Source organism: Shinella sp. SUS2 (assembly GCF_001262505.1).
Lineage (GTDB): Bacteria > Pseudomonadota > Alphaproteobacteria > Rhizobiales > Rhizobiaceae > Shinella.
The window spans coordinates 1-178,276 of sequence record NZ_KQ410736.1 but is presented as its reverse complement, the minus strand read 5'-3'; the positions used below and the strand labels follow the sequence as shown (position 1 = coordinate 178,276).

Here is a 178,276-nt window from a genome sequence, read left to right as displayed (position 1 = left end):
CCTCCGGTTTGCACCAGAGATTCAGATTCACCCCACTTTGGGAAGGCTAAAGAGTCGAAGTCAGCGAGGCGGCGTATAACACTCCACCACTTCGGGCAGTCGCTTCATCGCCGCGATGAAATGGTCGATCGTTTCTGCGTCCTGTGCCGTCAGCGAGACGCGGGCGAACAGGGAGAGGGTGAGGCCGACCCTCGCCTGGTCGATCACCGCCACGTAGCGGCTGATGATGCCGGCCTCCTCCAGAAGCTTCACGCGCCGCAGGCAGGGCGACGGCGACAGGCCGACGCGTTTGGCCAGCTCGATATTCTGCAGCCGGCCATTCTGCTGCAGTTCGCGCAGGATACGGCGGTCTATCTCGTCCAGTTGCATTGAAATTCTCACAAACGTTCAAGCCGGATCGCGGCATCCAATACCAAAATCTCCCCCAGTCTTGGCATCTTGGCAACCCGCTTGCGCGGAACGGCTGCTAGGCTTTGTCAGGTTTGACGGGAGAGCAGCATGGATTGGGCCTGGATACTGGCGGCCACGGGTTTCGCATTCGCCATGGCGGGTACGCCGGGACCGAACAATACGATGGTGACAGCCTCGGGGGCCAACCATGGTTTCCGTCGGACGTTGCCGGTGGCCGTCGGAATGGGTGCCGGCGTGGCGGCCATCATCTTCGCTGTCGCCGCGGCAGGGGGAGCCATCGTCTCCGAGCCGCGTGTGCACCTGGTGCTGAAATGGGTCGGCGTCGCCTATCTGCTGTGGCTCGCCTGGCGCATCGCCACCGCGCCGGTCGGGGTGACGGGGGAGGGCGATCGGCGTCGGCCGTTCACCTTCGTCGAGGGCGCGCTGCTGCAACTCGTCAATCCGAAGCTCTGGGTGATGGTGGCCGGCGCTGTCGTCACCTATGGCGGTAGCGCTGCTCAAGGCCTCGCCGTACCCACCGCCTTTGCCGTTATTTTCGGCGGCGCGACGCTGGCGAGCACATTGGCCTGGGCCGGCATCGGCGTTGGTGCGGGCCGGTTCCTTGCCAGTGCGCGCAGCCTGAGGGTGTTCAACCGGGTGATGGCGCTGCTTCTGGTGCTGTCGCTGCTGCCCGTTTTGGGAGAATAGGTCGCATTGCCAATTGGCCGAAACAGGTTCACCATTCCCGAACCGTTTCAGTTCAGGAGACCCGCAATGGCTTTTGGACCTGCAAGGCCACCAATTACCGAAGATGTGGCGGAAGTCATCGCCAAGGATGTGAAGGAAGGGGAGGGGCATACGCCGACCTCCGAGGTGCCGCTGGCGTTCCTGAAGCGTGGAGCCGAGGGAAAGCCACTGGAAATGAACAACCGCGTGCAGGCGCTGTTCCTCGGCGTTCTGGCCGCCGTGCTCCTGCTCGTCGTCGTGCTGATGGTGCTCTGACGAAGGAAAACGGCGCGAAGTCCGAGACATCGCGCCGTCTTTGGTTACTCGCTGTCGGCCTTTGCCAGACGCTCCAGCGTCGGCATGGAAGTGATGTTGTAGCCGGAGTCCACGTAGTGGATTTCACCGGTAACACCGCTCGACAGGTCCGAAAGCAGATACAGCGCAGAATTGCCGACATCCTCGATGGTGACGGTGCGGCGCAGCGGCGCGTTCTTCTGCTGCCAGGACAGCATGGCGCGGGCGTCCGAAATGCCGGCACCGGCGAGCGTGCGGATCGGGCCGGCCGAGATGGCGTTGACGCGAATGCCCTGCGGACCATAGTCGCCGGCCAGATAGCGTACGGAGGCTTCGAGCGCTGCCTTCGCGACGCCCATGACGTTGTAGTTCGGCATGATGCGCGTGGAGCCGCCATAGGTCAGCGTCAGCATCGCGCCGCCGTCCGTCATCAGCTCAGCCGCGCGCTTGGCGATCTCCGTGAAGGAGAAGCAGGAGATGACCATCGTGCGCGAGAAGTTGTCGCGCGAGGTATCGGCGTAGAGGCCCTTCAGTTCGTTTTTGTCGGAAAAGCCGATGGCGTGCACGACGAAATCGAGCTTGCCCCACTTCTCCTTGATCGCCTCGATCGTCGCATCCACCGAAGCGATGTCCTCGACGTCGCAGGGAATGACGAAATCCGAGCCGAGTTCGGCGGCGAGCGGCTTGACGCGCTTGCCGAGCGCTTCGCCCTGATAGGTGAAGGCGAGTTCCGCGCCCTGATCGGCCAGTTTCTGCGCGATCCCCCACGCGATGGAATGGTTGTTCGCGACCCCCATGATGAGGCCGCGCTTGCCGTTCATGATCCCCGTCATTGACGTCATCCGTTGTGGCGCTGGAAGACCAGCGTGGCGTTCGTGCCGCCGAAGCCGAAGGAGTTGGAGAGAACCGTGTCGATCTTGGCGTTGTCGATGCGCTTGCGCACGATCGGCACGCCGTCGAATTCCGGGTCGAGCTCGGTGATATGCGCGCTTTCGCCGATGAAGCCAGCCTGCATCATCAGCAGACCGTAGATCGATTCCTGCACGCCGGCCGCGCCCAGCGAGTGGCCGGTCAGCGACTTTGTCGACTGGATATGCGGGATCCTGTCGCCGAAGACTTCGCGGATCGCACCAATCTCCTTGGAATCGCCGACAGGCGTCGACGTGCCGTGCGTGTTGATGTAATCGACATCGCCCTTCACGGTGGAAAGCGCCTGACGCATGCAGCGGATCGCACCTTCGCCTGACGGGGCAACCATGTCGTAGCCGTCGGAGGTTGCGCCGTAGCCGACGATTTCCGCATAGATCTTTGCGCCGCGGGCCTTCGCACGCTCGTATTCTTCCAGTACCAGCACGCCGGCGCCTCCGGCGATGACGAAGCCGTCGCGGCTGACGTCATAGGCGCGCGAGGCCGTCGCGGGCGTGTCGTTGTACTTGGAAGACATGGCGCCCATGGCGTCGAAGAGGTTCGACATGGTCCAGTCGAGGTCTTCGTGGCCGCCGGCGAACATGATGTCCTGCTTGCCCCACTGGATCATTTCCGCGGCATTGCCGATGCAATGCGCAGAGGTCGAGCAGGCCGACGAGATCGAGTAGTTGACGCCGTGGATCTTGAACCAGGTGGCGAGTGTCGCCGATGCCGTCGAGGACATCGCCTTCGGCACGGCGAACGGGCCGATGCGCTTGGGCGAATTGTTCTTCAGCGTGATCTCGGCAGCCTCGATCAGCGTACGGGTGGAAGGACCGCCCGAACCCATGATGATACCGGCGCGCTCGTTGGCGGCGTAGTCCGCCTCTTCCAGGCCGGAATCGGCGATCGCCTGCTTCATGGCAACGTGGTTCCATGAACCGCCCTGCGAGAGGAAGCGGGCGGCGCGGCGATCGACAAGCTCGCTCGTGTCGATGTTGGGCGCGCCCCAGACCTGGCACTTGAAGCCATGGTCGGCGAAATCCTGCGAGAAGCTGATGCCCGAGCGCGCATCGCGCAGCGACGCCGTCACTTCGTCCGCATTGTTCCCGATGGAGGATACGATCCCCAGACCCGTGACAACTACCCGTCTCATGTTTCCGACCTTTTCTAGAACGTCTCGTTGTGAAGGCGGCTTTGCGCCGCCCTCAGGCTTTCGGTGGCTTTCGCGCCGCCTTAAGCTTCCTTGTCTTTCGACAGGCCGACGCGCAGGTCGGTCGCCTGATAGATGGTCTCGCCGTCGGCCTTCAGCCAGCCGTCCGCCGTGCCGAGCACGAGGCGGCCGCGCATGACACGCTTGAAGTCGATGCCGTATTCGAGCAGCTTCGTGTGGGGGCGGACCATGCCCTTGAACTTCACTTCGCCGGTCGACAGCGCCATGCCACGGCCGGGTTCGCCCAACCAGCCGAGGAAGAAGCCGGTCAGCTGCCACATACCGTCGAGGCCGAGGCAGCCGGGCATGATCGGGTTGCCCTGAAAGTGACAGGGGAAATACCAGTCATCGGGCTTCACGTCGTATGCGGCGCGGATATAGCCCTTGTCGAAGGCGCCGCCGGTCTCGGAAATATCGGTGATGCGGTGGACCATCAGCATGGGTGGCAGAGGAAGCTGAGCATTGCCGGGGCCGAACAGCTCACCGCGGCCGCAGCGCAGAATTTCCTCGTAGTTGTAGCTGGATTGCCTGGTCGTCATCGAATGTCTCATCCCCGGTCTGAACAACGCTTGATCTGCGTTAGATTTAGAGAAGGTGTGGCACGAATTGAAGCACCCGGCCCTTCTCCTTTTTGTCGCCCCGCCTTCTTCGGGCGGGACGTTCATTCAGCTGTCCGCATACATGATGCCAGCGGTGACAGCCAGCGCAAATTGCCGTGACAATAGCAAAGGCCCCGGTTTTTCCGCATGTTGAGGGCCTTCAGGCCGCCGTAATCCTATTGAATCCCAACGCTCGTAAAGTTATATCGAAAGTTCAAGATTGTTGTTCAAGGCCAGACAAGCGGATCCGTCGCCCATGACGCATGCACACGAGATGCCCATCGAAGAGCGCCTGCGCCATTGTGGCCTGCGCCCGACGCGCCAGCGTGTGGCACTCGGGGACCTGCTCTTCGCCAAGGGCGACCGTCACCTGACGGTGGAAGAGCTGCACGAAGAGGCCGTCACGGCCGGCGTTCCGGTATCGTTGGCGACCGTCTACAACACGCTGCACCAGTTCACCGAGGCCGGTCTCATCCGGGTTCTGGCGGTCGAAAGCTCGAAGACCTACTTCGACACCAACGTGTCGGACCATCACCATTTCTTCGTCGAGGGCGAGAACCACGTGCTCGACATTCCCGTGAGCAACATCGCCATCGGCAACCTGCCGGAGCCGCCCGAGGGCATGGAGATCGCTCACGTTGACGTGATCATCCGCCTTCGCCCGAAGAAGGCATGATCGCGGGATTGCGCCTCACATCACGTCGTCCGGATGCCGCCCCGGCCGCGGCTTGTAGACCGGAAAGCACCAGCCGAAGCGCAGCGCCCCGCCGCGCACGATGAAGGCGGCGCCGATGCCGATGGCGGACGCGATCCAGAGAGGTGCGCCCGCTACGCTCGCCGCCGTAAAGCCCGCCGCGCCGATCAGCGCCGCGGTGATGTAGATTTCCGGCCGCAGCAGCACGGAGGGCTCGCCGGCCAGAAGATCGCGCAGGATGCCGCCGAAGCTGGCGGTGAGCACGCCCGTCGTGATTGCCACCGTCGGCGAGCCGGTGGCCGCAAGGCCCTTTGCCGCGCCCATCACGCAATAGGCCGAGACACCCATGGCATCGAGCCAGAGCAGCAGGCGGTAGCGCGACTCGATACGGTGCGCCAGCACGAAGACGACAAGCGCAACTGCGATGCAGACGATGAGATAGGTCGGGTTCACCACCCAGAAGACGGGTGTCGCGCCGAGGATGACGTCGCGGAACGTGCCGCCGCCGATGCCCGTCGCAGCGGCAAGGAAGAGGAAACCGATGATGTCGAGCTGCTTGCGCGAGGCCGAGAGCGCGCCGGTGGCGGCAAAGACGGCGACGCCCGTGTAGTCGAGCAGTTCCAGGATCGACACGCATTCCTCCTTCGCCGCCAAGCCTCGCGACAGCTTTCCTGCGCTAGAGTGCGCGCCCGTACGCCCGGGCAGAATCAGGCGCGGCGCCGGCCCGTCCGCATATTGACCGAATCGCCCGCCATGGAAAGGTTTGACAGATGGCCATCCGCATCAGAACCCTTGCACTTCTCGCCGCCGCGCTGGTTTCGACCATCCTGCCGGTCCGTGCGGCGGAGATCGTGCCGGATGCGCATGCGGCCGTCGAGGCAGAGGTCGCCAAGCGCTGCAAGGCGCCGATCTTCGGCGAGGATTTTGCCGACAACGTCGATTTCAACAATGACGGCATCGTCGACGCGATCTTCAATCTCGGCGCCGTCAATTGCGACGGCACGCCGGGTGGCCTTTGCGGCAATGTCGGCTGCCCCCATGAATTCTACATCCAGGTCGCGGAAGGCGGCTATTTCCTCGCCGCCAATGCCGATCTCTACGGCTACGAGATGAAGAAGCGCTACGGCAACATGGTGCTGGAGCTGAAGGCCAATGCCGCAAGCTGCGGGCGGGACGATTCAGAGTATTGCATCATGACCATTCGCGTGCGCGGCGCCCAGTTCGATACGATCTCGAAGAAATAGGGCCTATTGCGGGAAGAGGGCGTGGGTGCGGCCGGCGAAATAGTAGAGCAGCAGCCCCGTCCATTCCCGGAGCGCCGTCGTTGTCAGCTGGCTGTTGGTTGAGGGCTGGGTGAAATCGAGTGCCAGGCCGGCATGGCCCGTCGTGCGGAAATCCGTCGGCCAGGGCAGAACCTCGAGACCGAGCTTGCTGAACAGGCCGACCGAGCGCGGCATATGGAAGGCTGAGGTCACCAGCAGGCAGCGCTCCAGCCCGTTTACGGCGAGCAGGTCTTTCGTGTTCGCGACATTCTCGAAGGTCGTGCGGGATTCGGTCTCGCGGATGAGCCGGTCTGCGGGCACACCGAAGGCTTCGAAGAAGCGCGTTGCCACTGCCGCATCGCCCTCGTAGCTGCCGCTCAGCGAGCCGTCACCGCCGGAAATGAGGATCCGCGAAGCCGGAAATTCCCGCGCCAGCCGCAGCGTTTCGATGAAGCGGTCAGCCGCCTGGTTCATCTCGAAGCCGCCGCGTGCCGCAATCACCTCCGCCTCGATGCCGCCGCCGAGCATGATGATGCAGGTAGGGCCGCCCGCGGGCAATTCCGCCCTTGGAATACGATCTTCCAGCACTTGCAGGAGGACAGAGCCCGTCGTGGTGAACAGCGTCACGAAAAGCACGAGAGCGGCGAGCCCGCTCGCCGCCGCTCGGACACGGTTCCATTTCAAAAACCCGGCCAGAAGGCCGAAAGCAAGCAACAGAAGCGCAAGCGACAGGGGCTGGGCTGCCAGCCAGAAGATCTTCGAGGCGTAATAGGTCACGCGCTACCCACCACTGTTCGTTGCCGTGTCCGCGCCGGTCTCAGGCCCGCCCGAGGGCAGGTGCCGTCGCCGCCGCCTTGCCGCGCCGCAGATAGAGGATGCCTGCCGCCAACGCAACGCCGGCCGCGAGAACCGCGATGGCGATCAGCGGGCGGTAGGCGATCCAGGCAATGGCGATGACCGCCGGCCCGATCAGCAGCGTGAGAATAAGCGCGATCGCCGTCGTGCCGAAGCGCACGATGGAGCCGACGAAGGGCACGACGTCCGCGATGACGCCGAGGATCGACAGGATGAAAGCGAAGCCGATGAAGATGCCGATAAGCCCGCCGACCCGCACCAGCCAGGTGATGATCGTGTTCTCGCTCTGCGCCGCATCGAACATGGCGGCCGCATCGACGAGACCGGCATCGCTGAGGAAGAGGTCGCGTCCGTTGGTCGTCTTGTAGGGTGTCAGGCCGCTGCCGCGCTGGGCGCCGACGAAACTCGCCTCGGCAATGTCGGATCGCTCGAAGCGGATGCGGATGTCGCCGACCTGCGGATCCTCGGGATTGAACGAGAAGACGGCCTGGCCGGCGATCGTCGAGACGGGCTTGCCGAGTGCCACGGCCTCGCCCATCCGGTTCACGTCCAGCGCGGTGAGCGGCACGGGCCGTTCATCGCCAAGACGCGCAACGGCGCGACCGTCCACGCTGAAGGCGCCGATGGTTGCCGATTCCACCGGGAAGCTTGCATCGTCGATCGGCTTTTGCGGGTTGTCGTGGCCCGACTGGCGGAAGCTGCCGGAGCTGACCTCGTTGCGCTTCCATTCCTTGTGGTAGGAATAGGTGGTGACCGTCTCCTCGCTGCCGCCGAGCTGCTTGCGCGTCTCCGATTTCGAGGTCTCCACCCACTGGTACATCTCGACGATGCGTTCGAGCCCGGCCGCCCCTTCGGCTGAAATGCCGAGCACGTCGTCCTCCGGCACGCCGACCGGCTTCACCGGTCCGGAAATGTGCACGAGCTTGCCGTCATTCGCCGGATCCACGCTGCCATTGTCGACGGAGACGACGAGGCCCGCGCCCTCGACGAGCGCCCGATAGGTCTTCACCGACCGGCCTTCGTTCCAGAACAGGAGCCAGATGCAGGCGATGAGAAGGATGAAGCCGACCACGATCTTGATCAGCGCCCCCTTCAGCCTGGAGAACCAGGACGTGGTCGTCGTTTCCGTAAAGCTCATGATTGTCCCCCGACAAGGCGTGCGTCATGCCAGAGACGCGCGGCAGGACATGCTTATTCGCGCTTCCTGAACTGCGCAAGCGGGGACATAATGAGCCGGAGGCGAGGGCGGAGCCCCGGAACATCTTCTCCCCTCCGCCGTTGTCGCAAAAACGGAAGGGAGCCAGTCCATGACCGACGATCGCGAAGAGAAAATCCGCAAGCGTGCCCACGAGCTCTGGCTGCAGCAGGGGCGGCCTGAGGGCAAGCGTGATGACCACTGGTACCAGGCGGAACGGGAAATCGACCAAGGGGACGGAGAGATCGAGGGTGACGATGTTCCGAACCTCGCCGCCCTGCGCGAAGCCGTCCGCGAACACACGGATGCCTTCCTGGTAAAGACGGACCTGGAGGATGCTGACCAGCGCGAAGTGCCAGGCACGCGCGAGCAGCCTTAGGTTCAGTCTGTCAATCCCGAGGAAGGTTTGGTGGAGCTAAGCGGGATCGAACCGCTGACCTCTTGCATGCCATGCAAGCGCTCTCCCAGCTGAGCTATAGCCCCATAACGGGTCCGGCAGAGCCGGTTTCCGGGAACCGAAGCGGCGTTGCCGTTCGGTGTGGCGGCTTATTACTTCCGGGTTTCGGAGATGGCAAGCCGAAAAATGAAATCCGGCCGATTTTTTTGAAACCGGCCGGAAAATCAAACTCTTATGCTTCGTCCTCGTCGCCGGTCACGCCGATGAGGCCGGACATGTCGTCATCGTCGTCGTCTTCGTCCTGTTCGAGGAACGTGTCGTCCTCGTCGCCGTCGATCTCGACGTCGTCGTCGCCGAGGTCCGGCAGGTCGTCGCCGCCTGCTGCATCCTCGTCGGCATCCTCAAGCGAAACGAGCTCGACTTCCGTGTTCTCGGTATCGACTTCGTTCACGTCCTCGTCCTCGTCCTTCTCAAGGACGGCGGCTGCCGATGTTTCCTCGAAGAAGGAGAGCGGATAGGACTTGCCCGTGTAGGGGGAAACGATCGGGTCGCGGTTCAGGTCGTAGAATTTCCTGCCGGTTTCCGGGTCGATGCGTTTGGTTCCGAGTTCCGCTTTTGCCACAGTCAAAGCCTTCTCTGTGCCGTATGTTTCCGGCGGGGCCGGGGTTCCGGCGCGTTGAACGGTAAAATGATTAGCCGGTCCCCTTAATCGTCTTGGGCAATCCTGTCAAAGCCTAACTTTGGGCCGGACATGGAGCAGGCGCTGAGGGGGCGGCACGACGAATGTTTTTCGCCGGGATGATGACGCTTTAAATCGTTTGTGATAGCAAGCCCGCGTTCTCCCCGGGCGATCCTCTCCGGGGAGCCGTGGATGTATATAAGGAAGACGACCATGTCGCATGGCGCCAGTGCACGGCCCGCAACCGCCCGCAAATCCTCCGGCCTGTCCGGGACCGTCCGCATCCCCGGCGACAAGTCGATTTCCCACCGCTCCTTCATGTTCGGCGGCCTTGCCAGCGGCGAGACGCGCATCACGGGCCTGCTCGAAGGCGAGGACGTGATCAATACGGGCAAGGCCATGCAGGCCATGGGCGCCAAGATCCGCAAGGAGGGCGACACCTGGATCATCAACGGCGTCGGCAATGGCGCGTTGCTTGCGCCCGAGGCGCCGCTTGATTTCGGCAATGCCGGCACCGGCTGCCGCCTCACCATGGGCCTCGTCGGCGTCTATGATTTCGATTCCACCTTCATCGGCGACGCCTCGCTGACCAAGCGCCCGATGGGCCGCGTCCTCAATCCGCTGCGCGAAATGGGGGTGCAGGTGACGTCCGCCGACGGCGACCGCCTGCCGGTCACGCTGCGCGGGCCGAAGACGCCGACGCCGATCACCTATCGCGTGCCGATGGCCTCCGCGCAGGTCAAGTCCGCCGTGCTGCTCGCCGGCCTCAACACGCCCGGCATCACCACGGTCATCGAGCCTATCATGACACGTGACCATACCGAAAAGATGCTGCAGGGATTTGGCGCCAACCTCACCGTCGAGACGGATACGGACGGCGTGCGCACGATCCGCCTCGAAGGCCAGGGAAAACTCACCGGTCAGGTCATCGATGTGCCGGGCGACCCGTCCTCGACAGCCTTCCCGCTGGTCGCGGCGCTGCTTGTGCCGGGCTCTGATGTCACCATTCTCAACGTGCTGATGAACCCGACCCGCACCGGCCTCATCCTGACGCTGCAGGAAATGGGCGCAAACATCGAAGTCTTGAACCCGCGCCTTGCCGGCGGCGAGGACGTCGCGGACCTGCGCGTGCGCTCTTCTGAGCTCAAGGGCGTGACGGTGCCGGAAGACCGCGCGCCGTCGATGATCGACGAATATCCCGTCCTTGCCGTCGCCGCCGCCTTCGCCGAAGGCGCGACGGTCATGAACGGCCTGGAAGAGCTTCGCGTCAAGGAAAGCGACCGTCTCTCGGCCGTCGCGGTCGGCCTGAAGCTCAACGGCGTCGATTGCGACGAGGGCGAAACCTCGCTGATCGTGCGCGGTCGCCCGGATGGAAAGGGCCTCGGCAACGCCTCGGGCGCCGCCGTTGCCACCCATCTCGACCACCGCATCGCCATGAGCTTCCTCGTCATGGGCCTCGTCTCGGAAAACCCCGTTACGGTGGACGACGCGACGATGATCGCCACGAGCTTTCCGGAGTTCATGGACCTGATGGCGGGGTTGGGCGCGAGGATCGAACTTAGCGCGTGAGGTTGGAAGACGCCTTGCCCCTTGGCATCGCGCCTTGTCTTCCGGTAACAGCTTTTGTGAAAAGTTTGTGACGCATGGGTGCGAAATGAAGACGATCGCCATCGACGGCCCGGCTGCCGCGGGCAAGGGCACGCTGTCGCGCCGTATCGCGCAGGAATATGGCTTTCATCATCTCGATACGGGCCTGACCTACCGCGCGACCGCCAAGGCGCTCCTCGATCGCGGCCTGCCGCTCGACGACGAGGCGGTGGCGGCCGAGGTGGCGCGCACGCTTGATCTCGGCGGGCTCGACCGGGCGGTGCTGTCCGCTCACGATATCGGTGAGGCGGCCTCCAAGATCGCGGTCATGCCATCCGTGCGCCGCGCGTTGGTCGAGGCGCAGCGCGGCTTTGCGGCGCGCGAGCCGGGCACGGTGCTCGATGGGCGCGATATCGGCACGGTCGTCTGCCCGGATGCAGCAGTGAAGCTCTATGTCACGGCTTCGCCGGAGGTGCGCGCCAGGCGCCGCCATGACGAAATCCTCGGCAATGGTGGGGTGGCCGATTTCGAGACGATCCTCGACGACATCCGCCGGCGGGACGCGCGTGACATGGGCCGGGCGGACAGCCCGTTGAAACCGGCCGATGATGCGCACTTGCTTGATACCTCGGAAATGGGTATAGAGGCGGCGTTTTCGGCGGCCAAGTCGATCATCGACGCCGCATTGAAGCACTAGCTTTTCCTTCCGGAATTGCACCAGCATAGAACAAGGCCTGTCCCCGCGCCGGATTTGCTGCCTCAAGGGCAGCGGGCATAGCCTCGTTTCTCATCAACGCTAACCCCCGGCGCCCGTGCCCCACAGGCACACCAGGAGTTTCAATGTCTCAAGCAAACCCCACGCGCGAAGATTTCGCAGCCCTTCTGCAGGAATCCTTCGCTGCTAACGATCTCGCCGAAGGCTATGTCGCCAAGGGCATCGTTACCGCGATCGAAAAGGACGTTGCCATCGTCGACGTCGGCCTCAAGGTTGAAGGCCGCGTCCCGCTGAAGGAATTCGGCGCGAAGTCGAAGGACGGCACGCTGAAGGTCGGCGACGAAGTCGAAGTTTACGTCGAGCGCATCGAAAACGCTCTCGGCGAAGCTGTTCTTTCGCGCGAAAAGGCTCGCCGCGAAGAAAGCTGGGCCAAGCTCGAAGTCAAGTTCGAAGCCGGCGAGCGCGTCGAAGGCGTCATCTTCAACCAGGTCAAGGGTGGCTTCACCGTCGATCTCGACGGCGCCGTTGCCTTCCTGCCGCGTTCGCAGGTCGACATCCGTCCGATCCGCGACGTCACGCCGCTCATGCACAACCCGCAGCCCTTCGAAATCCTCAAGATGGACAAGCGTCGCGGCAACATCGTCGTCTCGCGCCGTACGGTTCTCGAAGAGTCGCGCGCCGAGCAGCGTTCTGAAATCGTTCAGAACCTCGAAGAAGGCCAGGTTGTTGACGGCGTCGTCAAGAACATCACCGATTACGGTGCGTTCGTTGACCTCGGCGGCATCGACGGCCTGCTGCACGTCACCGACATGGCCTGGCGCCGCGTCAACCATCCGTCGGAAATCCTGTCCATCGGCCAGCAGGTCAAGGTTCAGATCATCCGCATCAACCAGGAAACCCACCGCATCTCGCTCGGCATGAAGCAGCTCGAGTCGGATCCGTGGGATGGCATCGGCACCAAGTACCCGACCGGCAAGAAGATCTCCGGTACGGTCACGAACATCACCGACTACGGTGCGTTCGTCGAGCTGGAGCCGGGCATCGAAGGCCTGATCCACATCTCCGAAATGTCCTGGACCAAGAAGAACGTTCACCCCGGCAAGATCCTGTCCACGAGCCAGGAAGTCGACGTGGTCGTTCTCGAAGTCGACCCGACGAAGCGCCGCATCTCGCTCGGTCTCAAGCAGACCCTCGAGAACCCGTGGCAGGCCTTCGCGCACAGCCACCCGGCTGGCACGGAAGTCGAAGGCGAAGTCAAGAACAAGACCGAATTCGGCCTGTTCATCGGCCTCGACGGCGACGTGGACGGCATGGTGCACCTCTCCGACCTCGACTGGAACCGTCCGGGCGAGCAGGTCATCGAGGAGTTCAACAAGGGCGACGTCGTCAAGGCTGTCGTTCTGGATGTGGACGTCGACAAGGAGCGCATCTCGCTCGGCATCAAGCAGCTCGGCAAGGACTCGGTCGGCGACGCCGCTGCGTCCGGCGATCTGCGCAAGAACGCCGTCGTTTCGGCTGAAGTCATCGCGATCAATGATGGCGGCATCGAAGTGAAGCTCGTCAACCACGAGGACATCACGTCGTTCATCCGCCGTGGCGACCTGTCGCGTGACCGTGACGAACAGCGTCCGGAGCGTTTCTCGGTCGGCCAGACCGTCGATGCGCGCGTCCTGAACTTCTCGAAGAAGGATCGCAAGATCCAGCTTTCGATCAAGGCGCTCGAAATTGCCGAAGAGAAGGAAGCCGTCGCACAGTTCGGTTCGTCCGATTCGGGCGCTTCGCTCGGCGACATCCTCGGCGCGGCTCTGAAGAACCGCAACAACGCCGAATAAGCCTTTCGCTTATCTCGACATCAAGAACCCGCGGAGAGCGATCTCCGCGGGTTTTTCTTTTGAGCTTTGCTCAGGTCCAGTAGTCGCCGAGCTTCTGGTAGAAGACGAGGCCCGGCTCGATGACGCCGACCATTTCTGCGGTCTTTTCGCGGCGCTTCGCCATGTCGGCGGCCTCGGGTTCTTCGCCGTCGGCGTCGAAGGTGGCGTCCTCGCCCGCCTCGCCGCCGGCTTGCTCCTCGTCGCCATGCTCTTCGTTCGCACTCTCGTCCTCCTCGCCCCGTTCGCGGCCCTCGGGCCAGTCCAGGTCCTCCTCGGCCGGCAGATAGGGCACGAAGGCGAGCGGTATGCCTTCGCGCAGGATGGCGGCCGAAAGCAGCCTTTCAGGCGTCACATCGGCCAGCGCCGCCTGAAGGGCGTGCAGCGCCTCGCGGGCCTGCGGTATCGCAAGGGTATCGCCCGGCTCTGCGGTCTGCACCGGCTGGGTGGGTGTCGCCTGGGACGGTGTGGTACGGGCCTTGCCGGCCTCGGTGGCCGCTTGGGCTTCTTCGCTGCCGTCGGTTCCGAAGAGGGCAGGAGCCGGGTCGTCCGCGGGGCCGAGCGGGCGTTCCAGGAGGGAGCGGATGAAATTCGCCTCTTCCGGCGTCAGGTTCTCCAGCATCTGCGCGACGGCCGGCATCAGCAAGGCCGGCGTCATATCGCGGGCGACGGCCTGCAAAATGCTGCGGGCCAGGGCCTGTCCGGCTGCATTGGCGACCTGCGCCTTGACCGGGGCGTCTTCCCGCTTTGCGGCTGGTGTTGCCTTCTCGCTTCCCTCGACGTCCTCGTGGCGCACCGCCGCTTCCGTGGCCTCGACGGGCAGCGGATGGCCGGCCTTGGCCGTCGGTGTCGACGCGGGCTGAGCGCTGCGCGCCGTGGCGTTTTCCCCGGCGGGCACCGGGGTAGGGCCGCCAAGCGCGAGACGGCCGGCGGCGGTCTCGAGCGCCCGGGCCGTTGCCGGGCGCGATTTGCCACCGTCGAAATCGAAGATGCGCTTCAACATCGTCTGCAGGGCGCGGGCATCGCCGAGAAGCTGTGCCGGCTGGCCGGCTTGCTGCGGGCTATGACGCCCGACTGCGGCAAGCTGCTGGGCGTTCAGCCCAAGTGGCTTCTGTTGGCTTTCCATGGCTCGGGGCGCCGGCGTGTCGGCCTTGAGGCTTGCGGAAAGCAGGGTGGCAAGTTTCTGCGCCTCTGGCCCGTTCGGGTTGCGCAACACCTCGACGAGGCTGCGCGTCGGCATGGAGGAGAGCACGGTGCTGATGAGCTTTTCGACGCTCGGACGAAGCTCTGGCGGCAGCTTGGCGAGAAGATCGGCGAGCTTTCGGCCATCTTCTGCCTCCCGGCCGGGCAGCGCCTTCAGCACGGCAAGCAAGGTTTCGAGAAGATCGCGGCCCGGGTTTGCCTCCCCGGTGCGCGGCATATGCTTCAGCATGGTTTCGATGAGGCGCAGCAGCACTTCCGCCCTGAGGTTGGCAAGGGCAGCGGCAGAAAGCTGCGGCCTGGCGGCGGCCTCGACCGATGCGCCTGCCGGAACGGCAAGGGAGGGCTGCACGGTGTCGGTCGTCGTTGCCATACGCGGCAGCATGCCTGCCTCCTGTTCTCCCTGCCGATGTCATCCGCATCGCAAGGTCTGCCAATGATCCATCTTCCTTCGGATGGCGCATCATGCGCGACGCTGCGAGCTGGTGAGCTTTCGGCCCGGACGAGCCGGGCAGGTACGAGGGAGGCGGGGCGCAACCCGGCAGGCACGGAACCACGCGGCGGTGCCGGACGGGCGAGCCCGAAACTCCGAACAACTTTCCATAAATTACAATTGGCATTTTATGGTTAACGAATTGCTAATGCGTGGAGCCGTGCTTCGCGGATGCAGCATTGCCCACCTCGAATTGTCCCGCGCGGCGGCCCTTGCCCCTTATGCTCAGCTCGCGTAAATCTTCGCGGCACTGTTGCGCCGCCGCCCGTTCGTCGGCCGCGGATGCGGCGGAGACCCTTGATGAACCTCACCAACCTCATCCTCAACACCGACAGCTACAAGTTCAGTCACTATCTGCAATATCCGCCGGAAACGCGCGCCATTTCCTCCTATGTCGAGGCGCGTGGCCATTCCGAGCACGCGGAAGTGCTGTTCTTCGGCCTCCAGATGTTTCTCAAGGAGTATCTGTCGAAACCGGTGACGATGGCGGATGTGGACGAGGCCGAGGGCATCGTCACGGCGCATGGCCTGCCGTTCAATCGCGCGGGCTGGACGCATATCGTCACGAAACATGGAGGCTTCCTGCCGCTGCTCATCGAGGCGCTGCCCGAGGGCACGCTGGTGCGTCGCGGCGTGCCGGTAGCGCAGGTGGTGAACACCGACCCCGACTGCTACTGGCTGACCTCCTATATCGAGACGGCGCTGCTGCGCGCCATCTGGTATCCGAGCACGGTCGCCTCCAATTCCCGCAAGGTGAAGCAGATCATCCAGCCGATCCTGGAAAGGACCTGCGACGATCCCGCCGCCGTGCTTCCCTTCCGCCTGCACGATTTTGGCGCGCGCGGCACGACCAGCTTCGAGCAGGCGGGCATTGGCGGGGCAGCGCATCTCGTCAATTTCATGGGGACCGATACGGTGAGCGCCGTGCTCTTCGCGCGCCGCTACTACGGCGCCGAAATGGCCGGTTTCTCCATTCCCGCCTCCGAGCATTCGACCATGACCTCGTGGGGCCAGGAGCGCGAAGCCGAGGCCTATGGCAACATGATCGACCGCTTCGGCGACAAGGGCCTCTATGCGGTCGTGTCCGACAGCTATGACATCAACCATGCCGTCACGGAGATCTGGGGCAAGCAACTGAAGGATCGGGTGCAGGCCGCCGGCGGCACGCTCGTCGTCAGGCCGGACAGCGGCGATCCGGTGGAAACACCGGTTCAGGTCGTGCGCCAGCTTGCCTATGCCTTCGGCACGCATCTCAACGCCAAGGGCTACAAGGTGCTGGACAACAGCGTGCGCGTCATCCAGGGGGACGGCATCTCGCCCGCCGATATCGGCCTCATCCTCGGCCGGCTGGAAGCCTTTGGTTTCTCGGCGGAAAACATCGCCTTCGGGATGGGGGCAGGGTTGCTGCAGAAGGTCAACCGCGACACCTATTCCTTCGCCATGAAGGCCAATGCAAGGCAGGGTACCGACGGCGCCTGGCACGATGTCTACAAGCGTCCGGCGACGATGAACCTCAAGGCTTCGAAGGCAGGGCGCCAGGCCGTGGTGGCGGGTATCAGCGGTCTTGAGGCCGCTCGCATCGACCAGCTTGCTGGCCGCGAGAACCTGCTGCAGCCCGTCTGGCGCGACGGCAAGCTCCTCGTCGACTGGACCTTCGAGGCGGTGCGCGCCCGCGCCGCCTGAGGTCTTGCGGCAAGGCTTTCGCCGCGCCATCTTGAGTCCTGTGACTGGAGACGAAAGATGACCGTTCGCCCGCCGCAAGCGCTCGCTCCCTCCTTCAACAAGGAGACGGGGCTCAATATTCTCGAATACGAACTGATGTCGGAGCGGGCTGACGCGCTCGGCCGGCACGGGCTCAAGGTGGAGAAGGCGCTGGAACTGCTGGCCGCGCGCCTTGCTGCGGGCTGTGGCGAGGCGGAACGGGAAGACCTCATCAACGATGCGGCCGACAAGGTCTGGGCCTTCTTCATTCAGCGGGAAATGTGTGGCCTGCGAAGCCAGAAGGACGCGATCCGCCGCTACGGCATTCCGCCGGAAGTAATTGCCCGGCTCGGCATCGTGCGGCGCAAGACCTGACGGTTACAGGGCGATGATCTGGCGGGTGATGAGATCGTAGATGCCGTTGTCGTCGACGCGCAGTGCGAAGATTTCCTTGCGCGCTGCGTCGCGTTCTTCCTGCTCGCGCACGCCGGCGGCATCGAGATTGCGGACCGCTTCGCCCGTGGTTTCTGCGGGGATTTCGTCGGCGTCGCCGGTTTCTGTCTGCTTTGCGGGGGCCTTGCCGGCAAGCTGGGTCGTCTCTGCGCCGGCAGCGAGAAGCTGAATGGTGTCGAGCGCGGCTGCGGCCGGGTCACCTCGCCGCTTGTCTTCCCGTATGCGGTTGGCGTCGGTATGGGCGCGGCCGACGGCGTCCTGAAGTTCCTGGACGTCCTCCAGCTTCTCGCCGGCTTCCAGCGAACGGATCGTCTCCTCGCGCTCCTTGCGCGTTTCCGCATCCTCGATGCGGGTCGGATCGCGCCGGGTCCGGTCGAGCTTCAGCTCCTCGATGGTTTTCGGGTTCGCCGCGTCCTCCAGACGGGCGAGCACCTTGCGCATCTCCGGCGTCAGTGCCTTTTCGTTCTCGGCCTTTTCGGTAAGTGCCTCCTTCACCCGTTCGGCTTCGGTGCCGTAGGGGTTGCGGATCGCCGCGATGAGATCGGCCGCCTTGAGGCCGAGATCGGCAAGGCCCGATTTCTTCTCGAGCGTTGCCACGTCTTCCGGCAGCTCGCCGCGAAGGCGCGTCAGCATGCCGGAGAGGCGCTGCTCGAAGTCGGCATCCGCTTCGCCTTCGCCTTGCGTGACGCCGGCGGTAAGCGCGAGGCGGGCGACGAGGTTGGCGGCCGCATCGTCGGACGGGCCTGCCATGGCCTGCTTGACGGCCGTGAGGGTTGTCCCGAGGCCGCGAAGCGTGACATCGAGTGTGCTGCCCCTGGCGGGAAGCGATATCTGGTCGACGAGCGCCAGCCGGTCGGCCAGGCGCTGGGCAAAGGCGCGGGCGCCTTCGCCGTCCTGCTGCGTGACGCCGAGTGTGTCGCTGAAGCGGGAAATCAGCTTGGCGAGCGTTTCCTCGCCGCGGGCATTGCTGCCGAAGAAATGTTCGTTGATGCGCGCATTGGCTTGCCGCGTCGTATCGTCGGAGCGAAGATGCGCCTGTTTCTGGGCGTCGTCTTTCGGCTGTCCGCTGGCCTTCTCGACCTCTTCGCGGCGGCGCTCCTCAAGCGTTTCGACGATCGACTGCATCGCCGAGACGGCGGCGGTCGACTGCGCGCTTTGCAGGGGTGTCAACATGGCAACCTCCGGTCTCGCCGGAAGAATAAGCTGCAGGGGATTAACCGCGCGTTAAGCCTGCGCCTGCGGCTTTTCGGGGGTATCGGGCGGCTGCGGCCGGCAGACGATCGTCACCAGAACGAAGCTGACATAGAGCAGGAGATACCACGAGCCGAGCTTGGTGAAGGGCACCATGTGCCAGGTCGTCTGGCCCGGATAGAGCCACACCCCCGTCGCCGTGCCGATGTTTTCGGCGATCCAGAGAAAGATGGAGGTGAGGAAGGCCGCGACGACGAGCGGCATCCAGCGCGGCTTCTGCTCCACGGTGTAATAGATGCGCACGCGCCAGAAGAGCAGCACCGTCGCGGCGAAGAGCCCCAGGCGGATGTCGATGATGAAGTGATGCAGGTAGAAATTGACGTAGATGGCGATCGCCAGCAGCGCCGTCATCCAGAAGGGCGGATAATGAGTGAAGCGCATGTCGAAGATGCGGATGGCACGCGCCATGTAGCTGCCGACCGAGGCATACATGAAACCGGAAAACAGCGGCACGCCACCGACACGGATGATCGCCTCCTCCGGGTAGACCCAGGAGCCCATTTGGACCTTGAAGATCTCCATGGCCGTGCCGACGAGGTGATAGATGAGGATGACCTTCGCTTCCTCGAAGGTCTCCATCTTCAGCGTGAGGAACGTCACCTGGATGGCGAGCGCCATCACGAAGAGCGCGTCGTACCGATGGATCGGCCAGTCGGGCTGCCAGACGAGTTTCGTCAGGATGATCAGCCCCAGCATGAGCCCGCCGAAAAGGCAGGCCCAGGCCTGCTTCAGCCCGAAGAGGATGAATTCCGCAAGACCGGGCGGGAGCGTCTCAAGCCGGCCGCGGATCAGGCGGCGCAGCGGTTCCAGCGTCGGCCCGGTCTGGTGTTGCCATCCGTTCTGCACGGGCGGCTCAGCTATGGGCGAAGATGTCGGTTTCCTCCCAGCCGAGCAGGTCGAGCTTGGCGCGGGTCGGCAGGAAAGTGAAGCAGGCCTCCGCGTGCGCCAGCCTGCCGTCCCGCACGAGGCGCGCCATCAGCTTGTCGCGCAGGGCATGGAGATGCAGCACGTCGGATGCGGCATATTCGAGCTGCGCCGGCGACAAAGTCTCGGCCGCCCAGTCGGAAGACTGCTGCTGCTTGGAAATGTCGACTTCCAGCATTTCCTTCAGATTGTCCTTCAGACCATGCCGGTCCGTATAGGTCCGCGTCAGGCGCGAGGCGATCTTGGTGCAGAAGACCGGGGTCGTCGTCACGCCGAAGGTGTGGAACAGAACGGCGATATCGAAGCGGCCGTAGTGAAAGATCTTCTGGCGGGCCGGGTCTTCCAGCATCGCGACAAGGTTCGGCGCGTCCTTCTGGCCCGCGGCAATGCGGATGACATCGGCGCTGCCATCGCCCGGCGAAAGCTGCACGACGCACAGCCGGTCGCGGCGCGGGATGAGGCCGAGCGTTTCGGTGTCGATCGCGATCGCGCCGGTATAACGGGCCGCATCCGCCGCCGAGATATCACCTTCGTGATACCGGATTGCACTTGCCATGAAAAACCCCATCTAACCTGTCTCTGTGTCCGCAGGCCTATAGCGCATGTTTCCGGCCTGCGGTACTTCTTTATGGATTGCGAAGGATCGGCCCCGCTGCCGAAAGATGATATGACGAAACGATTGGTCCTTGCCGCTCTTGCCGCGGTGCTGCTTGCGCCCGTAGCCAGCGCACAGGTTTTCCATGATCTGCCTGGCGTCGTGACGACCGAGCAGGACGAGGCCGAGGAAGCGGTCTCCTGCTCCCCGCACTATGTGCCGCCGCCGGAAAACAGCACGAAACGCCAATGGGGCCATACGGTCTACAACTGTACGCGTGGCGGTGTGACCTCGAGCGGCAGCTATCTGCCGCTGTCGCGCGAGCGGAGCCTGCGCGGCTACGACTGGTAGCGCGCCCTTTCATGCCCCGATCGTTCCGGCCGGGGTCGTTCATCCGGAGGAGCCATGACCGACGAAAGCCTGCCGCTGGTGATCAGCGCGCCCGAACCGCGCACGCTGGACCTCATCTTCACCCCGGCGGCAGAGGCCGCTTTGCGCCGGGCCTATCGTATTGTCGAGGCCGATCCCGAAGACATAGCCGGGCTTGGCGACGCGGTGCTCGGCCAGGCGCGCTATATCCTCGGACAGCCGCCGCTTTCTGCCGAAACGCTGGCGCGCATGCCGAACCTGCGCGCGATCCTCAATGTCGAGAGCAATCTCCTCAACAACATGCCCTATGAGGTTCTGTTCGAGCGCGGCATCCATGTCGTCACCACTGGCCAGGTCTTTGCCGAGCCGGTGGCCGAACTCGGCCTTGCCATGGCGCTGAACCTTGCCCGCGGCGTGATCGACGCCGATGTCGCCTTCCGCGAGGGGACGGAATTGTGGGGCGGGGACGGCAACCGGTCCGCGCGCCTCCTCTCTGGCTCCGAGATCGGCATCGTCGGCTTCGGTGATCTCGGCCGGGCGCTGAACCGCGTGCTCTCGGGCTTCCGCGCGAAAATCCGTGTCTTCGATCCCTGGCTGCCGCCCTCGATGCTGCGGGATGTCGGGGTCGAGCCCGCCTCGCTTTCCGAGGTGCTGGCCATGAGCGACTTTGTTTTCGTCGTCGCCTCCGTGACAAGCGAGAACAAGGGTTTTCTCGGGGCGGAGGCCTTTGCCTCGATGCGCAAGGGCGCGGCCTTCATCCTGCTCAGCCGGGCAGACGTCGTCGATTTCCCGGCGCTGATGGCGGCGGTCGAGACCGGCCATATCGTTGCGGCAAGCGACGTTTATCCGGAGGAGCCGCTGCCGGCGGACCATCCCGTGCGCCGGCTGAAGGGCTTCGTCCGCTCGGCCCACCGCGCGGGTGCGCTGGACAGCGCTTTCAAGAAGATGGGTGACATGGTCTTGGAGGATATGGCGCTGATGGATCGCAGCCTGCCGCCGATGCGCTGCAAGCGGGCCGAGCGTGAGACGGTCTCGCGCATGCGCTCCAAGCCGGTGAGCGTTAACTGAAACGAAAAGGCCGTGGCGGGGAACCGCCACGGCCTTTTCGCTTTCATGGCGTGCGATCAGGCGCGCTTGATGACCTTGATGAGCACGAGCAGGATCACCGCGCCGATCGTGGAATGAATGATCGCGGCGATGATGCCGCTGCCGAGGCTGACGCCGATGGCCGGAAAGAGATAGCCGGCGATGAAGGCGCCGACGATGCCGACGACGATGTTGCCGATCAAGCCGAAGCCGAAGCCCGAAACGATGAGGCCGGCCAGCCAGCCCGCAATCGCGCCGACGATGAGGAAAACGAGAATGCTTTCAATGCCCATACGATGCTCCCTTAGACAGTCTCATTCTGTCCCTGTTCAATCTGGCAGCCGTTTTCCGGAAAGCAAGAGGGGCTGAAAACTTCTCTTCCGCGGTGTCAGACGATGCCGCCGCCACCGCCTGCCACCGCCGGCCGTTCGCTCGCCACCTTCGCCCGGTAACCGGCGGCGCGAAACGTCGCGACCGGATCGATCGCGCCGCCCGTCTCCAGCCGCGCCATGGCGAGGATCGGCTCGACATCGGTGCGAAAACCGGCCTTCAGCGTCTCTGAGGCCATCAGCGCGTCGTTCGTCTCCTGGTAACCGGCGAGCGCCGCGCGATCGACGATGAGGCCCTGCGCATAGGCGCGGCAGACCTCCATGGCGCTGCGCATCAGGCTCTCGATCGGGTCGGTGACATTGTGGCTCTGGTCGAGCATATGCGCCGGCGAAAACCCCTCGGCCTGCCGCACTTCCGCATCCACCAGCTCGTTGAAGACGAGGAAGAGGCGATAGGGATCGATCGAGCCGGTATCGAGATCATCGTCGCCATATTTCGAATCGTTGAAATGGAAGCCGCCGAGCTTCCTGAACTGGATGAGCCGGGCGACGATCATCTCGATATTGACGTTCGGCGCATGGTGGCCGAGGTCGACGAGGCAATGGGCTTTCGGGCCGAGTTCCTGCGCGATCAGGTAATTGCTGCCCCAGTCCTGCACGACCGTCGAATAGAAGGCCGGCTCGTACATCTTGTGCTCGGTAAAAAGCCGCCAATCCTCCGGCAGCGCTTCATAGATGGCCTTCATCGCATCGAGATAACGCTCGAAACTCCTCGTGAAATTCGCCTGCCCCGGAAAGTTCGTGCCGTCGCCGATCCACACCGTCAGGGCCTTGGAGCCGAGCGCATTGCCGATGGCGATGCATTCGAGATTGTGCTCGACGGCCTGCTGGCGCGTCGCGGCATTGGCGTGCGAGAGCGAGCCGTATTTGTAGGAATGCTCCTGCTGCGGCGCATCGGAAAAGGTGTTGGAGTTCATCGCGTCGAAGCCGAGGCCGAGGGCATGGCCCCTTTCTTTCAACGCCTTGAGGTCCGTCACCTTGTCCCAGGGGATGTGCAGCGAGACGGTCGGCGTGGCGCGGGTCAGTTCCTGGATGACGGCGCAATCCTCCAGCTTGTCAAAAATGTTGCGCGGCTCGCCCTCGCCGGGAAAACGCGCAAACCGCGTGCCGCCGGTGCCGACGCCCCAGGAGGGCACCGCCACCGCATAGGCCGCGACCTTTCGCTTCACCGCATCGATATCGACGCCGCGGCGGGCGAGCTGCGCGCCGAGATGCGCGTAGTCGCTCTTGAGATCGGCGACCCGCTTGCCGTTTTCGCGCGAAACAACGTCTTCGGAAATCATCGTCATCGGCAAAATTCCTCAGCGCGTGAAGGACTGGGCATTGCCCGCGTCGACATTGATGATGTTGCCGGTCGATTTCGCCGACATGTCGGAGGCGAGGAAGTAGATGGCTTCCGCGATATCCTCCGGAAAGACCGAGAGCTTCAGCATGGACCGCCCGCGGTAATGCGCTTCGAGATCGTCCGTCTTGTAGGTCGCGGCGCGCTGCTCCTTCCATTCACCGGTCCAGATCTTCGAGCCGCGCAGCACGGCGTCCGGGTTCACCACGTTGACGCGGATCTGCTCGGCGGCGCCTTCCAGCGCCAGGCACCGGGCGAGGTGGATTTCGGCGGCCTTGGCGGTGCAATAGGCCGATGCGCCGGGGGAGGCGGCAAGGCCGTTCTTGGAGGCGACGAAGACCACGTTGCCGCCCGCCTTCTGTCGGCGGAAGATGCGGAACGCCTCGCGCGAGACAAGGAAATAGCCCGTCGCGAGAATGCCGATGTTCTTGTTCCACAGTTCCAGCGTCGTGTCCTCTATGACTGCCGAGGAGGCGAGGCCGGCATTGGAGACGAGGATGTCGAGGCCGCCGAATTCCACCAGAGTATCGGCAAAACTTTTTGCGACGAGCGCTTCGTCGGTGACGTTCATCGAAACCGAGCGCACGACATCCCTGCCGTAGCGGCCGGCAAGCTCGTTTTCCGCCGCGGCGAGCGCCGTCTCGTCGATATCGGCAAGCACCACGCAGGCGCCCTCCGCCATCAGCCGCTCCGCGGTCGCCTTGCCGATGCCGCCGGCCCCGCCCGTGACGAGCGCGATGCGGCCGGCCAGGCTCTTGGGCTTCGGCATGCGCTGGAGTTTCGCCTCCTCCAGCAGCCAGTATTCGATGTCGAAGGCCTCCTGCTCCGGCAGGCCGACATAATCGGAAACGCCGGAAGCGCCGCGCATCACATTGATGGCGTTGACGTAGAATTCGCCGGAAATGCGCGCCGTCGCCTTGTCCTTGGCAAAGGTGATCATGCCGACGCCGGGCACCAGATAGACCACGGCATTCGGATCGCGCATCGCCGGGCTGTTGTCCCGCTTGCAGCGCTCATAGTAGGCCGCGTAGTCGGCGCGGTAGGCGGCAATCGCATCGGCAAGGCCGGCAAGCGTCCTGTCGATATCCGGCTCTGCCGGGTCGAAATCGACGACCAGCGGGCGAATCTTCGTGCGCAAAAAATGATCCGGGCAGCTCGTGCCGAGGGCCGCGAGCGGCGCAAGGTTTTTCGAGGTCACGAAATCGAGCACGGCCTCGCCGTCGTCGAAATGGCCGACCTTCTTCTCGTCCCGGCCGATCATGCCGCGGATGACCGGCATCAGCTTTTCCGCGATCGCGCGGCGTTCCGTGGCGGGAAGCACCGGCTTCACCGCGCCGCCGAAGGCGGGAGCCACGTTGTTTTCCTCGAACCAGCCGATCGCCTTGTTGATGATCTCGACCGTCGTCTCGTAGCATTCCCGGGCCGTATCGCCCCAGGTGAAAAGGCCATGGCTTTCCAGAACCACGCCGCGCGCGCCCGGATTTTCCAGGCAGAATTTTTCGAGCCACAGGCCAAGCTCGTAGCCCGGCCGCTTCCAGGGCAGCCAGCCGATGTCGTCGCCAAAGATTTTTCGCGTCAGCTCGCGGCTGTTTTTCGCGGCGGCGATGGCGATGATCGCGTCCGGATGCATGTGGTCGACATGTTTCTTCGGCACATAGGCATGCAGCGGCGTATCGATGGAGGCGGTGCGCGGGTTGAGGTTGAAGGTGCAATGGGGCAGGTAGCCCACCATCTCATCCTCATGCTCGACGCCGCGGTAAAGCCCCTTCAGCGCGTTGAGCTTGTCCATGTAGAGGGTCGCGAACCCATCCATCCTGATCGTGCCGACGTCGCCGCCCGAACCCTTGACCCAGAGCACTTCCACCGCGCCCGCGCCGAGCGGGTCCGTCTCCGTCACCTTCGCCGAGGTGTTCCCGCCGCCATAATTGGTGATGCGCTTGTCGGAGCCGAGCAGGTTGGAGCGATAGAGCAACCGTTCGGATTCGCTCATCGCCGACGCCTTGGCGTCATCCCACAGGTTTGCAAGGCGTGCGCCCTGGTTCTTCTCCAGCATCGGCATTTCCTCCCGGTATTTCCTATGCGCATGGCTATCGCCGCGCTTGAAGGCGTGCTTTCAGATCACATGAGAGCGTCGCCGATGTCAATCAGAAGCGATCAAAAACAATCATATTGCGCTGCACAATGAAAAATTATGATCGATCGTGATTGACACTGCGCGTTCCTGATGGAAGCATTGCCAGCACTGGAGGAGCCATGCACGAGAAGGAAAGACATCGGATCATTCTGTCCGCGGTTCAGGAAAAGCCTGTTGTCACAGTGCCCGAACTGGTGGACCTGACCGACAGTTCCGAGGCGACGATCCGGCGCGACATCGCGGCGCTGCATGTGCAGAAGAAGCTGCGCCGGGTGCGCGGCGGGGCGGAGGCGTTGCATCCCCCGCAGTTCGTCGGTCTCGCCGGTCGTCCCTTCACGGTCAACGAAACGCTTAACACCCGCCAGAAGCAGGCGATCGCCAAGGAAGCGGTGGCGCTCTGCGAGGACGGCGATCCGATCATTATCAACGGCGGCACCACCACGTTCCAGATGGTGCATTTCCTGACCAACCGCCGCATGCAGGTCTTCACCAATTCATTCAATATCGCCGAGCACCTGCTGAAGCATTCCAAGAACACGATCATGCTGTCCGGCGGTACGATCTACCGCGAGCAGAACATCGTGCTCAGCCCCTTCGACAACGATGTGACGCGCAATTTCTATGCGCGCCGCATGTTCATGGGCGCGCAAGGCATCGGCCCGCTCGGGCTGATGGAGGCCGATCCGCTGCTCATCCAGGCGGAGCAGAAACTGATCGACCAGGCGGATGAGCTGGTCGTGCTGGTCGATTCCACGAAATTCAGAAAACGCTCCAGCCTCATCCTGTGCGGGCTGAAGCGCATCGCCACCATCATCACGGATTCGGGCATCGAGGACAGGGACGCCGCGATGCTGGAGCAGGCCGGCGTCAACCTGATCGTCGCGAATGTCCAGGCCGACACCAAGACTGGGAATGCACCCTCTTCGGCGTGAGGCCGGAGTTTTGATTTCACTGGGAGGAGAAGTCGTGAAAATTCTGAAGACATTGCTCATGACGGCGGCCGTTTCGCTCGCGCTGATCGCCAACACCGCGCAGGCGGAAACGAAAAAGATCGCCCTCGTCGTCAAGGCGCTCGGCATCGGCTTCTTCGAAGCGGCCAACAAGGGCGCCCAGGAAGCCGCCAAGGAACTCGGCGACGTCGAGGTCATCTATACCGGCCCGACGACGACGACCGCGGAAGGCCAGATCGAGGTGATCAATTCGCTGATCGCTCAGAAGGTCGACGCCATCGCCGTTTCGGCCAACGACACCAATGCGCTGGTGCCCGCCCTCAAGAAGGCGATGGACCGCGGTATCAAAGTCATCTCCTGGGATTCGGGCGTCGCGCCCGAGGGCCGCTCGATGCACCTCAACCCGTCGTCGAACCCGCTGATCGGCAACATGATCATCAAGCTCGCCGCCGACAACCTGCCCGAGGGCGGCGATGTCGCCGTGCTCTCGGCGACCGCCACCTCGACGAACCAGAACACCTGGATCGCCGAAATGAACAAGGTGCTCGGCAACTACAAGGGCATCAACGTGGTCGCCACCGTCTATGGCGACGACCTTGCCGACAAGTCCTATCGCGAGACTCAAGGGCTCATCCAGTCGCATCCGAACCTGAAGGCGATCATCGCGCCGACCTCCGTCGGCATCGTCGCCGCCGCGCAGGCCGTCACCGATGCCGGCAAGATCGGCCAGATCAACGTCACCGGCCTCGGCCTGCCCTCGGAAATGGCCGGCCATGTGAAATCCGGCGCCTCCAAATCCTTCGCGATCTGGAACCCGATCGATCTCGGCTATTCCGCGACGATGATCGCCTATGACCTGATCGGCGGCGCGGAAGCCAAACCCGGCGCGGAACTCAAGATGGGCCGCATGGGCACCGTCAAGCTCGACGACAACAACGAAGGCGCCATGGCCGATCCGTTCGTCTATGATGCCAAGAACGTCGAGGAATTCGCCAAGATCTTCTGATCTGGCGTCTCAATGGAATGCGCCCCTCATCCGGCCTGCCAGCCACCTTCTCCCCGTGAACGGGGAGAAGGAAACCGAGCCGCAACGCCTCTGTTCCCTCTCCCCGCTTGCGGGGAAAGGGCTAGGGTGAGGGGTAGCCCCGCCCGCATCGCTCGCGATCGAGCCCATAACCCAACCGGTGGACCGAGACTTGCTGCAGGACACGACCACATCGCGGATGAAGCCCGCCATCGCGCTCGAGGGGATTTCGAAAAGTTTCCCCGGCGTGCGCGCGCTCGCCGAGGTCTCGCTCGCGCTCTATCCGGGCTCGGTGACGGCGCTGGTCGGCGAGAACGGGGCGGGCAAGTCGACGCTGGTCAAGATCCTCACCGGCATCTACCAGCCCGATGAGGGCACCATCCGCGTCGACGGCGCTGAAACCCATTTCCCGACCGCCAACGCCGCGGCGAAAGCCGGCGTCACCGCCATCCACCAGGAAACCGTGCTGTTCGACGAACTCTCGGTCGCCGAAAACATCTTTTTGGGCCATGCCCCCCGCACCCGCTTCGGCCTCATCGACTGGAAGACGATGAACGCGAACGCCCGCGCCTTGCTCGCCCGCGTCGGGGCCGATCTCGACCCGTCGATCCGCCTGCGCGACCTCGGCATCGCCAGCAAGCACCTCGTCGCCATCGCCCGCGCGCTCTCCATCGACGCCCGCGTCGTCATCATGGACGAGCCGACGGCGGCCCTTTCGCACAAGGAAATCCACGAACTCTACGACCTGGTCGACCGGCTGAAGGCCGACGGCAAGGCGATCCTCTTCATCAGCCACAAGTTCGACGAGATTTTCCGTATCGCCGATCGCTACACGGTGTTTCGAGATGGCCGCATGGTGGGCGAGGGGCTGATTTCGGAGGTGACGCAGGGCTATCTGGTGCGCCAGATGGTCGGCCGCGACGTCGGCCAGGTTTTCCCGAAGCGGGATGTCGCGATCGGCGAGCCGGTGCTGACCGTCTCCGGCTACCGCCACCCGACCGAATTCGAGGACATTAATTTCGAGCTGCGTCGCGGCGAGATCCTCGGCTTCTACGGCCTCGTCGGGGCGGGTCGCTCGGAATTCATGCAGGCGTTGATCGGCGTCACGAGGCCCTCCGCCGGCGCGATAAGACTGCATGGCGAGATCAAGGTCATTCGCTCTCCGGCCGAAGCCATCGAAGCCGGCATCGTCTATGTGCCGGAGGAACGCGGCCGGCAGGGCGCGATCATCGGCCTGCCGATCTTCCAGAACGTCACGCTGCCCTCGCTCTCGCGCACCTCGCGTTCGGGCTTTTTGCGCATGGCCGAGGAATTCGCTCTGGCGCGGGACTATACCGCGCGCCTAGACCTGCGCGCCGCCTCGCTCGACCAGGATGTCGGCACGCTCTCCGGCGGCAACCAGCAGAAGGTCGTCATCGCCAAGTGGCTGGCCACGCGGCCGAAAGTCATCATCCTGGACGAACCGACCAAGGGCATCGACATCGGCTCGAAGGCCGCCGTGCACGCCTTCATGAGCGAGCTTGCCGCTTCCGGCCTCAGCGTCATCATGGTCTCCTCGGAGATCCCCGAGATCATGGGCATGGCGGACCGGGTCATCGTCATGCGCGAGGGCCGCATCGCCGGCCGTTTCGAGCGCGCGGACCTGACGGCGGAAAAGCTGGTGCGCGCCGCTGCCGGCATCGAGGAGGCCGCGTGATGAAGCTTTTGCTGAAGAACCGCGAAATGCTGCTGGTCGTCGCGATCCTCGCGCTGGTGACGCTGATCGCCCTGCGCTTCCCGCCCTTCGTGACGCCGGGCAATCTCGCCAATGTCTATAATGACACGTCGATCCTGATCATCCTGGCGCTCGGCCAGATGGCCGTCATCCTGACGCGCTGCATCGACCTCTCGATGGCGGCGAACCTTGCGCTGTCCGGCATGGTCGCGGCGATGCTCAACGCCGCCATGCCCGGCCTGCCGATCCCGCTGATCATCCTGGTATCGATGGCGCTCGGCGCGCTTCTCGGCTCGGTCAACGGCCTGCTCGTCTGGAAGCTCGACATCCCGCCGATCGTCGTGACGCTCGGCACGCTGACCATCTATCGCGGCCTGATCTTCCTCCTCTCCGGCGGCGCCTGGATCAATGCGCACCAGATGAGCGACGCCTTCAAGGCGCTGCCGCGCACGGCGCTGCTCGGCTTTCCGCTGCTCTCCTGGCTGTCGCTGGTCATCATCGCGCTGATGCTCGTGGTGATGCGCCTGACGCCACTCGGCCGCGCCTTCTTCGCCGTCGGCGGCAATCCGCATGCCGCCGTCTATACCGGCATCGATGTCGGCCGCACGCGCTTCCTTGCCTATTGCTTGTCCGGCACGCTCGCCGGCCTCTCCGGCTATCTCTGGGTTTCGCGCTATGCGGTCGCCTATGTCGATATCGCGGCCGGCTTCGAACTCGATATCATCGCGGCCTGCGTCATCGGCGGCGTGTCGATCGCCGGCGGCATCGGCTCGGTCGGCGGTGCGGTGCTCGGCGCGCTGTTCCTCGGCGTCATCAAGAATGCGCTGCCCGTCATCAATATCTCGCCCTTCGCCCAGATGGCGATTTCAGGCACGGTCATCATCATCGCCGTCGCCGTGAACGCCCGCGCCGAAAAGCGCAAGGGCCGGGTGATCCTCAGGAAAGCGGAGGCGGCCCATGGCTGAGACGCAGATGATCGCGCGCCACATCCCCGACCGGCTGGAAGGCCGCGGCGCGCGGCTGGTGAAAAGCTGGGAAACGCTGCTCGTCGCCGTGGCGCTGGCGATCTTCCTCGTCAATTCCTTCGCCTCGCCCTATTTCCTCGATCCGTGGAACCTGTCCGACGCGACCTTCAACTTCACCGAAAAGGCGATTATCGCCTTTGCCATGGCGCTGGTCATCATCTCGGGCGAGATCGACCTCTCCGTCGCCTCGATCATCGCGCTCACCTCCACCGTGATGGGCTATGCCGTGCAGCTCGGCTTCGATACGCCCGCCCTGGTTCTGGTCGGCCTTACGACGGGCCTTCTCTGCGGGGCGTTCAACGGCCTGCTCGTCACCGGCCTCGGCCTGCCCTCCATCGTGGTGACCATCGGCACGATGAGCCTCTTCCGCGGCCTCTCCTTCGTCATCCTCGGCGACCAGGCCTTTACCGGTTATCCGGCAAGTTTTTCGTGGTTCGGCCAGGGTTATGTCTGGTGGGTCTTCTCCTTCGAGTTCTGCCTCTTCGCGGCGCTCGCCGTCATCTACGGCGTGGTGCTGCACAAGACGAATTTCGGCCGCGCCGTTTACGCCATCGGCAACAACCAGACGGCCGCGCTGTTCTCCGGCGTCCGCGTCGGCAGGGTGAAATTCGTGCTCTTCCTGTTGACCGGCCTGATGGCGGCGATCGCCTCGATCTGCCTCACCGCCCGCCTCGGCTCGACGCGCCCCTCCATCGCGCTTGGCTGGGAGCTGGAGGTGGTGACGATGGTCGTGCTCGGCGGAGTCAACATTCTGGGCGGTTCGGGCACCATTCCCGGCGTTGTGCTGGCGGCGCTGATCATGGGCATGGTCACCTTCGGCTTCGGCCTGTTGAATGTGCCCGGCATCGTCATGTCGATCTTCATCGGCCTGCTGTTGATCTCCGTCATCGCGCTGCCGATCCTCTACCGGCGTTTTCGCGGGAGCCGTTGAGCCATGGAGAAATATGCCTTTCGCATGCGGCTCAATCCCGGCATGACAGCCGAATACAAGGCACGGCACGATGCGATCTGGCCGGAACTGTCAGCGCTTTTGAAAGACGCCGGCGTCTCCGACTATTCCATCCACCTCGACGAGGAGACGAACCTGCTCTTCGGCGTACTCTGGCGGCGCGACGACCACGCGATGGCGGACTTGCCCAACCATCCCGTCATGCAGCGCTGGTGGGTGCATATGGCCGATATCATGGAGACGAAGCCGGACAACGAACCCGTCGCCGTGCCGCTCGTCACCGTCTTCCATATGGAATGAGCCGATGAAGACCATCGCCGTCGTCGATGTCGGCAAGACGAACGCCAAGGTGGTGCTCGTCGATGGCGAGGATTTTCGCGAGGTCGCCGCCCGCACCATGCCGAACGGCGTGGTGAACGCCGCGCCCTATCCGCATTTCGACACGGAAAAGCTCTGGGCCTTTCTTCTGGAAAGTTTTGCCGCGCTGGGCCGCGAGCGCCCGGTCGACGCCATCTCGGTCACCACGCATGGCGCGACCGTTGCCCTGGTCGGGGAGGACGGCGATCTTGTGCTGCCGGTGCTCGACTATGAACATGACGGCCCGCAGGCGATGGCAGAGGACTACCGCGCCATCCGCCCGCGCTTCGAAGACAGCGGGACGCCTGTCCTGCCCGTTGGGCTCAACGCCGGCCTGCAAGTCTATTGGCAGTCGAAGGCGTTTCCGGACGCTTTTGCCAAAACGCGCTGGCTGCTGATGTATGCGCAATACTGGTCCTTCCGCCTCACCGGCATCGCTGCCAGCGAGGTAACGTCGCTCGGCTGCCACGCCGATCTCTGGGAACCGCGGAACGGCCGCTTCTCCAGCCTTGTGGAAAGCCAGGGCTGGACGCGCTTGATGCCGGCGGTACGCAGAGCCGGCGATGTGCTCGGCCCGATCCTTCCGGAGATCGCGGTGGCGACGGGGCTTCGGCCGGATGTGCCCGTTCATTGCGGCATCCATGATTCCAACGCCTCGCTGCTGCCCTACGTGCTGACGCGCCCGGCGCCCTATGCCGTCGTCTCCACCGGCACCTGGGTGGTGGTGATGGCGATCGGCGCGCGGCCGGTCGTGCTGGACGAGGCGCGCGATACGCTGATCAACGTCAACGCGCTCGGCGATCCGGTGCCGTCCGCCCGCTTCATGGGCGGCCGGGCGTTCTCCGTGCTCGGCGGCAAGTCGGGCGATCTGCCGCCCGCAGCCATCACCGAGGTTTTCCGGCGCGGCGCCATGCTGCTGCCGTCGCTGCCGGAGGAATCCGGCCCGTTCCCCGGCCGCAAGGCAACCTGGACCGTGCCGCGCGAGGATTTGGGCGAGGATGCGGCCCAGGCTGTCATCGTCTTCCATCTCGCCCTGATGACGGCGACCTGCCTCGACCTGATCGGCGCGGAAGGCCCTGTCATCGTCGAGGGGCCATTTGCGGCCAACCGGGCGTTCCTGATGATGCTAGAGGTGGCGACGGGGCGCGCGGTGCTTTCCGGCGGCAGCGCGACGGGCACGAGTGTCGGCGCGGCCTGTCTAGCCGCCGGCCGGGCGCCGGAGCTCGCACTGGCGTCGGCAGAGGACAATTTGCCCGAGGGCGCGGCGGATTATGCGGCGCGCTGGCGCCGGCTCGCTTGCGAAGGGTAAAGGCCGCTCAGAAAACCCGGGCCTTGACCGGGGCGCGGTCCGCATCGATATCGAGCAGCAGATAGATGGCGGCGAGCGTTGCGGAAGCAATCACGATGGCGCCCAGTGCCAGAACAATCATTGTCCGTTCCTCCTGACGTCATTGTCAGTCTATGCTTCCACCCTACGCGCGCGAGCTTGCGTGAGGCTGACGCTACGTCGGGTCGTTTTAATTTTAGCAAAGCCATAAGCAGGCCATGAACCATTAACCTTCAGGCAAGGAATTAACCATAAACATTGGGACTACACGTCGGAATGGGAAATTCGCCGTTTCTCACCCAGGCATGATGCCGAACCGCCGTACCGGATCTGAGCCGGTATTCGAGTTTCACCGAATTCGATCATGGATCGTCGGCTGGCCACGGCTTCGGCCACCGCCTCTCCATGCGAAAGTTCAGCGGCTGCCCCAAGGGCTGCCGGGCGTCATGGGTTTGGGAGCATACGCGTGCAGGAAATGCCGGCAGAACAGGCTCGAACGGGACAGGCGGCCAGCCTGCGCGACCGTTTGCGCTTTGCTGGCGTCGAGGCCGCCCAGGGCGATACCCTCCGCCGCCATCGCCAGACGCTCGAACGGCATGTCGAAACGGCGCTCCGCGACCTCTTCCAGCGTTTCCAGACCTTTCCCGATGCCGCCCGCCATTTCCAGAGCGAGCGCCAGATCGACCGGCTGCATGACCTCCAGAGTTCCCACTGGAGCGTCCTGACCGACGCGCGGTTCGACGGCCTCTATGCAGAGCGTGTAAAAGTTCTCGCTGACAGCGAAAGCCAGATGGGCCTTGACCCGCGCTGGCGCATCGCCGGCCATTCGATCGTCGTCGAGACGGTCGTCAACGGCCTCATCGAGGAATATTGGCCGAAATCCATCCTGCCTGGTGCGGGAAAAGCCCGCCGGCAGGAATTGACCGACCTCATCTCCGCTTTTCTCCGCACGGCGATGGTCGATGCGGAGATCGGCGTTTCGCTGCGTTTCAACGAGCTGCGCCACGCCCATCACCGCGCCCTCGGTGAACAAAGACAGCAGGACCGCGCCGAACTCGACCGCGTCTTCGGCGAGACGATCCGCAGCCTTTCCGCACTCGATTTCTCCGCCCGCGTTTCCGGCGAGATGCCGGATGCCTGGCGCGACATGGCCGAGACGCTGAACGGCGCGCTCGACGAGATCCAGTCCCGCCTCACGTCCGCCGCCGACCGGGCGAGCGAAAGCGATCGTCTCGTCGGCACGCTCGCCTCCAGTGCCGGTGCGCTCTCGGCTCGCTCGGCTGAGCAGTCGGCGAACCTGATCGAGACGGCCAACGCCCTCGGCTCCATCGTCGAGCGCGTGCGCCAGACGCTCGGCGAGACGCGCAAGGCGCAGTCCGCCGCCGCCTCCACGCAGGCTTCGGTGGCCCTTTCCGGCAGCATCGTCGGCGAGGCGATGTCGGCCATGGCGGATATCGAGGCTTCGGCGGAAAAGATCGGCCAGATCATCGGCGTCATCGACGAGATCGCCTTCCAGACCAATCTTCTGGCGCTCAATGCCGGCATCGAGGCCGCGCGCGCCGGCGACAGCGGCCGCGGCTTTGCCGTCGTCGCACAGGAAGTGCGCGCGCTTGCCCAGCGTTCGGCGGATGCGGCGCGCGAGATCAAGCAGCTCGTGACAGGCACCAAGGCGCAGGTCGAGACTGGCGTCGAGCATGTGCATCGCACCCAGGATGCGATTGGCAACATCGTGCGCCAGGTCGAGGGCATCAACGAAGCCATTACCGGCATCGTGCGTGAAAGTGCGGCCGATGCCGAAGGGCTCGATGGCGTAACGGCCGATATCGGTCGTGCCGGCCGCGCGCTTGAGGCGGATGCCGCGGATGCGGGCCGCGTCGGCAACGCCGGTGGCGACCTGCATAAGGTCATTCTCGAACTCGGCCGCACGGTCCGCGAGTTCCACGTTTCCGCGCAGCGTGATCTGCGCCGTCCGGCACAGCCGGTTTCCGCGCAAACACGCGCGGTACCGGAACACGGCGAGACGGAGACCTCTCCCCTCGAATTTCTGACGGCCCGCGCCGTCGGCTTTGGAGGTTGAGATGGCGGCAAGACGGCCACGGCACTGGTTTTCGACGGCGCGCAGCCGGATTTCGGAAGGAAGTCATCCGCCCGTCGCTCCGGACAGCGGAGCGGCGATTTTGGTGAGACGCAGAGACTGTTTCAAACAAGGAACACGGTAATGGCGAGCAAGAAAGCCGCACAGAAAAGTTTAAGCCTTGCCCCCGTTCTCGATCTCAACGAGGCGACGGCGCTGCACCAGCAGCTCATGGGCCTCAAGGGTAGTCCGCTCGTCATCGACGCCTCGGCGGTCGAGCGCGTCGGCGCGCTCTGCGCCCAGGTGCTGATGGCTGGCGCCAAGAGCTGGGAAGAGGACAGGCAGCCTTTCACCTTCGGCAAGGTGTCCGACCCTTTCATGAAGACAATGCAACTTATCGGTGTGAATATTGATCACTTGCTGGCACAGGAGGCTAGGCAATGAAGAAAAAAGTCCTGACCGTGGATGATTCCCGGACGATCCGGAACATGCTTCTGGTCACGCTCAACAATGCAGGCTTCGAGACCATCCAGGCTGAAGACGGCGTCGAGGGTCTGGAAGTGCTGGAAAACGCCAACCCAGACGTCATCGTCACCGACATCAACATGCCGCGCCTCGACGGTTTCGGCTTCATCGAGGGTGTGCGCCGCAACGAGAAGTACCGGGCGATCCCGATCCTCGTGCTGACCACCGAAAGCGATGCCGAGAAGAAGAACCGCGCACGCCAGGCCGGTGCCACGGGCTGGATCGTCAAGCCCTTCGATCCGACCAAGCTGATCGACGCAATCGAGCGCGTAACCGCCTAAATTCACGAATCCAGGATTGCTCCCGATGGATATGAACGAAATCAAAGAGATCTTTTTCCAGGAGTGCGAGGAGCAGCTCGCGGAACTGGAATCAGGCCTCTTGAAGCTGAACGACGGCGACCGCGACCCGGAAACGGTGAATGCCGTGTTCCGCGCTGTGCACTCGATCAAGGGCGGTGCCGGTGCCTTCGGCCTCGACGATCTCGTCTCCTTCGCCCATGTGTTCGAGACGACACTGGATTGCGTTCGATCCAACAAGCTGGAGCCCACCCAGGACGTCCTGAAGGTCATGCTGAAGTCCGCCGATGTCCTGGCGGATCTGACCAATGCGGCGCGTGACGGCGGAAGCGTCGACGAGGCCCGCAGCCGGACCCTCATCCGCGAACTCGAGGCGCTTGCCCATGGCGAAGCCCCGGCCGCTGCCGAAGCGCCTGCGCCAAAACCCGCAGCCGCTGCTCCCAGGGCGGCCGCGCCGACACCGGTCATCGAAAAGCCCGCGGTTAACGACGAGGGTTTCCAGCCGATCCCCTTCTCCTTCGGTGATTTCGACGACGAGCCGGCCGATCACTACGTGCCGACCTGCCAGGTCGTCTTCAAGCCGAAGAAGGATCTCTACGCCAAGGGCAACGAGGCCGTGCTCCTCCTGCGCGACGTCTCCCGCCTCGGCGAAATGAGTGTCTATTGCGACATGGACAGCCTGCCGCCGCTCGACAAGATGAACCCGGAGGAAGCCTATTTCTCTTGGAAGATCTCGGTGACGACCGACAAGGGCGAGGACGGCGTGCGCTCCGTCTTCGAATTCGCCGAGTGGGATTGCGACCTCGATATCAGCACCATCGAGGAAGACGTGGTCGGCGATGCCGCCGACGACGAAGAGCTGCCGATGCAGCCGGTTCCCTTCGATCTCTCGATCCTCGACGAAAGTGGCTCTGCGCCTACCGAAGAGCCGGCCGTGATGGAAAGCGATGCCGCCGCGGCCGTTGCCGCGGCCGAGACCGCCACCAAGGTGTCGCAGGTCGCAAGCCGCGCGGCCGAAAACGCCAAGGCCGCTGCCGCATCCGCCGCCAGCGCCGCCCAGGCCAACCAGGCCGCCGCCGCCGGCCAGACGATCCGCGTCGATCTCGACCGCGTCGACCGCCTGATCAACCTCGTCGGCGAACTCGTCATCAACCAGGCGATGCTCTCGCAGAGCGTCGTGGAGAACGACACCAACGGCACGTCCTCCATCAATATGGGTCTCGAGGAGCTGCAGCAGCTCACCCGCGAGATCCAGGATTCGGTGATGGCCATCCGCGCGCAGCCGGTGAAGCCGGTCTTCCAGCGCATGGCGCGTACCGTCCGCGAAATCGCCGACATCACCGGAAAGTCGGTCCGCCTTATCACCGAGGGCGAGAACACCGAAGTCGACAAGACCGTCATCGACAAGCTGGCGGAACCGTTGACGCACATGATCCGCAACGCGGTCGATCACGGCCTCGAAATGCCGGAGAAGCGTGAAGCGCTCGGCAAGAACCCGGAAGGCACGGTTCGCCTCACGGCAAAACACCGCTCGGGCCGCATCGTCATCGAGCTTGCCGACGACGGCGCCGGCATCAACCGTGAGAAGGTGCGCCAGAAGGCCATCGACAACGACCTGATCGCAGCCGATGCAAATCTTTCGGATGAGGAAATCGACAACCTGATCTTCCACGCCGGCTTCTCGACCGCCGACAAGGTATCGGACCTGTCCGGCCGCGGCGTCGGCATGGACGTCGTCAAGCGTTCCATCCAGGCGCTCGGCGGCCGCATCTCGATCTCCTCGAAGCCGGGGCAGGGCTCCGTCTTCACCATGAGCCTGCCACTGACGCTCGCCGTGCTCGACGGCATGGTGGTCACGGTCGCCGGCCAGACGCTCGTCGTGCCGCTGACGGCCATCGTCGAGACACTGCAGCCGGAAGCCTCGGCCATCCACTCCTTCGGCGCCTCGCAGCGGCTCATCTCGATCCGCAATTCCTTCTGCCCGCTGGTGGATGTCGGCCGGATTCTCAATTTCCGCGCCACGCAGGCCAATCCGATCGAGGGCGTCGCTCTGCTCGTCGAATCGGAAGGCGGCGGCCAGCGCGCCCTCATGGTCGATGCCATCCAGGGCCAGCGTCAGGTGGTCATCAAGAGCCTGGAGGCCAACTACACCCACGTGCCCGGCATCGCCGCTGCCACCATTCTCGGCGACGGCCGCGTGGCCCTCATCCTGGACGTCGATGCGGTGGTTGCCGCCTCGCGCGGCCAGTCCTTGAGACAAGACATCTCGCTTGCTGCCACCGGTTAAGACGCCATGACGACGTACGCGGTAAAGAACCTTTCGCACGGACGTGAACTGATCGCCTTCAGGATCGGTGACCAGGAGTTCTGTGTAAACATCATGTCTGTCCGGGAGATCCGTGGATGGACCCCGGCGACGTCGATGCCGCATGCGCCGTCCTATGTGCTTGGCGTCATCAACCTGCGCGGCGCCGTGCTGCCGATCGTCGACCTGTCGCTGCGTCTTGGCATGAAGGCGGCCGAGCCGACCGTGCGGCATGTCATCATCGTCGCCCAGGTCGGGGCGAGGGTGGTGGGCCTGCTCGTGGATGCGGTCTCCGACATCCTGACTGTGACTGACGAAAACATGCAGCCGACGCCCGACATCGCCAACGAGGCGGCAAAAGCCTATGCCCGCGGCATCCTCGCCATCGAGGGGCGCATGATCTGCCTCATCGAACTCGACGCCCTGTTCCCGCATACGGAAAGTGAAGCCGCATGACCTATTCTTCGGCCATCGACACGCGGCAGTCTCCCGATGAGTGCCTGGCAAGCGGCGAATACCCGCTGACGCGCAAGGACCTTTCCGAGATTGCGGCGATGATTTATGCGGACGCCGGCATCTACCTCAACGAGACCAAGGCCTCGCTCGTCTATTCGCGCCTGTCGAAGCATATTCGCCAGCTCGGCCTGAAGGGTTTCCGGGAATATTGCGCGCTTGTTTCCTCGCCGGCCGGTGCCGGTCCGCGCAAGGAAATGCTGTCGCACCTGACGACCAACTTCACGCGCTTCTTTCGCGAGAACCACCATTTCGACCATCTGAAGAGCGAGGTCCTGCCGGATCTTCTTGCCCGCGCCCGAAATGGCGGCCGCGTGCGCATCTGGTCGGCGGCCTGTTCGGATGGGCAGGAGCCCTATTCGATCGCACTTACCGTGCTCTCGCTGATGCCGAACGTCGCCGACTACGATTTCCGCATCCTCGCGACGGACATCGATCCGAAGATCCTCGCCATTGCCCGGGCCGGCGCCTACGACGCCAATGCGCTGGAAACGGTCAACCCCGCCATGCGCAAGCAGTTCTTCCGCGAAACGGATGCGGCCGGCCGGCAGAAGTGGCAGATCGACGACCGCGTCAAGCGGCTCATCACCTTCAACGAGCTGAACCTGATGGCCCAATGGCCGTTCAAGGGGCCGTTCGACGTCATCTTCTGCCGCAACGTCGTCATCTATTTCGACGAGCCAACACAGATGAAGATCTGGTCGCGCTTCGCCGGCATGCTGGGCGACAACGGCCACCTCTATATCGGCCATTCCGAGCGCGTCTCGGGCGAGGCGAAGAACCAGTTCGACAATATCGGCATCACAACCTACCGCTACACCGGCAAGCACAGGAGGAGCGTATGATGGCACCCGCGCGCGTACTCGTTGTCGACGATTCGCCGACCATGCGCGGCCTGATCACGGCCGTGCTCAATGCCGACCCGGACGTTAACGTCATCGGGCAGGCCGGCGACGCCATGGAGGCCCGCAACGCGATCAAGCAGCTCAATCCCGACGTTGTGACGCTGGATATCGAGATGCCGAACATGAACGGGCTCGAATTCCTCGACAAGATCATGAAGCTCCGGCCCATGCCGGTCATCATGGTCTCGACGCTCACCCATCGCGGTGCCGAAGCCTCGCTGATGGCGCTGGAGATCGGTGCGTTCGATTGCGTCGGCAAGCCGCAGCCGGGCGATGCCCGTCCCTTCGGCGACCTTGCCGAAAAGGTGAAGGCCGCCGCCCGCTCGCAGCGCCGCCAGGTCCGTACGGATGTGCCGCCGCTCGCGCCGACCGCTGCCAACGTCAATCCGGTCGCCGCCTACAAGCCCGGCCGGCGTGTGATCGCCATCGGTGCATCGACGGGTGGTGTGGAGGCACTGATCGCGGTGCTGCAGAAGTTCCCGGTCAACTGCCCGCCGACGGTGATCACGCAGCACATGCCGCCGACCTTCACCAAGAGCTTCGCCGACCGGCTGAACCGGCTCTGCGCTCCCGTGGTGCAGGAAGCGACGGACGGTGCGCGGCTCGAGATCGGCAAAATCTATCTGGCTCCCGGTGGTGAACGCCATCTCCAGATCGCCAACCCGCATGCGCCCTGCTGCCGGCTGGTGGAACGGGATCCGGTCAACGGCCACCGCCCTTCGGTGGATGTGCTGTTCGATTCGGTGGCCGAGCTTGCCGGCCGGAACGCCGTCGGCGTCATCCTCACCGGCATGGGCCGGGACGGGGCAAGCGGCCTGTTGAAAATGCGTCACGCAGGGGCGCGGACCATCGGCCAGAACGAAAAAACCTGCGTCGTATATGGAATGCCGAGAGTGGCTTTCGAGCTTGGCGCCGTAGAACACCAGTTTCCGCTCTCCTCCATCGGGGAGGAAGTCTTGAAAATAACTGCGGCCCGTAGAGAAGGGAGCGAATAATGTCTATCGCTGAAAAAATCAAAGTTCTTATCGTTGACGATCAGGTGACGAGCCGCCTGCTTCTGGGCGATGCCCTGCAGCAGCTCGGCTTCAAGCAGATCACGGCGGCCGGCGACGGCGCGCAGGGCATGGCCATCATGTCCCAGCAGCCGCACCATCTCGTCATCTCCGACTTCAACATGCCGAAGATGGACGGCATCGAGTTCCTTCAGGCGGTGCGGTCGAACCCCACCACCAAGAAGGCGGCCTTCATCATTCTCACCGCGCAGGGCGACCGTGCGCTGGTGCAGAAGGCGGCGGCCCTCGGTGCGAACAACGTCCTCGCCAAGCCGTTCACCATCGAGAAGATGAAGGCGGCCATCGAAGCCGTGTTCGGGGCATTGAAATGATATCAGACGCCGGGACGCGCCGCGTCCATGTCATTCAGGGCGAATACAAGGTCCTCAACGACCCGAATGTGGTGCTCACCACCATTCTCGGGTCCTGTGTGGCCGCCTGCATGCGCGACCCGGTCGTTGGCGTCGGGGGGATGAATCACTTCCTGCTCCCCGGCTCGGCCGAAGCCATGGCCTCGGGGGGGGACGCCACGCGCTACGGCGTGCATCTGATGGAGCTTCTGATCAACGGCCTCCTGAAGCAGGGCGCGCGGCGTGACCGGCTGGAGGCGAAGATCTTCGGCGGGGCGAGGACGATCGCGCGCTTCTCCAATGTCGGCGAGCAGAATGCGCGCTTTGCCCGGCAGTTCCTGATGGACGAAGGCATCAAGGTCGTTGGCGAAAGCACCGGCGGCGAGCACGGCCGGAAGCTGGAATACTGGCCGTCGAGCGGCCGGGCCCGGCAATATGCCCTGACGGGCGTCGAGACGCAGAAGACGGTGGCACTGGAGCAGCGGCCCGCACCTGTTGCCAAGCCTGTCGAAAGCTCGATCGAATTCTTCTGAGCGGCGGTTTCGTCGCAAGGGCGCGAAAGTACGAACAGTGTTGCGTAGCCGGCCGTCCCAGAGGGTGACGGCCTCGTACGGGGAAAAGGGTAATCCATGCAAGCCGAGTATCTGAGTGCAGTCCCTGCCATGGAGGAAGCCCTTCCGGATGTCCTGATGCGGATCGTGTCCGAACTGCACGATGTCGCCTATCTGATCGAACGCATCGAACCGCAGCTCGCCGGCATCCATGGCGATGCTGTGCTGGATGCTGCCGAGCGCATGATGGTGCTGCAGGGTATCGATCTTGCCGTGCAGAAGACGCGCGGGCTTGCCGAGTTCATCGACACCATCACTGCAAGCATTCCCGATAGCTGGATCGTCGATGTCACGACGGCGCTCAATCTGGTGAAACTTGCGGACATGCAGAAGGCGCTGAGCAACGGAATGCGCCACGGCCACTCCCAGCCGCTCGGCAAGGCTGCTGGCGATTTTGAGGCATTTTAGCCTATTTCCCAATATAATCAGAATGTTCGACGGCGCCCTCCAGGCGCCGTCTTTCGTTCTGCCGCTTTTGCCCGGCGCGCGGCAACGAAATGCTCGCGCAAGTTTCACGGTCTAGTCTCCAGCCCGGATCAGTTAGATCCGCGTATTCCATGGGGCAGGTCGGCGCGTGCGGAAATGTGCCGGTTCCGTCCCACGAGATTGAAAATGCGTCTGATCGTGCCGGCATGTTGGCCGGGGCCCAGGCGACTAGTCCGTGCGGGAACAGAATGAATCTGTTGGAACAGTTGACGAAAGTCTACAAGAACCTGGCTTCGCTGGGGCAGGCGAAACTCGCGATGCTGGCGGGAGCCGCCGTCGTCTCGATCGGTCTCGTGCTCGCCGCAGGGATCCTGGTCAACAAGCCCGCCTACGAGACGCTTTATGTCGGTCTGGAAAAGACCGATGCGAACCAGATCAGTCTGGCGCTCGCCGAAGCGAATATCGATTTCAACACTGGCACGGATGGATCGAGCATCGAGGTTCCGGTCGGCCAGACGGGCAAGGCGCGCCTCTATCTCGCCGAACGCGGCCTGCCGAACAGCGCCAACTCCGGCTACGAACTTTTCGACAAGGTCGGCTCTCTCGGCCTTACCTCGTTCATGCAGGAAGTAACGCGTGTCCGGGCGCTCGAAGGCGAGATTGCCCGCACCATCCAGCAGATCAGCGGCATCGCCGCCGCCCGCGTGCACATCGTCATGCCGGAGCGCGGCAACTTCCGCAAAGCCGAGCAGGTGCCGACCGCCTCCGTCATGATCCGTGCGAGCGCGCAGGCCGGCCGTGAATCGGCCGCCGCGATCCGCCACCTCGTCGCCGCCTCCGTTCCTGGCCTCGAGGTCGACGGCGTTACCATCCTCGATTCTGCCGGCCAGCTGCTCGCCTCCGGCGACGATGCCGAGAACGGCGCGATCAACCGTTCGCTGACGGCCGTACAGACCGTGCAGAGCGAAGTCGAGCGCAACATCGAAAAGGCGCTCGCGCCCTTCCTCGGCATGGACAACTTCCGCGCCAGCGTCACCGCGGCGCTCAACATGGATACCCAGCAGATCCAGGAGACGGTCTACGATCCGGAATCACGCGTCGAGCGCTCCGTCCGGGTGACGCGCGAAAGCCAGAAGTCGCAGCAGCAGGCCGACAACAAGGCCGCAACCGTCGAGCAGAACATTCCGCAGGGCGGCCCCCAGGGCGGTGCCAACGGTCCGCAGTCGAGTGACGAGGCCGACAAGAAGGAAGAGCAGACCAACTACGAGATCAACAGCAAGACCGTTGCCACCATGCGCAACAGCTACACGGTCGAGAAGCTGTCGGTCGCCGTCGTGGTCAATCGCGCCCGTGTCGCAGCCATGGTGGGCGAGCCGGCCGACCAGGCGAAGGTCGATGCCTATGTCGCGGAGATGCAGAAGATCGTCTCGTCCGCCGCAGGCCTCAATGCCGAGCGCGGCGACGTCATCACCATCACCGCCATGGAGTTCCTCGATCACCAGCTTCTCGACGAGGCGGTGGCAGGTCCCGGCATCATGGAAGTGCTGACGCGCAATCTCGGCGGCATCATCAACGCACTCGCCTTCCTCGGTGTCGCCTTCGTGGTGGTCTGGTTCGGCCTTCGTCCGGCGGTTCGCTCGGTCACGGGTGGCGGTGCCTCGGCCAATGCGCTGGACAGCGACATGGGTGGCCTCGAACTGCCCGACTTCTCTCCCGCCGCCGGCGCCGGCGGCCCCGGAGCGGCCCTCATGGATGGCTTCGGTGCGGACTTCGGCTTCGACAGCACGGACGACCTGCTCAATGCCGGCGACGATGGCGACGGTGCCTTCAACCGCCGTGTCAAGGAAGGTCCGGAGCGCCGCCTCGGCCGCATGGTCGAGATCAGCGAGGAGCGCGCTGCGAAGATCCTGCGCAAGTGGTCGGCCGAGAAGGAAGCAGCCTGAACAGGGCACTCGGAAGGAACAGCAACGCGGCCGGAAACGGCCGCGTTTTCGTTTGCGCCGAAAAACGGCGATGCCCGTTTTTGACGCCCGCCTGTCGCTTTTCGGCAACGCTCATTCAGTCCCGTTGCAGCAAATTTGTCGTGTTGGCACCGGTGCCGCATGCGCTTGCGCTCACGGGCGCGTGATCGGTGAAAAAAATTTATCGCCGCTCCGGTTGAGTGATTGGGCGCTGGATCGCAATTTTTCCACGAATTAGCAGCGTCTTTCTCTGCGGTGTCGATCGCAGTGTGCCAATAATTAATGGTTAACAATGGCTTAACCCCTCGTCTCATGCCGGCCGCCGGAAAGCAAATCATCTTGCATGTGCAGACTCACAGAAGCCGGCAAAAGTAAATCCCGAGAAGATGGCGGTGGTTTTTAGCGATAGCCGATGTACACTTTAGTTACTGATTCGCTTGGTGATTCTTGCCGATGCGGCCTGACCGGGAAGGGGTTCGGACGGTTCCGAACCTTTGACGGGAAGGAGGCATGGATCTCCGTTCGGAATCGGAACAGGGGGCTATCATGGAAACGATCCGGTCGGATGTCGCGGCCTGGGAATCCTATGGATTCTCTGCCGAGACGGGTGAGCGTAAGAGTGCGCGTGAACTTTTGGTTCAACACCTGGGACGCTGTGCGGATCGCGCCGGCCTGTCCTGCGGTCTGAGGGCGCTGACCGACTATGTCAGCGCCTCCCACTACCTTCTCGTCCGGCACGACATCTCGCCCGAAGCGGGCATGGAGACGGTCGTCGCCTCGGACTGGCCTTTCGACTTGGTGCGCAGCATCGCCGGCGCCGTTGTCGCCAGCCAGTCCCGCATGAGCGAACTCGACAAGTGCCTCAGCCTGCTGAAACCTTGTTTCAATCACATGGCTGACGATATTGCCATGCCGAGCGGCGTCAGCCGCGAATACTGCGTCATCGCCTTCCAGGTCGGCCGGGTGCGCATGTCGCTCCTGCTGCTCTTCCCGGAGCATTTCATCCTCTCCCAAAGCAAGTTGCGCGATGTCGGCGTCATGACCGGCTATTTCGCCAGCGTCTGCTGCCAGGGGGTGATCGCCCGGCACGATCGCGAGATGGACCTGACCGAGCGCGAGATCGAGTGCCTCTACTGGATCGCCGAAGGCAAGACGAGCGACGAAATCGCCGTCATCCTCGGTATTTCGCGCAACACGATCAACAACTACATCACCAGCGTGATGCGCAAGACCGCGACAAAGACGCGGTCGGAAGCGATCGCCTGGGCCGTTCGAAACAGCCTCGTCTAGACGCATTTCCGGTCGAAGCAGCACGGCTTCGGCTCCGGACAATGCGGCAAGACAACATGCCGTCGCGATTACAGCAAGGCGCTTGAGCGGTTCTGCGTCCGGAACGGCGCAGAACAAACAGACAGGAGAACTGCCATGGACATCCAGCTTTCCTCCCCCGCTGTCCTGGAGACGGAAATTCGCCTCGCGCGTCCACCGAAGGCGGCACGGGCATCCGATTTCGTTTCCCGCCTGCAGGTGATGCAGACGGTCATCGGTGCGGAGCATTTCGCGGTGCTCCGTCTCAGCGGCCATGGTCTGCCGGCAGCCCGCAAGTTGACCCTGTCGCTACACAACTGGGCGCAAAATGTGGATGGCAATGCGCGTGCGCTTCTCGAAGCACACGGTGCTGCCATGCTGGCCCATCTCGAGGCCTCGATGCTGCCGCTGCTCTGGGAAGGGGCCGGCGACAACCAGTTCGCCGAATCGGGGGCCGAACCCTTCACGGCGCGCCTTCCCGCGCGGCTGCTGCCCTGGTCGGGCATCGCCTTTCCCGTCCGGCTCGGCGCTCATGGCAACGGCTATGTGGTCTTCACAGGCACCTTCATCGCTCCGTCCAGTGATCTCATCGTCGACATGCACATGAAGAGCTGCCAGGTGCTCATCGACATGCTGGCCGGGGAAGAGCGGAAGCTTGCCCCTTCCGAAGCGCTCAGCGAGCGCGAGATCGCCTGCCTTCAGATGGCCGGCGACGGCTGCATCTCCGAGGCGATCGCCGAGAAGATGGGCCTTTCCGTGCATACCGTGAACGCCTATCTCGGCACGGCGACGACCAAGCTCGACGCCGTCAACCGCATCCAGGCGATCGCAAAGGCCATCCGGCTTGGATATATTACTTGAAGAAACGGGCGGCGAGGTGGCCGAGCCGCCGTTGAACTCCCGGGCGCCTTCCCTTCGTTGTGCTTGGGCTTGCCCCGGGCCTCCACCGCTGTGCGCAAAGCACGGATCCTCGGCTCAAGGCCGAGGATGAGTTGAATGCGTTTTCGCGATTCGAGAAAAGCGGAGATACTCCGAACGCTCAATGAGCGTGCTGCGAGCCTGAATTGGACTTCACGTACTTCGCCTCCGCCAGGCTCTTGCGCAAGAAATCCGTATTGTCGTCAGGATCGGCGGACGGGTTGTTGAACGCCACGTGCGTGACCTCCACGCCGGCCTTGTCCTTCTGGAGCATCAGCTTGGCATAGACCGTCACGCCCTGCGGGCGCAGTTCCATGTCGAGCGTCACTTCCGGCTCGGTGTCCCAGTCGAGACGATAATCGCCGCCGGCACCGAAATTCACGGTGCCCGGCAGGAAATAGAGTTCAGCCGCCGAAGAGACCAGGTCGGCGAGGTTCCCGTAGCACTCGAAACGCAACAACGAGACGAGATCGGCGGCATCGAGCAGGCGAAGCTCAGTGGCGACCGGGCAGATTGCTTCTGCAACAATCTTCTCGCGCTCGGCGGAGTAGGTGCATTTTCTCATCGGATCTAGTTTACCCGTCTGGTCTGGGGCGAAGCTGCATAAACCCGGTGAATCAGCTCCGCCACGGCTTTGTAGAACACCGGCGGAATGACACTATCCACCGAGACTTGCGCAAACATTGAGCGTGCGAGCGGCGGGTCTTCGAAAACCGGTATTCCGTTCTCCTCGGCGATCTCACGAATCTTCAGTGCGACGAGGTCCTGGCCCTTTGCGACGATCACCGGGGCATCGCCCTCCTCGCGCACGTAGCGCAGTGCGACGGCGAAGTGGGTCGGGTTGGCGATGACGAGCGTGGCGCGCGGCACGGCCGTGATCATGCGGCGCCGTGCGCGGTCGCGCTGGATCGAGCGCATGCGGGCCTTCACGATCGGGTCGCCCTGCGACTGTTTCATTTCCTCCTTCACTTCCTGTTTCGTCATCATCAGCTCTGAAAACCAGTGATGACGCGTCCAGGCGAAGTCGATGCCGGCGATCAGCGCGGTGGCGAAAAGGATGATCAGCAGCACTTTGTTGATGTCGGACGTCATCATGTAGACGAGCGCCGCCGGCTCGGAAAACATGGTGTCGAGCGAGGCGAAGTAGTCGCCGCGCATGGCGAATGCCACGACCAGCGAGACGATGAGGATCTTGATCAGCGACTTGCCGAACTCGACGAGGCCCTGCTTGCCGAAGAGGCGGCTGAGGCCCTTCATTGGACTGAGGCGGGAGATCTGCGGGCGCACGCGCTCCATGACCGGGCTCGGCAGGTTCTGCAGAACCGAGGAGGCGATGCCGAAGAGCATCATCATCGCGAGAATGGGCAGAAGCATCGCACCGGCTTCCCAGCCCAGGTGGCGGAAGATGGCGATGACGTCGGTGCCGGTCTTGAGGTTCCAGGCCTCCGGCTGCTCGAAGAAGTCGCGCAGCGTTTCGTTCATGCGGGAAACGCCGCCCGGCATGAAGAAGACGAGAAAGAGATAGATCGCGAGCGTCGAGGCGAAGATGGTGATCTCGCGCGAAAAGGGTGTGTTGCCCTTCTCCATCGCGTCGCGAATCTTCTTCTCGGTCGGAAGTTCTGTTTTACTGTCCTTGTCGTCGTCCGACACGTCGCGCTCCCGGGCCGTCGAGGGCGGCCAAAAACAAACGGCCCGAACCCCCATTCTGGAGATTCGGGCCGCAGATACGCTCCGCCTGTGGCGCTACCGTGTCAAGGAGGATCAGGCCGCCTGGCGCTCCTCGTCCTTTTCCTTCAACTGGATTTGTCCGGCCGCGGCGAGACGGATGGCTTCCTGCGTGATCGAGCGGCGGGCGATCGCCACTTCGCGCGGGTTGACGCCCTGGTCGCCGGCCGCAAGATCGGATTCGATCATGCGGCGCTGGCGTGCGCCGATCGACGATAGGACCGATTCGCGCAGTTCCATCGAGGCACCGCGCAGCGCCGCCGTAATGATGTCGCCGGAAACGTCGTTGAACAGCGACACGCGGCTTCTCTGCGGCATGTAGAGCACGTCTTCGAAGAGGAAGATCTTCGGACGGACCTTCTTGACCGATTCGGTGGAGACCGTTTCGAGCGAGGCGAGCATTTCGTCGACCTGCGACTTCTCCAGCTCGTTCATGAGGTCTGCGACCTTGTTCGAACCGATCGAATTGCGTTCGGCGTCCAGCGCGTTGATCATTTCGATGACGCGTGCCTCGACGATCGCGGTCGCCTTCGGGCTCGCATCCTTCAGATTGACGGTGCGGTTGATGATGTCCGCGCGGTGATCGTCCGGGATTTCCAGAAGCACCTTGGCGCCGAAGGCCGAGGGCATCATGGAGAGGATGTAGGCGATGGTCTGCGGGTGCTCGTTGAGCAGGAACTTTGCCACGAAGACCGGATCCGCATCCTGCAGGCGGTCCCAGATGGTCGTCTCGTAGGCCTGGAAGGCGGCGCGACGGCCGAGCAGGCCGTCCACTTCGTCCGGCGTCAGGCCCTCTTCGAGAATGCCTTCCATCATCTTGGCATTGTCCATCAGGCCGGCCCCTTCGGTGAAGAGGTCCTCGAACTCGTTGACGAGATCGATCAGCTCATGGGGCGGGATGGCGCGCAGGTTCTGCGCAGCGGCGATAATCGCCTGAAGTTCGCTCTGTGTGAAATATTTCAAGAGCTTGCCGGCAACACCCTTGCCCATGGCGAGAAGCACGGCTGCCGCCTTCTCGACCTGCGACAGCGGTGCACCGACCGCAGTGGAGGTGCCGAAATTTTCGAAATCCATCATGGATCCATCCCCCTGAGACCTCAACCGGTATCAGACTTTGCGTGTACTCTTCACTTCGATGAGCTTGACCCCGAAGCGGGTGTCGTCGTTTTCAAGAACGGTGATCTCGCCGCGGCCGATGACGCGACCGTTGACCATGACCTCGACGGGTTCGCCGATGCGGCGGTCCAGCGCGATCGTGGCGCCCTCGGAAAGGTTCATGAGGCTGGAGACCTGCATCTGCGAGGAGCCGAGCACGATCTGCAGATCGATCGGGATATCCATGATGAGGTCGAGATTGGACTGCAATGCGCTGCCCGGCCGTGCGGCTTCGCCCGGCTCGGCGCCGAAGTCGCTGCCGCCGAAATCGGTTCCGCCACCGAAATCCGAACCGCCGAAGCTGGCGCCAGCGCCGGCGCCGAAGTCCGGAGTGGTCGCGCCACCGCCGAAGTCCGAGGAGCCGAAATCGCCGCCGAAGGCGGCCAGCGGGTCGTTGTCGACGGTCGCCGGAAGGTCGGTGGCAAAGCCGCCGGAAGTATCTTTCTGAAGAACGCCGCGCAGGTCGTCGATCGCCTGCTCCAGTTCCTGGTCGCCCGCATTGAGGGAAGACGTCATGTCGTCAACGATGGGTGTTTTCTTCGGTGCCATAAGACCACTATTCCATTCGAAACTTGCCCGAGGCGTGCCGCCAGGCAGGCATCATGCCCAAACTATCCGATGAGGTGCTGGAGGATGTCTTCCTCCGAGCCGTATGTATCCTTGACGCGAACCGTGTAGCGGGCGCCGGAGCGGCCGAATTCGCAGACATAGAGGTTGCGGCCGTTCGCATTGACCTCCACGCGAACGTCGCCGGCCTCGTTGAACGGGATGATGTCACCTGCCTGCAGGCGGCTGATCGTGTCGAGAGTCTGCGCTTCCAGGCGGATGCGCGCCTCGAGCGACACCTTGGAGCGGCGGACCTGCTCGCCGAGCTGCTCGCTCCACTCGACGCGGGTCTTCGGCGCATTGGCAGGCTTCGGCGCGGTGATGTTCGATTTCAGGAGAACGGCTTGCGGCACGATGACGTGGAAGGTCGAAAGCACCGGGCCGATGCCAACGGCCATGTTGACCATGGCGACGAAGGCCTCGTCCGTACCGTCCTCGCAGGCCTTGCGGGTTTCCACATTGTGCGCCGGGCCAAGGAAGGGTTCAAATCCGTTGGCGCCCATGACCGCGGACTTCAGAACGCCGGAAATCCGGTCGAACATCATCGCCGCAAGGTCGAGCTCGATCTTGGAGAGCGGGCGCGGTTCCGGGTCGTCGATCGCATCGCTGACGGCGCCAAGCATGTTCTCGACCAGCGTGATGATCATCGGGCTGTCGCAGATCAGCGTGAATCGATCGCACCAGTTGCGCAGCGACGCGTCGCAGCAGGCCATAGCACCGCCGAGGCCTTCGACCAGCGGGCCGTATTTGCCCGTCGCAAACCCCGCATAGGAGACCGCAACTTCGAAACCGAGTTCGTTTTCCAGCATGTCCGGCAGGAATTCGGCGAAGACGTCGCCGAGGCTGGCGCAGAGCTTGGAGATTGTCGCCTGGTCGCCGAGCCGGCCGGTGAGGCGGGCGAGAACGATCGGGTCCATGGCTGAAGGGGCTTCGGTCACGCGTGCATCCTTCATCTCTTAGGCCGCCTTCGAACCGCCGCCGGGATTCATCATTTCCTGTTCCACCGCGTCGATCGACGGGCGCTCGTAGGAGGAGATGGTCTTGCGGCCATATTCCAGCGCCACCTGCGGCACGGAGCCGTTCATGTAGGCGAGCAGCGTCTGCTTGACGATGATGTAGAGGCGGTTCTGCTTTTCGCGCACCACCTTGATGTTGGTGATGATCGGCGTGACGATCGAATAGGACAGGAACACCCCGAGCAGCGTGCCGACGAGGGCGGCGGCGATCTTGCCGCCGAGCACTTCCGGGCTCTCGTTGATGGCGCCCATGGCCTTGATAACGCCGAGAACGGCGGCGACGATGCCGATGGCCGGGAAGGCGTCGCCCATCGTGCCAAGCGCATGATAGGGTTTCATCTTGTCGCGGGTGATTGTCTGGATTTCCTCGTCCATCAGCGCCTCGATCTCGTGGCTGCGGGCATTGCCGATGATGATGAGGCGGACGTAGTCGCAGATGAAGGCGGTCAGTTCCTTGTTGGCGAGCACCGTCGGGGCGGACTGGAAGATCGGCGATTCGGCCGGATTGTCGATATGCGCCTCGATCTCGTTGCGCGACTTGGTGCGCAGGTCCCGCATCAGGCTGTAGAGCACGCCGAGCGTATCGAGGTAGTGGCGCTCCTTCGGAACCTTGTGCTTGAAGGCCTCGCCGAGCGCCTTTCCGGTCTCCTTGATCACCTTCATCGTGTTGGCCACGATGAAGCCGCCGATCCCGGCGCCGCCGATGATCAGGAGTTCGAAGGGCTGGTTCAGCACTTCCAGATGACCACCCATGGCCATGTAGCCGCCAAGGACGCAGCCGAAGGTAACGATTAGACCGATAATGATGTTCATGAGCGCAGGTGTCCCGACACAATTCTGACCGTTCCGGAAATACGGTTCCAGCCTTGCGTGAAGCTGTACCTAACGGCAGGTTTACCGATCAGGTTCGCGCAAGCAAAAGCCGCGAGGATCATGGTTCAAAACGGGCATTCATGCCCTCCCGAACCTTGATCGGCGGCCCATCGTGACGACCACCTATACGAGCTACAAGCTGATTACCGCAGACCTCCAGACGTCGCTGAAGCGCGTTTCGGAGCAGCCGGACGTCAAGCGCGAGACGGAATACTATCTCGCCAAGATCGGCAGCGTGAAGTCGGTCGACGATTTCTTCGCCGATGCCAGGCTCTACAACTACGCGATGAAGGCGCACGGGCTGGAGGACATGGCCTATGCCAAGGCCTTCATGCGCAAGGTGCTGACGGAAGGCGTGGACGACAAGGCGGCTTTCGCCAACCAGCTCTCGGACACGCGCTACAAGGAGCTGGCACAGTCGCTGAACTTCGCCAGACACGGTGAGGTTGCCACCACCTTCGAGCGTGCGCAGAAGGGCGTCGTCGACAAATATACCCGCCAGACGCTGGAGGTCAGTGCCGGCGAGGACAATACCGGCGTGCGGCTCGCGCTCTACTTCGAGCGTATGGCTACTTCCATCACATCGGGTTACTCGATCATCGCCGATGATGCGCTGGCGCAGGTCGTGCGCACCGCGCTGCAGCTTCCGGCAGAATTTGCGGCCACCGATATCGACCGGCAGGCGGAATTTTACGAGGACGTGCTCAATCTCGAGGACTTCAAGGACACCTCGAAGGTCGGCAAGTTCCTCGAGCGCTTCACCTCCATGTGGGAACTGGAAAACCCGTCGGGCAGCTATGACCCGATGACCGCTTTCCAGCCGTCGAGCCTGACAGGCATTTCGACGGATCTCCTCATTTCCATCAACAATCTGAAACTCGGAGGTCGCTGACGTGCAGACCGGACTCTATGTATCGCTTTCGTCCCAGCTTGCGCTCGACCGCCGCCTGACGACGCTGGCCGACAATGTCGCGAACTCGACGACGGTCGGCTTCCGTGCCACGGAAATAAAGTTCAATCAGGTCGTCAGCGACCAGAAGGTCGCCGACGTCGCCTTCGTGTCGCAGGGCAACGAGTTCCTCTCCACGCGTAGCGGCGGCATGACCGAGACAGGCGGCACGCTCGACTTCGCCATCAAGGGCGATGCCTGGTTCCAGGTGCAGACGCCTTCCGGCCCGACGCTGACGCGCGACGGACGCTTCACGGTGACGGATGCCGGCGAGCTCGTCACCCTCAACGGTTATGCCGTGCTCGATGCCGGCGGCGGACCGATCCAGCTCGATCTCGCCAATGGGCCGATCCTGCTCAGCGCCGACGGCCAGCTCAACCAGAACGGCCAGCCCATCGCCGCACTCGGCCTGTTCCAGGCAGACCTTTCCGGCGGCTTCGTGCGCGCCGGCAACAGCGGCATCATCACCAACATCCCGCCGGAACCGGTCGTCGATCGCATCGATGCCGGTGTGGTGCAGGGCTACATCGAGGAATCCAACGTCAATGCCATCGGCGAGATGACGCAGCTGATCCAGGTCACGCGCGCCTTCGAAAGCGTCGCCTCGCTGATGCGCGACTCAGAGGAATCGCTGAAGGAAGCCATCCGCACCTTCGGCGGAAACCGGTAAACGCCCATGAGTTCGGCACAGGACGGCATGAGCAGCGAAACGGGCAGGGCCGGCGGCAAGCTGAATGCGCTGGCAGGCCTCGTCAAACGGTACTCCTCCCCGGAATTCTCCGTGGCGCATGGCGGCCATGTCCAGACCATTGCGGCCGGGAACTACACGGTCAGCGGCCTGTCGCGCCATGTGCGGCTCGGCGAATTCGTCGCGCATCGCAGCCCGACCGGCATCCATCTCGGCGAGGTCGTCCGCGTCGAACCAGAGACGGTCGTCGTCTGCCCGATCGAGCCGGGCGAGCCGATCGGCATCCACGACGTGGTCATCCGCAAGGGCGCGTTCCGCGTCGCGCCGACATCGGACTGGTGCGGTCGTACGATCAATGCGCTCGGCGAGCCGATCGATGGACTGGGCCCGCTCGTCCAGGGCGGCGTGCGGCGCTCGATTTCCAATTCCGCCCCGCCCTCGATGACGCGCAAGCGTGTCGAGACGGGGTTTTCCACCGGCGTGCGCGCGGTCGATATCTTCGCCCCGCTCTGCCTCGGCCAGCGCCTCGGCATCTTCGCCGGCTCGGGTGTCGGCAAGTCGACGCTGCTCTCGATGCTGGCGCGGGCCGATGCCTTCGACAAGGTGGTCATTGCGCTGGTCGGCGAACGCGGCCGCGAAGTGCGTGAATTCATCGAGGACACGCTGGGCGACAACCTGGCGAAATCCGTCGCGGTCGTCGCGACCAGTGACGAAAGCCCGATGCTGCGCAAGATGGCGCCGCTGACCGCCGTGACGATCGCCGAACACTATCGCGACCAGGGCGACAACGTGCTCCTGATCATCGACAGCGTGACGCGCTTCGCCCATGCGATCCGCGAGGTGGCGACGGCCTCCGGCGAACCGCCGATCGCCCGCGGCTATCCTGCCTCCGTCTTCACCGAGCTGCCGCGCCTCCTGGAGCGGGCCGGGCCGGGTGCGGAGGGCGCGGGCACGATCACCGCAATCATCTCGATCCTCGTCGACGGCGACAACCACAACGACCCGATCGCCGATTCGACGCGCGGTATCCTCGATGGTCATATCGTGTTGGAGCGAAGCCTTGCCGAAGAGGGCCGCTATCCGCCGATCAACCCGCTCGCCTCGATCTCGCGTCTTGCCCGCAAGGCCTGGACGCCGGACCAGGAGCGGCTGGTCGCGCGGCTGAAGGCGCTGATCCATCGCTTCGAGGAAACGCGCGACCTGCGCCTCATCGGCGGCTACCGGCCGGGAGCCGATCCCGATCTCGACATGGCGATCAAGCAGGTGCCGATCATCTATGAGGTTCTGAAACAGACGCCGGGCGAACGGCCTGCCGGCGATGCATTCTCCGATCTTGCCACGGCGCTGAAGAATGCGGCCGGGCAGGGCGGTGCGCCGGCAACGAGAAGGGGATGACAGTGACGGATTTCGACGCGGACCAGACCATTCAGCCGATGAAGCGCGCGGAAAAGGGACGCTATTCGACGGGCGACAAGCTGTTGGTGGGCACGGGCGTGCTGCTCGCCGCCATGGCGGCCTTCTTCCCGTGGTATGTCTTCCTGAATCCGGAAAAATTCTCCGTGCCGGCCCTCTGGGAGGGCACGACGCGCGATCTGCCGGAAACGGCGGCAAAGGAAGTGATGAGCGTTTCGCCCGCCGCCATGGTGGACGACGACAACGATCCGGGGCTGGAAAGCCTCGACCCGGTCTCGACGGCCACCGCGCCCAGCGTCGGCGAGAAGGACAAGGCGCTCGGCACACCGGTCGAAACTGGCCTCGACCAGCCGCTGCCGGCCTCGTCCGGCTTTCGGCTGATGCATGTGGCGAACGGTCGGGCGCTGATCGAGGATGCCAGCGGCATGTATATCGTGCGCGTCGGCTCGATCCTGCCGGACAACAGCCGTCTTGCGACCCTCGAACAGCGCGACGGCGCGTGGGTCATCGTCACCTCGAACGGCGACATCATCAAGCGCAACTGACGAACCTCCGCGGGCAAGGCGATTGCCCGTGGCTTTGCCCTCACCCTAGCCCTCTTCCCGCAAGCGCGAGAGGAGGCTTGCCGCCTCGAGCGGGTGTTGGGTTGAGGAAACCGGTACGGCATATCCCTTCGCCCCACCTGCGGGGAGAGGGTGGCCGGCAGGCCGGATGAGGGCGCGCACCCCGCGCGTATCCGAAAGACGCAGCACTTATTCTCCCGCAAATTCAGCAGGTTGCCGATAAACCGCCGCGCAGCAAGTCTGACGCAAGATTGGCTCCGTAGGTTCGCCATGAACAAGGATGGAGCTTGTCATGCAACCGATACAACTGTTTGAACTGGCCTCGAAACAAGCCGAATGGCTATCCGTCCGCCAGAGTGTGGTTGCAGGCAACATCGCCAACGCCAACACCCCCGCTTTCAAGGCGAAGGACGTCACGCCCTTTCAGGCGGTGCTCGAAACGACGGGCATCCGCATGGCGGCGACCCAGCCGGGCCATCTCACCGATGGCGGCGAGATGGCGAGCCGCGTCGTCGAAACCAAGCCCACCGACGGGATCGGCGTGCAGGAGTCCGGCAACACGGTCGGCCTTGCCGAGGAACTCATGAAAGAGGGCCAGGTCAAGCGTGAGTTCGAGTTGAATGCCGGCCTCGTCAAGGCCTTTCATCGCATGATGCTGATGACAGTCAGAAGGTAAAAAATGGATCCGCTCTTAGCTTCACTGAAAGTCGCGGCCTCGGGACTTGAGGCGCAATCCACCCGTATCCGCATCGTCTCGGAGAACCTGGCGAACGCCCGTTCGACCGGCGACGTCCCCGGTGCCGATCCCTTCCGCCGCAAGACGGTGACCTTTGCGGCCGAACTCGACCGGGCGTCCGGTGCCTCGCTCGTCGAGGTCGAACGCCTCGGCTTCGACGAGGGCGAGTTCTCGACGGAGTACGATCCCGGCAACCCGGCGGCCAATGCCGAGGGCATCGTCAAGATGCCGAACGTCAACATGCTGATCGAAATGGCCGACATGCGGGAAGCCAATCGTTCCTATGAAGCCAACCTGCAGAGCATCAAGCAGTCGCGTGACCTGATCTCGGCGACCATCGACCTCCTGAGGGCCTCGCAATGATCGAAAGCGTAAAGGGCGTCGGTTCGCTCTTCTCCACCAACGCCCTCTCGGGCGTCACCACCGAGACGTCCAATTCGGTTTCCGCCTCCGGTGCGGCCGCGCAGGGAACGGGAACCCAGATGAGCTTCGCCCAGGTGATGGGTGACATGGCGACGGATATGACCAACGCGCTGAAACTCAGCGAGACCAAGTCGTTCGAAGCCATCCAGGGCAAGGCGACGACCCGCGAAGTGGTCGATGCCGTCATGAGTGCCGAGCAGACGCTGCAGACCGCGATCGCCATCCGCGACAAGGTCGTCACCGCCTATCTCGAAGTCGCAAGAATGCAGATCTGAGGACCGGACATGAAAGCCCTTGCCATCGCCGCCACCGGCATGAACGCGCAGCAGACCAACCTTGAAGTCATCGCGAACAACATCGCGAACATCAACACGACCGGCTTCAAGCGCGCCCGCGCCGAATTCTCCGACCTGCTCTACCAGACCGAACGCGCCGCCGGCGTGCCGAACCGTGCCAACCAGGCAGTGGTGCCGGAAGGCGCCATCATCGGCCTCGGCGTCAAGACGGCCGCCATCCGCAACCTGCATCTCCAGGGCGGCCTGACGAGCACGGGCAACTCCTTCGACCTCGCGCTGATCGGTCGTGGCTGGTTCCAGATCGAGGCCGCAGACGGGTCGACGCTCTACACCCGCGCCGGCGCCTTCAACACCAATGCCGAAGGCCAGCTCGTGACCCTCGACGGCTATACGGTCGTGCCGGGCATCAACGTGCCGCAGGATGCGACGGAGATTACCGTCAGCAAGTCCGGCCAGGTTTATGCGACGGTCGGCGGCGAGCAGCAGGAACTCGGCCAGATCACGCTGGCGAATTTCGTCAACGAAGCCGGTCTCGAGCCGCTCGGCGAAAACCTCTTCCGCGAAACCGCTGCCTCCGGCCCGGCCAATGTCGGCGCGCCTGACGAAGCGGGCTTCGCCTATATCCAGCAGAACTACCTTGAAGCCTCCAACGTCGATCCGGTCAAGGAAATCACCGACCTGATCTCCGCCCAGCGCGCCTATGAGATGAACTCCAAGATCATCCAGGCCGCGGACGAAATGGCGGCCGTGGTCAGCAAGAACCTGAGATAACACCCAACACGCGGGGAACATGATGTTTCGCCTGAAAGCAGCTCTTCGGAGTGGAAAGACCCTGTCAGCCCGGTGGAGCGCGGCCCTCGTCGCGCCCGCCGCGCTCGTCGGTCTTCTCGTGGCCGATGCGGCTCTGGCCGATGTGCGCACCGCCGTCGTGCCCAAGCGCATCATCTATCCCGGCGAGGAGATCCAGGCGGGGCAGCTCGAGGTGGTCGAGGTGACCAACCCGAACATCGTCAAGGGATTTGCCGAAAGCATCTCCGACGTCAACGGGCTCATCACCAAGCGCACCCTGTTGCCCGGCCGCGTCATCCTCGTCTCGGCCCTGCGTGAACCTTTTCTCGTGAACCGTGGCACCACCGTGCAGATGGTCTTCGACGATGGCTCGCTCGTCATCCGCACCAACGGCACGCCTCTGCAGGATGCCGCCGTCGGCGAACTCATCCGGGTCCGCAACAAGGATTCGGGCGTGATCGTCTCCGGCACGGTCATGGCGGACGGAACCGTGCATGTGGTGGCGAAATGATGCGTGATCTATTCTCCCGTGCCCTTGCCGTCCTCGCCTGCCTCATGCTGGCAGCCGGGCCGGCGTTGCCGGCAGCCCGCATCAAGGATGTCGCCTCGCTGCAGGCCGGCCGCGACAACCAGCTGATCGGCTACGGCCTCGTTGTCGGCCTCCAGGGTACGGGCGACAGCATGCGGTCCTCGCCCTTCACGGAACAGTCCATGCGGGCGATGCTGCAGAACCTCGGCATCTCCATGGTTGGCACCCAGACGCGCGCCAAGAACATCGCGGCCGTGCTCGTCACCGCCAACCTGCCGCCCTTCGCGAGCCCCGGCAGCCGCATCGACGTGACCGTCGGTTCGCTCGGCGATGCCTCGTCGCTGCGTGGCGGCACGCTTGTCATGACCTCGCTCTCCGGCGCCGACGGCCAGATCTACGCAGTCGCGCAGGGTTCGATCGTCGTCACCGGCATCAGCGCCGGTGGTGAGGCCGCCACGGTGCAGCAGGGCGTCACCACGGCCGGCCGCGTACCGAACGGCGCGATCATCGAGCGTGAGCTTCCCTCGCGCTTCAAGGACAGCTCCGATCTCGTGCTGCAGCTGCGCAACCCCGATTTCTCCACGTCCGTCGGCATGGCGGACGCGATCAACCGCTATGCGGCCGCACAGTACGGATCGCCGATCGCCGAGTCGCGCGATTCGCAGTCGGTCTACGTTTCCAAGCCGAAGATGGCGGATCTCTCCCGCCTGATGGCCGATATCGAGAACCTCGTCATCGAGACCGATGCGCCCGCGCGTGTCGTCGTCAACGAGCGTACCGGGACGATCGTCATCGGCCAGGACGTCCGCATCTCACCTGTCGCGGTGAGCTACGGAACGCTCACCGTGCAGATCAACGAAATGCCGAAGGTCGTGCAGCCGGAACCCTTCTCCAGAGGCGAGACGGCGATCGAGCCGAACACGGACATCCTCGTCCAGCAGGATGGCGGCACGGTCGCCCTGCTCGACGGTTCGAGCCTGCGCTCGCTGGTCACCGGTCTCAACAGTATCGGCGTCAAGCCGGATGGCATCATCTCCATCCTGCAGAGCATCAAGACCGCAGGCGCCCTCCAGGCAGAACTGGTACTGCAATGACCGATGTCACGACCCTTACTGCCGTGAAGACGCTGGCGCGCAAGCTCGCACTGCCGCTGGCCGGCTTCGTGCTCATGGCCATTCCCGGCGCCTTCGCCGAGGAACGCCCCGTCATCATGACGACCAAGGCGACCGCCGACGAGATCCGCGAGTTCTGCACGAATATCGCAGACGCTGCGCGCGACCAGCGCTACCTGCTTCAGAAGCAGGAACTGGAAAACCTCCAGAAGGATATCGACGCGCGCATCAAGACGCTGGAAACCCGTCGCGCCGAATACGAGGACTGGCTGAACCGTCGCAACAACTTCCTCAAGACGGCCGAGGGCGGGCTCGTCGAGATCTATCGCAAGATGAAGCCTGACGCCGCGGCTGCGCAGCTTGCCGAGATCAATCCGGAGATCGCCTCGGCGATCGTCATGAAGCTGCCGCCGCGCCAATCGAGCACCATTCTGGCTGAAATGCCGGCCGACAAGGCTGCGCTGCTCACCCGTCTCATCGCCATTGCGGGCGATCCGAATACGTCAAAGGCAAAGGACCCGTCATGAAGAAGATCGCCTCCGCACTCGCCGTGGCGTTCACGCTTTCGAGCTGCACGAGCCAGGCCATCGACGAAATCGGCAGGGCTCCCTCGATGAGCCCGATCGGCAGCGGCCTCAACTACGCGGAAACGCCGCAGATGGCCATGTATCCCAAGCAGCCGCGCACCGCGGTCGCCGGCTATTCGATCTGGAGCGACCAGCAGTCTGCGCTCTTCAAGGATTCGCGCGCCTTCAAGGTCGGCGACATCCTGACCGTCAACATCCGCGTCAACGATCGCGCCACGTTCGACAACAAGACCGACCGTTCGCGTACCAACAAAAGCGGCATGAACTTCGGTTTCGGCGGCTCGGGCAACAATTTCAAGGTCGATACGGAAGCCGACCTTAAATACGGCTCCTCGACCAGCACCAAGGGCGACGGCTCGACGGAACGGTCCGAGCGGCTGAACCTGCTCGTTGCCGCTGTCGTGACGGGCGTCATCGAGAACGGCAATCTCCTGATCAGCGGTTCGCAGGAAGTGCGCGTCAACCACGAACTGCGCATCCTCAACGTCGCCGGGATCGTGCGCCCGCAGGATGTCGATGCCGACAACCAGATCGCCTACGAGCGCATCGCGGAAGCCCGCATCTCCTATGGTGGTCGTGGTCGCCTGACCGAAGTGCAGCAGCCGCCATGGGGCCAGCAGGCCGTCGATCTGCTCTCGCCGCTTTGACCAAGCCCTGACAAGACTGGAAGACGAACATGGCGGACGAAGACGAGGTCGTCGCGGAAAAGAAGAATCCGACCCTGGTCATCACCATCGCGGCCATCGCCGTGCTGACGCTGCTCGCGGCTGGCGGCGGCTGGCTGGTGGGCAACATGCTGGCCCCGCCGCCCGCCGAAAAGCCGGCGGAAGAGGTGGCGAAGGCGGAGGCCGGCGGCGAGGGAGGTGCGGAAGGCGAGGCGGCGCAGGAAGTGCCGCATATCTCGACCGAGGCCAACGGCATCGTGCTGCTCGACCCGATCACCAGCAACCTCGCCTATCCCTCGGACAACCGCATCCGCCTCGAAGTGGCGCTGATGTTCAAGGGCGTGCCCGACGTCAAGCTGGCCGAGGAAATCCACCAGGACATCCTCGCCTACATGCGCACGGTCTCGCTGCAGCAGGTGCAGGGGCCGCGCGGGTTCCAATATCTCCGGGAAGACCTGCAGGAGCGGGTTGACCTTCGGTCCGAAGGGCGCGTAACCAACGTCATGTTCCGGACCTTTGTGATCGAATGATTCGAGCCCTTCTGACCTTCGTCGCCATGATGGCGATGACCGGCGTGGCCTACGCCCAGCAGCAATTGCAGCTGCCGGGTGATTTGCTGAACGCGCAGGTCGACGGGTCGGTCGCCTCTTGGATCATCCGCACTTTCGGCCTGCTCACCGTGCTTTCGGTGGCGCCCGGCATCCTCATCATGGTGACGAGCTTTCCGCGCTTCGTCATCGCGTTCTCGATCCTTCGTTCCGGCATGGGCCTCGCCACGACGCCCTCCAACATGATCCTCGTCTCGCTGGCGCTGTTCATGACCTTCTACGTCATGGCTCCGACCTTCGACCGGGCCTGGCAGAACGGCGTGGAACCGCTGATCGCCAACCAGATCGACGAGACGGAGGCGGCCAAGCGCATCGCCGAACCTTTCCGAGAGTTCATGGTCGCCAATACCCGTGACAAGGACCTCGAACTCTTCATCTCGCTTGCGGAAGAGCGCGGCCAGACGGTCGTCGAAAACAACGTCGCGGACCTGCGCGTCGTCATCCCGGCCTTCATGATCTCGGAAATCCGCCGCGGCTTCGAGATCGGCTTCCTCGTCGTGCTGCCTTTTCTCGTCATCGACATGATCGTTGCCACCATCACCATGGCCATGGGTATGATGATGTTGCCGCCGACCTCGATTTCGCTGCCCTTCAAGATCCTGTTCTTCGTCCTCATCGACGGCTGGAACCTGCTCGTTGGCAGCCTGGTCCGCTCCTTCAGCTAAAGTATTCCGGCAGTAAAATCGCGTGGCCGTCCTGGCGTTGCTCAGGCGCGTCAGCTTTTCTTAACCATAAAATTTACCAGCGGTTAACCATACTTGGCGGTCGCTCGAAAGCACTTTGTCGATTTAAGGAGTTGGCAATGATTGGCTGCGAGTTTTGCTCAGACACGACGGGTTTGGTATCCCTTCAGATCCCTGGAGAAACCGAGTTGGCATGATGCCGAACCGCCGTAACCGGTAAAGTTTTCAGTCCGGTATGTCCCCCACCAGTATTATGTTCAAAGGGACAACGATAATGACGAGCATTCTCACCAACGTCGCGGCCATGTCTGCGCTCCAGACGCTGCGCTCCATCAACAACGGCATGGAAGACACGCAGGCGCGCGTATCCTCGGGCCTGCGCGTCGGTAGCGCGTCTGACAACGCCGCTTACTGGTCGATCGCGACCACCATGCGCTCCGACAACATGGCACTCTCCGCCGTTCAGGACGCCCTCGGCCTCGGCGCTGCCAAGGTTGACACCGCCTATGCGGGTATGAACTCCTCGATTGAAGTCGTCAAGGAAATCAAGAAGAAGCTGGTAACGGCGACGGAAGATGGCGTTGACAAGGTCAAGATCCAGGAAGAAATCACCCAGCTGCAGCAGCAGCTCGTGAGCATCTCGGACGCTGCCTCCTTCTCCGGCGAAAACTGGCTGAAGGCGAATGTCGGCGACAACACGAGCGTTGTTGCATCCTTCGTTCGTGATGCCAGCGGCAACGTTTCGGTCAAGAAGGTCGACTACGCCCTCGACGCTTCGACGGTCCTGTTCGATGCGACCGGCGGCAAAGCTGGTATCCTCGATCGCGAAACCTCGATCGACGGCAACGGTATTGCAGTCAACGTCAACATCGGCGGCACGACGAGCACCTACAACGTGGTCCGTTACACGACCGCCGAGGTCATCGCCGACAACGCAGCATTCGACGCTGGCGGCGACGTTGCAGTTGGCGGTACGGCCGGTCGCCCCGGCTACGTCAAGGTTGCTGACGATACCTGGGTAGAAGCGATCGACCAGTCCGGCGCGACGGATCACGAGATCTTCGCAACGGACAGCGGCGGGGCCGTATGGGCCATCGACGCAACGAAGCTGGCGACGTCCACCATTCCGGATGCGACGGTTTCGGGCTTCACGATCACCGCTGCAACGACGGGTCCCGAACTTGACGACCTGATCCAGATGGTCGACACGGCGCTCGAAGACATGACCAGCGCGGCTGCCGATCTCGGTTCGCTCGGCATGCGCATCGAACTGCAGGACGAATTCGTTTCCAAGCTGACAGATTCCATCGACAAGGGCGTTGCTCGCCTGGTCGAGGCTGACATGAACGAAGAATCGACCCGCCTGAAGGCGCTGCAGACGCAGCAGCAGCTGGCCATCCAGTCGCTGTCGATCGCCAACAGCTCGTCGCAGAACATCCTGTCGCTCTTCCGTTAATCGGCAAGCACATGGGAATGACGAACGGGGGCTGACCGTTCGATCAAACACCTCGATAAGGCCGCTCCCGAAAGGGGGCGGCCTTATCGTTTTTTTAACCCTTTTCTGGCACGCGCGTGCGCGCGAAGGTTGTAAAAAAACTCCATCTGCCCCCGAATTTCTGCGCCGCTTAGGAAAGCTTTAACCATGTTGGCATTAGCTAAGGCCATCGAAGCGGCAAACTGATCTTTGAAAAATCAAGGATTTAGTGGGCATGATGCTGACTGCCGCTCCCGGTGAAACCCGGAATGTCCCTTATCGTTCAGCCAATCAGGGGCAAGTACTCTTATGACGAGCATTCTTACCAACGTTGCGGCCATGTCCGCGCTCCAGACCTTGCGCTCCATCAGCAGCAGCATGGAAGAAACGCAGGCGCGCGTATCTTCGGGCCTGCGCGTCGGTAGCGCGTCCGACAACGCCGCTTACTGGTCGATCGCGACCACCATGCGCTCCGACAACATGGCACTCTCCGCCGTTCAGGACGCCCTCGGCCTTGGTGCCGCCAAGGTTGATACCGCCTATGCCGGTATGAATTCCTCGGTCGAAGTCGTCAAGGAAATCAAGAAGAAGCTGGTCGCCGCCACGGAAGACGGCGTCGACAAGGACAAGATCCAGGAAGAAATCACCCAGCTGCAGCAGCAGCTCGTCAGCATCTCCGATGCTGCCTCCTTCTCCGGCGAAAACTGGCTGAAGGCGGATGTCGGCACCAAGACGAGCGTCGTTGCGTCGTTCGTTCGTGATGCCAGCGGCAATGTGTCGGTGAAGAAGGTCGATTACGACCTCGACGCGACCACGGTCCTGTTCGACTCGACCGGCGGCAAGCAGGGTATCCTCGACCGCGAAACCGCCATTGACGGCAACGGCGTGGCCGTCAACGTCAACATCGGTGGTACGACCGACACCTACAATGTCATTCGCTACACGACCGCTGAGGTCATCGCAGACGGTGCGACGTTTGACTCCCTCGGTGTCGTGGCTTCTGGCGGCACGAACGGTTTTGCCGGCTACGTCAAGGTCGCCGATGATACGTGGGTTGCTGCGGTTGATCAGTCCGGTGCAACGGACCACGAGATTTTCGCGACGGACAGCGGCGGTGCTGTGTGGGCCATCGACGAAACGCAGACGGCGACCTCCACCATTCCGGACGCCACCGTTTCCGGCTTCACGATCACCAACACCACCACTGGTGCCGAACTCGACGACCTGATCCAGATGGTCGACACGGCGCTCGAAGACATGACCAGCGCGGCCGCCGACCTCGGTTCGCTCGGCATGCGCATCGATCTCCAGGAAGAGTTCGTCTCCAAGCTGACGGAATCCATCGACAAGGGTATCGGCCGTCTGGTTGACGCCGACATGAACGAAGAGTCGACCCGCCTGAAGGCGCTGCAGACGCAGCAGCAGCTGGGCATCCAGTCGCTGTCGATCGCCAACTCGGCTTCGGAAAGCATCCTCACGCTCTTCCGTTAATCGGAAAACGACAGGACCTTTCACGGTTCCCAGGAGGCCCCGGACTATCCGGGGCCTTCTTTCGTTTGGCTGGTCCGCGTCAGAGTGGCGGGTGCAGGAAGGTCGACATTGCCGCATTCTCCGCGCGGCGGGAGAGATAGAGCCGCGCCGTATCGAGTGCCTCGCGGATCGTCACGTCCATGTCGAGATAGCGGTAGGTGCCGAGGCGCCCGACGAAGGTAACGTCGGCCTCCTGTTCCGCGCGGGCGACATAGTCGGCAAGCTGCGCCTTTTCGTCCACCAGGCGGATTGGGTAGTAGGGAATGTCGTCCGGCTCGCAGGCGCGCGAGAATTCGCGGTAGCACACCGAGCCCGCGGGGTTCTCCCAGGGCGAGAAATGCTTGTGCTCGGTGATACGGGTGTACGGCACCGAGACGTCGCCATAGTTCATCACCGCACAGCCCTGATAGTCGCCCTCATAGGTGAAGCGCTCGAAATCGAGCGTGCGATAGCCGAGCCGGCCGAGTTCGTAGTCGAAGTAGCCGTCGAGCGGACCGGAATAGAAGACATGGCTGTAGCCGGTCTTCTCGCCGCGCCGGAAGCCGGTCTCAAGGGCCACCGTGATGTTCGGATGATGGAGGATCCGCGCGATCATCTCGGTATAGCCGGTCTCCGGCATGCCCTGGTATTTGTGGAAGAAATAGTTGTCCTCATAGTTGAAGCGCACCGGCAGGCGCTTCAGGATCGAGGCCGGCAGCTCGGTCGGCGAACAACCCCACTGTTTCTGCGTATAGCCCTTGAAGAAGGCCTCGTAGAGGTCGCGCCCGACGAAGCGCAGTGCCTGCTCCTCGAAGGTCTGCGGGTCGGTGATCGTCTTGTCCGCCTGCTCTTCCAGAAAGGCGCGCGCCTCGTCCGGCCGGAAGCTCTTGCCGAAGAACTGGTTGATCGTATGCAGGTTTATCGGCAGCGAATAGACTTGCCCGCCGCTCGTCGCCTTCACGCGGTTCTTGTAGGGCATGAAGGTCATGAAACCGTTCACATAGTCCCACACTTCCGTGTCGTCCGTGTGGAAGATATGCGGCCCGTAGACATGCACCATCACGCCGGTCGCCTCGTCCCGTTCGGTGTGGCAGTTGCCGCCGATATGGTTTCGCTGGTCGACGATCTCGATAGTGTAGCCGGCCTCGGCAAGCGTGCGGCCGATGACGGCGCCGGAAAGGCCGGCGCCGACGATGAGGATTTTTTCCTTCATGCGCATGGAACCCGGCCCTCAGCCTGTCGCCCGCAGGGCGAGCTGCGGCGCCTCGTCAACCGGAAAGAGGCGTTCGCGCATGAGCACTTCATAGGCCTCGACGAGCGGGCTTGGGTCCCATCCGCGCTCCTGCGGACCGAAGCTCAGGTGGCTCACGGTGAAGTCCGAATAGATTGCCGTCGGGCGCTGCAGGAGCGTCGGAACGCCGATGGTCAGTGCGTGCTCGTCGTCGCCCTGGGGCAGGGCCATGTGCACGAGATCGCGGCCGAGCCAGGCGATGAAGTTGATCGACTGCCGCTCCGTCCAGTCGACGACCCTGGCCGGAAGGGCGAGCGGCCTGCCGCCCTGGCCGAGGAAGAAGTCGTGAAGTTTCACGGCCCGCTCGGCGCTCTCCCAGAGGCTGCCGCCGAAGCCGCCCGGCGGCAACTCGAAATGGCCGACAACGGGTGGAATGGAGCCGGCGGCCTGCTGGAAATAGGCGCAGACGCCGTTGTTCACCACATTGGCCGAGACGACGAAGTAATGCGGGTTGTTCCGCCGGAACTGGATGAAGCCGTCAAGTTCGTCGATGTCAAGATAGACGATGTCGTCGTCGCATTTCAGGAACACCGCATCGGAGAAGGCCTCCAGCCGCGTGGCATAATAGTCGTAGGCCTGCCAGTAGGGCATCTGCTCGTTCGGATTGCCGATATAGCGCCGCGTGGCGGTGCCGGCATCGCAGAGCTCGAGGTCCGCGCCCCAGCCGCCACGCATCTGCACGCCCGCGCCGGCAGAGAAGTCGAGTTCCGGCCAGCTGCCGATGGTCACGCCGTTGACGCGCAGCGTCGGTGCGCCGGCCGCATCGAGTGATAGCACGACATCGTTCGGCCGGCCGGGAGAGAGCACACCGGGCGTCGGCGCGCTCCACAGGTTGGCATCGTCGCCGCGCTCGGGGTTCTCCAGCTTTTCGCGCGGGATCTTGCGCATCGCCGAATGGGTGTTCCGCCAGCCGCCGACCACGAATTCATAGTGGTCGTTCGGCCGGTCATGCGGGGTGAGGGTGATGTGCAGGTCGTGCCGGATGCGGGCACTGGTGCGGAACGAGGCCTGGCGCGAAACGCCCCCGACCGGCTGGTAGGGCACTTTCGAGCCCATGTAGCGCACCGGGCCGAACTCCCGGCTCACCCAGGCATGGTCTTCAGCCGACCGGGTGAAGTCCCAGATGTGCCACTCGTCGATGATCCCGAGATCCATCGCCCGGCGGACATACTGGGTGAGGATTTCCATTCGCTTCTGCCGTCCGGCAAAGGTCACCAGGATTACGGGGGTCATGCTGTCCTCGTCATTCAGAACTTCAGGATTGCGGGCGGGCCTAAGGGTCAGGGGGCCGGTGCGGGCCAGAGGCGGGCATCGGGCCAGAGCGGGGCGTGTTCATCGAGGCGGGCGAGTGCCTCACGGTAGCGCAGCCGGTAGGCCTCGTCGGTCTCGAACTCGATCCCGGCGGCAGCAAGCTCGGCGCCGATTTCGTAGTAGACGTCGAGGTTGCGCAGGTCTGGCACCGGCGTTTCACCGCGTTCGGCGTCACCCTGCATCTGCCAGAACAGCGCTTCGAGGCGGCGGGCAAGGGCCGGCATGTCGCGCAGTGCGCAGGTCTCCCGCTGGCGCTGGAGCGAGCCCTTCACTGCGGCAAGGCTTGCCGGGTTCCGGGCAAAGGCGACGGCCTTGTGCACGTAGTCATCCGGGCCGGAGCAGATCATCTCGGGAATGCCGGCAGCCGAAGCAATGCTGGCGCAGAAGCGCGAGGCGAAGCTCTTGCCCTCGATGGTCAGCACCGGCAGGCCTTGGGTGATGGCGTCGGCCGCCGTCGAGTGGGCGCCGTAGGGGAAGGTGTCGAGGAAGAGATCGGCAAGGCCGATGCGGGCGAGGTGGTCGGGGTTCTGTGCCTTGCCGGCGAAGATGATGCGCTCCGGCGCAACGCCGTTCTGGGTCGCGATCTGCTTCAGGCGCTCGTTGACGCTGTCGTCGCCGGCAAGCAGCCACAATACGCTGCCGGGCGTTGCAAGGAGGATCGCCATCCAGCGCCCGAAGCAGGCGGCGGTGATCTTTTGCATGCCGTTGAAGCTCGCGAAGACGAAGGCGTTTTCGGGCAGGCCGACACTGGCGCGTGTCGGGCGCGGAGAGACGGCACGCTTGCGGTCCACCGGCTGGTTGCACGCGATGCGCAGGACCTTCTCGGTGTAGTAGATCTCGTTTTCCGGCGGCACGATATGCTCGTCGGCGATCATGTACTGGTGGTAGGGGCTCGCCACGGTGCCCGGGTAGCCGCAGAAGTTCACGATGACGGGTGCCGGCCGGTAGGCGAAGATCTTGGTGCGGGCATGCTTAGTATAGCCGTTGACGTCGACGAGCACGTCGATCGCGTCGGCAGCGATCTGGCGGGCGGCGTCGATGTCGCTGAGCGCGGTGATGTCGCGCCAATGGTCGACAGCCTGCTTGATGCGTGCCTGGGTCTGGTCGAGAGGCGCCGGGTCGCCGCAATAATAGGCGAAGATCTCGACACTCGCCTTGTCATGCAGTTCGAGCACTTCGCTGAGCGCGAAACCGACTGCGTGCTGACGCAGGTCCGAGGAGACGTAGCCGATGCGTAGCCGCTGCCCGGTTCCGGATTTCTGTTGCACCGGATTGCGCGCGAAGTCCTGGACATCGGCCGGGCGGCCGACATTCGTGCGGCAGTAGCGATGGGCCTTTGCCAGGTGGAAAATGGGATCGTCCGTGTAGCAGGCGATCGTCATGGACGAGGTCGCATCCATGAAATGACGTGGCGTGACGTGGAGGGAGGGCGTGAAGACCGGCCACTTGCACTGGCGCATGCGCAGCGAGATCCAGTGCTGTGCCGCCTCGGGACGCGATGGCTGCAGCTCCATGGCCTGCCAGAGGGCGGCCTCGGCCTCCTCCAGATGTCCTGTGCCCTCCAGAACGCGGCCGATATGCTGAAGGCTGAGCAGGCGATTGCTGATCCTGTCCGGCGTGACGTCGGCGGTCGCATCGGCATAGATGCGCCATTGTTGTACGGCCTGTCCCGTCAAGCCGCAGTCTTCGAGCGTCCTGCCGAGATTGATATGCGCCTGCCCGAATTGCGGGTTGATGCGCACCGCGGCGCGAAGGGCTTGCAGCGCGCCGGCTGCATCGCCGGCCTTCGAGAGTGCAACCGCATAATTGAAATAGGCAAGGTGCAGCAAAGGGTTGCTGTCGTTGAAGGCGATCCAGATCTTGTAGAGTTCGCCCGCCTGCGCCGTCGCCCCGGCCGCCGTCAGGCCTTCCGTCATCTGGAACAGCTCGGCCAGCGAAAGCTGCTGGTTGCGGGCCCGTCCGAGGATGTTGAGGAACGATGCGGCGGGATCGGCGAGAATGGGGGTGCTGACGGTCATGACATCCTGCGGCAAGGGGGCCTGCTGGCCGGGCGGTTGAACGGCTCGAAAGGAGCTCGTCTGCCTTGCTATCGGAGTTGACTTGCGTCGGGCTGGTCGTTTTGCGGGAAGGGAAGGCCGCCGCAGGGGGCGGAAGAAAGAGCAGCGGCGCGGTGTGGACCGCGCCGCTGCATGTCTGGATTAGATCGCGGCGTAGGCCTGGATGACCGCTTCGACCTGTGCCGAGTTCATCGCGGCGATCTGCTCGGCCTTGAGGGCCAGGATCTGGGCGGAACCGAGGGCTGCGATGTCCTCGGTGGCCAGGCCCTGCAGGGCCTTCAGGCCGATTGCAGCGATTTCGTCTGTCGTGAAGGTCTTGATGTCTTCCGAGCTCATCGCCTGGATGGCGGCTGCGCTGAGGCCCGCGATCTGCGAGCTGGTCAGAGCCGCGACCTGGGTCGTCGACAGAGCCTCGATCTGGCCGCTGGTCAGGCCCGCAATCTGCTTGGAGTCGAGAGCGGCGATCTGGCCGGTGCTGAGGGCCGCGATCTGCGAGCTGTTGACCGTTGCGATCTGCTTGGCGCTCAGGCCGGCGATCTGGCCGGTCGAGAGAGCAGCAAGCTGGCCGGTCGACAGGGCATTCAGCTGGGTGCTGGTGAGGGCACCGATCTGCTTGCTGTCGAGGGCTGCGATGGCGGCCGTGGTGATGCCGGCGAGGGCCGAACCTTCGAGGCCGGCGAGGGCCTTGAGGTTGATGGCAGCCAGTTCATCGGTGCTGAACAGAGCCAGTTCCGCCGAGTCGATGGTCTTCAGGGCGGCGGCGCTGAGCGCTGCGACCTGCGAGCTCGTCAGGGCTGCGATCTGACCGGTCGTCAGGGACGCTGCCTGGCCGCTGGTCAGGGCGCCGATCTGGGCGCTGCCCAGCGAGGCGATCTGGCCGGTGGTGAGGGCTGCGATCTGCGAACCGTCGATCGTTGCAACCTGCTTGGCGCTGAGGCCTGCAAGCTGGCCGGTGCCGAGGGCTGCGATCTGGCCGGTCGACAGGGCATTCAGCTGGGTGCTGGTGAGGGCACCGACCTGCTTGCTGTCGAGGGCTGCGATGGCGGCCGTCGTGATACCGGCGAGGGCCGAAGCTTCGAGACCTGCGAGGGCCTTGACGTTGATGGCGGCCAGTTCATCCGTGCTGAACAGGGCCAGTTCCGCCGAGTCGATGGTCTTCAGGGCGGCGGCGCTGAGCGCTGCGACCTGTGAGCTTGTCAGGGCTGCGATCTGGCCGGTCGTCAGGGACGTTGCCTGAGCGCTGGTCAGGGCGCCGATCTGGGCGCTGCCCAGCGAGGCGATCTGGCCGGTGCTGAGGGCTGCGATCTGCGAACCGTTGATCGTGGCAACCTGCTTGGCGCTGAGACCTGCGAGCTGGCCGGTCGTCAGGGCTGCGAGCTGGCCGGTCGACAGGGCATTCAGCTGGGTGCTGGTGAGGGCACCGACCTGCTTGCTGTCGAGGGCTGCGATGGCGGCCGTCGTGATACCGGCGAGAGCCGAGGTTTCGAGGCCGGCGAGGGCCTTGACGTTGATGGCGGCCAGTTCATCGGTGCTGAACAGAGCCAGTTCCGCCGCGTCGAGGGTCTTGACGACCGCCGCGCTGAGGGCTGCGACCTGCGAGCTGGTGAGGGCTGCAACCTGACCCGTCGAGAGGGCCGCTGCCTGACCGCTGGTCAGGGCGCCGATCTGGGCGCTCGACAGGCCGGCGATCTGGCCGGTGCTGAGTGCTGCGATCTGCGTCGAGTTGATCGTGGCGACCTGCTTGGCGCTCAGGCCGGCGATCTGGCCGCTGGAGAGAGCTGCGAGCTGACCGGTGGAGAGCGCATTCAGCTGGGTGCTGGTGAGGGCACCGACCTGCTTGCTGCCGAGGGCTGCGATGGCGGCCGTCGTGATGCCGGCAAGAGCGGAGGCTTCGAGGCCGGCAAGGGCCTTGAGGTTGATGGCAGCCAGTTCATCCGTGCTGAACAGGGCGAGTTCGGCCGAGTCGATGGTCTTCAGCGCGGTGGCGCTGAGGGCTGCGACCTGCGAGCTGGTGAGGGCTGCAACCTGGCCCGTCGAGAGGGCTGCTGCCTGGCCGCTGGTCAGGGCGCCGATCTGGGCGCTGCCCAGCGAGGCGATCTGGCCGGTGCTGAGGGCTGCGATCTGCGTCGAGCTGATCGTGGCGACCTGCTTGGCGCTCAGGCCTGCGAGCTGGCCGGTCGTCAGGGCTGCGAGCTGGCCGGTCGACAGGGCATTGAACTGGGTGCTGGTGAGGGCACCGATCTGCTTGCTGTCGAGGGCGGTGATGGCAGCCGTGGTGATGCCGGCGAGAGCTGCGGCGTCGAGGCCGGCGAGAGCCTTGACGTTGATGGCCGCCAGCTCATCCGTGCTGAACAGCGCGAGTTCCGCCGAGTCGATGGTCTTCATGGTCGCGGCGCTGAGCGCTGCAGCCTGCGAGCTGGTGAGGGCTGCAATCTGGCCCGTCGACAGAGCCGCTGCTTGGCCGCTGGTCAGGGCGCCGATCTGGCCGCTCGACAGGCCGGCGATCTGGCCGGTGCTGAGGGCTGCGATCTGCGAGCTGTTGACTGTCGCGATCTGCTTGGCGCTCAGGCCGGCGATCTGGCCGCTGGTGAGGGCTGCAAGCTGGCCGGTGGACAGCGCGTTCAGCTGGGTGCTGGTGAGGGCACCGATCTGCTTGCTGTCGAGGGCTGCGATAGCGGCGGTCGTGATGCCGGCAATAGCCGAAGCTTCGAGACCGGCAAGAGCCTTGACGTTGATGGCGGCCAGCTCATCCGTGCTGAACAGGGCGATTTCCGCCGAGTCGACCGTCTTGAGAGCGGCTGCACTCAGTGCTGCAACCTGCGAGCTGGTGAGGGCGGTGATCTGGGCCGTAGAGAGGGCCGCTGCCTGACCGCTGGTCAGGGCGCCGACCTGGGCGCTGCTCAGCGAAGCGATCTGGCCGGTGCTGAGGGCACCAACCTGGGCGCTGGAGAGCGTCGCGAACTGCTTGGCGCTCAGGCCGGCAAGCTGGCTTGTGCCGAGGGCGGCGACCTGGCCGGTGGACAGGGCGTTGAGCTGAGCGCTGGAGAGGGCTGCGATCTGGCCGGTGCCGAGGGCGCCGACGGCAGCGGTCGTGATGCCGGCAAGGGCACCGGTGTCGAGGCCGGCAATGGCCTTCGCGCCGATGGCGGCCAGTTCATCCGTGCTGAACAGGGCCAGTTCCGCCGAATCGATGGTCTTCAGGGCGGCGGCGCTGAGCGCTGCGACCTGCGAGCTGGTCAGGGCGGCGATCTGGGCCGTCGACAGGGCTGCAGCCTGCCCGCTGGTCAGGGCGGCGACATGCGCGCTGTTCAGGCTGGCGATGCTGCCCGATGCGATGCCGGCGAGGGCGGCGGCGTCGAGGCTGGCGAAGGCCTTGACGTTGATGGCTGCCAGTTCGTCCGTGCTGAAGAGGGCAAGCTCCGCCGAATCGAGGGTCTTGACTGCCGCACCGCTGAGGCCGGCGACCTGGGTGGAGGTGAGGGCGGCGATCTGGCCCGTCGACAGGGCTGCAGCCTGGCCGCTGGTGAAGGCGCTGAGCTGCGCGCTGGAGAGCGATGCGATCTGGGCGGTGCTGAGAGCGGCGATCTGCGTCGAGGAGAGCGTGCCAACCTGCTTTGCCGTCAGGCCGGCGAGCTGGCCGGTGGTGAGGGCGCCGAGTTGGCCGGTGGAGAGGGCGTTGAGCTGGCCGCTGGAGAGGACGGCGATCTGTGCGGTACCGAGGGCGGCGATGCTCGCCGTCGCGATGCCGGCGAGGGCGGCTGTGGTGATGCCGGCGATTGCCTTGACGTTGATGGCGCCGAGCTCATCGGTGGTGAAGAGCGCGATTTCCGCGGAATCGATGGTGGAAAGGACCTGGTAGCCGAGGGCTGCGATCTGCGAGGAGTTCAGCACGGCGATTTCGTCCGTGGTGAAGGTCGCAACCTGCGCGCTGGTGAGCGCCGCGGCCTGGGTGGCCTTGAGGCCCGTAATATGGCCGGAGGTCAGCGACGAGATCTGCGCGGCGCTGAGGCCGGCGATGGACTTGACGGCGATCGAGCCGATCTGGTCCGAGGTGAAGGAAAGCAGGCTCGTCGACGTGAAGGCGTTGAGCTGGGCAGCGCTGAGCGCCGCGACCTTTTCGGAGGTCAGTGCCGCAACGTCCTCGGTGTTGAGGAGCTGGATCGCATTCGTGGAAAGGTTCCGGATCTGGCTGGGAGTCAGATTGGTGATAATCGAAGTCATGGACGCGCGCCCTTGTGTTAGCGGATGACAAACGTCGTTTTCGTTCCACCGACCGTGCGGGAAGAGGTTCGATCTTCTCCTCGGGTCCCCAGGCGCGCAAAGCACCCGCCGTATACCGCTCGGTCGAGCGCCATCTTCGGCGCTAACGGTCCGGACGTCCGGTTGGACGAAAACAATGTCACATGAAACATGGCTCGAACGAGCCAGCGCATTGGAAGGGCATCATGCGCGGGGCTGATGGCAGCCCCGATCCCTACGCCATCGGTCGCAAACGCCATCCATTGGCTATGCTTTTTCAGGGCAGACCGAGCCGGGCAGAAAAATTGCCCCAGCCAGCCCTTTTCGACCACGTTAAGTTCTAATCGGCAGCTTTTAATTTTGGGTTAACAGGCGCGCAGCGCAGGTTGTATCCCACCTTGCCCCATCCCCCGATAGGCAGGCCCTCGGTGTGGAAGCGTGCTGGTTGTAGTGCGGCGTGTCCGGGGACGGCACGGCGCCTCGTGAAAGGACGATGGGGGAAGGAGCCCCGTAGCGTCGCCTTTCTTCAAAAACGGCGAAAACTGGCTTTGGGAAATAAACTGTATTTTCATCTTTCTGCTGTCGCATCTCCTGCGTTAACCATTTGTTAACCATTCAGCATTAACCCTTTGTTAAGAACGACGGACTGGCGCCCAGGGCAAACGAGCGGCGCCGGATGCATGAAGCCCTTCGTCGTTACCGGTCCCCGCCTCACTCCGGCATGTCCCCGACAATTCCTTTTCAGGGCAAGTGCCAATGACCAGCATATTGACCAACTCCGCCGCCATGGCGGCGCTGCAGACCCTCCGTTCCATCGACAACGGACTTGAAACCACCCAGGGCCGCGTTTCGTCAGGCATGCGCGTCGAAACCGCCGCCGACAATGCCGCCTACTGGTCGATCGCGACGACGATGCGTTCCGACAATCGCGCCATCTCGACCGTCGCCGACGCTCTCGGCCTCGGTGCTGCCAAGGTCGATACCGCCTATACGGCGCTCGAGAACGTCATCGAGGTGATGAGCGAGATCAAGGCCAAGCTGGTGGCCGCCCGCGAGCCGGGCGTCGACAAGAACAAGATCAATGACGAACTGGAGGAGTTGAAGAACCAGCTCGTCTCGGCCGCCCAGTCGGCCTCCTTCTCCGGTGAGAACTGGCTCTACAATTCCGGCACGGATCCGCTCGGCGTCAAATCCGTCGTCGCCTCCTTCGTTCGAACCGCGAGCGGCAACGTCAAGGTCGCCACGCTCGATTTCGACACCCAGAACTCCGTGCTGATCGACGTGCAGGACCCCACGCGGGGTTACCTCACCCGGCCCATCGACGCCGATGAACTGGTGGACGATCCGACGGGCACCGCCCGGGAATACTATCTGATCGCATCGGATCCGGTGGCCTCCGGGGATCCCATCGAGATCGACGGCAACACCGACTATGCCGATCTCGACGACATGATCAGCGTGGTCGACGATATTCTCAAGGACCTCACGAACGCGGCGTCCACGCTCGGCGCCATCAGCAGCCGCATCGAGATGCAGGAGAGCTTCGTCGGCAGCCTCAATGATGTGATCGACAAGGGCATCGGCCGCCTTGTCGATGCGGACATGAACGAGGAATCGACCCGCCTGAAGGCGCTGCAGACGCAGCAGCAGCTCGGCATCCAGTCGCTGTCGATCGCCAATTCGAGCGCCGAAAACATCCTCCAGCTCTTCCGCCAGTAAGGGCAGTGAATTCTTCTCTTCCGCCCTGGCCGTTGGTCATCGGCCGAGGCGGGCGGTTGGGCCGCGCTATTTGCCCTGGCGCGGCCCAACACCTTTCATCTTCATCCTCGCACAAGTTTGGAGCCCTAGGCTCGGTGGCACGATCAGGAAGATTGTGTGCCTTGCGTCTTGCGGAAGGTGCGTGTCCGAGGAGACAGGTCAGCGGTGGTGTCAGGTTCCAGTGTTTTCGAGAGCGAGCGTCAAAACGGTCCGCGGGGTTCCCGCCGGGCCGTTCCTGCGTTCGTCCGGCACGCGGCAGGACGGGAGGATGCGCGATGAGCGTGCAGCTCGCCCGTTACCTCAAGGATTTCGGCGCGCCGCCGCGCCCCAAGATGCCCACCTTCCAGCCGCCGTCCTTTGGCGACGAGGGGGGCGGCGTTGCGGCACAGGCGTTTGCCATGCCGCCGGCTGAGCCGCCGGTGGACCTGGCCGCCGAACGCGCCGAGGCCTTTGCGGATGGCAAGGCGGAAGCCGAAACGGAGCTTCGCAGCAAGCATGATGCCGAGATCACAGCCCTCAAGGAGGCGCACCAGGCTGAACTCGACAGTCTGAAGGCGCGCTACGAGAAGGATTACGCCCGTGCCCTTGCCGAGCGGTTTTCCACGCTGACGGGCGAGGTGGCCGAGCGCGTCGCCGCCGATACGGCCGAGGTTCTGGCGCCGGTGATGAACGACGTGCTGGCAAGAGGGGCTGTCGCCGATCTCGCCCGCATGATCATCGAGGGCCTGCAGGGCGACGAAGGCATGACGATAACCGTGAAGGGGCCGGCAAACCTCTTCCAGCAACTGGAATCGCATTTCGACGAACCCGCGCCGGTCTTCCGGCATGTCGAGATGCAGGATGTCGATTTGACGGTGGAGTTCGGCGAAACCGTCCTGGTAACGCGGCTGGCGGCCTGGGCTGACACCGTACGCAAGGTGCTTGCATGAGCGAAGGCGAAAATCACCACCACGGCAAGAACGAGATCATTATCGTCAAACGCCATGGCGATCATGAGGGCGACCACCATTCGGCCGCCTGGAAGATCGCCTACGCCGACTTTATGACCGCGATGATGGCCTTCTTCCTCGTGATGTGGCTCGTCAATGCCGCAAACGAGAAGACGCAGGCCTCGGTCGCCTCCTATTTCAACCCGATCAAGCTGACCGACGACAAGCCGGCCGACAAATCGGTGAAGAAGCCCGCCAACAGTGCTGAAGGCGAGGCGACACAGGATAAATCCAAGGAGCAGGGCCAGCAGCAGGCGAGCGGCAACGGCGCGGAAAGCGGCAAGGACGAGAAGACGACGGCCGGCGAGGAAGCGAAGTATTCCGAGGCCAACTTCTTCGAAAACCCCTATTCCGTCCTGTCGGAGATCGCACAGGAAGTCGGCCAGCAGGCCAATGTCAGCGCCAAGGGCGAGGGCGGGGCGGCCACGTCCGGCCCGGCGACCGGCGCCAATGGCGGCGAAGCCTATCGCGATCCGTTCGACCCTGATTTCTGGACCCAGCAGGTGGAGATCTCGCAGGCGACGGACGCCGGCAGCGAGGGCAAGACCGGCCAGCAGATGGCGGCCGCGAGCGACGACACCGTGAAGGAAGCCCTCGCCAAGGAAGAGGCGGAGAAGGCTGCTGCCGCGAAGGCCGAAGCGGAAAAGGCCGTTGCCGAGGCTGCCAAGGCCAAGGAAGACGAGAAGAAGACCGCCGAGGAAAAGAAGGCTGACGAACTGAAGAAACAGCTGGCGGAGCAGATCGGCACGCTTGGCAAGCTGGCCGAGGGGCTCAGCGTGACGCCGGCCGAGGGTGGGTTGCTCGTCAGCCTTACCGACCAGCTCGACACGCCGATGTTCAATGTCGGTTCGGCCGTTCCCAAGCGCGAAATGGTGCTGGCGATGGAGAAGATCGGCAAGGTCCTCGAGGGCCGGCCGGGCGCCATTGCCATCCGTGGCCATACCGATGCGCGTCCCTTCGCCGGTGGCAAGAACGACAACTGGAAGCTTTCCATGGATCGTGCGCAAAGCGCCTACTACATGCTGGTGCGCGGCGGCCTTGAGGAGAAGCGCGTGAGTCAGGTGACCGGCTTTGCCGATCGGCGGCTGAAGGTTCCGGCCGATCCGATGGCCGATGCCAACCGCCGTATCGAAATCCTTATCCAGGCCGAGGGCGGTTGACGCCATGGGTTTCTTGCGGCGCTTTCTCCTGACAGGTACGGTCTTGTGCGCAGCGCTCTCTGCCGTCGCACCCGCGCGCGCCGAAGACCTCGACGATCTTGCGCCCTACAAGATGATCCGCTCTCTGCAATATGTGCAGGACACGGTGGCGCTTGGCGATCACTCGGCAATGGAGATGCAGCGTTTCCTTTTGAGCACCATCGATGAGCGCCTGCGAACGGGGGAATCCGCGCTCTTCGACGATCCGCGCAACGTGGATGCCGCGCTCGTCTATGCGATGAGCGGCGGCAACCCCGAGACGCTGGAAGTGCTCATCAAGAAGGATGTCGACGGGCACTTCGATTCCCGCCTGACCGATGCCCTGCGCAGCTACCTCAGCGGCCGCGGCACCCAGAGCGTCAAGTCGCTCGCGGAAATCTTCCCGGAATACAAGCGCTCGCGCGTCGGCCCCTATCTGGCGCTGGTGTCGGCCAATTCGGTCATGCGCAAGGACCCGGCACTCGCGCTTACCTATTTCGACTGGGCGCGGCTCGTTGCCCCCGGCACGATCGTCGAGGAGGCGGCGCTGCGCCGCTCGATCTATATCGCCAGCGAGGCGGACTGGATCGACAAGAGCATGGCCTATGCCAACCGCTACGCACGGCGCTACCTGCGCTCGCCCTATGCCAGCCAGTTCGCGGATCTCTTCGTAAAACTGGCGGTCGATCACTTCGAGGCGATCAAGGAGGACGACATCCTTGAAATCCTCTCCTTCATGGACGTGCCGCGCCAGCGCGAGGTCTATCTGCGTATGGCGCGCCTTGCGGCGATCTCGGGCAAGAACAAGCTTGCTTCGCTTGCCGCCGAGCGGGCTCAGGTGCTGTCCGGCGACGGGGAGAGCGTGCCGAAGGTGCTGGCAGACCTCTATTCGGGCCTTGCCTCGGTGCCATCAGGGGATGTTGCGGAGGCGATGGAATCGATCATCGCAATTCCCGACGACAAACTGTCGACCAAGGACCGCGCCTTGAAGGCGGCGGCCCGCGCGGTGGCCGAGGAGGTCTTGCGCGAACCGGCGGTATCCGTGGCGGCGGAGACGCAGACCGAGACGGACCTCGCCAAGCCCGTGCAGCAGGCCGAGGACGCCTCGTCCGATGGACTGAGCGAAGCCGAGTTGGCAGACCGGGCGATGGATCCGCGGGCGGGTGGCGAAGAGAAGCCGGTCGCCGCTGCGGTCGAGCCGGAACAGGAAAAGAAAGAGCAGCCAGAAAGCGCCGGCATCGACCCGGCCTTCGATACATTCGTCTCGGGCGGCAGGTCCAAGCTCGACGAAATCGACGCGCTCTTGAAAGGAGAAGGCAGTTGAGCACCATCGGTAGTGGAGTTCTGGGCGTCGTGCAGGGACAGGCACCCGGGAAGAGCAAGGCCAGCCACGGTCAAAGCGCCGGCGCTTCGGAAGAGGGCGGTTTCGCCAGTGCGATCGCCAGCCTTTCGGGGCGCGAAGGCGACGGCGGGCGCAAGGGCGCGCGGCTGTCGATTTCCGGTGCAGCCGTCCGCGGTGAGCAGGACGGCGGAGAAACGGATCAGACCCGTGTAAAGCTCGGGCGCCGTGATGCGGCGGCATCGGCGGAGGCCGCCGGCAAGCATGCGGTGGATGCCGCCGAAGCCGACAACAGGCCTTTCGACGAGAAGGCGGCTGCCTTGCTGGAGGCGGCGAGCCGACAGGGACGCAAGACACAGGGCGAACTGCGTGATGGCAAGACCGCCGCGCACCTTGATGAGGAGGCGGCCGTGGACGCGGACGCTGCGGCGGCGGACGGAACGCAGGAGGCTGCGCCGAAAGTCGGGACGGATGTCGGCAATCTTCTCGAAATGCTGGCTGCGCCGAATGCAGTGTCGCTGGAGGCGGCCGCCAAGGCTGGCGTTCCGGGCGCCGGGGCGGATGGAAAAGCACAGACGGGCGGCAAGGGATCGGCCAAGGTCGATGCCCATGCCGACGCTGCTGCCAAGGCCGACGGAGCCCACGTGGCAGATGCCGGCGAGGTGCCGCAGTCCGATACCGATCAGCTCTTCCGGTTGATCCGTGCCGATGGCAAGGGACGGGACCTCGACATGAGTCTTTCCGACAAGGGCGATCGTGCGACCTTCCGGGATGCCACCCCGACCGGGCCGAAGGGTGAGACGGTGACCGTGGTCGATGCGCGCCGCTATATCGGTCTTGCTCAGGCCGGCAACGCGGCTGCCGTGACGACGGCGATTTCGCAGGACCCGCAATGGGCGGCGTCGCTGAGCGCCACCGGCGGGCTCAGCCACTCGGAGGCCGCAGCGACCGGCAAGGTTGTCAACACGCTGAAGATCCAGATGCATCCGATCGAGCTCGGTCTCGTCACGGCGACGCTGCGCCTGCATGGCGACGATCTCGTCGTCTCGCTGCAGGTGGAGACGGGCGAGGCCTATCGCCAGCTCACCGACGATCAGGACGCCATCGTGCGCGCATTGCGCGGGCAGGGCTTTGCCGTCGATCAGGTCAACGTCCAGCTCGCGCCGGCCGACAGGAGTTCGAATGCGCAGCAGGGTGACAGCCAGAGCCAGCAGCAACAGCAGTTCTCCAACCAGCCGCAGGCCCGCGAGGGCGGCAATGGCCGTCAGGGGGGCAATGGAGAGGGCGCAGGCAATTTTTCACACGAGGGAGCATCCCATGAAGGCACCACGTCGGACAACGCTCCTGGCCTTGCTGGCGGCCAGCCTCAGCGCTCTGGTGGTGTCTATCTCTGACGCGGAAGCCTCCGTCGGGGCGTGCGAGCGGGAAATCCTGGCCGCGGCCGCGAAATACGACATCCCCGCCGGCATCCTCTATTCCGTCGGTCTCACCGAGACCGGCCGGAAGGGCTCGCTGCAACCCTATGCCATGAACATCGAAGGCAAGGCCTTCTTCGGCCGCGACCGGCAGGACGCCCTGCAGGCCTTCGAGGCAGCACGGGCGCGGGGCGCCAAGCTGATCGATCTCGGCTGCATGCAGATCAACCACTACTTCCACGGCGAGCAGTTTTCCTCGCCTGCGGAAATGTTCGACCCGCGCAAGAATGTCGAGTATGCGGCGGCATTCCTCGCGCGGTTGCACGCCCGGCACGAGACCTGGACGATGGCCGTGGCGCGCTATCACGCCGGTCCCAACAATGACCCCGCGCAGAAGCGCTACGTCTGCCGGGTGATCGCAAACCTGGTCGCGACGGGCTATGGAAGCTGGACGGCGAACGCGAAACAGTTCTGTCAGTAATTCTATTAAAAGTTGAGATTTCGACCTTGATGGGGCCTGTGCCGTATTGTGGCAGGAATGCGCCCTGTTTTGGGATGACAAGGCGAAGCGTTAACCTTTGTTAACTTTTCCACCGTAAAATTGTGGCAAAATCCGAATTAACCTACTATATATAGATCAAATCGGCACGCAATTCTTAATCAACTGTTAATTCCACCCAGTCACTTCCTCTAGTTGCCGGTGATTCGCCCGATTCGTACCACTGCCTGAACGAGGCACCACACTGATTCGGAGGCGGACGAATGATCGTAGTGGTTGATGAGCGCGAGCTCGTTAAAGACGGCTATACTTCTCTTTTTGGTCGCGAGGGCGTGCCCTCGACGGGGTTCGATCCCCGTGAGTTCGGCGAGTGGGTGAATACCGCTGCCGATTCGGACATCGATGCGGTCGAGGCATTCCTGATCGGCCAGGGCCAGCTCTCCATGGAGCTGCCGCGCGCGATCCGTGATCGCTCGCAGGCCCCCGTGATCGCGGTCAGCGACACGCCCTCCCTGGAAACCACCCTTGCGCTGTTCGACAGCGGCGTCGACGATGTCGTGCGCAAGCCGGTTCATCCGCGTGAAATCCTGGCCCGTGCGGCGGCCATCCGGCGCCGCCTGAAGGCGTTGTCCAACTACACCGATATCGGTCCGATCCGCGTCTTCTCCGATGGCCGCGATCCCGAAATCACCGGGGACGTCTTCCCCCTTCCGCGCCGTGAGCGCCGCATCCTCGAATACTTGGTCGCCAACCGCGGCCGCCGGCTTTCCAAGACCCAGATCTTCAACGCGATCTACGGCATCTTCGACGAGGACGTCGAGGAGAACGTGGTCGAGAGCCACATCAGCAAGCTGCGGAAAAAGCTGCGCAAGAAGCTCGGTTTCGACCCGATCGATTCCAAGCGCTTCCTTGGCTACTGCATCGACTGGCAGAGCTGACACGACATTGCCGGCTGGCGGGGAAGGCGGACCCCGGCAGCCAGCTTCACGCAAGGCCCGTCCCATAGGGTCGTAGTGACGAGACGAACGGGGAAATGACATGAGCCTCTACGGTACGATGAGAACGGGTGTTTCCGGCATGAACGCACAGGCGAACCGCCTGAGCACCGTTGCCGACAACATCGCCAACGCGAACACGACCGGCTACAAGAAGGCCGGAACCCAGTTCTCCTCCCTTATCCTGCCCTCCACTGGCGGTGCCTACAATTCCGGTGGCGTCAACACGGACGTGCGGTACTCCATCTCCGCACAGGGCACCTTCACCTACACGACCTCGGCGACCGACCTTGCCATCAACGGCAAGGGCTTCTTCATCGTCCAGGGTTCCGACGGCGTCGAATACATGACGCGCGCCGGCGCCTTCACGCCGATGAACGACGGTACGCTGAAGAACTCGTCCGGCTTCACGCTGATGGGTTACCCCTATTCCTCGACCGAAGATCCGACGATCGTCATCAACGGCTTTGCCGGTCTCGAGCAGATCAACCTTGCATCCGGCGAACTGAACGTGAAGGCGTCCGAAAAGGGCTACCTGCACACCAACCTGCCGTCGAATGCCGAGGATCCCTTCTCCAAGACCACCTCGCTCGTCGCCTATGACAGCCTCGGCAACACGCGCAAGCTCGACTTCAAGTATTCCACCACCGGTACGCCGAACGAGTGGAGCCTGGAAGTCAGCTACACCGATCCGGACAGCGGCACGGTCACGCCGCTCCTGGCCGCGACGACCCTGACCTTTGACACGAACGGCAAGCTCGTCTCTCCGACGGACATCACGCTCGCCGGTCCCACGACCATCGGCGGCGGCGTGCTCAACCCGCTGGAAATCTCCATCGGCGGCGCCACCGGCGGCAGCACGCAGCTTGCGGCGGACTTCGCGGCCAAGGGCGACATCGACGGCATCGGCCCGAGCGGTGTTGCCGGCTACGAGATCAGCGACGACGGCATCGTCTACCTGAAATACGAGAACGGCGACCTTGCGCCGAAGTACCGTATCGCGATGGCGAACGTGCAGAGCCCGGACAACCTCAAGCCGCTGCCGGGCAACGTCTACTCGCAGAGCAGCGATTCGGGCGTCGTCGTCATGGGTTACGCCGGCAATGGCGGCTACGGCACCATCATCTCCGGCGCGCTGGAAGACTCCAACGTCGACATCGCCGAAGAGCTGACGAGCATGATCGAGTCGCAGCGCAACTACACGGCCAACTCGAAGGTCTTCCAGACCGGTTCCGAGCTGATGGAAGTCCTCGTCAATCTGAAGAGATAAGCCGGCATGACGCCGCGCGTGCATTCGAGAGTTAGGTAGATCCGATGTCGCTTTCAGCAGCAATGAAGACTGCTCAGTCCAGTTTCTCCAACGTAGGCCTGCAATCGGCCGTCGCGTCGAAGAACATTGCCAATGCAAGCAACCCGAACTACGCGCGCCGCGCGGCGATCCTCGCCACGGCGTCCTCCGGTGCCACCGTGGTGGAAACGCAGCGTGCCCAGAACGAGGCGCTGCTGAAGCAGAACCTGCTTTCGATCTCCAAGTCGAGCGGCCAGGAAACACTCCTGGCCGGTCTGACGCAGATGAAGATGATGATGGGCGGCGAGGACTACGAACTCGCCCCCTCCACCTATCTGGCGAAACTGCGCGACAATCTCCAGACCTTTGCCGACAAGCCGAGCGAAGTCTCGCTCGCCGAGACGGTGGTGTCGGATGCGATCGACGTTGCCAATGCGCTGAACAGCACGTCGAACGCCCTGCAGAAGCTGCGGGCGGAGGCGGATGCCGACATCGATACGGCGGTGGGGGAACTCAACCGCCTGCTCACGGAATTCAAGACCTACAATGACAAGGTCCGCCAGGGCACGGCTGCCGGCACCGATGTCAACGACGCGCTCGACCAGCGCGACAAGCTGCTGACCGAAATCTCGGGTCTCATCGGCGTTACGACAGTCAACCGCACGAACAATGACCTTGCGCTCTATACCAGCGACGGCACGGTCCTGTTCGAAACGGTGCCGCGCACCGTGAGCTTCCTGCCCACGACCACCTTCACCGCGGCCGTCGACGGCAACCAGGTCCTCATCGACGGGGTGCCGGTCCAGGCGGGCGCCGGCGGCAACACCAGCGCACAAGGGTCGATCGCCGCCCTGCTGCAGGTTCGCGACTACGTCGCGCCGACCTTCCAGAAGCAACTCGACGAGATCGCGCGCGGTGCGATCGAGGTGTTTTCCGAAGGCGGGGTCGAGGGGCTCTTCATCAGCAACGGCCTGCCCGCTGTTACGGATCCGGGTCTTGCTGCGGTCATCAGGGTCAATCCCGATGTCATCTCCAGCGAAGGCGGAAACCCGACAAAGCTGCGGGACGGGATCAACGCCGTCTACAACACGGACAACAATGCCAGTTTCTCCGAGCTTCTGAACGGCTATGCGTCGGCCTTCGAGGCACCGATGTCCTTCGATCCGGACGCGTCCATCGAAACGACAACGACCTTGCTTTCCTTTTCCAGCAGTTCGGTCGGCTGGCTGGAAGAGATCCGCAGCGCGGCGACGACGGCGGGTGGAGACAAGTCTGCCCTGCTCGGTCGCACTCAGGAAGCGCTTCTTAACGTCACGGCCGTCAGCCTCGACGAGGAACTGGCCCTGCTGCTCGATCTCGAGCAGTCCTACAAGGCGTCGGCCAAACTCGTGGCGGCGGTCGATGAGATGATCGCCTCTCTCCTCCAGGCGGCGGGGTAAGTTATGAAGACTTCTTTTGTTTCCAACATGTCCCTTCAAAATGCGATGCGGCTCACCGTGGCCAGCGCGCAGAAGGAGATGTTGCAGCTCCAGGAAGAAACGGTCACCGGCCGTCATGCCGATGTCGGCGCCGTACTGGGTGCCAAGACCGCGCGCACGCTGAACCTGCACCGCGATCTCCAGCGCATGGAATCGCTGAAGAGCACAAACGCGCTGACGACGCAGCGTCTCGCCGCTTCGCAGGAGGCGCTCGGCCAGATGTCGACGGCGGCGAACGACGCGATGGGCGTGCTGATTGCGCTTTCCGGCATCACCTCGCAGGACCAGCTGGATCTCGCCAAGGAAAACCTCGGCAACGCGCTTTCCACCTTCACCTCGGCTGCCAACACCTCGTTCAGCGGCGAGTATCTCTTCGCGGGCATCAATACCGACGTGATGCCGCTGAAGGACTATCTGGAAACGTCGCCGGCCTCGGATGCGAAGGTCGCCTTCGATGCCGCGTTTGCCGCGCATTTCGGCTTTCCGCAGACCGATCCGGCCGTCGCGGCCATTTCGGCGACGGATATGCAGGCTTTCATCGACAGTCTTGAAACCAGCTTCATGGACCCGGTGGACTGGCAGACGAACTGGTCGAATGCGTCCGACGAGAACATGCAGAGCCGCATCAGCGCTGCCGAGACGGTGCAAAGCTCGACCAACACCAATGTCGACGGCATGCGATACATGGCGCTCGGCCTCGTCATCGGCCAGGAAATGCTGTCGCTCGGCATCAGCGAACAGGCCCGCAAGACCGTCAGCGATGCCGCGATCGACTACATGGGACGCGCGATCTCCGGCGTCGATGGCGAGCGTTCGAAGCTCGGCATTTCCGAAGCACGCGTCAGCCAGGCCAATACATCGCTCGATGCCCAGGTCACCATCCTGAGCACCAGCATCAAGGACATGGAAGGCATCGATACCTACGAAGCGGCGACGCGCGTAACCACACTCGAATCGCAGCTTTCTCTCGCTTACACGCTCACGTCGAGGATCCAGAACCTGAGCCTACTGAACTACCTCTGATGAACCAGAGGGTACGGACACACATGAAGGATGTCTGAATGTACCAGTTTTCATATGCCGAGATCATGGAGGAAGGCGTCGCCGTCTCGAAAGATCGGGAACGGCAGGTCCTCGACCGGTCGATTGCGCTCCTGAAAGCGGCAATGGCCAGCGATGGCGGCAACCAGAGCCGGGAGGCTATCGAGGCGATCTACTTCACGCGCCGCGTCTGGATCCGCTTCATCGAAGATCTCGGAGATTCGGAAAACCAGCTCGAAGCGGAGCTGCGAGCCAACCTCATCTCCATCGCCATCTGGATACTCAAGGAAATCGAGAAGCTCCGCAAACGCGAATCCTCGAACTTCCAGGGCATCATCGACATCACCACCATCATCAAGGATGGCATAAAATGAAAAGTACACTGCGTATATCGCTGAAGTCTGGTGAGCGCATTTTCGTCAACGGCGCAGTTCTCAGGGTCGATCGCAAGGTCGCGATCGAGTTCCTGAACGATGTCACGTTCCTTCTGGAAAACCACGTCCTGCAGCCGGAACAGGCGACCACGCCGCTTCGCCAGCTCTATTTCATCGCGCAGATGTCGCTGATCAATCCGGAAGGCGCCGAACAGTCGATCGCCATGTTCCGCAAGTCGGTGATCATGCTGCTCTCGTGCTTCAAGAACGAGGAAGTGCTGGCGGAGCTCAAGCGCGTCGACGCGCTGGTCACGCAGGGCCGCGCCTTCGAAGCCCTGAAGGCGATCCGCGCGCTCTACCCGATCGAGGATCGCATCCTCAACAACCAGGAAATGGCACCGGCCACGATCGAACAGATCCGCAGGGAGATTGCACCATGGTAACGCCCGTCGGCGCCGCATCGGCGGCAGAAAAGCCCTACACTCCGACCGTCACCGGCGCCGAATCCGGCACCGACGAGAAGTCGGCGACCATCAACTACGAGAGCTTCCTGAAGCTGCTCGTGGCGCAGATGAAGAACCAGGATCCGACCGAGCCGATGGACGCGACCCAGCAGATGGCGCAGCTCGCGACCTTCTCTCAGGTCGAGCAGACCATCAAGACGAACAAGAACCTGGAAAGCCTGCTGCAGCGCACCTCGCTGCAAGAAGCCAACTCCGTCATCGGTCGCACCGTTACCAGCGAGGACGGCAAGATTTCTGGCGTGGTCAAGGAAGTCACGCTATACAATGACGGCATCGTCGCGACACTTGATTCGGGCAAGACCCTCGTCATCGGCCCCGGCGTGAAGATCAGCGAACCCAAGGCGAGTGATCCCGAAACGTGAATGAGGCAGACGCCCTCGATATAGCGCAAGCCGCCATCTGGACGGTGGTCGTGGCCTCCGGCCCGGCCGTGCTTGCGGCTATGATCGTCGGCGTCGCCATTGCCTTTGTGCAGGCGCTGACCCAGGTGCAGGAAATGACCCTCACCTTCGTGCCGAAAATCCTGGCGATCTTCGTGACGATCGCCATCTCTGCCCCGTTCATCGGCTCGCAGATCTCCATTTTCACGAACATCGTCTTCTCCCGAATAGAAAGCGGCTTCTAGTCCGCTCCTGCCACCCTCGCGCAAGCTTCGCCGGGTAGGTCATGAGATGAAATGGGCGACGCGTGTGACGCGCCGCCGCCTCTCATGACGAGACGGGACGCATTCAGATGGCGCAAGTACCGGCAATAAACCTTCCGAAGGTCAGCCCCAGCGGCCGCGATATCGCATTCGCCGTCGGCATCCTGACAATCCTGTCGATCCTCTTCCTGCCGATCCCGGCCTTCATGATCGACATCGGGCTGGCGTTCTCCATCGCCTTCTCGGTGCTGATCCTGATGGTCGCGCTGTGGATCCAGCGCCCGCTCGACTTCTCGTCCTTCCCGACGGTTCTCCTCATCGCGACCATGGTGCGCCTCGCGCTCAACATCGCGACGACGCGCGTCATCCTCTCGCATGGCAACGAGGGACACGATGCCGCGGGCGGGGTGATCGCCGGCTTTGCAAGCCTTGTCATGTCCGGTGATTTCGTCATCGGTATCATCGTCTTCATGATCCTCATCGTGGTGAACTTCATCGTCATCACCAAGGGCGCGACGCGCATCGCGGAAGTCGGCGCCCGCTTCACCCTCGATGCAATTCCCGGCAAGCAGATGTCGATCGACGCCGACCTTTCGGCCGGCCTCATCGACGAGAAGCAGGCGCAGCTGCGTCGCCGCGAACTGGAAGAGGAAAGCTCCTTCTTCGGCTCGATGGACGGTGCCTCGAAATTCGTGCGCGGCGATGCCATTGCCGGCCTGCTCATCACCGCCATCAATGTCTTCGGCGGCATCATCATCGGCTATTTCCGCCACGGCATGGAGCTCGGCGAAGCCGCTGACGTCTTCGTCAAGCTGTCGGTCGGTGACGGCCTCGTCTCGCAGATCCCGGCCCTCATCGTCTCGCTCGCCGCCGGCCTTATCGTCTCGCGCGGCGGCACGGCGGGCTCCACCGACCAGGCCGTCGTCAACCAGCTGTCCGGCTATCCGCGCGCGCTCTTCGTCGCCTCCGGCCTGATGATCCTGCTGGCGCTGATGCCGGGCCTGCCGTTCTTCCCGTTCATGGCACTGGGCGGCCTCATGGCCTTCGGCGCCTGGATTATTCCGCGCCGCATTGCCGAGGAAAACCGCGTCAAGCGCGAGCAGGAGGCCCAGCAGGTCCAGCAGAGCCGCGACCAGGAGAAGGATTCGGTCAAGTCGGTGCTGAAGACTGCCGAAATCGAGCTCCTGCTCGGCAAGCAGGTCTCCACGCGCCTTCTCGGCGCGCATCAGGAGCTTGCCTTCCGCGTCGGCAAGATGCGCAAGAAGTTTGCTGGGCAGTACGGCTTCGTCGTGCCGGAAATCAAGGTGTCGGACGACATCTCCATTCCGGACAAGTCCTATCAGATCCGAATCCATGGCACGACGATCGCATCCAACATCGTGCGCGTCGGCGAAGTCCTCGTCGTCACCGGCGGCGGCCGCAAGCCGAGCGTGCCGGGTGACGATATCCGCGAGCCCGCCTTCGGAATGCCGGCCGTGTCGATCCTTGAAACCTTCGCAGACGACCTGCGCCGTGAAGGTTTCCACCCGATCGACAACGTCTCGGTGGTTCTCACGCACCTGTCCGAAGTCATCCGCAACAACCTGCCGCAGCTCCTGTCCTACAAGGACGTCAAGGTGCTCATCGAGCGCCTGGATCCGGAATACCGCAAGCTCGCGGACGAGATCTGCTCGTCGCACATGTCCTATTCCGGCCTTCAGGCCGTCCTCAAGCTGCTGCTCGCCGAGCGCGTCTCGATCCGCAACCTGCATCTCATCCTGGAAGCGGTCGCCGAGCTTGCCCCGCATGTGCGCAAGACCGAGCAGATCGTCGAGCACGTGCGCATCCGCATGTCGCAGCAGATCTGCGGCGACCTTGCGGAGAACGGCGTGTTGCCGGTGCTGCGCCTCGGCAACAAGTGGGACATGGTCTTCCACCAGGCGCTCAAGCGCGACACCAAGGGCGAAATCGTCGAATTCGATATCGATCCGCGCCAGCTTGAGGAGTTTTCCGAGCAGGCAACCCGGGTTATCCGCGAGTTTCTCGATCGCGGCACGCCCTTTGTACTGGTCACGTCGCCCGAATCCCGCTCTTATGTGCGCATGATCATCGAGCGCCTCTTCGCCACATTGCCGGTTCTCTCGCATGTCGAGCTCGCCAAGGGCATCGAGATCAAGATCCTCGGCTCCATTTCATGATCACGGACCCGCAGGGCACGGTGCTGGCGCTGTTCGCCGCCTTCTGCCGTGTCGGCGGGTGCTTCATGCTGCTGCCGGGCTTCTCTTCCGCGCGCCTCACCGTACAGATCCGTCTGTTCCTTGCGGTGGCGGTTTCCATGGCGGTGCTGCCGATCCTGTGGGACACGATCTACCCCCGCACGTCGGGCTCGCTCGACAGCTATCTCTCGCTGATCGTCTTCGAGACCCTGACGGGCGCCGTTATCGGCCTCATCGCCCGCTACTATGTGCTTGGTCTGCAATTTGCCGGCACGGTATTGACGATGATGATGGGCTTCAATGCGCCGCCGACGCCCGATGTCCTTGAGGACACGGCAGAAAACCAGCTGACGAACCTGCTTTCCTTTGCCGGCCTGATGGTGCTCTTCATGCTGGATTTCCATCATGTCGTCATGCGGGCGCTGGTGGAATCCTACAATGTCATGCCGATCGGTGCCGGCTTCAATCCGCAGGGCGCGCTGATCACGCTCACCGATACGCTGAGCCAGACCTTCATGATCATGCTGAGGCTCGCGAGCCCCTTCATCCTCTACGGTCTTGTCTTCAACGTGGCCGTCGGCCTCATCAACAAGCTGGCGCCGCAGATCCCGATCTATTTCGTCTCGCTGCCCTTCATCATCACCGGGGGGCTGCTCCTGCTCTACTTCGGCATCTCCTCTCTGCTCGAGATCTTTGCGGCCGGCTTCACCCCGGTCTTCCGGGGGGAATAGCGATGGCGCAGAACCGCTCGGACAAGCTGAAGCGTCTCGTCAGCGTGCAGCGCCATCTGGAGAAGATGGCGGAGATCGACCTTGCCAATACCACGCGCCAGCGCGAGGAGGTCAGCGAGACGATGGAGGTCGTCGCGGGCGCCATCAACTCGCTGGATCCGATCCATCGCGGCTTTTCGCGGCACTATTCCGGCCAGTACAGCAAGTTGCAGCAGCAGGACCAGATGCTGGCCAATGTGCAGCAGATGCACGAGATGCGCGTGGTGCGCGAGCGCACCAAGGGCGACCGCATGGAAGAGCATCGCAAGGAAGCCCGCAGCGCCGAGGAGCGCGAGGCCGCCGACAATTCGATCTACGACCTCATCGACCAGCACATCGCCTACAAGGGCAATGACGATTAGGTGGTTTTGGAATAAGGCGCTGTAAGGACAGGCGATTTCTCGCGGCCTTTTCAAGCTTGCGTCAATATGGATTTACTCTGCAGCCGCGTCACGACTTCGTCATCTGCCACCAGCCTCCCGTAAGGTTGAGCAGCGATAGTCGCATCAGGACGATGACGGGGTTTGCCGAAGCAGCCGCAGGTGCGGCGCGGGCGGATCTGCTGTCCTGAACGGTCAGAGGCCGGCGAACCGCCATGAGGACGGGTTCGGCTCACGAGGATCACCTGAAAGGCTCAAGGACGTGGCAATTTCTCCCCCCAGCGACCTGGTGCTCGATGTCGTGCGTGCTGCCGACCCGACCCAGGTTCAGGAAGCGCAAGCCAGGCTGAAGTCGAACAAGGCCGCCTTCGAGGCGACGAGCCTTGCCGAGGCCGGCGCAGGCTTCCAGGCCACCGTCGGCAGCATTCTCAACCGGGATGCGGCCGGCGCCCAGTCGGCACAAGGCGTGTCCGCCGTGGGCGGCAAGGCCGTGCCGGAGCATATGCGCAAGTTCGAATCGATGGTGCTGCAGAATTTTGTGAAGTCCATGCTGCCGACCGACAGCGAGGAAATGTACGGCAAGGGCACGGCCGGCGAAATGTGGCGCGGAATGATGGCCGATCAGCTCGGCGAGGCGCTTGCCAAGGGCGGCGGCATCGGCATTGCCGAAAGCCTTGCCAAGAGCAGCGGCATCGGCGCGGCTTCGCCCGAGAAGGACAAGAATACCGACCGTGTCGCAGCCGGCATGGTGCAGGCCCTGCAGCGGCAAGCCTTTGCCGATCTGACGTCGGGCATCAAGGAACACGAGACGAAGATCTAAGCGGAGAACAACAAAATGGAACAGGCAACCAACGAACTGCGGATCCGCACCGTCCTCGGCCGGCTCGAAACGATCATCGACAACGAAAACGACAATATCGGTCGTGATCCCGATTTCGATCTGCCAACCTCGAACGCCCACAAGAGCCGCTGCCTCTATGAGCTGGCGATGCTGACGCGCGACGTGCGCCCTGACGAGGTGCCGCAGACCTTCTCCAGTCAGCTCGGCCGGGTGCGTGAAAAGCTCGCCACCAACGCCCAGCGCGTTTCCGCCCATCTGGAGGCCGTGCGCGAAGTCGTCTCTATCCTGAAGAATGCCGTGCAGGATCTCGAGGCGGACGGTACCTATTCGCAGGAGCAGTTCCGCCTGGGTTACGGCACATGATCAAGCTCATCGGCACCGGCGTCTGGATTCTCGCCATCACGCTCGCCTCGGTCTATTTTTCGCTGAAGATGGCCTCGGCCCCCAAGGTGGACACGGCCGCGGCCGAGCGCGAAGCGGCGCTGGAATTCGTCAGCGGATACACGACGACGGTGCCTGTGATCGGGGAGGGCGGCGTCAATGGCTACCTGCTGACCAAGCTTGCCTACAAGGCGAACAAGGAGCTGGCGGCCAAGCAGACCGTTCCCCTGCCGCAGATGATCACCGACGAGCTTTATACACTGCTCGTCGGCAAGAAGATGATCGACGTTGCGACGGTTGGCAGCTTCGACGTCGAAGCCTTCCGCGGCATCGTCAAGGAAGGGCTGAACCGCCGTTTCGGGGCGGAGGTCATAGCCGAGGTCTATGTCGAGCAGATCGACTACATCACCACCGCATCCGTGCAGGACCCCGCGCCCAAGCGTGGCCAGACGCTCGTCAAGGGCGAGGTTCCGGCCGGCAAACCGGCGGAAAAGAGCGGCGGCCACTAAGGCAATTCCGGCCGAAGGGAACCGGAGAGGCTTCAGGCGCTTAGCGCGGATACATGCATTCGTATGAGTCTGGCCGGCCGCCTCAGAGCGAGCCGGCCTTTGCCGTGTGACCGTCGTCCCGTACCATCACCGTGCCGGACAGCTTGTAGCGCAGCACATGATAGGCGAAGGCAGCCTGTGCCCTGTGCTGGGGCAGGCGCGACGGCGCCTTCATCAGCCGGTAGAACCAGCCGAGCCGGAACCGCCGAACGGCCTCGGGGATCGCGGGGGTGTTACCGGCGAGCGCATCGAACAGCGGGCCGAGACTGAGCACCAGCCGTGCATGGCCGGGGCCGACATGCCGGTCGATCCATTTCTCCTGCGCCGGGCTACCCATGGAAACGAGCAGGATGTCGACATTCGCCTCCCGCACCCGCTCCATGATCGCATCCGACTGGCCCTGGTCGAAATGGCCGTCGGCGATGGGCAGGAACTCGTGCCAGGGCGTATGCTGGCGAAGGGTGTCTGCGGCGCGCACCAGCGTCTCGGATTGTGCACCGATCAGCGCAACGCGCATCGATTTTGCAATATAGGTGAGGAGCGCTGGAACGAAGGCGATGCTTGTCAGGTTCGCCGGGAACTTGCGGCCGTGGAACACCATGGAGGCGATATCGACGCCGTCGCCGTCGGGCAGCACGACCTGGCGCTCCAGTACGGAACGGTATTCGGGATCGCGCATCATCAGGTTGGCATTGCCGGGATTGATGAAGGCGATGACGCTTTGGCCGAAGGGCATGGTCGCCACCTCCTCCGCGAAGGCGAAGGCTTCCGCCCAGCCAAGATCGCAGACCGGCAGGCCGAGAATATCCCGCTGCGAGGCGGTGATGTTGCCGGACACGAGGTTCATGGCAAGGGTCCTTTCGAAACGTCCGCAGGCGGGCAGCGGCCGGTCTTCAAGGTCGTCATGACCTCGAAAGCGGCGGGTTCGACGGGATCTGTGGGATAGGGCGTCATGCTGTTCCCGCAAGGCTGCTATTGGTGCCTGCCGATTTAGCAAGTTCCCCTGAAAGGCCGTTTAAGGATTTCCCGAAAAGGCGGCGGACCGTGTTCACGCATTGCTAACCATGATGGTACGCTGCCGATAAATTCTTTGAAAAACAACCATTTGAGTTTTCCAACTCCGGCTGCTTCAAGAAAAAAAATCCCGCAATCTGCGTCAAAAAAGGACTTTCTGCATGGCCGTGCGCGGTTCCGTCATGCCGCGGTCCTGCCTTTCATTGCTGACAGGAAAAAGCGCATTCGTCGGCCGGATCTGTGCTTTCCGGCAGGATATGCTTGAAATTATGCGTTTTGGACAGCATAGGGCGTTAAGAGGCCATCCCGCCGCGCGGGCGTCCCACTAGAGTGGGCGCACTTCATCCAGGGAGAGAAATGTGACCACCATTATCGATGGGAAGCAGGTTGCCGCTTCCGTGATTGACACCGTGAAGTCCGCTGCCGCTGCCCTGGAGAAGGATGCCGGCGTGAAGCCTGGTCTTGCCGTCATCATCGTCGGCGACGATCCGGCAAGTCACGCTTATGTCTCTTCCAAGAGCCGCATGGCCAAGGAATGCGGCTTTACCTCCATCCAGCATACGCTGCCGGAGCAGACCACGCAGGAGGAGCTTGCCCGCCTCGTCGAGACGCTCAACGCCGACGAGACCATCCATGGCATCCTGGTCCAGCTGCCACTGCCGAAGCACCTCGATTCCGAGCCGATCATCCAGTCGATCAAGCCGGAAAAGGATGTTGACGGCCTGCACGTCGTCAACGCCGGCAAGGTCGCGACGGGCGATCTCGAAGGAGGGCTCGTCTCCTGCACGCCGGCCGGCGCCATGGTCTTCGTACGCCGCACGCATGGCGAGGACTTGTCCGGCCTCAACGCGGTGGTGATCGGCCGCTCGAACCTCTTCGGCAAGCCGATGTCCGCTCTGCTCCTCGCCGCAAACGCGACGGTGACGACCGCCCATTCGCGCACGAAGGATCTCGCGGGCGCCTGCCGCAACGCCGATATCCTCGTTGCTGCCGTCGGCCGCCCGGAAATGGTAAAGGCCGACTGGGTGAAGCCGGGCGCGACCGTCATCGATGTCGGCATCAACCGCATCGCCGCGCCGGAAAAGGGGGAGGGCAAGTCCCGCCTCGTCGGCGACGTCGCCTTCGATGAGGTTGCCAAGGTTGCCGGCGCCATCACCCCGGTTCCCGGTGGTGTCGGTCCGATGACCATTGCCATGCTGATGGCCAACACGGTCATTGCCGCCTATCGCAAGGCCGGGCGCACGCCACCGAAGTTCTGAGCGGAAACATCATCGGTCCAGAGCGGCCCCTTATCCGGCCTGCCGGCCACCTTCTCCCCGCAAGCGGGGAGAAGAAGTGTGCCGCGCCGCCTTCTTCAGCCGCTCGTCATTCGTGGGGTGCGTCCCCTCTCCCCGCCTTGGGGGGAGAGGGTTCGGGTGAGGGGCAGGGCCCGACGCAGTGCCCTCCTCAGAAGCCTACTTCCCCGCCGGCGCCGGGCCTGTCGACGCGCGCACGATGAGGTCCGTCTTCCAGAGCTCCTGCTGCGGCAGGGTTTCCAGTGTGAGAATGTCGGCGATGAGGCGGCGGGCGATGCGCTGGCCGGCGGCACGCAGCGACGAGCGGGTCGTCGTCAGCGGCACCATGAAATTCTCCGGCTTCAGCATGGGCAGCACGTCGTCATGGGCGATGAGCGAAATGTCGACGCCGAGCTTCAGCCCTGCCTGGTTGATCGCCCGGACGGCGCCGAGCGCCAGGACCGTGCTGGAACACAGGACCGCGGTCGGCGGCGCTTCGAGCTGGAGGAAGCGCTCCATGGCGCGAAACCCGTGTTCGTCCGTCATTTGCGAATGCTGCACGCAGTCGTCGCGCAAGATGAGGCCGTGCTCGGAAAGCGCCCGCTCCGTGCCTTTCTTGCGGCGGATCGAGAAGGCGAGATAGTCCGGTCCGTTGATCAGCGCGAGATGCCGGTGACCGAGCTGCACCAGCAGCCGTGTCGCATCGTAGAAGGCGCCGGTGTTGTCGATGTCGAGATAGGGATAGTCCGTCGGCACGCCGATCGACCGACCGTGCACGACGAAGGGCGTCTTCAACGTCTTCATCATGGCAATGCGCGGGTCCTTCTCGCGCATATAGGCGAGGAACAGCGCATCCACATTGCCGCTCGCCACCAGCCGTCGGCAGGTGGCGACCTCTTCTTCCGGATGGCTCGGGTTGATGACGAAATGAAAGTCGTGCTTGACCGCCTCGTCGCCGAGGCCGGCGAGGAATTCGCCGAAATGCACGTCGGATTCGATGCCGTCGGCCGTCGGCATGACAAGGCCGATCGAGCCCGCCCGGCCCGTTGCCAGCCGTTGCGCCGCCCGGTTCGGCCGGTATCCAGTCTCGCGGACAGCGTCGAGCACGCGCTGGCGTGTCTCGGCATTGACCTCCGGATAACCGTTCAATGCTCTGCTCACGGTTGTCTGGGAGAGGCCCAGCAACTGCGATAATTGCTTGAGATTCACATGCTTAGCTTTCTTGAAACATTAAAAGCGCTTTGGATGTCTTCTCTTTTCGTTCCCTGGATGTGTCCCAAAGCGTTTTGGCATGTAACATCAGCAAATCATTTAGGAAAAGCGGATTTGGCCTTTTTGCGCCGCAAAACTACGCTGCACTGCGTTAAATCCCGCATTTTTGTCCACAAACCTCTGAGGGGTACTTGACGAAGCTCGGAAGGAAATGGGATGAAAGGAAATCCAAAGCGCTTTGAATTTTGGGGTATTTTAGAGAATGCCCGCCCCGGGAGAGGGCGGGTTTGCTATGGGAGGCAAATCTCGTGAAAAAGACATTGCTGATGACGGCCGCGCTCGCTCTTTTGATGGCGGGCGGCGCCGCCGCGGCCGACTTGAAATTCAAGCCGGGCGAGGATTCCAAGTTCAATTGGCAGAGTTTCGAGGATTTCAAGAAGGGCCACGACCTCAAGGGTCAGACGCTGACCATTTTCGGCCCCTGGCGCGGTGAGGACGAGGCGCTTTTCAAGATAGTCTATGCCTATTTCACCGAGGCGACGGGCGTCGAGATCAAATATTCCTCTTCCGAAAACTACGAGCAGCAGATCGTCATCGACACCCAGGCCGGCAGCCCGCCTGACGTCGCCATCCTGCCGCAGCCGGGCCTCATCGCTGACCTTGCCTCCAAGGGGTATCTGACCCCGCTCGGCGACGAGACCAAGCAATGGCTGCTCGACAATTACGCCGCCGGCCAGTCCTGGGTCGATCTTTCGACCTACAAGGGCAAGGACGGCAATGCCGCACTCTTCGCCTTCCCCTACAAGATCGACGTGAAGTCCCTCGTCTGGTACGTGCCGGAAAATTTTGAAGATGCCGGCTATGAAGTGCCGAAGACCATGGAAGACCTGAAGGCGCTGACCGAGCAGATCGTCGCCGACGGCGGCACGCCCTGGTGCATCGGTCTCGGTTCCGGCGGCGCGACCGGCTGGCCGGCGACCGACTGGGTCGAAGACCTGATGTTGCGCACCGCGTCCCCGGAAACCTACGACAAGTGGGTAAAGAACGAGATCCCCTTCACCGATGCTTCGGTGGTCGGCGCGCTCGACGAATTCGGCTGGTTCGCCAAGAATGACAAGTTCGTCGATGGCGGCGCGGCGGCGGTCGCCTCCACCGACTTCCGCGACAGCCCGAAGGGCCTCTTCGCCTCGCCACCGAAGTGCTACCTGCACCATCAAGCGTCGTTCATCCCGTCCTTCTTCCCGGAAGGCACCGTTGTCGGCGAGGATGCGGACTTCTTCTACATGCCGCCCTATGCCAGCAAGCCGGAACTCGGCAATCCCGTGCTCGGCGCCGGCACGCTCGCGATGATCACCAAGGACACGCCGCCCGCCCGCGCGTTCATCGAGTTCCTGAAGACGCCCATCGCGCACGAACTGTGGATGGCGCAGACCAGCTTCCTGACGCCCTACAAGAGCGCCAACAAGGAGGCCTATGCCAATGCGCCGATGAAGAAGCAGGGCGAGATCCTGCTCAATTCGACGACCTTCCGTTTCGACGGTTCGGACCTGATGCCGGGCAAGATCGGCGCGGGTGCATTCTGGACCGGTATGGTCGATTTCGTCGGCGGCAAGTCCGCGGCCGATGTCGCCGGCGGCGTGCAGAAGGCCTGGGACGCCATCAAGTAACATCCTGGCGAACCGGCCGGCAGCCGCCGGCCGGTTTTCCCGAGCATGCAAACGTGCAGCCGGACCATGCGGTGGCCAAGCCGCGTGAACAGTCGATGTGGCTTCGGAAGACGTCAAGCAAACACCTGAAGCGAAGGCCGCGCTGCACGAAAAGAAGCCGTAGGGGACTTTTCCAGGGGAGGGACTGCCGTGCAGCAATTGTTATTCGCCGTCTTCACGATGGTCGGGGGCGTTCTCGCCTGCGTCCTCTACTTCTTCGGGACGAATTTCCTGCTCGACAGGATGTTTCCCTCCAAGGGGCTGACGGGCGCTGAGGCTTCGAAGAACCTGCGCATCACCAATGCGATCCGGCCCTGGCTGTTCATGGCGCCTGCGCTCTTCGCACTGACGATCTACCTCGTCTATCCCGTCTTCGAGTCCGTTCGACTCGCTTTCCATGACCGCACGGGCCAGCAGTTCGTCGGCTTCAGCAATTTCGCCTGGATGATCAACGACGGCGAATTCCGCCAGTCGATCTTCAACAATTTCCTCTGGCTGCTGGTGGTGCCGGCGCTCTCCACCTTCTTCGGCCTGATCGTCGCCGCGCTGACCGACCGCATCTGGTGGGGCAACATCGCGAAAACGCTGATCTTCATGCCGATGGCGATCTCCTTCGTCGGCGCCGCCGTCATCTGGAAATTCGTCTACGACTACCGCGCCGAAGGCTCCGAGCAGATCGGTATCCTCAATGCCATCGTCGTCGCCATGGGCGGCTCGCCCGAAGCGTGGATGACCATCCCCTTTTGGAACAACTTCTTCCTGATGGTCATCCTGATCTGGATCCAGACGGGTTTTGCCATGGTCATCCTCTCGGCGGCGCTGCGCGGCATTCCGGAGGAGACGATCGAGGCGGCCGTCATCGACGGTGCCAATGGTTTCCAGATCTTCTTCAAGATCATGGTGCCGCAGATCTGGGGCACGATCGCCGTCGTCTGGACGACGATCACCATCCTGGTGCTGAAGGTCTTCGACATCGTGCTCGCGATGACCAACGGCCAATGGCAGACGCAGGTTCTGGCGAACCTGATGTTCGACTGGATGTTCCGCGGCGGCGGCGATTTCGGGCGTGGCGCGTCCATTGCCGTCGTCATCATGATCCTGGTCATACCCATCATGATCTGGAACATCCGCAACGCCACCAAGGAAATGGAAGGCCACTGAGATGATCGCCTCGTCCCGTTCGCCGCTCGTCTTCGCCGTCCATCTTTCCGTCCTTCTGCTCGTCGCGCTCTGGACCCTGCCGACGGCGGGCCTCCTGATCTCCTCGCTGCGCGACAAGGACCAGCTCGCCGTCTCCGGCTGGTGGACCGCGCTTTCCACCTCTTCGCAGAACCTGACCGGCCGCGCTGCCGCCCCGGAGGCGCAGGTCGAGCGTGACGGCAAGTTCGTCATATCCGGCAATTTGCTGGAAGGCGGTGACGCAAAGGTCTCCGCCTTCGGCTTCCGCCCCTTGCAGCCGACCGCCTTCGAGGCCGGCGCTGCCGCCGATATCGGCGACGGCCAGACGCTGACCGTCAAGGAGGACGGCAGCTACGAGATCGTTTCGCCGACGAAGATGGAGGGCACGCGCGGCCAGCGCATCTTCTATACCGCCTCCGCGCCGCCGCGCTTTACCCTCGACAACTATCGCGAAGTGCTGAATGCCGAGGGCATCGGCAGGTCCTTCATCAATTCGCTCACCGTGGCGATCCCCGCAACGATCATCCCGATCCTCGTTGCCGCCTTCTGCGCCTATGCGCTCGCCTGGATGCCCTTTCCGGGCCGGGCGATCCTGATCGCTGTCATCGTCGGCCTGCTCGTCGTGCCGCTGCAGATGTCATTGATCCCGCTGCTGCGGCTCTATAACGGCGTCGGCGCCTTCTTTGGCGTGCCGGCGAAGACCTATGTCGGTATCTGGCTCGCCCATATGGGCTTCGGCCTGCCGCTCGCGGTCTATCTCCTGCGCAACTACATGGCTGGCCTGCCGCGCGAGATCATGGAATCGGCCCGTGTCGATGGTGCGTCGGATTTCGATATCTTCGTGAAGATCATCCTGCCGCTGTCTTTCCCGGCACTCGCGTCCTTTGCCATCTTCCAGTTCCTGTGGACCTGGAACGACCTGCTCGTCGCCATGGTCTTCCTCGGCGCGGGCAACGAGGAGCTCGTTCTGACCGGGCGTCTCGTCAACCTTCTGGGCTCGCGCGGTGGCAACTGGGAAATCCTTACGGCGTCCGCCTTCATCACCATCGTCGTTCCTCTGATCGTCTTCTTTAGCTTGCAGCGTTATCTCGTGCGCGGCCTGCTGGCGGGCTCGGTCAAGGGTGGCTGACGAAGGCAGTTGCCACAAAAGCGTGAAGCGGTTTGCATTCGCAATCGCGTAAAAATCAAAGATGCACAGGACAAGCAGCATGACGATGTCGGATTCCACCCTTCTCGTACCGGACAAGGACTGGTGGCGTGGCGCGGTGATCTACCAGATCTATCCGCGCTCCTATCAGGATACCAACGGCGACGGGATCGGCGACCTCAGGGGTATTGCGGAGCGGCTTTCCCATGTCGCCTCCCTCGGTGTGGATGCGATCTGGATATCGCCCTTCTTCACCTCGCCGATGAAGGATTTCGGCTACGACGTCTCCGACTACCAGGACGTCGATCCGATCTTCGGTGCGCTCGCCGATTTCGATGCGCTGATCGCCGAGGCGCACCGCCTCAACATCCGCGTGATGATCGACCTCGTGCTGTCGCACACCTCGGACAAGCATCCCTGGTTCGTCGAAAGCCGTTCCCGGCGCACCAATCCGCGGGCGGACTGGTATGTCTGGGCCGATTCCAAACCGGACGGCACGCCGCCGAACAACTGGCTGTCGATCTTCGGCGGTTCGGCCTGGCAATGGGATCCGACGCGCCTGCAATATTACATGCACAATTTCCTGACCTCGCAGCCGGACCTCAACCTGCACAATCCGGAAGTGCAGGATGCGCTGCTCTCGGTCGCCCGCTTCTGGCTGGAGCGCGGTGTCGATGGCTTCCGTCTCGACACGATCAACTTCTACTTCCACGACAAGGAGCTGCGTGACAACCCGTCGCTCGCCCCCGAGCGCCGCAACGCCCAGACCGCGCCGGCCGTGAACCCCTACAACTACCAGGAACATCTCTACGACAAGAACCAGCCGGAAAATCTGGAGTTCCTCAAACGGTTCCGTGCGGTCATGGAGGAGTTTCCGGCCATCGCTGCCGTTGGCGAGGTGGGCGACAGCCAGCGCGGCCTTGAAATCGCCGGTGAATACACGTCCGGCGGCGACAAGATGCACATGTGCTACGCCTTCGAGTTCCTTGCGCCCGAACCGCTGACACCGGCCTTCGTTGCCGACACGCAGCATGCCTTGGAAAAGGCGGCGCCCGAGGGCTGGGTCTGCTGGGCCTTCTCCAACCACGACGTCATGCGCCATGTCAGCCGCTGGGGCAGCGCCGTCACCGATCATGAGGCCCATGCCAAGCTGCTCGCCAGCCTGCTGATGTCGCTGCGCGGCTCGGTCTGCATCTACCAGGGCGAGGAGCTGGCCTTGCCGGAAGCCGAGCTTGCCTATGAGGACCTGCAGGATCCCTATGGCATCCAGTTCTGGCCGGATTTCAAGGGCCGCGACGGCTGCCGCACGCCGATGGTCTGGGAAAGCACCGAGCTGTCCGGCGGCTTCAGCAAGGGAAAACCCTGGCTTCCGGTGCCGGCCGTTCATCTCGAGCGCGCTGTCGACATACAGGAGGGGGATGCGGCCTCGGTGCTTGCGCACTACCGGCGCTTTCTTGCCTTCCGCAAGGAGCACGTGGCATTGGTGAAGGGCGAGATTGCATTTCAGTCGGCCGAAGGCGCGATCCTTTCCTTCGTGCGCACGCACGGCAACGAGAAGGTTTTCTGCGCTTTCAACATGAGCCCGATCGCGCGCCTTGCGGACTTGCCTGATGGCACGCTGCAGGTTCTGGAGGGCCACGGGTTTGAAAGCATGATGCATGCGGAAAGCATCGAACTTCCGGCCTGGAGCGGGTTTTTCGCGCGCTTCGTGTAACCGGTCAGAACAATTCCGGCGAAAGTGGAAGGCGGGTCGCCTCCGGAACTGCGCCAAACAGGGACTATAGGGGAGAGAGACATGACAGGGCTGGTACTCAAGGATATCCGCAAGTCCTACGGCGCGGTGGATGTGATCCACGGCATCGATCTCGATATCAAGCAGGGCGAGTTCATCGTCTTCGTCGGCCCGTCCGGCTGCGGCAAGTCGACCCTGCTGCGCATGATCGCGGGCCTTGAGGAGATCAGCGGCGGCGAGATGACGATCGACGGCGAGCGCGTCAACGACGTGCCGCCTTCCAAGCGCGGTATCGCCATGGTGTTCCAGTCCTATGCGCTCTACCCCCACATGACCGTCTTCGACAACATGGCCTTCGGCATGCGCATTGCTGGCGAAAGCAAGGAGGAGATCGACCGGCGCGTGCGCTCGGCTGCCGATATCCTCCAGCTCACAAAATATCTCGACCGCCTGCCCAAGGCGCTCTCCGGCGGCCAGCGTCAGCGCGTCGCCATCGGTCGCGCCATCTGCCGCAACCCGAAGGTCTTCCTGTTCGACGAACCGCTGTCCAACCTCGACGCTGCCCTGCGCGTGGCGACGCGAATCGAGATCGCCAAGCTCAACGAGCAGATGGCCGACACGACGATGATCTACGTGACGCATGACCAGGTCGAAGCGATGACGCTTGCCGACCGCATCGTCGTGCTCTCGGCCGGCCATATCGAACAGGTCGGTCCGCCTCTGGAACTCTACGAGCGCCCGGCAAACCTCTTCGTCGCCCGCTTCATCGGTTCGCCCGCGATGAACATCATTCCCGCGAAGATCACGGCGGCCGGCGCTTCGACGGAACTCGAGTTGACGGGCGGGCGCCGCTCCAGCGTCGACATCTCGACGGCGGCCTCCGAAGTCGGCAAGACCGCGAGCTTTGGCGTACGGCCGGAAGACCTTCAGATCACGACCGGCGAGGATTTCCTCTTCGAGGGTACGGTGTCGATCGTCGAAGCGCTCGGCGAAGTGACGCTGCTGTATATCGACGGTCTCGTGCAGGGCGAGCCGATCATCGCCAAGATCCCGGGCATCCTCGACGTCAAGCGTGGCGACCGGGTGCGGTTCACGGCGGACAAGGCGAAGCTGCATCTCTTTGATGCGGCCGGAAAGAGTTATCGCGCATCCTGAAGGCGAAGGGGACGCGGCAGGATTTAGCCCTGCCGCTCAACCCGATGTTAAGCGTTGCTCCCCTAGGCTTTTGTCGAAAGCAGACAGTGCCGGGGGGCAGCAGGCCGATGGGTATTCAGGGATCCGTACCGCGTAACAACTACCTGAACAAGGAAGAGTCCTTCATGTACGATCGGGAGAAGAGCTTCCCGATGGAGGACACCTGCAACGAGGCGCGCATCGAGTTCACCGAGAACGGCGGTCTCGTCAACTTGGTCTCCCGCCGCTGCCTGATCACCAAATTGTCGCGCAGCGGTGCCGTCATCACGATGACGACGAAGTTCCAGCTGCCACGCAACTTCTACCTCGACATCGTCAGCGCCCGCCTGCCGATGATCGGTTGCCTGACGCAGCGCGTCTACACCAACGACATCGTCGAAGCGCGCTTCCTGCGCCTGCTCTCCGACAAGGATCTGCAACGCATCTTCGTCTATTCGACGCACCGGAACCATCACGGCCGGACGCTGGATATTTATAGCTGACGTTTTGGGGGCTGCCCCTCATCCCGCTGCCGCGACCTTCTCCCCGCAGGCGGGGAGAAGGGGAATGTGGCGATGCTTTCCCCAAACAATGAGCGGGGAGAGATAGTGGGGCTTGGCCTCTTGTTTCCTTCTCCCCGTTTACGGGGAGAAGGTGGCCGGCAGGCCGGATGAGGGGCGGCAGCGCCCCGCCCCATCAGGCAAACAGCACGCTCGCCCCATGATCGGCCGGTCCTGCGATGGCGCGGAAGGGTGCAAAAAGCTCGCGCCCCATGCCGAATTCGTTGCCCGAGAGATCGGCCGTCGCCTGCGGGCGGGCGGCGAACTCGGCGGCATTCACCAGAACCTCGATCGTGCCGTGGGTCGCATCCAGCCGGATGATATCGCCGTTGCGGATGCGGCCGATCGGGCCGTTGTCGACAGCCTCCGGCGTGACGTGGATGGCTGCCGGCACCTTGCCGGAGGCGCCGGACATGCGCCCGTCGGTGAGGAGGGCAACGCGCTGACCGCGGTCTTGCAGGATACCGAGCACGGTGGTCAGCTTGTGCAATTCCGGCATACCGTTCGCCTTCGGCCCCTGGAAGCGCACGACGGCGATGAAATCGCCCGTCAGCTCACCGGCCTTGAAGGCGGCATTGAGTTCCTGCTGGTCGTGGAACACCTTTGCCGGCGCCTCGATGACATGGCGCTCCGGCTTTACCGCCGAAATCTTGATGACGGCGCTGCCGATATTGCCGGTCAGCATCTTCAGGCCACCCGTGGGCTGAAAGGGTGTCTCGATATTGGCGAGCACCTTCGGATCGTGGCTGATCTTCGGCGAGCGTTCACGCACGACCGCGCCGTTTTCGCCGAGCTTCGGGTCGATCGTATAGGCCTGCAGGCCCTGACCGTAGACGGTGCGCACGTCGTCATGCAGCATGCCGGTCTTCAAAAGCTCCTGAATGAGGAAGCCCATGCCGCCGGCGGCGTGAAAATGGTTCACGTCGGCAAGGCCGTTCGGATAGACGCGGGCGAGCAGCGGCACCACGTCGGACAGCTCGGAAATGTCCTGCCAGGTGAGCACGATGCCGGCGGCGCGTGCCATGGCGAGAAGGTGCAGCGTGTGGTTGGTCGAGCCGCCCGTCGCATGCAGGCCGACGACGCCGTTGACGATGGAGCGCTCGTCGATCATTTCGCCGGCCGGGGTGAATTCATTGCCCTGTGCGGTGATGGCGAGCGCGCGCTTGGCGGCTTCCTTGGTCAGTGCGTCGCGCAGCGGCGTGCCGGGATTGATGAAGGAGGCGCCGGGCATATGGAAGCCCATGATCTCCATCAGCATCTGGTTGGAGTTGGCGGTGCCGTAGAAGGTGCAGGTGCCGGGGCCGTGGTATGACTTCGACTCGGCTTCCAGCAGTTCTTCCCGGCCGGCCTTGCCTTCGGCATAGAGCTGGCGCACGCGGGCCTTCTCGTCGTTCGGCAGGCCCGAGGTCATGGGACCTGCGGGAATGAAGATGGCGGGCAGATGCCCGAAGGTGAGGGCCGCGATCGTCAGGCCCGGCACGATCTTGTCGCAGACGCCGAGATAGACGACCGAATCGAACATGTTGTGCGACAGGCCGATGCCGGCCGCCATGGCGATGAGGTCGCGCGAGAAGAGCGACAGTTCCATGCCCGGCTGGCCCTGCGTGACGCCGTCGCACATGGCCGGCACGCCGCCGGCGACCTGCGCCACGCCGCCCGCCTCCCGCGCGGCCTCGCGGATCAGCGCCGGATAGGTCTCGAACGGCTGGTGGGCCGAGAGCATGTCGTTGTAGGAGGTGATGATGCCGAGATTCGGAACGCGGTCGCCGGCGAGCGCATCCTTCTCGGCGGGGGAACAGACGGCAAAGCCGTGCGCGAGGTTGCCGCAGGAGAGCACCGAACGGTGCACGCCCTTGGAGATGGCGGCGCGCACACGCGCGAGATAGGGTTCGCGATGCGGCTTCGAGCGTTCGACGATGCGGGCTGTAATGGCTTCGATGCGTTTATCGGCGGACATGGGAGCTATCCTTACCTCTCTCGATGGCATTTTCGCATGCGGCAACGCGCGGGAGAGCTGCGCTGTCCGCTTCAATCATCGGCGTTACGCGCCGGGTGAAACCGGTATTACCCGGCAGGGTGCTTCAGGGCGCCCAGTAGATATCGATCGGCGTTGCTGCGCGGCGCAGCATGGCGCGGATCGGCATGTCGCTTTCCGGTCCGTCGGCTTCTGCCGCGGCAAGCACGTCCTTCTTGCCCTGGCCCTCGATATGAAGCACCAGAAGGCGGGCATCCTGGAGGCTGGCGAAGGTGAAGGTGAGGCGGGTCTCGCCTGCGCCTTCCGCTTCCATGGTGATTACGCCACGCGGGGTTTCCGGCGAGATCGCCTCGGCAAGCCGACTGCCGCCGGGGAAGAAGGACGCGGTGTGGCCGTCCGTACCCATGCCGAGAATGGCGACATCGAAAGGATGGCCAAGAGCCTCGGCGTCCCCCGAAACGATCGTCGCGGCTTCCTCCGCACTGCCGGCGTCACGATAGAGCGGCAGGAAGCCTGCGGTCTTCGCCTTGCCCTGGAGCAGGTTGTCGGCGACGAGCTGGTGGTTCGAGCGCGGATTGTCCGCGGGAACGAAACGCTCGTCGACAAGGGTGATCGTCACCTTGCCCCAGTCGATGTCTCGGTTCGACAGTGCCTTGAAGAAGGCTTTTGGCGTCGAGCCGCCGGAGACCGCGATGCTGGCGCGGCCCCGGCTGGCAACGGCGTCGGCCAGCACGCCGGAAACCCGGTCTGCCAGTCCCTCGGCCAAGGCTGCGCCATCCCTGAATTCATGCAGTCTCGCGCTCATCGGGCTTCCTTACGTTTCGTGCCAGGTGCGGCCGTCGCGCTCGATGAGGGCGATGGCCTGGCTCGGACCCCAAGTGCCGGCGGTGTAGCCCTGCGCCTGCTGGCCCGTCGCTTCCCAGGCCTTCAGGATCGGGTCGATCCAGCGCCATGCGGCTTCCACTTCGTCGCGCCGCATGAAGAGCGTCTGGTTGTTCCTGATGACGTCGAGCAGCAGACGCTCGTAGGCGTCGGCATTGCGGGCGTCGAAGGCTTCGGCAAAGCTCATGTCGAGCGAGACGTTGCGCAGGCGCATGCCGCCCGGGCCGGGGTCCTTGATCATCAGCGACTGCTTGACGCCTTCGTCCGGCTGAAGACGGATGATCAGCTGGTTCGCCTCGATGCGGCCGGCCGAGGGGTCGAAGATCGAATGCGGGATCGGCTTGAAGGTGATGACGATTTCCGACATGCGCGCGGCAAGCCGCTTGCCCGTGCGGATGTAGAAGGGCACGCCCGCCCAGCGCCAGTTGCCGATCTCGGCCTTGATGCCGACGAAGGTCTCCGTGTTGGAAACGCCGCCTTCCAGCTCCTCGAGGTAGCCTTTGACCGGGCCGCCGGCCGAGGCGCCCGCGCGGTACTGGCCGCGTACGGTAAGGCGCTCGACATTGTACTGGTCGATCGGCTTGAGGGCGCGCAGGACTTTAAGCTTCTCGTCGCGCACGGCTTCCGCGTCCATGGAGGAGGGCACTTCCATGGCGACGAGGCAGAGAAGCTGCAGAATGTGGTTCTGCACCATGTCGCGCAGCGCACCGGCCTTGTCGTAGTAGCCGGCGCGGCTTTCAAGGCCGACGGCCTCCGCAACGGTGATCTGCACATGGTCGATATGGGCGGAGTTCCACAGCGGCTCGTAGAGCGCGTTGGCAAAGCGCAGCGCCATCAGGTTCTGCACCGTTTCCTTGCCGAGATAGTGATCGATGCGGAAGATCTGCTCTTCGCGGAACACCTTGCCGATCGTGTTGTTCAGCTCGTTGGCCGAGGCAAGGTCGCGTCCGATGGGCTTTTCGACGACGATGCGGGTCTGCTTGGTGATCAGCTTGTGGTCGCGGATCTTCTCCGAGATGTCGCCGAAGATGGCGGGGGCGACGGCGAGGTAGAAGGCCCGCACGCGTTCCTTGCCCTCATCGAGAAGCTCCTTCAGCTTGTCCCAGCCGCCGTCGGACTTGGCGTCGACGGCGACATAGAACAGCCGGTCGCAGAAGGTCTTGACTTCGGCCTCGTCGAATTCGCCGGGCTTCAGGTGCTCCTTCAGCGCATCCACGGCGAACTTGCGGTACTCCGCATCCGTATAGGCGGTGCGCGACGCGCCGATGATGCGCGTCGGGTCGGAAAGCTGGCCGGCGAGCTGCCGGTGGTAGAGGGCCGGAAGGAGCTTGCGTTCCGCAAGATCGCCGGTTCCGCCGAAGACGACATAGTCGAAAGGCTCAACGGGAATGATCTGGCTGCTCATCGGATATCTCGATCTCGTTCTGTTGCCGGGTGTTATAATCTAATCGATTTAAAAACACCAGCGTGCAACGCAACAAAATCGGTGCTTTCGACTCGATCAGAGCTTGTCGCGTAGCGCGTACCACGTCATGGCGAGGAACAGAAGCGGCGAGCGGAACCGGGCACCACCGGGGAAGGCCGGGATTTTCAGGGCCTTCAGCTGGTCGAGTTCCGCGCTGCCGCCGGTTACCCCCTCGGCGTAGAGTTTGCCACAATAGTTCGACAGCATGACGCCATGGCCGGAATAACCACCGATCGTGGTGATGCCGGGCATGACTTCGCGCACATAGGGCTTGCGCGGCATGGTGATGCCGACGGAGCCGCCCCAGGCATGGGTGAGTTCTATACCCTTCAGTTCGGGATAGACTTCCTCGATCTGCCGGCGGATGGGCGGTGTCATGTCGTCGAGGTTTTCCGAATAGGCCTCGCGTCCGCCGAAAAGCAGGCGGCCGTCGCGTGTCTTGCGGAAATAGCGCACGACGAAGCGTGTGTCAGCGATCGCCTCGCCGCCGGGAATGACCGACGGGAACTTGTCGAGCGGCACGGTCGCACCGATGAAGGAACGGATCGGCATGACATGCGCGGCCGTCTTCGGTTCCAGATTGCCGATATAGGCATTGCAGCAGATCAGCGCCTTGTCGGCGCGGATCGTGCCCCGCGCGGTGGTGATGACAGCCTTGCCGCCCGCCCGTTCGATCTTCAGGGCAGGGGTCTTTTCATGCAGGTCGGCGCCGGCTGCCTTGGCTGCGCGGGCGACGCCGACGAGGAGTTTCATAGGATGGATATGGCCAGTGCCCGTGTCGCGCAGGCCGAAGAAGAAGCGCTTCGAGCCGACGCGCCCCTCGGTCTCCGCCCGGTCCATGTAGCTCAGGTGCTTGTAGCCGAAGCGGGTCGCGGCGATCTCTATATGGTCGCGGAATTCCTTCTCGTAGCTTGTCTTGTGGCTGACATTGAGCTGGCCGGGCACATAGTCGATATCGAGGGTCTGGCTTTCGGCGAAATCGTGGATGTAGCGCTTCGCGTTCTCCGCAAGGTCGAACAATGCCTTGGCGCGCTCGAAGCCGAGCTCGGCTTCCAGGCTTTCCGCCTCGGCGCGCTGGCCGGTGCCGAGCTGGCCGCCATTGCGGCCGGACGCGCCGTCGCCGAAGCGATGCGCTTCGATGAGCGTGACGCGCACGCCCTTCTTCGCGAGATTGTAGGCGGCCTGCAGGCCGGTGAAGCCGCCGCCGACAATGGCGACGTCGGTATCGACGGAGCCGTCGAGGGGGGCATATTCGGGGCGTTCGCCGACACTGGCCTCATACCAGGAGATGCCGGGAGAAATCGGGCTTTGCCAGGGCATTACACACACTCGTGTTCAAGAGGGTGCGGCGGCGCACCGGGGCGCCGGCCGCTCTCAGGCTCAGATCTTGTCGGGCGGCCCGGACCGCCGGGGCCGCTCAGACGTTGAGCAGCAGGAACTCGCGTTCCCAGGGGCTGATCACCTGCATGAAGGTCTCGAATTCCCCACGCTTCACGCCGGCATAGAGGCCGATGAACTCCGCACTCAGCACCTCGGCCAGCGCCGGGTCGGATTCGAGCAGCGACACAGCCTCGAGCAGGCCGCGCGGCAGGTCGATCGACCCTTCGTTGGCGGTGTCTTCGGTGGGCGCCGTCGGTTCCAGCTCGTTCATGATGCCGAGCAGGCCGCAACCGAGCGAAGCTGCCAGCGCGAGATACGGATTGGCATCCGAACCCGGCAGGCGGTTTTCGACGCGGCGTGCGGCGGCATCCGACACCGGCACGCGGAACGCCGTCGTGCGGTTGTCGTAACCCCAGGCATTGTTCACGGGTGCCGACATGTCGGGCGTCAGGCGCCGGTAGGAATTCACATAGGGCGCCATCATGACGAGCGTCTTCGGCACATAGGCCTGCATGCCGCCGATGAACTGGAAGAATTCCTTCGAGGGCGAGCCGTCCGGATTGGAGAAGACGTTCTTGCCCGTTTCGATCTCCACCACAGACTGGTGGATATGCATGGCCGAACCCGCCTGTCCCTGCATGGGCTTGGCCATGAAGGTGGCATAGATGCCGTGTTTCAGCGCCGCCTCGCGGATCGTCCGCTTGAACAGGAACACCTGGTCGGCAAGTTCGACCGGATCGCCGTGGCGCAGGTTGATTTCGAGCTGCGCGGGGCCTTCCTCGTGGATCAGCGTGTCGATCTCGAGGCCCTGTCGTTCGGAGAAGTGATAGATGTCGTCAATCAGTTCGTCGAACTCGTTGATCCCCGCGATGGAGTAGCCCTGGCCACCCTGGATGGCGCGGCCGGACCGGCCTTTCGGCGGATGCAGCGGATAGTCCGGGTCGTCGTTGACGGCGACGAGGTAGAACTCGATCTCCGGCGCAACGACCGGCTTCCAGCCACGGTCGCGATACATCTGCACGACGTTCTTCAGGACGTTGCGCGGCGTATAGGGCACGTTCTCGCCGGTCGAGCCGACGATGTCGCAGATGACCTGGGCGGTCGGGTCGCTCTCCCACGGCACGACGGACAACGTCGATAGATCCGGCAGCAGTTTCAGGTCGCTGTCGCGCGGTTCATAGCGGAAATTGCCCGTTTCCTCCGGATAGTCGCCGGAAATCGTGTGGCGATAAAGGGCGGAGGGCAGGGCGAGCGATGTGTTCGAGGTGAACTTCGATGACGGCATCATCTTGCCGCGCGGAACCCCCGCGAGGTCGGGCGTGATGCATTCGATGTCTTCGATGCCGCGGGCGCGAAGCCAGTCTTCGGCGTCCTTCCAGGTCTTTACCCCGCGCGGCACGCTGATGGCGGGAGGGATTTTGGTAGAGCGTGCAGCTTTTTCGATTGTAGGGATAACGACTTTCTTTTTGGACGGCATGAGACACCGGGTTTGGTTGACGATGATGCCATCATAGACGGAGTTTATTGCTTGGCTAGCTCCCCCCGGGGGGTAGAAAACGCGAATTCTTCAAGAAAATCTGTTTTTCCCGTCCCGATTGACTTTCGGTCGCGATGGCGGAAAGGAGAGGCAAACAAGGATCGCACACGTGGCAGAACGGCGGGACGTCGTCATCATCGGGGCAGGCGCGGCGGGCATGATGTGCGCCATCGAGGCGGGCAGGCGCGGGCGCCGCGCGCTCGTCATCGACCACGCCCGCGCGCCGGGCGAGAAGATCCGCATCTCCGGCGGCGGACGCTGCAACTTCACCAATATCCATGCGGGACCGAAGAACTTCCTCTCTGCCAATCCGCATTTCTGCAAGTCGGCGCTTGCCCGCTATACGCCGCGTGATTTCCTCGATCTCGTCGAGCGCCACCGCATCCCCTGGCACGAAAAGACGCTGGGCCAGCTCTTCTGCGACAGTTCGGCGAAGGACATCATCGCCATGCTGCTTGCCGAGATGAAGGCGGCAGGTGCGGAGTTGAGGCTGTCGACGCCGATCAGCGCCATCGAGCATGACGGTCAATCCTTCCGCGTGGTGACAGAGCATGGAACGGTCGAAGCGTCCTCGCTGGTCATCGCCACGGGCGGCAAGTCGATCCCCAAGATGGGCGCGACCGGTTTTGCCTACCGCGTTGCCGAACAGTTCGGCCTTGCGGTTACCGAAACCCGCGCCGGCCTCGTGCCCCTGACGCTCGATCCCGCGACACTTGCTGCCCATGAAGGCCTGCCGGGCGTTGCGGTCGATGTCGTCGCCCGCCACGGCAAGACGGAATTCCGCGAGGCGGCGCTCTTCACCCATCGCGGGCTCAGTGGCCCGGCGATCCTGCAGATTTCGTCCTATTGGCGGGAAGGGGAGGAGATTGCGCTCACCCTCTGCCCCGACGTGGATTTTGCGACGGTGATCGCCGCAGCGCGACGGGAAAACGGCCGGCAGGCGGTGCAGACCGTTCTTGCCGAGCACATGCCGAAGAAGCTTGCCCAGCTTCTCGTCACCGAGCTTGGCATCGACGGGCCGCTCGCCGAACAGCCGGGGCGCCGCATCGATGTGCTTCTTCAGCGTCTGAGGGACTGGCGCCTGCGCTCGCCCGGTTCGGAAGGCTACCGGACCGCGGAGGTCACACTCGGTGGTGTCGATACGGCTTTTCTTGATTCCCGCAGCATGGTCGCGAAGGCGGTGCCGGGGCTCTATTTCGTCGGCGAGGCGGTGGATGTGACGGGCTGGCTTGGCGGCTACAATTTCCAGTGGGCCTGGGCATCGGGCCATGCCGCGGGCGGGCACGCCTGACCTCGCGATACGGTCTTTACCGTCTTTTAAGACCTCGGGGCGGATGCTCTCGCTATGCCGGCGTTTCCGACCTTCCCTCGTGAAGGCGGAGGCAACATGATGTGGGCCGGCTGGCCGGATCATCCGGGTGTCTGTATCCGCGTAACGGAGTATCGCCGCATGCCTGCAAGACGCCGCCCCGCCCGTGCCATCGCGATTGCCGCTACCGCCGAGGAAAGCCGCCGGCGCCTCGTTGCGATTGGCATCCATTGCTCGCTTGCCGCGAGCCTTGTCATCGCCCTCGCTATTGCCGCGTTCTGACAGGCACCTGTCATAAATCGGTTTAAATAGTGATGGAATTTTAAAGATTGCCGCCGATCATCCGCCGCATAGGGTTCCGGATGCCGCGTCCCCATGACGGATGTCGACACGGCTGGCAATGACTGCTCCCCCGGATACGCGGCATTGCGGCCGCATGAAGTCGGTAATCCGGCGTCCGAATCCTGGGGAGGCCTCAAAAAGAGGCAGGGGTGGAGCACGCCGACAACGGATGTTCCGCCATGTTCATTGATAAGATTCTCGCCCGCTTCAAGATCCAGACCAAGGTCCTGGTCTTCATCCTGCCTTTCGTGCTCAGCATCTGCGCCGTGGGCTTCACCGGGCTCTATGCCTCCGGCCTGCTGCAGGGCCGCATGGAGATTTCCAACAGCGTCCTCCAGTCGCTGAGCGGCTTCAAGGATGTCTATGCCGGCATGAACCGGTTCCTGCAGAACACCAGCGAAGAAAACCGCGACGCCGTGCACCAGCGCCTGACCGCGCAGGACGCGGTTCTCCAGGCGACGATGGATGGCCTCGCGCCCGATGCCGACAAGTCCAAGCTGGTGGATGCGCAGGCCCAGACGAAGGATATCGAGGCCCGCATGGACGGGCTGTGGTCGCTCTATGTCAACGAGAACGGCCTGCACGAGACCATGGCCAAGAACCTCAACTATCTCTCCAGCGAGCAGGTGAAGATCCTCGACGAGGCGACGAAGCTGCAGCGCACCGTGCGCCAGAACGAAAACTCCGCAAAGAGCATGCTGCGCGAGGCCGAGCGCCTGACCAATGCCAGCAAGTTTTTCGGTGATCTTCTGTCGGAGTTCAGCCGCGGCGCAACGCCGGAGGACCAGCTGAAGGTCATCAAGGAGCGCTATCCCTTCATTTCGAAGACCGAACGTTCGATCGCGATGATCCTGCCGAAGAACCAGAAGGTCGTCTCCATCACTATCCGCAACACGATCGACGAACTCGGCGGTTTCCTGTCCTCGTCGGATCCGGCGAGCGTCACCGTGCCGGAAATCGCACGCCGGGTGAACCGCTTCCGTCAGGTCACCATCCAGCTCCAGGGCGCCGCATCGGAAAAGATGCGTGAAGCAACCCGCATCTTCAGCGAACTCGACGCGCCGATCATCAAGTCCGAGGCGGTGCTGTCGGCCACGCGCAAAGTGGTGTCTTCGATCGACGACATCGAGGTCGCCGCCGCGCGCTTCCTCGGCCAGACGTCGGAGCAGAACCGCATCAAGCTGCTCGGCAACCTGTCTATCCTGCGCATCGACATAAAGGCACTCAGCGGCAGCGCGAGTGATCTTCCCTTCTTCGACGCCGTTGACGACGCGCTGCGTCCGGTGCTCGACCGCATCGATGCGGACAGCGCCGCACTGGTGAAGATCAGCACCGAGCGCGCCGCCGATTTCGAGGCCGCAGGCCAGTCCATCGATACGATCTGGAATCTCCTCAGCCAGTTTGCCGAGGAACAGAAGACCAGCGCCGGCACCGAGCGTGAAAAGGCCAACCAGGTTTCGATCCTCGCGACCGTCGCGGGTGCTGCGATCGCCGTTCTTGCCGGCATCGCCCTCGTGCTGACGCTGAAGGGCCCGATCAGCCAGATCACCGGCGCCATGCGCCGCCTGGCGGACGGTTTCCTCGACACGGGTATTTCCGGCGAAGGCCGCGCCGACGAGATCGGCGACATGGCCCGTGCTCTCGGTGTCTTCAAGGAGAACGCCCTTTCGAAGATCCGGGTGGAGGCCGAAAGCGAAGAGCAGCGCAAGGCCGCGGAGGCCGAACGCACCCGCAACGATGTCGAAAAGCAGGCCTTCGACCGCGAGATCGACTTTGCCGTCAGCGCGCTGGCCGCCGGTCTCGAGCGCCTCGCACAGGGCGATCTGTCGCGCCAGATCGACACGCCGTTCTCTGGCCGTCTGGAGCAGTTGCGCCAGGACTTCAACGTCTCGTTGACGCGCCTTCAGGATACGCTCGGCCAGATTCGCAACAATGCGCTGTCCATCCAGCGCAGCGGCGCGGAGATGCTGCAGTCGGGCGATGCGCTGGCCAAGCGCACCGAATCCCAGGCCTCCTCGCTGGAGGAAACCGCCGCCGCCGTCGAGCAGATCACGGCGACCGTACGCTCCTCCGCCGAGCGGGCGCATGAGGCGAACATCGTCGTCGGCACGACCAAGCGCAGCGCCGACAGCTCTGCCGCCGTCGTCAGCAATGCGATTGCCGCCATGGGCCGTATCGAGGGGGCGTCGCGCCAGATCGAGCAGATCATCGAGGTGATCGACGACATCGCCTTCCAGACCAACCTACTTGCCCTCAATGCCGGCATCGAGGCCGCCCGTGCGGGCGAAGCCGGCAAGGGTTTTGCCGTCGTCGCACAGGAGGTGCGCGAGCTCGCCCAGCGTTCGGCCAGTGCTGCGCGCGAGATCAAGGGCCTCATCGAGAAATCGACGAGCGAGGTCAGCGCCGGTTCGCATCTCGTGCAGGAAACGGGCGCAGTGCTCGCCGCGATCAGCCAGCAGATCGTCACGGTCAGCCAGCATGTGGACATGATGGCGACGGCAAGCCGCGACCAGGCGGCAGCGCTGCAGGAGGTCAACGGCTCCGTCAACCAGATGGACCAGATGACTCAGCAGAACGCCTCGATGGTCGATATCACCACCGCGGCGAGCCGTAAGCTGGCAAACGAGGCCGATACGCTGATGATGCTGGTCGAGCAGTTCCGCCTGGAGGCGGACGAGCAGACGATGTACCGCGCCGCCTGATGGTGTGCATCCCGCGGGCGTGGCGTGCAGCCGCGCCCGCCAGAAGCCTCGCTGCTTCCGTCCGGCAAGGTTGCCCAACCCTGCGCCCTGTGATCCCATGGCCGGCATGACCCACCGCACGATCCTGGCCGCATTGCGGCAATGCGCCCGGCGCCACAGCCGCGTCGCGCACGAGGCGGACGACCTGATGCAGGACGTCCTGCTGTCGGCGCTCGCTGCCGGCCGGCGCATCACGGATCCGGGATTCGTGGCCTGGGCAAAGGGTGCGATCCGCAACCACGCCCGCTTCACCGCAAGGACGGCCGTGCGGCGACGGGTCCGTGAAGCCGCTTTCGAAGCGCCGCAGGACATGCCCGATCCTGCGCCCCTGTTCGCGGCGGTCTTCATGGCATCTTTGCCGCCCGCCCAGCGCGTTCTGGCGCTTCTCGTCAATCTCGGCCTCGGCCGTGCCGAGATCACACACCTGCTTGGAGTAAGCGACATGGCCTTCCGCCAGCGTCTCAGCGGGCTGCGCAGCGCGTTCGACGCTTTCGGTGGCGAGGCGGCTTCACTGGACGGGTTTGCACTGCTTTCGGCCGGCGGCCCTGCGCGGCGATCGTTGAAGCAGGCCCTCAAGCCGCATGCCCCGCGCGCTTTCGCCATCCGCGATCCTGATGGCATTCCCATTTTCTTTTCGAGGCGCGATCACGTTTCGCACGGTGACGGCAACTAGCCGGCGCAACAACAGGAGGCTTGCATGACGATAAACTTCAACGGCGTCACCATCATCTTCAACGTCGCCGATATCGAGCGCACGCGAAGGTTCTACAGGGAGTATCTCGGCATCGAATTCGAGCGCCACGAGGACGAGGATGCCGGCGCCTTCCTGATGACGAAGATCGGCACGGAGGTGGATCTCATGGTCTTCAAGGGCGATCCGCAACCCGGCAACACGCCCAATGTGGTCTTCGGTCTTGCCGATGGCGGCATCGATACGGTGATCGAGCGGCTGGCCGCGGCCGGCGTCGAGATCGTCACGCCGGTCTCGCACGCGCCGGGCGGCTGGTTCGCCGACTTTCGCGATCCGGATGGCCAGATCGTGTCGTTCTATCAGTCGGCTGAGGTGCCGAGAGCTCTGACCTAAGGGCCGGCCTCAAACGAAAATCCCCGGCGCGCAGGGAGCGCCGGGGATCTTGCTTCGACTGGATGGTGCCTGTCAGCCGCGACCCTGCGTGACGATCACGGGGATCAGGAGGTCGCCCCAGTTGCCCTCGCCGCCATGATGGCGGGCGGAGCGGACCAGCTCCACCGAAACGCCGGCCTCGACCGCCTTCATGACGGACTGGTTGAGGCGGTGCAGGTCGTTGGCGACCATGCGGATCATGGCCTGCTGGTCGGGGGTCATGGCGGAGGCCTGTTCTTCCGCGCGTTCCTTGACTCGGGTCTGGACTGTCATGGCATTTCTCCTCTTTTGAGCATTTGCAGGCAGGCGGTAAGCCTGCCGTCGCAGGAATGCGGCTCTGTTGGGGTTCTTGAAAGGTTGACGGGTCGGGTTACTCGGCGGCCGGGCGGAACTGCTCGTGCTCGGTCGATTCATGCATGGCGGTCGTCGAGGACTGGCCGCCGGTAATGGCCATCGAGACGGCGTCGAAGTAGCCGGTGCCGACTTCGCGCTGGTGCTTGGTGGCGGTGTAGCCGTTGATCTCGGCGGCGAATTCCGCTTCCTGCAGCTCGGAATAGGCTGCCATCTGGCGGTCCTTGTAGCCGCGGGCGAGCTCGAACATGCCGTAGTTCAGCTGGTGGAAGCCGGCGAGCGTGATGAACTGGAACTTGTAGCCCATCGCGCCCAGCTCGCGCTGGAACTTGGCGATCGTCGCGTCGTCCAGGTTCTTCTTCCAGTTGAACGAGGGCGAGCAATTGTAGGCGAGCAGCTTGCCCGGATGCGCCTTGTGCACGGCTTCCGCGAACTTGCGGGCCTGTTCTAGGTCCGGCTTGCCGGTCTCCATCCAGATCAGGTCGCAGTGCGGCGCATAGGCGATGGCGCGGGCGATGCACGGCTCGATGCCGTTCTTGACCTGGTAGAAGCCTTCGACCGTGCGACCCTTGTCCCTGTCGACGAAGGGCTGGTCACGCTCATCGATATCGGAGGTGAGAAGCTTGGCGGCCTCCGCATCGGTGCGGGCGACGACCAGCGTCGAGGTGCCCATGACGTCGGCGGCAAGGCGCGCGGCGTCGAGGTTGCGGATATGGGCTGCCGTCGGGATCAGGACCTTGCCACCGAGATGGCCGCACTTCTTTTCAGAGGCGAGCTGGTCTTCGAAGTGGACGCCGGCAACGCCGGCCTCGATGAAGGCCTTCATGATCTCGAAGGCATTGAGCGGGCCGCCGAAGCCGGCTTCCGCATCCGCGACGATCGGGGCGAACCAGGTGTCGACCGAAAGGCCGTTGCCTTCTGCCGTCTCGATCTGATCGGCCCGCTGCAGCGTGCGGTTGATGCGCTTGGCGAGCTCCGGTGCGGCATTGGCCGGGTAGAGCGACTGGTCGGGGTACATGGCGGAGGCCGTATTGGCATCGGCGGCGACCTGCCAGCCGGAGAGGTAGATCGCCTTCAGGCCGGCGCGGACCATCTGCATGGCCTGGTTGCCCGAGAGCGCACCGAGCGCATTGACGAAATCTTCCTCGTGGATGAGCTTCCACAGGCGGTTCGCACCGTTCTCAGCCAGCGTGTGGCGGATCTGGACGGAGCCGCGCAGCTTCTCGACCGTCTCGGCCGTATAGGGGCGCTCGATGCCGTCGAACCGGCCCTTCGGTGCGCTCGGGACGAGATTGTAAAAATCGGTCATAATATCCTCCGGTACGATGTCTCAGGATCGGGCTTGGCTTTCTTCGTTGCCCGATTTCATGTGACAGTATTTACATCGCAGCGCACAATAGGGCGAGAGAAAACCGGAAAATCAGCGATGCAATCGGGTAATGATGTCTTGTCTTTGACAGAAGTGCTCTGTAAAAAAGTAAAAATTGTAAATCTTCCGACGGTGGCATCGGTGTAAAGGATTTGACACATGGCGGAGAACAAGATCTTTGCCGGCCCGAAAGTCCGGCGCATCCGCAACACGCTCGGCCTTACCCAGACGGCAATGGCCGAGGGGTTGTCGATCTCGCCGTCCTATCTCAACCTCATCGAGCGCAACCAGCGGCCGCTGACGGTCCAGCTGCTTTTGCGCCTCGCTTCCGTCTACAAGGTGGATCTCGATGAGCTGCAGGGCGAAAGCGCCGGCAATGCGCGCCAGCTGCGCGAGGTCTTCGCCGATCCGCTGCTTTCGGGAGAGTTGCCCGGCGATCAAGAGCTGGTGGAAATCGCCGAAGCGGCGCCGAACGTGGCAAGTGGCATCCTGAAGCTCTACCGTGCCTATCGCGAACAGGCTGCGCGTCTCACCGACCTTGCCGATCTTCTGGCCCGCGAGGGCCATGCGACGACGCTGTCGGGTGCGCTGCTGCCGATGGACGAGGTGCGCGACAAGCTGGAGGGGCGCCCTAACTATTTCGGCGCCATCGACGAGGCGGCGGAGCGGTTTCATGCGGCGCTGGCGCCCGGCGACGACCTGGCCGCCGCCCTGAAAGGCTGGCTGCGCAAGGAGCACGGCGTCGTCGTGCGGCTTCTGCCCGTCCACACCATGCCGAACCTGCGCCGTCGCTTCGACCGTCATTCCATGCGGCTTTTCCTGTCGGAGCGCCTGTCGCCCTTCGACCAGCTGCGCGAGATCGCCATGGAAACGGTGCAGCTCGCCCTTCAGGACGAGATCTTCGCCGAACTCGACCAGCTCGCCTTCTCGACGGCGGAGGCGAAGCGCATCGCCCGTTTCGAGCTGGCGCGCTACGCTGCCCACGCGCTGATGATGCCCTACGAGACCTTCCATTCGACGGCCCAGCGCGTGCGCTACGACATCGACGTGCTGCGCTCGCGCTTCGGGGTTTCCTACGAGCAGGCGGCAAACCGGCTGACCATGCTGCAAAGGCCCGGCAGGGCGGGCGTGCCTTTCTTCATGCTGGAGATCGACAATGCCGGCAACCGCTTTCGTCGGGCGGGCGCGCAGGGCTTTCCGCAGGCGCGCTTCGGCGGTAGCTGTCCCAAGCTCGGCGTTCACTCCGCTTTCTCGCAGCCCGGGCAGATCCTCGTCGACCGGGTGGAAATGCCTGACGGTGCCGCCTTCCTCGCCATCTCGCGCACGCTGGAAGGGCCGCAGGGCGTTTTTGCCGAGCGGGTGCGCCGGACCGCGCTGTTGATCGGCTGCGATGCCGCCCATGCGGAGGATACCGTCTACGGCGAAGCGGTGCGGCGGGAGGGCGCGGTGGCGGTCGGAACGGCCTGCCGGCTCTGCGAGCGGCAGGGCTGTCTTGCCCGCGCCGAACCGCCCGTCACGCGGCCTCTCGGCCTTGACGAAATGGTCGCTGGCCTCAGCCTTTTCGACTTCCAGTGACTTTTTGCTTGATTTCCGCCGCCGTTAGGGCTTCAAATCTGATAGGAATGGGAACAATGTGATATCAAAATTCGCCCTGTGTTTGAGTAGAATGCCGCTTGTCGCCTCTTGAAAAACATCCATAATCGGTGACTGTTCTTCATACGAACTCATAGGTCCGAGAGAAAAACTGGGAGAAAAATCAATGATAAAACGTACTCTTTTGGCGACTGCCGCCACGCTTGCGCTGTTCGGCGCGGGCGGTGCGCTCGCGCAGGAAAAAGTCGTTAACGTCTACAACTGGTCGGACTATATCGATTCCTCGATCATCGACGATTTCACCAAGGAAACCGGCATCAAGGTCGTCTACGACGTCTATGACTCGAACGAGATCCTTGAGACGAAGCTGCTTGCCGGCGGCACGGGCTACGACGTGGTGGTGCCGACCAACACCTTCCTGCAACGCCAGATTTCGGCCGGCGTCTACCAGAAGCTCGACAAGTCCAAGCTGCCGAACCTCAAGAACATGTGGGATATGGTCGCCACCCGCATGCAGCCGTTCGACCCGGGCAACGAATATTCGATCAACTACATGTGGGGCACGATCGGCATCGGCTATAACAAGGCCAAGATCAAGGAAGCCCTCGGCACGGACACGATCGACAGCTGGAGCGCGATCTTCGACCCGGCCAACGCCGAGAAGCTGAAGGATTGCGGTATCAATCTCCTGGATTCGCCGACCGACATCATTCCCGTCACGCTTGCCTATCTCGGCCTCAATCCCGATAGCCATGACCCGGCCGACATTGCCAAGGCCGAAGAAGCGCTGATGAAGATCCGCCCCTTCGTGCGCAAGTTCCATTCGTCCGAATTCATCAACGGTCTTGCGAATGGCGACATCTGCATCGCCGTCGGCTGGTCGGGTGATATCTTCCAGGGCCGCGACCGTGCGGAGGAAGCCGGCAACGGCGTCGAGGTCGGTTACACGATCCCGAAGGAAGGCACGCAGATGTGGTTCGACCAGATGGCGATCCCCAACGATGCACCGCATGTCGACGAGGCGCATGCCTTCCTCGACTACATCATGCGCCCGGACGTGATCGCGAAGGCCTCGACCTACATCCACTATGCCAACGGCAACAAAGCGGCACAGGCCGTCATGCCGAAGGAGATCCTGGAAGACGCGACGATCTATCCTGACGATGCGACGCTGGCCAAGCTCTTCACCAACACGACGCTGGACGCAAAGACGCAGCGCCTGTTCACACGGACCTGGACCAAGATCGTGACCGGTCAATAACCGGTCCGGAACGAATTGCCCGGAAGCCTCTTCCGGGCAATTTCATTTATGCCGCCAGAAAATAAGAGATGGGGACAGGCAATGAAATCTCTCGGCAATATCCGTCGTTCCTTCGCACCTTGGACGGATCCGGACGCAAAACCATTCATCACGTTCCGCAATGTCACGAAGAGGTTCGGCGATTTCACTGCCGTCGATGATCTCACCCTCAACATCTATCACCGCGAATTCTTCGCCCTTCTCGGGGCGTCCGGCTGCGGCAAGTCCACGCTTTTGCGCATGCTCGCCGGCTTCGAGCGGCCGACTTCGGGTGAAATCATCCTTGATGGCCAGGACATTGCCAGCATCCCGCCGTACAAGCGGCCGGTCAACATGATGTTCCAGTCCTATGCGCTCTTCCCGCACATGACGGTCGAGAGCAATATCGGCTTCGGCCTTCGCCAGGACGGCATGCCGAAGAACGAGATCGCCGAGCGCGTCGCCCAGATGCTGAAGCTGGTGAAGCTCGAGAAATTTGCCAAGCGCAAGCCGCACCAGCTTTCCGGCGGCCAGCGCCAGCGCGTGGCGCTCGCCCGCTCGCTCGCCAAGCGCCCCAAGGTGCTGCTGCTCGACGAGCCGCTTGGCGCGCTCGACAAGAAGCTGCGCGAGGAAACGCAGTTCGAACTGATGGACCTGCAGCAGGAGCTCGGTCTCACCTTCGTGGTCGTCACGCACGACCAGGAGGAGGCGATGACCATGGCCGACCGCATCGCCGTCATGAGCCACGGCAAGGTCATCCAGGTGGCGACACCGGCGGAAATCTACGAAGCCCCGAACTCCCGCTTCGTCGCCGACTTCATCGGTGACGTGAACATCCTGGATGGCAAGGTTTCGGCCAATGGCAACGGCAAGATCGAGCTTGCTGTCAACGAGGGTTTCACCATCCGCACGGTGACGGGAAACGGCCCTGCGCCGGGCGCTGCCGCTGGCTTTGCCATCCGGCCGGAAAAGATGAAGGTGACGCGGGCCGCCCCTGCCGACGCTTCCGTCAATGCGGCCCCGGGCGAGATCTGGGATATCGGCTATCTCGGCGACATGACCGTCTTCTACGTCAAGCTCGACAGCGGCAAGGTCGTGAAGGCCTCCATGCTGAATGCCCAGCGCGAAGTTGAGGATCCGATCGCCTATGACGAGAAGGTCTGGGTCTCCTTCGGCGAAACGGCCGGCGTCGTGCTGAAGGATTGACCTGATGACCAAGCTCGGCTCCGCAATCTTCAGCCGCCTTGTCATCCTCATTCCCTATGCCTGGCTGCTGTTCTTCTTCCTCATTCCCTTCTTCATCGTCTTCCGCATCTCGCTGTCGACCACCGCGATCGCACAGCCGCCCTATGAGCCGGCTTTTGCGCTGGCGGACGGGCTTTCCGGCATCCTTGCGAAGATCGGACAGTTCAGCTTCGACAACTACGTCTGGCTGACGGAGGATGCGCTCTATCTGAACGCCTATCTGTCGAGCCTCTGGATCGCCGGCGTTTCCACTTTCATCACGCTTCTGATCGGCTATCCGATCGCCTATGGCATGGCGCAGGCGCCGCGCACGCTCAGGCCCACGCTGCTGATGCTCGTCATCCTGCCGTTCTGGACGAGCTTCCTGATCCGCGTCTATGCCTGGATCGCCATCCTGAAGCCGGAAGGCCTGCTCAACCAGTTTCTGATGGGCACCGGTATCATCGACGAGCCGCTGATCATCATCGGCACCAACTGGGCGATCTATATCGGCATCGTCTATTCCTACCTGCCGTTCATGGTGCTGCCGCTCTATTCGGCGCTGGAGAAGATGGACAACACGTTGATCGAGGCGGCGCAGGATCTTGGCTGCCCGCAGATGTCGGCCTTCTGGAAGATAACCTTCCCGCTCTCCATTCCGGGTGTTGTGGCTGGGTGCATGCTCGTCTTCATTCCGGCCGTCGGCGAATTCGTCATTCCGGATCTGCTCGGCGGATCGCAGACGCTGATGATCGGCAAGACGCTGTGGAACGAGTTCAACGCCAACCGCGACTGGCCGGTCTCGGCCGCCGTCGCCACCATCCTGTTGCTGATCCTGGTCGTGCCGATCGTGTTCTTCCAGAATGCGCAGGCGAAAGCCGAAGAGCAGGGGAGGTAAGCCCATGAACACCTGGTCCCGTTTCAACATCGCCTCGGTCGTTCTCGGCTTTTCCTTCCTCTATCTGCCGATCGTGCTTCTGGTCGTCTTCTCGTTCAACGAATCGAAGCTTGTCACCGTCTGGGCCGGTTTTTCGACGAAGTGGTACGTCTCGCTCTTCAACAACCAGGGCCTGATGGATGCCGCCTGGGTGACGATTCGCGTGGCGTTGCTCTCGGCGACCGTCGCGACCGCTCTCGGCACCATGGCAGCGCTGGCGCTGACGCGCTATACGCGCTTCCGCGGCCGGCTGCTGTTCTCCGGCATGGTCTACGCACCGCTCGTCATGCCCGAGGTCATCACCGGCCTCTCGCTGCTCCTGCTTTTCGTTGCCATCGGCTTCGATCGCGGCTTCGTCACGGTGACGCTGGCGCACATCACCTTCTCGATGTGCTTCGTCACCGTCGTGGTCCAGTCGCGCCTGCTCTCCTTCGATCGTTCGGTCGAGGAGGCGGCGATGGATCTTGGCGCCACTCCTGTGAAAACCTTCCTCGAGGTGACGTTGCCGATCATTGCGCCTGCCGTGTTGTCCGGCTGGATGCTGGCCCTCACGTTGTCGCTCGACGACCTCGTCATTTCCAGCTTCACCTCCGGTCCGGGGGCGACGACCTTGCCGATGAAGATCTACAGCCAGGTACGCCTCGGCGTGACGCCGGAAATCAACGCGGCGTGTACGCTGCTCATCGGCCTTGTCGCCATCGGTGTCGTCATCGCGTCGATCATGACGAAGCGGCGCGAGGTGCAGCGCCTGCGCGACGAACAGGCGGCCTTCGCCGGCCGCTGAGGCTTGCCTCAGGAAGCCTACTGGCGGGGTTGCTGCCCCGTCAGGATGGAGATCGGCGAGATCACCGGCTCCGGCCAGGAACCGCCGACGAAGAAGCTGATCGCCGGCGTGACGACGACGGCGGCATCCGCCTGGGGCCGGTCGGCGAGCGTGCCGGCCAGCGCTACGCTGCCGCTGCGATAGGGGATCATGCCGGACAGAGTCAGCAGCTTCTCGTTGCCTTCGATCTGTGCCTTGGTCAGTTCGGCAAGGCCCCGGTCCAGCTTGGCCTCCACATCGGCCCGCACGAAATCAAACGATCCCTCCGAAGCTTCCGAGAAATTGAAGAACGCGTTTTTCGCCGCCCGTTCCTCGAAGGCCTGACGGTTGAAATGGGTGAGCGTGCCCGGTCCCATGGCCAGCCGGAACTGGCCGGACATGTCCGAAGCCGTCGTCGCCCAGAGCGGCCGATCCGTCGACAGTTCGAAATCCGCAGATCCTCGTCCGGAAGGCAGCGGCCCGGGCAGGGCGAGCGTGTTGACGATCGCACCGATATCGACGTTGCTCAGCGACATCTGCAGGCGCCCGCCGCCGCGAAAGCCCTGTTCGGTGAGCGCGATGCGCCCGGTCATGCGCCCGTCCATGAACTGGCTATCGCCGACATCGAAGGAGGCACGGCCATTTTCGATGCGCATGCCGGCAGCAAGGTCCTGCAGGGAGAAGGGCGCGAAGTCCGCGCTTTTGGCGGAAAGCCGCAGGTCCATGCCGAATTGATGGATGAAGGCGGTGTCGATACCGGTCGTGGTCTGGTCGGCGCCGGGAAGCGGCGAGAGGGCGGTCAGGAAGGCGCGCAGGTCGATCCGGTCGAAGGCCAGCGTGCCGCCCACCTGCGGCAGGCCGTCCGGCGGCATGTTGACGTCGAGCACGCCGGTCGCCTGCGCATTGTCGAGGGTGAGCTTCAGATTTTCCAGCTTGGCCGTGTAGCCTGCCGTCGTCACCTTCGCCTCGGCATTGATATGGCCGAGATTGCCGACGGAGGGGATTTCCTTGCCCTGCCAGGCAAGCAGGTGCCCGAGCGACGGCGTCGACAGCGTCATGTTGCCGGCGATGAAGGCGTTGGTCGAAAGATTGGCGATGCCCTCGAAGGTCATCGTCGTCGGATCGGCGGAAAGGTTGGTGCGGACATTGGCATTGAGGCCTGCGAGCAGGGCGAGCGGCTGGTCGCAGCCGAAGGTCCAGCGGCTCATCTCGCCGTTGACGATGCCGGAGAGCGTGAGGTCGAGCGGCCGCCTGAGGGCTGGCCAGTCGATGTTGCCGTTGATATCCGACATGCGGAAAGGCGCTGCCCCGTCGTCCTGCGCGACCTCGATGACGCCGTCGACCACGTTGATCGTGCCGATACGCTCCTCCGGCAGCTCCGGTATCGCTTGCCCCTCCGGCGCTGATTTGGTCGCGTCGATCGCCTGCATCAGCCAGCCGCTGTGGCGCCAGTTGAATACCCCCTCGGCATCCCAGCCGACATGGATCGTCGGCCGGATCAGATCGAAATCGCTGAAGACCGGTTTGCCGCGCACTGCGCCGAAGAGGTCGAAGCTCGCCGAGATGGCGTCGACATGCGCAAGCTCGCTCCTGTCGGCCGCGGCGGTGATCCGCACATTGCCGAGCGTCACACGCGGATAGGGCCAGAACGCGAACTCCGCTTCGTTTCCGATATCCACATCGGCGCCCGTCCAGGCTTCGAGCGTCCGTTCGATCTCCCTGCCGACCGTGTCGGTCTGGACGAGGAAGGGAAAGCCGATGCGCACCGCGGCAAACAGCACCAGAACGACAAGAATTCCCCGCACGAAATGCCGCGACTGGATGAAACGGGAAAGGGTCATTCGGATGCAGGTCCTTTGCCGGCAGCGTTCACATCATTTCAAGCGAACGGGGATAGGCGCTTGGGGCGAAGAAATCAAATGGCGCCATGGCGGAATTGCGTCCGGCAACGGCGTGAACCGGCGTTCGCCACTTTATACTGCGGCGCAACATGCTATACGAAAGCCATGGAGTGGAGGAAAGCATGACGTCAGAAATGCCCTTGTGGAAACCTTCGGCGGACATCCTGGCAAAGAGCCCGATGGCCCTGTTCATGAAGGCCGGCAGCCATATCGCCGGGCGCGACCTGAAATCCTACGACGATCTGCACGCCTGGTCGGTGGAGGACCGTGCGGCGTTCTGGACCGCGATCTGGGATGACGGCGCCGTCCTTGGCGAAAAGGGCGGTGTCGCGCTGGAAAACGGCGAGCGCATGCTGGAGGCCCGCTTCTTCCCCGAGGGCCGGCTGAACTTTGCGGAAAATCTCCTGAAGGCGAGTGGCCTGGATGATGCCATCGTCTTCCGCGGCGAGGACAAGGTGTCCTATCGCTGGTCGTGGGATGCGCTTCGCGCCCGGGTGTCGAAGCTCCAGCAGGCTTTTGCTGCAATGGGTATCGGTGAAGGCGACCGCGTTGCCGCCATGATGCCGAACATGCCGGAGACGATAGCCTGCATGCTGGCCGCCGCTTCGCTCGGCGCCATCTGGTCCTCCTGTTCTCCCGATTTCGGCGAGCAGGGTGTGCTCGACCGTTTCGGCCAGATCGAGCCGAAACTGTTTATTGCCTGCGATGCCTACTGGTATGCCGGCAAGCTGCAGGACGTCTCCGCCAAGGTGAAGGCCGTGGCCGGGAAGCTTGGCGCCCCCGTCGTGGTGGTGCACTATGCCGGCGACGCCGAGGCGCTTGCAGGCGCCCTGCCGGACGGCCGCACGCTCGATGCGTTGATGGCACCCTATGAGGCAAAGCCGCTCGTCTTCGCGCAGCTGCCGTTCCGCCACCCGCTCTACATCCTGTTCTCGTCGGGCACCACGGGCGTGCCGAAATGCATCGTGCATTCGGCCGGGGGCACGCTGCTGCAGCATCTCAAGGAGCACCGCCTGCATTGCGGCCTCGTCGCCGGCGAGCGGCTGTTCTATTTCACCACCTGCGGCTGGATGATGTGGAACTGGCTGGTCTCCGGCCTTGCAGTCGGCGCCACGCTCTGCCTGTTCGACGGCTCGCCCTTCCATCCGGACGGCAATGTGCTGTTCGACTATGCCCGGGACGAAAAATTCGCCGTCTTCGGCACCTCTGCCAAATACATCGACGCGGTGCGCAAGGGCGGTTTCACGCCGCGCACGACGCATGACCTTTCGAGCCTGCGCCTGCTGACCTCCACCGGTTCGCCGCTCTCGCCCGAAGGTTTCTCCTTCGTCTACGAGGGCATCAAGCCCGACGTGCAGCTCGCCTCCATTTCCGGCGGCACGGATATCGTTTCCTGCTTCGTGCTCGGCGTTCCGCTGCGGCCCGTCTGGCGCGGCGAGATCCAGGGGCCGGGCCTCGGCCTTGCCATGGATGTCTGGGACGAGGACGGCCATCCGGTGCGCGGCGAAAAGGGCGAGCTGGTCTGCACCAAGGCCTTCCCCTCCATGCCCGTCATGTTCTGGAACGATCCGGACGGCGCAAAATATCGTGCCGCCTATTTCGAGCGCTTCGACAATATCTGGTGCCATGGCGACTTTGCCGAATGGACCAGCCATGACGGCATCGTCATTCACGGGCGCTCCGATGCGACGCTGAACCCCGGCGGCGTGCGCATCGGCACGGCGGAGATCTACAACCAGGTCGAACAGCTGGAAGACGTCGTCGAAGCCCTCTGCATCGGCCAGGACTGGGACGATGACGTGCGCGTCGTGCTTTTCGTACGCCTCGCCCCGGGCAAGGTGCTGGACGAGGCGTTGGAAAAGACGATCCGCACGAAGATACGCACCGGTGCCTCGCCGCGCCACGTGCCGGCGAAGATCATCGAGGTCGCGGACATTCCGCGCACCAAGTCGGGCAAGATCGTCGAGCTTGCTGTGCGCGAGGTGGTGCACGGCAGGCCGGTCAAGAACAAGGAAGCGCTTGCCAATCCGGAGGCGCTGGAGCTCTTCGCCAATCTGGAGGCACTGAAATCGTAAGCGTCTTGCGCGTTAACGATTTCGGCCTTCGGCATTAACCAAGTTTTCGAAGTTGTGAACGAAAGGTTTGTGCCGGAACTGGTCAGGTAAGGATTTGTTAAGCCGGAATGGCGCAAGGTCGTGCCAACTTGAGCGCGCCCGATGACGGGCGTTCCGGTCGCACCCGACCCCGATGGCATGAAGCCGTTCACCACGCTTTTGTTGGACAGCATTCAACTATCGGGGCGGCTTATGCCGCCCTATTTTTTATCCACCCTTCCGGTCGAGCGATCGCGAGACGAGGAAGACGGGAATGAGCCCGACCGCGACGATGATGATGGCGGGCACGCCGGCATCCTCCACCTTCGCCCGCGAGGCGTCCTCGTAGACCAGCGTCGCCAGCGTGTTGAAGTTGAACGGGCGCAGCATGATCGTCGCCGACAGTTCCTTCATGGTCTCGATGAAGACGAGCAGCGCTGCGGTCAGCGTTGCCGGGCGCATCATGGGCAGGAGCACGCTCCAGAGGGTCTGGCTGCTGGTGCGCCCCAGCGTGCGCGCCGCCATGTCGAGATGCGGGGAGAGCTTGTGGAAGCCCGCGTCGATCGTGCCTTCCGCCATGGTGAGAAAGCGCACCGTGCAGGCATAGATGATGGCAAAGCCGGTGCCGGAGAGCAAAAGGCCGGTCGATATGCCGAACTGTGCGCGCAGGAACGCGTCGACGGCATTGTCGAAATTGGCAAGCGGGATCAGCACGCCCATGGCCAGCACCGTGCCCGGCACGCCATAGCCGAAGGAGGCGAAGCGTCCGGCGGCGGCATTCAGGCGCGAGCGGGTGGTGCGCGCGGCATAGGCGAGCAGAAAGGCGAGCAGAACCGCGACAAGGGCCGTCGAGCCCGAAACAAGGACGCTGTGCCAGAGCGCGGAAAGAAGGCGTGTGGAGGCGAACTGCTCCAGCCGGCGCGCCGCATATCCGCCGAGCACGAAGACGGGAATGGCAAAGCCGATGAGTGGCGGTAGAAGGCATGCGAGGCTGGCCGCCCATTTCGTCCAGCCGGCAAGCTTCAGGCGCACGGAATCGTGTACGGCCGCCGTCGTCTTCTGGCTGGAAAAGCGCTGCCGGCGGCGCGCGGCGCGCTCCACCATCATCAGGCAGATGACGAAGACCAGCATGATGCAGGCGATCTGCGCCGCCCCGGCAAGGCTGCCACGGTTGAGCCAGGTGTCGAAGATCGAGAAGGTGAGCGTCTGCACGCCGAGATATTCCACTGCGCCGATATCGTTCAGCGTCTCCATGGCAACCAGCGTCAACCCGACCATGATCGCCGGCCGCGCCATGGGAATCTGGATCTTCGCAAACACCTTGAGTGGCCCCGCGCCGAGCGTGCGCGCCACGTCGGCCGCCGCCCGGCCCTGCATCAGGAACATCGAGCGGGCGGAAAGGTAGATATAGGGATAGAGCACGCTGGACAGCACCAGCATCGCCCCGCCCGTGGTGCGCACCTCCGGAAACCAGTAGTCGCGGCTCGTCTGAAAGCCGAACAGTGCGCGATAGGCCGTCTGTACCGGACCGGTGAAGGAGAAGAATTCGGCAAAGGCATAGGCGCCGAGATAGGCGGGAATGGCGAGCGGCAGCACGAGCAGGCCGGAGAGCAGGCGCCGCCCGGGAAACTCGCAGCTCGCCACCAGCCAGGCCGTGACGACACCAACGATCGCCGTGATCGTGCCGACGCCGGCAAGAAGGATCAGCGTGCGCAACGTCGCGCGCGGGATCACATTGCTGAGAAGATGGGGCCAGTTGTCGGTGCCGCCGGTCGCGGCGATGACGACGATGGCGATCGCCGGCATCAGCACGATGGCGGCTGCCAGTATGGCGGAGGCCGACAAGAACGGATGGCGCCGCGCACCGGTCCTGCGGCCGAGCACCGGCCTGGGTACGCTTTCGGAAGATACCTGCAAGGCGTTCACCTCGGGAAAAGGGGTCCTTCGGCAGGCAGGCGCCACGAACGGTTTCCCATCACCCCGCGTCACGCGGAAACCTCGCGGACGAGGCGGCGGGAGCCGGGCGAGGGGGTCGTCATTGCGCCTTGCCCTCGTTCCCCCGCTCTAATCCAATCGGTTCAATCTGCCAACACGCGCGGCGAAGGAAAGATCACTTCGACCAGCGTGCCTTCGTTCGGCGTGGAGCTGATCGCGAAGTTCGCCCGGTTGGCATCGACCATCGCCTTGGTCAGCGGCAGGCCGAGGCCGGTGCCGTCGCCCCGCTTGCGCGCGCCGGTCGTCACCTGACGGAAGGGCTTCATCGCCTGCTCCAGTTCGCTGCGCGTCATTCCGACGCCGGTGTCGCGAATGCGCAGAACGACGCTGCCGTTCGCCTCATAGGCGGTCGATACGACGATCTGCCCGCCCGGCAGGGTGAAGCGGATGGCGTTCGACAGGATGTTCAGCGCGATCTGCTTGATCGAGCGCAGGTCGGCAACGATCTGCGGCACGGTGGCCGAAAGCGAGGTGCGGATAATGACGCGCTGCGCATTCGCTTGGGGTTGCACCAGCGAGACCGCCTCGGCGATCGTCTCGTTGAGACCGACGGCGGTGAATTCCAGCTCCATCTCGCCCGCCTCGATCTTCGAAATATCGAGCAGGTCGTTGACGATATCGAGCACATGGCGGCCGGAGCGGCCGATATCATTGGCATATTCGATATAGCGCGGATGGCCGATCGGCCCGAAGCGTTCCGTCGCCATCATGTCGGAAAAGCCAATGATGGCATTGAGCGGCGTGCGGATCTCGTGGCTGACGCGGGCGAGGAAATCGCTCTTGTGGGCATTCGCCGTCTCTGCGGCCCGCTTGGCGTTGCGCAGCTCCTCTTCCGTGCGCTTCCACTGGGTGATGTCGCGGATGACGGCGCAATAACCGGCGGAGGAAGAGAGGCGACCCATGGTCATGAAGAGCGGGATGAAACCACCGCTCGCCTCGCGGCCGATGACCTCGCGCCCGTCATTGAGCACGCTTGCGACGCCGTGGCCGGAAAGCCCGGCGAGATAGTCGAGCACCGCCTTCTGGCTTTCATGGGCAAACAGCATGGCGAAGGGCCGGCCGCGGGTCTCGTCCTCGTCATAGTTGAAGAGGGCGCTGGCCGAACGGTTCATCGAGCGGATGTCGCCGTCCTGCCCGACCACGACGACGCCGTCGGTAGCCGTTTCGAGGATCGAGCGCAACTCGCTGACCTCGACGCGCAGCGCGGCGGCGCTCGTCTGGTCGGCATTGCGCTCCTCGGTTTCGACCGCCGGCGCCGGTACGGTCTCGACCAGCGAAAGGGCCGGTCTCGCATGCAGCGGCGTCAGCGCCAGCATCAGCGCCGTGCCGTCCTCCCAGCGGATCGACTGGAGCCGGGCGTGCACGGCGCTCGTGTTTTCACCGTCGGCATGGCGCAGGGCCATCGTGCCGTCGCTATCCTCTGTATCCTCGTCGGGGCCGGCCAGAAGGATGTCGAGCCCACCGGATGCCTCAAGATCCTCAAGGCTCGTATACCCCGTCAGGCGGTAGAATTCCGGATTGGCATGGATGAGCCGGTCGCCGACATGCACCAGCAGGGCAACGGGCAGAACATCGACGACGGGGGCAGTGAGGCCATATTCCATCTGCCGGCGCGGTGGGGCGATGGCCGTGCGCGTCTCGGCCTGGGGCTCGCTCAGGAGATCGTCGGCATGCGGGCCGATTTCGAGGCCGGGCACTTCCGTATCGTTTTCGCCGGCTGCCAGCGCAACGGTGGTGTCCTCGCTCTCAACCGTTTCCGGCTGGTTGTCGCGGGTGGTTTCGTCCAGCTGTTCACCACCGTTTGCGGTTTCCACGGGCGTGACCGGCGGCTGGTCTTCCGGCTTTCGTTTGCCGAAGGTTTCGCCGAGCTGGCGGGCGATCTCGCGGAAGGCGGCCTGTTCGCCAGTCGAAAGGCCGTCGAAAAGACCACCGCGGTTGCGCCGGGTCTCGAGCTGCACGATCTTGTCGGATTGCCGGCGTGCCGGTGTCTCGACGAGGCGCAGCGCCGGGCGCTCGCCGCGGAAGGCGTCCTGTTCGTCCTCAAGAGGGGCTGCCGGCGTGCCCTCGTCTTCGGTAGCAGGGGCAGCCGCTGTCGCGGCCGTTTCGTCGGCGTCCTGCGCTGTCGGAGCCGGCTCGTCCGCTTGGACGATCTCCTCGGGCACGGTGGAGACCGCGGCAGGCGTGTCTGCAGCGTCCGCAACAAGGTCTTCCGCCGGCTCGACCGTGTCGTCCAGCTCCTCGGCCGCGCTCTCCAGGAGGGTGCCGGCTTCTTCGGCGAAGACCTCCTCCATTTCGGCAGCCTGCTCATCCTCGGTAACACCGAGCGTCAGGCCGCGGGCGTGCGAGTCCGGAGCCGCATCGGCGATGCGCACGATGCCGAAGCCTCGGAAGCCGTCGAATTCCCGGTTGCGCGAATAGGTCGGCAGGGCGGCGAGATCGACGGGCACGACGAGGTTGGTGCCCTCGGCCGGCCAGAGGATCGTCTTGCCGGACCAGGTGTCGCGGCGGCGCAGGAGGTCGCCGATCTTGCCGTCGGGGTCGAGGTCGAAGCGCGCGGCGACGTCGGAGAAGCGCTCGCCGGAGATGGCGGCGGCATGCGGGCCGACGGCGGCGGCAAACTCGTCCGATATCTCGCTGAACCGGCCCTCGGCGTCGATCTTCCAGACGAAACGGATCGGCCGGCCCTGCGGATTGAAGGTGAAGCCGGCTGTCTTCCCGTCTGCCGCGCCGTCGCTTGCCGCAACCGCCTCGGGTTCGGCGGCGATCTCATCCGCATGCGCCACGGCTTCTTGCCCGGCGATTGCGTCCGGCATGTTTTCCAGGGCTTCCGCAGCCTGCGGCAGAGCGTCGGTAACCGGGGCTTCAACGGCGCCCTCGTCGGAGGTGGCCATGATCTCAGCCGGGCTTTCCGTCGCAGCGGCGTCCTCGATTGCCGGCATGTCCTCTGCGAGGACCGTTTCGGTTTCAAAAATCGGTTCTGCCGTCTCGACGATCTGCTCGGGCTCTGCCGGCGCCTCCAAGGCGGGCGTCGGAATATCGGTGTCCACAGCGGCTGCTGCCGGCGTTGCGGCGGCGGGTTCTGCCGCGTCGTCGGCCGGGTCGAGATGGCCGAGAATCGTTTCGACGGCAAAGAGCAGGTGGAGTGGCGGATCGGTGGCGATGCGGCCGATGGCGGCGGGAAGATGGCCGCGGCCGGTGGCGATCGGGCGTTTGACGAGGCGCTCGATGCTGCGTCCGGTGGCCTCGACGAGGGCACGGCGCGTTTCCGGGCTGATGGAGAGGCTACCGAAACCCTCCGATGCGGCAACGATCGCACCGGCGCTGTCGAGCACGGCCATGTGCGTGTCCGGGTCGTCGAACCCGGTAAGCATGGCGGCGGCGGTCTCGTGCAGGTCCTGCCGTCCGGTGCCGATGGGCGCGCTGAACAGGATCGCGTCGTCGCCGGCGCGGATGGTGACGGTCTCGACGGCGGCCGTTACCGGCACGCTGCGAAAGCCGCTGCCGATGCGCATCAGAAAGGTACGGCGATCGCCCGGCGCCTGCACCTGCTGGGCGGTCGCGGCCAGCTGGCGGAAGGTCACATCGGCGCGATCCGGTCCGGCATCGAGGAAGTCGTAGATATTGTCGTGGCCGAAGAGGGCGGCGCCCCGGCCGTTTGCCCAGAGCACGCGTGCCATGTTCCTGGAAAACAGCACGACCGCCTCGCCCCGGGCGAAGGGCAGGCGCACCCGTTCATGGACGGCGACGTCGATAAAGGGATACTGTTTTGCGGACATGTTCAGGCCTGTTCTGGCTTCCGGCGTCCCGGCTTTCGATTAACGCTTTATTAATAGCGACGCACAGGCGGAGGGTCCAGCGCCTGGCCCGCAAAGCCCCGAGCTTTCAGGCAGAAGGGTTAACGGCCATGTGGGTTTTTGTGCGTTGCACAATTTTGTTGCAATGCAAAAGAAGATCGACTATATAGAAGCCATCCAAGAACACGGCGCCTCTAGAGAGGGCCAAACCAAGGAGCGCAGACAATGGCTACCAAGAAGACCGACGACGTATTCTCCATCGCATCCATCGACCCGAGCAAGTTCTCCGAGAGCTTCCGCGAGTTCGCCGAAAAGGGCGCCGCGCAGACCAAGGAAGCCTATGCCAAGATGAAGGAAGCTGCCGAAGACGCCACCAAGACCGTCGAAGCGACGCTCGAAAGCGCCCAGGCCGGCTCCGTCGAACTCGGTCTCAAGGCCATCGAAGCGCTGCGCACCAATGCCGAAAATTCGCTTTCGCACATGGAAGCCCTGCTTGGTGTGAAGTCCGTTTCCGAACTCTTCGAACTGCAGACCGCCTTCCTGCGCAAGCAGGCTGAGGTCGCCGTCGAGCAGGCCAAGACCCTGCAGGAAACCTCCAAGAAGGTTGCCGAGAAGGTCACCGCTCCCGGCAAGTCTGCCGCCGAGAAGGCCATGAAGTCCTTCAAGGCCGTCTGATACGGACGATAGCGCGGTTTTCCACGTCGTGATAAAATGGCCAGACGATCGTCTGGCCATTTTCGTTTGTGCAAGCCTCTAAAAAAAGGCTTGAAAAATGGTGCGACTGCCCGTATGTGACGCACCAAGCGCGGTTGACGCGCCCTTGTGCGGTTGTAGCTCAGTTGGTTAGAGCGCAGGTTTGTGGCACCTGAGGTCGGTGGTTCGACCCCACTCAACCGTACCATTCCTCTCTCCTGATAAGTTGTTTTCGATAGGACTTATCGGGAGAGAGGAATATCCCTCCCTTCATTCGCAGCAGTCGGCTTCGGCACCATGGCGCCGTCGTTCCTCCCCTTTCTCCCAACGCCGCGGGAGCGGCTGCCGGTGGTTTTCGATTTCTGGGTCGATCACGCCGAACGCGCCCATAGTTGGGACTGCCTGCTCGGAGCTGTTGCCGGGCTTCCCGTCGGCACTGCTCTTCGTCCGCCAAATCCTGGCCTGCCCGGACGACCGCAATCTCCTGTTTCCGCCCACCCCTGACGCTGCGTAAACCCTTCCTTTACCACGCTTTTGGCGCCATTCCCGTTTTGGCACTCCATTAGGAATCCATTGACCAATAGATCCCTAATGTCCTCCCGTTCCTGTTCGGAACCGGTCCGCATGACGCGCTGCCGCGATGCAAATGGGGTTCTTCAAATGCACATGACGTGCGTCAAATGGCTGGCGATTCCCGCCGGCATGTTCGGGCTGTTCCTTCTCTGGCTGCCGATCAGCCTTCAGGCACAGCTTATCTTGAGTTTTGCCGTGCTCGGCGTGATGTTTCTGGCGATGACCCGCCCGAAGAGCGCGACCTTCCGGCTCGTCACCTTCATCTTTGCCGGCATCCTCGCCATGCGCTACGCGTTCTGGCGCACCACCGAGACGCTGCCGAGCATCTACGAGCCGCTGAATTTCATTCCCGGCCTGGTCCTCTATCTGGCGGAAATGTACTGCCTCGCCATGCTGGCGATCAGCTTCTTCATGCTGGCCGATCCGGTGAAGCGCGAAAGCCCGGAGGAGGGCGATGCGGCGAGCCTGCCGACTGTCGACGTCTTCATCCCGTCCTACAACGAGGAGCCGGAACTGCTCGCCGGCACGCTCGCGGCAGCAAAGTCGCTGCGCTATCCGAAGGACAAGCTGAACGTCTATCTGCTCGATGACGGCGGCACGGAGGCCAAGCGCAACCACAAGGATCCGCGCATCTCGATTGCGGCGATCCGCCGGCACGAGCAGCTGAAGGCGCTCTGCGCCTCGCTCGGCGTGCACTATCATGCCCGCAAGCAGAACGACCATGCCAAGGCCGGCAATCTTAACGAGGGCCTGAAGGTGTCGAACGGCGAACTGGTCGTCGTCTTCGACGCCGACCATGCCCCGGTGCGCGAGTTCCTGCGCGAGACGGTCGGCTATTTCCGCAAGGACAAGAAGCTCTTCCTCGTCCAGACGCCGCACTATTTCCTCAATCCCGATCCGCTCGAAAAGAACCTCCAGACCTTCGCGCGCATGCCCTCGGAAAACGAGATGTTCTATTCGATCCTGCAGCGCGGGCTCGACAAGTGGAACGCCTCGTTCTTCTGCGGCTCGGCGGCGGTGCTGCGCCGCGCTGCGCTCGTCGCGGCGAACGGCTTTTCCGGCCAGTCGATCACCGAGGATTGCGAAACGGCGCTGGCGCTGCATTCCAAGGGCTGGCACAGCCTCTATGTCGACAAGCCGCTGATCGCCGGGCTTCAGCCGGAAACCTTCGTGTCCTTCATCGGCCAGCGCGCCCGCTGGTGCCAGGGCATGCTGCAGATCCTCATCCTCAATCGGCCGTTCCTCGCCAAGGGGCTGACGCTCGCCCAGCGCATCTGCTATGCCGGCATCAATCTCTTCTGGCTGTTCCCGCTGTCGCGGCTTGCCTTCGTCTTCTCGCCGCTGCTCTACATCTTCTTCTCGCTGGAGATCTACCAGGCCAATATCCTGGAATTCGCCTCCTATGCGGTGACCTATCTCGTCGGCTCCTTTGCCATGCAGAGCTACCTCTACGGCCGCGTGCGCTGGCCCTGGGTCTCCGAGCTCTACGAATACGTCCAGTCGGTGCTGCTCTTCGGCTCGATCGTCAGCGTGATCCGCAACCCGCGCAAGCCCACCTTCAATGTGACGGCCAAGGGCCAGACGCTCGACCGCAGCATGCTCTCGCCGCTGGCACGACCCTATTTCATCATCTTCTTCCTGCTTCTCGCGGCCGCGCTCTATTCCGGCTACCGCTTCCTGACGGAACCGGTCGCGACCGAACTGCTGATGATCGTGGCGGGCTGGAACCTCATCAATCTCGGCCTTGCCGGCGCTGCCCTCGGTGCTGTTGCCGAACGCCGCGAACTGCGCCGCAACCAGCGCCTGCCGGTCAAGCGCCACGCATTGATGAAGGCCGGTGGCAAGCTCTCCAACGTCATCATCCAGGATGCTTCCTTTGGTGGCGTCTCGGTGGAATTCGTCGAGAAGGCGCCGGAGATCGATCTCGAGAACCCGCTTGAGGCGACGATCGAGCTTCGCCGCGCCGGCCAGGTCATCACCTTCGACGTCGTCTGCCGTTCCAGCCGCGAAGTCGGCGAGGGCGCGGTGCATGGCTTCGCCTACAAGGAGCGCACGCCGGAAACCTTCCTGGCGATCGCCGAGCTGATGTATTCCGACCAGGCGGTACTGCAGGAGCGTATCGCCCGTCGCCAGGTGCGCCGCAGCTTCTTCTGGGGCACCTCGCGCTTCGCTCTCTGGAGCATCCGCGAGACGCTGCGGGCCTTGCGATACTCCGCCGGCCTCATCCGTGAAAGCGCCGTCCAGTCCTTCGCCGATGCTCCCATCGTGGTGAAGGAAAACAATGCCAAGATCCCCGGCCGTGCAGCCGATCTGCCGCCGGTCCTCACAGGAACCCAGGCCTATGGCTAAGACATCTCTCCTTGCTACACTCGGCCTTGCTTTTCTCGTCGCTTCGGCCGCCTCCGGCCGGGCAGAGGGCCTGGTCGCCGATGCGGTCAAGCCGCTCCTCGAGGGAACGGTGCTTGCCGGTGGTCTGCTGCCCGGGCCGGTCAATGTCGAGAAGGCCAAAACGGCGGAGAACGCCGCGGCCATCACGCTCGTGCCCTTCGAGCAATCGGCCGGCGCCTTCACGCTCGCCGGCGAGGACGATGTCGCGACCTTTACCTTCCAGCTGGATGGCCCGCAGGTTTCCGCCGGCGGTGCTTTGAACCTTGCCTATATCAACGCCGTCTCGGTGCTTCCCGATACGGCGAAGGTGGATGTCGAGGTGAACGGCCGGGATGTCGGCAATTTCGCTATCGCCGCGCCGAACGGCACCCTGACGCAAAGGATCGCCGTCGCTCCGGAATACCTCCGGGCCGGCCGTAATGTCGTGCAGGTCCGCGCGCGCCAGCATCACCGTGTGGATTGCTCGCTCGATGCGACCTACGAGCTTTGGACGAAGCTCGATCCGGCGCTGAGCGGCTTTGCCACCGGCGTTGCCGCACCCTTCACTGATTTCGACAGCCTGCTCGCCGTTCGCCGCAATTCGGCGCAGCGCACGGAAATCCGCGTCGTCCTTCCCGGCGCGTCCGGTGCCGAGGCGCTGAACGAGGTTGCGCCGGTGCTGCAGGCCCTCGTGCTTTTCCTGAATCGCGACGACATCACCGTAGCGATCGCGGACAAGCCGGGCACGGGTCCCGGCATCGACCTCGTCATGGCGATGGACCGCAGCGGCGGCACAGTGCTTGCCGGGCTCGGCCTTTCTGCTGCCCCGCGCGGACTGTCCGTACAGGCCGGCGCCACGTCCGGGCGTGCGGCGGTCGTGTTGCGTGCGGCCAATCTCGGCGATGTCAATGCAGCGGTGCTTGCCGCCGTGAAGGGACCGATGGCAGACGGGCTCAAATCCGGCATCTTCGAGAAGGGCCGGGGCCTGCTTTCGGTCGATGCCGGCGAGCGCCGCACGCTCCGGGAGGCGGGCTACGAGACCCGCGTCTTCTCCGGCCGCCTCTCGCGCACCGATTTCGCCGTGGAGATGCCGGCAGACTTCTATCCGGCGGAATATGCGACGCTCGATCTGCGCCTTTCCGCCGCCACTTCGCCGGGCCTCGAACAGACCGCCCAGCTCCTCGTGCGCGTCAACGACAAGGTCGTGAAGAGCTATCCCTTCCGCAACCGCGAAGGCGAGCAGTTCGACGGCAAGCGCATCGAACTGCCGCTGCGTGCCTTCCGCCCGGGCGTCAACCGCGTAGAGCTGCTGGCCGAATTGCCGACCGCGGCGGATACTGCCTGCCGACCGGAAGAGCGTGACGACGGCAAGCCGCGCTTCATCCTGCTCGATACGACGGCCATCGAGGTCCCCTCGCTTGCCCGGGTCGGCCGGCTTCCCGATCTCGCGGCGCTTGCCGGCAAGGCCTATCCCTATGGCGGCGGCAAGCCCTTCGATCTCGTCGTCGATCGGGCGGATCACCAGTCGGTCGGCGCCGGGTTGACCATGCTCGCGCGGCTTGCCCTTTCCGCCCGCGCGCCGCTCAACGCACGGATCGCTATCGGTACGCCCGCCGAGGGTTCCGGACGGGATGCGCTGGTCGTCTCCTCGCAGAACGATTTCGCCGAACTCGGGCCGGCGGACAAAGCGGCCTTCCCGACTGCGGACGACATCAGCGCGTCGGTCGCCGATCTCCTGAAACCCGACACGGTCGTCACCGCCTCGGTATCCGGCGGCGCTGCGACGGGTAGCGAGACCGCCGATCTCCTGCAGGCCTTCCACGATTCCACGGCGGCGGGGGAGGATGAGCTTTCCTTCGGCGCCCGGGCGCAGCTCTGGCTTGCCGCCGCGACGAACAGTTTCGGCCGCTGGCTGAACTACGAAGGCGAGGACGAGGCGCGGCTTGCGCCCCATGGCGAGGGCTCTCTGGTGACGCTTTCCCAGATGCGCTCGCCCGATGGGCTGGCCACCTGGACCGTCATCAAGGCCGATGCGCCGCGGGATGTGGAGGCGGGCGTCAACCGGCTCGTCGAGCCCGCCGTCTGGCGCGATCTTCAGGGTGGTACTGCGGCGATCGAGACGGCGAGCCTTTCGCTCGTCAGCCTGCCGGCCGCGGATCGTTACATCGCCGACCTGTCGGACCGCAGCCCCGGCAACCTGCGCCGGGTCGCGGCGGCGTGGTTCTCCGACAATTTCCAGATCTATGTGCTGCTCGTGCTTGCCTGCCTCGGTGCCTTCGCCGCCTGGCTCGGCCTGACAGTGCCGAAAAAGGGCGTGAGGTCCGACCGATGAGAACGCTTTTCCTTGCGACCCTGCTGCTTGGCACCCCGGCCCTGTCATCGATGGCGCTGGCGGCCGATGCAAAGGCCGGCCCCGGCGAGGTCGAGCTGGCCGCGCTCTATTATTATGCCGAGCAGAAGCAGCAGGACCGGCTGGAGGCCGAGACGAACCGGTTGCGGCTGAAATATCCGGATTTCGTCGTGCCTGCCGACGTCTATTCGCCCGCCGCCCGGCAGGTCGATGAAAGCGCTCTCTGGACGCTCTACGACAAGAACGATTTTAACGGCATCGAGGCCGAAATCGGCCGCCGCCGTTCGGAAAACCCGCAATGGGCGCCGAGTGCGGATTTTTCCGGAAAGCTTGCCCGCCGCAAGCAGCGCGTCGAGATGATGGCTGCGACCGCCCGCAAGGACTGGATGGGCGTCATCGAGGCTGGCAAGGCCATCGACCCCGCAGGCGAGACGGAAGTCGATCTCGTCTGGATGCTGCTCGACGCCTATGCGCAGACCGGCGCCAAGGATGCGCTGGCGGGTGCCTATCGTGGCCTGCTCTTCCGGGAGGGCGACAGGCGTCTGCCGGATCAGCAGATCCTCACCACCCTCCAAAAATCGACGCGGGATTTCCCGGCTGAGGACGTGCGTAAGGCGATGAACGTGCTGGCGACCTCGCCGCTGCTGCAGGCCGGCTTGCAGCCGTTGGAACTCGACCTCACCCGCAAGGACGTCGCGGACTTCAACGCGGATGAAAAGCGCCAGACGCCGATTGCCGAAGGCGAGGTCGGCCGGCTGCGTGCGGTGGCGGAAAAGGGCGAGCGTCTCGAAGACCTCTCGTTGCTCGGCTGGTACGACCTGAAACTCAAGTCGGCTGAAAATGCCGAACGCTGGTTCAAGGCGGCGCTCGCCAAGCGTCGCGACGTGGAGAACGCCAAGGGCCTCTACCTCTCGCTTGCCGCGCAGAACAAGCAGGACGCGGCCTATGCCGTCGCGGAAGACTATGTCGACGACCTCTCCGCCGATCCCGAATTCCTGATGAATGCGCTGTCTCTGCGCTTTTCCAAGCCCGACCAGCCGGACGCGGACGTGAAGACGGTCACCGCCTACAGCAACGCCATCCTCGCGACGTCGAATGCCGACCATGCGGAAATCCTCGCCTGGTATGCCTACAATTCCCGGCAGTACGAGGCATCGAAGGCCTGGTTTGAAAAGTCACTCGACTGGGAAAGCGCGCCGGTGCGCGTCAAGGGCCTTGCCCTCAGCCTGCTGCGTCTGGCTGCAAAGAACGACTATGCGGCGCTGGAGGCGGAATACCGCGAAGTCTACCCGGAAATCTGGGCCGAGATAAAGGTCGCGACACCGCCGAAGGGCCGGCGCAGCGTCGCCGTCGAGATGCCTGTCGCGACTACGACTGGCGGCGGCACCGGCTATCTCGCGCAATTCAAGGCGAAGCGCTTCAGCGCCTGCATCAAGGAGATTTCCGCGCTGGAGGCGCGCGGCACGATCTCTGCCGATGCCATGCTGATCAAGGGCTGGTGCCATCTCGAACTGAACCGGCTCGCGGAGGCCCGCAACGCCTTTGAGGCGGCGCTCGGCAACAGCCGCACCCAGGCGGACGCCGCCTATGGCGCGGCGCTGACCCTGTTGCGCGGCCGGCTGACCGACGATGCCGAGGCGATGATCGGCCTCTATCCGCTGGCGGAAAAGCGGGACCGCGAGGTCCGGGCGGAAATCTACTGGCAGCGCGCCCGCTCGGCCTTCGACCACAAGCAGTACCAGCGTGTGCTCGATGCGTTGAACGCTCGGGCCAGCCTCGTCGCCGAACCGGCGGATCTCAGCCAGCTGCGTGGCTGGGCCTACTACCATCTCGGCAATCGTGGCCAGGCGCAGGCGGTCTTCGCGCGGCTCAACATGCATCTTTATGATCCGGCGGCCGCTCGCGGCCTTGCCGTCTCCACGGCTCCCATCCGATAGGTTCTTCATGCGCTGGCTGTTTCTCGCTGCACTTCCGCTCCTCGCCACGGGCTGCACCGCCGTGCACGACCCCTTCCTCGAAACCGGATCCATCCGTCCGGACGCGCCGCCGATCTCGACGGAGGTCTCGCCGGAATTCGCCGCCGCCTACCTGCCGTCGATCTCCGGACGTATCGAAAGCGTGCGCCAGACGGTACGCGGCGATTTCTTCGAGCAGGCGATCGTCTATTCCAACGCGACGGCTTCTGCCGGCGAGAACGTGCTGACGGTGCGGGTCGGCACGCCCTCCGAGGGTGTCTCCTTCCTGCGCGCCCCGACGCGACGGGCGATCCTCGCCGAGATGCGGCAGGCCCTGCCTGATGTCGCGATGAGGATCAACGCCGCCGCCGGCCAGAACACGCACGGCATCTATGGTTATGCGACGGGCCCGCTGGGCGCCTCCGGCAGCTGCCTCTACGCCTGGCAGTTCACCAAACGGACGGCGCCGCTCAGCGAAACGGCGATGGGCCGTCTCGGAGACGGCAATTATTCCGCGCAGGTACGCCTGCGCTTCTGCCATCCCTCCATGCCGGAAGAGCGCATCGCCGCGCTGATGGCCGGAATGCGGCTGAAGCCCGTGACGGACCAGACCTTCGACATGCTGCGCTATGCCGGCGGCAGCGGCGTCCTGCGCAGCCAGCCCGTCGCGGTGCGCGCCGAGCCTGTGACGGTTGTCGACGACGGCGTGGTGCCGCGCCACACGCCGAAACGCCGGCTCGTGGAGGAGAAGCGGGCCGAAGAGCCGGCCGTCATCCGCAATGCCGTGCGTGTGCCGCTCCCGGGCGAGGCCGGCCAGGAGAAGGTGAAGGTTGCCGTCTCCGAAAAGCCGGTGGAAACGCTGGAAGGCGCGCAGACGGCCCGGGCGAAAAGCGCACTGGTGCCGATGCCCGAAACCGCCGCACTGACCGCGGGCGACTGACGCCTACAAGAAGATGTGGTGCTCCTGCTGCACGAGTTCCTGCACGAATTCGGCGACGGTGCGCACGCGCGTCAGGTCCCGCGCACTTTCGTGCCAGGTCGTCCAGTAGGCGCGGCGGATGGCGGTGCCGGGCAGGAGGCGGACGAGCTCGTCATACTGCCGGGCGATATAGTCGTGCAGGATGCCGATGCCGGCGCCGGAACGCACCGCCTCCGTCTGGCCGGTCGCGCTGGAAATCTCGAAGCCGGCATCCCAGCTGCGCATGATCTCGCCGGTGAAATTGAGCGAGGCGGTGAAGATCAGGTCCTCCACATAACCGACACGCCGGTGGGCTTTGAGGTCCTCGACGCCCTGCGGCGTGCCGTTTTCCGCGAGATAGGCGCGCGAGGCATAGAGGCCGAGCGTATAGTCCGTCAGCTTGGAGGAGACGAGGCGTCCCTGTTCCGGCCGTTCCAGCGTGATGGCGATGTCGGCCTCGCGCTGGGAGAGCGAGAAGGAGCGCGGTACCGGCACGAGCTGGATCTTCAGTTCCGGGTGCCGCGCCGTCAGCCGCCCGAGGCGCGGCGCGAGGAAGGAGACGCCAAAACCATCCGGCGCCCCGACGCGCACCGTGCCGGCGACGGCCGTATCGATACGACCGATGCTCGCCTGCACCGCGAGCATCTCCGTCTCCATCCGCTCGGCCGCGCGAAAGAAAGCGTCGCCTTCGGCGGTGAGATCGCAGCCATTGGTGCGGCGGATGAGGAGCCGCGTCTTCAGCGCTTCCTCCAGCGCGCTGACGCGGCGGCTGAGCGTGGCGTGGTTGACGCCGAGGCGGCGGGAAGCGGCAAGCAGTTGCCCGGTACGGGCCACCGCCAGGAACATGCGGGCGTCATCCCAGTTCATTTCTGCCTCCGACTTTAATTTCTGCACAACGGTTCCTTATCCAAGGTGATTGAGTTGTGCAAATTGAAGTGCGATGATCTCTTCATACCAACGGAGGAGCTCCCCATGTACGAGATCGGCCATTTCATCCACGGCAAGAAGGTCGCCGGCACCAGCGGCCGCACCGCGAACGTCTTTAATCCGGCGACGGGCGAAGTCCAGGCGACGGTGGCACTTGCCAACGACGCCGACCTGCAGGCCGCGATCGACAGCGCGCTTTCCGCGCAGCCGAAGTGGGCCGCCACCAACCCGCAGCGCCGCGCCCGCGTCTTCATGAAGTTCGTCGAGCTTCTGAACCAGAACATGGACGAGCTTGCCGTTCTGATCTCCCGCGAGCACGGCAAGACCGTTGAGGATTCGAAGGGCGACGTCATCCGCGGCCTGGAAGTCTGCGAATTCGTCATCGGCATTCCGCACCTCTCCAAGAGCGAATTCACCGAAGGCGCCGGCCCGAACATCGACATGTATTCGATCCGCCAGCCGGTCGGCATCGGCGCCGGCATCACGCCGTTCAACTTCCCGGGCATGATCCCGATGTGGATGTTCGCCCCCGCTATCGCCTGCGGCAACGCCTTCATCCTGAAGCCCTCCGAGCGCGATCCGTCGCTGCCGATCCGCCTTGCCGAACTGATGATCGAGGCGGGCCTTCCGGCCGGCATCCTCAACGTCGTCAACGGCGACAAGGGTGCGGTCGACGGCATCCTGGCGCATCCGGATATCGCCGCCGTCTCCTTCGTCGGCTCCACGCCGATCGCCCGTTACGTCTATGGCACGGCTGCCGCCAACGGCAAGCGCGCCCAGTGCTTCGGCGGCGCTAAGAACCACATGATCATCATGCCCGATGCCGACCTTGACCAGGCCGCAAACGCGCTGATGGGCGCCGGCTACGGTTCGGCCGGCGAGCGCTGCATGGCGATCTCGGTTGCCGTCCCCGTCGGCGAGGAAACCGCCAACCGGCTGATCGAGAAGCTGACGCCGATGATCGAGAGCCTGCGCATCGGCCCCTACACCGATGACAAGGCCGACATGGGCCCGGTCGTCACCAAGGAAGCCCAGGCCCGTATCCTCGGCCTCATCGACAAGGGCGTGGAAGAAGGCGCCAACCTCGTCGTCGACGGCCGCGGCTTCAAGCTCCAGGGTTATGAAGACGGCTATTTCGTCGGCGGCTGCCTGTTCGACAACGTCACGCCGGACATGGAAATCTACAAGACCGAAATCTTCGGCCCGGTCCTGTCCGTCGTTCGCGCCAAGAACTACGAGGAAGCCCTCGACCTTCCGATGAAGCACGAATATGGCAACGGCGTCGCGATCTACACCCGTGACGGCGACGCGGCCCGCGACTTCGCCAGCCGCATCAACATCGGCATGGTCGGCGTCAACGTTCCGATCCCGGTTCCGCTTGCCTACCACTCCTTCGGCGGCTGGAAGTCCTCGTCCTTCGGCGATCTCAACCAGCACGGCACGGACTCGATCAAGTTCTGGACCCGCACGAAGACGGTCACCAGCCGCTGGCCGTCGGGCATCAAGGACGGCGCCGAATTCGTCATGCCGACGATGAAGTGATCCGTCCCGCCGGAAGGATTGAAAGGGCTCCCGCAAGGGGGCCCTTTTTGCATTGCGAATTTTTTGTGCCCTGCGAAGAATAGCCATCGATCCCGGCCCGTTAAGCCCTCGTGTCTATGCATTCGGAAGGGGCAAACGATATGTCATTCGCAGCATCTGCTGCGCCCGCGGGACAGGCGGGCGGGTTTCACCGCATCACGTTTACCGGCAAGGCGTCGGAATATTTTGGCATCTGGATCGTCAATGTGCTGCTGACGATCATCACGCTTGGCATCTATTCTGCCTGGGCCAAGGTCCGGCGCAATCGTTATTTCTACGGCAATACCGTGCTGCTTGGCCGATCCTTTGAATACCATGCGAAGGGTCTGCAGATCCTCATCGGCCGCCTCATCGTTCTCGGTGCCTTTATCGCGCTCAACGTGATTGCGACGCTGGTGCCGATTCTCGTCCTGCTGCCGACGCTCGTCGTTCTGATCGCGTTGCCCTGGCTTGTCGCCAAGGGCCTGCGCTTCAGCGCACGTGTCACGAGCTACCGCAATGTTCGCTTCGATTTCGTCGGCGGTGCGGGCGGTGCGTTCAAGGCCTTCATTCTCGGCAGCCTGCTCGCCGTCATCACCATCGGTATCCTCACGCCGCTCGCCAGCCGCTGGGTCTCGCGCTATGTCGGCACGAACCTGCGCTACGGCGGCAAGGCCTTCGATACCGACCCGCAGCTCGGCCCGCTCTATAAGTCCTGGCTCCTGTCGTTCCTCATCGCGCTGGTCGGCCTCGGCATCATCGCGCTCATCGTCTTCATGAATCTCTCGCTGATCCTGCCGATGATCGAGACGCCCGGCGCTCTGACGCCGGAACAGCAGATCCCGCTCGTCATCAGCGCGGTCATCGGCTACATCGTGCTCTTCGCGACCTTCGGCATTGCAGGCCTCTTCTATCGCGCGGGCGTGCGCAACATCGCCTGGTCGGCGACCACCTTCGACGGCCAGCACCGCATGCTGAGCGACGTCTCGCGCACCCGCTACACCTGGATCGCCATTTCCAACGTTATCGTCACGCTGCTGACCCTCGGCCTGATGCGGCCCTGGGCGGCGGTGCGCATGGCGCGCTATACCTGGGAGCACACCGGCATCCATTTCACGGGGGATGTCGGCGAGCTGTTCAGCCGCATCGAGGCGCAGGGCTCGGCCGTCGGCTCGGAGTTCATGGACTTTGAAGGTTTCGACTTTGGCTTCTGACAATGCCACCATCGCCGGCGGGGATTGGCATCCCGCCGGCTCCAGCCGCTCGGTCGAGGCCCGCCTCGTCGAGCGGGCCGGGGAAATCACGGCGGTGCCGGTCGGCGGCGAGAAGCCGCTTGCCGGCGCGGGCCTCTCCTGGGTCGAGATTTCCGGCCGCGTCGGGGCCATCCCGCGCCGGGTGACCTTTCCGGACGGCTCGGTCTTCGAGACCTGGGACAATGACGGCATCGACCGCTATCTTGCCGCGCGCGGCAAGGGGGGCGCCGGCCTCGTGCACTGGCTGGAGCAGTTCCGGCTCCGCCTGATCGTCATCGTGCTCGCCGCCTTCGTGCTGGGTGGCGTGGTCTATCGCTGGGGCGTGCCGGCGCTCGTCGAGGTCGCCATCCTCACCACGCCGCCGATCGTGCCGCAGTTGATGGCGCAGGGCACGCTCGAAGCGCTCGACCAGACGACCTTCTCGCCGACGAAGCTGCCGGACGGCCGCCGCAAGGAGATCGCCGACGGCTTTGCCCGCATCGCTGCCCAGTCGCCGCGCGGGGCAGGGGCCTATACCCTCAATTTCCGTGATGGCGGCCTGATCGGACCGAATGCCTTCGCGCTGCCGGACGGCACGCTCGTCCTCACCGACCAGCTCGTCGAACTGGCAGGTGGCGATACGGAGATGATCATCGGTGTGCTCGCGCACGAGATCGGCCATGTCGAGCTGGAGCACAGCCTGCGCCAGTTCTATCGCGCCGCCGGCATGACCGGCCTCATCATGCTGATTGCCGGCGACGTCGGCTCGGCGGTCGAGGATGTGCTGATGCAAGGTGGCGGCCTCCTCGCGCTCTCCTATTCGCGCGGTGCGGAGGCCGAAGCCGACCGGCGCTCGGTCGAGCTGATGGCAAAGGCCGGCTACGACCCCACCGCGATCGCCCGCTTCTTCGGTCTCCTGGAGGAAAAACTCGACGACAAGGGGGATACCACCATCCTCTCCACCCATCCGGGCACGCCGCAGCGCAAGAAGGACATCATCGACTACAGCCGGATCATCTCCGGCCAGTCGGATCCGGACCTGCAATGAACGAAAACGGCGGCCCGAGAGCCGCCGTTTCCTGGTTTGGCCTTGGGAGGCATTCCTGTTACTGCGACGGGCCGTCGTTGTAGCCGACCTTGTCCACCAGCTCGGATGCCTTCTTGCGGTTCGCCGCGATGTCGACGAGCGGCAGGGCATCCGGCTTCAGCGTGCCGAAGGACTTGACGACCTCGGACGGCTCGGCGCCCGGCAGGACCGGGTATTCGTAGACCTGCTCGGCATAAATCTTCTGCGCGGTGCCGGCCGACAGGAATTCCATCAGCTTCAGCGCATTGTCCTTGTTCGGAGCGTTCTTGGCGAGCGCCATGCCGGAGACGTTGACGTGGCTGCCGCGGTCGGCGGTGTTCGGGAACAGCACCTTGATGGCTGCCGCCCAGTCCTTCTGCTCCGGCTCCTTCTCGTTGGTCATCATCAGACCGACATAGTAGGAGTTGCCGAGTGCGAGGTCGCATTCGCCGGCGAGGATCGCCTTGGCCTGGTCGCGGTCGCCGCCGTCGGGCTTGCGGGCGAGGTTGTTCTTCAGGCCGGTCAGCCACTTCTCGGCTTCGGCTTCGCCGTGATGGGCGATCATCGAGGCGATCAGGCCGATATTGTAGGAGTGCTGGCCGTCACGGGTGCAGATCTTGCCCTTCCACTTCGGGTCGGCAAGCTCCTCGTAGGTGATCTCGTTCTGCGCGACGCGATCCTTGGACGCGTAGACGACGCGCGAACGCGTGGTCAGGCCGAACCAGTCGCCATCCGGATCGCGGTACTGCGCCGGGATGTCCTTGTTGATGACGTCGTTCTGGACCGGCTGCGTGACGCCGCCTTCCTTGGCTTCCGTCAGGCGCGCGATGTCGACCGTCAGGATGACGTCGGCCGGCGAGTTCGCGCCTTCCGCCTGAATGCGCTCCACCAGGCCCTTGTCGAGGAAGAGCACGTTGGTGGTGATACCGGTTTCCTTGGTGAATTCGTCGAGCAGCGGCTTGATCAGATCCGGCTGACGGTAGGAGTAGATGTTGACTTCACCATCTGCAAAGGCGGGTGCGGCAAGGGCCAGACCGGCGGTCGAGAGGGCAAGGGCGGCAAGAGACGTCTTAAGCAGTTGCATCGGGTCCTCCTGGTGCATTTATTCTTAACTGCTAAAGTCGTGTTTAACGGCTTGCCCCTCGCAGTCACCCGTGCGACCCCCGCCATAACATGAATGTGATTTTCCGCTTTTTGGAATTGTTCTAAATAGCGAAGTGTCCTATATATGTGCGGACTAGAAAACCGGATTCGGAGTTCCCGATGCGTCTGACGAAACAAACCAACTATGCGGTGCGCATGTTGATGTACTGCGCGGCGAATGGTGACAAACTCAGCCGCGTTCCGGAAATCGCCAGGGCCTATGGCGTATCCGAGCTGTTCCTGTTCAAGATCCTCCAGCCGCTGACGCGGGCCGGCATCATCGAGACCGTGCGCGGCCGCAACGGCGGTGTGCGTCTGCCGAAGCCGGCGGCGGAGATCACGCTGTTCGACGTCGTGCGTGTGACGGAGGACTCTTTCGCCATGGCCGAATGTTTCGAGGCGGGGGAGATCGAATGCCCGCTGGTCGATAGCTGTGGCCTCAATTCGGCGCTGCGCAAGGCGCTCAACGCCTTCTTCGAAGTGCTGCAGCAATATACGATCGACGATCTGGTGAAGGCCCGCCCGCAGATCGGCATGCTGCTTGGCCTGGAAAATGCGGCCGTGCGGCAGCCCGCCGCCTGAGTGAGGCTCAAGACAGGGCCTTTCCGTTTTTTCGCCGGGTGTAATGCCCGGCGCCTCCAGCTTGGTATCGCGCTGGCGGCATATCCATTTCACAAATTTCTGAAAGTGCACCAGACGCCGGAGGTTACTCTCCGGCGCTTGTGTCCTGCCTGACATATTCCCTGAGGATGAACTCGACGGCTGTCGGGTCGAGCTCGGCCTTGTCGATGCGGAAGTCGACGCCGTAATCGTCGATCTTCTGGAAATAGGCATCGCTTATCGAGGAGGAAATGACGCCGACCGGGCCGATGTAGCCGTTGCGCCGGAGTTCCGGCACGGTCTCGCGAAAATCCGCCTGCGGCTGGAGCCGGTTGTCCATCAGGATCATGTCGAGCCGCACCCCGTCAACACGGATAAAATCCAGCGCCGCTTCCACCGTCTCTACATAATGAAGGGTGATCGCATAGCTTGTCACCTTGCGCATCAGCGCGCTGAGGATGACGTTTTCCGCAGGGTCGTCATCGACAAGCAGGATATGCACGGTTGCGGTCATAGTGGTGGGTGAACCTGATTGCATCGAATGGTTGGCCGGAAGCCGCGGCTACTCTCATCCACGCGGCACGCATTAACAAGTCCCTAACTCTGCTATCGGTAACGCCGCGGACCTGATTTGCGGCATTATTGGATGATTTGCTCGCGGATTGCCTTTGCCACCATCTGCGTACGGTTCACCACGTCGAGTTTCTTCAGGATCGTAGCCGTGTGCGAGTTCACCGTGTGCTCGGAAACCGAGACGATGAGGGCGATCTCGCTTGCCGTCTTGCCGTAGGAGATCCAGCGCAGGATTTCCGTCTCGCGCGGCGTCAGACCCATGCCTGCCTTGTTGGCGAGGACCTTGCGGTAGAAGTAGTCGAAGGCGCAGTTCGCCTCGTAGCAGATCTCGTAGTGGGCGCTGCGGCCGATATCCTCGCCGTCGCCCAGGAAGAGCACCACATACCGTATGCCCCCGATGGAGTGGACCGGAATGGCAAGCGCCATGTCGAAGCCGATCTGCTCGAGGAAGTCGCCGCTGCCGACCGCGCCGTTCTCCACCGGGTCATCGCTCAGCCACACGGTCGGGATGGTCGATTTGTAGAAGCTTTTGAAGATGGCGGAATCGTTCAGGCGATGACGCTTGTCATAGGCCTCGGCAAGGCCGGCTGGCAGGTCGTGCAGCACGAGGCGGCCCGCAAGGTGGCTCGTCTCGTGTTCGTTGGCCAGCTGCAGGATTCCGAAATGCTCGAAACCGTAGCGCAGCGCCAAGGTATGGAAAATGCGAAAGAAATCGACGCGATTGAGAGCCTTCTCAAGATCGCTTTCGAAATCATAGCGCCGGTAGTGTTTGTTCAAGACGGGCACGTGGTCTCTATCCCCAGGGATTCCACGCGTCAAATCTAGCGCCACAATCTTTGGCGGCAAAGGGTTTTGCCGGACAATTTCGTGATGGCGGTCCACTTTTTTGTGGCCGTTCGAACAAGGTGCTGAAAACAAAGGAAGAAACGAAAGAAGGACTGCCCTTCGCTCTTGTCGTCTCGCCCCGCCGCCACAGGGTGAAACAGCGAAGGACAGTCCCTCTTGCCTCGATGTCCTGTTATGGCACGACGCCGACGTCGCCGCTATCCATTCAGGTCGGGATTGACAAGGCAGGGGGTGGGTGATTCGCGTTGCTTTTGAAGCCGTTTCTAATGCTGTGGAGAATAATCTTCCGCGGTTTTTTCCGGTTGGACAAATTTGTTCGCGGACTTATTGCAATCCTGCGGCAAATGTCGTTCCATCCCCGGCAAGGTCGGGGCCGGAAGTGTACCCGAGCCTGCACAAGAGAACAAAAAAGCAAACCTGGGAAGCTCACTATGAAAAAGCTGACTACTCTCCTCGCAGCGACGGCGCTTGCCTCGTTGATGGGTACGGCCGCCTGGTCGAAGACCTTCGTCTACTGCTCGGAAGCGTCGCCGGAAGGCTTCGATCCCGGCCTCTATACCGGCGGTCAGACCTTCGACGCAGCAGCGCACACGGTCTACAACCGGCTGGTGGAATTCAAGCGCGGCACGACGGAACTGGAGCCTGCGCTGGCCGAGAGCTGGGAAATTTCCGCCGATGGCAAGGAATATACCTTCAAGCTCCGCAAGGGCGTGAAGTTCCAGACGACCGAGTATTTCACCCCGTCGCGTGAGCTGAACGCAGACGACGTGATCTTCTCCTTCGAGCGTCAGTACAAGGAAGACAATGCCTGGAACAAGTACGTGCCGGGCGCGTCCTGGGAATACTTCTCCGGCATGGGTCTGCCCGATGTGCTCGACAAGATCGAGAAGGTCGACGACCTGACGGTCAAGATCACGCTGAAGCGCCCGGAAGCACCGCTGCTCGCCAACCTCGGCATGCCCTTCATCTCGATCGTCTCCAAGGAATATGCCGACAAGCTGCAGGCTGACGGCAAGATGGAGCTGATGAACCAGCAGCCGCTCGGCACCGGCCCGTTCACCTTCGTTGCCTACCAGCCGGATGCCGCGATCCGCTACAAGGCCAACCCGGACTACTGGGGCGGCAAGCAGAAGATCGACGATCTCGTCTTCGCAATCACCACGGACGCTGCCGTTCGCGCGCAGAAGCTGAAGGCTGGCGAATGCCACCTGATGTCCTATCCGAACGCCGCTGACGTCGCCGAGCTGAAGGCCGACCCGAACCTGCACATCTCCGAGCAGGCTGGCCTCAACGTCGCATACCTCGCCTACAACACGCTGGTTCCGCCCTTCGACAAGGTCGAGGTCCGCAAGGCCCTCAACATGGCGATCAACCGCCAGGCCATCGTCGACGCGGTCTTCCAGGGCGCAGCAACGGTTGCAAAGAACCCGATCCCGCCGACCATGTGGTCGTACAACGACGCCGTCGTCGACGACAAGTTCGATCCGGAAGCGGCCAAGAAGATGCTTGAAGACGCTGGCGCTGCCGGCCTCAAGATGAAGATCTGGGCGATGCCCGTCGCGCGTCCGTACATGCTGAACGCCCGCCGCGCAGCAGAACTGATGCAGGCTGACCTTGCCAAGATCGGCGTTGAAGTCGAGATCGTCTCCTACGAATGGGCCGAGTATCTGAAGCTCTCGTCTGCCAAGGACCGCGACGGCGCGGCCATCCTCGGCTGGACGGGCGACAACGGTGACCCGGACAACTTCCTTGACACCCTGCTCGGTTGCGACGCCGTCGGCGGCAACAACCGTGCGCAGTGGTGCAACAAGGAGTTCGACGACCTGATGACGAAGGCGAAGGAAACCGCCGACGTTGCAGAGCGCACCAAGCTCTATGAAGAGGCCCAGGTCATCTTCAAGCGCGAAGCGCCCTGGAACACGCTCGACCACTCGCTCGCCGTCGTTCCGATGAGCAAGAAGGTCTCGGGCTTCGTCCAGTCCCCGCTTGGCGACTTCGTCTTCGAAGGCGTGGACATCGCCGAGTAATATCGGCTACGAGAAAGCGCACGCCGCAAAGAGCGTGCATTGGCCGGCGGCTCGAAGACATTCGGGCCGCCGGTTTTTCACAAAAATGAAGGGATTGGCTCCCATGTTTCGTTTTATCTTCGGACGGCTCGCCGTCCTGATACCCACGTTCCTCGGGGTATCGCTCATCGCGTTCTCCTTCATTCGACTTCTTCCGGGCGATCCGGTCATGCTGATGTCGGGTGAGCGCGTCATGTCTCCGGAACGACACGCCGAGCTCATGCACCAGCTTGGCCTCGACCGACCGATGTACATCCAGTATTTCGATTATCTTGCCGGCCTGCTCACGGGCGACTTCGGCTCGTCCATCGTGACCAAGCGGCCGGTGCTCGATGACTTCATGCTGCTCTTCCCGGCAACGCTGGAGCTTTCGCTCTGCGCCATCATCGTCGCCGTCGTGCTCGGCATTCCCGCCGGCGTCTTCGCCGCGGTGAAACGCGGGACCTGGCTCGACCAGTCGATCATGGGCGTTGCCCTCGTCGGCTATTCGATGCCGATCTTCTGGTGGGGCCTGCTGCTCATCATCTTCTTCTCCGGTTATCTCGGCTGGACACCGGTCTCGGGGCGCATCTCGCTGATGTACTTCTTCCCGCAGGTCACCGGTTTCATGCTGATCGACAGCCTGATCTCCGGGCAGGCGGGGGCGTTCAAATCGGCGCTGACCTACCTGATCCTGCCGACGGTCGTCCTTGCGACGATCCCGCTCGCCGTCATCGCCCGCCAGACCCGTTCGGCCATGCTCGAAGTGCTCGGCGAGGACTATGTCCGCACCGCCCGCGCCAAGGGCCTGCCGCCGTTCCGGGTCATCGGCGTGCATGCGCTGCGCAACGCGATGATCCCCGTCATCACCACGATCGGCCTTCAGGTCGGCGTGCTGCTCGCGGGCGCCATCCTTACCGAGACGATCTTCTCCTGGCCGGGCATCGGCAAGTGGATGGTCGACAGTGTCTTCAAGCGCGACTATGCCGTGGTGCAGGGTGGCTTGATGCTGATCGCTGCCGTCATCATGATCGTCAACCTCGTGGTCGACCTGCTTTACGGCTGGGTCAACCCGCGTATCCGGCACTAGGAGGCGATCCATGAGCACGGTTCAAAACACGGCCGACACCAAGACGGGTGGCACGCCGCCCTCGGGTCTTTCCGAATTCTGGTTCTATTTCTCGCGCAACAAGGGCGCCGTCATCGGCCTCGCGTTCTTCCTGGTCATCCTGTTCGTCGCTGTCTTCGCACCCTTCGTCGCACCGCACAGCCCGAGCAGCCAGAACCGCGAACTTCTCCTGCTGCCGCCGGTCTTCCAGGACGGCGGCATGTGGGGGCATATTCTCGGCACCGACGCCGTCGGCCGCGACATCCTCTCGCGCCTCATCTACGGCGCACGCTTCTCGCTCTTCATCGGTCTCGTCGTCGTGACGCTTTCGGTGGTCTCGGGCGTGCTGATCGGTCTTATCGCCGGCTATTTCCGCGGCAAGGTCGATACGTTCATCATGCGCATCATGGACATCATCCTGGCGTTCCCCTCGCTGCTGCTTGCCCTCGTGCTGGTGGCGGTTCTGGGGCCGGGCCTCTTGAACGCCATGATCGCCATCTCGCTCGTCAACCAGCCGCACTTCGTGCGCCTGACGCGCGCGGCCGTGATGACCGAGAAGTCGAAGGACTATGTCGTCGGCTCGAAGGTCGCGGGCGCCGGCACGCTGCGCCTGATGTTCCTCACCATCCTGCCGAATTGCCTCGCTCCACTCATCGTCCAGGCGACGCTCGCCTTCTCGGCGGCGATCCTCGACGCGGCGGCGCTCGGCTTCCTCGGCATGGGCGCGCAGCCGCCGACGCCGGAATGGGGCACGATGCTCGCCGAAGCGCGCGAATTCATCCAGCGCGCCTGGTGGGTCGTCACCTTCCCCGGCCTTGCCATCCTCATCACCGTGCTGGCCATCAACCTCATGGGTGACGGCCTGCGCGACGCCCTCGATCCCAAGCTGAAGAGGTCGTGATGTCGCTTCTCGAAGTCAAAAACCTCACCGTCGAATTCCAGACGGCTTCCGGTCCCTTCCGCGCCGTGGACGGCGTTTCGCTCAAGGTCGACGAGGGCGAAGTGCTCGCCATCGTCGGCGAATCCGGCTCGGGCAAGTCGGTCTCCATGCTCGCCGCCATGGGGCTTCTCCCGTGGACGGCGAAGGTGACCGCCGACGTACTCACCTTCAACGGCCGCGACATGCAGGCCATGTCCGACAGCGACCGGCGCAAGATCATCGGCAAGGATATTGCCATGATCTTCCAGGAGCCGATCGCCAGCCTCAATCCGTGCTTCACGGTCGGCTACCAGATCGAGGAAGTGCTGCGCATCCACACGGATCTCTCCCGCAAGGCGCGCCGCGACCGGGCGATCGAACTCTTCCAGTCCGTCGGTATTCCGAACCCGGAAGAACGCCTTGGCCACTATCCGCACCAGATGTCGGGCGGCCAGTGCCAGCGTGTGATGATCGCGACCGCGCTCGCCTGCAATCCGAAGCTGCTGATCGCCGACGAGCCGACCACTGCGCTCGACGTGACGATCCAGAAGCAGATCCTCGACCTCCTGATGAAGCTGCAGGCCGAACACGGCATGGGCCTCATCATCATCACCCATGACATGGGCGTCGTCGCCGAAACCGCCGACCGCGTCATCGTGCAGTACAAGGGCCGCCAGATCGAGGAGGCCGACGTGTTGTCGCTCTTCTCGGCCCCGAAGAGCGTCTACACCAAGGCGCTGCTTTCGGCCCTGCCGGAAAATGCCACCGGCGAGCGCCTGCCGACGATCACGGAAAAGCTGACCGACGCCGAGATTTTTGCAGGAGCAGTCCGATGACCCCTGTTCTTGAAGCAAAGAACCTGAAACGCGACTACCATATCCCTGGAAGCCTGTTCAAACCCGCCAAGACCGTCCATGCCGTCAAGGGCGTGAGCTTCAAGGTCGAGCAGGGCAAGACGCTTGCCATCGTTGGCGAAAGCGGTTGCGGCAAGTCCACCCTTGCCCGCATGGTCACGATGATCGATCCGATCACCGAGGGCGATATGCTGATCGATGGCCGCAAGGTCGACATCGCGCATGAGCCGCTGACCGCGGAAATGCGCAGCAAGGTGCAGATCGTCTTCCAGAACCCCTATGGCTCGCTCAACCCGCGCAAGAAGATCGGCGACATCCTCACGGAGCCGCTGGTCATCAACACCAAGGTGCCTGCGGGCGAGCGGCGTGACCGCGCCATGGCCATGCTGAAGAAGGTCGGCCTTGAGGAGAAGCATTACGGGCGCTACCCGCACATGTTCTCCGGCGGCCAGCGCCAGCGCGTGGCGATCGCCCGCGCGCTGATGCTCAATCCGCGCCTGCTCGTGCTCGACGAGCCGGTCTCGGCGCTCGATCTTTCGGTTCAGGCCCAGGTGCTCAACCTGCTCGCTGACCTGCAGGACGAGTTCAAGCTCACCTATGTCTTCATCAGCCATGACCTTTCGGTGGTGCGCCACATCGCCGACGACGTGATGGTGATGTACTTCGGTGAGGCCGTGGAATACGGCAGCCGTGATCAGGTGTTCGAAAACCCGCAGCACAACTACACAAAGACCCTTTTCGCCGCGACGCCCCGCGTCGACGTGGACGCCATCCGCGCCCGCGTCGAACGCCGCAAGCGCGTGGCGTGAGGACGAACAGCCCATGACGGCGACCCGCGCGATCGTCGTCATGGGCGTTTCCGGTTCCGGCAAGACCTCGGTCGCCGAGGGCCTGGCCGCCGCCCTCGGCACCGCTTTCATCGAAGGCGACAGCCTGCACCCCGCCGGCAATGTCGAGAAGATGTCCCGCGGTGTTCCGCTGACGGACGAGGACCGCTGGCCCTGGCTCGATACGATCGGCCAGGCGCTCGCCGGCAGCCTCGACGCGGGAAAGAGCGTTGTCGTTTCCTGCTCGGCCCTGAAAAAGATCTATCGCGACCGTCTGCGCCAGTCGGCCCGTGGATCGCTGACTTTCGTCTTCCTCAAGGGCAGCCGCGATCTGCTCACGGCCCGCATGGCTGCGCGGCATGGCCATTTCATGCCTGCAAGCCTGCTCGACAGCCAGCTTGCCACGCTGGAGGATCCGTCCGGTGAGGCTGGCGTCGTGACTGTCGGCATCGACGCCGCCGTCGAGACGATCGTTGCCAGGGCGCTCGACGGATTGAAAACTGTCGGCTGACCCACGGTGCACGCGAATTTCCCGCCGGGCCACTGGCGTCCGTGCGCCGGGCCTCGTATAGACGGCCACCGCCGGCCGTTGCGTGCCCGCGGCCTCCCGCGAAGAATTTCAAGCCTGACAGGAATGAGACATGGACATCAAACGCTTTGAAACCGGCCCGCGCATGAGCCAGGCCGTCGTGCACAACGGGACCGTCTATCTGGCCGGCCAGGTCGGTGAGGCGGGCTCGGACGTCACCGAGCAGACGAAGCAGGCGCTGGCCGAAGTCGACCGCCTGCTGGCGCTTGCCGGCACCGACAAGACTCGCATCCTTTCCGCCCAGATCTGGCTCGCCGACATGGCCGATTTCTCCAAGATGAACGCCGTCTGGGATGTCTGGGCACCGCAGGGCCACACCCCGGCCCGCGCCACCGGCGAATCCAAGCTGGCAACGCCGGACTACCTCGTCGAAGTCATCGTCGTCGCCGCGCTCTGAGCCAGGCCTCGGCTGAAACGAAAAGAGGCCGCGGTTTCCGCGGCCTCTGCAATGAAAGCGGGCGCCTCAGGCGACGCTTCGCAGCCTCTCCGCCGCGGTCGGCCGCAGCGCGGCGGGGATCTGCTGCAGCACTTCCAGCGCCAGCGCCCTTGCATTCTCCTGCGCCTTGTCGAGATTGCTGACGCGCCGGGCGTCCATCGTATAGAGCGTGCCGCCGCAACCGAAGATGTCGCGGAAGGCCGAACGTTCGATGATCGGTGTCTGCAGAAGGTGGACCCGGCGAGCCGCGAGCAGGTCCTTGACCGCATGCATCGCGCGCGTCGTCACCATGGAGTTGACACGGGTGAGCACGACGGAATGGCGAATATGGATATCGGCCTTGTCTTCCAGATATTGCAGGAGCTCGATGACATTGGCGCCGCCCTGCGCGTCCATGGCGGAGCCCTGCACGGGGATCAGCACGTAATCGGAATAGCCCACCGCCTTGGCGAGGAGCGAACTGCGCGATCCCGGCAGGTCGATCAAGACGAAATCGGCGCGCGCTTTCTCTTCGGCGAGCTGCCGGTCGATCGTGCCCATCGTCACATAGGGCACCACCGCGAGGCGATTGCCGAGCAGGCCTTGGGAGTTCTCGTGCCAGCGGGTGATCCAGTGCTGCGGATCGGCGTCGAGCACCGAGACGCGAAAGCCGAGGCGGGCAAGCTCGGTCGCTAGCAGCAGCACGGCGGTGGTCTTGCCGGCGCCGCCTTTGGTGTTGGCGAAGGTGATGACGGGCATGGGGCTCCCCGGAACGGTTGTCGAGCCGGTCATCGCTCTCAACGCACCTCGCATGGTGCTTCGCCATCCTCGGTGATTGTGGTTAATGCCCGATGAAAGCGCCTGCTTTGCCGGGCGCAAAACCATCGCGCAAGCCGCTGGAACAGCCTATCTCCGCCGGTCGGCGGCGAGGATTTCGCGGGCGATCTGATCCAGCGGCAGGATCCTGTCGACGCCGCCATGGGCGATCGCCTCCTTTGGCATGCCGAAGACGATTGAGCTCGCCTCGTCCTGCGCGACCGTATAGGCGCCGGCCTGGTGCATCTCGTTCATGCCGCGTGCGCCGTCGTCGCCCATGCCGGTCAGGATGACGCCCATGGCATTCGCTCCGGCCGAACGGGCGGCGGAGCGGAACAGCACGTCGACGGACGGCCGGTGGCGCGAGACGAGGGGGCCTTCGCGCACGGCGACATGGTAGCGCGCACCCTGCCGCTCCAGCATCATATGGCGATCACCGGGGGCGATCAGCACATGGCCGCGCAGCACGGGGTCGCCATGGACCGCTTCCTTGACCTCCACTTCGCACAGGCTGTTGAGGCGCTTGGCGAAGGCGGCGGTGAACTTTTCCGGCATGTGCTGCACGATGACGATGCCGGGGGAGTTGGCCGGCAACTGTTCCAGCAGAACCCGCAGCGCCTCCGTGCCGCCGGTCGAGGCGCCGACGCAGGCGACCATTTCGGTCGTCTTGGCCATGGCGCGGCCGGAGGGCGGGGGCAGCACGGCATCGGCCGTGAGCTTTGCGGTCGGCCCGCTGGCGGCGGCCGAACGCCGGCTCTGGCCAAGGCGGGCGACGGCCGCGCCCTTGACGGCCTCGCGGATGCGCGTGCCGGACTCGGCGAGATGGTCGGCCGCACCGATCTTCGGCTTCAGGATGATGTCGACAGCGCCGGCTTCCAGCGCCTGCATCAGCGTCTCCGAGCCCTCCTCGGTGAGCGAGGAGCACATGACGACGGGGATCGGCCGCTGCGACATCAGTTTGCGCAGGAAGGTGATACCGTCCATGCGCGGCATTTCCACGTCGAGCGTGATGACGTCGGGCACCTCTTCCTGGATCTTCTTGGCCGCCATGAAGGGATCGGAGGCCGCGCCCATCACCTCGATCTCCGGATCCTGCTCCAGCACGTGGGTCAGCGCCTGGCGCACGCTCGCCGAGTCGTCGATGATGAGAACGCGGATCTTTTTGCCGGGAAGGACCATCAGATCTTCTTGAAAACCGTGTTGGCGACCTGGCGCACCGGCAGGGAGATGCCGGTGACCGTTTCGGAATGGCCCACATAGAGGAAACCGCCGGGCACCAGGCAGTCGCAGAGCCGCGACAGCACCTTGGCCTGTGTCGGCTTGTCGAAATAGATCAATACGTTGCGGCAGAAGATCATGTGCATGGGGTCGCCCACCTTGTAGACGCTGTCCATGAGGTTCATGCGGGCAAAGCCGATCGTCGAGCGCAGGCGCGGATGGATTCGCACCTCGCCGCGCCCGGCATGGCGCGAGACCATGACGTAGCGGCGCTGCATCTCGGCCGGCACGGGCTGGATCATGTCGCGCGGATAGACGCCGCGCCGGGCTGCGGCAAGCACTTCGGTCGAGAGGTCGGTGGCAAGAATGCGATAATCGAGGCCGGACGACGCATCGACGAAATCCTGCATCACCATCGCCATCGTATAGGGCTCGGCACCGATGGAGCAGGCGGCGCTCCACAGCCGCAGCCGCTTGTGGCCGGCCGCCACCATTTCCGGCAGGCCGGTCGCGGCCATGTACTCGAAATGCTTCGGCTCGCGGAAGAAGTCGGTCTTGTTGGTGGTCACGGCGTCGATGAGGAAGATCGCTTCCTTCTCGATGCCGCCGTGCTTGAAGAGATAGTCGCAATAGTCGTTGAAGCTGGCAATGCCGGTTGCCCGAAGGCGCCGGCGCAGCCGGCCCTCCAGCATCGTCAGCTTCGTGATCGGCATCTTGATGCCGCTGTAGTCGTAGATATAGCGCGACAGGGCTTCGAAGTTCCGGTTGCTTAGCCCGTCCTCCGCTCCTTGCGCCCGCAATGCTGCTCCCACACCCATGCTCCCGAAACTATGCCGTTGCGGCGAGGCGACCCGCCGAACCCATCATCGCCATCTCGGCGCCGGAGAACAGGCGCGCGAGATCGACGATGACGACGAAACCGCCGTTGCGGCGCACGACGCCGGCAATGTAGTCGGACGGCCAGCGCACGCCGATGTCGGGCGCGCCCTCGATCTCGTCGGTGCGGAAGGGGATGACCTCGAAGACCCGGTCGGCGACGAGGCCGAGGGTGAGGATCTTCTCACCGATCGGCACGTCGAGCACCAGGGCCCGCGTATGCGGGGTCTTCTCGGTCTTCGTCATGCCGAGACGAAGACGCAGGTCGATGACCGGCACACCCTGGCCCCGCACGTCCCGGAGCCCAAGCAGGTATTCCGGCCCGTGCGGGATCTTGAAGGCATCCTCGTGGTCGAGGATTTCCCGGACGACCGAGACGGGCACCGCAAAGACCTCGCTGTCGAGACTGAAGGTGACGAATTGGGATTCGGAGGATGTGCCGGCCATGATCAAGCGCTTTCCCTGAAGTCTGCGTCGTCGGCATCCGGGCCGCCCATCGACATGTCGAGGGCAAAGCCGCGGGCGCGGGCCTGCTGGCCGTTGACGCTGTTGTCGGACTTGCGAAGCGGCGCAGCGGGCGCCTTGGCGACCGGACGCGACGCGACCGGCGCCGGGCGGCGCTGCTGGGCGAGCGGGGCGCCGGAGGCGCGGTCGACGCGGAAGAAGGCGATGGAGGTCTGCAGCTCCTCGGCCTGGGCGGCCAGCTCCTCCGAGGTGCCGGACATCTCTTCCGAGGCGCCGGCATTCTGCTGGGTCACCTTGTCGAGCTGCTGGATCGCCTCGTTGATCTGCGAGGCGCCGATGTCCTGCTCGCGGCAGGCGGCGGAGATCTCCGAGACCAGCTCCGCAGTCTTGCGGATATCCGGCACCAGCCGGTTCAGCATCTCGCCGGCTTCGGTGGCGACGGAAACCGTCTGGCCGGACAGCGTGCTGATTTCGGCAGCGGCTGCCTGGCTGCGCTCGGCCAGCTTGCGCACTTCCGAGGCGACGACGGCAAAGCCCTTGCCGTGTTCGCCGGCACGGGCCGCCTCGACGGCGGCGTTGAGGGCGAGAAGGTCGGTCTGGCGGGCGATTTCCTGCACGATGGAGATCTTTTCCGCGATCGTGCGCATGGCGCCGACGGCGCGGCCGACGGCTTCGCCCGATGCCTCGGCATCCTTGGCGGACTGGCGGGCGATCTTTTCGGTCTGGGCGGCGTTGTCGGCGTTCTGCTTGATGTTGGACGCCATCTCTTCCATCGAGGCGGAAGCCTCTTCGGCGGAAGACGCCTGTTCCGTTGCGCCCTGGGAGAGCTGTTCCGAGCTTGCCGAAAGCTCCTGGCTGCCGGAGGAGACGTTGTTGGCGGCGGAAAGCGCATCGCCGACGACGCCGCGCAGGCGCTCCACCATGCTTTCCAGCGACAGGCCGAGCGTGTCCTTGTCGGACAGCGGCTTCGGCGTCACGGTCAGGTCGCCATTGGCGATCTGGTCGGCGATGGTCGCCGTGTTGCGCAGGTTGCCGGTCATGACATTGATCGTATCGACAAGGTCCTTGATCTCGTCGTTCGTCTTGATCTCGACATTCTGGTCGAGGTCACCGATGGCGACAGCCTCGGCGACGGACTTGATCTTCTTGAGGCCGCTGTTGATGCCGAGTGCGAGCCAGACGGCCGCGCCGACGGCGAGCACCAGGGCGATGCCGGCAATGACGAGGATGAGGTTACGTGTCGTTGCGTAGAGGTTGTCGGTATCCTCGTCCGCCTTCGTCATCAGCCCCTTGTTGCTTTCGATGCGGACGTTGATCGTCTTTTCGATCTCGTCCATCAGGCTGCGGCTTTCCGTGGAGACGATACGGACCGCCTCCGTCGAATTGCCGGCGGCGACGAAGGAGCGGATCTTGTCATCAATGCGGACGAGCTGCTTTTCTTTCTCGGCGACATCCTGCCACTGCTGGACGGCGACCGGGTCGGTCGAAAGGCTGATCAGATTGGCAAGGGTTTCCTCGAACATCTGCCGGTTGCGATCGCCGGATTCGAGATGCGTGGCGGCTTCGCTGGAGTTGGTGGAAAGGGCAAGGTTCATCTGCGCGCGCGCCAGACGAAGCTGGTAGTTCGCAAGGTTCTGCGCTGCCTCGAGGCGCGCGGAAGGACCGGCGAGCATGTCGGAAATCGCCTGATTGAGCGAAGCAAGGCTCAGGATGGCATAGATGGAGGTGCCAGCCATCATCAGGATGATGGCGCCGAAGGCAACGGCCAGTTTGAGTTTGATGGTAAAGCGCATCTCGTAGGGGCTCCTTTGGTCGCAGATGCCGTTCTTGGGCAGGGTACCCGGAGGCCGGGACCCGTTATGCGAGAAGACCGATACACTCACCCTTCCGCGGGCCGTTCTTGGCCCTTCCACCGGCGCCTACACACGCCGGGTCGACGGTGCGGCGCATCCATTGCCGGATGCGCCGCGATTTTTGTCCGATCAGGCGCTTTCGCGGAAATCCGCGTCGTCGGCGTCGGGGCCACCCATCGACATGTCGAGGGCAAAGCCGTTGGCGTTGCGGGCGGCCTTGCCGGCTGTCGGTGCCGGGCGGTGGGCCGGGGAAGCGGCCGGACGCTTGGCGATGACGGGGGCAGCCATTTTCGCTGCGGTCACCCGCAGCTTTTCGGCGTGGTTCGGCTCCTTGCGGGCCGAGTTTTCAACCCGGAAGAAGGCGATCGAGGCCTGAAGTTCTTCCGCCTGGGCGGCCAGCTCTTCCGACGTCGCCGACATCTCTTCCGAGGCGCCGGCATTCTGCTGGGTGACCTTGTCAAGCTGCTGGATCGCCTCGTTGATCTGCGAGGCGCCGATGTCCTGCTCGCGGCAGGCGGCGGAGATTTCCGAGACCAGTTCGGCGGTCTTGCGGATATCCGGCACCAGCCGGTTCAGCATCTCGCCGGCTTCCGTCGCAACGGAGACCGTTTCGCCGGAAAGCGCGCTGATTTCGGCGGCGGCTGCCTGGCTGCGCTCGGCGAGCTTGCGCACTTCCGAGGCGACGACGGCAAAGCCCTTGCCGTGTTCGCCGGCACGGGCCGCCTCGACGGCGGCGTTGAGGGCGAGAAGGTCGGTCTGGCGAGCGATTTCCTGCACGATGGAGATCTTTTCCGCGATGGTGCGCATGGCGCTGACGGCGCGGCCGACGGCCTGGCCGGATGCTTCCGCGTCACGAGAGGACTGGCGGGCGATCTTTTCGGTCTGGGCGGCGTTGTCGGCGTTCTGCTTGATATTGGAGGCCATCTCTTCCATCGAGGCGGAGGCCTCTTCGGCGGAGGACGCCTGTTCCGTGGCGCCCTGGGAAAGGGTCTCGGAGCTGGCCGACAGTTCCTGGCTGCCGGAGGAGACGTTGTCGGAGGCCGAAAGGGCATCGGCGACGACGCCGCGCAGGCGCTCGATCATTGTGTTGACGTGGCCGAGCAGGTCGCCGATCTCGTCCTTGGAAGAAATCTCGGCAAACCGGGTGAGGTCGCCGTCCGCCACGTTCTGCACCACGCCGACGGCGCGGGAAATGCCGCGGTTGATCGATACGACGATCCACAGGGCAGCGCCGGTCGCTACGAGAAGCGCAATGGCCGCAACCGCCACCATGATCGTGCGGGTGCTCTGATACTGGGCGTCGGCGGCCGCTTGCGCCTCGTTCAGGCGGCCGGCCTCGAGCTTGACGACTTCGCCGAGCAGCTGGTCGATCTCGTTGGTGGCGGCGCGGGCGTCGGTCGTCGAAACACGGGTGGCACCTGCGGTATCGCCGGCAAGCGCCAGTGCGCGGATGCGGTCGTCATCGCGGCGGAAGTCCGTGGTGAAACCGTCGAGCTTGTTCCACAGAACCTTGCCCTGTTCCGTCGCCTTGCTCAGAACTTCCTGGAAGGTCGTGTCGAACTCCTTGCGGGCTTCGTCGCTGAGCGCGATGTAGCGGTTGGTTTCGGTGGGGTTGGCCGAGGACAGCATGTTCTTCTGCTGGCGGATCTGCTGGAGTTGCAGGTTGTTCAGTGTCTGGGCGAGTTTCAGGCGCTCGGCGGGGCCGTTCAGTACGTCGCCCAGCGTCGTGTTGAGGCCGCCGAGGCTCAGGATGCCATAGGCCGCCGTGCCGATGAGGACGGCCAGCATGAACGCAAAGGTCAGGAATAATTTGAGCTTGATTGTAAAACGCATGGATGTCTCCTGATGTCCTAATTCGGCGGAGGTGCCGGGCGGTCTTTCTGGGAGGAAAAGATCGCGTGAAGGTTCGGGACGATGATGAATTCGCCACCTCGCTTGACGAGGCAGTTGATGTAGTCCGCCCGCCAGCGCATGCCGACGCTCGGCGGCGGCTCGCTGGCGACTTTCGGCAGGGTCGTGACTTCGTTGACCTTGTCGGTGCGGATGCCGATCAGCGTCGCCTCGTCGTCGAGATCGAGCTCGATGACGACGATGCGGCTGTCGATGGTGGTTTCCGTCGCGTCCATCCCGAAGGCAAGGCGGATATCGGCAAGCGGGATCACCTTGCCGCGGAAATTGATGACGCTGGAAACGAAGGGCTTGCTGCCGGGTACGTGGGTTTCGGGCAGGAGATCGAGGATTTCCTGCACGACGATCGCTTCGATGGCGAAGGTCTCGCCGTTGAGGTTGAAGGTGAGGACGGAGAGGTCCTCTTCCGCGCCCCAGATCGCGTCGTAGTCGAGTTTTCGTGCCGCTTCGCTCATCCTGCCACGCGCATTTGCGCCTCCTGCTGCTGTCCGGCCGCGACAAGATGCGTGACGTCGAGGATCAGCGCGACGCTGCCATCGCCGAGGATGGTCGCGCCGGAGAAGGTGTCGACGTCATGGTGCAGCTTGGACATGGATTTGATGACTGTCTGGTGGTCGCCGATGATCTGGTCGACGACGAGGCCGACGCGCTCCGAGCCGGTCGAGATGACGACGACCTTCTGGTGTTGATCCGGCTGGGTGCCGGTGCGGAAGAGTTCCCGCAGGCGCAGGAACGGCACCAGGCTGTCGCGCAGCGAGATGAAGCTGCGCCCGCGCGAGCGCAGATCGTCCTCCAGCGAGAGTTCCAGGCACTCCTCGACCGCCGAGAGCGGAATGACGTAGCAGCCCTGGCCGACCCGAACGAGCAGGCCCTCGATGATGGCGAGCGTCAGCGGGATGCGCAGCGACACTTCCGAGCCTTCGCCCGGCTTGCTGGTGATCTCGATCGTGCCGCGCAGCGCCTCGACCGTCTTCTTCACCACATCCATGCCGACGCCGCGGCCGGAAAGGTTCGTCACCGCCTGGGCGGTCGAGAAACCGGGCTGGAAGATCAGTTGGAGGAGGTCCTGGTCGGTCAGCGTCGCGCCCGGCTGGATGATGCCCGACGATTCCGCCTTGGCGCGCACGCGCTCACGGTTGATGCCGCGGCCGTCATCCTTGATGGTGATGATGACCTCGCCGCCCGTCTGGTGCGCCGAAAGAATGACCCGGCCCTTCGCCTCCTTGCCGGCGGCGATGCGCTCCTCCGGCTTTTCGAGGCCATGGTCGATGGAGTTGCGCACGAGATGCACCAGCGGATCGGCAAGCCGGTCGATAACCGTCTTGTCGACTTCCGTGCTCTCGCCCTCGGTGATCAGCTCGATTTCCTTGCCGGTCTCGCGCGACAGATCGTGCACGAGGCGGCGGAAGCGGCTGAAGAGGCTCGCGACCGGCATCATGCGCAGCACCATCATCGTGTCGCGCAGCTCGCCGGAGAGGCGTTCGATTTCCTCGGAAACCGAGCGCAGGCCGAGATCGGCCGCCGCGCCCGCAAGCTGGGTGAGGCGCGACTGGGCGATGACGAGCTCGCCGACCCGGTCCATCATCTCGTCCAGCCGTTCGGCCGGCACGCGCACGTTTTCGGCGGATTTCGCCTGCTTGGAATCGTTGGCCGCCTGCACCGCCGGCGCTTCCCTCTCGGTAACGACGACAGCCTTGGCGATCGGCACGTCCAAGGATTTCGCCACCGCGATGGGCCGCTCGACGGCGATCTCGGTGATCTCAAGCTCCATGTCGTCCATGACGAAGATGAAGACATCCTCGATATCGGCACGCGGCCGCTCGGTCTTCAGCGTCACGTCCCAGCTTACATGGATATCGCGCGGCTCCAGCGCGGAGAGCTCCGGCACCTTGGACGTGTCGGCGATGATCCGGCATTCGCCGAGGTCACGCATTTCGTCGAGCAGGCCGAGCGGATTGGTGCCGTTCGCCATGGCGTTGACCGGCAGGCTGAAACGGATGCGCCATTCGCGCAGGCCGGCCTCTTCCGCAACAGGGGCGGCAGCAACGGCGGCGGTGACGGGGGCAGGGGAGCCCGCGCCGTTGACGGCACGGTGCAGGTTGTCGAGCAGCGCGGCGCTCATCGCGTCATGGTCGCCGTTCGGCGTTTCCAGGAGCGCGCGCATATGGTCCTGCGCGGAGAGAACCGCCGAGACCAGCTCGTGCGTGGCCGGCACGTCGCCCTTGCGCACGCGGTCGAAGGCGGTCTCGCAATGATGGGTGAAGGCGGCGAGCGCGTCGAAGCCGAACATCGCGCCCGAGCCCTTCAACGTGTGGAGGCCCCGGAAGACCGCATCGATCTGGTCGCGGTCGTCGAGGCTGCGGGTAAGGTCGAGAAGGCCGGACTCGATCTGTTCCAGCAGTTCGGCCGCTTCTGTCCGGAAGACTGAGATCGGGTCCGGGTTCGTCATCTTCCGAGGACCTTCTTGGCGATCTTGACGAGGCTTTCGGGATCGAACGGCTTGGTCAGCCAGCCGGTGGCGCCGGCGGCTTTCGCCTGCGCCTTGATCTCGCCGTCGGATTCGGTGGTGAGGAAGATGACCGGCACGCCCGTATGCGCGGGCAGCTTGCGCAGCTCGCGGATCATCGTCAGGCCGTCCATGTTCGGCATGTTGAGGTCGGTGACGACGAGATCGTACTCGCCGCCCTTCAGCTTGTTGAGGCCGTCGAGGCCGTCGACCGCCTCGGTCACGGCATAGCCGGCATTGCTGAGGGTGACGCGCGTCGTCAGCCGGATGCTGGCGGAATCGTCAACGGTCAAGATCTTCGCGGTCATCAATTCTTCTCCTGGTGCAGCCAGAAATGCGCGGCCTCGGATGTCATTTCGTCGAGAAAGCCGCCACGTTTCAGCACGTCGTAAAGGTCACCGGAGGCGGGCCGGGCAAGTAGAACGCGCCCCGCCTTGGCCTCGGCCTGTTTGCGGGCCGCCGTGACAAGCTGAACAAAGCTGAGGTCGACCTGCGCCGCCTCATCGATATCCAGTATTGCGGCGGGATTATTGTTCAGGAAATCCGAGATCAACTCTTGAACGGACGTTATAGTCTTGATGGTGAGTGTCGTGGGTAAGGTTAACGACGCATCACCGGGCAGGGTTGATGACATGGAGGCCTCGATATCAGTTTCGAGAGATAGTATTTCCCGCCCCAGAATCCCAAGTCACGCTTAATGAACGGTAAAGCGCGGTTGCTAATTTCATCCATCGGTCGTTTGAGTGTCCCTTATACACCACCTCCCCTTACGGCAGGAATTTAGCATAAGCATTTGAAATAAATATAAAATTATTAATATTAGACATTCTTTATATTATTTATAAATCCCTAATTCTAGGGATGCCTGCATCCACGGGTGGTGGCTTGGAAATGACCCCGCCGGCACGGGATTCCATTGCATGAGGAAAAGCGAATTTACTGCGCGTTACATTGTTGGTCCTAGGGTTCGCTCACGGGTTCTTGCAGATGGGGTATGGCGTGTCAGGAATAGCGAACGCAGTGCGCGTGGAGCGGCAGACGGCGGAGGGAGAGCTTGTCTCTCGCCTTGAAGGGGCCCGTTCCCGCATCGAGCAGCGGTTCCTTGACGGCGGCGTCGTGCTGCTCTCGGTACTGGACGTGCTCAACCGGCTTGTCGCCTCGCTGGAGAACCTGTCCGGTTCGCTCGGCGACGAGGCTGCGGAGGCGACGATCGGCCGGCTCATCGCCACCGTCGACCAGCTGACCGCGCTGCCCGGCATCGAGGAGCAACGCCAGCAGCGTCTCGCCAATGTCGCCATCACGGAGAAATCCCTCGGCACCCACATCGCCGACATGCAGGAAACGTTGCGTTACCTTCGCACCTTCGCGACGACAGCGAAGATCACCGGCGCAGCCATCCCGGATTTCGCGGGCTTTGCGGAAGAAATTCTCGAGCGCATCCAGTTCGGCTCCAGTGAGGTCAATGCGCTTGGTGCCAAGATCGGCACGCTTGGCGCCGTCATCGAGACCGCCTCGGCCGGGGGCGGGGATGCGTTGGAGCGCTTCCGCCGCTCCGTGCCTGACATTGCCGGCAATCTCTCGCGCAATGCTGCGGACCTGACGGCACAGCGCCGCCACCTATCGCAGCTTGCTGCCAGGGTGGGTGCGGCGGCGCGCGGCGTACAGGGCAAGGTTGCCACCACGCTGTCGGCCATGCAGATCGGCGACATCACGCGTCAGCGCATCGAACATTGCCAATCCGCCTTCACCTTCCTGGATGAGTATCTTGCGGCTGGAACGCTCGACGCGGAGGCCGCCGGCCGCCTGACGGCGCTGATCCGCCACCTCGTGCACGACCAGCTTGTCGAGATCGCCGGCGACTTTGCGCGCGACTGCAAGACCGTGGTCGGGACGATCCGCAGCTTCGGCGCCGACATCGACGGCCTGATGGCGCTCTATGGCGACATGGACGCTGCCGACGGCCGCTCCGCCGACCGCGCCATGCGCATCCTGGAGGCCGACATCGCAGCCGCCCGTGCCGTCGTGCGCGACATCGAGCAGGCGGCCGACAAGGCCAATGTGCTCGGCGCGAGCACGGTCGAGACCGTGCAGGGCCTCCTGAAGGGTGTGAAGACGATCCAGCTCGTGCGCACCGACATCCACTACATGGCCCTTAACACCAACCTGCGCTGCGGCAAACTCGGCGAGGAGGGGCGGGCAATCAATGTGGTGACGGCCGAACTGCGCCTGTTTTCCAGCCAGCTCGACGAGACGGCGGAGCGCATTCTTGTCGCCCTGCAGTCGCTCGAAGGGGATGCCGGCAAGCTGCGCGAGGCGGGCACCGCCGCCGGCGGCTCGCTCGATGCGCATCTGGACGAGGCGCTGGAGCATATCCGCCGGGCGGGCGACCGCATGGAGGAGGACATGACGGCTTTGCGCGCCTGTGGCGCCGACGTTTCCGCCAAGGCGGGCCGAACGGTCGCCGACCTCGATTTCAAGGCCGAGCTCGGCGACGTGCTGGCCGATTGTTCCGCCCGTGCGGGCGAGCTCATTGGCCACAGTCTGCCGGATACGGCGGGCCTCGAGCAGGCGATGGTCGATCTCGGCAGCCGGATCGCGCGCACCTATACCATGGTCTCCGAACGCGAGGTGCATGCCCGCGTCTTCGGCACCACCCTGGACGTGGCGGCAGCGCCTGCGGCTGCGCAAAGCGACGAAGATCTGTTCGACGACGCACTGTTCTAGGATCCCCATCCCCGGCATTGCAGGCCAGCATACGGCGGGTTCCACGCGTTCGTAAGCGCAGGGGAGCCGCCTTTTCCACATCGTCCATGCTCAATGCCGGTTGTTCCGGGGGCGCGTTCGTCCAGGTACGGCTGCCCTCGCCATTCCAAGCGAATGGCCATCGTCTGTTTCCGTATATTTTTGAAAATATAGCGCTGGCAAAGCCGCAAGTGTCGATATATTCAAGGGGATATCACGCTGCCGTCAGGCAGGAAAAGGGAGAACAGGAATGAACCGTCGTCTGCTTCTGAAACTCGTCGTCGCCGCCTTCGCGTCGCTGCCGCTCGCCCTGCCGGCTGCGGCCGCCGAAAAGGTCACCGTCTTTGCCGCCGCAAGCCTGAAGAACGCGCTGGATGCGGCGAATGCCGCCTGGTCGAAGGAAACCGGCAACGAGACGACGGTCTCCTATGCCGCAAGCTCGGCGCTCGCCAAGCAGATCGAGGCGGCGGCGCCCGCCGATCTCTTCATCTCCGCTGATCTTGCCTGGATGGACTATGTCGCCGAGAAGAAGCTGATCAAGGACGACACCCGCGCGAACCTCCTCGGCAACCGTATCGTGCTGGTCGCGCCGAAGGACAAGGCCTCGACCGTCGAGATCACGGAGGGCTTCGACCTTGCCGGCCTCGTCGGCGACGGCAAGCTCGCCATGGGTGCGGTCGACAGCGTGCCGGCCGGCAAATACGGCAAGGCGGCGCTCGAAAAACTCGGCGTCTGGTCGTCGGTCGAAGGCAAGGTCGCCGGCGCCGAAAGCGTGCGTGCGGCGCTTGCCCTCGTCTCGCGCGGCGAGGCGCCCTACGGTATCGTCTATCAGACGGATGCCGCAGCCGATCCGGGCGTCGCCGTCGTCGGGACCTTCCCGGAAGACAGCCACCCGCCGATCATCTACCCGGTCGCCATCCTGACGGAATCCAAGAGCGCCGCTGCCGCCGCCTATCTCGATTTCCTGAAGTCCGACAAGGCCGCGCCCTTCTTCACCGAGCAGGGTTTTACGATCCTGAAGTAAGACGAGCCTCGCGATAGCTTTGGGTGCTAGACCGCAACGGATCCACGTGCCGGTGCGGTTGCTGCCCCTCATCCGGCTACCGCGACCTTCTCCCTGCAAGCGGGGAGAAGGCGTTTGCGGCAAGGGCGCGAGAAAATGGCGGGGCACCCCCATAGCCCCGCTTGCGGGAAGAGGGTGCCGCAGGCGGATGAGGTGTTTCGGCCCAAATCCAGGCGGCACCTGCGGGCTGTTTGCCAATCAAAGGAGTATGCGTGGACTGGCTTGCCTTGAGCGACGAGGAATGGACGGCGATCCGGCTCAGCCTTCGGGTCTCGGCGGTTGCCGTCCTCGTCAGTCTGCCGCTCGGCATCCTCGCCGCTTTGGCGCTGGCCCGCGGCCGCTTTTGGGGCAAGTCGCTGCTGAACGGCCTCGTGCACCTGCCGCTGATCCTGCCGCCCGTCGTCACCGGTTTCCTGCTGCTCGTCCTGTTCGGCCGGCGCGGCCCCATCGGCTCCGTGCTGGACGAATGGTTCGGCATCGTTCTCTCCTTCCGCTGGACCGGCGCGGCGCTTGCCTGCGGCGTCATGGGCTTTCCGCTGATGGTGCGTTCGATCCGCCTCTCCATCGAGGCCGTCGACCGCAAGCTGGAGGAGGCGGCAGGCACGCTCGGCGCAAGTCCCATCTGGGTTTTCCTCACGGTTACTCTGCCGCTCATCCTGCCTGGCGTACTGGCCGGCATGATCCTCGCCTTCGCCAAGGCGATGGGCGAGTTCGGCGCCACCATCACCTTCGTCTCCAACATTCCCGGTGAGACGCAGACGCTGTCGGCTGCGATCTACACCTTCACCCAGGTGCCCGGCGGCGATGCCGGCGCGATGCGCCTCACCCTCGTCGCCATCGCCATTTCCATGGCCGCGCTCATCGCCTCCGAGGTGCTCGCCCAGCGCCTCGGTCGCAAGGTGCACCTCGAATGAGCCTTGTCGTCGAAGCCCGCCACCGGCTCGGCGATTTTTCGCTGGATGCCGCCTTTGCTGCCGATGGCGGCGTGACCGCGTTGTTCGGCCGGTCCGGCTCGGGAAAAACCTCGCTTGTCCGCATCATCGCCGGCCTTACGCGACCGGCAGAAGGCCGCGTCTTGCTCGGCGACGAGCTTCTGGTCGATACCGCGCGCCGTATCTTCGTGCCGGCCCACAGACGGCGCTTCGGCTATGTCTTCCAGGAAGCCCGTCTCTTCCCGCACCTCACCGTGCGGCAGAACCTCAATTACGGCCGCTGGTTCTCGCCGAAGGGCGCGCGCACGGAAAACCCGGACCGTGTTATCGACCTGCTCGGTATCGCCGGCCTGCTCGACCGCCAGCCGGCAAACCTGTCCGGCGGCGAGAAGCAGCGTGTCGCCATCGGTCGTGCCCTGCTGGCATCGCCCCGCCTGCTCTTGATGGACGAGCCGCTCGCCGCGCTCGACGAGGAGCGCAAGGCGGAAATTCTGCCTTATCTGGAGCGCCTGCGCGACGAGGTCGGCATTCCCATCGTCTATGTCAGCCATTCGGTGGCCGAGGTCGCGCGCCTTGCCGACCGGGTCGTGCTGATGGCGGATGGGCGCATCCAGGCGATCGGGGCGGCGTCGGACGTGCTGAGCGGCCCGCGGCTCACCTCCGCCGCCGAACGCCGGGAAGCCGGCAGCGTTCTTGCCGGCCGCGTCGAGGCGCGTGATGTCGCGCATGGCCTCGCCACCATCCGCCTTGAGGGCGGCGCGACGATCCTCGTGCCGGGCGCCGCGGTCTCGCCGGGCGAAACGGTGCGGCTGCGCATTCCCGCGCGCGACGTCATGATCGCGACGGTGCGCCCGGAAGGCCTCAGCGCGCTCAACATCCTGGAAGGCGTCGTCGAGGCGATCGAACCGGACGGCGAGGGTATGGCGAGCCTGCGCATAGCCTGCGGCGGCGATGTCGTCCGCGCCCGCATCACTGCGCTTTCCGTCGAGCGCCTCGGTCTTGCATCGGGCCTTTCGGTGCATGCCGTCATCAAGACGGTGGCGCTGGAATAGGTTTCAGTCGGCAAGGTTGTCGACGATCCAGCCGATATCCTCGGCCAGCGCCGCACGCGCCTTCGCTTCCATGGCGTGGTAATGGGCGATCAGCGCCTCGCCGAAGGGCGTCACGACAGCGCCGCCGCCCTGCTTGCCGCCGCGCTGTGATTCCACCACCGGCCTACGGAACAGCCGGTTCATCTCATCGACCAGCAACCAGGCCCGGCGATAGGACATGTCCATCGCCCGCCCGCCGGCGGAGATCGAGCCGGTTTCCCGGATATGCGCGAGAAGCTGGATCTTGCCGCGCCCGATGCGCCCTTCCGGCTCGAACTGGAGGCGGAAGATGAGTTTCGGTTCGGTCTTGGCGGATGCTGACATGAAACTGGGCCCGTATGGATACGGGCCCAGATATAACAGCGTTTTCCGCGATGTGCAGTGCCAAGCCGTTTCCGGCAGGGCCCGAATTCAGGCAGCGCGCTTCAGGGCGTCGCCGAGGATCGAGACGATGTCCTCGAAATGCTTCTTCTCGGCGATCAGCGGCGGCGAAAAGGCGATGATGTCGCCGGTGACGCGGATCAGGAGGCCTTTCTCGAAGCAATCGACGAAGACGTCATAGGCTCGCGCCCCCGGTGCGCCGTCGCGGGAGGCAAGCTCGATGCCGGCGATGAGGCCGATCGTGCGGATGTCGATGATGTGCGGCAGGCCTTTCAGCGAGTGCATCGCCGCATGCCAGTCGTCCTGCAATTCGGCGCCGCGGGTGAAGAGACCCTCGTCGCGGTAGATGTCGAGCGTCGCGATGCCGGCGGCGCAGGCCACTGGATGGCCAGAATAGGTGTAGCCGTGGAAGAGCTCGATGGCGTTTTCCGGCCCATGCATCAGCGCATCGTGCACCTTGCGGCTGGCGAAGACTGCGCCCATCGGGATGGCGCCGTTGGTCAGGCCCTTGGCAGTTGTCACGAGATCCGGCGTCACGCCGAAATAATCGGTGGCGAAGGCCGCGCCAAGGCGTCCGAAGCCGGTGATGACTTCGTCGAAGATCAGGAGGATGCCGTGCTTGTCGCAGGTCGCGCGCAGCTTTTCGAGATAGCCCTTCGGCGGGATCAGCACGCCGGTGGAGCCGGCGACCGGCTCGACGATGCAGGCGGCGATGGTTTCCGCGCCGTGCAGCGCGACCAGCCGCTCCAGGTCGTCGGCAAGCTCGGCGCCATGCTCCGGCTGGCCCTTCACATAGGCGTTCTTCGCAAGGTCGTGGGTATGGCGCAGGTGGTCGGAGCCGGGGAGCTGCGGGAAGACGCGTCGGTTGTTGAGAATGCCGCCGACCGAAATACCGCCGAAGCCGACGCCGTGATAGCCGCGCTCGCGGCCGATGAGGCGCGTGCGCGTGCCCTGGCCGATGGCGCGCTGGTAGGCAATGGCGATCTTCAATGCGGTATCGACCGATTCCGAGCCGGAGCCGGTGTAGAAGACGCGGTCGAGCTTGGCGCCGTCAGGGCCGGGGGCGATCTCGGCCAGCCGCTCGGCGAAATCGAAGGCGACCGAATGGCCCATCTGGAAGGAGGGCGCGAAATCCATCTCGGTGAGCTGGCGCTCGACCGCGGCGGCGATCTGCCGGCGGCCATGGCCGGCATTGACGCACCACAAGCCTGCGGTGCCGTCGAGCACCTGGCGGCCGTCGGCGCTGGTGTAGTACATGCCTTCGGCGGCAGCGAGCAGGCGCGGCGCGGCCTTGAACTGGCGATTGGCGGTAAAGGGCATCCAGTAGCTGTCGAGCACCGGTGCATTGGGCTTGTTGTGAACGTTCATGGGAGATCTCCTCTGGCTGGCGGGATTGACGCCATGATTTGCGATGCCGAACAAGTCCTTTTCTTCTTGACGCCAACTGATTGAAAATTAAGGATATGGATCAATCAGTTTTCGATATTTCGAACATCTAGAACAGGAAGCGGCCATGTCGGTCGATATCGGGGGCAGGCTGCGCCATCTGCGCATGGCCCACAATCTCTCCCAGCGCGAACTCGCCAAGCGCGCGGGCGTTACCAATTCGACCATCTCGCTGATCGAATCCAACGCCTCCAACCCGTCGGTCGGTGCGCTGAAGCGCATCCTCGACGGCATCCCGATCGGTCTTGCGGAGTTCTTCGCCTTCGAGCCGGAGCGCCCCAAGAAGGCCTTCTACCGGTCGGACGAGCTGATCGAGATCGGCAAGGGACCGATTTCCTTCCGCCAGATCGGCGAAAACACCTTTGGCCGCAGCCTGCAGATCCTGAAGGAGTGCTACCAGCCCGGCGCCGACACCGGCAAGGTGCTGCTGGTGCATGATGGCGAGGAGGGCGGCATCGTGCTCTCCGGCCGGCTGGAGGTGACGGTGGACGACGAGCGGCGCATTCTCGGTCCGGGCGATGCCTATTATTTCGAAAGCCGCCGCCCGCACCGTTTCCGCTGCGTCGGCCCGGTGCCGTGCGAGGTCATCAGTGCCTGCACCCCGCCGACTTTCTGATATGGCAAGGAGGCAACGGCGCTGTTTCGTTCACGCCGTCGCCCTGTCTGCTCCGGCGCTCAGGCCGATTTGGCCAGCCGTGCCTGCTCGTCGAAGAACAGCGCCTGGCTGATCAGGGCCTTCACCATATCCGGATTGAACGGCTTGGTGACCAGGAAGGCCGGTTCCGGCTTTTCACCGGTCAAGAGCCGCTCCGGGAAGGCCGTGATGAAGATGACCGGGATCGTGCTGTTCTTCAGGATATCGTTGACGGCGTCGATGCCCGAGCTGCCGTCGGCCAGCTGGATATCGGCCAGCACCATGCGCGGCGAGGTGCGGTGGTAGAGCTCGACGGCCTCCGAATGGGTGCGCGCAATACCCGTCACATTGTGGCCGAGGCCCTTCACCATGTCCTCGATGTCCATGGCGATCAGCGGCTCGTCCTCGATGATCATGATATCGGTTGCCACCTGCCGCGAGATGTCGCGCGAGGCTTCGTCGAGCAGGGCGGCGAAGCGCTCTTCCGGCATATCGAGAATGTCGGCGCCCTCGGCAAGGTCGAAGCCCTCGACGGCGACCAGCAGGAAAGCCTTGCGCTCCGCCGGCGGCAGGTTGGCAAGGTTGGCGGCCGCCTGGCGCTCCCAGCCGAAGGGGGACGTATTTTCCGGCAGCGTCACGTCGAGATTGTCGAACAGCGTGCAATAGAGCCGGTAGAGCGCAATCCGGTCGCTTCTCCCCTCGGGGTAGAGTGTGATATCGGCGACGAGCGCCTCAAGCATGGCTGCGACATAGGCGTCGCCCGAGGTCTGGGAGCCCGTCACTGCACGGGAAAACCGCCTCAGATAGGCGAGATGCGGTGCGATACGGGTGGAAAGTGACATTTAGTTCTCCCTGAATATGTTCCGCATCGGAACCGTTTCCGCTAGAGTTCACCATGCGGAAACCTATTGGTAGCATTCTAAGTCTGACTTGCTATTGGGAATCTGGGGCAAAAGGAAGATAGCGGGTGGCATCGGATGGAAACAAGACCATGATCGAGCCCAGTAAAGACAAGAAGCGTGCCGGGCGGGATGTCCCCGTCAAGGCCGTTTTCGACCCCAACGGCCCGATCGGCCGCAAGCTTAAGTCGTTTTACGACGTCATCGAAACGGAACCCGTGCCCGATCGTCTTCTCGATCTTCTGGAAAAGCTCGACGAGGCCGAGCTTCGTGCCAAGAGCGGTCCCTGAAAACATTCTTCCGTCCAGTTCCAGACATCAAGAAACGGGCCCGAGGGCCCGTTTCCCGTTTGTTGACCTTCGATCGCCTCAGCGGCAGCGCGCTTCGTAGCGACGGCCGTACCGGTCGCGGTAGATGCAGTAGCCGCTACGATCGGAGCGGGCGATGAGATAGCCCGCCGCACCGCCGATGGCGGCACCTGCAAGCGCGCCGCCGGCGCGTCCCGTCACGACACCGCCGATGATGGCGCCCGTGCCCGCGCCGATCGCGGTGCCGCGTTCGGTCTGGGTACAGGCGGTGAGCGTCACCGTGGAGGCGACGAGGGCAAGCGCGATGATGGTGTTCTTCATGGTTCCGGCTCCTGGCTTGGGTGGGGGGATCAGATACGTCCCATGAGGACGAGGATGAGAAGGATGAGCACGATCAGCCCGAGGCCGCCGGAGGGACCATAGCCCCAGCTTCGGCTGTATCCCCAGTTCGGCAGGGCGCCGATCAGAAGCAGGATGAGAATGACAAGGAGAATGGTGCTGAGCATCGGTGCTTCCTTTCACGTCCGGTTCGCGTTCGAGCGATGGGCCGAAAACGGGCCGTAGCGAATTTTGTTCCCGAAAATGTGACAACACCGTCATCGGCTCTCGCCGGAACTTTCTAGGCTCCGTTCCGTTTCCAATGCCAACCGATGGGTGGTGACCCGACGGGTGATGGAGAGAGAAATGGAACACATAGCCGCAATCATGCTTCTGGTCGGCTGCAGCCATGGCGGCCTCACCTGCGAAGAACTGCAAGCGCCCCAGGTGGCGTTCGAGACCATGGAAGACTGCGTCGGCGCCCTGCCGGCCGCTTTGGGCGGGGCAGGGGCGGGCAAGCGTCTCGTGCATGGCCGCTGCGCGGTCGTCGACCCGGCCTGGGTCGAGGAAAATATTGAGATTACCTGGCGCGTCAGCCGCCAGAACGGTCTTGAGGTGCATGTCCGGCCGACCAGTCCGCCGGCAGGGGACATGATCGTCGCCGACAACGCTCACCCGGCCCAAGCGGCGGCGCGGATGCATTGATAGGGTGAGGAACCTTTCCGGCACTTGCCGGTTTCCTCTTGGTCAACGCCATGCGTTCAATGGAACAGAAAGGACAGCGACATGAACTGGGATATCATCGAAGGCAAGTGGAACGAGTACAAGGGCAAGGCCCAGGCTCAGTGGGGCAAGCTCACCGATGACGACCTCGATGTCATCAAGGGGCGCCGCGTCGAGCTTTCAAGCAAGATCCAGCAGCGTTACGGCCTCGCCAAGGAGGAGGCCGAGCGGCAGATCGACGACTGGACGCGCCGTCACTAGAACGGACGCCGACCGCATCGGTCACCGCTCATGCCGCCGCAGCCGAAAGACTGCGGCGGCATTGTTTTTGGCGACAGGGCATCGCCCTGAAATCCTTTGTTCGATGACGGTTCTGGGAACTTTTTATCGCGCCCCTCGTTTCTCCATCGATACAAAGAAGGAGTTCGAAAATGCTCTATTATGCTGTGGTCTTTCTCGTGATCGCCCTTGTTGCCGGCCTGCTCGGCTTCGGCGGCATTGCCGGCGCATCGGCCGGCATCGCGCAGATCCTGTTCTTCGTCTTCCTGGCCCTTCTGGTTCTCTCGCTGATCGCGGGCCTGTTCCGACGGGCGTGAGGACGAAACAGACCGGAAAGGGCGGCGTTCGCGGACGCCGCCCTTTTTTGCGTCTGCGAACGACCCTTGCGGGGCTTCGAGCCATTGGTTAACAACGCATGAACTTGCCGAATCCCTTGGAGCCTGACCGATGAAATCCCTCGAACTCCTGGTCGAACGCATCATCCTGTCGAGCCGCTGGATCCTGGTGGTCTTCTATCTCGGCCTCGTCGCGGCGCTTGCCGTCTATGCGGTGTCCTTCCTCTACAAGTTCGCCAAGGTGGCGATGAACGTCTTCGTCTACGACGATGCGGAGATGATCCTCGCCATGCTCGGCCTCATCGATGCGGCGCTGGTCGCCAGCCTCATCCTCATGGTCATGATCGCCGGCTACGAGAATTTCGTCAGCCGTTTCGACGAGGCGGAGGCGGATGTCTCGTTCCTCGGCAAACTCGATTCCGGCAGCCTGAAGATCAAGGTTGCCTCGTCGATCGTCGCCATCTCCTCGATCCACCTGCTGCAGGTCTTCCTCAACGTGCAGCAATATACCGACACCAAGCTGATGTGGCTGACCTTCATTCACCTCGCCTTCGTGGTTTCGGCGGTGCTGCTCGGTTTCCTCGAACAGATCATGTCCAAGCTGAAAGGCTGAAAGCCTTGCCAAGATCGGGAGAGGAGGGCGCCGCGGATATCCGCTGGCGTCCTTTTCTTTTGGCGCGACGTCAAGTGAAACCGTCACGCTGTCCCCGACATTCTCGTTATGCACCGGGTGTCTTTGCCGTGTCGCTGCGCAATATCCCCCTCCCACCCCTCTGTTTGACCATCTGGACAAAGTTTTCCGCCGTGATTTGGGGGTTGCGAAGGGTGTTTAGGGGGTATCCAACCTTCCGCCAGAGTGAAAATCATTTATTTTCAACATCTTACACATTTTTGAAGTTTTCTTGAAAATGTCTGTTGACGTAAGCGGATGAGTGGGCCTATAACCCGGCC

At 63.6% G+C, this 178,276-nt stretch carries 166 protein-coding genes, 2 tRNA genes and 2 pseudogenes; 113 read left to right on the top strand and 57 right to left on the bottom strand.

Annotated features, from left to right (window positions below):
* Positions 1–75: 75 nt before the first annotated feature.
* A pseudogene (locus tag AKG11_RS22245) lies at positions 76–369 on the bottom strand (Lrp/AsnC family transcriptional regulator); the annotation flags it as partial.
* A gap of 129 nt (positions 370–498) precedes the next feature.
* On the opposite strand from AKG11_RS22245, the gene AKG11_RS22240 reads away from it, so the two are divergent.
* Both AKG11_RS22240 and AKG11_RS22235 read left to right on the top strand, forming a co-directional pair.
* Positions 499–1,098 (top strand): LysE family translocator, encoded by a 600-nt coding sequence (locus AKG11_RS22240; RefSeq protein ID WP_050745483.1) that lies wholly within the window; start codon positions 499–501, stop codon positions 1,096–1,098.
* A gap of 66 nt (positions 1,099–1,164) precedes the next feature.
* On the top strand, positions 1,165–1,392 hold the full coding sequence (locus AKG11_RS22235) for a hypothetical protein (protein WP_130516348.1): 228 nt from the start codon (positions 1,165–1,167) through the stop codon (positions 1,390–1,392).
* A 44-nt stretch (positions 1,393–1,436) separates the two neighbouring features.
* On the opposite strand, the gene fabI is transcribed toward AKG11_RS22235, so the two are convergent.
* The 3 genes from fabI to fabA form a co-directional block, all read right to left on the bottom strand.
* A complete protein-coding gene (gene fabI, locus AKG11_RS22230; RefSeq protein ID WP_023512505.1) occupies positions 1,437–2,243 on the bottom strand; it encodes an enoyl-ACP reductase FabI in 807 nt (268 codons plus the stop codon).
* A 5-nt stretch (positions 2,244–2,248) separates the two neighbouring features.
* Complete coding sequence (gene fabB, locus AKG11_RS22225; protein ID WP_023512506.1) at positions 2,249–3,472, bottom strand: beta-ketoacyl-ACP synthase I; 1,224 nt, start codon at positions 3,470–3,472, stop codon at positions 2,249–2,251.
* A gap of 80 nt (positions 3,473–3,552) precedes the next feature.
* Positions 3,553–4,068 (bottom strand): 3-hydroxyacyl-[acyl-carrier-protein] dehydratase FabA, encoded by a 516-nt coding sequence (gene fabA / locus AKG11_RS22220; protein WP_023512507.1) that lies wholly within the window; start codon positions 4,066–4,068, stop codon positions 3,553–3,555.
* 316 nt (positions 4,069–4,384) lie between these two features.
* On the opposite strand from fabA, the gene irrA reads away from it, so the two are divergent.
* Complete coding sequence (gene irrA, locus AKG11_RS22215) at positions 4,385–4,804, top strand: iron response transcriptional regulator IrrA (protein WP_024270001.1); 420 nt, start codon at positions 4,385–4,387, stop codon at positions 4,802–4,804.
* 15 nt (positions 4,805–4,819) lie between these two features.
* On the opposite strand, the gene AKG11_RS22210 is transcribed toward irrA, so the two are convergent.
* Positions 4,820–5,455, bottom strand: a complete 636-nt coding sequence (locus AKG11_RS22210) for a trimeric intracellular cation channel family protein (protein WP_023513601.1) — start codon at positions 5,453–5,455, stop codon at positions 4,820–4,822.
* A 137-nt stretch (positions 5,456–5,592) separates the two neighbouring features.
* Between AKG11_RS22210 and AKG11_RS22205 the strand changes: the two genes are divergently transcribed.
* Positions 5,593–6,066 (top strand): hypothetical protein, encoded by a 474-nt coding sequence (locus tag AKG11_RS22205; RefSeq protein WP_023513600.1) that lies wholly within the window; start codon positions 5,593–5,595, stop codon positions 6,064–6,066.
* A 3-nt stretch (positions 6,067–6,069) separates the two neighbouring features.
* On the opposite strand, the gene AKG11_RS22200 is transcribed toward AKG11_RS22205, so the two are convergent.
* Entirely contained in the window at positions 6,070–6,861 is a 792-nt protein-coding gene (locus tag AKG11_RS22200) for a YdcF family protein (protein ID WP_050745481.1), read from the bottom strand.
* 40 nt (positions 6,862–6,901) lie between these two features.
* Positions 6,902–8,077, bottom strand: a complete 1,176-nt coding sequence (locus AKG11_RS22195; protein ID WP_050745480.1) for a TMEM43 family protein — start codon at positions 8,075–8,077, stop codon at positions 6,902–6,904.
* Positions 8,078–8,258: 181 nt separating this feature from the next.
* On the opposite strand from AKG11_RS22195, the pseudogene AKG11_RS22190 reads away from it, so the two are divergent.
* Positions 8,259–8,513: pseudogene (locus AKG11_RS22190) on the top strand (DUF2934 domain-containing protein); the annotation flags it as partial.
* Positions 8,514–8,541: 28 nt separating this feature from the next.
* Here AKG11_RS22190 and AKG11_RS22185 read toward each other — a convergent pair.
* Both AKG11_RS22185 and AKG11_RS22180 read right to left on the bottom strand, forming a co-directional pair.
* Positions 8,542–8,617 (bottom strand) — tRNA-Ala (locus AKG11_RS22185).
* A 146-nt stretch (positions 8,618–8,763) separates the two neighbouring features.
* A complete protein-coding gene (locus AKG11_RS22180; RefSeq protein ID WP_023513807.1) occupies positions 8,764–9,153 on the bottom strand; it encodes a TIGR02300 family protein in 390 nt (129 codons plus the stop codon).
* A 270-nt stretch (positions 9,154–9,423) separates the two neighbouring features.
* On the opposite strand from AKG11_RS22180, the gene aroA reads away from it, so the two are divergent.
* The 3 genes from aroA to rpsA all read left to right on the top strand — a co-directional run bounded on the left by aroA (position 9,424) and on the right by rpsA (position 13,344).
* Positions 9,424–10,779 carry a 3-phosphoshikimate 1-carboxyvinyltransferase gene (aroA, locus tag AKG11_RS22175; RefSeq protein WP_050745479.1) on the top strand — a complete coding sequence of 452 codons (1,356 nt, stop codon included), beginning with the start codon at positions 9,424–9,426 and terminating at the stop codon, positions 10,777–10,779.
* A gap of 85 nt (positions 10,780–10,864) precedes the next feature.
* A complete protein-coding gene (gene cmk, locus AKG11_RS22170) occupies positions 10,865–11,494 on the top strand; it encodes a (d)CMP kinase (RefSeq protein ID WP_050745478.1) in 630 nt (209 codons plus the stop codon).
* Between the two features lie 143 nt (positions 11,495–11,637).
* Positions 11,638–13,344: a 30S ribosomal protein S1 gene (gene rpsA / locus AKG11_RS22165; protein WP_024270000.1), complete on the top strand. Its 1,707-nt coding sequence runs from the start codon at positions 11,638–11,640 to the stop codon at positions 13,342–13,344.
* A 70-nt stretch (positions 13,345–13,414) separates the two neighbouring features.
* Here the strand turns inward: rpsA and AKG11_RS22160 are convergent, their stop codons facing one another.
* Entirely contained in the window at positions 13,415–14,965 is a 1,551-nt protein-coding gene (locus tag AKG11_RS22160) for a hypothetical protein (RefSeq protein WP_050745477.1), read from the bottom strand.
* A gap of 408 nt (positions 14,966–15,373) precedes the next feature.
* Here AKG11_RS22160 and AKG11_RS22155 point away from each other — a divergent pair, with 408 nt between their 5' ends.
* Positions 15,374–16,756, top strand: coding sequence for a nicotinate phosphoribosyltransferase (locus AKG11_RS22155; RefSeq protein WP_050745476.1), 1,383 nt, complete (start codon positions 15,374–15,376; stop codon positions 16,754–16,756).
* Between the two features lie 57 nt (positions 16,757–16,813).
* Positions 16,814–17,149 carry a DUF6665 family protein gene (locus AKG11_RS22150; RefSeq protein WP_050745475.1) on the top strand — a complete coding sequence of 112 codons (336 nt, stop codon included), beginning with the start codon at positions 16,814–16,816 and terminating at the stop codon, positions 17,147–17,149.
* Positions 17,150–17,152: 3 nt separating this feature from the next.
* Here the strand turns inward: AKG11_RS22150 and AKG11_RS22145 are convergent, their stop codons facing one another.
* The 3 genes from AKG11_RS22145 to AKG11_RS22135 are packed head-to-tail and all read right to left on the bottom strand — an operon-like array spanning position 17,153 to position 19,958.
* Positions 17,153–18,400, bottom strand: a complete 1,248-nt coding sequence (locus AKG11_RS22145; RefSeq protein ID WP_050745474.1) for a hypothetical protein — start codon at positions 18,398–18,400, stop codon at positions 17,153–17,155.
* 51 nt (positions 18,401–18,451) lie between these two features.
* A complete protein-coding gene (locus tag AKG11_RS22140; RefSeq protein WP_050745488.1) occupies positions 18,452–19,288 on the bottom strand; it encodes a DUF817 domain-containing protein in 837 nt (278 codons plus the stop codon).
* A 43-nt stretch (positions 19,289–19,331) separates the two neighbouring features.
* Complete coding sequence (locus AKG11_RS22135) at positions 19,332–19,958, bottom strand: ribonuclease D (protein ID WP_037405183.1); 627 nt, start codon at positions 19,956–19,958, stop codon at positions 19,332–19,334.
* A 111-nt stretch (positions 19,959–20,069) separates the two neighbouring features.
* Here AKG11_RS22135 and AKG11_RS22130 point away from each other — a divergent pair, with 111 nt between their 5' ends.
* Together AKG11_RS22130 and AKG11_RS22125 are read left to right on the top strand one after the other, a co-directional pair.
* The gene (locus AKG11_RS22130) at positions 20,070–20,348 is read left to right on the top strand and encodes a hypothetical protein (protein ID WP_050745473.1); all 279 of its coding nucleotides are present in this window, start codon (positions 20,070–20,072) and stop codon (positions 20,346–20,348) included.
* Positions 20,349–20,402: 54 nt separating this feature from the next.
* Positions 20,403–21,434 (top strand): hydroxyacid dehydrogenase, encoded by a 1,032-nt coding sequence (locus AKG11_RS22125; RefSeq protein ID WP_050745472.1) that lies wholly within the window; start codon positions 20,403–20,405, stop codon positions 21,432–21,434.
* 56 nt (positions 21,435–21,490) lie between these two features.
* Here the strand turns inward: AKG11_RS22125 and AKG11_RS22120 are convergent, their stop codons facing one another.
* The 3 genes from AKG11_RS22120 to AKG11_RS22110 all read right to left on the bottom strand — a co-directional run bounded on the left by AKG11_RS22120 (position 21,491) and on the right by AKG11_RS22110 (position 25,236).
* Positions 21,491–21,745 carry a GlsB/YeaQ/YmgE family stress response membrane protein gene (locus AKG11_RS22120; RefSeq protein ID WP_024270520.1) on the bottom strand — a complete coding sequence of 85 codons (255 nt, stop codon included), beginning with the start codon at positions 21,743–21,745 and terminating at the stop codon, positions 21,491–21,493.
* 95 nt (positions 21,746–21,840) lie between these two features.
* The gene (gene rhaI / locus AKG11_RS22115) at positions 21,841–23,130 is read right to left on the bottom strand and encodes an L-rhamnose catabolism isomerase (RefSeq protein ID WP_050745471.1); all 1,290 of its coding nucleotides are present in this window, start codon (positions 23,128–23,130) and stop codon (positions 21,841–21,843) included.
* Between the two features lie 12 nt (positions 23,131–23,142).
* Positions 23,143–25,236: a bifunctional rhamnulose-1-phosphate aldolase/short-chain dehydrogenase gene (locus AKG11_RS22110; RefSeq protein ID WP_050745487.1), complete on the bottom strand. Its 2,094-nt coding sequence runs from the start codon at positions 25,234–25,236 to the stop codon at positions 23,143–23,145.
* 200 nt (positions 25,237–25,436) lie between these two features.
* Here AKG11_RS22110 and AKG11_RS22105 point away from each other — a divergent pair, with 200 nt between their 5' ends.
* From AKG11_RS22105 to visR, 20 genes are all read left to right on the top strand, one after another.
* Positions 25,437–26,249 (top strand): DeoR/GlpR family DNA-binding transcription regulator, encoded by an 813-nt coding sequence (locus AKG11_RS22105; RefSeq protein WP_050745470.1) that lies wholly within the window; start codon positions 25,437–25,439, stop codon positions 26,247–26,249.
* Positions 26,250–26,283: 34 nt separating this feature from the next.
* Positions 26,284–27,273, top strand: coding sequence for a rhamnose ABC transporter substrate-binding protein (rhaS, locus tag AKG11_RS22100; protein WP_050745469.1), 990 nt, complete (start codon positions 26,284–26,286; stop codon positions 27,271–27,273).
* 217 nt (positions 27,274–27,490) lie between these two features.
* Entirely contained in the window at positions 27,491–28,987 is a 1,497-nt protein-coding gene (locus AKG11_RS22095; protein WP_050745468.1) for a sugar ABC transporter ATP-binding protein, read from the top strand.
* A complete protein-coding gene (locus AKG11_RS22090) occupies positions 28,984–29,970 on the top strand; it encodes an ABC transporter permease (RefSeq protein WP_050745467.1) in 987 nt (328 codons plus the stop codon). The genes AKG11_RS22095 and AKG11_RS22090 overlap by 4 nt, the downstream gene beginning before the upstream one ends.
* A complete protein-coding gene (locus tag AKG11_RS22085; protein ID WP_050745466.1) occupies positions 29,963–30,961 on the top strand; it encodes an ABC transporter permease in 999 nt (332 codons plus the stop codon). The genes AKG11_RS22090 and AKG11_RS22085 overlap by 8 nt, the downstream gene beginning before the upstream one ends.
* 3 nt (positions 30,962–30,964) lie before the next feature.
* The gene (gene rhaM / locus AKG11_RS22080) at positions 30,965–31,279 is read left to right on the top strand and encodes an L-rhamnose mutarotase (protein ID WP_050745465.1); all 315 of its coding nucleotides are present in this window, start codon (positions 30,965–30,967) and stop codon (positions 31,277–31,279) included.
* 4 nt (positions 31,280–31,283) lie between these two features.
* Positions 31,284–32,645, top strand: a complete 1,362-nt coding sequence (locus AKG11_RS22075; protein WP_050745464.1) for an FGGY-family carbohydrate kinase — start codon at positions 31,284–31,286, stop codon at positions 32,643–32,645.
* A 493-nt stretch (positions 32,646–33,138) separates the two neighbouring features.
* Positions 33,139–34,740: a globin-coupled sensor protein gene (locus AKG11_RS22070; RefSeq protein WP_245290184.1), complete on the top strand. Its 1,602-nt coding sequence runs from the start codon at positions 33,139–33,141 to the stop codon at positions 34,738–34,740.
* Between the two features lie 141 nt (positions 34,741–34,881).
* Positions 34,882–35,181, top strand: coding sequence for an STAS domain-containing protein (locus AKG11_RS22065; RefSeq protein WP_024270517.1), 300 nt, complete (start codon positions 34,882–34,884; stop codon positions 35,179–35,181).
* On the top strand, positions 35,178–35,543 hold the full coding sequence (cheY1, locus tag AKG11_RS22060) for a chemotaxis response regulator CheY1 (protein WP_024270516.1): 366 nt from the start codon (positions 35,178–35,180) through the stop codon (positions 35,541–35,543). The genes AKG11_RS22065 and cheY1 overlap by 4 nt, the downstream gene beginning before the upstream one ends.
* Before the next feature lie 25 nt (positions 35,544–35,568).
* Entirely contained in the window at positions 35,569–37,848 is a 2,280-nt protein-coding gene (locus tag AKG11_RS22055; RefSeq protein WP_050745462.1) for a chemotaxis protein CheA, read from the top strand.
* A gap of 6 nt (positions 37,849–37,854) precedes the next feature.
* Positions 37,855–38,322 carry a chemotaxis protein CheW gene (locus tag AKG11_RS22050; protein WP_023513411.1) on the top strand — a complete coding sequence of 156 codons (468 nt, stop codon included), beginning with the start codon at positions 37,855–37,857 and terminating at the stop codon, positions 38,320–38,322.
* The gene (cheR, locus tag AKG11_RS22045; RefSeq protein ID WP_023513412.1) at positions 38,319–39,224 is read left to right on the top strand and encodes a protein-glutamate O-methyltransferase CheR; all 906 of its coding nucleotides are present in this window, start codon (positions 38,319–38,321) and stop codon (positions 39,222–39,224) included. The genes AKG11_RS22050 and cheR overlap by 4 nt, the downstream gene beginning before the upstream one ends.
* Positions 39,221–40,279, top strand: a complete 1,059-nt coding sequence (gene cheB / locus AKG11_RS22040) for a protein-glutamate O-methylesterase CheB (protein ID WP_037407012.1) — start codon at positions 39,221–39,223, stop codon at positions 40,277–40,279. The genes cheR and cheB overlap by 4 nt, the downstream gene beginning before the upstream one ends.
* Positions 40,279–40,668: a response regulator gene (locus tag AKG11_RS22035; RefSeq protein ID WP_023514236.1), complete on the top strand. Its 390-nt coding sequence runs from the start codon at positions 40,279–40,281 to the stop codon at positions 40,666–40,668. The genes cheB and AKG11_RS22035 overlap by 1 nt, the downstream gene beginning before the upstream one ends.
* Positions 40,665–41,219, top strand: a complete 555-nt coding sequence (gene cheD, locus AKG11_RS22030) for a chemoreceptor glutamine deamidase CheD (RefSeq protein WP_023514235.1) — start codon at positions 40,665–40,667, stop codon at positions 41,217–41,219. Before AKG11_RS22035 ends, cheD begins: the two co-directional genes overlap by 4 nt.
* 96 nt (positions 41,220–41,315) lie before the next feature.
* Positions 41,316–41,705, top strand: a complete 390-nt coding sequence (locus tag AKG11_RS22025; protein ID WP_023516890.1) for a chemotaxis protein CheT — start codon at positions 41,316–41,318, stop codon at positions 41,703–41,705.
* A gap of 266 nt (positions 41,706–41,971) precedes the next feature.
* Positions 41,972–43,666, top strand: coding sequence for a flagellar basal-body MS-ring/collar protein FliF (gene fliF, locus AKG11_RS22020; RefSeq protein ID WP_023516891.1), 1,695 nt, complete (start codon positions 41,972–41,974; stop codon positions 43,664–43,666).
* A gap of 564 nt (positions 43,667–44,230) precedes the next feature.
* On the top strand, positions 44,231–44,974 hold the full coding sequence (gene visN, locus AKG11_RS22015; protein ID WP_088016503.1) for a transcriptional regulator VisN: 744 nt from the start codon (positions 44,231–44,233) through the stop codon (positions 44,972–44,974).
* A gap of 135 nt (positions 44,975–45,109) precedes the next feature.
* Complete coding sequence (visR, locus tag AKG11_RS22010) at positions 45,110–45,853, top strand: transcriptional regulator VisR (RefSeq protein ID WP_023517008.1); 744 nt, start codon at positions 45,110–45,112, stop codon at positions 45,851–45,853.
* A 178-nt stretch (positions 45,854–46,031) separates the two neighbouring features.
* Here the strand turns inward: visR and AKG11_RS22005 are convergent, their stop codons facing one another.
* The 6 genes from AKG11_RS22005 to motA all read right to left on the bottom strand — a co-directional run bounded on the left by AKG11_RS22005 (position 46,032) and on the right by motA (position 51,225).
* Complete coding sequence (locus AKG11_RS22005; protein ID WP_024270512.1) at positions 46,032–46,475, bottom strand: hypothetical protein; 444 nt, start codon at positions 46,473–46,475, stop codon at positions 46,032–46,034.
* 5 nt (positions 46,476–46,480) lie between these two features.
* Entirely contained in the window at positions 46,481–47,614 is a 1,134-nt protein-coding gene (gene flhB / locus AKG11_RS22000) for a flagellar biosynthesis protein FlhB (RefSeq protein ID WP_081870590.1), read from the bottom strand.
* A 57-nt stretch (positions 47,615–47,671) separates the two neighbouring features.
* A complete protein-coding gene (gene fliG / locus AKG11_RS21995) occupies positions 47,672–48,712 on the bottom strand; it encodes a flagellar motor switch protein FliG (protein WP_024270510.1) in 1,041 nt (346 codons plus the stop codon).
* A gap of 30 nt (positions 48,713–48,742) precedes the next feature.
* Complete coding sequence (gene fliN / locus AKG11_RS21990) at positions 48,743–49,339, bottom strand: flagellar motor switch protein FliN (protein WP_050745461.1); 597 nt, start codon at positions 49,337–49,339, stop codon at positions 48,743–48,745.
* A 62-nt stretch (positions 49,340–49,401) separates the two neighbouring features.
* Complete coding sequence (locus AKG11_RS21985) at positions 49,402–50,313, bottom strand: FliM/FliN family flagellar motor switch protein (protein ID WP_037407022.1); 912 nt, start codon at positions 50,311–50,313, stop codon at positions 49,402–49,404.
* Positions 50,314–50,352: 39 nt separating this feature from the next.
* Positions 50,353–51,225, bottom strand: coding sequence for a flagellar motor stator protein MotA (motA, locus tag AKG11_RS21980; protein WP_024270508.1), 873 nt, complete (start codon positions 51,223–51,225; stop codon positions 50,353–50,355).
* Positions 51,226–51,397: 172 nt separating this feature from the next.
* On the opposite strand from motA, the gene AKG11_RS21975 reads away from it, so the two are divergent.
* The 16 genes from AKG11_RS21975 to AKG11_RS21900 all read left to right on the top strand — a co-directional run bounded on the left by AKG11_RS21975 (position 51,398) and on the right by AKG11_RS21900 (position 64,291).
* Positions 51,398–52,177 carry a DUF1217 domain-containing protein gene (locus tag AKG11_RS21975; protein ID WP_023516094.1) on the top strand — a complete coding sequence of 260 codons (780 nt, stop codon included), beginning with the start codon at positions 51,398–51,400 and terminating at the stop codon, positions 52,175–52,177.
* A gap of 1 nt (position 52,178) precedes the next feature.
* Entirely contained in the window at positions 52,179–52,904 is a 726-nt protein-coding gene (gene flgF / locus AKG11_RS21970; protein WP_023516095.1) for a flagellar basal-body rod protein FlgF, read from the top strand.
* Positions 52,905–52,931: 27 nt separating this feature from the next.
* A complete protein-coding gene (gene fliI / locus AKG11_RS21965) occupies positions 52,932–54,317 on the top strand; it encodes a flagellar protein export ATPase FliI (RefSeq protein ID WP_088016502.1) in 1,386 nt (461 codons plus the stop codon).
* Complete coding sequence (locus AKG11_RS21960) at positions 54,314–54,880, top strand: hypothetical protein (protein ID WP_050745459.1); 567 nt, start codon at positions 54,314–54,316, stop codon at positions 54,878–54,880. The genes fliI and AKG11_RS21960 overlap by 4 nt, the downstream gene beginning before the upstream one ends.
* 310 nt (positions 54,881–55,190) lie before the next feature.
* Complete coding sequence (gene flgB / locus AKG11_RS21955; protein WP_024270507.1) at positions 55,191–55,574, top strand: flagellar basal body rod protein FlgB; 384 nt, start codon at positions 55,191–55,193, stop codon at positions 55,572–55,574.
* A gap of 3 nt (positions 55,575–55,577) precedes the next feature.
* Positions 55,578–55,997 (top strand): flagellar basal body rod protein FlgC, encoded by a 420-nt coding sequence (gene flgC, locus AKG11_RS21950; RefSeq protein ID WP_024270506.1) that lies wholly within the window; start codon positions 55,578–55,580, stop codon positions 55,995–55,997.
* Positions 55,994–56,332 carry a flagellar hook-basal body complex protein FliE gene (locus AKG11_RS21945; RefSeq protein WP_050745458.1) on the top strand — a complete coding sequence of 113 codons (339 nt, stop codon included), beginning with the start codon at positions 55,994–55,996 and terminating at the stop codon, positions 56,330–56,332. Before flgC ends, AKG11_RS21945 begins: the two co-directional genes overlap by 4 nt.
* A 9-nt stretch (positions 56,333–56,341) precedes the next feature.
* Positions 56,342–57,124 (top strand): flagellar basal-body rod protein FlgG, encoded by a 783-nt coding sequence (gene flgG / locus AKG11_RS21940; RefSeq protein ID WP_023516327.1) that lies wholly within the window; start codon positions 56,342–56,344, stop codon positions 57,122–57,124.
* 19 nt (positions 57,125–57,143) lie between these two features.
* Complete coding sequence (gene flgA, locus AKG11_RS21935; RefSeq protein WP_050745457.1) at positions 57,144–57,653, top strand: flagellar basal body P-ring formation chaperone FlgA; 510 nt, start codon at positions 57,144–57,146, stop codon at positions 57,651–57,653.
* A complete protein-coding gene (locus AKG11_RS21930) occupies positions 57,653–58,765 on the top strand; it encodes a flagellar basal body P-ring protein FlgI (protein ID WP_037407019.1) in 1,113 nt (370 codons plus the stop codon). Before flgA ends, AKG11_RS21930 begins: the two co-directional genes overlap by 1 nt.
* Complete coding sequence (locus tag AKG11_RS21925; RefSeq protein WP_050745456.1) at positions 58,762–59,310, top strand: MotE family protein; 549 nt, start codon at positions 58,762–58,764, stop codon at positions 59,308–59,310. Before AKG11_RS21930 ends, AKG11_RS21925 begins: the two co-directional genes overlap by 4 nt.
* Positions 59,307–60,017 carry a flagellar basal body L-ring protein FlgH gene (gene flgH, locus AKG11_RS21920; RefSeq protein ID WP_050745455.1) on the top strand — a complete coding sequence of 237 codons (711 nt, stop codon included), beginning with the start codon at positions 59,307–59,309 and terminating at the stop codon, positions 60,015–60,017. Before AKG11_RS21925 ends, flgH begins: the two co-directional genes overlap by 4 nt.
* 29 nt (positions 60,018–60,046) lie before the next feature.
* Positions 60,047–60,565, top strand: a complete 519-nt coding sequence (gene fliL, locus AKG11_RS21915) for a flagellar basal body-associated FliL family protein (RefSeq protein WP_050745454.1) — start codon at positions 60,047–60,049, stop codon at positions 60,563–60,565.
* Positions 60,562–61,308 (top strand): flagellar type III secretion system pore protein FliP, encoded by a 747-nt coding sequence (fliP, locus tag AKG11_RS21910; protein WP_024270504.1) that lies wholly within the window; start codon positions 60,562–60,564, stop codon positions 61,306–61,308. The genes fliL and fliP overlap by 4 nt, the downstream gene beginning before the upstream one ends.
* Positions 61,309–61,600: 292 nt before the next feature.
* Positions 61,601–62,782, top strand: a complete 1,182-nt coding sequence (locus AKG11_RS21905; protein ID WP_024270503.1) for a flagellin N-terminal helical domain-containing protein — start codon at positions 61,601–61,603, stop codon at positions 62,780–62,782.
* 327 nt (positions 62,783–63,109) lie between these two features.
* Complete coding sequence (locus AKG11_RS21900) at positions 63,110–64,291, top strand: flagellin N-terminal helical domain-containing protein (protein ID WP_024270502.1); 1,182 nt, start codon at positions 63,110–63,112, stop codon at positions 64,289–64,291.
* 79 nt (positions 64,292–64,370) lie between these two features.
* Here the strand turns inward: AKG11_RS21900 and glf are convergent, their stop codons facing one another.
* The 4 genes from glf to AKG11_RS21880 all read right to left on the bottom strand — a co-directional run bounded on the left by glf (position 64,371) and on the right by AKG11_RS21880 (position 73,189).
* The gene (gene glf, locus AKG11_RS21895; protein ID WP_050745453.1) at positions 64,371–65,528 is read right to left on the bottom strand and encodes a UDP-galactopyranose mutase; all 1,158 of its coding nucleotides are present in this window, start codon (positions 65,526–65,528) and stop codon (positions 64,371–64,373) included.
* A gap of 12 nt (positions 65,529–65,540) precedes the next feature.
* A complete protein-coding gene (locus AKG11_RS21890; protein ID WP_050745452.1) occupies positions 65,541–66,833 on the bottom strand; it encodes a DUF6250 domain-containing protein in 1,293 nt (430 codons plus the stop codon).
* Between the two features lie 47 nt (positions 66,834–66,880).
* The gene (locus AKG11_RS21885; RefSeq protein WP_050745451.1) at positions 66,881–68,929 is read right to left on the bottom strand and encodes an O-linked N-acetylglucosamine transferase, SPINDLY family protein; all 2,049 of its coding nucleotides are present in this window, start codon (positions 68,927–68,929) and stop codon (positions 66,881–66,883) included.
* 180 nt (positions 68,930–69,109) lie between these two features.
* On the bottom strand, positions 69,110–73,189 hold the full coding sequence (locus AKG11_RS21880; RefSeq protein WP_050745450.1) for a beta strand repeat-containing protein: 4,080 nt from the start codon (positions 73,187–73,189) through the stop codon (positions 69,110–69,112).
* Positions 73,190–73,963: 774 nt separating this feature from the next.
* On the opposite strand from AKG11_RS21880, the gene AKG11_RS21875 reads away from it, so the two are divergent.
* From AKG11_RS21875 to AKG11_RS21780, 20 genes are all read left to right on the top strand, one after another.
* Positions 73,964–74,926 carry a flagellin N-terminal helical domain-containing protein gene (locus AKG11_RS21875; protein WP_050745449.1) on the top strand — a complete coding sequence of 321 codons (963 nt, stop codon included), beginning with the start codon at positions 73,964–73,966 and terminating at the stop codon, positions 74,924–74,926.
* A gap of 314 nt (positions 74,927–75,240) precedes the next feature.
* A complete protein-coding gene (locus AKG11_RS21870) occupies positions 75,241–75,894 on the top strand; it encodes a FliH/SctL family protein (RefSeq protein WP_050745448.1) in 654 nt (217 codons plus the stop codon).
* On the top strand, positions 75,891–77,114 hold the full coding sequence (locus AKG11_RS21865; protein ID WP_023515230.1) for a MotB family protein: 1,224 nt from the start codon (positions 75,891–75,893) through the stop codon (positions 77,112–77,114). Before AKG11_RS21870 ends, AKG11_RS21865 begins: the two co-directional genes overlap by 4 nt.
* Before the next feature lie 4 nt (positions 77,115–77,118).
* Complete coding sequence (gene motC, locus AKG11_RS21860) at positions 77,119–78,456, top strand: chemotaxis protein MotC (RefSeq protein WP_050745447.1); 1,338 nt, start codon at positions 77,119–77,121, stop codon at positions 78,454–78,456.
* Positions 78,453–79,865, top strand: coding sequence for a flagellar hook-length control protein FliK (locus AKG11_RS21855; protein ID WP_050745446.1), 1,413 nt, complete (start codon positions 78,453–78,455; stop codon positions 79,863–79,865). Before motC ends, AKG11_RS21855 begins: the two co-directional genes overlap by 4 nt.
* Positions 79,789–80,367, top strand: a complete 579-nt coding sequence (locus tag AKG11_RS21850) for a transglycosylase SLT domain-containing protein (protein WP_050745445.1) — start codon at positions 79,789–79,791, stop codon at positions 80,365–80,367. The genes AKG11_RS21855 and AKG11_RS21850 overlap by 77 nt, the downstream gene beginning before the upstream one ends.
* Positions 80,368–80,648: 281 nt before the next feature.
* On the top strand, positions 80,649–81,323 hold the full coding sequence (rem, locus tag AKG11_RS21845; RefSeq protein ID WP_023515619.1) for a transcriptional activator Rem: 675 nt from the start codon (positions 80,649–80,651) through the stop codon (positions 81,321–81,323).
* A 100-nt stretch (positions 81,324–81,423) separates the two neighbouring features.
* A complete protein-coding gene (locus tag AKG11_RS21840; protein ID WP_023515618.1) occupies positions 81,424–82,650 on the top strand; it encodes a flagellar hook protein FlgE in 1,227 nt (408 codons plus the stop codon).
* Positions 82,651–82,694: 44 nt separating this feature from the next.
* Positions 82,695–84,107 (top strand): flagellar hook-associated protein FlgK, encoded by a 1,413-nt coding sequence (gene flgK, locus AKG11_RS21835; RefSeq protein ID WP_050745444.1) that lies wholly within the window; start codon positions 82,695–82,697, stop codon positions 84,105–84,107.
* A gap of 3 nt (positions 84,108–84,110) precedes the next feature.
* Complete coding sequence (locus AKG11_RS21830) at positions 84,111–85,169, top strand: flagellar hook-associated family protein (protein WP_024270942.1); 1,059 nt, start codon at positions 84,111–84,113, stop codon at positions 85,167–85,169.
* Between the two features lie 38 nt (positions 85,170–85,207).
* Positions 85,208–85,561 carry a flagellar biosynthesis regulator FlaF gene (gene flaF, locus AKG11_RS21825; RefSeq protein ID WP_050745443.1) on the top strand — a complete coding sequence of 118 codons (354 nt, stop codon included), beginning with the start codon at positions 85,208–85,210 and terminating at the stop codon, positions 85,559–85,561.
* On the top strand, positions 85,558–86,004 hold the full coding sequence (gene flbT / locus AKG11_RS21820; RefSeq protein WP_024270944.1) for a flagellar biosynthesis repressor FlbT: 447 nt from the start codon (positions 85,558–85,560) through the stop codon (positions 86,002–86,004). Before flaF ends, flbT begins: the two co-directional genes overlap by 4 nt.
* On the top strand, positions 85,998–86,447 hold the full coding sequence (gene flgD, locus AKG11_RS21815) for a flagellar hook assembly protein FlgD (protein ID WP_024270945.1): 450 nt from the start codon (positions 85,998–86,000) through the stop codon (positions 86,445–86,447). The genes flbT and flgD overlap by 7 nt, the downstream gene beginning before the upstream one ends.
* Positions 86,444–86,710: a flagellar biosynthesis protein FliQ gene (gene fliQ / locus AKG11_RS21810; protein WP_023516601.1), complete on the top strand. Its 267-nt coding sequence runs from the start codon at positions 86,444–86,446 to the stop codon at positions 86,708–86,710. The genes flgD and fliQ overlap by 4 nt, the downstream gene beginning before the upstream one ends.
* A gap of 107 nt (positions 86,711–86,817) precedes the next feature.
* Positions 86,818–88,905: a flagellar biosynthesis protein FlhA gene (flhA, locus tag AKG11_RS21805; RefSeq protein WP_024270946.1), complete on the top strand. Its 2,088-nt coding sequence runs from the start codon at positions 86,818–86,820 to the stop codon at positions 88,903–88,905.
* Positions 88,902–89,654: a flagellar biosynthetic protein FliR gene (gene fliR / locus AKG11_RS21800; protein ID WP_023517399.1), complete on the top strand. Its 753-nt coding sequence runs from the start codon at positions 88,902–88,904 to the stop codon at positions 89,652–89,654. The genes flhA and fliR overlap by 4 nt, the downstream gene beginning before the upstream one ends.
* Positions 89,655–89,656: 2 nt before the next feature.
* Positions 89,657–90,055 (top strand): hypothetical protein, encoded by a 399-nt coding sequence (locus AKG11_RS21795; protein WP_024270947.1) that lies wholly within the window; start codon positions 89,657–89,659, stop codon positions 90,053–90,055.
* A gap of 280 nt (positions 90,056–90,335) precedes the next feature.
* On the top strand, positions 90,336–90,893 hold the full coding sequence (locus tag AKG11_RS21790; protein WP_050745442.1) for a rod-binding protein: 558 nt from the start codon (positions 90,336–90,338) through the stop codon (positions 90,891–90,893).
* Between the two features lie 15 nt (positions 90,894–90,908).
* Positions 90,909–91,277, top strand: a complete 369-nt coding sequence (locus AKG11_RS21785) for a hypothetical protein (RefSeq protein ID WP_023515741.1) — start codon at positions 90,909–90,911, stop codon at positions 91,275–91,277.
* Entirely contained in the window at positions 91,274–91,804 is a 531-nt protein-coding gene (locus tag AKG11_RS21780) for a hypothetical protein (RefSeq protein ID WP_023515740.1), read from the top strand. The genes AKG11_RS21785 and AKG11_RS21780 overlap by 4 nt, the downstream gene beginning before the upstream one ends.
* An 82-nt stretch (positions 91,805–91,886) precedes the next feature.
* Here AKG11_RS21780 and AKG11_RS21775 read toward each other — a convergent pair whose 3' ends face one another.
* On the bottom strand, positions 91,887–92,690 hold the full coding sequence (locus AKG11_RS21775; RefSeq protein ID WP_050745441.1) for a WecB/TagA/CpsF family glycosyltransferase: 804 nt from the start codon (positions 92,688–92,690) through the stop codon (positions 91,887–91,889).
* Between the two features lie 526 nt (positions 92,691–93,216).
* Here AKG11_RS21775 and folD point away from each other — a divergent pair.
* Positions 93,217–94,116, top strand: a complete 900-nt coding sequence (gene folD / locus AKG11_RS21770; RefSeq protein ID WP_023515738.1) for a bifunctional methylenetetrahydrofolate dehydrogenase/methenyltetrahydrofolate cyclohydrolase FolD — start codon at positions 93,217–93,219, stop codon at positions 94,114–94,116.
* A 195-nt stretch (positions 94,117–94,311) separates the two neighbouring features.
* On the opposite strand, the gene AKG11_RS21765 is transcribed toward folD, so the two are convergent.
* Positions 94,312–95,340: a substrate-binding domain-containing protein gene (locus AKG11_RS21765; RefSeq protein ID WP_050745440.1), complete on the bottom strand. Its 1,029-nt coding sequence runs from the start codon at positions 95,338–95,340 to the stop codon at positions 94,312–94,314.
* Positions 95,341–95,669: 329 nt separating this feature from the next.
* Here AKG11_RS21765 and AKG11_RS21760 point away from each other — a divergent pair, with 329 nt between their 5' ends.
* The 6 genes from AKG11_RS21760 (at position 95,670) to AKG11_RS21735 (ending at position 102,783) form a co-directional block, all read left to right on the top strand.
* Entirely contained in the window at positions 95,670–97,010 is a 1,341-nt protein-coding gene (locus AKG11_RS21760) for an ABC transporter substrate-binding protein (RefSeq protein ID WP_371260130.1), read from the top strand.
* Between the two features lie 189 nt (positions 97,011–97,199).
* On the top strand, positions 97,200–98,210 hold the full coding sequence (locus tag AKG11_RS21755) for a carbohydrate ABC transporter permease (protein WP_050745439.1): 1,011 nt from the start codon (positions 97,200–97,202) through the stop codon (positions 98,208–98,210).
* A gap of 1 nt (position 98,211) precedes the next feature.
* On the top strand, positions 98,212–99,357 hold the full coding sequence (locus AKG11_RS21750; RefSeq protein WP_050745438.1) for a carbohydrate ABC transporter permease: 1,146 nt from the start codon (positions 98,212–98,214) through the stop codon (positions 99,355–99,357).
* Positions 99,358–99,436: 79 nt separating this feature from the next.
* A complete protein-coding gene (locus tag AKG11_RS21745; protein ID WP_024270949.1) occupies positions 99,437–101,089 on the top strand; it encodes a beta-galactosidase BglA in 1,653 nt (550 codons plus the stop codon).
* A gap of 81 nt (positions 101,090–101,170) precedes the next feature.
* On the top strand, positions 101,171–102,262 hold the full coding sequence (locus AKG11_RS21740) for an ABC transporter ATP-binding protein (RefSeq protein WP_050745437.1): 1,092 nt from the start codon (positions 101,171–101,173) through the stop codon (positions 102,260–102,262).
* A 107-nt stretch (positions 102,263–102,369) separates the two neighbouring features.
* Positions 102,370–102,783: a hypothetical protein gene (locus AKG11_RS21735; RefSeq protein ID WP_023511846.1), complete on the top strand. Its 414-nt coding sequence runs from the start codon at positions 102,370–102,372 to the stop codon at positions 102,781–102,783.
* Positions 102,784–102,976: 193 nt separating this feature from the next.
* On the opposite strand, the gene edd is transcribed toward AKG11_RS21735, so the two are convergent.
* The 5 genes from edd to AKG11_RS21710 all read right to left on the bottom strand — a co-directional run bounded on the left by edd (position 102,977) and on the right by AKG11_RS21710 (position 110,019).
* A complete protein-coding gene (gene edd / locus AKG11_RS21730) occupies positions 102,977–104,797 on the bottom strand; it encodes a phosphogluconate dehydratase (protein ID WP_050745436.1) in 1,821 nt (606 codons plus the stop codon).
* A 124-nt stretch (positions 104,798–104,921) separates the two neighbouring features.
* Entirely contained in the window at positions 104,922–105,620 is a 699-nt protein-coding gene (pgl, locus tag AKG11_RS21725; RefSeq protein WP_050745435.1) for a 6-phosphogluconolactonase, read from the bottom strand.
* A gap of 9 nt (positions 105,621–105,629) precedes the next feature.
* Positions 105,630–107,102, bottom strand: coding sequence for a glucose-6-phosphate dehydrogenase (gene zwf / locus AKG11_RS21720; RefSeq protein ID WP_023511849.1), 1,473 nt, complete (start codon positions 107,100–107,102; stop codon positions 105,630–105,632).
* A gap of 96 nt (positions 107,103–107,198) precedes the next feature.
* A complete protein-coding gene (locus AKG11_RS21715; protein ID WP_050745434.1) occupies positions 107,199–108,482 on the bottom strand; it encodes an NAD(P)/FAD-dependent oxidoreductase in 1,284 nt (427 codons plus the stop codon).
* Between the two features lie 97 nt (positions 108,483–108,579).
* A complete protein-coding gene (locus AKG11_RS21710; protein ID WP_050745433.1) occupies positions 108,580–110,019 on the bottom strand; it encodes a glutamine synthetase family protein in 1,440 nt (479 codons plus the stop codon).
* Positions 110,020–110,188: 169 nt separating this feature from the next.
* Between AKG11_RS21710 and AKG11_RS21705 the strand changes: the two genes are divergently transcribed.
* From AKG11_RS21705 to AKG11_RS21685, 5 genes are all read left to right on the top strand, one after another.
* Positions 110,189–111,370, top strand: coding sequence for a BaiN/RdsA family NAD(P)/FAD-dependent oxidoreductase (locus AKG11_RS21705; RefSeq protein ID WP_050745432.1), 1,182 nt, complete (start codon positions 110,189–110,191; stop codon positions 111,368–111,370).
* Positions 111,371–111,466: 96 nt separating this feature from the next.
* Positions 111,467–111,670 (top strand): hypothetical protein, encoded by a 204-nt coding sequence (locus tag AKG11_RS21700; RefSeq protein WP_050745431.1) that lies wholly within the window; start codon positions 111,467–111,469, stop codon positions 111,668–111,670.
* A gap of 239 nt (positions 111,671–111,909) precedes the next feature.
* Entirely contained in the window at positions 111,910–114,432 is a 2,523-nt protein-coding gene (locus AKG11_RS21695; RefSeq protein ID WP_024270951.1) for a methyl-accepting chemotaxis protein, read from the top strand.
* Between the two features lie 97 nt (positions 114,433–114,529).
* Positions 114,530–115,144 carry an RNA polymerase sigma factor gene (locus AKG11_RS21690; RefSeq protein WP_050745430.1) on the top strand — a complete coding sequence of 205 codons (615 nt, stop codon included), beginning with the start codon at positions 114,530–114,532 and terminating at the stop codon, positions 115,142–115,144.
* A gap of 24 nt (positions 115,145–115,168) precedes the next feature.
* Positions 115,169–115,555, top strand: a complete 387-nt coding sequence (locus AKG11_RS21685) for a VOC family protein (protein ID WP_023516664.1) — start codon at positions 115,169–115,171, stop codon at positions 115,553–115,555.
* Positions 115,556–115,627: 72 nt separating this feature from the next.
* On the opposite strand, the gene AKG11_RS21680 is transcribed toward AKG11_RS21685, so the two are convergent.
* The gene (locus AKG11_RS21680; RefSeq protein WP_023516665.1) at positions 115,628–115,867 is read right to left on the bottom strand and encodes an SMc00767 family acetate metabolism repressor; all 240 of its coding nucleotides are present in this window, start codon (positions 115,865–115,867) and stop codon (positions 115,628–115,630) included.
* A 97-nt stretch (positions 115,868–115,964) separates the two neighbouring features.
* Complete coding sequence (aceA, locus tag AKG11_RS21675) at positions 115,965–117,254, bottom strand: isocitrate lyase (RefSeq protein WP_023516666.1); 1,290 nt, start codon at positions 117,252–117,254, stop codon at positions 115,965–115,967.
* Positions 117,255–117,473: 219 nt separating this feature from the next.
* Between aceA and AKG11_RS21670 the strand changes: the two genes are divergently transcribed.
* The 5 genes from AKG11_RS21670 to AKG11_RS21650 all read left to right on the top strand — a co-directional run bounded on the left by AKG11_RS21670 (position 117,474) and on the right by AKG11_RS21650 (position 123,131).
* Entirely contained in the window at positions 117,474–118,889 is a 1,416-nt protein-coding gene (locus AKG11_RS21670) for a helix-turn-helix domain-containing protein (protein ID WP_024270953.1), read from the top strand.
* A 169-nt stretch (positions 118,890–119,058) separates the two neighbouring features.
* Positions 119,059–120,168: a polyamine ABC transporter substrate-binding protein gene (locus AKG11_RS21665; RefSeq protein WP_197032927.1), complete on the top strand. Its 1,110-nt coding sequence runs from the start codon at positions 119,059–119,061 to the stop codon at positions 120,166–120,168.
* 81 nt (positions 120,169–120,249) lie between these two features.
* On the top strand, positions 120,250–121,392 hold the full coding sequence (locus tag AKG11_RS21660) for an ABC transporter ATP-binding protein (protein ID WP_024270955.1): 1,143 nt from the start codon (positions 120,250–120,252) through the stop codon (positions 121,390–121,392).
* A gap of 4 nt (positions 121,393–121,396) precedes the next feature.
* A complete protein-coding gene (locus AKG11_RS21655; RefSeq protein WP_024270956.1) occupies positions 121,397–122,308 on the top strand; it encodes an ABC transporter permease subunit in 912 nt (303 codons plus the stop codon).
* A gap of 4 nt (positions 122,309–122,312) precedes the next feature.
* The gene (locus tag AKG11_RS21650; RefSeq protein WP_024270957.1) at positions 122,313–123,131 is read left to right on the top strand and encodes an ABC transporter permease subunit; all 819 of its coding nucleotides are present in this window, start codon (positions 122,313–122,315) and stop codon (positions 123,129–123,131) included.
* 17 nt (positions 123,132–123,148) lie between these two features.
* Here the strand turns inward: AKG11_RS21650 and AKG11_RS21645 are convergent, their stop codons facing one another.
* Positions 123,149–124,990, bottom strand: a complete 1,842-nt coding sequence (locus AKG11_RS21645) for an AsmA family protein (protein WP_050745429.1) — start codon at positions 124,988–124,990, stop codon at positions 123,149–123,151.
* Positions 124,991–125,172: 182 nt separating this feature from the next.
* Between AKG11_RS21645 and AKG11_RS21640 the strand changes: the two genes are divergently transcribed.
* Positions 125,173–127,125, top strand: a complete 1,953-nt coding sequence (locus tag AKG11_RS21640) for an acetoacetate--CoA ligase (protein WP_050745428.1) — start codon at positions 125,173–125,175, stop codon at positions 127,123–127,125.
* Between the two features lie 246 nt (positions 127,126–127,371).
* On the opposite strand, the gene AKG11_RS21635 is transcribed toward AKG11_RS21640, so the two are convergent.
* On the bottom strand, positions 127,372–128,949 hold the full coding sequence (locus AKG11_RS21635; protein WP_088016500.1) for an ABC transporter permease: 1,578 nt from the start codon (positions 128,947–128,949) through the stop codon (positions 127,372–127,374).
* Positions 128,950–129,221: 272 nt separating this feature from the next.
* Positions 129,222–132,914 carry an ATP-binding protein gene (locus AKG11_RS21630; RefSeq protein ID WP_050745427.1) on the bottom strand — a complete coding sequence of 1,231 codons (3,693 nt, stop codon included), beginning with the start codon at positions 132,912–132,914 and terminating at the stop codon, positions 129,222–129,224.
* 243 nt (positions 132,915–133,157) lie between these two features.
* Here AKG11_RS21630 and AKG11_RS21625 point away from each other — a divergent pair, with 243 nt between their 5' ends.
* The 6 genes from AKG11_RS21625 (at position 133,158) to bcsN (ending at position 141,810) form a co-directional block, all read left to right on the top strand.
* Positions 133,158–133,607 carry a phasin gene (locus AKG11_RS21625; protein ID WP_050745426.1) on the top strand — a complete coding sequence of 150 codons (450 nt, stop codon included), beginning with the start codon at positions 133,158–133,160 and terminating at the stop codon, positions 133,605–133,607.
* A gap of 149 nt (positions 133,608–133,756) precedes the next feature.
* Positions 133,757–133,833, top strand: a tRNA-His gene (locus tag AKG11_RS21620).
* A gap of 452 nt (positions 133,834–134,285) precedes the next feature.
* Positions 134,286–136,547 (top strand): UDP-forming cellulose synthase catalytic subunit, encoded by a 2,262-nt coding sequence (gene bcsA, locus AKG11_RS21615; protein ID WP_245290183.1) that lies wholly within the window; start codon positions 134,286–134,288, stop codon positions 136,545–136,547.
* Complete coding sequence (locus tag AKG11_RS21610) at positions 136,540–138,897, top strand: cellulose biosynthesis cyclic di-GMP-binding regulatory protein BcsB (RefSeq protein WP_050745425.1); 2,358 nt, start codon at positions 136,540–136,542, stop codon at positions 138,895–138,897. Before bcsA ends, AKG11_RS21610 begins: the two co-directional genes overlap by 8 nt.
* Positions 138,894–140,852, top strand: coding sequence for a hypothetical protein (locus tag AKG11_RS21605; protein ID WP_050745424.1), 1,959 nt, complete (start codon positions 138,894–138,896; stop codon positions 140,850–140,852). The genes AKG11_RS21610 and AKG11_RS21605 overlap by 4 nt, the downstream gene beginning before the upstream one ends.
* A gap of 7 nt (positions 140,853–140,859) precedes the next feature.
* Complete coding sequence (bcsN, locus tag AKG11_RS21600) at positions 140,860–141,810, top strand: cellulose biosynthesis protein BcsN (RefSeq protein WP_050745423.1); 951 nt, start codon at positions 140,860–140,862, stop codon at positions 141,808–141,810.
* A 3-nt stretch (positions 141,811–141,813) separates the two neighbouring features.
* Here the strand turns inward: bcsN and AKG11_RS21595 are convergent, their stop codons facing one another.
* The gene (locus tag AKG11_RS21595; RefSeq protein WP_023514578.1) at positions 141,814–142,695 is read right to left on the bottom strand and encodes a LysR family transcriptional regulator; all 882 of its coding nucleotides are present in this window, start codon (positions 142,693–142,695) and stop codon (positions 141,814–141,816) included.
* A gap of 105 nt (positions 142,696–142,800) precedes the next feature.
* On the opposite strand from AKG11_RS21595, the gene AKG11_RS21590 reads away from it, so the two are divergent.
* The 3 genes from AKG11_RS21590 to AKG11_RS21580 all read left to right on the top strand — a co-directional run bounded on the left by AKG11_RS21590 (position 142,801) and on the right by AKG11_RS21580 (position 146,595).
* Positions 142,801–144,297, top strand: coding sequence for a CoA-acylating methylmalonate-semialdehyde dehydrogenase (locus AKG11_RS21590; protein WP_023515360.1), 1,497 nt, complete (start codon positions 142,801–142,803; stop codon positions 144,295–144,297).
* 140 nt (positions 144,298–144,437) lie between these two features.
* Positions 144,438–145,529, top strand: coding sequence for a YjgN family protein (locus tag AKG11_RS21585; RefSeq protein WP_050745422.1), 1,092 nt, complete (start codon positions 144,438–144,440; stop codon positions 145,527–145,529).
* The gene (locus AKG11_RS21580; protein WP_050745421.1) at positions 145,519–146,595 is read left to right on the top strand and encodes a M48 family metallopeptidase; all 1,077 of its coding nucleotides are present in this window, start codon (positions 145,519–145,521) and stop codon (positions 146,593–146,595) included. Before AKG11_RS21585 ends, AKG11_RS21580 begins: the two co-directional genes overlap by 11 nt.
* Positions 146,596–146,653: 58 nt before the next feature.
* Here the strand turns inward: AKG11_RS21580 and AKG11_RS21575 are convergent, their stop codons facing one another.
* Complete coding sequence (locus tag AKG11_RS21575; protein WP_050745420.1) at positions 146,654–147,697, bottom strand: Fe(3+) ABC transporter substrate-binding protein; 1,044 nt, start codon at positions 147,695–147,697, stop codon at positions 146,654–146,656.
* 179 nt (positions 147,698–147,876) lie between these two features.
* Here AKG11_RS21575 and rirA point away from each other — a divergent pair, with 179 nt between their 5' ends.
* Complete coding sequence (rirA, locus tag AKG11_RS21570) at positions 147,877–148,338, top strand: iron-responsive transcriptional regulator RirA (protein ID WP_024270962.1); 462 nt, start codon at positions 147,877–147,879, stop codon at positions 148,336–148,338.
* Between the two features lie 124 nt (positions 148,339–148,462).
* Here the strand turns inward: rirA and AKG11_RS21565 are convergent, their stop codons facing one another.
* Entirely contained in the window at positions 148,463–148,870 is a 408-nt protein-coding gene (locus tag AKG11_RS21565; protein WP_082342583.1) for a response regulator, read from the bottom strand.
* A 125-nt stretch (positions 148,871–148,995) separates the two neighbouring features.
* On the bottom strand, positions 148,996–149,715 hold the full coding sequence (locus AKG11_RS21560; protein WP_024270964.1) for a helix-turn-helix transcriptional regulator: 720 nt from the start codon (positions 149,713–149,715) through the stop codon (positions 148,996–148,998).
* 491 nt (positions 149,716–150,206) lie between these two features.
* Here AKG11_RS21560 and AKG11_RS21555 point away from each other — a divergent pair, with 491 nt between their 5' ends.
* The 7 genes from AKG11_RS21555 (at position 150,207) to AKG11_RS21525 (ending at position 156,514) form a co-directional block, all read left to right on the top strand.
* Positions 150,207–151,802, top strand: a complete 1,596-nt coding sequence (locus AKG11_RS21555; protein ID WP_024270965.1) for an ABC transporter substrate-binding protein — start codon at positions 150,207–150,209, stop codon at positions 151,800–151,802.
* Between the two features lie 103 nt (positions 151,803–151,905).
* Positions 151,906–152,910, top strand: coding sequence for an ABC transporter permease subunit (locus tag AKG11_RS21550; protein WP_024270966.1), 1,005 nt, complete (start codon positions 151,906–151,908; stop codon positions 152,908–152,910).
* A 10-nt stretch (positions 152,911–152,920) separates the two neighbouring features.
* Positions 152,921–153,829 carry an ABC transporter permease subunit gene (locus AKG11_RS21545; protein ID WP_023516707.1) on the top strand — a complete coding sequence of 303 codons (909 nt, stop codon included), beginning with the start codon at positions 152,921–152,923 and terminating at the stop codon, positions 153,827–153,829.
* Positions 153,829–154,683, top strand: coding sequence for an ABC transporter ATP-binding protein (locus AKG11_RS21540; protein WP_023516706.1), 855 nt, complete (start codon positions 153,829–153,831; stop codon positions 154,681–154,683). The genes AKG11_RS21545 and AKG11_RS21540 overlap by 1 nt, the downstream gene beginning before the upstream one ends.
* Complete coding sequence (locus AKG11_RS21535) at positions 154,680–155,510, top strand: dipeptide ABC transporter ATP-binding protein (protein WP_023516705.1); 831 nt, start codon at positions 154,680–154,682, stop codon at positions 155,508–155,510. The genes AKG11_RS21540 and AKG11_RS21535 overlap by 4 nt, the downstream gene beginning before the upstream one ends.
* Before the next feature lie 13 nt (positions 155,511–155,523).
* A complete protein-coding gene (locus AKG11_RS21530) occupies positions 155,524–156,039 on the top strand; it encodes a gluconokinase (RefSeq protein WP_050745418.1) in 516 nt (171 codons plus the stop codon).
* Positions 156,040–156,169: 130 nt separating this feature from the next.
* Positions 156,170–156,514, top strand: coding sequence for a RidA family protein (locus tag AKG11_RS21525; protein ID WP_023516703.1), 345 nt, complete (start codon positions 156,170–156,172; stop codon positions 156,512–156,514).
* Positions 156,515–156,580: 66 nt separating this feature from the next.
* On the opposite strand, the gene AKG11_RS21520 is transcribed toward AKG11_RS21525, so the two are convergent.
* From AKG11_RS21520 to AKG11_RS21475, 10 genes are all read right to left on the bottom strand, one after another.
* Positions 156,581–157,291: a ParA family protein gene (locus AKG11_RS21520; RefSeq protein ID WP_023516702.1), complete on the bottom strand. Its 711-nt coding sequence runs from the start codon at positions 157,289–157,291 to the stop codon at positions 156,581–156,583.
* A 147-nt stretch (positions 157,292–157,438) separates the two neighbouring features.
* Positions 157,439–158,527, bottom strand: a complete 1,089-nt coding sequence (locus tag AKG11_RS21515; RefSeq protein WP_023516701.1) for a protein-glutamate methylesterase/protein-glutamine glutaminase — start codon at positions 158,525–158,527, stop codon at positions 157,439–157,441.
* Positions 158,527–159,384, bottom strand: a complete 858-nt coding sequence (locus AKG11_RS21510) for a CheR family methyltransferase (protein ID WP_037408176.1) — start codon at positions 159,382–159,384, stop codon at positions 158,527–158,529. The genes AKG11_RS21515 and AKG11_RS21510 overlap by 1 nt, the downstream gene beginning before the upstream one ends.
* 10 nt (positions 159,385–159,394) lie before the next feature.
* The gene (locus AKG11_RS21505) at positions 159,395–159,889 is read right to left on the bottom strand and encodes a chemotaxis protein CheW (protein WP_023516699.1); all 495 of its coding nucleotides are present in this window, start codon (positions 159,887–159,889) and stop codon (positions 159,395–159,397) included.
* Positions 159,890–159,891: 2 nt separating this feature from the next.
* Positions 159,892–161,700: a methyl-accepting chemotaxis protein gene (locus AKG11_RS21500; protein ID WP_024270967.1), complete on the bottom strand. Its 1,809-nt coding sequence runs from the start codon at positions 161,698–161,700 to the stop codon at positions 159,892–159,894.
* 189 nt (positions 161,701–161,889) lie between these two features.
* Positions 161,890–163,593: a methyl-accepting chemotaxis protein gene (locus AKG11_RS21495; protein WP_050745417.1), complete on the bottom strand. Its 1,704-nt coding sequence runs from the start codon at positions 163,591–163,593 to the stop codon at positions 161,890–161,892.
* Between the two features lie 17 nt (positions 163,594–163,610).
* Positions 163,611–164,123, bottom strand: a complete 513-nt coding sequence (locus tag AKG11_RS21490; RefSeq protein ID WP_050745416.1) for a chemotaxis protein CheW — start codon at positions 164,121–164,123, stop codon at positions 163,611–163,613.
* Positions 164,120–166,117, bottom strand: a complete 1,998-nt coding sequence (locus AKG11_RS21485) for a chemotaxis protein CheA (protein ID WP_050745415.1) — start codon at positions 166,115–166,117, stop codon at positions 164,120–164,122. The genes AKG11_RS21490 and AKG11_RS21485 overlap by 4 nt, the downstream gene beginning before the upstream one ends.
* Positions 166,114–166,482 (bottom strand): response regulator, encoded by a 369-nt coding sequence (locus tag AKG11_RS21480; protein ID WP_023516695.1) that lies wholly within the window; start codon positions 166,480–166,482, stop codon positions 166,114–166,116. Before AKG11_RS21480 ends, AKG11_RS21485 begins: the two co-directional genes overlap by 4 nt.
* Complete coding sequence (locus tag AKG11_RS21475) at positions 166,482–166,808, bottom strand: STAS domain-containing protein (protein ID WP_024270284.1); 327 nt, start codon at positions 166,806–166,808, stop codon at positions 166,482–166,484. The genes AKG11_RS21480 and AKG11_RS21475 overlap by 1 nt, the downstream gene beginning before the upstream one ends.
* 365 nt (positions 166,809–167,173) lie before the next feature.
* Here AKG11_RS21475 and AKG11_RS21470 point away from each other — a divergent pair, with 365 nt between their 5' ends.
* The 4 genes from AKG11_RS21470 to modC all read left to right on the top strand — a co-directional run bounded on the left by AKG11_RS21470 (position 167,174) and on the right by modC (position 171,963).
* Complete coding sequence (locus AKG11_RS21470) at positions 167,174–168,898, top strand: type VII secretion target (protein ID WP_157255827.1); 1,725 nt, start codon at positions 167,174–167,176, stop codon at positions 168,896–168,898.
* Between the two features lie 268 nt (positions 168,899–169,166).
* The gene (gene modA, locus AKG11_RS21465; protein WP_050745412.1) at positions 169,167–169,940 is read left to right on the top strand and encodes a molybdate ABC transporter substrate-binding protein; all 774 of its coding nucleotides are present in this window, start codon (positions 169,167–169,169) and stop codon (positions 169,938–169,940) included.
* A 251-nt stretch (positions 169,941–170,191) separates the two neighbouring features.
* Positions 170,192–170,893 (top strand): molybdate ABC transporter permease subunit, encoded by a 702-nt coding sequence (gene modB / locus AKG11_RS21460; protein WP_050745411.1) that lies wholly within the window; start codon positions 170,192–170,194, stop codon positions 170,891–170,893.
* Entirely contained in the window at positions 170,890–171,963 is a 1,074-nt protein-coding gene (modC, locus tag AKG11_RS21455) for a molybdenum ABC transporter ATP-binding protein (protein ID WP_050745410.1), read from the top strand. Before modB ends, modC begins: the two co-directional genes overlap by 4 nt.
* 3 nt (positions 171,964–171,966) lie before the next feature.
* On the opposite strand, the gene AKG11_RS21450 is transcribed toward modC, so the two are convergent.
* Together AKG11_RS21450 and AKG11_RS21445 are read right to left on the bottom strand one after the other, a co-directional pair.
* Positions 171,967–172,326 carry a winged helix-turn-helix domain-containing protein gene (locus AKG11_RS21450; protein ID WP_050745409.1) on the bottom strand — a complete coding sequence of 120 codons (360 nt, stop codon included), beginning with the start codon at positions 172,324–172,326 and terminating at the stop codon, positions 171,967–171,969.
* A gap of 87 nt (positions 172,327–172,413) precedes the next feature.
* The gene (locus AKG11_RS21445; RefSeq protein WP_050745408.1) at positions 172,414–173,751 is read right to left on the bottom strand and encodes an omega-aminotransferase AptA; all 1,338 of its coding nucleotides are present in this window, start codon (positions 173,749–173,751) and stop codon (positions 172,414–172,416) included.
* 145 nt (positions 173,752–173,896) lie between these two features.
* On the opposite strand from AKG11_RS21445, the gene AKG11_RS21440 reads away from it, so the two are divergent.
* Positions 173,897–174,445 (top strand): cupin domain-containing protein, encoded by a 549-nt coding sequence (locus AKG11_RS21440; protein ID WP_023514244.1) that lies wholly within the window; start codon positions 173,897–173,899, stop codon positions 174,443–174,445.
* A 59-nt stretch (positions 174,446–174,504) separates the two neighbouring features.
* Here the strand turns inward: AKG11_RS21440 and AKG11_RS21435 are convergent, their stop codons facing one another.
* A complete protein-coding gene (locus tag AKG11_RS21435; protein WP_023514245.1) occupies positions 174,505–175,305 on the bottom strand; it encodes a response regulator in 801 nt (266 codons plus the stop codon).
* Positions 175,306–175,454: 149 nt separating this feature from the next.
* On the opposite strand from AKG11_RS21435, the gene AKG11_RS21430 reads away from it, so the two are divergent.
* Positions 175,455–175,652, top strand: coding sequence for a NepR family anti-sigma factor (locus AKG11_RS21430; protein WP_050745484.1), 198 nt, complete (start codon positions 175,455–175,457; stop codon positions 175,650–175,652).
* Positions 175,653–175,730: 78 nt separating this feature from the next.
* Here the strand turns inward: AKG11_RS21430 and AKG11_RS21425 are convergent, their stop codons facing one another.
* Both AKG11_RS21425 and AKG11_RS33770 read right to left on the bottom strand, forming a co-directional pair.
* Positions 175,731–175,991, bottom strand: a complete 261-nt coding sequence (locus AKG11_RS21425; RefSeq protein WP_023514829.1) for a YMGG-like glycine zipper-containing protein — start codon at positions 175,989–175,991, stop codon at positions 175,731–175,733.
* Between the two features lie 29 nt (positions 175,992–176,020).
* Positions 176,021–176,176, bottom strand: a complete 156-nt coding sequence (locus AKG11_RS33770; RefSeq protein WP_023514830.1) for a DUF3309 family protein — start codon at positions 176,174–176,176, stop codon at positions 176,021–176,023.
* Between the two features lie 178 nt (positions 176,177–176,354).
* Between AKG11_RS33770 and AKG11_RS21420 the strand changes: the two genes are divergently transcribed.
* The 4 genes from AKG11_RS21420 to AKG11_RS21410 all read left to right on the top strand — a co-directional run bounded on the left by AKG11_RS21420 (position 176,355) and on the right by AKG11_RS21410 (position 177,938).
* Positions 176,355–176,693 carry a hypothetical protein gene (locus AKG11_RS21420; RefSeq protein ID WP_023514831.1) on the top strand — a complete coding sequence of 113 codons (339 nt, stop codon included), beginning with the start codon at positions 176,355–176,357 and terminating at the stop codon, positions 176,691–176,693.
* An 81-nt stretch (positions 176,694–176,774) separates the two neighbouring features.
* A complete protein-coding gene (locus AKG11_RS21415; RefSeq protein ID WP_050745407.1) occupies positions 176,775–176,972 on the top strand; it encodes a CsbD family protein in 198 nt (65 codons plus the stop codon).
* Between the two features lie 170 nt (positions 176,973–177,142).
* Entirely contained in the window at positions 177,143–177,307 is a 165-nt protein-coding gene (locus AKG11_RS33765; protein WP_023514833.1) for a DUF1328 domain-containing protein, read from the top strand.
* Between the two features lie 130 nt (positions 177,308–177,437).
* Positions 177,438–177,938, top strand: coding sequence for a TIGR00645 family protein (locus AKG11_RS21410; protein WP_024270286.1), 501 nt, complete (start codon positions 177,438–177,440; stop codon positions 177,936–177,938).
* Positions 177,939–178,276 lie beyond the last annotated feature (338 nt).

Excerpts from the sequence above, each read along its gene's own strand:
- AKG11_RS22240 (WP_050745483.1), top strand. The coding sequence starts at position 499 with ATGGATTGGGCCTGGATACTGGCGGCCACGGGTTTCGCATTCGCCATG.
- AKG11_RS22235 (WP_130516348.1), top strand. The coding sequence starts at position 1,165 with ATGGCTTTTGGACCTGCAAGGCCACCAATTACCGAAGATGTGGCGGAA.
- fabI (WP_023512505.1), bottom strand. The coding sequence starts at position 2,243 with ATGACGGGGATCATGAACGGCAAGCGCGGCCTCATCATGGGGGTCGCG.
- fabB (WP_023512506.1), bottom strand. The coding sequence starts at position 3,472 with ATGAGACGGGTAGTTGTCACGGGTCTGGGGATCGTATCCTCCATCGGG.
- fabA (WP_023512507.1), bottom strand. The coding sequence starts at position 4,068 with ATGACGACCAGGCAATCCAGCTACAACTACGAGGAAATTCTGCGCTGC.
- irrA (WP_024270001.1), top strand. The coding sequence starts at position 4,385 with ATGACGCATGCACACGAGATGCCCATCGAAGAGCGCCTGCGCCATTGT.
- AKG11_RS22205 (WP_023513600.1), top strand. The coding sequence starts at position 5,593 with ATGGCCATCCGCATCAGAACCCTTGCACTTCTCGCCGCCGCGCTGGTT.
- AKG11_RS22195 (WP_050745480.1), bottom strand. The coding sequence starts at position 8,077 with ATGAGCTTTACGGAAACGACGACCACGTCCTGGTTCTCCAGGCTGAAG.
- aroA (WP_050745479.1), top strand. The coding sequence starts at position 9,424 with ATGTCGCATGGCGCCAGTGCACGGCCCGCAACCGCCCGCAAATCCTCC.
- cmk (WP_050745478.1), top strand. The coding sequence starts at position 10,865 with ATGAAGACGATCGCCATCGACGGCCCGGCTGCCGCGGGCAAGGGCACG.
- rpsA (WP_024270000.1), top strand. The coding sequence starts at position 11,638 with ATGTCTCAAGCAAACCCCACGCGCGAAGATTTCGCAGCCCTTCTGCAG.
- AKG11_RS22160 (WP_050745477.1), bottom strand. The coding sequence starts at position 14,965 with ATGCTGCCGCGTATGGCAACGACGACCGACACCGTGCAGCCCTCCCTT.
- AKG11_RS22155 (WP_050745476.1), top strand. The coding sequence starts at position 15,374 with ATGAACCTCACCAACCTCATCCTCAACACCGACAGCTACAAGTTCAGT.
- AKG11_RS22150 (WP_050745475.1), top strand. The coding sequence starts at position 16,814 with ATGACCGTTCGCCCGCCGCAAGCGCTCGCTCCCTCCTTCAACAAGGAG.
- AKG11_RS22145 (WP_050745474.1), bottom strand. The coding sequence starts at position 18,400 with ATGTTGACACCCCTGCAAAGCGCGCAGTCGACCGCCGCCGTCTCGGCG.
- AKG11_RS22135 (WP_037405183.1), bottom strand. The coding sequence starts at position 19,958 with ATGGCAAGTGCAATCCGGTATCACGAAGGTGATATCTCGGCGGCGGAT.
- AKG11_RS22130 (WP_050745473.1), top strand. The coding sequence starts at position 20,070 with ATGACGAAACGATTGGTCCTTGCCGCTCTTGCCGCGGTGCTGCTTGCG.
- AKG11_RS22125 (WP_050745472.1), top strand. The coding sequence starts at position 20,403 with ATGACCGACGAAAGCCTGCCGCTGGTGATCAGCGCGCCCGAACCGCGC.
- AKG11_RS22120 (WP_024270520.1), bottom strand. The coding sequence starts at position 21,745 with ATGGGCATTGAAAGCATTCTCGTTTTCCTCATCGTCGGCGCGATTGCG.
- rhaI (WP_050745471.1), bottom strand. The coding sequence starts at position 23,130 with ATGACGATGATTTCCGAAGACGTTGTTTCGCGCGAAAACGGCAAGCGG.
- AKG11_RS22110 (WP_050745487.1), bottom strand. The coding sequence starts at position 25,236 with ATGCTGGAGAAGAACCAGGGCGCACGCCTTGCAAACCTGTGGGATGAC.
- AKG11_RS22105 (WP_050745470.1), top strand. The coding sequence starts at position 25,437 with ATGCACGAGAAGGAAAGACATCGGATCATTCTGTCCGCGGTTCAGGAA.
- AKG11_RS22095 (WP_050745468.1), top strand. The coding sequence starts at position 27,491 with ATGAAGCCCGCCATCGCGCTCGAGGGGATTTCGAAAAGTTTCCCCGGC.
- AKG11_RS22085 (WP_050745466.1), top strand. The coding sequence starts at position 29,963 with ATGGCTGAGACGCAGATGATCGCGCGCCACATCCCCGACCGGCTGGAA.
- rhaM (WP_050745465.1), top strand. The coding sequence starts at position 30,965 with ATGGAGAAATATGCCTTTCGCATGCGGCTCAATCCCGGCATGACAGCC.
- AKG11_RS22075 (WP_050745464.1), top strand. The coding sequence starts at position 31,284 with ATGAAGACCATCGCCGTCGTCGATGTCGGCAAGACGAACGCCAAGGTG.
- AKG11_RS22070 (WP_245290184.1), top strand. The coding sequence starts at position 33,139 with ATGCCGGCAGAACAGGCTCGAACGGGACAGGCGGCCAGCCTGCGCGAC.
- AKG11_RS22065 (WP_024270517.1), top strand. The coding sequence starts at position 34,882 with ATGGCGAGCAAGAAAGCCGCACAGAAAAGTTTAAGCCTTGCCCCCGTT.
- cheY1 (WP_024270516.1), top strand. The coding sequence starts at position 35,178 with ATGAAGAAAAAAGTCCTGACCGTGGATGATTCCCGGACGATCCGGAAC.
- AKG11_RS22055 (WP_050745462.1), top strand. The coding sequence starts at position 35,569 with ATGGATATGAACGAAATCAAAGAGATCTTTTTCCAGGAGTGCGAGGAG.
- AKG11_RS22050 (WP_023513411.1), top strand. The coding sequence starts at position 37,855 with ATGACGACGTACGCGGTAAAGAACCTTTCGCACGGACGTGAACTGATC.
- cheR (WP_023513412.1), top strand. The coding sequence starts at position 38,319 with ATGACCTATTCTTCGGCCATCGACACGCGGCAGTCTCCCGATGAGTGC.
- cheB (WP_037407012.1), top strand. The coding sequence starts at position 39,221 with ATGATGGCACCCGCGCGCGTACTCGTTGTCGACGATTCGCCGACCATG.
- AKG11_RS22035 (WP_023514236.1), top strand. The coding sequence starts at position 40,279 with ATGTCTATCGCTGAAAAAATCAAAGTTCTTATCGTTGACGATCAGGTG.
- cheD (WP_023514235.1), top strand. The coding sequence starts at position 40,665 with ATGATATCAGACGCCGGGACGCGCCGCGTCCATGTCATTCAGGGCGAA.
- AKG11_RS22025 (WP_023516890.1), top strand. The coding sequence starts at position 41,316 with ATGCAAGCCGAGTATCTGAGTGCAGTCCCTGCCATGGAGGAAGCCCTT.
- fliF (WP_023516891.1), top strand. The coding sequence starts at position 41,972 with ATGAATCTGTTGGAACAGTTGACGAAAGTCTACAAGAACCTGGCTTCG.
- visN (WP_088016503.1), top strand. The coding sequence starts at position 44,231 with ATGGAAACGATCCGGTCGGATGTCGCGGCCTGGGAATCCTATGGATTC.
- visR (WP_023517008.1), top strand. The coding sequence starts at position 45,110 with ATGGACATCCAGCTTTCCTCCCCCGCTGTCCTGGAGACGGAAATTCGC.
- AKG11_RS22005 (WP_024270512.1), bottom strand. The coding sequence starts at position 46,475 with ATGAGAAAATGCACCTACTCCGCCGAGCGCGAGAAGATTGTTGCAGAA.
- flhB (WP_081870590.1), bottom strand. The coding sequence starts at position 47,614 with ATGGGGGTTCGGGCCGTTTGTTTTTGGCCGCCCTCGACGGCCCGGGAG.
- fliG (WP_024270510.1), bottom strand. The coding sequence starts at position 48,712 with ATGATGGATTTCGAAAATTTCGGCACCTCCACTGCGGTCGGTGCACCG.
- fliN (WP_050745461.1), bottom strand. The coding sequence starts at position 49,339 with ATGGCACCGAAGAAAACACCCATCGTTGACGACATGACGTCTTCCCTC.
- AKG11_RS21985 (WP_037407022.1), bottom strand. The coding sequence starts at position 50,313 with ATGGACCCGATCGTTCTCGCCCGCCTCACCGGCCGGCTCGGCGACCAG.
- motA (WP_024270508.1), bottom strand. The coding sequence starts at position 51,225 with ATGAACATCATTATCGGTCTAATCGTTACCTTCGGCTGCGTCCTTGGC.
- fliI (WP_088016502.1), top strand. The coding sequence starts at position 52,932 with ATGAGCAGCGAAACGGGCAGGGCCGGCGGCAAGCTGAATGCGCTGGCA.
- AKG11_RS21960 (WP_050745459.1), top strand. The coding sequence starts at position 54,314 with ATGACAGTGACGGATTTCGACGCGGACCAGACCATTCAGCCGATGAAG.
- flgB (WP_024270507.1), top strand. The coding sequence starts at position 55,191 with ATGCAACCGATACAACTGTTTGAACTGGCCTCGAAACAAGCCGAATGG.
- flgC (WP_024270506.1), top strand. The coding sequence starts at position 55,578 with ATGGATCCGCTCTTAGCTTCACTGAAAGTCGCGGCCTCGGGACTTGAG.
- AKG11_RS21945 (WP_050745458.1), top strand. The coding sequence starts at position 55,994 with ATGATCGAAAGCGTAAAGGGCGTCGGTTCGCTCTTCTCCACCAACGCC.
- flgG (WP_023516327.1), top strand. The coding sequence starts at position 56,342 with ATGAAAGCCCTTGCCATCGCCGCCACCGGCATGAACGCGCAGCAGACC.
- flgA (WP_050745457.1), top strand. The coding sequence starts at position 57,144 with ATGATGTTTCGCCTGAAAGCAGCTCTTCGGAGTGGAAAGACCCTGTCA.
- AKG11_RS21930 (WP_037407019.1), top strand. The coding sequence starts at position 57,653 with ATGCGTGATCTATTCTCCCGTGCCCTTGCCGTCCTCGCCTGCCTCATG.
- AKG11_RS21925 (WP_050745456.1), top strand. The coding sequence starts at position 58,762 with ATGACCGATGTCACGACCCTTACTGCCGTGAAGACGCTGGCGCGCAAG.
- flgH (WP_050745455.1), top strand. The coding sequence starts at position 59,307 with ATGAAGAAGATCGCCTCCGCACTCGCCGTGGCGTTCACGCTTTCGAGC.
- fliL (WP_050745454.1), top strand. The coding sequence starts at position 60,047 with ATGGCGGACGAAGACGAGGTCGTCGCGGAAAAGAAGAATCCGACCCTG.
- fliP (WP_024270504.1), top strand. The coding sequence starts at position 60,562 with ATGATTCGAGCCCTTCTGACCTTCGTCGCCATGATGGCGATGACCGGC.
- AKG11_RS21905 (WP_024270503.1), top strand. The coding sequence starts at position 61,601 with ATGACGAGCATTCTCACCAACGTCGCGGCCATGTCTGCGCTCCAGACG.
- AKG11_RS21900 (WP_024270502.1), top strand. The coding sequence starts at position 63,110 with ATGACGAGCATTCTTACCAACGTTGCGGCCATGTCCGCGCTCCAGACC.
- glf (WP_050745453.1), bottom strand. The coding sequence starts at position 65,528 with ATGCGCATGAAGGAAAAAATCCTCATCGTCGGCGCCGGCCTTTCCGGC.
- AKG11_RS21890 (WP_050745452.1), bottom strand. The coding sequence starts at position 66,833 with ATGACCCCCGTAATCCTGGTGACCTTTGCCGGACGGCAGAAGCGAATG.
- AKG11_RS21885 (WP_050745451.1), bottom strand. The coding sequence starts at position 68,929 with ATGACCGTCAGCACCCCCATTCTCGCCGATCCCGCCGCATCGTTCCTC.
- AKG11_RS21880 (WP_050745450.1), bottom strand. The coding sequence starts at position 73,189 with ATGACTTCGATTATCACCAATCTGACTCCCAGCCAGATCCGGAACCTT.
- AKG11_RS21875 (WP_050745449.1), top strand. The coding sequence starts at position 73,964 with ATGACCAGCATATTGACCAACTCCGCCGCCATGGCGGCGCTGCAGACC.
- AKG11_RS21870 (WP_050745448.1), top strand. The coding sequence starts at position 75,241 with ATGAGCGTGCAGCTCGCCCGTTACCTCAAGGATTTCGGCGCGCCGCCG.
- AKG11_RS21865 (WP_023515230.1), top strand. The coding sequence starts at position 75,891 with ATGAGCGAAGGCGAAAATCACCACCACGGCAAGAACGAGATCATTATC.
- motC (WP_050745447.1), top strand. The coding sequence starts at position 77,119 with ATGGGTTTCTTGCGGCGCTTTCTCCTGACAGGTACGGTCTTGTGCGCA.
- AKG11_RS21850 (WP_050745445.1), top strand. The coding sequence starts at position 79,789 with ATGAAGGCACCACGTCGGACAACGCTCCTGGCCTTGCTGGCGGCCAGC.
- rem (WP_023515619.1), top strand. The coding sequence starts at position 80,649 with ATGATCGTAGTGGTTGATGAGCGCGAGCTCGTTAAAGACGGCTATACT.
- AKG11_RS21840 (WP_023515618.1), top strand. The coding sequence starts at position 81,424 with ATGAGCCTCTACGGTACGATGAGAACGGGTGTTTCCGGCATGAACGCA.
- flgK (WP_050745444.1), top strand. The coding sequence starts at position 82,695 with ATGTCGCTTTCAGCAGCAATGAAGACTGCTCAGTCCAGTTTCTCCAAC.
- AKG11_RS21830 (WP_024270942.1), top strand. The coding sequence starts at position 84,111 with ATGAAGACTTCTTTTGTTTCCAACATGTCCCTTCAAAATGCGATGCGG.
- flaF (WP_050745443.1), top strand. The coding sequence starts at position 85,208 with ATGTACCAGTTTTCATATGCCGAGATCATGGAGGAAGGCGTCGCCGTC.
- flbT (WP_024270944.1), top strand. The coding sequence starts at position 85,558 with ATGAAAAGTACACTGCGTATATCGCTGAAGTCTGGTGAGCGCATTTTC.
- flgD (WP_024270945.1), top strand. The coding sequence starts at position 85,998 with ATGGTAACGCCCGTCGGCGCCGCATCGGCGGCAGAAAAGCCCTACACT.
- flhA (WP_024270946.1), top strand. The coding sequence starts at position 86,818 with ATGGCGCAAGTACCGGCAATAAACCTTCCGAAGGTCAGCCCCAGCGGC.
- fliR (WP_023517399.1), top strand. The coding sequence starts at position 88,902 with ATGATCACGGACCCGCAGGGCACGGTGCTGGCGCTGTTCGCCGCCTTC.
- AKG11_RS21795 (WP_024270947.1), top strand. The coding sequence starts at position 89,657 with ATGGCGCAGAACCGCTCGGACAAGCTGAAGCGTCTCGTCAGCGTGCAG.
- AKG11_RS21785 (WP_023515741.1), top strand. The coding sequence starts at position 90,909 with ATGGAACAGGCAACCAACGAACTGCGGATCCGCACCGTCCTCGGCCGG.
- AKG11_RS21780 (WP_023515740.1), top strand. The coding sequence starts at position 91,274 with ATGATCAAGCTCATCGGCACCGGCGTCTGGATTCTCGCCATCACGCTC.
- AKG11_RS21775 (WP_050745441.1), bottom strand. The coding sequence starts at position 92,690 with ATGAACCTCGTGTCCGGCAACATCACCGCCTCGCAGCGGGATATTCTC.
- AKG11_RS21760 (WP_371260130.1), top strand. The coding sequence starts at position 95,670 with ATGACGGCCGCGCTCGCTCTTTTGATGGCGGGCGGCGCCGCCGCGGCC.
- AKG11_RS21750 (WP_050745438.1), top strand. The coding sequence starts at position 98,212 with ATGATCGCCTCGTCCCGTTCGCCGCTCGTCTTCGCCGTCCATCTTTCC.
- AKG11_RS21745 (WP_024270949.1), top strand. The coding sequence starts at position 99,437 with ATGACGATGTCGGATTCCACCCTTCTCGTACCGGACAAGGACTGGTGG.
- AKG11_RS21740 (WP_050745437.1), top strand. The coding sequence starts at position 101,171 with ATGACAGGGCTGGTACTCAAGGATATCCGCAAGTCCTACGGCGCGGTG.
- AKG11_RS21735 (WP_023511846.1), top strand. The coding sequence starts at position 102,370 with ATGGGTATTCAGGGATCCGTACCGCGTAACAACTACCTGAACAAGGAA.
- edd (WP_050745436.1), bottom strand. The coding sequence starts at position 104,797 with ATGTCCGCCGATAAACGCATCGAAGCCATTACAGCCCGCATCGTCGAA.
- pgl (WP_050745435.1), bottom strand. The coding sequence starts at position 105,620 with ATGAGCGCGAGACTGCATGAATTCAGGGATGGCGCAGCCTTGGCCGAG.
- zwf (WP_023511849.1), bottom strand. The coding sequence starts at position 107,102 with ATGAGCAGCCAGATCATTCCCGTTGAGCCTTTCGACTATGTCGTCTTC.
- AKG11_RS21715 (WP_050745434.1), bottom strand. The coding sequence starts at position 108,482 with ATGCCCTGGCAAAGCCCGATTTCTCCCGGCATCTCCTGGTATGAGGCC.
- AKG11_RS21710 (WP_050745433.1), bottom strand. The coding sequence starts at position 110,019 with ATGCCGTCCAAAAAGAAAGTCGTTATCCCTACAATCGAAAAAGCTGCA.
- AKG11_RS21700 (WP_050745431.1), top strand. The coding sequence starts at position 111,467 with ATGATGTGGGCCGGCTGGCCGGATCATCCGGGTGTCTGTATCCGCGTA.
- AKG11_RS21695 (WP_024270951.1), top strand. The coding sequence starts at position 111,910 with ATGTTCATTGATAAGATTCTCGCCCGCTTCAAGATCCAGACCAAGGTC.
- AKG11_RS21690 (WP_050745430.1), top strand. The coding sequence starts at position 114,530 with ATGGCCGGCATGACCCACCGCACGATCCTGGCCGCATTGCGGCAATGC.
- AKG11_RS21685 (WP_023516664.1), top strand. The coding sequence starts at position 115,169 with ATGACGATAAACTTCAACGGCGTCACCATCATCTTCAACGTCGCCGAT.
- AKG11_RS21680 (WP_023516665.1), bottom strand. The coding sequence starts at position 115,867 with ATGACAGTCCAGACCCGAGTCAAGGAACGCGCGGAAGAACAGGCCTCC.
- aceA (WP_023516666.1), bottom strand. The coding sequence starts at position 117,254 with ATGACCGATTTTTACAATCTCGTCCCGAGCGCACCGAAGGGCCGGTTC.
- AKG11_RS21670 (WP_024270953.1), top strand. The coding sequence starts at position 117,474 with ATGGCGGAGAACAAGATCTTTGCCGGCCCGAAAGTCCGGCGCATCCGC.
- AKG11_RS21660 (WP_024270955.1), top strand. The coding sequence starts at position 120,250 with ATGAAATCTCTCGGCAATATCCGTCGTTCCTTCGCACCTTGGACGGAT.
- AKG11_RS21655 (WP_024270956.1), top strand. The coding sequence starts at position 121,397 with ATGACCAAGCTCGGCTCCGCAATCTTCAGCCGCCTTGTCATCCTCATT.
- AKG11_RS21650 (WP_024270957.1), top strand. The coding sequence starts at position 122,313 with ATGAACACCTGGTCCCGTTTCAACATCGCCTCGGTCGTTCTCGGCTTT.
- AKG11_RS21645 (WP_050745429.1), bottom strand. The coding sequence starts at position 124,990 with ATGACCCTTTCCCGTTTCATCCAGTCGCGGCATTTCGTGCGGGGAATT.
- AKG11_RS21640 (WP_050745428.1), top strand. The coding sequence starts at position 125,173 with ATGACGTCAGAAATGCCCTTGTGGAAACCTTCGGCGGACATCCTGGCA.
- AKG11_RS21635 (WP_088016500.1), bottom strand. The coding sequence starts at position 128,949 with ATGCCGGCGATCGCCATCGTCGTCATCGCCGCGACCGGCGGCACCGAC.
- AKG11_RS21630 (WP_050745427.1), bottom strand. The coding sequence starts at position 132,914 with ATGTCCGCAAAACAGTATCCCTTTATCGACGTCGCCGTCCATGAACGG.
- AKG11_RS21625 (WP_050745426.1), top strand. The coding sequence starts at position 133,158 with ATGGCTACCAAGAAGACCGACGACGTATTCTCCATCGCATCCATCGAC.
- bcsA (WP_245290183.1), top strand. The coding sequence starts at position 134,286 with ATGCACATGACGTGCGTCAAATGGCTGGCGATTCCCGCCGGCATGTTC.
- AKG11_RS21610 (WP_050745425.1), top strand. The coding sequence starts at position 136,540 with ATGGCTAAGACATCTCTCCTTGCTACACTCGGCCTTGCTTTTCTCGTC.
- AKG11_RS21605 (WP_050745424.1), top strand. The coding sequence starts at position 138,894 with ATGAGAACGCTTTTCCTTGCGACCCTGCTGCTTGGCACCCCGGCCCTG.
- bcsN (WP_050745423.1), top strand. The coding sequence starts at position 140,860 with ATGCGCTGGCTGTTTCTCGCTGCACTTCCGCTCCTCGCCACGGGCTGC.
- AKG11_RS21595 (WP_023514578.1), bottom strand. The coding sequence starts at position 142,695 with ATGAACTGGGATGACGCCCGCATGTTCCTGGCGGTGGCCCGTACCGGG.
- AKG11_RS21590 (WP_023515360.1), top strand. The coding sequence starts at position 142,801 with ATGTACGAGATCGGCCATTTCATCCACGGCAAGAAGGTCGCCGGCACC.
- AKG11_RS21585 (WP_050745422.1), top strand. The coding sequence starts at position 144,438 with ATGTCATTCGCAGCATCTGCTGCGCCCGCGGGACAGGCGGGCGGGTTT.
- AKG11_RS21575 (WP_050745420.1), bottom strand. The coding sequence starts at position 147,697 with ATGCAACTGCTTAAGACGTCTCTTGCCGCCCTTGCCCTCTCGACCGCC.
- rirA (WP_024270962.1), top strand. The coding sequence starts at position 147,877 with ATGCGTCTGACGAAACAAACCAACTATGCGGTGCGCATGTTGATGTAC.
- AKG11_RS21565 (WP_082342583.1), bottom strand. The coding sequence starts at position 148,870 with ATGACCGCAACCGTGCATATCCTGCTTGTCGATGACGACCCTGCGGAA.
- AKG11_RS21555 (WP_024270965.1), top strand. The coding sequence starts at position 150,207 with ATGAAAAAGCTGACTACTCTCCTCGCAGCGACGGCGCTTGCCTCGTTG.
- AKG11_RS21550 (WP_024270966.1), top strand. The coding sequence starts at position 151,906 with ATGTTTCGTTTTATCTTCGGACGGCTCGCCGTCCTGATACCCACGTTC.
- AKG11_RS21545 (WP_023516707.1), top strand. The coding sequence starts at position 152,921 with ATGAGCACGGTTCAAAACACGGCCGACACCAAGACGGGTGGCACGCCG.
- AKG11_RS21540 (WP_023516706.1), top strand. The coding sequence starts at position 153,829 with ATGTCGCTTCTCGAAGTCAAAAACCTCACCGTCGAATTCCAGACGGCT.
- AKG11_RS21535 (WP_023516705.1), top strand. The coding sequence starts at position 154,680 with ATGACCCCTGTTCTTGAAGCAAAGAACCTGAAACGCGACTACCATATC.
- AKG11_RS21530 (WP_050745418.1), top strand. The coding sequence starts at position 155,524 with ATGACGGCGACCCGCGCGATCGTCGTCATGGGCGTTTCCGGTTCCGGC.
- AKG11_RS21525 (WP_023516703.1), top strand. The coding sequence starts at position 156,170 with ATGGACATCAAACGCTTTGAAACCGGCCCGCGCATGAGCCAGGCCGTC.
- AKG11_RS21520 (WP_023516702.1), bottom strand. The coding sequence starts at position 157,291 with ATGCCCGTCATCACCTTCGCCAACACCAAAGGCGGCGCCGGCAAGACC.
- AKG11_RS21515 (WP_023516701.1), bottom strand. The coding sequence starts at position 158,527 with ATGGTCCTTCCCGGCAAAAAGATCCGCGTTCTCATCATCGACGACTCG.
- AKG11_RS21510 (WP_037408176.1), bottom strand. The coding sequence starts at position 159,384 with ATGGGTGTGGGAGCAGCATTGCGGGCGCAAGGAGCGGAGGACGGGCTA.
- AKG11_RS21505 (WP_023516699.1), bottom strand. The coding sequence starts at position 159,889 with ATGGCCGGCACATCCTCCGAATCCCAATTCGTCACCTTCAGTCTCGAC.
- AKG11_RS21500 (WP_024270967.1), bottom strand. The coding sequence starts at position 161,700 with ATGCGCTTTACCATCAAACTCAAACTGGCCGTTGCCTTCGGCGCCATC.
- AKG11_RS21495 (WP_050745417.1), bottom strand. The coding sequence starts at position 163,593 with ATGCGTTTTACAATCAAGCTCAAATTATTCCTGACCTTTGCGTTCATG.
- AKG11_RS21490 (WP_050745416.1), bottom strand. The coding sequence starts at position 164,123 with ATGAGCGAAGCGGCACGAAAACTCGACTACGACGCGATCTGGGGCGCG.
- AKG11_RS21485 (WP_050745415.1), bottom strand. The coding sequence starts at position 166,117 with ATGACGAACCCGGACCCGATCTCAGTCTTCCGGACAGAAGCGGCCGAA.
- AKG11_RS21480 (WP_023516695.1), bottom strand. The coding sequence starts at position 166,482 with ATGACCGCGAAGATCTTGACCGTTGACGATTCCGCCAGCATCCGGCTG.
- AKG11_RS21475 (WP_024270284.1), bottom strand. The coding sequence starts at position 166,808 with ATGTCATCAACCCTGCCCGGTGATGCGTCGTTAACCTTACCCACGACA.
- modA (WP_050745412.1), top strand. The coding sequence starts at position 169,167 with ATGAACCGTCGTCTGCTTCTGAAACTCGTCGTCGCCGCCTTCGCGTCG.
- modC (WP_050745410.1), top strand. The coding sequence starts at position 170,890 with ATGAGCCTTGTCGTCGAAGCCCGCCACCGGCTCGGCGATTTTTCGCTG.
- AKG11_RS21450 (WP_050745409.1), bottom strand. The coding sequence starts at position 172,326 with ATGTCAGCATCCGCCAAGACCGAACCGAAACTCATCTTCCGCCTCCAG.
- AKG11_RS21445 (WP_050745408.1), bottom strand. The coding sequence starts at position 173,751 with ATGAACGTTCACAACAAGCCCAATGCACCGGTGCTCGACAGCTACTGG.
- AKG11_RS21440 (WP_023514244.1), top strand. The coding sequence starts at position 173,897 with ATGTCGGTCGATATCGGGGGCAGGCTGCGCCATCTGCGCATGGCCCAC.
- AKG11_RS21435 (WP_023514245.1), bottom strand. The coding sequence starts at position 175,305 with ATGTCACTTTCCACCCGTATCGCACCGCATCTCGCCTATCTGAGGCGG.
- AKG11_RS21430 (WP_050745484.1), top strand. The coding sequence starts at position 175,455 with ATGATCGAGCCCAGTAAAGACAAGAAGCGTGCCGGGCGGGATGTCCCC.
- AKG11_RS21425 (WP_023514829.1), bottom strand. The coding sequence starts at position 175,991 with ATGAAGAACACCATCATCGCGCTTGCCCTCGTCGCCTCCACGGTGACG.
- AKG11_RS33770 (WP_023514830.1), bottom strand. The coding sequence starts at position 176,176 with ATGCTCAGCACCATTCTCCTTGTCATTCTCATCCTGCTTCTGATCGGC.
- AKG11_RS21420 (WP_023514831.1), top strand. The coding sequence starts at position 176,355 with ATGGAACACATAGCCGCAATCATGCTTCTGGTCGGCTGCAGCCATGGC.
- AKG11_RS21415 (WP_050745407.1), top strand. The coding sequence starts at position 176,775 with ATGAACTGGGATATCATCGAAGGCAAGTGGAACGAGTACAAGGGCAAG.
- AKG11_RS33765 (WP_023514833.1), top strand. The coding sequence starts at position 177,143 with ATGCTCTATTATGCTGTGGTCTTTCTCGTGATCGCCCTTGTTGCCGGC.
- AKG11_RS21410 (WP_024270286.1), top strand. The coding sequence starts at position 177,438 with ATGAAATCCCTCGAACTCCTGGTCGAACGCATCATCCTGTCGAGCCGC.